This window comes from Agromyces sp. NPDC058126, assembly GCF_042884595.1.
In the GTDB taxonomy this organism is placed as follows: domain Bacteria; phylum Actinomycetota; class Actinomycetes; order Actinomycetales; family Microbacteriaceae; genus Agromyces.
Genome location: NZ_JBHVTS010000002.1, coordinates 1 through 224,947, shown reverse-complemented (window position 1 = coordinate 224,947; position 224,947 = coordinate 1). Strand labels below are relative to the sequence as shown.

Annotated in this window: 213 protein-coding genes and 2 tRNA genes (1 of these 215 cut by a window edge); 141 read left to right on the top strand and 74 right to left on the bottom strand. The window is 71.6% G+C overall.

The genetic code is table 11. The features are described 5' to 3' along the window. The 35 genes from rpsJ to glmM form a co-directional block, all read left to right on the top strand. Positions 1-144: the 3' end of a 30S ribosomal protein S10 gene (gene rpsJ, locus ACFVTR_RS06325; RefSeq protein ID WP_017201594.1), read on the top strand. Its footprint begins 165 nt before the window's first position; only the last 144 of its 309 coding nucleotides appear in the window; its start codon lies off the left edge, out of view; its stop codon occupies positions 142-144. An 8-nt stretch (positions 145-152) separates the two neighbouring features. Beyond that, positions 153-809, top strand: a complete 657-nt coding sequence (gene rplC, locus ACFVTR_RS06320) for a 50S ribosomal protein L3 (RefSeq protein WP_376944300.1) — start codon at positions 153-155, stop codon at positions 807-809. Between the two features lie 3 nt (positions 810-812). Further along, on the top strand, positions 813-1,472 hold the full coding sequence (gene rplD / locus ACFVTR_RS06315) for a 50S ribosomal protein L4 (protein WP_387035689.1): 660 nt from the start codon (positions 813-815) through the stop codon (positions 1,470-1,472). Further along, entirely contained in the window at positions 1,469-1,771 is a 303-nt protein-coding gene (rplW, locus tag ACFVTR_RS06310) for a 50S ribosomal protein L23 (RefSeq protein WP_022889726.1), read from the top strand. The genes rplD and rplW overlap by 4 nt, the downstream gene beginning before the upstream one ends. Before the next feature lie 16 nt (positions 1,772-1,787). Then, complete coding sequence (gene rplB, locus ACFVTR_RS06305) at positions 1,788-2,627, top strand: 50S ribosomal protein L2 (RefSeq protein ID WP_157423218.1); 840 nt, start codon at positions 1,788-1,790, stop codon at positions 2,625-2,627. A 12-nt stretch (positions 2,628-2,639) separates the two neighbouring features. Continuing rightward, complete coding sequence (rpsS, locus tag ACFVTR_RS06300; RefSeq protein ID WP_022889728.1) at positions 2,640-2,921, top strand: 30S ribosomal protein S19; 282 nt, start codon at positions 2,640-2,642, stop codon at positions 2,919-2,921. 25 nt (positions 2,922-2,946) lie between these two features. Then, positions 2,947-3,312 carry a 50S ribosomal protein L22 gene (rplV, locus tag ACFVTR_RS06295; RefSeq protein WP_026378675.1) on the top strand — a complete coding sequence of 122 codons (366 nt, stop codon included), beginning with the start codon at positions 2,947-2,949 and terminating at the stop codon, positions 3,310-3,312. Next, the gene (gene rpsC / locus ACFVTR_RS06290; RefSeq protein WP_157423219.1) at positions 3,312-4,064 is read left to right on the top strand and encodes a 30S ribosomal protein S3; all 753 of its coding nucleotides are present in this window, start codon (positions 3,312-3,314) and stop codon (positions 4,062-4,064) included. The genes rplV and rpsC overlap by 1 nt, the downstream gene beginning before the upstream one ends. Before the next feature lie 2 nt (positions 4,065-4,066). Then, complete coding sequence (rplP, locus tag ACFVTR_RS06285) at positions 4,067-4,486, top strand: 50S ribosomal protein L16 (protein ID WP_022889731.1); 420 nt, start codon at positions 4,067-4,069, stop codon at positions 4,484-4,486. Beyond that, positions 4,486-4,812 (top strand): 50S ribosomal protein L29, encoded by a 327-nt coding sequence (gene rpmC, locus ACFVTR_RS06280; protein WP_376944304.1) that lies wholly within the window; start codon positions 4,486-4,488, stop codon positions 4,810-4,812. Before rplP ends, rpmC begins: the two co-directional genes overlap by 1 nt. A 2-nt stretch (positions 4,813-4,814) precedes the next feature. Beyond that, a complete protein-coding gene (gene rpsQ, locus ACFVTR_RS06275) occupies positions 4,815-5,135 on the top strand; it encodes a 30S ribosomal protein S17 (RefSeq protein WP_376944306.1) in 321 nt (106 codons plus the stop codon). Between the two features lie 32 nt (positions 5,136-5,167). Continuing rightward, the gene (gene rplN, locus ACFVTR_RS06270) at positions 5,168-5,536 is read left to right on the top strand and encodes a 50S ribosomal protein L14 (protein WP_157423221.1); all 369 of its coding nucleotides are present in this window, start codon (positions 5,168-5,170) and stop codon (positions 5,534-5,536) included. Positions 5,537-5,540: 4 nt separating this feature from the next. Then, positions 5,541-5,900 (top strand): 50S ribosomal protein L24, encoded by a 360-nt coding sequence (gene rplX, locus ACFVTR_RS06265; RefSeq protein WP_376944308.1) that lies wholly within the window; start codon positions 5,541-5,543, stop codon positions 5,898-5,900. Next, complete coding sequence (rplE, locus tag ACFVTR_RS06260; RefSeq protein WP_376944310.1) at positions 5,900-6,484, top strand: 50S ribosomal protein L5; 585 nt, start codon at positions 5,900-5,902, stop codon at positions 6,482-6,484. Before rplX ends, rplE begins: the two co-directional genes overlap by 1 nt. 157 nt (positions 6,485-6,641) lie before the next feature. Then, entirely contained in the window at positions 6,642-7,040 is a 399-nt protein-coding gene (gene rpsH, locus ACFVTR_RS06255) for a 30S ribosomal protein S8 (protein ID WP_022889737.1), read from the top strand. A 4-nt stretch (positions 7,041-7,044) separates the two neighbouring features. After that, positions 7,045-7,581 (top strand): 50S ribosomal protein L6, encoded by a 537-nt coding sequence (gene rplF / locus ACFVTR_RS06250; RefSeq protein WP_387035685.1) that lies wholly within the window; start codon positions 7,045-7,047, stop codon positions 7,579-7,581. A gap of 2 nt (positions 7,582-7,583) precedes the next feature. Further along, the gene (rplR, locus tag ACFVTR_RS06245) at positions 7,584-7,943 is read left to right on the top strand and encodes a 50S ribosomal protein L18 (RefSeq protein WP_376944314.1); all 360 of its coding nucleotides are present in this window, start codon (positions 7,584-7,586) and stop codon (positions 7,941-7,943) included. Next, positions 7,940-8,638, top strand: a complete 699-nt coding sequence (gene rpsE / locus ACFVTR_RS06240; protein ID WP_157423227.1) for a 30S ribosomal protein S5 — start codon at positions 7,940-7,942, stop codon at positions 8,636-8,638. The genes rplR and rpsE overlap by 4 nt, the downstream gene beginning before the upstream one ends. Next, positions 8,638-8,823 (top strand): 50S ribosomal protein L30, encoded by a 186-nt coding sequence (gene rpmD / locus ACFVTR_RS06235; protein WP_022889741.1) that lies wholly within the window; start codon positions 8,638-8,640, stop codon positions 8,821-8,823. Before rpsE ends, rpmD begins: the two co-directional genes overlap by 1 nt. Further along, positions 8,823-9,491 (top strand): 50S ribosomal protein L15, encoded by a 669-nt coding sequence (gene rplO, locus ACFVTR_RS06230; protein WP_376944318.1) that lies wholly within the window; start codon positions 8,823-8,825, stop codon positions 9,489-9,491. The genes rpmD and rplO overlap by 1 nt, the downstream gene beginning before the upstream one ends. 132 nt (positions 9,492-9,623) lie before the next feature. Beyond that, positions 9,624-10,949, top strand: coding sequence for a preprotein translocase subunit SecY (gene secY / locus ACFVTR_RS06225; RefSeq protein ID WP_376944320.1), 1,326 nt, complete (start codon positions 9,624-9,626; stop codon positions 10,947-10,949). Further along, entirely contained in the window at positions 10,946-11,587 is a 642-nt protein-coding gene (locus tag ACFVTR_RS06220; RefSeq protein WP_387035682.1) for an adenylate kinase, read from the top strand. The genes secY and ACFVTR_RS06220 overlap by 4 nt, the downstream gene beginning before the upstream one ends. 5 nt (positions 11,588-11,592) lie before the next feature. Beyond that, complete coding sequence (gene map / locus ACFVTR_RS06215) at positions 11,593-12,420, top strand: type I methionyl aminopeptidase (RefSeq protein WP_387035680.1); 828 nt, start codon at positions 11,593-11,595, stop codon at positions 12,418-12,420. A 40-nt stretch (positions 12,421-12,460) separates the two neighbouring features. Further along, entirely contained in the window at positions 12,461-14,143 is a 1,683-nt protein-coding gene (gene ptsP / locus ACFVTR_RS06210; protein ID WP_387035678.1) for a phosphoenolpyruvate--protein phosphotransferase, read from the top strand. 208 nt (positions 14,144-14,351) lie between these two features. Beyond that, positions 14,352-14,573 carry a translation initiation factor IF-1 gene (gene infA, locus ACFVTR_RS06205; RefSeq protein WP_011186713.1) on the top strand — a complete coding sequence of 74 codons (222 nt, stop codon included), beginning with the start codon at positions 14,352-14,354 and terminating at the stop codon, positions 14,571-14,573. 67 nt (positions 14,574-14,640) lie between these two features. After that, positions 14,641-14,754 carry a 50S ribosomal protein L36 gene (gene rpmJ / locus ACFVTR_RS06200; protein WP_022889747.1) on the top strand — a complete coding sequence of 38 codons (114 nt, stop codon included), beginning with the start codon at positions 14,641-14,643 and terminating at the stop codon, positions 14,752-14,754. A 157-nt stretch (positions 14,755-14,911) separates the two neighbouring features. Continuing rightward, positions 14,912-15,292: a 30S ribosomal protein S13 gene (gene rpsM / locus ACFVTR_RS06195; protein ID WP_376944328.1), complete on the top strand. Its 381-nt coding sequence runs from the start codon at positions 14,912-14,914 to the stop codon at positions 15,290-15,292. A 32-nt stretch (positions 15,293-15,324) separates the two neighbouring features. Next, the gene (rpsK, locus tag ACFVTR_RS06190; RefSeq protein ID WP_092668574.1) at positions 15,325-15,723 is read left to right on the top strand and encodes a 30S ribosomal protein S11; all 399 of its coding nucleotides are present in this window, start codon (positions 15,325-15,327) and stop codon (positions 15,721-15,723) included. A gap of 132 nt (positions 15,724-15,855) precedes the next feature. Beyond that, positions 15,856-16,842 (top strand): DNA-directed RNA polymerase subunit alpha, encoded by a 987-nt coding sequence (locus ACFVTR_RS06185; protein ID WP_022889750.1) that lies wholly within the window; start codon positions 15,856-15,858, stop codon positions 16,840-16,842. A 47-nt stretch (positions 16,843-16,889) separates the two neighbouring features. Continuing rightward, a complete protein-coding gene (gene rplQ, locus ACFVTR_RS06180; protein WP_387035675.1) occupies positions 16,890-17,423 on the top strand; it encodes a 50S ribosomal protein L17 in 534 nt (177 codons plus the stop codon). Between the two features lie 119 nt (positions 17,424-17,542). Continuing rightward, the gene (locus ACFVTR_RS06175; RefSeq protein ID WP_387035673.1) at positions 17,543-18,841 is read left to right on the top strand and encodes an acyltransferase; all 1,299 of its coding nucleotides are present in this window, start codon (positions 17,543-17,545) and stop codon (positions 18,839-18,841) included. A 10-nt stretch (positions 18,842-18,851) separates the two neighbouring features. Further along, on the top strand, positions 18,852-19,829 hold the full coding sequence (gene truA / locus ACFVTR_RS06170) for a tRNA pseudouridine(38-40) synthase TruA (RefSeq protein ID WP_387035671.1): 978 nt from the start codon (positions 18,852-18,854) through the stop codon (positions 19,827-19,829). Positions 19,830-19,984: 155 nt separating this feature from the next. Continuing rightward, positions 19,985-20,431 (top strand): 50S ribosomal protein L13, encoded by a 447-nt coding sequence (rplM, locus tag ACFVTR_RS06165; protein ID WP_157423236.1) that lies wholly within the window; start codon positions 19,985-19,987, stop codon positions 20,429-20,431. A gap of 43 nt (positions 20,432-20,474) precedes the next feature. Continuing rightward, positions 20,475-20,960 (top strand): 30S ribosomal protein S9, encoded by a 486-nt coding sequence (gene rpsI / locus ACFVTR_RS06160; RefSeq protein WP_387035669.1) that lies wholly within the window; start codon positions 20,475-20,477, stop codon positions 20,958-20,960. Between the two features lie 18 nt (positions 20,961-20,978). Continuing rightward, the gene (gene glmM / locus ACFVTR_RS06155; protein ID WP_387035666.1) at positions 20,979-22,340 is read left to right on the top strand and encodes a phosphoglucosamine mutase; all 1,362 of its coding nucleotides are present in this window, start codon (positions 20,979-20,981) and stop codon (positions 22,338-22,340) included. A 105-nt stretch (positions 22,341-22,445) separates the two neighbouring features. On the opposite strand, the gene coaA is transcribed toward glmM, so the two are convergent. Further along, positions 22,446-23,402, bottom strand: coding sequence for a type I pantothenate kinase (gene coaA, locus ACFVTR_RS06150; RefSeq protein ID WP_376944340.1), 957 nt, complete (start codon positions 23,400-23,402; stop codon positions 22,446-22,448). 85 nt (positions 23,403-23,487) lie between these two features. Between coaA and glmS the strand changes: the two genes are divergently transcribed. From glmS to ACFVTR_RS06100, 10 genes are all read left to right on the top strand, one after another. Further along, positions 23,488-25,338: a glutamine--fructose-6-phosphate transaminase (isomerizing) gene (gene glmS, locus ACFVTR_RS06145; protein WP_387035664.1), complete on the top strand. Its 1,851-nt coding sequence runs from the start codon at positions 23,488-23,490 to the stop codon at positions 25,336-25,338. Between the two features lie 19 nt (positions 25,339-25,357). Beyond that, on the top strand, positions 25,358-25,720 hold the full coding sequence (locus ACFVTR_RS06140; protein WP_387035663.1) for a holo-ACP synthase: 363 nt from the start codon (positions 25,358-25,360) through the stop codon (positions 25,718-25,720). Beyond that, positions 25,717-26,916, top strand: a complete 1,200-nt coding sequence (gene alr / locus ACFVTR_RS06135) for an alanine racemase (protein ID WP_387035662.1) — start codon at positions 25,717-25,719, stop codon at positions 26,914-26,916. The genes ACFVTR_RS06140 and alr overlap by 4 nt, the downstream gene beginning before the upstream one ends. Beyond that, a complete protein-coding gene (gene tsaE / locus ACFVTR_RS06130; protein WP_387035660.1) occupies positions 26,913-27,446 on the top strand; it encodes a tRNA (adenosine(37)-N6)-threonylcarbamoyltransferase complex ATPase subunit type 1 TsaE in 534 nt (177 codons plus the stop codon). Before alr ends, tsaE begins: the two co-directional genes overlap by 4 nt. Positions 27,447-27,456: 10 nt before the next feature. Beyond that, on the top strand, positions 27,457-28,092 hold the full coding sequence (gene tsaB / locus ACFVTR_RS06125) for a tRNA (adenosine(37)-N6)-threonylcarbamoyltransferase complex dimerization subunit type 1 TsaB (RefSeq protein ID WP_387035658.1): 636 nt from the start codon (positions 27,457-27,459) through the stop codon (positions 28,090-28,092). Beyond that, positions 28,089-28,691: a ribosomal protein S18-alanine N-acetyltransferase gene (gene rimI, locus ACFVTR_RS06120; RefSeq protein ID WP_387035656.1), complete on the top strand. Its 603-nt coding sequence runs from the start codon at positions 28,089-28,091 to the stop codon at positions 28,689-28,691. The genes tsaB and rimI overlap by 4 nt, the downstream gene beginning before the upstream one ends. After that, positions 28,688-29,743: a tRNA (adenosine(37)-N6)-threonylcarbamoyltransferase complex transferase subunit TsaD gene (gene tsaD / locus ACFVTR_RS06115; protein ID WP_387035654.1), complete on the top strand. Its 1,056-nt coding sequence runs from the start codon at positions 28,688-28,690 to the stop codon at positions 29,741-29,743. The genes rimI and tsaD overlap by 4 nt, the downstream gene beginning before the upstream one ends. A gap of 136 nt (positions 29,744-29,879) precedes the next feature. Next, positions 29,880-30,281, top strand: a complete 402-nt coding sequence (locus tag ACFVTR_RS06110) for a DUF4190 domain-containing protein (protein WP_387035652.1) — start codon at positions 29,880-29,882, stop codon at positions 30,279-30,281. 36 nt (positions 30,282-30,317) lie between these two features. After that, positions 30,318-31,064: a hypothetical protein gene (locus ACFVTR_RS06105; RefSeq protein WP_387035651.1), complete on the top strand. Its 747-nt coding sequence runs from the start codon at positions 30,318-30,320 to the stop codon at positions 31,062-31,064. 7 nt (positions 31,065-31,071) lie between these two features. Next, positions 31,072-31,698, top strand: coding sequence for a DUF4190 domain-containing protein (locus ACFVTR_RS06100; RefSeq protein WP_387035649.1), 627 nt, complete (start codon positions 31,072-31,074; stop codon positions 31,696-31,698). Positions 31,699-31,747: 49 nt separating this feature from the next. Here ACFVTR_RS06100 and ACFVTR_RS06095 read toward each other — a convergent pair whose 3' ends face one another. Further along, complete coding sequence (locus tag ACFVTR_RS06095; protein WP_387035648.1) at positions 31,748-32,935, bottom strand: SAM-dependent methyltransferase; 1,188 nt, start codon at positions 32,933-32,935, stop codon at positions 31,748-31,750. A gap of 204 nt (positions 32,936-33,139) precedes the next feature. On the opposite strand from ACFVTR_RS06095, the gene groES reads away from it, so the two are divergent. The 3 genes from groES to ACFVTR_RS06080 all read left to right on the top strand — a co-directional run bounded on the left by groES (position 33,140) and on the right by ACFVTR_RS06080 (position 36,013). Next, positions 33,140-33,436 carry a co-chaperone GroES gene (gene groES / locus ACFVTR_RS06090; RefSeq protein WP_022889766.1) on the top strand — a complete coding sequence of 99 codons (297 nt, stop codon included), beginning with the start codon at positions 33,140-33,142 and terminating at the stop codon, positions 33,434-33,436. 105 nt (positions 33,437-33,541) lie between these two features. Further along, entirely contained in the window at positions 33,542-34,492 is a 951-nt protein-coding gene (gene rarD / locus ACFVTR_RS06085) for an EamA family transporter RarD (protein WP_387035646.1), read from the top strand. A gap of 219 nt (positions 34,493-34,711) precedes the next feature. Next, positions 34,712-36,013 carry an ABC transporter substrate-binding protein gene (locus ACFVTR_RS06080; protein WP_387035644.1) on the top strand — a complete coding sequence of 434 codons (1,302 nt, stop codon included), beginning with the start codon at positions 34,712-34,714 and terminating at the stop codon, positions 36,011-36,013. Between the two features lie 606 nt (positions 36,014-36,619). On the opposite strand, the gene ACFVTR_RS06075 is transcribed toward ACFVTR_RS06080, so the two are convergent. The 4 genes from ACFVTR_RS06075 to ACFVTR_RS06060 are packed head-to-tail and all read right to left on the bottom strand — an operon-like array spanning position 36,620 to position 40,494. Beyond that, the gene (locus ACFVTR_RS06075) at positions 36,620-37,393 is read right to left on the bottom strand and encodes an ABC transporter ATP-binding protein (protein ID WP_387035642.1); all 774 of its coding nucleotides are present in this window, start codon (positions 37,391-37,393) and stop codon (positions 36,620-36,622) included. Beyond that, positions 37,380-38,294, bottom strand: coding sequence for an ABC transporter ATP-binding protein (locus ACFVTR_RS06070; RefSeq protein ID WP_387035641.1), 915 nt, complete (start codon positions 38,292-38,294; stop codon positions 37,380-37,382). Before ACFVTR_RS06070 ends, ACFVTR_RS06075 begins: the two co-directional genes overlap by 14 nt. Beyond that, complete coding sequence (locus tag ACFVTR_RS06065) at positions 38,284-39,264, bottom strand: branched-chain amino acid ABC transporter permease (RefSeq protein WP_376944641.1); 981 nt, start codon at positions 39,262-39,264, stop codon at positions 38,284-38,286. Before ACFVTR_RS06065 ends, ACFVTR_RS06070 begins: the two co-directional genes overlap by 11 nt. 15 nt (positions 39,265-39,279) lie before the next feature. Further along, complete coding sequence (locus ACFVTR_RS06060; RefSeq protein ID WP_387035639.1) at positions 39,280-40,494, bottom strand: branched-chain amino acid ABC transporter permease; 1,215 nt, start codon at positions 40,492-40,494, stop codon at positions 39,280-39,282. Between the two features lie 342 nt (positions 40,495-40,836). Between ACFVTR_RS06060 and guaB the strand changes: the two genes are divergently transcribed. Continuing rightward, positions 40,837-42,339: an IMP dehydrogenase gene (gene guaB, locus ACFVTR_RS06055; protein WP_376944368.1), complete on the top strand. Its 1,503-nt coding sequence runs from the start codon at positions 40,837-40,839 to the stop codon at positions 42,337-42,339. Between the two features lie 79 nt (positions 42,340-42,418). Here guaB and ACFVTR_RS06050 read toward each other — a convergent pair whose 3' ends face one another. After that, entirely contained in the window at positions 42,419-43,576 is a 1,158-nt protein-coding gene (locus tag ACFVTR_RS06050; RefSeq protein ID WP_387035638.1) for a MalY/PatB family protein, read from the bottom strand. A gap of 133 nt (positions 43,577-43,709) precedes the next feature. Here ACFVTR_RS06050 and ACFVTR_RS06045 point away from each other — a divergent pair, with 133 nt between their 5' ends. Then, positions 43,710-45,410: an ABC-F family ATP-binding cassette domain-containing protein gene (locus ACFVTR_RS06045; RefSeq protein WP_387035637.1), complete on the top strand. Its 1,701-nt coding sequence runs from the start codon at positions 43,710-43,712 to the stop codon at positions 45,408-45,410. 115 nt (positions 45,411-45,525) lie between these two features. After that, positions 45,526-46,014 (top strand): DUF6463 family protein, encoded by a 489-nt coding sequence (locus ACFVTR_RS06040; RefSeq protein ID WP_387035635.1) that lies wholly within the window; start codon positions 45,526-45,528, stop codon positions 46,012-46,014. Between the two features lie 27 nt (positions 46,015-46,041). Here ACFVTR_RS06040 and ACFVTR_RS06035 read toward each other — a convergent pair whose 3' ends face one another. After that, positions 46,042-46,575 (bottom strand): DoxX family protein, encoded by a 534-nt coding sequence (locus ACFVTR_RS06035; protein ID WP_387035632.1) that lies wholly within the window; start codon positions 46,573-46,575, stop codon positions 46,042-46,044. A gap of 91 nt (positions 46,576-46,666) precedes the next feature. On the opposite strand from ACFVTR_RS06035, the gene ACFVTR_RS06030 reads away from it, so the two are divergent. The 4 genes from ACFVTR_RS06030 (at position 46,667) to ACFVTR_RS06015 (ending at position 51,146) form a co-directional block, all read left to right on the top strand. Further along, a complete protein-coding gene (locus ACFVTR_RS06030) occupies positions 46,667-47,218 on the top strand; it encodes a TetR/AcrR family transcriptional regulator (RefSeq protein WP_387035631.1) in 552 nt (183 codons plus the stop codon). A gap of 55 nt (positions 47,219-47,273) precedes the next feature. Next, positions 47,274-48,398, top strand: coding sequence for a GuaB3 family IMP dehydrogenase-related protein (locus ACFVTR_RS06025; protein WP_376944374.1), 1,125 nt, complete (start codon positions 47,274-47,276; stop codon positions 48,396-48,398). 116 nt (positions 48,399-48,514) lie between these two features. Continuing rightward, positions 48,515-50,245, top strand: coding sequence for a glycerol-3-phosphate dehydrogenase/oxidase (locus ACFVTR_RS06020; protein WP_387035628.1), 1,731 nt, complete (start codon positions 48,515-48,517; stop codon positions 50,243-50,245). A 76-nt stretch (positions 50,246-50,321) separates the two neighbouring features. After that, positions 50,322-51,146 carry an SURF1 family protein gene (locus ACFVTR_RS06015; RefSeq protein WP_387035626.1) on the top strand — a complete coding sequence of 275 codons (825 nt, stop codon included), beginning with the start codon at positions 50,322-50,324 and terminating at the stop codon, positions 51,144-51,146. A 16-nt stretch (positions 51,147-51,162) separates the two neighbouring features. Here the strand turns inward: ACFVTR_RS06015 and ACFVTR_RS06010 are convergent, their stop codons facing one another. Continuing rightward, positions 51,163-51,567: a VOC family protein gene (locus tag ACFVTR_RS06010; protein ID WP_387035624.1), complete on the bottom strand. Its 405-nt coding sequence runs from the start codon at positions 51,565-51,567 to the stop codon at positions 51,163-51,165. Between the two features lie 94 nt (positions 51,568-51,661). Between ACFVTR_RS06010 and ACFVTR_RS06005 the strand changes: the two genes are divergently transcribed. The 4 genes from ACFVTR_RS06005 (at position 51,662) to ACFVTR_RS05990 (ending at position 55,416) form a co-directional block, all read left to right on the top strand. Then, positions 51,662-52,258: a TetR/AcrR family transcriptional regulator gene (locus tag ACFVTR_RS06005; RefSeq protein WP_387035622.1), complete on the top strand. Its 597-nt coding sequence runs from the start codon at positions 51,662-51,664 to the stop codon at positions 52,256-52,258. Positions 52,259-52,267: 9 nt separating this feature from the next. After that, on the top strand, positions 52,268-52,774 hold the full coding sequence (locus ACFVTR_RS06000) for a DUF3817 domain-containing protein (RefSeq protein ID WP_387035620.1): 507 nt from the start codon (positions 52,268-52,270) through the stop codon (positions 52,772-52,774). After that, entirely contained in the window at positions 52,771-54,354 is a 1,584-nt protein-coding gene (gene guaA, locus ACFVTR_RS05995; protein WP_387035618.1) for a glutamine-hydrolyzing GMP synthase, read from the top strand. Before ACFVTR_RS06000 ends, guaA begins: the two co-directional genes overlap by 4 nt. Positions 54,355-54,468: 114 nt before the next feature. Further along, complete coding sequence (locus ACFVTR_RS05990; protein ID WP_387035616.1) at positions 54,469-55,416, top strand: L-lactate dehydrogenase; 948 nt, start codon at positions 54,469-54,471, stop codon at positions 55,414-55,416. Between the two features lie 84 nt (positions 55,417-55,500). On the opposite strand, the gene ACFVTR_RS05985 is transcribed toward ACFVTR_RS05990, so the two are convergent. Further along, the gene (locus ACFVTR_RS05985; RefSeq protein WP_387035614.1) at positions 55,501-56,316 is read right to left on the bottom strand and encodes a Bax inhibitor-1/YccA family protein; all 816 of its coding nucleotides are present in this window, start codon (positions 56,314-56,316) and stop codon (positions 55,501-55,503) included. Between the two features lie 156 nt (positions 56,317-56,472). On the opposite strand from ACFVTR_RS05985, the gene ACFVTR_RS05980 reads away from it, so the two are divergent. From ACFVTR_RS05980 to ACFVTR_RS05965, 4 genes are read left to right on the top strand one after another with little or no spacing between them, the layout of a single operon-like run. Continuing rightward, entirely contained in the window at positions 56,473-57,528 is a 1,056-nt protein-coding gene (locus ACFVTR_RS05980; RefSeq protein WP_387035612.1) for a glycerophosphodiester phosphodiesterase family protein, read from the top strand. Positions 57,529-57,584: 56 nt separating this feature from the next. After that, positions 57,585-60,074: an ATP-dependent helicase gene (locus ACFVTR_RS05975; RefSeq protein WP_376944385.1), complete on the top strand. Its 2,490-nt coding sequence runs from the start codon at positions 57,585-57,587 to the stop codon at positions 60,072-60,074. Next, a complete protein-coding gene (locus ACFVTR_RS05970; protein WP_387035609.1) occupies positions 60,071-60,622 on the top strand; it encodes an NUDIX domain-containing protein in 552 nt (183 codons plus the stop codon). The genes ACFVTR_RS05975 and ACFVTR_RS05970 overlap by 4 nt, the downstream gene beginning before the upstream one ends. Beyond that, on the top strand, positions 60,619-61,725 hold the full coding sequence (locus ACFVTR_RS05965) for an FUSC family protein (RefSeq protein ID WP_387035608.1): 1,107 nt from the start codon (positions 60,619-60,621) through the stop codon (positions 61,723-61,725). The genes ACFVTR_RS05970 and ACFVTR_RS05965 overlap by 4 nt, the downstream gene beginning before the upstream one ends. Before the next feature lie 41 nt (positions 61,726-61,766). On the opposite strand, the gene ACFVTR_RS05960 is transcribed toward ACFVTR_RS05965, so the two are convergent. Then, the gene (locus ACFVTR_RS05960) at positions 61,767-62,489 is read right to left on the bottom strand and encodes a VIT family protein (RefSeq protein WP_387035606.1); all 723 of its coding nucleotides are present in this window, start codon (positions 62,487-62,489) and stop codon (positions 61,767-61,769) included. 283 nt (positions 62,490-62,772) lie between these two features. Here ACFVTR_RS05960 and sucC point away from each other — a divergent pair, with 283 nt between their 5' ends. Next, positions 62,773-63,936 carry an ADP-forming succinate--CoA ligase subunit beta gene (gene sucC, locus ACFVTR_RS05955; protein WP_387035604.1) on the top strand — a complete coding sequence of 388 codons (1,164 nt, stop codon included), beginning with the start codon at positions 62,773-62,775 and terminating at the stop codon, positions 63,934-63,936. Between the two features lie 15 nt (positions 63,937-63,951). Beyond that, positions 63,952-64,860 (top strand): succinate--CoA ligase subunit alpha, encoded by a 909-nt coding sequence (gene sucD / locus ACFVTR_RS05950; RefSeq protein WP_387035602.1) that lies wholly within the window; start codon positions 63,952-63,954, stop codon positions 64,858-64,860. A gap of 143 nt (positions 64,861-65,003) precedes the next feature. On the opposite strand, the gene ACFVTR_RS05945 is transcribed toward sucD, so the two are convergent. Beyond that, positions 65,004-66,833: a hemagglutinin gene (locus ACFVTR_RS05945; protein WP_387035600.1), complete on the bottom strand. Its 1,830-nt coding sequence runs from the start codon at positions 66,831-66,833 to the stop codon at positions 65,004-65,006. A 370-nt stretch (positions 66,834-67,203) separates the two neighbouring features. Here ACFVTR_RS05945 and ACFVTR_RS05940 point away from each other — a divergent pair, with 370 nt between their 5' ends. From ACFVTR_RS05940 to ddaH, 8 genes are all read left to right on the top strand, one after another. Next, positions 67,204-67,749 (top strand): hypothetical protein, encoded by a 546-nt coding sequence (locus ACFVTR_RS05940; RefSeq protein ID WP_387035599.1) that lies wholly within the window; start codon positions 67,204-67,206, stop codon positions 67,747-67,749. Between the two features lie 51 nt (positions 67,750-67,800). Then, positions 67,801-69,279: a hypothetical protein gene (locus ACFVTR_RS05935; protein ID WP_387035598.1), complete on the top strand. Its 1,479-nt coding sequence runs from the start codon at positions 67,801-67,803 to the stop codon at positions 69,277-69,279. 58 nt (positions 69,280-69,337) lie between these two features. Beyond that, positions 69,338-70,606, top strand: coding sequence for a DUF6350 family protein (locus ACFVTR_RS05930; protein ID WP_387035597.1), 1,269 nt, complete (start codon positions 69,338-69,340; stop codon positions 70,604-70,606). Between the two features lie 55 nt (positions 70,607-70,661). Further along, the gene (purN, locus tag ACFVTR_RS05925) at positions 70,662-71,255 is read left to right on the top strand and encodes a phosphoribosylglycinamide formyltransferase (protein WP_376944395.1); all 594 of its coding nucleotides are present in this window, start codon (positions 70,662-70,664) and stop codon (positions 71,253-71,255) included. Further along, complete coding sequence (gene purH, locus ACFVTR_RS05920) at positions 71,252-72,862, top strand: bifunctional phosphoribosylaminoimidazolecarboxamide formyltransferase/IMP cyclohydrolase (RefSeq protein ID WP_387035595.1); 1,611 nt, start codon at positions 71,252-71,254, stop codon at positions 72,860-72,862. The genes purN and purH overlap by 4 nt, the downstream gene beginning before the upstream one ends. Positions 72,863-73,111: 249 nt before the next feature. After that, positions 73,112-73,762 (top strand): Glu/Leu/Phe/Val dehydrogenase dimerization domain-containing protein, encoded by a 651-nt coding sequence (locus ACFVTR_RS05915; RefSeq protein ID WP_387035593.1) that lies wholly within the window; start codon positions 73,112-73,114, stop codon positions 73,760-73,762. Beyond that, a complete protein-coding gene (locus ACFVTR_RS05910; RefSeq protein WP_387035591.1) occupies positions 73,759-74,202 on the top strand; it encodes a hypothetical protein in 444 nt (147 codons plus the stop codon). The genes ACFVTR_RS05915 and ACFVTR_RS05910 overlap by 4 nt, the downstream gene beginning before the upstream one ends. Positions 74,203-74,414: 212 nt before the next feature. Beyond that, positions 74,415-75,689, top strand: coding sequence for a dimethylargininase (gene ddaH, locus ACFVTR_RS05905; protein ID WP_387035589.1), 1,275 nt, complete (start codon positions 74,415-74,417; stop codon positions 75,687-75,689). A gap of 64 nt (positions 75,690-75,753) precedes the next feature. On the opposite strand, the gene ACFVTR_RS05900 is transcribed toward ddaH, so the two are convergent. The 4 genes from ACFVTR_RS05900 to ACFVTR_RS05885 are packed head-to-tail and all read right to left on the bottom strand — an operon-like array spanning position 75,754 to position 83,218. Continuing rightward, positions 75,754-76,425: an ABC transporter ATP-binding protein gene (locus ACFVTR_RS05900; protein WP_387035587.1), complete on the bottom strand. Its 672-nt coding sequence runs from the start codon at positions 76,423-76,425 to the stop codon at positions 75,754-75,756. Then, a complete protein-coding gene (locus ACFVTR_RS05895) occupies positions 76,422-77,474 on the bottom strand; it encodes an ABC transporter ATP-binding protein (protein WP_387035585.1) in 1,053 nt (350 codons plus the stop codon). The genes ACFVTR_RS05900 and ACFVTR_RS05895 overlap by 4 nt, the downstream gene beginning before the upstream one ends. Before the next feature lie 3 nt (positions 77,475-77,477). Continuing rightward, the gene (locus tag ACFVTR_RS05890) at positions 77,478-80,192 is read right to left on the bottom strand and encodes an FtsX-like permease family protein (RefSeq protein ID WP_387035583.1); all 2,715 of its coding nucleotides are present in this window, start codon (positions 80,190-80,192) and stop codon (positions 77,478-77,480) included. Beyond that, positions 80,189-83,218 carry a hypothetical protein gene (locus ACFVTR_RS05885; protein WP_387035581.1) on the bottom strand — a complete coding sequence of 1,010 codons (3,030 nt, stop codon included), beginning with the start codon at positions 83,216-83,218 and terminating at the stop codon, positions 80,189-80,191. The genes ACFVTR_RS05890 and ACFVTR_RS05885 overlap by 4 nt, the downstream gene beginning before the upstream one ends. Positions 83,219-83,791: 573 nt before the next feature. On the opposite strand from ACFVTR_RS05885, the gene ACFVTR_RS05880 reads away from it, so the two are divergent. Together ACFVTR_RS05880 and ACFVTR_RS05875 are read left to right on the top strand one after the other, a co-directional pair. Next, a complete protein-coding gene (locus ACFVTR_RS05880) occupies positions 83,792-85,576 on the top strand; it encodes an ABC transporter ATP-binding protein (protein WP_387036593.1) in 1,785 nt (594 codons plus the stop codon). Continuing rightward, positions 85,573-87,378: an ABC transporter ATP-binding protein gene (locus ACFVTR_RS05875; protein WP_387035579.1), complete on the top strand. Its 1,806-nt coding sequence runs from the start codon at positions 85,573-85,575 to the stop codon at positions 87,376-87,378. Before ACFVTR_RS05880 ends, ACFVTR_RS05875 begins: the two co-directional genes overlap by 4 nt. A gap of 95 nt (positions 87,379-87,473) precedes the next feature. On the opposite strand, the gene ACFVTR_RS05870 is transcribed toward ACFVTR_RS05875, so the two are convergent. Further along, positions 87,474-88,778, bottom strand: a complete 1,305-nt coding sequence (locus ACFVTR_RS05870; protein WP_387035577.1) for a type III PLP-dependent enzyme — start codon at positions 88,776-88,778, stop codon at positions 87,474-87,476. Between the two features lie 280 nt (positions 88,779-89,058). Here ACFVTR_RS05870 and ACFVTR_RS05865 point away from each other — a divergent pair, with 280 nt between their 5' ends. Beyond that, on the top strand, positions 89,059-89,727 hold the full coding sequence (locus ACFVTR_RS05865; protein ID WP_387035575.1) for a response regulator: 669 nt from the start codon (positions 89,059-89,061) through the stop codon (positions 89,725-89,727). Continuing rightward, positions 89,727-91,508: a sensor histidine kinase gene (locus ACFVTR_RS05860; RefSeq protein ID WP_387035573.1), complete on the top strand. Its 1,782-nt coding sequence runs from the start codon at positions 89,727-89,729 to the stop codon at positions 91,506-91,508. Before ACFVTR_RS05865 ends, ACFVTR_RS05860 begins: the two co-directional genes overlap by 1 nt. Positions 91,509-91,584: 76 nt before the next feature. Here ACFVTR_RS05860 and ACFVTR_RS05855 read toward each other — a convergent pair whose 3' ends face one another. Continuing rightward, complete coding sequence (locus tag ACFVTR_RS05855) at positions 91,585-91,911, bottom strand: MGMT family protein (protein WP_387035571.1); 327 nt, start codon at positions 91,909-91,911, stop codon at positions 91,585-91,587. Positions 91,912-91,916: 5 nt separating this feature from the next. Continuing rightward, positions 91,917-92,369: a GNAT family N-acetyltransferase gene (locus ACFVTR_RS05850; RefSeq protein ID WP_376944408.1), complete on the bottom strand. Its 453-nt coding sequence runs from the start codon at positions 92,367-92,369 to the stop codon at positions 91,917-91,919. A gap of 224 nt (positions 92,370-92,593) precedes the next feature. Here ACFVTR_RS05850 and ACFVTR_RS05845 point away from each other — a divergent pair, with 224 nt between their 5' ends. The 9 genes from ACFVTR_RS05845 to ACFVTR_RS05805 all read left to right on the top strand — a co-directional run bounded on the left by ACFVTR_RS05845 (position 92,594) and on the right by ACFVTR_RS05805 (position 103,732). Beyond that, entirely contained in the window at positions 92,594-93,811 is a 1,218-nt protein-coding gene (locus tag ACFVTR_RS05845; protein WP_387035569.1) for an NADP-dependent isocitrate dehydrogenase, read from the top strand. Positions 93,812-93,921: 110 nt separating this feature from the next. Then, complete coding sequence (locus ACFVTR_RS05840; protein ID WP_387035567.1) at positions 93,922-95,802, top strand: heavy metal translocating P-type ATPase; 1,881 nt, start codon at positions 93,922-93,924, stop codon at positions 95,800-95,802. 152 nt (positions 95,803-95,954) lie between these two features. Then, positions 95,955-97,106, top strand: coding sequence for an ROK family protein (locus ACFVTR_RS05835; protein WP_387036591.1), 1,152 nt, complete (start codon positions 95,955-95,957; stop codon positions 97,104-97,106). A 69-nt stretch (positions 97,107-97,175) separates the two neighbouring features. Continuing rightward, a complete protein-coding gene (locus ACFVTR_RS05830) occupies positions 97,176-98,420 on the top strand; it encodes an extracellular solute-binding protein (protein ID WP_387035566.1) in 1,245 nt (414 codons plus the stop codon). A 138-nt stretch (positions 98,421-98,558) separates the two neighbouring features. Continuing rightward, positions 98,559-99,545, top strand: a complete 987-nt coding sequence (locus ACFVTR_RS05825; protein WP_387035563.1) for a carbohydrate ABC transporter permease — start codon at positions 98,559-98,561, stop codon at positions 99,543-99,545. After that, a complete protein-coding gene (locus tag ACFVTR_RS05820) occupies positions 99,542-100,501 on the top strand; it encodes a carbohydrate ABC transporter permease (RefSeq protein ID WP_387035561.1) in 960 nt (319 codons plus the stop codon). Before ACFVTR_RS05825 ends, ACFVTR_RS05820 begins: the two co-directional genes overlap by 4 nt. Next, the gene (locus ACFVTR_RS05815) at positions 100,498-102,030 is read left to right on the top strand and encodes a glycoside hydrolase family 3 N-terminal domain-containing protein (RefSeq protein WP_387035559.1); all 1,533 of its coding nucleotides are present in this window, start codon (positions 100,498-100,500) and stop codon (positions 102,028-102,030) included. The genes ACFVTR_RS05820 and ACFVTR_RS05815 overlap by 4 nt, the downstream gene beginning before the upstream one ends. Next, positions 102,027-102,962 carry an ROK family protein gene (locus ACFVTR_RS05810; RefSeq protein ID WP_387035557.1) on the top strand — a complete coding sequence of 312 codons (936 nt, stop codon included), beginning with the start codon at positions 102,027-102,029 and terminating at the stop codon, positions 102,960-102,962. Before ACFVTR_RS05815 ends, ACFVTR_RS05810 begins: the two co-directional genes overlap by 4 nt. Then, on the top strand, positions 102,947-103,732 hold the full coding sequence (locus ACFVTR_RS05805) for a glucosamine-6-phosphate deaminase (RefSeq protein ID WP_387035554.1): 786 nt from the start codon (positions 102,947-102,949) through the stop codon (positions 103,730-103,732). Before ACFVTR_RS05810 ends, ACFVTR_RS05805 begins: the two co-directional genes overlap by 16 nt. Positions 103,733-103,827: 95 nt before the next feature. Here the strand turns inward: ACFVTR_RS05805 and ACFVTR_RS05800 are convergent, their stop codons facing one another. Then, complete coding sequence (locus ACFVTR_RS05800; protein ID WP_387035552.1) at positions 103,828-104,415, bottom strand: TetR/AcrR family transcriptional regulator; 588 nt, start codon at positions 104,413-104,415, stop codon at positions 103,828-103,830. Between the two features lie 109 nt (positions 104,416-104,524). On the opposite strand from ACFVTR_RS05800, the gene ACFVTR_RS05795 reads away from it, so the two are divergent. After that, positions 104,525-105,631 (top strand): ABC transporter permease, encoded by a 1,107-nt coding sequence (locus ACFVTR_RS05795; protein WP_387035550.1) that lies wholly within the window; start codon positions 104,525-104,527, stop codon positions 105,629-105,631. 16 nt (positions 105,632-105,647) lie between these two features. Here the strand turns inward: ACFVTR_RS05795 and ACFVTR_RS05790 are convergent, their stop codons facing one another. The 9 genes from ACFVTR_RS05790 to ACFVTR_RS05750 all read right to left on the bottom strand — a co-directional run bounded on the left by ACFVTR_RS05790 (position 105,648) and on the right by ACFVTR_RS05750 (position 115,073). Next, positions 105,648-106,019: a YrdB family protein gene (locus ACFVTR_RS05790; RefSeq protein ID WP_376944419.1), complete on the bottom strand. Its 372-nt coding sequence runs from the start codon at positions 106,017-106,019 to the stop codon at positions 105,648-105,650. A 22-nt stretch (positions 106,020-106,041) separates the two neighbouring features. Further along, positions 106,042-106,914 carry a formyltetrahydrofolate deformylase gene (gene purU / locus ACFVTR_RS05785; RefSeq protein WP_387035548.1) on the bottom strand — a complete coding sequence of 291 codons (873 nt, stop codon included), beginning with the start codon at positions 106,912-106,914 and terminating at the stop codon, positions 106,042-106,044. A 55-nt stretch (positions 106,915-106,969) separates the two neighbouring features. Beyond that, complete coding sequence (locus tag ACFVTR_RS05780; RefSeq protein WP_387035547.1) at positions 106,970-108,880, bottom strand: sigma-70 family RNA polymerase sigma factor; 1,911 nt, start codon at positions 108,878-108,880, stop codon at positions 106,970-106,972. Between the two features lie 474 nt (positions 108,881-109,354). Beyond that, entirely contained in the window at positions 109,355-110,548 is a 1,194-nt protein-coding gene (locus tag ACFVTR_RS05775) for an N-acetylglucosamine-6-phosphate deacetylase (protein WP_387035545.1), read from the bottom strand. Then, entirely contained in the window at positions 110,549-111,334 is a 786-nt protein-coding gene (locus ACFVTR_RS05770) for a DeoR/GlpR family DNA-binding transcription regulator (protein WP_376944423.1), read from the bottom strand. Further along, positions 111,331-112,203 (bottom strand): ketose-bisphosphate aldolase, encoded by an 873-nt coding sequence (locus tag ACFVTR_RS05765; RefSeq protein WP_387035543.1) that lies wholly within the window; start codon positions 112,201-112,203, stop codon positions 111,331-111,333. Before ACFVTR_RS05765 ends, ACFVTR_RS05770 begins: the two co-directional genes overlap by 4 nt. Next, entirely contained in the window at positions 112,200-113,234 is a 1,035-nt protein-coding gene (locus ACFVTR_RS05760) for a 1-phosphofructokinase family hexose kinase (RefSeq protein ID WP_387035542.1), read from the bottom strand. The genes ACFVTR_RS05765 and ACFVTR_RS05760 overlap by 4 nt, the downstream gene beginning before the upstream one ends. Beyond that, the gene (locus ACFVTR_RS05755; protein ID WP_387035540.1) at positions 113,231-114,199 is read right to left on the bottom strand and encodes an ROK family protein; all 969 of its coding nucleotides are present in this window, start codon (positions 114,197-114,199) and stop codon (positions 113,231-113,233) included. The genes ACFVTR_RS05760 and ACFVTR_RS05755 overlap by 4 nt, the downstream gene beginning before the upstream one ends. Before the next feature lie 4 nt (positions 114,200-114,203). Beyond that, positions 114,204-115,073 (bottom strand): SIS domain-containing protein, encoded by an 870-nt coding sequence (locus ACFVTR_RS05750; RefSeq protein ID WP_387036589.1) that lies wholly within the window; start codon positions 115,071-115,073, stop codon positions 114,204-114,206. Between the two features lie 398 nt (positions 115,074-115,471). On the opposite strand from ACFVTR_RS05750, the gene ACFVTR_RS05745 reads away from it, so the two are divergent. The 3 genes from ACFVTR_RS05745 to ACFVTR_RS05735 are packed head-to-tail and all read left to right on the top strand — an operon-like array spanning position 115,472 to position 118,696. Beyond that, on the top strand, positions 115,472-116,722 hold the full coding sequence (locus ACFVTR_RS05745; protein ID WP_387035538.1) for an extracellular solute-binding protein: 1,251 nt from the start codon (positions 115,472-115,474) through the stop codon (positions 116,720-116,722). 46 nt (positions 116,723-116,768) lie between these two features. Further along, positions 116,769-117,767, top strand: coding sequence for a carbohydrate ABC transporter permease (locus ACFVTR_RS05740; RefSeq protein WP_387035536.1), 999 nt, complete (start codon positions 116,769-116,771; stop codon positions 117,765-117,767). Between the two features lie 2 nt (positions 117,768-117,769). Continuing rightward, on the top strand, positions 117,770-118,696 hold the full coding sequence (locus tag ACFVTR_RS05735; RefSeq protein WP_387035534.1) for a carbohydrate ABC transporter permease: 927 nt from the start codon (positions 117,770-117,772) through the stop codon (positions 118,694-118,696). A gap of 64 nt (positions 118,697-118,760) precedes the next feature. Here ACFVTR_RS05735 and ACFVTR_RS05730 read toward each other — a convergent pair whose 3' ends face one another. Next, positions 118,761-120,446 carry a beta-N-acetylhexosaminidase gene (locus ACFVTR_RS05730; protein WP_387035531.1) on the bottom strand — a complete coding sequence of 562 codons (1,686 nt, stop codon included), beginning with the start codon at positions 120,444-120,446 and terminating at the stop codon, positions 118,761-118,763. Between the two features lie 284 nt (positions 120,447-120,730). Between ACFVTR_RS05730 and glyA the strand changes: the two genes are divergently transcribed. The 5 genes from glyA (at position 120,731) to ACFVTR_RS05705 (ending at position 126,469) form a co-directional block, all read left to right on the top strand. Next, positions 120,731-122,005: a serine hydroxymethyltransferase gene (gene glyA / locus ACFVTR_RS05725; protein WP_387035529.1), complete on the top strand. Its 1,275-nt coding sequence runs from the start codon at positions 120,731-120,733 to the stop codon at positions 122,003-122,005. Positions 122,006-122,080: 75 nt separating this feature from the next. Continuing rightward, positions 122,081-122,965: a bifunctional methylenetetrahydrofolate dehydrogenase/methenyltetrahydrofolate cyclohydrolase gene (locus ACFVTR_RS05720; protein WP_387035527.1), complete on the top strand. Its 885-nt coding sequence runs from the start codon at positions 122,081-122,083 to the stop codon at positions 122,963-122,965. A 77-nt stretch (positions 122,966-123,042) separates the two neighbouring features. Further along, a complete protein-coding gene (locus tag ACFVTR_RS05715; protein WP_387035525.1) occupies positions 123,043-124,281 on the top strand; it encodes a cytidylyltransferase domain-containing protein in 1,239 nt (412 codons plus the stop codon). Then, positions 124,278-125,156 carry an N-acetylneuraminate synthase family protein gene (locus tag ACFVTR_RS05710; protein ID WP_387035523.1) on the top strand — a complete coding sequence of 293 codons (879 nt, stop codon included), beginning with the start codon at positions 124,278-124,280 and terminating at the stop codon, positions 125,154-125,156. The genes ACFVTR_RS05715 and ACFVTR_RS05710 overlap by 4 nt, the downstream gene beginning before the upstream one ends. Further along, entirely contained in the window at positions 125,153-126,469 is a 1,317-nt protein-coding gene (locus tag ACFVTR_RS05705; RefSeq protein WP_387035520.1) for a DUF6716 putative glycosyltransferase, read from the top strand. The genes ACFVTR_RS05710 and ACFVTR_RS05705 overlap by 4 nt, the downstream gene beginning before the upstream one ends. Here the strand turns inward: ACFVTR_RS05705 and ACFVTR_RS05700 are convergent. Further along, entirely contained in the window at positions 126,458-126,994 is a 537-nt protein-coding gene (locus ACFVTR_RS05700; RefSeq protein ID WP_387035518.1) for a gamma carbonic anhydrase family protein, read from the bottom strand. The two genes, ACFVTR_RS05705 and ACFVTR_RS05700, sit on opposite strands and share 12 nt — an antisense overlap. Positions 126,995-127,003: 9 nt before the next feature. Then, entirely contained in the window at positions 127,004-128,251 is a 1,248-nt protein-coding gene (locus tag ACFVTR_RS05695) for an APC family permease (protein WP_387035516.1), read from the bottom strand. A 54-nt stretch (positions 128,252-128,305) separates the two neighbouring features. On the opposite strand from ACFVTR_RS05695, the gene ACFVTR_RS05690 reads away from it, so the two are divergent. After that, a complete protein-coding gene (locus ACFVTR_RS05690) occupies positions 128,306-128,806 on the top strand; it encodes a YbaK/EbsC family protein (protein WP_387035514.1) in 501 nt (166 codons plus the stop codon). A gap of 109 nt (positions 128,807-128,915) precedes the next feature. Here ACFVTR_RS05690 and galK read toward each other — a convergent pair whose 3' ends face one another. Next, positions 128,916-130,097 (bottom strand): galactokinase, encoded by a 1,182-nt coding sequence (gene galK, locus ACFVTR_RS05685; RefSeq protein ID WP_387035512.1) that lies wholly within the window; start codon positions 130,095-130,097, stop codon positions 128,916-128,918. Continuing rightward, positions 130,094-131,215 (bottom strand): galactose-1-phosphate uridylyltransferase, encoded by a 1,122-nt coding sequence (galT, locus tag ACFVTR_RS05680; protein WP_387036587.1) that lies wholly within the window; start codon positions 131,213-131,215, stop codon positions 130,094-130,096. The genes galK and galT overlap by 4 nt, the downstream gene beginning before the upstream one ends. Before the next feature lie 128 nt (positions 131,216-131,343). Here galT and ACFVTR_RS05675 point away from each other — a divergent pair, with 128 nt between their 5' ends. Further along, complete coding sequence (locus ACFVTR_RS05675; RefSeq protein ID WP_387035510.1) at positions 131,344-132,186, top strand: DeoR/GlpR family DNA-binding transcription regulator; 843 nt, start codon at positions 131,344-131,346, stop codon at positions 132,184-132,186. After that, positions 132,183-133,115, top strand: a complete 933-nt coding sequence (locus ACFVTR_RS05670; protein WP_387035509.1) for an aldose 1-epimerase family protein — start codon at positions 132,183-132,185, stop codon at positions 133,113-133,115. Before ACFVTR_RS05675 ends, ACFVTR_RS05670 begins: the two co-directional genes overlap by 4 nt. A 64-nt stretch (positions 133,116-133,179) precedes the next feature. Here the strand turns inward: ACFVTR_RS05670 and ACFVTR_RS05665 are convergent, their stop codons facing one another. After that, the gene (locus ACFVTR_RS05665) at positions 133,180-134,355 is read right to left on the bottom strand and encodes a MarP family serine protease (RefSeq protein WP_387035507.1); all 1,176 of its coding nucleotides are present in this window, start codon (positions 134,353-134,355) and stop codon (positions 133,180-133,182) included. A 181-nt stretch (positions 134,356-134,536) separates the two neighbouring features. On the opposite strand from ACFVTR_RS05665, the gene ACFVTR_RS05660 reads away from it, so the two are divergent. Next, a complete protein-coding gene (locus tag ACFVTR_RS05660) occupies positions 134,537-135,586 on the top strand; it encodes an LLM class F420-dependent oxidoreductase (protein ID WP_387035505.1) in 1,050 nt (349 codons plus the stop codon). A 155-nt stretch (positions 135,587-135,741) separates the two neighbouring features. Continuing rightward, the gene (locus ACFVTR_RS05655) at positions 135,742-135,924 is read left to right on the top strand and encodes a YegP family protein (protein ID WP_387035503.1); all 183 of its coding nucleotides are present in this window, start codon (positions 135,742-135,744) and stop codon (positions 135,922-135,924) included. A 67-nt stretch (positions 135,925-135,991) separates the two neighbouring features. Here ACFVTR_RS05655 and ACFVTR_RS05650 read toward each other — a convergent pair whose 3' ends face one another. Next, positions 135,992-137,167 carry a hypothetical protein gene (locus ACFVTR_RS05650; protein WP_387035501.1) on the bottom strand — a complete coding sequence of 392 codons (1,176 nt, stop codon included), beginning with the start codon at positions 137,165-137,167 and terminating at the stop codon, positions 135,992-135,994. Between the two features lie 168 nt (positions 137,168-137,335). Here ACFVTR_RS05650 and ACFVTR_RS05645 point away from each other — a divergent pair, with 168 nt between their 5' ends. The 3 genes from ACFVTR_RS05645 (at position 137,336) to ACFVTR_RS05635 (ending at position 140,185) form a co-directional block, all read left to right on the top strand. Then, positions 137,336-138,610 (top strand): sensor histidine kinase, encoded by a 1,275-nt coding sequence (locus ACFVTR_RS05645; RefSeq protein ID WP_387035499.1) that lies wholly within the window; start codon positions 137,336-137,338, stop codon positions 138,608-138,610. Then, on the top strand, positions 138,607-139,269 hold the full coding sequence (locus ACFVTR_RS05640) for a response regulator (RefSeq protein WP_387035498.1): 663 nt from the start codon (positions 138,607-138,609) through the stop codon (positions 139,267-139,269). The genes ACFVTR_RS05645 and ACFVTR_RS05640 overlap by 4 nt, the downstream gene beginning before the upstream one ends. Positions 139,270-139,879: 610 nt before the next feature. Beyond that, on the top strand, positions 139,880-140,185 hold the full coding sequence (locus ACFVTR_RS05635) for a hypothetical protein (RefSeq protein WP_387035495.1): 306 nt from the start codon (positions 139,880-139,882) through the stop codon (positions 140,183-140,185). Positions 140,186-140,263: 78 nt separating this feature from the next. Here the strand turns inward: ACFVTR_RS05635 and ACFVTR_RS05630 are convergent, their stop codons facing one another. Further along, a complete protein-coding gene (locus ACFVTR_RS05630) occupies positions 140,264-141,388 on the bottom strand; it encodes a ScyD/ScyE family protein (RefSeq protein ID WP_387035493.1) in 1,125 nt (374 codons plus the stop codon). 116 nt (positions 141,389-141,504) lie between these two features. Between ACFVTR_RS05630 and ACFVTR_RS05625 the strand changes: the two genes are divergently transcribed. After that, the gene (locus tag ACFVTR_RS05625; RefSeq protein WP_387035491.1) at positions 141,505-142,143 is read left to right on the top strand and encodes a DNA-directed RNA polymerase subunit beta; all 639 of its coding nucleotides are present in this window, start codon (positions 141,505-141,507) and stop codon (positions 142,141-142,143) included. 187 nt (positions 142,144-142,330) lie between these two features. On the opposite strand, the gene ACFVTR_RS05620 is transcribed toward ACFVTR_RS05625, so the two are convergent. Together ACFVTR_RS05620 and ACFVTR_RS05615 are read right to left on the bottom strand one after the other, a co-directional pair. Further along, on the bottom strand, positions 142,331-143,302 hold the full coding sequence (locus tag ACFVTR_RS05620) for a transglutaminase-like domain-containing protein (protein ID WP_387035489.1): 972 nt from the start codon (positions 143,300-143,302) through the stop codon (positions 142,331-142,333). 33 nt (positions 143,303-143,335) lie between these two features. Then, a complete protein-coding gene (locus ACFVTR_RS05615; protein WP_387035487.1) occupies positions 143,336-144,181 on the bottom strand; it encodes a MerR family transcriptional regulator in 846 nt (281 codons plus the stop codon). 63 nt (positions 144,182-144,244) lie between these two features. Between ACFVTR_RS05615 and ACFVTR_RS05610 the strand changes: the two genes are divergently transcribed. From ACFVTR_RS05610 to ACFVTR_RS05595, 4 genes are all read left to right on the top strand, one after another. Next, positions 144,245-145,132, top strand: a complete 888-nt coding sequence (locus ACFVTR_RS05610) for an aminotransferase class IV (RefSeq protein ID WP_387035485.1) — start codon at positions 144,245-144,247, stop codon at positions 145,130-145,132. A gap of 112 nt (positions 145,133-145,244) precedes the next feature. Then, complete coding sequence (locus tag ACFVTR_RS05605) at positions 145,245-147,725, top strand: LuxR C-terminal-related transcriptional regulator (protein WP_387035484.1); 2,481 nt, start codon at positions 145,245-145,247, stop codon at positions 147,723-147,725. A 125-nt stretch (positions 147,726-147,850) separates the two neighbouring features. Beyond that, positions 147,851-150,418, top strand: coding sequence for a glycosyl hydrolase family 18 protein (locus ACFVTR_RS05600; RefSeq protein ID WP_387035482.1), 2,568 nt, complete (start codon positions 147,851-147,853; stop codon positions 150,416-150,418). A gap of 230 nt (positions 150,419-150,648) precedes the next feature. Next, positions 150,649-152,490 carry a glycosyl hydrolase family 18 protein gene (locus ACFVTR_RS05595; RefSeq protein ID WP_387035480.1) on the top strand — a complete coding sequence of 614 codons (1,842 nt, stop codon included), beginning with the start codon at positions 150,649-150,651 and terminating at the stop codon, positions 152,488-152,490. A gap of 94 nt (positions 152,491-152,584) precedes the next feature. On the opposite strand, the gene pstB is transcribed toward ACFVTR_RS05595, so the two are convergent. The 7 genes from pstB to ACFVTR_RS05560 form a co-directional block, all read right to left on the bottom strand. After that, positions 152,585-153,364, bottom strand: a complete 780-nt coding sequence (gene pstB / locus ACFVTR_RS05590; protein ID WP_387035478.1) for a phosphate ABC transporter ATP-binding protein PstB — start codon at positions 153,362-153,364, stop codon at positions 152,585-152,587. Positions 153,365-153,394: 30 nt separating this feature from the next. Further along, positions 153,395-154,492, bottom strand: a complete 1,098-nt coding sequence (pstA, locus tag ACFVTR_RS05585; RefSeq protein ID WP_376944460.1) for a phosphate ABC transporter permease PstA — start codon at positions 154,490-154,492, stop codon at positions 153,395-153,397. After that, the gene (pstC, locus tag ACFVTR_RS05580) at positions 154,492-155,430 is read right to left on the bottom strand and encodes a phosphate ABC transporter permease subunit PstC (RefSeq protein ID WP_376944462.1); all 939 of its coding nucleotides are present in this window, start codon (positions 155,428-155,430) and stop codon (positions 154,492-154,494) included. The genes pstA and pstC overlap by 1 nt, the downstream gene beginning before the upstream one ends. Positions 155,431-155,551: 121 nt before the next feature. Further along, positions 155,552-156,646 (bottom strand): phosphate ABC transporter substrate-binding protein PstS, encoded by a 1,095-nt coding sequence (locus ACFVTR_RS05575; protein WP_387035476.1) that lies wholly within the window; start codon positions 156,644-156,646, stop codon positions 155,552-155,554. 152 nt (positions 156,647-156,798) lie between these two features. Continuing rightward, positions 156,799-157,734, bottom strand: coding sequence for an NUDIX domain-containing protein (locus tag ACFVTR_RS05570; RefSeq protein ID WP_387035474.1), 936 nt, complete (start codon positions 157,732-157,734; stop codon positions 156,799-156,801). Then, positions 157,731-159,938, bottom strand: a complete 2,208-nt coding sequence (locus ACFVTR_RS05565; RefSeq protein WP_387035472.1) for an RNA degradosome polyphosphate kinase — start codon at positions 159,936-159,938, stop codon at positions 157,731-157,733. Before ACFVTR_RS05565 ends, ACFVTR_RS05570 begins: the two co-directional genes overlap by 4 nt. 134 nt (positions 159,939-160,072) lie before the next feature. Next, a complete protein-coding gene (locus tag ACFVTR_RS05560) occupies positions 160,073-160,768 on the bottom strand; it encodes a DNA-binding response regulator (RefSeq protein WP_376944470.1) in 696 nt (231 codons plus the stop codon). Between the two features lie 76 nt (positions 160,769-160,844). Between ACFVTR_RS05560 and ACFVTR_RS05555 the strand changes: the two genes are divergently transcribed. From ACFVTR_RS05555 to ACFVTR_RS05545, 3 genes are all read left to right on the top strand, one after another. Continuing rightward, complete coding sequence (locus ACFVTR_RS05555; protein ID WP_387035470.1) at positions 160,845-161,159, top strand: hypothetical protein; 315 nt, start codon at positions 160,845-160,847, stop codon at positions 161,157-161,159. Positions 161,160-161,334: 175 nt separating this feature from the next. After that, complete coding sequence (locus ACFVTR_RS05550) at positions 161,335-161,943, top strand: FABP family protein (RefSeq protein WP_387035468.1); 609 nt, start codon at positions 161,335-161,337, stop codon at positions 161,941-161,943. Next, complete coding sequence (locus ACFVTR_RS05545) at positions 161,943-163,100, top strand: YgfZ/GcvT domain-containing protein (protein ID WP_387035466.1); 1,158 nt, start codon at positions 161,943-161,945, stop codon at positions 163,098-163,100. Before ACFVTR_RS05550 ends, ACFVTR_RS05545 begins: the two co-directional genes overlap by 1 nt. Before the next feature lie 167 nt (positions 163,101-163,267). Here the strand turns inward: ACFVTR_RS05545 and ACFVTR_RS05540 are convergent, their stop codons facing one another. Together ACFVTR_RS05540 and ACFVTR_RS05535 are read right to left on the bottom strand one after the other, a co-directional pair. After that, complete coding sequence (locus tag ACFVTR_RS05540; RefSeq protein ID WP_387035465.1) at positions 163,268-169,369, bottom strand: ThuA domain-containing protein; 6,102 nt, start codon at positions 169,367-169,369, stop codon at positions 163,268-163,270. A gap of 208 nt (positions 169,370-169,577) precedes the next feature. After that, on the bottom strand, positions 169,578-170,435 hold the full coding sequence (locus ACFVTR_RS05535) for a class I SAM-dependent methyltransferase (RefSeq protein WP_387035463.1): 858 nt from the start codon (positions 170,433-170,435) through the stop codon (positions 169,578-169,580). Positions 170,436-170,531: 96 nt separating this feature from the next. Between ACFVTR_RS05535 and ACFVTR_RS05530 the strand changes: the two genes are divergently transcribed. After that, on the top strand, positions 170,532-171,284 hold the full coding sequence (locus ACFVTR_RS05530) for a phosphoglyceromutase (RefSeq protein WP_387035461.1): 753 nt from the start codon (positions 170,532-170,534) through the stop codon (positions 171,282-171,284). 79 nt (positions 171,285-171,363) lie between these two features. Here ACFVTR_RS05530 and phoU read toward each other — a convergent pair whose 3' ends face one another. Next, positions 171,364-172,023, bottom strand: a complete 660-nt coding sequence (gene phoU, locus ACFVTR_RS05525; protein WP_376944484.1) for a phosphate signaling complex protein PhoU — start codon at positions 172,021-172,023, stop codon at positions 171,364-171,366. Between the two features lie 184 nt (positions 172,024-172,207). On the opposite strand from phoU, the gene ACFVTR_RS05520 reads away from it, so the two are divergent. Both ACFVTR_RS05520 and ACFVTR_RS05515 read left to right on the top strand, forming a co-directional pair. Next, on the top strand, positions 172,208-173,437 hold the full coding sequence (locus ACFVTR_RS05520) for a sensor histidine kinase (protein ID WP_387035459.1): 1,230 nt from the start codon (positions 172,208-172,210) through the stop codon (positions 173,435-173,437). Further along, the gene (locus tag ACFVTR_RS05515) at positions 173,434-174,114 is read left to right on the top strand and encodes a winged helix-turn-helix domain-containing protein (protein ID WP_376944488.1); all 681 of its coding nucleotides are present in this window, start codon (positions 173,434-173,436) and stop codon (positions 174,112-174,114) included. The genes ACFVTR_RS05520 and ACFVTR_RS05515 overlap by 4 nt, the downstream gene beginning before the upstream one ends. Before the next feature lie 82 nt (positions 174,115-174,196). Here ACFVTR_RS05515 and ACFVTR_RS05510 read toward each other — a convergent pair whose 3' ends face one another. Beyond that, positions 174,197-174,673, bottom strand: coding sequence for a hypothetical protein (locus tag ACFVTR_RS05510; protein ID WP_387035457.1), 477 nt, complete (start codon positions 174,671-174,673; stop codon positions 174,197-174,199). 155 nt (positions 174,674-174,828) lie between these two features. Here ACFVTR_RS05510 and ACFVTR_RS05505 point away from each other — a divergent pair, with 155 nt between their 5' ends. From ACFVTR_RS05505 to rlmB, 4 genes are all read left to right on the top strand, one after another. Then, positions 174,829-175,311, top strand: coding sequence for a CarD family transcriptional regulator (locus tag ACFVTR_RS05505; RefSeq protein ID WP_022889889.1), 483 nt, complete (start codon positions 174,829-174,831; stop codon positions 175,309-175,311). A gap of 122 nt (positions 175,312-175,433) precedes the next feature. Next, a complete protein-coding gene (gene ispD, locus ACFVTR_RS05500) occupies positions 175,434-176,645 on the top strand; it encodes a 2-C-methyl-D-erythritol 4-phosphate cytidylyltransferase (protein WP_387035456.1) in 1,212 nt (403 codons plus the stop codon). Positions 176,646-176,689: 44 nt separating this feature from the next. Further along, the gene (gene cysS, locus ACFVTR_RS05495; protein ID WP_387035454.1) at positions 176,690-178,114 is read left to right on the top strand and encodes a cysteine--tRNA ligase; all 1,425 of its coding nucleotides are present in this window, start codon (positions 176,690-176,692) and stop codon (positions 178,112-178,114) included. Beyond that, entirely contained in the window at positions 178,111-179,145 is a 1,035-nt protein-coding gene (gene rlmB / locus ACFVTR_RS05490) for a 23S rRNA (guanosine(2251)-2'-O)-methyltransferase RlmB (protein WP_387035452.1), read from the top strand. Before cysS ends, rlmB begins: the two co-directional genes overlap by 4 nt. Before the next feature lie 54 nt (positions 179,146-179,199). On the opposite strand, the gene ACFVTR_RS05485 is transcribed toward rlmB, so the two are convergent. Beyond that, the gene (locus ACFVTR_RS05485; protein ID WP_387035450.1) at positions 179,200-180,519 is read right to left on the bottom strand and encodes a DUF4032 domain-containing protein; all 1,320 of its coding nucleotides are present in this window, start codon (positions 180,517-180,519) and stop codon (positions 179,200-179,202) included. A 170-nt stretch (positions 180,520-180,689) separates the two neighbouring features. Continuing rightward, positions 180,690-181,790 (bottom strand): ABC transporter ATP-binding protein, encoded by a 1,101-nt coding sequence (locus ACFVTR_RS05480; protein ID WP_387035448.1) that lies wholly within the window; start codon positions 181,788-181,790, stop codon positions 180,690-180,692. 281 nt (positions 181,791-182,071) lie between these two features. Here ACFVTR_RS05480 and ACFVTR_RS05475 point away from each other — a divergent pair, with 281 nt between their 5' ends. The 3 genes from ACFVTR_RS05475 to ACFVTR_RS05465 all read left to right on the top strand — a co-directional run bounded on the left by ACFVTR_RS05475 (position 182,072) and on the right by ACFVTR_RS05465 (position 184,246). Beyond that, positions 182,072-183,004: a DsbA family protein gene (locus ACFVTR_RS05475; protein WP_387035447.1), complete on the top strand. Its 933-nt coding sequence runs from the start codon at positions 182,072-182,074 to the stop codon at positions 183,002-183,004. A gap of 94 nt (positions 183,005-183,098) precedes the next feature. Continuing rightward, a tRNA-Thr gene (locus ACFVTR_RS05470) sits at positions 183,099-183,171 on the top strand. 1 nt (position 183,172) lies between these two features. Further along, complete coding sequence (locus tag ACFVTR_RS05465; RefSeq protein ID WP_387035446.1) at positions 183,173-184,246, top strand: DMT family transporter; 1,074 nt, start codon at positions 183,173-183,175, stop codon at positions 184,244-184,246. Here ACFVTR_RS05465 and ACFVTR_RS05460 read toward each other — a convergent pair. Both ACFVTR_RS05460 and msrB read right to left on the bottom strand, forming a co-directional pair. Beyond that, positions 184,230-184,778, bottom strand: coding sequence for a nitroreductase family protein (locus ACFVTR_RS05460; protein WP_387035445.1), 549 nt, complete (start codon positions 184,776-184,778; stop codon positions 184,230-184,232). The two genes, ACFVTR_RS05465 and ACFVTR_RS05460, sit on opposite strands and share 17 nt — an antisense overlap. Position 184,779: 1 nt before the next feature. Further along, positions 184,780-185,181, bottom strand: a complete 402-nt coding sequence (gene msrB, locus ACFVTR_RS05455) for a peptide-methionine (R)-S-oxide reductase MsrB (RefSeq protein WP_387035444.1) — start codon at positions 185,179-185,181, stop codon at positions 184,780-184,782. Positions 185,182-185,383: 202 nt separating this feature from the next. Here msrB and ACFVTR_RS05450 point away from each other — a divergent pair, with 202 nt between their 5' ends. From ACFVTR_RS05450 to groL, 5 genes are all read left to right on the top strand, one after another. Next, positions 185,384-185,680, top strand: coding sequence for a DUF3263 domain-containing protein (locus ACFVTR_RS05450; protein WP_387035443.1), 297 nt, complete (start codon positions 185,384-185,386; stop codon positions 185,678-185,680). Between the two features lie 28 nt (positions 185,681-185,708). Then, positions 185,709-186,254, top strand: a complete 546-nt coding sequence (locus tag ACFVTR_RS05445; protein WP_387035442.1) for a LytR C-terminal domain-containing protein — start codon at positions 185,709-185,711, stop codon at positions 186,252-186,254. 204 nt (positions 186,255-186,458) lie between these two features. Continuing rightward, the gene (locus ACFVTR_RS05440; protein WP_022889901.1) at positions 186,459-186,662 is read left to right on the top strand and encodes a cold-shock protein; all 204 of its coding nucleotides are present in this window, start codon (positions 186,459-186,461) and stop codon (positions 186,660-186,662) included. A gap of 104 nt (positions 186,663-186,766) precedes the next feature. Continuing rightward, positions 186,767-187,816, top strand: coding sequence for a DUF3048 domain-containing protein (locus ACFVTR_RS05435; protein ID WP_387035440.1), 1,050 nt, complete (start codon positions 186,767-186,769; stop codon positions 187,814-187,816). A 153-nt stretch (positions 187,817-187,969) separates the two neighbouring features. After that, on the top strand, positions 187,970-189,589 hold the full coding sequence (gene groL / locus ACFVTR_RS05430; protein ID WP_376944517.1) for a chaperonin GroEL: 1,620 nt from the start codon (positions 187,970-187,972) through the stop codon (positions 189,587-189,589). Positions 189,590-189,889: 300 nt separating this feature from the next. Here groL and ACFVTR_RS05425 read toward each other — a convergent pair whose 3' ends face one another. The 4 genes from ACFVTR_RS05425 to ACFVTR_RS05410 form a co-directional block, all read right to left on the bottom strand. Then, the gene (locus ACFVTR_RS05425) at positions 189,890-190,180 is read right to left on the bottom strand and encodes a WXG100 family type VII secretion target (RefSeq protein WP_376944519.1); all 291 of its coding nucleotides are present in this window, start codon (positions 190,178-190,180) and stop codon (positions 189,890-189,892) included. 121 nt (positions 190,181-190,301) lie between these two features. Beyond that, positions 190,302-192,176 (bottom strand): ATP-binding protein, encoded by a 1,875-nt coding sequence (locus ACFVTR_RS05420; RefSeq protein WP_387035438.1) that lies wholly within the window; start codon positions 192,174-192,176, stop codon positions 190,302-190,304. A 31-nt stretch (positions 192,177-192,207) separates the two neighbouring features. Beyond that, complete coding sequence (locus ACFVTR_RS05415) at positions 192,208-192,903, bottom strand: response regulator transcription factor (protein ID WP_022889907.1); 696 nt, start codon at positions 192,901-192,903, stop codon at positions 192,208-192,210. 56 nt (positions 192,904-192,959) lie between these two features. After that, entirely contained in the window at positions 192,960-193,634 is a 675-nt protein-coding gene (locus ACFVTR_RS05410; RefSeq protein ID WP_387035435.1) for a helix-turn-helix transcriptional regulator, read from the bottom strand. Positions 193,635-193,720: 86 nt separating this feature from the next. On the opposite strand from ACFVTR_RS05410, the gene folE reads away from it, so the two are divergent. Genes folE through ACFVTR_RS05390 form a run of 4 tightly spaced genes read left to right on the top strand, consistent with a single transcriptional unit; the run spans position 193,721 to position 197,286 of the window. After that, complete coding sequence (folE, locus tag ACFVTR_RS05405; protein ID WP_387035433.1) at positions 193,721-194,356, top strand: GTP cyclohydrolase I FolE; 636 nt, start codon at positions 193,721-193,723, stop codon at positions 194,354-194,356. Position 194,357: 1 nt separating this feature from the next. Further along, entirely contained in the window at positions 194,358-195,602 is a 1,245-nt protein-coding gene (locus ACFVTR_RS05400) for an NAD(P)/FAD-dependent oxidoreductase (RefSeq protein ID WP_387035432.1), read from the top strand. Then, the gene (gene folP / locus ACFVTR_RS05395) at positions 195,599-196,525 is read left to right on the top strand and encodes a dihydropteroate synthase (RefSeq protein WP_387035430.1); all 927 of its coding nucleotides are present in this window, start codon (positions 195,599-195,601) and stop codon (positions 196,523-196,525) included. Before ACFVTR_RS05400 ends, folP begins: the two co-directional genes overlap by 4 nt. Then, the gene (locus ACFVTR_RS05390; RefSeq protein WP_387035429.1) at positions 196,522-197,286 is read left to right on the top strand and encodes a pyrimidine reductase family protein; all 765 of its coding nucleotides are present in this window, start codon (positions 196,522-196,524) and stop codon (positions 197,284-197,286) included. Before folP ends, ACFVTR_RS05390 begins: the two co-directional genes overlap by 4 nt. 78 nt (positions 197,287-197,364) lie before the next feature. Here ACFVTR_RS05390 and ACFVTR_RS05385 read toward each other — a convergent pair whose 3' ends face one another. From ACFVTR_RS05385 to ACFVTR_RS05375, 3 genes are all read right to left on the bottom strand, one after another. Further along, complete coding sequence (locus tag ACFVTR_RS05385; protein ID WP_387035427.1) at positions 197,365-199,011, bottom strand: DNA repair helicase XPB; 1,647 nt, start codon at positions 199,009-199,011, stop codon at positions 197,365-197,367. A gap of 88 nt (positions 199,012-199,099) precedes the next feature. Then, positions 199,100-200,965 carry a helicase-associated domain-containing protein gene (locus tag ACFVTR_RS05380; RefSeq protein ID WP_387035426.1) on the bottom strand — a complete coding sequence of 622 codons (1,866 nt, stop codon included), beginning with the start codon at positions 200,963-200,965 and terminating at the stop codon, positions 199,100-199,102. 9 nt (positions 200,966-200,974) lie between these two features. Continuing rightward, positions 200,975-201,250: a multidrug ABC transporter ATPase gene (locus ACFVTR_RS05375; RefSeq protein WP_376944537.1), complete on the bottom strand. Its 276-nt coding sequence runs from the start codon at positions 201,248-201,250 to the stop codon at positions 200,975-200,977. A gap of 111 nt (positions 201,251-201,361) precedes the next feature. Between ACFVTR_RS05375 and ACFVTR_RS05370 the strand changes: the two genes are divergently transcribed. Next, the gene (locus tag ACFVTR_RS05370) at positions 201,362-201,742 is read left to right on the top strand and encodes a cold-shock protein (RefSeq protein WP_157423423.1); all 381 of its coding nucleotides are present in this window, start codon (positions 201,362-201,364) and stop codon (positions 201,740-201,742) included. Beyond that, positions 201,735-202,556, top strand: a complete 822-nt coding sequence (locus ACFVTR_RS05365) for a DUF3027 domain-containing protein (RefSeq protein ID WP_387035424.1) — start codon at positions 201,735-201,737, stop codon at positions 202,554-202,556. Before ACFVTR_RS05370 ends, ACFVTR_RS05365 begins: the two co-directional genes overlap by 8 nt. Positions 202,557-202,563: 7 nt before the next feature. Here the strand turns inward: ACFVTR_RS05365 and ACFVTR_RS05360 are convergent, their stop codons facing one another. Both ACFVTR_RS05360 and serC read right to left on the bottom strand, forming a co-directional pair. Continuing rightward, positions 202,564-202,836 carry a DUF2530 domain-containing protein gene (locus tag ACFVTR_RS05360; protein WP_387035423.1) on the bottom strand — a complete coding sequence of 91 codons (273 nt, stop codon included), beginning with the start codon at positions 202,834-202,836 and terminating at the stop codon, positions 202,564-202,566. A gap of 4 nt (positions 202,837-202,840) precedes the next feature. Beyond that, positions 202,841-203,956 (bottom strand): phosphoserine transaminase, encoded by a 1,116-nt coding sequence (serC, locus tag ACFVTR_RS05355; RefSeq protein ID WP_387035422.1) that lies wholly within the window; start codon positions 203,954-203,956, stop codon positions 202,841-202,843. A 73-nt stretch (positions 203,957-204,029) separates the two neighbouring features. Here serC and ACFVTR_RS05350 point away from each other — a divergent pair, with 73 nt between their 5' ends. The 4 genes from ACFVTR_RS05350 to ACFVTR_RS05335 all read left to right on the top strand — a co-directional run bounded on the left by ACFVTR_RS05350 (position 204,030) and on the right by ACFVTR_RS05335 (position 207,598). Next, entirely contained in the window at positions 204,030-204,722 is a 693-nt protein-coding gene (locus tag ACFVTR_RS05350) for an iron dependent repressor, metal binding and dimerization domain protein (RefSeq protein ID WP_387035421.1), read from the top strand. A 231-nt stretch (positions 204,723-204,953) separates the two neighbouring features. After that, positions 204,954-205,817: a C40 family peptidase gene (locus ACFVTR_RS05345; protein ID WP_387035420.1), complete on the top strand. Its 864-nt coding sequence runs from the start codon at positions 204,954-204,956 to the stop codon at positions 205,815-205,817. A 364-nt stretch (positions 205,818-206,181) separates the two neighbouring features. Next, positions 206,182-206,679 carry an HNH endonuclease gene (locus ACFVTR_RS05340; RefSeq protein WP_376944549.1) on the top strand — a complete coding sequence of 166 codons (498 nt, stop codon included), beginning with the start codon at positions 206,182-206,184 and terminating at the stop codon, positions 206,677-206,679. A 202-nt stretch (positions 206,680-206,881) separates the two neighbouring features. Continuing rightward, positions 206,882-207,598, top strand: a complete 717-nt coding sequence (locus ACFVTR_RS05335; protein ID WP_387035418.1) for a CHAP domain-containing protein — start codon at positions 206,882-206,884, stop codon at positions 207,596-207,598. A gap of 58 nt (positions 207,599-207,656) precedes the next feature. Here ACFVTR_RS05335 and ACFVTR_RS05330 read toward each other — a convergent pair whose 3' ends face one another. Beyond that, entirely contained in the window at positions 207,657-208,697 is a 1,041-nt protein-coding gene (locus ACFVTR_RS05330) for a lactonase family protein (RefSeq protein WP_387035417.1), read from the bottom strand. Between the two features lie 93 nt (positions 208,698-208,790). On the opposite strand from ACFVTR_RS05330, the gene ACFVTR_RS05325 reads away from it, so the two are divergent. Then, positions 208,791-208,862, top strand: a tRNA-Arg gene (locus ACFVTR_RS05325). 365 nt (positions 208,863-209,227) lie between these two features. Here the strand turns inward: ACFVTR_RS05325 and ACFVTR_RS05320 are convergent. From ACFVTR_RS05320 to ACFVTR_RS05310, 3 genes are all read right to left on the bottom strand, one after another. Continuing rightward, the gene (locus ACFVTR_RS05320) at positions 209,228-212,647 is read right to left on the bottom strand and encodes an SNF2-related protein (protein ID WP_387035416.1); all 3,420 of its coding nucleotides are present in this window, start codon (positions 212,645-212,647) and stop codon (positions 209,228-209,230) included. 93 nt (positions 212,648-212,740) lie between these two features. Next, entirely contained in the window at positions 212,741-213,004 is a 264-nt protein-coding gene (locus ACFVTR_RS05315; protein ID WP_387035415.1) for a hypothetical protein, read from the bottom strand. Further along, positions 213,001-213,165 (bottom strand): hypothetical protein, encoded by a 165-nt coding sequence (locus tag ACFVTR_RS05310; protein ID WP_387035413.1) that lies wholly within the window; start codon positions 213,163-213,165, stop codon positions 213,001-213,003. The genes ACFVTR_RS05315 and ACFVTR_RS05310 overlap by 4 nt, the downstream gene beginning before the upstream one ends. A gap of 136 nt (positions 213,166-213,301) precedes the next feature. On the opposite strand from ACFVTR_RS05310, the gene ACFVTR_RS05305 reads away from it, so the two are divergent. Continuing rightward, on the top strand, positions 213,302-214,369 hold the full coding sequence (locus tag ACFVTR_RS05305) for an ATP-dependent DNA ligase (protein WP_387035411.1): 1,068 nt from the start codon (positions 213,302-213,304) through the stop codon (positions 214,367-214,369). A gap of 27 nt (positions 214,370-214,396) precedes the next feature. Here the strand turns inward: ACFVTR_RS05305 and ACFVTR_RS05300 are convergent, their stop codons facing one another. Then, entirely contained in the window at positions 214,397-214,912 is a 516-nt protein-coding gene (locus ACFVTR_RS05300) for an Lrp/AsnC family transcriptional regulator (protein ID WP_387035409.1), read from the bottom strand. Between the two features lie 160 nt (positions 214,913-215,072). Between ACFVTR_RS05300 and ald the strand changes: the two genes are divergently transcribed. Further along, the gene (ald, locus tag ACFVTR_RS05295) at positions 215,073-216,170 is read left to right on the top strand and encodes an alanine dehydrogenase (protein ID WP_387035408.1); all 1,098 of its coding nucleotides are present in this window, start codon (positions 215,073-215,075) and stop codon (positions 216,168-216,170) included. A 193-nt stretch (positions 216,171-216,363) separates the two neighbouring features. On the opposite strand, the gene ACFVTR_RS05290 is transcribed toward ald, so the two are convergent. The 3 genes from ACFVTR_RS05290 to ACFVTR_RS05280 all read right to left on the bottom strand — a co-directional run bounded on the left by ACFVTR_RS05290 (position 216,364) and on the right by ACFVTR_RS05280 (position 218,796). Further along, complete coding sequence (locus ACFVTR_RS05290; protein ID WP_387035407.1) at positions 216,364-216,705, bottom strand: metal-sensitive transcriptional regulator; 342 nt, start codon at positions 216,703-216,705, stop codon at positions 216,364-216,366. Continuing rightward, the gene (locus ACFVTR_RS05285; protein WP_376944569.1) at positions 216,702-217,010 is read right to left on the bottom strand and encodes a rhodanese-like domain-containing protein; all 309 of its coding nucleotides are present in this window, start codon (positions 217,008-217,010) and stop codon (positions 216,702-216,704) included. Before ACFVTR_RS05285 ends, ACFVTR_RS05290 begins: the two co-directional genes overlap by 4 nt. 73 nt (positions 217,011-217,083) lie before the next feature. After that, on the bottom strand, positions 217,084-218,796 hold the full coding sequence (locus tag ACFVTR_RS05280) for an FAD-dependent oxidoreductase (RefSeq protein ID WP_387035405.1): 1,713 nt from the start codon (positions 218,794-218,796) through the stop codon (positions 217,084-217,086). Positions 218,797-218,891: 95 nt separating this feature from the next. Here ACFVTR_RS05280 and ACFVTR_RS05275 point away from each other — a divergent pair, with 95 nt between their 5' ends. Further along, the gene (locus ACFVTR_RS05275; RefSeq protein ID WP_387035404.1) at positions 218,892-222,665 is read left to right on the top strand and encodes an AAA family ATPase; all 3,774 of its coding nucleotides are present in this window, start codon (positions 218,892-218,894) and stop codon (positions 222,663-222,665) included. Between the two features lie 332 nt (positions 222,666-222,997). Here the strand turns inward: ACFVTR_RS05275 and mscL are convergent, their stop codons facing one another. The 3 genes from mscL to ACFVTR_RS05260 are packed head-to-tail and all read right to left on the bottom strand — an operon-like array spanning position 222,998 to position 224,407. After that, positions 222,998-223,435: a large conductance mechanosensitive channel protein MscL gene (gene mscL, locus ACFVTR_RS05270; RefSeq protein WP_387035402.1), complete on the bottom strand. Its 438-nt coding sequence runs from the start codon at positions 223,433-223,435 to the stop codon at positions 222,998-223,000. A gap of 50 nt (positions 223,436-223,485) precedes the next feature. Continuing rightward, positions 223,486-223,794 carry an FmdB family zinc ribbon protein gene (locus ACFVTR_RS05265; protein WP_387035400.1) on the bottom strand — a complete coding sequence of 103 codons (309 nt, stop codon included), beginning with the start codon at positions 223,792-223,794 and terminating at the stop codon, positions 223,486-223,488. Between the two features lie 34 nt (positions 223,795-223,828). Beyond that, positions 223,829-224,407 (bottom strand): 5-formyltetrahydrofolate cyclo-ligase, encoded by a 579-nt coding sequence (locus tag ACFVTR_RS05260; RefSeq protein ID WP_387035399.1) that lies wholly within the window; start codon positions 224,405-224,407, stop codon positions 223,829-223,831. A 79-nt stretch (positions 224,408-224,486) separates the two neighbouring features. Here ACFVTR_RS05260 and ACFVTR_RS05255 point away from each other — a divergent pair. Next, the coding region (locus tag ACFVTR_RS05255) for a UTP--glucose-1-phosphate uridylyltransferase (protein ID WP_387035397.1) at positions 224,487-224,947 on the top strand (461 nt) is incomplete at its 3' end.

The window sequence follows — 224,947 nt, the reverse complement described above, 5'->3', positions numbered from 1 at the left end:
CACAAGTACAAGGACAGCCGCGAGCACTTCGAGATGCGCACCCACAAGCGTCTCATCGACATCGTGGACCCGACGCCCAAGGCCGTCGACTCGCTGATGCGTCTCGACCTGCCGGCCGACGTCAACATCGAGATCAAGCTCTGAGGTAACAGATGTCTTCCGCTACCAAGAACGTGAAGGGTCTGCTCGGCACGAAGCTCGGCATGACCCAGGTCTGGGATGAGAACAACAAGCTCGTCCCCGTCACCGTCATCGAGATCGCCCCGAACGTGGTCACGCAGCTCCGCACCGTCGAGAAGGACGGCTACGAGGCCGTGCAGATCGCCGCCGGCGCCATCGACCCGCGCAAGGTCAACCAGCCCGCCGCCGGCCACTTCCAGGCCGCAGGCGTGACTCCCCGCCGCCACGTGACCGAGGTCCGCACCGCGGACGCCGCGTCGTACGAGCTCGGCCAGGAGCTCGCGGTCGAGGGTGCCTTCGAGGCCGGCCAGCTCGTCGACGTCGTCGGCACGAGCAAGGGCAAGGGCTTCGCCGGTGTCATGAAGCGCCACAACTTCAAGGGCGTCTCGGCTTCGCACGGTTCGCACCGCAACCACCGCAAGCCCGGTTCGATCGGTGCTTCGTCGACCCCCAGCCGTGTCTTCAAGGGCATGCGCATGGCCGGTCGCATGGGTGGCGAGCGCGTGACCGTGCTGAACCTCCGCGTCCACGCCGTCGACGCCGAGAAGGGCCTGCTGCTCGTCAAGGGCGCGGTTCCCGGTGCTCGCGGCCGTCTCGTTTTCGTCCGCAACGCAGTGAAGGGGGCGTAGTCCATGGCTACCGCCAACACCATCGACGTGCTCGACGCGACCGGCAAGAAGTCCGGCTCGTTCGAGCTGCCCGCCGAGCTCTTCGACGCGCAGACCAACGTCCCGCTCATCCACCAGGTCGTCGTCGCGCAGCTCGCTGCGGCACGCCAGGGCACGCACAAGACCAAGACCCGCGGCGAAGTCTCGGGCGCCGGTCGCAAGCCGTTCAAGCAGAAGGGCACCGGCCGCGCTCGTCAGGGCTCGATCCGCGCTCCGCACATGACCGGCGGTGGCGTCGTGCACGGCCCGCAGCCGCGCGACTACTCGCAGCGGACCCCCAAGAAGATGATCGCCGCGGCTCTCCTCGGCGCCCTCTCCGACCGCGCTCGCGGCGGCCGCATCCACGCGGTCTCCGGGTTCGTCCCCGGTGAGGCCCCCCGCACGAAGGACGCGATCGCGCTCCTCGGCGGCATCGCCCCGGCCAAGCACTTCCTGATCGTGCTCACGCGCGACGAGGAGCTCGCCGAGCGCGCCGTCCGCAACATCCCGACCGTGCACGTGCTGCCGGTCGACCAGCTCAACGCCTACGACGTGCTCGTCGCCGACGACATCGTCTTCAGCGCCGCCGCGCTCGAGGCCTTCGTGGCCGCGAAGTCGGCGAAGAAGGAAGAGGTCTCCGCATGAGCGCCGCACACAACAAGGACCCGCGCGACATCATCATCGCGCCGGTCGTCTCGGAGAAGAGCTACGGCCTGATCGACGAGGGCAAGTACACGTTCACCGTGGACCCCCGCTCGAACAAGACCGAGATCAAGCTCGCCATCGAGAAGATCTTCAACGTCCAGGTGGCGTCGATCAACACCCTGAACCGTCAGGGCAAGACCCGCCGCACCCGGTTCGGCATGGGCAAGCGCAAGGACACGAAGCGCGCGATCGTCACCCTCAAGTCCGGCTCGATCGACATCTTCACGGCTGTCGGCTAAGGAGCAGAGGTAGAAAATGGCTATTCGTAAGTACAAGCCCACGACCCCGGGTCGTCGCGGTTCGTCGGTCGCCGACTTCGCGGAGATCACGCGTTCGACTCCTGAGAAGTCGCTGCTCCGCCCCCTGTCGAAGACCGGTGGTCGTAACAACCAGGGTCGCATCACGACCCGTCACATCGGTGGTGGCCACAAGCGCCAGTACCGCGTGATCGACTTCCGTCGCAACGACAAGGACGGCGTCAACGCCAAGGTCGCTCACATCGAGTACGACCCCAACCGCACCGCGCGCATCGCGCTGCTGCACTTCGTCGACGGCACCAAGCGTTACATCCTGGCTCCGAACAAGCTCTCGCAGGGCGACATCGTCGAGTCGGGCCCGAACGCCGACATCAAGCCGGGCAACAACCTGCCGCTGAAGAACATCCCCACCGGTACCGTCGTGCACGCCATCGAGCTGCGCCCCGGTGGCGGTGCCAAGATGGCTCGCTCGGCCGGCGCCTCGGTGCGTCTCGTCGCCAAGGACGGCCCCTACGCGCAGCTCCGTCTGCCCTCGGGTGAGATCCGCAACGTCGACGCGCGCTGCCGCGCGACCGTCGGCGAGGTCGGCAACGCCGAGCAGTCGAACATCAACTGGGGCAAGGCCGGCCGCAAGCGCTGGAAGGGCGTCCGCCCGACCGTGCGTGGTGTCGCGATGAACCCGATCGACCACCCGCACGGTGGTGGTGAGGGCAAGACCTCCGGTGGTCGTCACCCGGTCAGCCCCTGGGGCAAGTCCGAGGGCCGCACTCGTCGCCCCAACAAGGAAAGCGACAAGCTCATCGTCCGTCGTCGCACCGTCGGCAAGAAGCGCAAGTAGGAGTAAGAGAAGATGCCTCGCAGTCTCAAGAAGGGCCCCTTCGTCGACGAGCACCTGCTTCGCAAGGTCGTCGTCCAGAACGAAGCCGGTTCGAAGAACGTCATCAAGACGTGGTCGCGCCGCTCGATGATCATCCCGGCCATGCTCGGGCACACGATCGCCGTGCACGACGGCCGCAAGCACATCCCGGTGTTCGTCACCGAGACCATGGTGGGTCACAAGCTCGGCGAGTTCGCCCCCACCCGCACCTTCCGTGGTCACGTGAAGGACGACAAGAAGGGCCGCCGCCGCTGACGCGGTGGCGTGAAGGAGGAAAGAAATGGTGGAGTCGATCGCACGCGTGCGTCACATCCGCGTGACCCCCATGAAGGCCCGTCGTGTCGTCAACATGATCCGCGGCAAGCAGGCTCAGGAGGCCCTGGCCATCCTGAAGTTCGCCCCCCAGGGTGCGAGCGAGCCCGTGTACAAGCTCGTCGCCTCGGCCATCGCGAACGCTCGCGTCAAGGCCGATGCAACGAACACCTATCTGGACGAGCAGGACCTCTACATCAGCCGCGCATTCGTCGATGAGGGCACCACCCTCAAGCGATTCCAGCCGCGTGCGCAGGGTCGTGCCTTCCGCATCAACAAGCGAACGAGCCACATCACCGTCGTGCTCGCCACGCCCGAGGAGGGTACGAAGTAATGGGTCAGAAGGTCAACCCGTACGGCTTCCGTCTCGGCATCACCACCGACCACGTGTCGCGGTGGTTCTCCGACTCGACGAAGCCCGGACAGCGCTACGCCGACTACCTCGCCGAGGATGTCAAGATCCGCCGTCTGCTGCAGACGTCGCTCGACCGCGCGGGTGTCTCGCGCATCGAGATCGAGCGCACCCGCGACCGCGTCCGCGTGGACATCCACACGGCGCGTCCCGGCATCGTGATCGGCCGCCGCGGCGCCGAGGCCGAGCGCATCCGCGCCGACCTCGAGAAGCTCACCGGCAAGCAGATCCAGCTCAACATCCTCGAGGTGAAGAACCCCGAGGCCGACGCCCAGCTCGTCGCGCAGGGCATCGCCGAGCAGCTCTCCGCTCGTGTGGCGTTCCGCCGCGCGATGCGCAAGGGCCTGCAGGGCGCGCAGCGCGCCGGCGCCAAGGGTGTCCGCATCCAGGTGTCGGGCCGTCTCGGCGGCGCCGAGATGAGCCGCTCGGAGTTCTACCGCGAAGGCCGTGTGCCCCTGCACACGCTCCGCGCGAACATCGACTACGGCTTCTACGAGGCCAAGACCACCTTCGGCCGCATCGGCGTGAAGGTCTGGATCTACAAGGGCGACATCACCAACAAGGAACTCGCGCGCGAGCAGGCGGCCCAGAAGCCGTCTCGCGACCGCAACGACCGTCCCCGTCGCGACCGCGCCCCCAAGGCCGAGCCGGCGACCGCAGGAGTTGAGGCATAACCATGTTGATTCCCCGTCGAGTCAAGTACCGCAAGCAGCACCACCCCGGCCGCTCGGGCCAGGCCACCGGTGGCACCAAGGTGTCGTTCGGTGAGTACGGCATCCAGGCGCTGACGCCCGCTTACGTGACCAACCGTCAGATCGAGTCCGCTCGTATCGCCATGACGCGTCACATCAAGCGTGGCGGCAAGGTGTGGATCAACATCTACCCCGACCGTCCGCTCACGAAGAAGCCGGCCGAAACCCGCATGGGTTCCGGTAAGGGTTCGCCCGAGTGGTGGGTCGCCAACGTCAAGCCGGGTCGCGTCCTCTTCGAGGTCTCGGGCGTCTCCGAGGAGCTCGCCCGCGAAGCCATGACCCGTGCCATCCACAAGCTGCCCCTCAAGGCACGCATCATCAAGCGCGAGGAGGGCGACGCATAATGGCCGTCGGCACCAAGGAGCTCAGCCCCGCAGAGCTCGACACCTTTGAAGACGAGCGACTCGTCGACGAGCTGAAGAAGGCCAAGGAAGAGCTGTTCAACCTGCGCTTCCAGTCGGCCACCGGTCAGCTCGAGAGCCACGGCCGCCTCCGTGCGGTCAAGCGCGACATCGCCCGCATCTACACGGTCATCCGTGAGCGCGAGCTCGGCATCCGTGCCACGCCCGCGCCGGTCGAGGCGGCCCCCGCCAAGGCCGAGAAGAAGACGAAGAAGGCCAAGGCCGAGGCGGATGCCCCGGCCGACGCCGCAGAGACGAAGGAGGCCTGATCATGGCTGAGACCAAGAAGGCTGCGAAGCCCGCGGTCGAAACCGCGACCGACCTCGCGGAGTCCACCGAGGTGCGCGGCTACCGCAAGGTTCGCCGCGGCTACGTCGTCAGCGACAAGATGGAGAAGACCATCGTCGTCGAGGTCGAGGACCGCGTGAAGCACCCGCTGTACGGCAAGGTCATCCGCCGTACCTCGAAGGTCAAGGCGCACGACGAGCAGAACACCGCCGGCATCGGCGACCTCGTCGTGATCAGCGAGACCCGCCCCCTTTCCGCCACGAAGCGCTGGCGTCTCGTCGAGATCGTCGAGAAGGCCAAGTAAGCCTCGGGCTTGCTTGAAAGAAGGAGTTCGAAGTGCTTCAGCAGGAATCACGAGTCAAGGTCGCCGACAACACCGGCGCCAAGGAGCTGCTCACGATCCGCGTTCTCGGCGGTTCGAAGCGTCGTTACGCCGGTGTCGGTGACGTCATCGTCGCGACCGTCAAGGACGCTATCCCCGGCGGCAACGTCAAGAAGGGCGATGTGGTCAAGGCCGTCATCGTCCGCACCGTCAAGGAGACCCGTCGTCCCGACGGCTCGTACATCAAGTTCGACGAGAATGCCGCGGTCATCCTGAAGAACGACGGTGACCCCCGCGGCACCCGTATCTTCGGGCCGGTCGGTCGCGAGCTTCGCGACAAGAAGTTCATGAAGATCATCTCGCTGGCACCGGAGGTGCTGTAAAAACATGGCCAACATCAAGAAGGGCGACCTCGTCCAGGTCATCTCGGGCCGCAGCCAGGCTCGCGGCGGAGACCGCGGCAAGCAGGGCAAGGTCCTCGAGGTGCTCGTCGCCGAGAACCGCGTCGTCGTCGAAGGCGTGAACTTCGTCACGAAGCACGTGCGCGTCGGTCAGACGCAGCGCGGCTCGAAGACCGGCGGCATCGAGACCCACGAGGCGCCGATCCACGTTTCGAACGTCGCGATCGTCGACCCCGAGACGAAGAAGCCGACCCGCGTCGGCTTCCGCACCGAGCAGGTGACGAAGGACGGCGTCACGAAGACCGTCCGCGTCCGCTACGCCAAGAAGTCAGGTAAGGACCTGTAATGACCGACACGGCTACGCAGGCTGGCAAAATCCAGCCGCGACTGAAGACCAAGTACCGCGGCGAGATCGCCAAGGGCCTCACCGAGCAGTTCGAGTACACGAACCCGCACCAGGTGCCCGGCCTCGTGAAGATCGTCGTGAACATGGGTGTCGGCGAGGCCGCCCGCGATGGCAAGGTCATCGACGGCGCGATCGCCGACCTCATCAAGATCACCGGCCAGAAGCCGCAGGTGACCAAGGCCCGCAAGTCGATCGCGCAGTTCAAGCTGCGCGAGGGTCAGCCGATCGGTGCGCACGTCACGCTCCGCGGCGACCGCATGTGGGAGTTCCTCGACCGCCTGCTCTCGCTCGCCCTGCCCCGCATCCGCGACTTCCGCGGACTCAGCGACCAGCAGTTCGACGGCAACGGCAACTACACCTTCGGTCTCACGGAGCAGTCGATGTTCCACGAGATCGACCAGGACAAGATCGACCGCGTTCGCGGCATGGACATCACCGTGGTGACCACCGCCAAGAACGACGACGAGGGTCGCGCGCTGCTCAAGGCGCTCGGCTTCCCGTTCAAGTCGGCCGACAACGCGTAGTAGACTCTACGAGTTTGTGCTCGCATTCGCCGGTCTCCGATCACTCGGAGGCCGGCGGGTGCGGGACTTCGGTCTCATGCAATCGCTGAGGCCACACCACAGGTCAGTCCCCGTGTAACGGGTCCTGAAACCTGGTGAACGTAAGGAACGAATCGTCATGACGATGACCGACCCGGTCGCTGACATGCTGACCCGCCTGCGGAATGCGAACTCCGCGCACCACGACTCCGTGTCGATGCCCAACTCGAAGCTCAAGGCGCACATCGCCGAGATCCTGAAGCTCGAGGGCTACATCGCCGACTTCGAGGTCACCGACGCTCGCGTGGGCAAGACCCTCACGCTGAAGCTCAAGTTCGGCCCGAACCGCGAGCGCTCGATCGCCGGTATCAAGCGCGTCTCGAAGCCCGGCCTCCGCGTGTACGCGAAGTCGACCGAGCTGCCCAAGGTCCTCGGCGGCCTCGGCGTCGCGATCCTGTCCACTTCCAGCGGTCTGCTGACCGACCGCCAGGCCGAGAAGAAGGGCGTGGGTGGGGAAGTCCTCGCCTACGTGTGGTAACCCCATGTCACGAATCGGACGACTCCCCATCGCGATCCCCGCGGGTGTCGACGTCAAGATCGACGGCTCCGCCGTCACCGTCAAGGGCCCGAAGGGCGAGCTCTCGCTCAACGTCGCGTCCCCCATCGAGGTCAAGCTCGAGGAGAACCAGGTCGTCGTGACCCGTCCCGACGACGAGCGCGCCTCGCGTTCGCTCCACGGCCTCACGCGCACCCTCATCGCCAACGACATCATCGGTGTCACCGAGGGCTACTCCAAGGGCCTCGAGATCGTCGGCACCGGTTACCGCGTCGCGCAGAAGGGCAGCGCCGTCGAGTTCGCGCTCGGCTTCTCGCACCCGGTCACGGTCGAGGCTCCCGAGGGCATCACGCTGACCGTCGAGGGCAACAACAAGATCACGGTCGCCGGCATCTCGAAGCAGGCCGTCGGCGAGACCGCCGCCAACATCCGCAAGATCAAGAAGCCCGAGCCGTACAAGGGCAAGGGCATCCGCTACGCCGGCGAGGTCGTGCGTCGCAAGGCCGGAAAGTCAGGTAAGTAATCATGGCTGTGAAGAGCAAGACGGCCGCGCGTTCGCGCCGCCACACCCGCCTTCGCAAGAAGATCGTCGGCACGGAGCTCCGCCCCCGTCTCGTCGTCACCCGCTCGGCCCGCCACGTCTTCGTGCAGGTCGTCGACGACGCCAAGGGTCACACCGTCGCGTCGGCGTCGACCATGGAGGCCGACCTCCGTGCGTTCGACGGTGACAAGACCGCAAAGGCGAAGAAGGTCGGCGAACTCGTCGCCGAGCGCGCCAAGCAGGCCGGTGTCGACTCCGTCGTGTTCGACCGCGGCGGCAACAAGTACGCCGGTCGCGTCGCAGCGATCGCCGATGGAGCGCGAGAGGCAGGACTGAGCCTGTGAGCGAGAACACTGTGAAGGAGACCGAGGTGACCGCAGAGGCACCCGTCGAGACGGCAGCGGCGTCCGAGCCGGCCCGCAACGAGCGCGACTCGCGCCGTGGCGGCGGTCGCGACCGCAACCAGGGCCGTGACCGTGGTGGTCGCGACGCTGAAAAGAGCCAGTTCCTCGAGCGCGTCGTCACCATCAACCGCGTGTCGAAGGTCGTCAAGGGCGGCCGTCGCTTCAGCTTCACGGCGCTCGTCGTCGTGGGTGACGGCAACGGGCTCGTCGGCGTCGGCTACGGCAAGGCGCGCGAGGTTCCGACCGCGATCTCGAAGGGCGTCGAGGAGGCGAAGAAGAACTTCTTCCGCGTTCCCCGCGTCGGTTCGACCATCCCCCACCCCGTCCAGGGTGAGGCTGCCGCCGGTGTGGTGCTCCTGCGCCCGGCGTCGCCCGGTACCGGTGTCATCGCCGGTGGTCCGGTCCGCGCCGTGCTCGAGTGCGCCGGCATCCACGACGTGCTCTCGAAGTCGCTCGGCTCGTCGAACACGATCAACATCGTGCACGCCACGGTCGAGTCGCTGAAGCAGCTCGAGGAGCCCCGTGCGGTCGCCGCCCGTCGTGGTCTCGACTACGACGAGGTCGCCCCCGCGCGCCTCATCCGTGCCGAGGCACAGGCGGCCGAGGCTGCCGCAGCAGCGAAGGCAGGTGCCTGATGGCCAAGCAGCTGAAGGTGACCCAGATCAAGTCCAAGGTGAGCGAGAAGCAGTACCAGCGTGACACGCTGCGCAGCCTCGGGCTCAAGCGAATCGGCCAGTCGGTCGTGCGTGAGGACACCCCGCAGAACCGCGGGTACGTCAACACCGTCGCTCACCTCGTGAAGGTTGAGGAGATTGACTAATGGCTGACGAGAAGAACGACGCCACCACCGAGGCCCCGAAGAAGGCCCCGGCGAAGAAGGCCGCCGCGAAGCCCGCCGCCGAGAAGGCCGCCCCCAAGGCGGCTGCAGCGACGAAGGCTCCGGCCAAGGCCGCTGCCGCGAAGGCCGACGACGCGAAGGCCGAGAAGGCCCCCGCGAAGAAGGCTCCCGCGAAGAAGGCGGCCCCCAAGGCCGACGTCGCGGAGAAGCGCGAGCAGGTGCTGAAGGTCCACCACCTCCGCCCCGCTCCCGGTGCCAAGAAGGACAAGACCCGCGTCGGACGCGGTGAGGGTTCGAAGGGCAAGACCGCCGGTCGCGGCACCAAGGGTTCGAAGGCCCGCAACAACATCCGCCCCGGCTTCGAGGGTGGCCAGCTTCCGTACCACATGCGTGCGCCGAAGCTCCGCGGCTTCAAGAACCCGTTCCGCGTCGAGTACCAGGTCGTCAACCTCGACAAGCTCGCCGAGCTCTACCCGAAGGGCGGCGATGTCACCATCGCCGACCTCATCGAGAAGGGCGCCGTGCGCAAGAACGAGCGCGTCAAGGTGCTCGGCAACGGCGACATCCAGGTGAAGCTCAACGTGGCCGTCGACAAGGTCTCCGGCTCGGCCGAGCAGAAGATCGTCGCCGCCGGCGGCTCGGTCAAGTAAGACCGAAACACGATTGGTTCGAGCCAGTCGGGACCTCGCGTAGGATAAGCGGGGTCTCGACTGGCTCGAGTCGTATAACGAACCAACTCCCTGCGCGGCGCAGACGCATCGCACGGAGCAACAGGAGGACGAGTGTTCAACGCCATCGGGCGGATCTTCCGCACGCCGGATCTTCGCCGCAAGCTCGGGTTCACGCTGGGCATCGTGGCCCTGTTCCGGCTCGGATCCTTCATTCCCGCGCCGTTCGTCGACTTCGGCAACGTGCAGCAGTGTCTCGCGGCGAACCAGGCCGCCGGGGCATCCGGGCTCTACGATCTCGTGAACCTCTTCTCGGGCGGTGCACTGCTGCAGCTCTCGATCTTCGCGCTGGGCATCATGCCGTACATCACCGCGTCGATCATCGTGCAGCTGCTGCGCGTGGTCATCCCTCACTTCGAGACCCTCTACAAGGAGGGGCAGGCGGGCCAGGGCAAGCTCACCCAGTACACCCGCTACCTCACCATCGCCCTCGGCGTGCTGCAGTCGACGACGCTCATCACGGTCGCGCGCTCGGGTGCGCTCTTCCCGAACAGCGACCCCTCGTGCTCGGCGCTGATCACGAACGACGCGTGGTACGCGATCCTGCTCATGGTCATCACGATGACCGCCGGTACCGGCCTCATCATGTGGATGGGCGAGCTCATCACCGAGCGCGGCATCGGCAACGGCATGTCGCTCCTCATCTTCACCTCGATCGCCGCGACCTTCCCCGGCTCGCTCTGGGCGATCGGCATCGCCCGCGGCTGGGACATCTTCGCGATCGTCCTCCTCATCGGTCTCGCGATCGTCGTCGCGGTCGTCTTCGTCGAGCAGAGCCAGCGCCGAATCCCGGTGCAGTACGCGAAGCGCATGGTCGGACGCCGCACCTACGGCGGCAACAACACGTACATCCCGATCAAGGTCAACATGGCCGGCGTCGTGCCCGTCATCTTCGCCTCGTCGCTGCTGTACCTGCCCGCGCTCATCGCGCAGTTCAACCAGCCGGCCGCCGGCGAGGACCCGCAGCCGTGGGTGCTCTGGATCACGAACTACCTGACCAAGGGCGACCACCCGCTCTACATGCTGCTGTACTTCCTGCTCATCGTCGGCTTCACGTACTTCTATGTCGCGATCACCTTCAACCCCGACGAGGTGGCCGAGAACATGAAGAAGTACGGCGGCTTCATCCCCGGCATCCGCGCGGGGCGCCCGACGGCCGAGTACCTCGACTACGTGCTCACCCGCATCACGGCTCCGGGCTCGCTCTACCTCGGCCTGGTCGCGCTCATCCCGCTGATCGCGTTCGTCTGGGTCGGCGCCAACCAGAACTTCCCGTTCGGCGGCGCCTCCATCCTGATCATCGTCGGCGTCGGCCTCGAGACGGTCAAGCAGATCGACGCCCAACTCCAGCAGCGACACTACGAAGGACTTCTCCGATGACGCCAGCCGCCTCGAACGGCACCGACGCCACCAGCTCCGCCCGCTTCCTGATCGTCGGCCCCCAGGGCTCCGGCAAGGGGACCCAGGGCGTGCTCATCGCGGACGCGTTCGGAGTGCCGCAGGTGGCCACGGGCGACATCTTCCGCGCCAACGTCGCGGGCGGCACCGAACTCGGCAAGCGGGTCCAGGCGATCATCGAGGCTGGCGACCTCGTGCCCGACGCGCTCACGAGCGAACTGGTGCGCGACCGTCTCGCGCAGGCGGACGCCGCGGAGGGCTTCCTGCTCGACGGCTACCCCCGCAACCGCGGTCAGGTCGACGACCTCGACGCGTTCCTCACCGGGCGCGGCGAATCGCTCGACGCCGTGATCGAGCTGGAGGTGCCGCGCGAGGAGTCGATCACGCGCATCCACCAGCGCGCGGTCGAGCAGGGCCGCACTGACGACACCGAAGAGGTCATCGCGAATCGCCTGGCGATCTACGAGCGCGAGACGGCGCCGATCCTCGACGTCTACCGCGAACGCGGCCTCGTCGCCCGCATCGACGGCGTCGGCACGCTCGCCGAGGTCACGGGGCGCATCTTCGAGGCGCTCGCCGCTCGGGGCCTCGCGCCCCGGCACCCCGGCGCCGCGGCCTGACCCACGTGTTCCGGCGTTCGATCTACAAGTCGCCGGCCCAGCTGCGTTCGATGGTCGCGGCTGGCCGTGCGACGGCCGCGGCGCTCGCTGAGGCCCGGCGTCTCGCCGTGGCCGGCGCGACCGGCCTCGAGCTCGACGCCGCCGCGGAGCGCACCATCACGGCCGCCGGCGGTCGTTCGAACTTCAAGCTCGTCCCCGGGTACCGGCACACCCTGTGCGTCTCGGTGAACGACGACGTCGTGCACGGCATCCCGGGCGACCGGCGGTTCCAGCCCGGCGACATCGTCTCCGTCGACGGCGGCGCCGAGGTCGACGGCTGGAACGGCGACTCGGCGTTCACGGTCGTGCTGCCAGACCCGTCGCGGCCCGAGATCGTCGCCGCACGCGAGACGCTGTCGAAGGTCACCGAGCACGCGCTCTGGCACGGCATCGCGACGCTCGCCCGCGCCTCGCATCTCAACGAGGTCGGGGCGGCGATCGAGGACTACGTGCGCGGCGAGGGGGAGTACGGCATCCTCACCGACTACGTGGGGCACGGCATCGGCCGCACGATGCACGAGGAGCCGCCGGTGTTCAACTACCGCGTCGACCGCCGGGGACCCGCCGTGAAGCCGGGCCTCGTCGTCGCGATCGAGCCGATGCTCGTCGCCGGCGCGATCGAGAGCTTCGTGCGCGACGACGACTGGACCGTCACGACGGCCGACGGCGCCGATGCGGCGCATTGGGAGCACAGCGTCGCCGTGCACGCCGGGGGCATCTGGGTGCTCACCGCGCCCGACGGCGGGGCCGAGGGGCTCGCTCCCTTCGGCATCGTGCCGACCCCGATCGACTGAGCGTTCCCGACCCGCGGCCGCGCCCGCAGGGCTAGGCTGGGTGCCGATCGAGCCGGGGGTGGTCGAGGTGGAGTTCAACGGGATCGGGGTGGGACGCGGCGTGGCGATCGGGCCCGTGGCCTGGATGTCGCCGCCGCCGCCCGAGCCGTCGACCGCGGCGAGCGGGCGCGGTCCCGAGCTGGAGCTCGAACGGGCGCAGACCGCCGCGGCGGAGGTCGCGCGCGAGCTCCGCCGTCGGGCGGCCTCGGTGGAGGGCGCAGCGGCCGAGGTGCTCGAGGCCCAGGCCCTCATGCTCGAGGACCCGGCGGTGCACGCGAGCGTCGGCGAGCACGTGGCGCGGGGTGCGACGGCCGAACGCGCGGTGTTCGAGGCGTTCGCCGGATACCGCGAGCTGCTCACCGGCATGGGCGGGTACCTCGCCGAACGCGCTGCGGACCTCGCCGACGTCTCGCAGCGGGTGATCGCCGAGCTGTCGGGCGCGCCTGCCCCCGGCGTCCCCGACCCGGGGCATCCGTTCGTGCTCGTCGCGCACGACCTCGCCCCGGCCGACACCGCGACCCTCGACCTCGATCGCGTGCTCGCCGTCGTGACGCTCGAAGGCGGGCCGACCTCGCACACGGCGATCCTCGCGCGCGAGAAGGCGCTCGTCGCGATCGTCGGCGCGGATGCCTCGGCGCTCATGGAGGGGGAGACGGTGATCGTCGACGCGGAGAACGGACGGATCGTGCGCGACCCCTCAGACGACGAGATCGCCGCCGCGGTCGCGCGGCAGGAGGAGCTGGCCGCTGAGGCGACCGCGCCGATCGAGCCGGGGCGCCTCGCCGACGGCACGCCCGTCCCGCTGCTCGCGAATCTCGGCGATCCGGCCGGCGCCGAGGAGGCCGTGCGCCTCGGCGCCGAGGGCGTCGGACTGTTCCGGACCGAGTTCCTCTTCCTCGGCTCGGAGGTCGCGCCCTCGCGCGCGGTGCAGGAGGAGGCCTACGAGCGGCTCCTCGCCGCCTTCCCCGACCGGAAGGTCGTGGTGCGGGTCCTCGATGCCGGGGCCGACAAGCCGCTCGCCTTCCTCGGCGGGAGGCACGAGGAGAACCCGGCGCTCGGGATGCGGGGCATCCGTGCGCTGCGGCGCACCGAGCCCGTGCTGCGGGACCAGCTCGACGCCCTCGCCGCCGCGGCCGCGCGGACGCACGCCCGCCTCGAGGTGATGGCGCCGATGATCGCGACGGTCGAGGAGGCCGCCTGGTTCGCGGAGATCGCCCACGGGGCGGGGCTCCCGGTCGCGGGCGTCATGGTCGAGGTGCCCGCCGCCGCGCTGCTCGCGGATCGGCTGCTCGCGGCCGTCGAGTTCGCCTCGATCGGCACGAACGACCTGACGCAGTACACGATGGCCGCCGACCGCCTCCTGGGCGAGGTGGCCGAACTGCAGGACCCGTGGCATCCCGCCGTGCTCGGGCTCGTCGGTGCAGTGGGCGCGGCCGGGGCGCAACTCGGCAAGCCGGTCGGCATCTGCGGCGAGGCCGCGGCCGACCCGCTCCTCGCGGTCGTGCTCGTCGGGCTCGGTGCGACGAGCCTGTCGATGTCGCCCTCGGCCCTCGCGGGGGTGCGGGCGGGGCTGCTCCGCCATTCGGCGGCCGACGCCAGGGCCATCGCCGAGGCGGCGCTCGCTGCGGACGGGTCCGCATCGGCACGGTCGGCGGCGAAGGCGGCGTCGGACGCGCGCCGCTGAACGGCGCCCGAGGCATCCCCGGTGGGGCCGCCCGCCGCGCTCGCGACGTCGACTGGCGAAAACGGCGGAAATGACCTAAAGTTGACCCTTGGTGTTCTGCACGCCTGCCTTGGCATGCCCGACGACTTCGTCCGAGGGCATCGCGCACGGTTCGCGCGCAGCAGTCATCGCACGACCAGCATCCCAAACTCCAAGCGATAGTGAGGCTATGGCCAAGAAAGACGGCGTCATCGAGATCGAGGGCTCGGTCATCGAGGCTCTCCCGAACGCGATGTTCCGGGTGGAGCTCACGAACGGGCACAAGGTTCTCGCGCACATCTCAGGGAAGATGCGCCAGCACTACATCCGCATCCTCCCCGAGGACCGCGTGATCGTGGAGCTGAGCCCCTACGACCTGACGCGCGGGCGCATCGTCTACCGCTACAAGTAAGGGCTGCCGGAAAGTAACGGCCCGCGGCATCCCGCGGGTACGAGGACAGCGAATCAGAGGAACCACTGTGAAGGTCAACCCCAGCGTCAAGCGGATCTGCGAGAAGTGCAAGGTCATCCGCCGTCACGGCCGCGTGATGGTCATCTGCGAGAACCCGCGCCACAAGCAGCGCCAGGGCTAATCGCCTGACGCGGGGCCACGCCGAGTGCGCGGCCCCACGCCACAACTGAATACGAATCGGCACTGCCAGATCCCGCTCGCGCGGGGGACACCTCGGGACGGAGGCCCGGGCACCGGCAGTGCTCCACACCTCCACTTCGAAACAGGAGAAGCCACACATGGCACGTCTGGCAGGAGTTGACATCCCGCGCGAGAAGCGCGTGGAGATCGCACTGACTTACATTTTCGGCGTCGGCCGCACTCGCGCGCTGCAGACGCTCGCGGAGACCGGCATCGACGGCAACATCCGCGTGAAGGACCTCAGCGACGAGCAGCTCGTCGCCCTTCGTGACTACATCGAGGGCAACTTCAAGGTCGAGGGTGACCTCCGCCGCGAGGTCGCCGCCGACATCCGCCGCAAGGTCGAGATCGGCTCGTACGAGGGCCTCCGCCACCGCCGCGGCCTTCCGGTCCGCGGTCAGCGCACCAAGACCAACGCTCGTACCCGCAAGGGCCCGAAGCGCACCGTCGCCGGCAAGAAGAAGCCCGGCCGCAAGTAACCGCTCGTCGCCAGATCTAGGAGATTTCACACATGGCAGCACCCAAGGCGGCTACTCGCAAGCCGCGCAAGAAGGAAAAGAAGAACATCGCCGTGGGCCAGGCCCACATCAAGTCGACGTTCAACAACACGATCGTCTCGATCACCGACACCACCGGTGCCGTGATCAGCTGGGCCTCCTCGGGCGGCGTCGGCTTCAAGGGCTCGCGCAAGTCGACCCCGTTCGCCGCGCAGCTCGCTGCCGAGTCGGCTGCGCGCCAGGCGCAGGAGCACGGCATGAAGAAGGTCGACGTCTTCGTCAAGGGCCCCGGATCGGGCCGTGAGACCGCAATCCGTTCGCTCCAGGCCGCGGGCCTCGAGGTCGGCAGCATCAACGACGTGACGCCGCAGGCGCACAACGGCTGCCGCCCGCCGAAGCGCCGCCGCGTCTAAGGCTCTCCGGACCGGTGGTCGGGCCGGGCTCTTCGGAGCCGGCCCGGCCACCGGGCATCCGTTCTCACACAACTCAAGATCCTCGACCTCGCAGGTGTCATATAGCGGACACCCTGCCGAAAGGAATCAACAGTGCTGATCGCACAGCGCCCGACGCTCACCGAAGAGAACATCTCGGAGTTCCGTTCGCGTTTCGTGATCGAGCCCCTCGAGCCGGGCTTCGGTTACACCCTCGGCAACTCGCTTCGCCGCACCCTCCTCTCCTCGATCCCCGGCGCGGCCGTGACGAGCATCCGCATCGACGGCGTGCTCCACGAGTTCTCGACGGTTCCCGGTGTGAAGGAGGATGTCACCGAGATCATCCTGAACATCAAGAACCTGGTCGTCTCCAGCGAGCACGACGAGCCCATCACCGCGTACCTGCGCAAGCAGGGTGCCGGTGAGGTCACCGCCGCCGACATCTCGGCTCCCGCCGGTGTCGAGGTGCACAACCCCGAGCTGGTCATCGCGACGCTCAACGACTCGGCCAAGTTCGAGCTCGAGCTCACGATCGAGCGCGGCCGCGGCTACGTCTCGGCGAGCCAGAACCGCAACGAGTACTCCGAGGCGGGCCAGATCCCGGTCGACTCGATCTACTCGCCGGTGCTCAAGGTCACCTACCGCGTCGAGGCCACCCGTGCCGGCGAGCGCACCGACTTCGACCGCCTCGTGGTCGACGTCGAGTCGAAGCCGGCCATCTCGCCGCGCGACGCGATCGCTTCGGCGGGCCGCACGCTCACCGAGCTGTTCGGTCTCGCCCGCGAGCTGAACACCGCGGCCGAGGGCATCGAGATCGGCCCCGCGCCGGTCGACGCCGTGCTCTCGAGCGAGCTCTCGATCCCGATCGAAGACCTCGACCTCTCGGTGCGCAGCTACAACTGCCTCAAGCGCGAGGGCATCAACACGGTGTCGGAGCTCGTCGCCCTGAGCGAGTCGCAGCTCATGAACATCCGCAACTTCGGTCAGAAGTCGGTCGACGAGGTGAAGGACAAGCTCACCGAGATGAACCTGTCCCTCAAGGACTCGGTGCCCGGATTCGACGGCGCCCACTTCTACACCGGCTTCGACGACGAGAACTAGTCGCTCGCGCACGTAGCACCGACCCCACACACTGGAGATAACGAACCATGCCGAAGCCCACCAAGGGCCCCCGCCTCGGAGGCGGACCCGCGCACGAGCGGCTCATGCTCGCGAACCTCGCGGCTGCGCTCTACACGCACAAGAGCATCACCACCACCGAGACCAAGGCGAAGCGGCTCCGCCCGCTCGCCGAGCGTCTCATCACGTTCGCGAAGCGCGGCGACCTGCACGCCCGCCGTCGCGTGCTCGCCGTGATCGGCGACAAGGCCGTCGTGCACGAGCTGTTCGCGGTCATCGCCCCGCAGGTCGCCGACCGTGAGGGCGGCTACACCCGCATCACGAAGATCGGCAACCGCAAGGGCGACAACGCCCCGATGGCGGTCATCGAGCTCGTGCTCGAGCCGGTCGTGAAGAAGCAGCGCGCCGCGAAGCCCGCCGCCGCGGCCGCTCCGGCCGAGGTCGTCGAGGAGGCGCCCGCCGCCGACGAGACCGAGGTCGTCGAGGAGGCGCCGGTCGAGGAGACCGCCGCCGACGAGACCGCCGAGGCCGCCGCCGACGAGGCCGCCGCCGAGAAGGCGTAAGCACTCTCCGCACCACGAGAGGGCCCCCTGTCCACAGCGACAGGGGGCCCTTCGTCGTCTGTGCCACAATCGTGCTCGGCGTCGACGAGGTCCGTCGGCGCAGGCGTGGAAGGAGCAGCGTGCGCGCACCGGTGCGGATCCCCGAGGATCGCGACCTCTCGATCGACTTCGCCCGGGCGTTCTGCCTTCCGGTCGTCGTGCTGCTGCACGCGCTGCAGATGGGCATCGGCGGCGACCCGCTGCGCGCGTTCAACGCGCTCGACGGCTTCGAACCGCTCGCGTGGGCGACCTGGCCGCTCATGATCATGCCGGTGTTCTTCATCTGCGGCGGCTTCGCGTCGATCACGCAGTGGCGGAGGCTCCGCGGGCACGGCGAGACCGGCGCGCACTACCTGCGGGTGCGGGCGGTGCGGCTCGCGCAGCCCGTCGTGTCGGTGACGGCGGCGGTGGGGCTCGTGCTCGGCGGCATGCTGCTGGCGGGCGTCGACACCGGCTTCGTGCAGAGCTTCGCGGTCCGGCTGGCCGAGCCGCTGTGGTTCATCCCCGTGTACCTCGTCTGCACCGCCCTCGTGCCCGCGATGTCGTGGCTGCACCGGCACGCGCCGTGGCCGACGTACCTCGGCCTCGCGGCCGGCGCCGTGCTCGTCGACCTGCTCGCGCGCGGCCTCGGACTGCCGGTGGGCGCCCTCAACTGGATCTTCGTCTGGCTGTTCGCGCAGCAGCTCGGGTTCGGCCTGCGCGACGGCTGGTTCGCCCGCCGTTCGTGGCCCGTGCTCGTCGCCATCGCGGTGTTCGCCTACGGATTCATCGCGATGCTCGTGGCGGTCTTCGGCTACTCGCACGACATGCTCGACAACCTCAACCCGCCGAGCCTCGCGATCATGGCCCTCGCGCTCGGCCAGGTCGCGTTGTTCGCGCTGCTGCAGCCGGCGATTCGGCGATTCGTCGCGCATCGAGCGGTGCTCGGCGCCGTGTTCGTGTTCGGCGTGTACGGCATGGTCATCTACCTCTGGCACACCTTCGCGATGGCGGTCGTGACGGCGGCCCAGCTCGCGATCGGCCTGCCCTTCCCGCCGGTGCTGTCTCCCGCGTGGTGGGCGACGCGGCCCCTCTGGATCCTCGCGATCGCCCTCGTGGTCGCCGCGTGCTGCGCCGTCGTGCCAAGGCTCGAGGCGCGCTGGCCCGCGCCGGTCGAACGCCGCACCCCGCTCGCTGCGGTGGTGGTCTGGACCGTCTGCGCGGTCGCCGGGGTGGGCGTGTTCCTGACCCTGGGCTACGTGCCGTGGACGCACGGGGTGCTGGGCTGGACGCTCGTGACGCTCTCGGTGGTCGCCCTCATCGCCGGCGGACCGGGCCCCCGCGCACCGCGCGCTCGCGCCGGCGAGGTCGATGCCTTCACCGCGACGGCGCGCGCCTAGGCTGGCGGGTATGGACACGAGCGAGGCGGATGCCGCGGGGGCGACGCGGGTCGCCGTGAACGGCGAGCCTGACGAGGTGGTGCGCATCCGGCTCGGCATCGCCTACGACGGCACCGACTTCAAGGGCTGGGCCGCGCAGCCCCGGTTGCGCACGGTCCAGGGCACCTTGGAGGGTGCGCTCGCAACGCTCTTCCGGCGCGAAGGGGTGGCGCCCCGGCTGACCGTCGCGGGGCGGACCGACGCGGGGGTGCACGCGCTCGGCCAGGTGGCACACCTCGACGTCCCCGCGTCCGCTCTCGCCAAGGTCACGCGGCTGCGCCGCGGCGACGCTTCGGGCGCGCTCGAGCACGATCGCGCCGCCGTCCTGCTCCGCCGGCTCACCGGCATCCTCGGCACTGCCGACTCCGATGTCGTGATCACGCACGCCGAGCCGGCGCCGGCCGGCTTCGACGCCCGTTTCTCGGCAGTGTGGCGACGCTACGAGTACCGGATCGCCGATGACGCCGCCCTGCGCGACCCGCTCGCACGCGGCCGGACGGTCTGGTACCCCCGGGCGCTCGACGTCGAGGCGATGGATCGCGCGGCGAACCGCCTGCTCGGGCTCCACGACTTCGCCGCCTTCTGCAAGCCGCGCGAGGAGGCGACGACGATCCGCACCCTGCAGGCCTACCGCTGGCGTCGGGGCGAGGGTGACGTGCTCGTCACAACGCTGCAGGCCGACGCGTTCTGTCATTCGATGGTCCGGGCGCTCGTGGGCGCGTGCGTCGCGGTGGGGGAGGGCAAGCTCGCCGCCGACGACCCCGAACGCCTGCTGGCCGCCGCCGAACGCACGAGCGCGTTCAAGGTGATGCCCGCGAAGGGGCTCGTGCTCACCGAGGTCGGCTACCCCGACGACGCCGAGCTCGAGACCCGCGCCGTGCAGACCCGGGCGCGACGGGACCTCCGGCAGCGAGGCATCCCCGACCCCGTCGCGGAGCCGCGATTCTGAATCGCGGGATGTAGCTGCTAGAATCTCCCTTTGGTGCCGTTCTCTGCAGCGGTACCCGAAGTTGAGCCCTCCACCAGGCGTTCGCACGCATCGCGGTCGAACTCCCCCGGAGTGGGATTCACGAACCCCTCACTCGATCAGAAAGCAGCACTTCCGTGACGCGCACCTATACCCCGAAGTCGAACGAGATCCAGCGCGACTGGGTCGTCATCGACGCGACCGACATCGTCCTCGGTCGTCTCGCGAGCCACTCCGCAGCCCTGCTGCGCGGCAAGCACAAGGCGATCTTCGCCAACCACGTCGACACCGGTGACTTCGTCATCATCGTCAACGCCGACAAGGTGGCCCTCACCGGCCAGAAGCTCGAGCAGAAGAAGGCGTACCGCCACTCGGGCTACCCGGGCGGCCTCAAGGCCGTCGGCTACGCCGAGCTCCTCGAGAAGAACCCCGTTCGCGCCGTCGAGAAGGCGATCCGCGGCATGCTCCCGAAGAACTCGCTCGGCCGGGCGCAGCTCAAGAAGCTCAAGGTCTACGCAGGCCCCGAGCACCCGCACGCCGCGCAGCAGCCCAAGCCGTACACCCTCACCCAGGTCGCCCAGTAATTCCGGCACCCTCGACGTTCTCGAAATAAGGATTCACACCAAAATGGCGAAGATCGCAGACCAGATCGAAGCGGCTCCTGAGAGCTACACGACCGAGAGCGCGCCCGAGGCCGCTCCCGCCACCCCCCGCCCCGTGCTCAACGTGTCGGGCGCAGCCGTCGGCCGCCGCAAGCAGGCCATCGCCCGCGTGCGCGTCGTCCCCGGCGCCGGCACCATCACGGTCAACGGCCGTGAGTTCGCGGCGTACTTCCCGAACAAGCTGCACCAGCAGCTCATCACCGACCCGTTCACCGTGCTCGAGCTCACCGGCTCGTACGACGTGGTCGCGAAGATCACCGGCGGCGGCCCCTCGGGCCAGGCCGGTGCGCTCCGCCTCGCGATCGCGCGTGCGCTGAACGAGATCGACCGCGAGAACAACCGCCCGACCCTCAAGAAGGCCGGCTTCCTCACGCGCGACGCCCGCGTCATCGAGCGCAAGAAGGCCGGTCTCAAGAAGGCCCGCAAGGCTCCGCAGTTCTCGAAGCGTTAATCCGCTCCGCGAATCCGTATGCCTCGGCTTTTCGGAACGGACGGGGTCCGGGGCCTGGCCAACCGTGAACTCACGGCTGACCTGGCCCTGGGCCTCTCCCAGGCGGCTGCGGCCGTCCTCACGCAGGGACGCCACGCCGACGAGAATCGCGCGGCGGGCAGGCGACCCGTCGCCGTCGTCGCGCGCGACCCCCGCGTCTCCGGTGAGTTCATCACCGCCGCGGTGGCCGCGGGCCTCGCGAGCTCCGGTGTCGACGTGCTCGACGCCGGGGTCATCCCGACCCCCGCGACCGCCTTCCTCATCGACTCGATCAAGGCCGACTTCGGCGTCATGATCTCGGCGTCGCACAACCCGGCGCCCGACAACGGCATCAAGTTCTTCTCCTTCGGCGGCACCAAGCTGCCCGACGAGGTCGAAGACCGGATCGAGTCGTTCCTCGGCAAGCAGAAGCTGGCCCCCGTCGGCGACGGCGTCGGCCGCATCCGGCGTTTCGCCGATGCCGAGGACCGCTATGTCGTGCACCTGCTCGGCACCCTCCCGAACCGCCTCGACGGCATCAAGGTCGTGCTCGACTGCGCCCACGGCGCGGCGGCGGGCGTCTCGCCCCAGACCTTCAAGGACGCCGGTGCCGAGGTCGTCGTGATCGGCGCCGACCCCGACGGCATCAACATCAACGACGGCGTGGGCTCGACCCACCTCGACCAGCTGCAGGCCGCCGTGCTCGCGCACGGTGCCGATCTGGGCATCGCGCACGACGGCGACGCCGACCGCTGCCTCGCGGTCGACGCCGACGGCAACATCGTCGACGGCGACCGCATCATGGCGATCCTCGCGCTCGCGATGAAGGAACGCGGTCACCTGACCGACGACACGCTCGTCGTCACCGTCATGTCCAACCTCGGTCTCAAGCGTGCGATGGCCGAGCACGGCATCAGCATCGTCGAGACGAAGGTCGGCGACCGCTACGTGCTCGAGGCGCTCGGCGCGGGCGGGTTCGCCCTCGGCGGCGAGCAGTCCGGTCACGTGATCATGAGCGAGTACGCGACGACCGGCGACGGGGTGCTCACCGGCCTCCACCTGGTGGCCGAGATGGCTCGCACCGGCAAGACGCTCGCGGAGCTCGCCTCGGTGATGACGGTGTACCCGCAGGTGCTCGTGAACGTGCGCGGGGTCGATCATCACCGTCTCGGCGAGAACGAGCGGATCGCCGCAGCCGTCGCCGAGGTGGAGGCCGAGCTCGGCGAGTCCGGCCGGGTCCTCCTGCGCCCCTCGGGCACCGAGCCCATGGTGCGCGTGATGGTCGAGGCGGCGGACCAGCCCGAGGCCGACCGTCATGCGGCCGCCCTCGCCGACGTGGTGAAGGCAGAGCTCGCGCTGTAGTCGGCGAACAACCCCATCGACGTCATCGGAACGCCGCGTCCTCGCTCGAGGACGCGGCGTTCCGGCGTTCACGGACGGATCGTCGGGCGTCGACGGCGGCCCGGGTCAGAGCTTGCGCAGCAGCACGCTCGACACCGCGTGGTCCGAGCCCTTGCGCAGCACGAGCGAGGCGCGCGAACGGGTCGGCCGGATGTTCTGGAGCAGGTTCGGCTCGTTGATCGAGTGCCAGATCTCGCGCGCCCGGAGCCGCGCCTCGTCCTCCGACAGCGAGGCGTAGCGGTGGAAGTACGAGCGCGGGTTCGCGAACGCACCCTGCTGGAGCTTGAGGAAGCGCTCCTCGTACCAGCGTGCGATGTCGCTCGTGCGCGCGTCGACGTAGATCGTGAAGTCGAAGAGATCGCTCACCGCGAGGCGGTGCCCCGGGCCGGGCGGCTGCAGCACGTTGAGCCCCTCGACGATGAGCACGTCGGGGCGGCGCACCGTCACCTGGGCGTCGGGCACGATGTCGTAGGCGAGGTGCGAGTAGAACGGGGCGCGGACCTCGGCGGCGCCCGCCTTCACCTCGCTCACGAAGCGCAGGAGGGCCCGGCGGTCGTACGACTCGGGGAACCCCTTGCGGGCCATGAGCCCGCGGCGCTCGAGTTCGGCGTTCGGGAAGAGGAACCCGTCGGTCGTCACGAGCTCGACCCTGGGCGTGTGCTCCCACCGGGCGAGGAGCTCGCGGAGGAGCCGCGCGATCGTGGACTTGCCGACCGCGACCGATCCGGCGACCCCGATCACGAAGGGCGTCGATTCGAAGCGTTCCCGCAGGAACTCGCTCGCGACCTTGTGCAGCGACTTCGTGCCGCCGACGTAGAGGTTCAACAGCCGGCTGAGCGGCAGGTAGACCTCGGCGACCTCTGTCGGGTCGAGCGGCTCGCCGAGGCCGCGCAGCTGCACGATCTCGGTCTCGCGGAGGGGCGACGGCATCGACGGCGCAAGCGCCGCCCAGTCGGCTCGGTCGAGTTCGATGAACGGCGAGATCTGCGTCGGGTGCGACGACGGGCTCTGCTGATCCGGCACCGTGCCAGTGTAGTGCGGGGCGACGGGCTCGTCGGGCTGCGCCCTCGGGGCGGGCGCACAGCCGTTCGCCAGTAGAATCGCCCCCATGTGTGGAATCGTCGGATACGTCGGAGAGCGCAACAGCCTCGACGTCCTCATGGGTGGCCTGCGCCGCCTCGAATACCGTGGCTACGACTCGGCGGGGGTGGCGGTCGTCGATGACGACGGCGCCATCGAGACCGCGAAGCGCGCCGGCAAGCTCAAGGTCCTCGCGGACGAGCTCGAGCGGAATCCGCTGCATCACGGCGGCACCGGCATCGGCCACACTCGTTGGGCCACCCACGGCGGGCCGACCGACCGCAACGCGCACCCGCACCTCGGCGACGAGGGCCGCCTCGCGCTCATCCACAACGGCATCATCGAGAACTTCTCCGAGCTGAAGGAGGAGCTCCTCGCGGAGGGGCACACCTTCGAGTCCGAGACCGACACCGAGGTCGCCGCCGTGCTCCTCGGTCGCGAGTACCGTGCCGCCGGCGACCTCCGCGCGGCCTTCCGCAACACCGTCTCGCGCCTCGAGGGCGCCTTCACCCTGCTCGCCGTGCACCGCGCCGAGCCCGGCGTCGTCGTCGGCGCGCGTCGCAACTCGCCGCTCGTGATCGGGCTCGGCGAGGGCGAGAACTTCCTCGGCTCCGACGTCGCCGCGTTCGTGGAGTACACGAAGCAGGCCGTCGCCGTCGGGCAGGACCAGATCGTCGCGATCACCGCCGACGAGGTCGTCGTCACCGACTTCGCGGGCGAGCCCGTCGAGCTCGACACCTTCGAGGTCGCCTGGGACGCCTCGGCCGCCGAGAAGGGCGGATGGTCGTCCTTCATGCGCAAGGAGGTCTCGGAGCAGCCCGAGGCCGTCGCCAACACGCTGCGCGGCCGCGTGGTCGACGGCACCGTCGTGATCCCCGAGCTCGAAGGCTTCGGGGACGACGAGCTCCGCGGCATCCGTCGTATCACCGTCATCGCCTGCGGTACCGCTTCCTACGCCGGCATGGTCGCGAAGTACGCGATCGAGCAGTGGGCCCGGATCCCGGTCGAGGTCGAGCTCAGCCACGAGTTCCGCTACCGTGAGCCGGTGCTCGACGCCGACACGCTCGTCGTCTCGATCAGCCAGTCGGGCGAGACGATGGACACCCTGATGGCGGTCAAGTACGCCCGCGAACAGGGCGCACGCACGATCTCGATCTGCAACACGCAGGGCGCCACGATCCCGCGCGAGTCCGACGCGGTGGTCTACACGCACGCCGGCCCCGAGGTCGCGGTCGCGTCGACGAAGGCGTTCGTCGCGCAGATCACGGCGCTCTACCTCTTCGGCCTGCACCTCGCCCGGGTGCGCGGCACGCTCGGCGACGCCGAGCTCGCGGCGCAGCTCGCCGAGCTGACCGCGGTGCCCGCGAAGATCGAGCAGGTGCTCGGCGAGGCCGGCAAGGTCGAGCAGCTCGCCCACTGGATGGCCGACACCCGTTCGGTGCTCTTCCTCGGCCGGCACGTGGGCTACCCGATCGCCCTCGAGGGTGCGCTGAAGCTCAAGGAGCTCGCGTACATCCACGCCGAGGGCTTCGCCGCCGGCGAGCTGAAGCACGGGCCGATCGCGCTGATCGAGCCGGGCCAGCCGGTGTTCGTCGTCGTCCCGAGCCCGCGCCACGACCGGAGCCTGCACCCGAAGGTCGTCTCGAACATCCAGGAGATCCGCGCGCGCGGCGCCCGTGTCATCGCGATCGCCGAGGCCGGCGACGCCGCGGTGCTGCCCTTCGCCGACGAGGTCGTGCGCATCCCGCTCGCGGGCCCGCTCTTCGAGCCGCTGCTCGCGGTGGTGCCGCTGCAGATCTTCGCGATGGAGCTCTCGCAGGCGAAGGGCCTCGACGTCGACCAGCCGCGCAACCTCGCGAAGTCGGTGACGGTCGAGTGATCATGGGCGCGGGGGCCGAGTGATCGCCGGCATCGGCATCGACGTCGTGGACATCGGGCGCTTCGAGCGCTCGATCACCCGGACCCCCGCGCTCCTCGAGCGCTTGTTCGCCGAGAGCGAACGTGATCGACCGGCGCGCTCGCTCGCCGCACGATTCGCCGCGAAGGAGGCGCTCATCAAGGCGCTCGGCGGCCACGCGGTGATCCGCTGGCACGACATGCAGATCGTGCAGGACGCGGAGGGCAACCCCGACTTCGCACTGTCGGGCGCGCTCGCCCGCCACGTCGACGAGCTCGGCATCGATCGCGTGCACCTCTCGATGAGCCACGACGCCGGCATCGCGAGCGCCTTCGTCGTGCTCGAGAAGGCGAACGGGCGATGAGCCGGCAGGATGCCACGGGGTCGCCGTTCCGCGAGGCCGTCATCGACCTCGCCGCGCTCACGGGCAATGTGCGCACCCTCGCCGCACGCATGGCCCCGGCCGAGATCATCGCCGTGGTGAAGGCCGACGCGTACGGGCACGGCGCGGTGGCCGCCGCGCGGGCCGCCCTCGCGGGAGGCGCGACCCGGCTCGGCGTCGCCGACCTCGACGAGGCGCACGAACTGCGCGACGCCGGCATCGACGCCCCGGTGCTCGCCTGGCTGCACGGGCCCGACGCCGACTTCGTCCGCGCGGTGCGCGCGGGCATCGAGCTCGGCATCTCCAGTCGTGCGCAACTCGAGCGCGCGGCGGAGGCCGCGGCGTCCGTCGCAGCCGACGGCCTCGACGCGCCCGCCCTGGTGCATCTCAAGATCGACACCGGGCTCAGCCGCAACGGCGTGCCGGAAGGTGAATGGGCCGACGTGGTCGCCCTGGCCGCGGGCCTCGAGCGCGACGGGCTCGTCGAGGTCGTCGGCGTGTTCAGCCACTTCGCGAACACCTCGCGCGAGGTCGACGCCGCCCAGCTCGACGCCTTCGAGCGCGCCCTCGCCGAGGCCCGTGCCGCCGGCCTCGCCCCGAGGATCCGGCACATCGCCTCGACCGAGCAGGCGCTCCGCGACCCGAGCGCCCGGTACGACGCCGTCCGCATCGGGATCGGCATGTACGGCCTGACGCCCTTCGGCGACGGCACCACCTCGACCGAGCTCGGGCTCACGCCCGTGATGACGCTGCGTGCCCGGGTCGCGGCGGTGCGCCGGGTCGAGACCGGTGCGGGCGCCTCGTACAGCCATATCTGGCACGCCGAGCAGGCCAGCACCCTCGCCCTCGTGCCGCTCGGCTACGCCGACGGGGTGCCGCGCCAGGCCTCGGGCAACGGCGCCGAAGCGCTCGTCGCCGGACGCCGCCGCCCGGTCGCCGGACGCATCGCCATGGACCAGTTCATCGTCGACGTCGGCGACGACGAGGTGGCGGTCGGCGACGAGGTCGTGCTCTTCGGCGACCCGGCGACGGGCGCACCGACCGCGGACGAGTGGGGCGCGGCCGCCGGCACCATCGGCTACGAGATCGTCACCCGCATCGGCCCCCGCGTGCCGCGGCGGTACGTCGGCGATGCCGATGCCGTCGAGGAGGCCTCCGCGACCGAGGCGCGATCGTGACGTTCGCGGCGACCTTCGACACCGCGGAGGACCTGGCCGAGTTCGGTCGCGATCTCGGCGCCGCGCTGCGCGCCGGCGACCTCCTCGTGCTCACCGGGCCGCTCGGCGCAGGCAAGACCACCCTCACCCGCGGCATCGGCGCGGGACTCGACGTTCGGGGTCCGGTACAGAGCCCGACGTTCGTCATCGCCCGCACGCACCCGAACCTCGGCGGAGGCCCGCCGCTCATCCACGTCGACGCCTATCGGCTCGGCGACGCGGCGCTCGTCGACGACCTCGATCTCGACGTCGCCCGCTCGGTCGTCGTCGTCGAGTGGGGCGCCGGCCTCGTCGAGGAGCTCAGCGACTCGCGGCTCGAGATCGTGATCGAGCGACCCACCGGTGCGAGCGAGGCTCGAGGCGAGTCGGTCGACGAGGCCGACGGCGCGTCCGACGGCGACGAGGAGCTCGACGCCGACGAGCCGCGCACCGTCACCGTGCGCGGCTTCGGTCCCCGGTGGGCGGGCACCCCGTACGCCGTCTCGGCGTAGGCTTGTCCCCATGCTCCTCGCGATCGACACCTCGACGGGCACGAGTGTCGCGATCGTCGATCGCGACGCCGCGAGCGGCGAACTGCGCATCCTCGCCGAGACCGGCACCGACGACACCATGCGCCACGCCGAGGTGATCGGTGGCTTCATCCGCGACGCGCTCGACGGGGCCGGCATCGCTCCCGACCGGCTCTCGGGCGTCGCCGGCGGCATGGGCCCGGGGCCGTTCACGGGCCTCCGGGTCGGCATCGCCGCGGCGCACGCCTTCGCCCTCGGCATCGCCCGTCCTTTCGTGCCCGTCCCGAGCCACGACGCGATCGCGTGGTCGCGGTACACCTCGGGCGAGACCGGCCCGCTCCAGGTCGTCACCGACGCGCGGCGCCGGGAATTCGCGGTCTCCGAGTACGACGGGCTCGACGAGGCGGGGCTCCCGGTGCGGGCGAGCGGTCCCGCGCTCGCTCCGCGCGACGCGCTGCCCGAGGCACGAGGCATCCGATTCGAGGCGACCGTCGTCTCGGCCGGCGCCGTCGGCCTCGTCGCCGAACTCGCCTTCGCGGCCGGTCGCCTGCCGCTCATCGACGACGCACCCCTCTACCTCCGCGCGCCCGACGTCACGCCCTCCGCCGGAAAGCGGGTGCTGCAGTGAGCGTGTTCATGCGCCGGGCCCGGCTCACCGACCTCGAGGCGATCATGCGGCTCGAGCGCGCGACGTTCACCGACGACGCCTGGCCCGAGGACGCGATGCGCCGGGAGCTCGAGAGCCCCCACGGGTACTACCTCGTCGCGGTCGACGACGAGCTCGCCTCGCGGCAGGCGCCGGCCGACGAGCCCGCGGCGGGCGACGACGTCTCCTCCGACCTCGAGCACGACGCGGCGGATGCCGCGTGGCCGCCGCTGCTCGGCTACGCCGGCCTGCTGGCGCCTTCGGGCAGCGACCAGGGCGACATCCAGACCATCGCCGTCGACCCCGCCGCGCGCGGGATCGGCCTCGGCCGCGGGCTCATGCACGCGCTCATCACCGAGTCCCGGCGCCGGGGCATCGCCCAGCTCTTCCTCGAGGTGCGGGCCGACAACCAGATCGCCCGTGCGCTGTACGAGTCGCTCGGCTTCGTCGAGATCGGAGTGCGTCGCGGGTACTACCGGCACGGCGTCGACGCGATCATGATGCAGCTCGCAGTGCCGCCGGCCGTCACGCGACCGGCGGGCGGCGTCGACGGCACGACGATCCGAGGGGCCTCACGATGAACACCCGCGAGCCGCTCATCCTCGGGATCGAGACCTCCTGCGACGAGACCGGGGTCGGCATCGTCCGCGGCACGACCCTGCTCGCGAACACGATCGCCTCCTCGATGGACGAGCACGCACGCTACGGCGGCGTCGTCCCCGAGGTCGCGGCGCGTGCGCACCTCGAGGCCATGGGGCCGACGATCCGTGCGGCGCTCGCCGAGGCATCCGTCACGCTCGACGAGATCGATGCGGTCGCCGTCACGAGCGGTCCGGGCCTCGCCGGCGCGCTGATGGTCGGCGTCGGGGCCGCGAAGGCGCTCGCCCTCTCGCAGGGCGTCCCCATCTACGCGGTGAACCACCTCGTCGGGCACGTCGGCGCCGACCTCCTCGACGCGGCCGACCCGCTCGAGACCCCGACGGTGGCGCTGCTCGTCTCGGGCGGGCACACCTCCCTCCTGCTCGTGCGCGACCTCGTCTCGGACGTCGAGCTGCTCGGCGAGACCATCGACGACGCCGCGGGCGAGGCCTTCGACAAGGTCGCACGCGTGCTCGGTCTGCCCTACCCGGGCGGTCCCGAGATCGACCGCGCCGCGGTGGGCGGCGATCCGAAGGCGATCCGCTTCCCGCGGGGGCTCACCCGCCCGAAGGACCTCGTGGCGCACCGCTACGACTTCAGCTTCTCGGGGCTGAAGACCGCGGTCGCCCGCTGGGTCGAGCAGCGCGAGGCCGCGGGCGAGCCCGTGCCGGTCGCGGATGTCGCCGCGAGCTTCCGCGAGGCCGTCGTCGACGTGCTCGTCGCGAAGGCGATCGACGCGTGCACCGAACTCGGCGTACCGCGCCTCCTCCTCGGCGGCGGGGTCATCGCGAACGCGCGCCTGCGCGAGGTGGCCGCCGAGCGGGCGGCGGCCGCGGGCATCGCGCTGCGCATCCCTCCGCTCTCGCTCTGCACCGACAACGGCGCGATGATCGCGGCGCTCGGCGCCCAGCTCGTCATGGCCGGTCATGCCCCGTCCGAACTCGGCTTCGGCGCCGACTCCACGCTGCCGGTGACCGACATCCAGGTCGCCTGACGCAAGAATCCTGTGCAGGCGGGCCCTCGCGCGATAGTGTGGGGACGAAATCACCGGGGAGCGGCGGCGATCGTTCGCGCCCGGAGCGCACCCTCATCCCGAGGGACGCGTACACACAGCATCGAGGGGAACCACCGTGACCGACCCGAACCTTCCCGAGCAGCCCGCCGGCGCCGTCCCGCCCGTGCCCCCGGCCGCTCCCGCGACGCCTCCCGCCGCTCCCGCGTACGGCACGCCGCCGGCCGCTCCGGCCGCCCCCGCCTACGCCGCTCCTGCCTACGGCGCCCCCGCCCCGTCCAAGACCAACGTGCTCGCGATCGTCTCGCTCGTCTCGGCGTTCTTCGTGTCGCTCGTCGCGATCATCACGGGTCACATCGCGCTCAGCCAGATCAAGAAGACCGGTGAGCAGGGCCGCGGCCTCGCGATCGCCGGACTCATCATCGGCTACGTGGGCCTCGTCGCCGGGATCATCGCGGTCATCCTGTGGATCGCCGCCTTCGCGTTCGTGGCCTCGAACCCCGACATCACCACCTACTGAGCCGGGTCGACACCCGCATCAAGCAGAGGAGCACCGATGAGTGATCCGAAGAACCCCGACGAGCTCCCCGGCGAGCCGGTCGAGCCCACGGTGCCCGACGCGCCCGAGCCCACGGTGCCCGACGCGCCCGAGCCCGTCGTTCCCGACGCGCCCGAGCCCCAGGTGCCCGGTGCACCCGAGCCGGTCGTCCCGGTGGATGCGGCCGCGACCGGCCCCGAGGTGCCTTCGGTGCCCGAGCCGCCGGCTGCACCCGAGCCGCCGACCGCACCGCCGGCTCCGCCCGCACCGCCGGCTCCGCCCGCTCCGCCCGCCTACGGCGCTCCGGCACCCGCGGCGCCGCCGAGCTACGGTGCTGCGACGCCGCCTCCGCCGCCCGCATACGGTGCTCCCGCTCAGCCCGGTTACGGTGCTCCCGCTCAGCCCGGTTACGGTGCGCCGGCGCAGCCCGCGTACGGTCAGCCCGGGTACGGTGCGTACGGCACCGCACCGAGCAAGCCGACCCCGGTGTTCAGCCTCATCTCGCTCATCGCGGGCGTGCTCGGCATCGTGGGCGGATTCGCCGTCGTGTGGATCCCCTTCGTCGGCGGCATCATGCAGCTGTTCATCCCGGCCGCGGCCGTGGTGCTCGGCTTCATCGGCAAGCGCAAGGAGCCTGCCGCGAAGGGCATGTGGCTGACCGGCATCATCACCGGCTTCGTCGGGATCGCCATCGGCCTGCTGTCGATCGTGCTCTGGAGCGTGCTCTTCGCGAGCGTCCCCTACGGCGACTACGACATCTACTGAGGGTGACATGACCGACCGTGCGGGGGTCTCGCCCGAGGGCGAGGCCCCCGACCGCCGTTCTGGGGCGGAGCCCCCCGTCAATGGAGCTCCATCCGAGTCCGCGGGCCCGCCGTCCGCGTCGTCCCGGCCCGACGGCGAACTCGCCGATCCGACCGGGCGGGAGGGCGACGAGCGACCGACGTTCGTGCCGCCGACCGAGGTCGAGACCCCGCTCGACGACCCGCTCGCGCCCTACCGCCCCGCCGAGCCGACGCTCCGCGCCGACCCGGTCGTGCGCGAGTTCGACGTGCCCGTCGACACCGGGCAGCTCCGGCGCATCTCGACCGGCCAGCTGCTCGTGGTGCATCGGCCCGAGTACGACCAGAGCGAGGTCGTCGAGGCGCAGCAGCAGAGCCGCGCGTACAGCTGGGTCGCCGCGGTCACGGGCATCATCGGTGCGACGGCGTCGCTGTTCGTCGGCTGGATGCTGCCGCTCTCGATCGCGGCCATCGTGTTCGGCGTGCTCGGCCTGCGCCGCGAGGAGCACGGGCGGACGCTCGCGTTCATCGGCATCGGAACGGGGCTCGGCGGACTCGTGTTCTCGGCGCTCTGGATCGGCTACTACGCGATCGTGTTCGGCGCGCTGCCGGCCTGACGCGGCTGCAGCACCTTCGGCCGCCGACTCCGGCCCGTACGAGCGGCGGTCAGATCCGTTCGACGAGCAGCGTCACGTGGCGCCCCTGCTCGCGCGTGAGCACGATCGTCGCCCGCTCCGACCCCTTCAGCTTCAGGCGCGTCCGCAGCGCGGCGGGGTCGACGTCGACGCCGCGCTTCTTGATCTCGAGCGTGCCGACGCTGCGCGCCTGCAGCGCCTGCCGCAGCCCGCGCTCGTCGGCGGGCAGGCGCTCGAGCACCCGGAACCCACGGGCGAACGGTGAGTCGAACGCCGTGTCGGCCGTGAGGTAGGCGATGCCGGGGCTCAGCATCCAGGCTCCGTTCGCCCGGGCGAGATCGCCGATGAGCCGTGCCCGGATGACCGCCCCGTCGGGCTCGTAGAGGTAGTCGCCGAGCGGGCCGTCGGGGGCGTCGGGGGAGTCGGCCGTCGCCGTGAGCTCGTGCGCGAGCTCGCCGCGGATGACGAGCGCCGAACGGCCGACGCCCGGGCGCGCGAGCGCGCCGAGCCAGACGCCGAGTTCGACCACGTCGCCGTCGACGGAGACCCACTGCGCCTCCGCGCCCGCGGGGATCACGTCGCGGTCGGTGCCCGGCCCGAGCTTCACGCCCACCGGCAGCCGGTCGGCGAGCCCGAACGCGAAGTCGAGGCTCGGCGAGTACGCCGAGGCGTCGGCGATGCGCGTCGTCGTGCCGCCGGTGGTGGTGCGTCGCGCCGGATCGAGCCAGACGCCGCCGATGCCGCCGAGTGCGACCTCCTCGGCGCGCTCGTGCAGCACGCGGGCGTGCGGGAACGGAGTGAGGTTGTACGCCGCGATCGCGGCGGTGACCTCGTCGGCGTCGGCGGCGGTGACCTCGAGGTCGATCGCGGCCATGGCCAGGGCGTCTCCGCCGATGCCGCAGCCGAGGTCGGCGACGTGCCGCACGCCCGCCCGTGAGAAGCGGCCGGCGTGGAGGGCGGCGACCTGCAGGCGCGTCGCCTGCTCGAGCCCCGCCTCCGTGAACAGCATGCGGGCGGCGAACGGGCCGAACTTCGCGGCGGCCTTCGCGCGGAGCTTCGCCTGGCTGAGCACGGTGGCGACCAGCGACGCAGGATGCCCCTGGCGGCGGAGCGCGGCGACCGTCTTCACGATGTCGGCCTTCGAGTCCCATTCGGGCAGGCCGTCGAGGAGCCGCAGCCCCTCGGGCGAGAGGAGTTCGACGAGCTCGGAGCGTTCCACCCGGCCACGCTAGCACCGCGGCGCGCGGCCGCCGAGCGGCGACGGCGCGGGGCATCCGGCCGCCGTGTTCGCCGCGCGTGAACGGACTGGCACTCACGTTGCACGAGTGCCAAAACGCGCCTAGACTCGGCTTAGCACTCTCACTCAGAGGCTGCTAATCAGTCTTCGCAAGACAGTTTCTTCATCAGAGAGATAGGGGCAACCGTGTCGGTTTCCATCAAGCCGCTCGAGGATCGCATCGTCATCAAGCAGGTCGAGGCCGAGCAGACCACCGCGTCGGGCCTCGTGATCCCCGACACCGCCAAGGAGAAGCCCCAGGAGGGCGAGGTCGTGGCGGTCGGCCCCGGCCGCATCGACGACAACGGCAACCGCGTCCCGCTCGACGTCGCCGTCGGCGACAAGGTGATCTACTCGAAGTACGGCGGCACCGAGGTCAAGTTCGGCGGCGAGGACTTCCTCGTCCTCTCGGCCCGCGACGTGCTCGCGGTCGTCGTTCGCTGAGCGAACCGAACCTTCGGAACGGCCCGGATGCTGAGCATCCGGGCCGTTCTGCGTCTCCGCAGCCGCCGCGTTGGCCATCGACCCGCGCGGGCGTAGTCTGTATCGGTGAATCCCCGCCCTGAGACCCCTCATGCGCCGACGCACCAGGGCATCAGCAGGCCGGGGCTCGGGTACGCGATCTCCTCCTACCTGCTCTGGGGCTTCCTCCCCATCTACTTCATCGCGCTCGCGCCGACGGGCTCACTCGAGATCGTCGCGTGGCGCATCCTGCTCTCGCTGGTCTTCTGCGCGCTGCTCATCACGGTGACGCGCGGGTGGGGTGCGTTCTTCGCCCTGCTCCGCGACCGGCGAGTGCTGTTCACGATGGGGGCCGCGGGCGCCCTCATCTTCGTCAACTGGCAGACCTACGTCTACGCGGCGGTCTCGGAGCAGGTCGTCGAGGCCTCGCTCGGGTACTTCATCAACCCGATCGTGACCGTGTTCCTCGGGGTGCTCGTGCTGCGCGAGCGGTTGAACACGACGCAGTGGGTCGCGGTCGGCATCAGCATCGTCGCGGTGGTCGTGCTCGCCGTCGGCCACGGGCAGTTCCCCTGGATCGCGCTCCTGCTCGCGTTCTCGTTCGGCTTCTACGGGCTCATCAAGAAGCGCGTCGGCCCGCGCGTCGACGCCGTCTCGGGACTGACCCTCGAGACCCTGTGGCTCGCCCCCCTCGCCGCGGTGCAGCTCTGGTGGGTCGCCGCGACCACCGGGCTCACGATGGGCACCGAAGGCACCTGGCACACCGTGCTGCTGCTCGGCGCCGGCGCCGTCACGGCCGTTCCCCTGCTGCTGTTCGCGGCGGCGTCGCGCCGACTGCCCCTCATCTACATGGGCTTCATCCAGTACTTCGCCCCGTTCATCCAGTTCCTCGTCGGCGTGGTGCTGCTCGGCGAGCCGATGCCGCCCGAGCGATGGGTCGGCTTCGCGCTCGTGTGGGCGGCCCTCGCCGTGCTGACGGTCGACCTGATCCGGGGAGCGCGGCGCGCGTCGAAACGGGTCGTCTCCGAGCCGGTCTGAGCGTCGTCCGCCCTGCGGAATCCGCGCATGATGACGTCGAATGACGCTGATTTCGTGCGCAGAACCGCCGAAGGATGTCGGTCAGGTAACAATCCGGGCGGGTGTTACCGGGTTGTGACCGGGGTGACTTGTTTCCGCGGATGCCCCGGAATACTGTCAGACAACGGCGTCACCACGGCGCTGCATTGTGTACCAATTCCTTCAGTCCCAAGGAGCAACATGAGCGTTTTCGCGAAGGCCACGGCCTCGCGCTCGGCTCGCGCAGCCTGGACGGGTGTCGCCATCGCCGGCGTCAGTGCCCTCCTCCTCACTGCGTGCAGCACGGGTGCCCCGGCCCCTGCCGAATCCGAACCGGCCACGGACGCCGGTGACGCCCTGCCCATCGCCGAGGGCGAGCGCGACCTCGCGCTCAAGCTCGGAACGATCCTGCCGCAGAGTGGTGCGCTCGCATTCCTCGGCCCGCCCGAAGAGGCGGGTGTCCAGCTCGGTGCCGACGACGTCAACGCGGCGGACTCGGGTCTCGCCGTCGAGGTCGTCTTCCGCGACTCGGGCGACACCACGACCGACACCGCGACCGTCTCGGTGACCGACCTCCTCTCGCAGGATGTCTCGGCCATCATCGGCGCCGCGTCGTCGGGTGTCTCGAAGACCGTCATCGACCAGATCGTGGCGGCGGGCGTCATCCAGTTCTCGCCCGCGAACACCTCGGCCGACTTCACCGACTACAACGACAACGGCCTGTACTGGCGCACGGCTCCGTCCGATGTGCTGCAGGGCGAGGTGCTCGGCAACCTGATCGCCGAGGACGGCAACGCGACGCTCGGCCTCATCGTGCTGAACGACTCGTACGGCACCGGTCTCGCGCAGTTCACCAAGGACGCCTTCGAGGCGGCCGGTGGCGAGGTCGTCGCCGAGGCGCTCTTCAACGAGGGCGACTCGAGCTTCGACGCGCAGATCGCCGAGGTCACGGCGGCCAACCCCGACGCGATCGCACTGATCACGTTCGACCAGGCCAAGATCATCACGCCGGCCCTCGTCGGCTCGGGTTACCCCGGCGACCAGCTCTACTTCGTCGACGGCAACCTGTCCGACTACAGCGCCGACTTCGCACCGGGCCTCGTGGCCGGCTCGAAGGGCACGCTGCCGGGTCTCGACACGGGCACCCTCGGTGACTTCACCGACCGTCTGCTCGGCGTCGACCCCGACCTGACCGACTACAGCTACGCAGCCGAGTCGTACGACGCCGTCGTGCTGCTCGCGCTCGCGGCCTACGCGGCCAACAGCACCGACGGTGCCGAGATCGCCAAGTACCTCCAGCAGGTCTCGGGCGGTACCGGTGACGGCGAGAAGGTCACGACGTACGAGGACGGCATCGCGCTCCTCGCCGAGGGACAGCAGATCGACTACGACGGACCGTCGGGCCCGATCACGTTCGACGAGAACGGCGACCCCACCGAGGCGACGATCGGTATCTTCCAGTACCTCGACGACAACACCTACGAGCGCATCGGCGACGGCTGATCCAACGCACGAAGGTGAAGTGAAGGGCCCCGGCTTCGGCCGGGGCCCTTTCCTGTGCGCGGGGGAGTCCCCGAGGGGTTTCACGTGGGCCGGGCCGGGTGCGCCCGACGGGGGACGCTGACCCGACCCGAGGCTCCGGGCTTCCTCCGCAACCCGCGCGCCCGCCCTGGCTGTCGGAGGCCGCTTGTGGGCTCCCGGGGGGAGTTGTCGCGACGGGGCACGGGTTCGGCAACGTGGGCGATGCGTGCAGCGGTGCCGACGACGCGACGGGATGCAGGACACCCCCTCGCCCGGTGTCCGCGCGCTGCGCCGCCCTTCAGCGCCGCGAGAGACCGGGCGGAGTGCGCAGTGCGAGTGCCGGCGGTCGAACGGTCCGGAGCGCCCCGCAGGCCCGAGCAGCAGCCGGGGCGGGCCGAACCCTCACCCGAACGGCCCCGCGCGCCACAGCGGGACCGAGCAAGCCCGTGAGCCCGAGCCTGACTCGTCGGGCGCGGGCGTGGGCGAGGGCGCGGGCGCGGGGTGGGCGTGTGCTTGACGGGCCGCCCGCTCCACGAACGACGAAGGGGCGGATGCCGCAGCATCCGCCCCTTCGCCGTTCGCCTGCGGCTACTCCTCGTCCTGCCCGAGGGTGCCGAGGTAGAGGCCGATGACCTTCGGGTCGTTGAGCAGCTCGCGGCCGGTGCCCGTGTAGGCGTCGCGACCCTGATCGAGCACGTAGCCGCGGTCGCAGATCTGCAGGCAGCGGCGGGCGTTCTGCTCGACCATGATGGTCGTCACGCCTGCGCGGTTGATCTCCTTCACCCGGAGGAAGGCCTCGTCCTGTCGGACGGGGGAGAGACCTGCGCTCGGCTCGTCGAGGAGCAGCACGTGCGGCCCCATCATGAGCGCGCGCGACATGGCGACCATCTGCCGTTCACCGCCCGACAGCGAGCCGGCCCGCTGACCGAGGCGCTTGCCGAGCTCGGGGAAGATCTCGGTGACGAACTCGAGACGCTCCTTCAGGCCCTTCGGTTTCAGGAAGATCCCCATCTCGAGGTTCTCCTGAATGGTGAGCGAGGGGAACACGTTGTTCGTCTGCGGTACGAAGCCGACGCCCTGGGCGACGAGCTTGTTCGCCTTCAGGTTCGTGATCTCCTCGCCGTGCAGGAAGATGCCGCCTTCGCGGACCTTCACGAGTCCGAAGATCGACTTCAGCAGGGTCGACTTGCCGGCGCCGTTCGGGCCGATGATGCCGATGAGCTCGCCTTGCGCGGCCGTGAGCGAGCACTTGTTGAGGATGTTCACGCCCGGCAGGTACCCGGCGGTGACGTCGCGCACCTCGACGACGAGCTCGCCGGCGGGCGGCTCTGCGAGCGACGGGGCAGGGCTACTGTTCGTCATCGAGGAGCTCCTTCAGTGCTTCGACGTGACCGGTGTCGGTGGAGCCGAGGTCGGCGTCGTGGTGGGCGCCGAGATAGGCGTCGATCACCGCCGGGTCCTCCATCACCGTGTGCGGGTCGCCTTCGGCGACGACCTTGCCCTCGGCCATCACGACCACCCAGTCGGCGATGTGCCGGACCATGTGCATGTCGTGCTCGACGAAGAGCACGGTCATGCCCTGGGCCTTCAGGTTGAGGATGTGGTCGAGCAGCGACTGCGTGAGCGCCGGGTTCACACCGGCCATCGGCTCGTCGAGCATGACGAGCGTCGGGTCGCTCATGAGCGCCCGCGCCATCTCGAGGAGCTTCCGCTGACCGCCCGAGAGGCTCGCCGCGTAGTCGTCCTTCTTGGCGTCGAGCTTGAATCGCGCGAGGATCTCGAGCGCCTTCTCCTCGATCGCGGCGTCCTGCTTGCGCCAGAGCGACGGGATGAGGGAGCGGAAGAGGTTCTCGCCGACCTGGTCCTTCGCGCCGAGCTTCATGTTGTCCATGACCGAGAGCAGGGCGAGGGACTTCGTGAGCTGGAACGTGCGGATCAGGCCCATGCGGGCGACCCGGTAGGCGGGCACGTGCGCGAGCGCGCGCCCGTCGAACGACCATGTGCCGGTGTCGGGCTTGTCGAAGCCCGTCAGCAGGTTGAAGAAGGTCGTCTTCCCGGCGCCGTTCGGCCCGATGAGCGCCGTGATGGCGCCCCTCGGGATCTCGACGTGCTCGACGTCGACGGCGGTGAGGCCGCCGAACGTGCGCTTCACGCCGTCGGCGATCAGGATCGGGTCGTGCTTCTTGACGCCGGGGGCGGCATCGCCGATGTGGAGACCCGTGGTCTTCACCGGCTTGGACGTGGGAGTGGCATCACTTGACAAAAGCCAGCTCCTTCCGGTTTCCGAGGAGGCCCTGCGGCATGAATATGACGATCAGCATGATCGCGATGCCGACGAGGATGAAGCGGAGCTGACCGGCCTGCACCTGCGTCATGAACGGGAACCAGCCCGCCTCGACCGCCCGGGAGATGAAGCCCGAGAAGAACGAGAGCAGCACCCAGAACACCATCGAGCCGACGATCGGTCCGAGGATGGTCGCGGCGCCGCCGAGCAGCAGGATGGCGTAGACCATGAAGGTCAGCGTCGGCTGGAAGTACGACGGCACGACCGCACGCGGCATCACGAAGATGATGCCGGCGAGGGTGCCGAAGAGTCCGCCGAGGATGAGGCTCTGCATCTTGTACGAGTAGACGTTCTTGCCGAGCGAGCGCACGGCGTCCTCGTCTTCGCGGATGCCCTTGATGACGCGGCCCCACGGGCTGCGCATCAGCAGCCAGGTGAGCAGCGCGGCGAGCGCGACGACGACCCAGGCGAGCACGAGGAAGAACCACACCCGGTTGTCGAACACCCACGGGCCGAAGCCGTAGCGCCCGGGCGGGAACGGGTTGAACTCGAGCAGCCCGGCCTGGAACTCGGAGAGTCCGTTGGCCGAACCGGTCACCGGCTGGAACTCGTTGGTCGTGAAGACGAGCCGCAGCACTTCGGCTGCAGCGATCGTCACGATCGCGAGATAGTCGGCGCGCAATCGCAGCGTCGGGATACCGAGGATGAGTGCGAACACCACGGACGCCACGAGTGCGCTGAGCAGGCAGGCCCACCAGGGCCAGCCGAGCTTCAGCGCCGGGATGGCGTAACCGTAGGCGCCGAGCAGCATGAATCCCGCCTGGCCGAAGTTCAGCAGGCCGGTGAAGCCGAAGTGGATCGCCAGACCCAGCGCGGCGAGCGCGTAGGCGGCTGTCGTCGGGCTGATCAGCTCGACGGCCGCGTTTCCGAAGATTGCTCCCCAGTCGATCATGGTCGTCCCCTCCTATCCGATTCGCTCACGACGGCCCAGGATGCCCTGCGGCCGGAACAACAGCACCAGGATCAGGATGACCAAGGCGCCCACGTACTTCATGTCGCTCGGCAGCCACAGGGTCGACAGCTCGACGAACACGCCCACGATGAGCGAGCCGACGAGGGCGCCGAACGCGGTGCCGAGACCGCCGAGGGTGACCGCGGCGAAGACGAGCAGCAGGATCTGGAAGCCCATGTCCCAGCTGACGCCCGGACGGAAGTACGCCCAGAGGATGCCCGAGAGGCCGGCGAGCAGTGCGCCGAGCACCCAGACGATGCGGATGACCCCGTCGACGTCGATGCCGCTCGCGGAGGCGAGGCTGGCGTTGTCGGAGACCGCGCGGGTCGCCTTGCCGATGCGCGTGCGCAGCAGGAAGAACGCGACCGCGAGGAGCACGACGATGCTGACGCCCATGCTCAGGAGGTCGACCCACGAGAGTGCGATCGGGCCGATGCGGATGTCGCTCGGCAGGGTCGCGCCGGGCAGCTGGCTCGTCGAACCGCCGTAGAAGAACTGGTACGTGTAGCGCAGCGCGAGCGAGAGACCGATGCTCACGATCATGAGCTGGATGACGCCGACGCCCTTCCTCCGCAACGGTTTCCAGATGGCGGCGTCGAGCCCCCAGCCGAGGGCCGCGCTCAAAAGCAGCGCGATGCCGATCGCCGCCCACAACGGCCAGCCGAGGTTCGACCCGAAGGTGAGCACCATGAGCGCACCGAAGGTGATGAGCTCGGCGTGCGCGAAGTTCGAGAGCCCGGTCGTGCCGAAGATGAGCGAGAGACCGATCGCGGCGAGCGCCAGCAGCAATCCGAAGTTGATGCCGTTGAACAGTCGTTGCGCGAACTGGTCGAAGAAGCTCACCGTGACACGGTTGCCTTCGCCGAGGAAGAAGTTCACCGAGGCGTTCTTCGTGAGGCCGAACTCGGCTTCACGGGTCGCGCCGCCCTCGGCGACGACCACGCCCTTCGGCAGCGTGTCCTCGTCGAGGGTCACCTCGTAGGTGGCCTTCTCGGGCACGCCGATCTCCCAGCGGCCGTCGGCATCCGTCTCGGTCTCGGCTTCGAAGCCGTTCCCTTCGAGCGATATGCCCACTCCTTCGAGCGGCTCGCCGTTGTACTGCACGTTTCCACGGAAGTGGTATTCGTACTCCTCGGACTCCGAGGCCGTACTCCCATCCTCCGCCATCGCAGGGGACGCTGCGATGCCGGACAGAGTGAGTGCGGACAGAAGTATTCCGAGGAGGAGAAGCCACCTCCCGCGAGAGCGTGTCTGGATTGTTCTCGTGGGTTCCACTGCACCTCCAAGGGGTCACCGGAGGCTTCTTGGACCTCCGGGACCGATCCTTTCCCGTTGACGACGTCGTCGACGGTACGTGCCGATTATGTCCCATGTGTTTCCGACATGAGCACAACAGGCCCTCGATTGTTATCCGGGGAATGCCCGCGGTGCAAACTCGCTTAACATTGATGCACCGCCAACACGACGACGACGCGCCCGACAGGGGTGCTCTCCATACGAAGGGAAGTCATGGATCAGGCAGATCCGTTCGGATTCACGGGACTCACGTACGACGACGTCCTCCTCCTGCCCGGTCACACCGACGTGATCCCGAGCGACGCCGACACGAGCTCGAGGCTCACGCGTCGCATCACCGTCGCGACGCCGCTGCTGTCGGCCGCGATGGACACCGTGACCGAGTCGCGCATGGCGATCGCGATGGCGCGCCAGGGCGGCATCGGTATCCTGCACCGCAACCTCTCGATCGCCGACCAGGCCGAGATGGTCGACCGCGTGAAGCGCAGCGAGTCGGGCATGGTCTCGAACCCCGTCACCACCACGCCGGATGCCTCGGTGGCCGACGTCGACGCGCTCTGCGCGACCTACCGCGTCAGCGGTCTCCCCGTCGTCGACGACGAGGGCAAGCTCGTCGGCATCATCTCGAACCGCGACATGCGCTTCGTCTCCGACTTCGACAAGCCGGCCACGAAGGTCAGCGACGTCATGACCAAGATGCCGCTCATCACCGGCCGCGTCGGCATGAACCCCGACGAGGCGCTCGCGATCTTCGCCGAGCACAAGGTCGAGAAGCTGCCGCTCGTCGACGACGAGGGCCACCTCACCGGGCTCATCACCGTGAAGGACTTCGACAAGTCCGAGCAGTACCCGAACGCCACGAAGGACTCCGAGGGGCGCCTCCGCGTGGGTGCGGCCATCGGCTTCTTCGGCGAGGCGTGGGAGCGCGCCGAGGCCGTCCGCGACGCGGGCGTCGACGTCATCGTCGTCGACACGGCGAACGGCGAGTCGGCGGGCGTGCTCGACATCATCCGCCGGCTGAAGGCCGACCCGAGCTTCGCCCACATCGACGTCATCGGCGGCAACGTCGCGACCTACGAGGGCGCGAAGGCGCTCGTCGAGGCCGGCGCGGACGCCGTCAAGGTCGGCGTCGGGCCCGGCTCGATCTGCACCACCCGCGTTGTCGCCGGCGTCGGCGTGCCGCAGGTCACGGCCGTGTACGAGGCATCCAAGGCGACGAAGCCCGTCGGAGTGCCCCTCATCGCCGACGGCGGCCTGCAGTACTCGGGCGACATCGCGAAGGCGCTCGTCGCCGGTGCCGACACCGTCATGCTCGGTTCGCTGCTCGCGGGCACGGCCGAGAGCCCGGGTGAGCTCGTCTTCCAGAACGGCAAGCAGTTCAAGGCCTACCGCGGCATGGGCTCGCTCGGCGCGATGCAGACCCGCGGCAAGAAGACCTCGTACTCGAAGGACCGCTACTTCCAGGCCGACGTGCCGACCGACGACAAGCTCATCCCCGAGGGGATCGAGGGCCAGGTGCCCTACCGCGGCCCGCTCTCGGCGGTGGCCTACCAGCTCATCGGCGGGCTGCGTCAGTCGATGTTCTACGTCGGCGCCCGCACCATCGAGGAGCTGAAGACGAAGGGCCGCTTCGTGCGGATCACCCCGGCGGGCCTCAAGGAGTCGCACCCGCACGACGTGCAGATCGTCGTCGAGGCGCCGAACTACACGCGCTGAGTTCGCGTGTCGCGGCATCGCCGCGTGCGCAGGAGGGCGGTACGACTTCGGTCGTGCCGCCCTCCGTCGTCGCCGGCCCTTATGCCGAAGCCGCGTCGGCGAGCCGGGTGATCGCCTCGCCGAGCACCTCGGGCGTGCAGGCGAAGTTCAGCCGGACATGGCCGCGCCCGACCTCCTTGCCGAACATCGTGCCGATGCCGAGCGCGACCCGCGCGTGCTCGAGCGCGTAGCCGGCGGGGTCGTCGCCCCAGCCGATCGCCGTCAGGTCGAGCCATGCCAGGTAGGTGGCGTCGGGGACGCGGTAGCGCACCCCGGGCAGTTCGTCGGCGAGCAGCTCCGCGAGCAGGCGCCGGTTGTCGTCGAGGCTCGCGAGCACGCCGTCGAGCCAATGCCCGCCTTCGCGGAATGCGGCGATCGAGGCGATCGAGCCGAACTGGCTCATGCGCCACTCGACCTCGTACGGGAACGCCCGCCGCACGGCGTCGCCGCGCTCCGACGCGGTGACGACCATCGCCGCCTTGAGCCCGGCGAGGTTGAACGCCTTCGAGGCGGCCGTGACCGCGACGCCGTGCTCCCGCGCAGCGTCGGACACGGTGAGGAACGGCGTGTACCCGGTGCCGGGCTGGGCGAGCGGCCCGTGGACCTCGTCGGAGACGATCGTCACGCCGTGCCGCGCCGCGATGTCGGCGAGGGCGGCGAGCTCCTCGCGGCCCGGCACGAGCCCGATCGGGTTGTGGGGGTTGCAGAGGATCATCGCCCGCGCACCGGCCGCGAAGGCCGCGTCGATGCCGTCGAGGTCGAGCGACCATCCCTCGTCGATGCCGCCGCGCATGGGCACCTCGACGACGCGGGCCGAGGCCTCGGTGACGATGTCGAAGAACGGCGGATAGATCGGCGGCGTGATGACGACCCCGTCGCCGGGCTCGGTTACCTGGCGCAGCGTCTCGACGAGGCCCATGGCGACGTCGCCCGTGCACGTCACCCGCGTCGGGTCGACCTCCCAGCCGAGCCGTTCTGCGGCGAACGGGACGAACGCCTCGGCCACGCCCCGGCTGCCGGCGGCGTAGCCGGTGTCGGAGCGGTCGATCGCCGCGTGCAGGGCGGCCGCGATCGGCTCCGCGAGCGGGTAGTCCATCTCGGCGACCGGCAGCGGCAGCACGTCGGCGTCGTAGTGGCGCCACTTCTCGCTCGTTCGGGTGCGGAGGACGTCGAGGGGCTCTGCGGCGATGCGATGCATGCCTCCAGCTTGCCGCAGAACGGCTCGGGGTGGCAGGGGGTGGCGCTGAGCTTGTATCCTGATCGGCTGCCCATCGGGCGGCGCGGCCGCGGGTGTCCCGAGTCAGGTCGCCGACCGATCGGATCACCGAGCAATGGGCTTCATCGACGTCAACGGCGTCTCCTTCTCCCTCCCCGACGGGCGGCCGCTGCTCGCCCGCCTCGCCTTCCGCGTCACCGACGGCGCCACGACGGCGCTCATCGGCGCCAACGGCGCAGGCAAGTCGACGCTGCTGCGGATCATCCGCGGCGAGCTCCGCCCCGACGAGGGCAGCGTGCAGCTCGACGGCGGGCTCGGGGTCATGGACCAGTTCATCGGCACCGGGCAGACGGTCGAGGGGGCGGATGCCACGGTCGCGGGCCTGCTCGTCTCGGTGGCGCCCGCGCGCATCAAGGCGGCCGCACTCGAGCTCGAGGCATCCGAGAACGCCCTCATCGAGCGCGACGACACCGAGGCGCAGATGCGGTACGCGACCGCGCTCGCCGAGTACGCCGAGGCCGGCGGCTACGAGCAGGAGGTGGTCTGGGACCACTGCACCCTCGCGGCGCTCGGCATCCCGTTCGAACGTGCGAGGTGGCGCGAGCTCTCGACGCTCTCAGGCGGCGAGCAGAAGCGGCTCGCCCTCGAGGCCCTGTTCCGCGGGCCCGAGCAGGTGCTGCTGCTCGATGAGCCCGACAACTCGCTCGACGTCCCCGGCAAGCGGTGGCTCGAGGAACGCTTGCGCGAGACCCCGAAGACGGTGCTGCTCGTCTCGCACGACCGCGAGCTGCTCGCGCGCGCCGCCGACCGCATCGTGACGATCGAGCTCGGCGCCGCCGGCAACACCGCCTGGGTGCACGGTGGCAGCTTCGAGGGGTACCACGCCGCACGCGACGATCGGTTCGCGCGCCTTGACGAGCTGCGTCGACGCTGGGACGAGCAGCACGCCGCACTGAAGACGCTCGTGAACACGCTCAAGGTGAAGGCGACCTACAACGACGGCATGGCCTCGCGCTACCAGGCGGCGGTGACCCGGCTGCGCAAGTTCGAGGAGGCCGGCCCGCCGGAGGAGCGTCCGCCGGCCCAGGCGGTGTCGATGCGGCTGCGGGGCTCGCGCACCGGCAAGCGCTCGATCGTCTGCGAGGGGCTCGAGCTCACGGGGCTCATGCGACCGTTCGATCTCGAGGTCTGGTACGGCGACCGGGTCGCGGTGCTCGGCTCGAACGGCTCGGGAAAGTCGCACTTCCTGCGCCTGCTCGCGGGCGGCGGCACCGAGCCCGACCGCACGCTCGGCCATGTGACGAGCGTGGGCGAGACGCTCGCGCGGGTGCCGCACGAGGGGCGGGCGGTGCTCGGGGCCCGGGTCGTGCCGGGCTGGTTCGCGCAGAACCACGAGCATCCCGAGTTCCGCGGGCGCACGCTCCTCGACATCCTGCACCGCGGCGACGCGAACCGCGACGGGATGGCGCGCGAGGCCGCGAGCTCGGCGCTCGACCGCTACGGGCTCGCCGGCGCGGCGCTGCAGAACTTCGAGCAGCTCTCGGGCGGGCAGCAGGCGCGGATGCAGATCCTCCTGCTCGAACTCTCGGGCGCGACCCTGCTGCTGCTCGACGAACCGACCGACAACCTCGACCTCGTCTCGGCCGAGGCGCTCGAGGAGGCGCTCGAGCGCTTCGACGGCACCGTGCTCGCGGTGACCCACGACCGCTGGTTCACCCGCAGCTTCGACCGCTTCGTGGTGTTCGCCGAGTCAGGCGACGTCGTCGAGACGGTTGCCCCGGTGTGGGACGAGGGGCGGGTGCAGCGCACACGCTAGCCGTACCGACCTCGCGAGCGCGCGTCGCGCGTCGCGGCAGGTCGTCGAACGGGCCGAGCCGGGTCACCCGATCGGGTGAGGCGCGGATGGCAAGCCGCCGCGGAGACTGATCGGCATGACAGGACAGAAGACGGACAAGCTGACGGCGATCGCGGGACCGGCGCTCATCATCGTGTGCGCACTCCACACCACGGTCGGAGTGCTCGCCTCCGCGCCGGCGCTGGCCGCGGCGGTGGCCGACGGCTGGTACGGGGCGATGACGATCGAGCTCGAGGTGGCGCTCTGGTTCTTGATGACCGGGTTCTTCGGGTTGGCCGCGGGCCTGGCGGTGACCGCCCTCGAGCTCACCGGGCGACTGCCGTGGTCGGTGAGCATCGCCCTGCTGGCGATCGCGCTGATCGGGGTGGTTGCGGCGCCGGTGTCGGGGTTCCTGCTCGTGCTCGTGGCGGCCGTCCTCGCGGTCGTGCAGTCGGCGCGCGCGCAACGTCGGCGAGGATCGGCCGACTCGGACCGCGGCGCGCCTCTCGTCGACGGGCCGCGCCCGTCGGCTCCGGAGGGTGCGGGTCTCGTGGACGCTCCACGATCGGGAGAGGACCGGGAGTGAGCTCCGCCTGCCCCGCGCCGAGGTCCGTCAGGCGAACGCGACGGCGAGGCACGCCGCAACGAAGACGAGCTGCTCGATCGTGCGCGGCACGAGGGGCGACGCGTCGCGGTTCGTGCGGGCGGCGTGCACGTTCGCGGGGAACACGGCCACGAGCAGCAGCGCGAGGCAGAAGGCGGCGAGGTGATGCGTCGCGGGGACCAGGAGCCCGATCGCTCCTGCGGTCTCGAGCACGCCGGTGGCCGCGACGATGAGCTCGGGCCGGGGCAGCCGCGGCGGCACCATGGCGATCAGCTCGGCGCGCACGGCGGGAACGAGCCGCCCCACCGCCCCCATGAGGAACATCAGGACGAGGCCCACCGTGAGCCACGCCTGCCATGTGCCGAGCGCCGGAACGCCGAGGGCGCCGAGGAGGGCGGTCGCGGCGATGCCGACGGCGAAGGCGATCGGCACGGGGGAGAGGAAGGTTGTGGCCCAGGGGCCGCGCGGCTTCGGGGCGGTTCGGTCGGCGCGGCCGAGCCGTGCGTCATCGGTCGCGGCCGTATTGCTCGGAGTGCGGTGCATCGTTGGCTCCCATCTCATGAACTTGTCGGTGTCAAGATAGGCCCGATCCCCAAACTTGTCAATGACTAGTTCCGGGTTCTAGTCTTGGCGCATGGCGTACCACCACGGCCGGCTCCGCGAGACGCTGATCGACGAGGCGGCGGCCGCGATCGACGAGCGCGGCGTCGACGCGCTGAGCCTCCGAGAGCTCGCGCGCCGAGCCGGCGTCTCGCACGCCGCACCCGCCCACCACTTCGGCGACCGCTCGGGTCTGCTCACGGCGATCGCCGCCGACGGCTTCGAGCGCCTCGCCGAAGCGCTCGGTGCCGCCGGCGCCGATTTCGTCGAGGCCGGAGTCGCCTACGTGCGCTTCGCGAGCGAGGAGCCCGGCCGGTTCGCGGTGATGTTCCGCACCGAGCTGCTGCGTCTCGACGACCCCGCGCTCGAGGCCGCGCGCGACCGGGCCGGGGGCATCCTCGCCTCCGGGGCGGTCGGCGCCCTCGGCGACGCGCGGGCCGACCGCCTCGCCGCCTGGTCGATCGTGCACGGCTTCGCCACCCTCTGGAACTCGGGTGCGATCGAGTCGGCGCCCGGTGAGCTCCCCGATGCGCTCGCCCGCGAGGTCGCAGCCCGGCTCGTGCCCGACGCCCGGACCGGCGGCTGAGCCGCGCGATACCGCGGGCTCGGGCGCTTCCCGGCGCGACCGGTAGGCTGGGACGGTGAGCCAAGAGATCGAGATCGGCCGCTCCAAGCGGGGCCGGCGCGTATACGCATTCGACGACATCGCGATCGTGCCGAGCCGGCGCACCCGCGACCCCGAAGACGTCTCGGTCGGCTGGGCGATCGACGCCTACCAGTTCGACATCCCGTTCATCGCGGCGCCGATGGACTCGGTCGTCTCGCCGCAGACGGCGATCATGATGGGCAAGCTCGGCGGCCTCGGCGTGCTCGACCTCGAGGGCCTCTGGACCCGCTACGACGACCCCGCACCCGTGCTTGCGGAGATCCGCAGCCTCCCGGCCGAACGCGCGACCGAGCGCATGCAGCAGCTCTACTCCGAGCCGATCAAGCCCGAGCTCGTCACGGCCCGCCTCGCCGAGATCCGCGCGGCCGGCGTCACCGTCGCCGCGGCGCTCTCGCCGCAGCGCACGCAGGAGCTCTACGAGACCGTCGTCGCCGCAGGCGTCGACCTCTTCGTGATCCGCGGCACCACCGTGTCGGCCGAGCACGTCTCGAAGAACCAGGAGCCGTTGAACCTCAAGAAGTTCATCTACGAGCTCGACGTGCCGGTGATCGTCGGCGGCGCCGCGACCTACACGGCCGCACTCCACCTCATGCGCACCGGCGCGGCCGGCGTGCTCGTCGGCTTCGGCGGCGGCGCGGCCTCGACGACCCGTGCCACGCTCGGCATCCACGCGCCCATGGCGACCGCGGTCGCCGACGTGGCCGGCGCTCGCCGCGACTACCTCGACGAGTCGGGCGGCCGCTACGTGCACGTCATCGCCGACGGCGGCGTCGGCACCGGTGGCGACATCGTGAAGGCGATCGCGTGCGGCGCCGACGCGGTCATGCTGGGCGCGGCGCTCGCGCGCGCGACGGATGCCCCGGGCGGCGGCTACCACTGGGGCGCCGAGGCGCACCACCCGCAGCTCCCGCGCGGCCGTCGCGTGCACGTCGGCCAGGTGGCGCCCCTCGAAGAGGTGCTCTACGGGCCCGCCCCGGCCGCCGACGGCACCGCGAACCTCGTGGGCGCGCTCCGCCGATCGATGGCGACGACGGGCTACTCCGACCTGAAGGAGTTCCAGCGCGTCGAGGTCATCGTCGAGCCGTACCTCGGGTCGTAGTCCCCGCCCGAGCCGCGCCACGGCCGGGAGTCGCTCTATTCGCAGGCCGACGTCTCGGGTAGCGTGGAAACGGATCACGCGGCCCAGCCACGAGGCCGCGGGGATGGGGTGGCACGATGGCTCGGAACAAGTCGGTGACGCGTTCGCAGAAGCTCGGACCCGAGGAGCGCGCGGCCGCGATCGCCCGGCTCAAGGAGAAAGAGCTCGACATCCTGGTCGTGGGCGGCGGCATCGTCGGCACGGGTGCCGCGCTCGACGCCGTCACGCGAGGGCTCTCCACCGGGCTCCTCGAAGCCCGTGACTGGGCCTCGGGCACGTCGAGCCGCTCGTCGAAGCTCGTGCACGGCGGCATCCGGTACCTCGAACAGCTCGACTTCCGCCTCGTGCGCGAGGCGCTCATCGAACGCGGCCTTCTCCTGCAGCGCATCGCACCCCACCTCGTGAAGCCCGTCCGCTTCCTCTACCCGCTGAAGACGCGCGTCATCGAGCGCTGCTACATCGGCGCGGGCATGCTGCTCTACGACATTTTCAGCTACACGGGCGGCAGGCCGCCCGGGGTGCCGCACCACCGGCACCTCTCGAAGCGGCAGGTGCAGCGGGCCATCCCCTCGCTCGCCCCGAACGCGGTCATCGGCGGGCTCACGTACTACGACGCCCAGGTCGACGACGCCCGCTACGTGGCATCCCTCGCGCGGACCGCGAGCTTCTACGGGGCGCACGTCGCGAGCAGGGTGAAGGTCGACGGCTTCATCAAGGTGGGCGAGCGCGTCGTCGGCGTGACGGCGCACGACCTCGAGACCGACGAGCACTTCGAGGTGCGCGCGAAGCAGGTCGTGAATGCGACGGGCGTCTGGACCGACGACACGCAGCGCATGGTCGGCGAACGCGGCACCTTCAAGGTGCGGGCGTCGAAGGGCATCCACCTCGTGGTGCCGCGCGACCGGATCCAGTCGGCGATGGGCATGATCTTCCGCACCGAGAAGAGCGTGCTCTTCATCATCCCGTGGGGGCGTCACTGGCTCATCGGCACGACCGACACCGACTGGAACCTCGACAAGGCGCACCCGGCCGCGACCGCGGCCGACATCGACTACCTGCTCGAGCACGTCAACGGGGTGCTCTCCATCCCCCTCACCCGCGAGGACGTCGAGGGCGTCTACGCGGGGCTCCGCCCCCTGCTCGCCGGCGAGAGCGACCAGACCTCGAAGCTCTCGCGGGAGCACCTCGTCGCCCACACTGTGCCGGGCCTCGTCGTCATCGCGGGCGGCAAGTGGACCACGTACCGGGTGATGGCCAAGGACGCGATCGACGCGGCCGTCGACGCCCTCGACGGCCGGATCCCGCCGTCGACGACCCAGGACATCCCGCTGCTCGGCGCCGAGGGCTACCAGGCCGCGTGGAACAAGCGCGGCAAGATCGCAAGGGCCTTCGACGTGCACAAGGTGCGGATCGAGCACCTGCTGAACCGCTACGGCACGATGACCGACGAACTGCTCGACCTGATCCGCAGCGACCCGAAGCTCGGCGAACCGCTGCCCGGCGCCGACGACTACCTCGCCGCCGAGGTGGTGTACGCGGCCTCGCACGAGGGCGCGCTGCACCTCGACGACGTGCTCGCGAGGCGCACCCGCATCTCGATCGAGGCGTGGGACCGCGGGGTCTCGGCCGCGCCGGTCGCGGCGAAGCTGATGGGCGGGGTGCTCGGCTGGGACTCGGCGCGCGAGACGCTCGAGGTCGAGCGCTACCTCCAGCGCGTCGCCGCCGAACGGGCCTCGCAGGAGCAGCCCGACGACGAGTCGGCCGACCGGGTGCGGCTCGAGGCGCCCGACATCGTGAAGGTCGACTGAGCGCCGCCGTCGAGCGCGCTGCGGCAGCGTCGGCGCCGGGGGCGCGCACAGGTGCGGCCGGGTAGGCTTGTCCATCGTGTCAGCCGAGTCCCGACGCGCCACCCTGCGCATGATGGTCCGTCCGCGCTGGGTGCTCGCGCTCCTGCTCGCACTCGGGATCGCCGCCGCGTTCGCACTGCTCGGGCAATGGCAGCTCGAACGTGCCGTCGAGCAGGCCGAGGTGGTCGAGCATCCGACCGAGGAGCTCAGGCCGTTCGCGGGGGTCGCGGAACCGGGCGCCCCGACCGCCCAGGCGGTGACCGGCCAGAAGGTCGAGGTCACCGGGACGTTCGTGCCGGGCGACACCGTGCTGATCGCCGACCGCCGCAACGACGGCACCTCGGGCTACTGGGCGGTCGCGCACCTCGAGGTCGCGGATGCCCCGGAGGGCGGCCTGCCGGTCGCGCTCGGCTGGGCCCGCGATGCGAAGACGGCGCAAGCCGCAGCCGATCGCTTCGACGCCGCGATCGATCCCGATGAGACGGTGGCGATCGTGGGCCGCTTCCTGCCGAGTGAAGCTCCGGTCGCGCCGGCCGACGACGAAGACCCCTTCCTCATGCGCTCGGTCGCGGTCGCGCAGCTCGTGAACGTCTGGACGGACTACGACGACCGGCCCGTGTATTTCGGGTACCTGACCGCAGCCGAGCCGGTCGACGGGCTCGAGGCGATCTACTCGCCGCCGCCGCAGCAGAACACCGAGCTCAACTGGCTGAACATCTTCTACGCGGTCGAGTGGGTCGTGTTCGCCGGCTTCGCGATCTACCTCTGGTACCGGCTCGTGCGCGACGCCGTCGAGCGCGAGCGTGAGGAAGCGGCCGAGGCCGAGGCGGCCGCCGGGCGAGCACCCGTCGACGCCGGCTAGCCCGAGCCGTCCCGACTCAGCGGCCGAACGCGGCCGCGAACTCGGGAGCCGGCTCGATCTCGGTGATCACGTCGACGAGCACGCCGCCCGGGTCGCGCACGATCACGTGACGCTGTCCGAAGGCCTCGCTGCGGAGCGCCTGCACGGTCGGCACTCCCGCGGCGTCGAGTCTGACCGCGAGCGCGTCGACGTCGTCGACCTCGAGGTTCACGAGCATGCCGCGGGCCGCTTCGCCGTACCCGGCGGGGATCGACTCGTGGCCGGCGTCGAGCAGCGCGAGCTCGTGGCCGCCGTCGGGGTGGCGGAGGCTCACGTACCAGTCGGACTCGAAGGTGGTCGCGAATCCGAAGTGCTCGCGGTAGAAGCGCGCGCTCGCGGAGACATCCGCGGTGCAGAGGACGGGGTAGCAGCCGGTGAGCATGGTCTCTTCTCCTTCGTCAGGATACATACAGGCTGTATGTATCTTTGCCCAGCTTGATTGACGTACAGTGTGTATGTCAAGCAGGGAGGGTCGCATGGCGACGAAGGCGGAGCAGCGCGACCGCACGCGCACGGAGATCGTGCGGCTCGCGACCGCCCGCTTCGCCGAGCACGGCTATGCGGGCGTCGCGCTCGAAGAGCTCATGGCCGAGGCCGGGCTCACGCGAGGCGCGCTCTACCACCACTTCGGCAGCAAGCAGGGCCTGTTCCAGGCCGTCGTCGAGCAGGCGCAGCGCGGGGTCGCACAGGCGGTCGAACTCGCCTCCGCCGGCCACGACGACGTGCTCGACGACTTCCTCGCGGGGTGCCGCGCCTTCCTCGAGGCGAGCCTCGCCCCCGAGGTGCGCCGGATCCTGCTCATCGAGGGCCCGGCCGTGCTCGGCTGGGGCGAGTGGCGCGAGGGCGACCTCGACACGAGCGTGCGACTGCTCGACGAGGGCATCGCCGAACTCGCCGCCGCCGGGCTCATCGACGGGCGTTCGCTCGGCACCGTCTCGACGATGCTCTCGGGTGCCCTCAACGAGGTCGCGATCGCGAACGCGTCCTCGCCCGACCCCGCCCGAGGCATCGACGACGCCGTCGAGACCCTGGGCCGGTTCCTGCTGGGTCTGCGCCCAGCCGCGGCCACGTAGACTGTACGCATGCCCCTCGAGCCGAAATCCGCCGATCTGCCGCGCATTCGCGGGGCGCTGAAGTTCTACAAGGTCGCCTCGGTGATCACGGGCGTCATGCTGCTGCTGCTCTGCGCCGAGATGCTGCTGAAGTACGTGTGGCACCTCGAGCTCTTCGCCTTCGGCCCCAACGGCGTGCTGAGCTTCGAGCCGGTCATCGAGACGGCGGCCGGCCTCGAGTCGACCGGCTCCGGCGTGAACCTCTCCACAGGCATCCTCATCGCCCACGGCTGGTTCTACGTCGTGTACCTCTTCAGCGACTTCCGGCTCTGGAGCCTCATGCGCTGGCACTTCGGCCGGTTCATCCTGATCGCCCTCGGCGGCATCATCCCCTTCCTCTCGTTCTTCCTCGAGGTCCGCGTCGCCCGTGAGGTGACCGCCTACCTCGACCGCCGCGAGGCAGCAGAGGCGGCCGCCGCGAGCGTCGCCCCCGAGACATCCGAAACCACCCCCGACTCCGTGGAGGCACAGCAGTGACCGATCAGCAGACCGAGCAACGGCCCGTTCTCGTCGTCGACTTCGGCGCCCAGTACGCGCAGCTGATCGCTCGGCGCGTGCGCGAGGCATCCGTCTACTCCGAGATCGTGCCGCACACGATCACGGCCGACGAGGTGCGCGCGAAGAACCCGATCGGCATCGTGCTCTCGGGCGGGCCGTCGTCGGTCTACGAGGAGGGCGCGCCGCAGCTCGACGCCGAGGTGCTCGAGCTCGGGGTGCCGACGCTCGGCATCTGCTACGGCTTCCAGGTGATGGCCCAGCACTTCGGCGGCGAGGTCGCGCACACCGGCCAGCGCGAGTACGGCGCGACCGATGCGACCGTCACGGATGGTTCGGGCAACCCCCTCGTCGTCGAGCAGCCCGCCGCCCAGACGGTGTGGATGAGCCACGGCGACTCCGTCGCCCGTGCGCCCGAGGGCTTCGAGGTGCTCGCCTCGACCGCCTCGACCCCGGTCGCCGCGTTCGCGAACGACGAGCGCAAGCTCTACGGCGTGCAGTGGCACCCCGAGGTCAAGCATTCGCCGTTCGGCCAGGGCATCATCGAGAACTTCCTGCACCGGGCCGCCGGCATCCCCGCCGACTGGAACCCGGGCAACGTCATCGCCGAGCAGGTCGCGCGCATCCGCGAGCAGGTCGGCTCGGCCCGCGTCATCTCGGCGCTCTCGGGCGGCGTCGACTCGGCCGTCTCGACGGCGCTCGTGCAGCAGGCGGTCGGAGACCAGCTCACCGCGGTCTTCGTCGACCACGGGCTCCTCCGCAAGGGGGAGCGCGAGCAGGTGCAGAACGACTACGTCGCCGCGACCGGCGTGCGCCTCGTCACGATCGATGCGGAGGACACGTTCCTCGACGCACTCGCCGGGGTGACCGACCCCGAGGAGAAGCGCAAGATCATCGGCCGCGAGTTCATCCGCTCGTTCGAGGCGGCCGAGCGCGACCTCATCGCCGAGGCGGCCGCCGACGGCGAGCCGATCAAGTTCCTCGTACAGGGCACGCTGTATCCCGACGTCGTCGAGTCGGGCGGCGGCGCGGGCACGGCGAACATCAAGAGCCACCACAACGTCGGCGGCCTCCCCGAAGACCTGCAGTTCGAGCTCGTCGAGCCGCTGCGCACCCTCTTCAAGGACGAGGTGCGTGCGATCGGTCGCGAGCTGGGCCTCCCCGAGGCGATCGTCGGCCGTCAGCCGTTCCCCGGCCCCGGCCTCGGCATCCGCATCGTCGGCGAGGTCACCCGCGACCGGCTCGAGCTGCTGCGCGACGCCGACGCGATCGCCCGCGAGGAGCTGAGCGCCGCCGGCCTCGACCAGGAGATCTGGCAGTGCCCGGTCGTGCTGCTCGCCGACGTGCGCTCGGTGGGCGTGCAGGGCGACGGCCGCACCTACGGCCACCCGATCGTGCTGCGTCCCGTCTCGTCGGAAGACGCGATGACCGCCGACTGGACCCGCCTGCCCTACGACGTGCTCGCGAAGATCTCGAACCGCATCACCAACGAGGTGCGCGAGGTCAACCGCGTCGTGCTCGACGTCACGTCGAAGCCGCCGGGGACGATCGAGTGGGAGTGACCAGCTCCTGACGTGCGCGAAGGGCGCCGGCCGCGAGGCCGGCGCCCTTCGGCGTTCGTGGGGCAGGCCGGATGGCCCGTTCCGCGTCTCGGATGCGGCTGCCAGACTGGGCGCATGGGAGTCGTCGAGAACAGCAAGCTCACCGTCGTCGGCGCCGGGGCGGTGGGCTCGAGCCTCGCCTACGCCGCGCTCGTCAGGGACTCGGCCGCCGAGGTCGCCCTCTACGACATCGCCGTCGAGAAGGTCGAGGCCGAGGTGCTCGACCTCGCCCACGGCACCCAGTTCACCCGCTCGCGGGTCACGGGCGGCGCCGATCCGGCGGTCGTCGAGGGCTCGCACGTCATCGTCGTCACCGCGGGGGCGAAGCAGGCGCCGGGGCAGAGCCGGATGGACCTCGCGGCGACGAACGTCGGGATCCTCGAGACGCTGCTGCCCACGCTCCTCGAGCGGGCACCGGGTGCCGTGATCATCCTCGTGACCAACCCGGTCGACGTGCTCACCGTCGCCGCGCAGCGCATCACCGGCTTGCCGCCCGAGCGGGTGTTCGGCTCGGGCACGGTGCTCGACACCTCGCGGCTGCGCTGGCTGCTCGCGGAGCGGGCCGGGGTCTCGACCTCGAGCGTGCACGCGAACATCGTCGGCGAACACGGCGACACCGAGTTCCCGCTGTGGTCGGAGGCCCGCATCGGGCCCGTGCCGATCCTCGACTGGACGGGTGGCGAGCGCTTCACGGCCGAGGAACTCGACGGCATCGCGCACCAGGTGCGCGACGCCGCGTACACGGTGATCCGCGGCAAGGGTGCGACGAACTACGCGATCGGGCTCACGGGCGCGCGCATCGTCGAGGCGGTGCTGCGCGACGAGCACGCGGTGCTGCCGGTGAGCACCGTGCACGGCCCCGAGATCCCCGAGCTCGAGGGCATCGCGCTGTCGCTGCCGAGCCTCGTCGACGGCGAGGGCGCGCGGCCGATCCATGGCACGCCGTTCTCCGATCGCGAGCGGGCGCAGCTCGCCGCGTCGGCCGATGCGATCAGGGCGGCCGCTGCGGCGTTCGGGTTCTGACGGTCCGGCGTCCGCGCCGGTCCGAGCCCGGGAAACGACGAACGGCCGCCCGAGGGCGGCCGTTCGAGTGCGGTGCGAGAATCGCTAGTCGCGCGCGATCGCGAGCATGCGCAGGATCTCGAGGTAGAGCCAGATCACGGTGACCATGATGCCGAAGACGCCGCTCCACTCGTACTTCTTCGGGGCGCGGTTGCGCACGCCCTGCTGGATGAAGTCGAAGTCGAGCACGAGCGAGTAGGCGGCCATGATCACGACGAGGACGCCGAGGACGAGGCCGAACGGGATGCCGGTGCCGAAGAAGTCGGCGCCGCGCAGGCCCCACGGGTTGCCGTCGGCGCCGCCGAACATCATGATGCCGAAGTTGACGAGGGAGAACACGAGGTAGCCGACCATCGCGATGAGGAAGACCTTCGTGGCCTTCTTCGACGCGCGGATCTTGCCCGAGGCGAACAGCGCGAGCGTGACGCCCACGACCACGAGCGTCGCGATGACGGCCTGGGCGACGATGCCGCCGCCGTACATCATCTCGTACCACGCGGAGATGCCGCCGACGAAGACGCCCTGGACGCCCGCGTAGGCGAGGATCAGCGCGGGCGACGGCTCGCGCTTGAAGGTGTTGACGAGGGCGAGCACGAAGCCGACGATGCCGGCGCCGATCCAGAGGAACGGCAAGCTCTCGACCGTCACCCAGCCGAGCGCGGCGCCGACGAGCAGCAGGCCGAAGCCGGCGACCGACTTGCCGATCGTCGACTCGACCGACATCGTCTCGCCCGCGGGCGGCGTCGAGGGCTGGTTGTACATCTCCTGCAGCTGCTGCGCCGAGACGTCCTGCGCTGCGGCCACGGCTCCCTGCTGCGAGAAGGCGGAGTTCCGCGAGAATGCGGGATTGTCGAGAGCCATGGGTTCCTCTGCTTTCGGCTGTCGTCGGATGCGGGGGATCGGCGACCGGATGCGGCATCCGTGCCGTGAACAAACCTACCCGAATACTCCGTGACAACGCCGTGAGTCCGCGCGGAATTCCGCGGCGCAGGCGAGGCGGCTGGCTACGCTGGGCCCATGCAGCCCGACCTGGCCCCGCGCCCGCTCGTCATCGGCCACCGCGGAGCCCCGGGCTACCGCCCCGAGCACACCCGTTCGGCGTACGAGCTCGCGTTCGCGCTCGGCGCCGACGCGGTCGAGCCCGACCTCGTCGCGACGCGCGACGGCGTGCTCGTGCTGCGTCACGAGAACGAGATCTCGGGCACCACGGATGTCGCGTCGCGACCCGAGTTCGCCGGGCGCCGGACGACCCGCGAGATCGACGGCAAGCCGCTCACGGGCTGGTTCACCGAGGACTTCACGTGGGCGGAGCTCGCGACCCTGCGGTCGCGCGAGCGGCTCGGCGCGCTGCGGCACGCGAGCGCGAGCTTCGACGGCCGGTACCCGATCATCCGCCTGCGCGAGCTCTTCGAGCTCATCGACCGCGCGGCCGACGAGCAGCGGCGGATGCTGCGGATGGTGGCGGAGTTCAAGCACGCTGCGCACTTCGACGCGCTCGGCCTGCCCCTCGACGAGCTGTTCGCCGCCGAGCTGGGCGCTGCCGGCTGGGGTTCCGGCGACGAGCGGCTGATCATGGAGGCGTTCGAGCCGACCCTGCTCGATCGGCTCGGGGCTCGGGGCATCCGCGGCCGACGGGTGTTCCTCATCGAGAACTCGGGCGCTCCCTGGGACCTCGTGCTCGCCGAGGGGCGGCGCGCGCCGCGGTACGACGACTTCGTGACCGAACGCGGGCTGCACGGACTGGCGGGCCGCTTCAACGGGGTGAGCGTCGGCACGCCGCGTCTCGTCGGCCCACCGCCCAAGCGATCGCCGGATGCCACGGGCTCGCCGCTGCGCGGAGCGGCCCTCGTCGCGGCCGCGCACGCCGCGGGGCTCGAGGTCTACACGTGGACCCTGCGGCCCGAGAACCGCTTCCTGACGGCGGGGCGCCGTCGCGGCACCGCACGATCGGGTTACGGCGACTGGGCTGCGGAGTTCGGCGAGGTGCTCGCGACCGGCGTCGACGGCGTCTTCGTCGACCACCCCGATCTCGGGGTCGAGGCGCGCGCCGACTTCGCGAGGGCGGCCGAGTAGCGCCGTCTCGAACGACGGGGAAGGTGTCAGGGGCCGCGCCTAGACTTGAAGGCGACATGACGCTGATCCTCGACCCCGACGACCCGGCCGGCTGGCGCGAGGCGCCCCCGGCACGCTCCGACGACCCCTCCACGGCGGGCTCGCCCCTCACCGAGGGCCTCAACCCGCAGCAGAAGGAGGCCGTCGAGTACCGCGGCCCCGCACTGCTCATCGTCGCCGGTGCGGGCTCGGGCAAGACCCGCGTGCTCACGCACCGCATCGCCCACCTCATCGAGACCCGCGAGGCGTGGCCGAGCCAGATCCTTGCGATCACCTTCACGAACAAGGCCGCGGCCGAGATGCGCGAGCGCGTGCAGGCCCTGCTCGGCGACAGCGCCTCGGGCATGTGGATCTCGACCTTCCACTCGGCGTGCGTGCGCATCCTGCGCCGCGAGGCCGAGTCGCTGGGCCTCTCGTCGACGTTCACCATCTACGACTCGGCCGACCAGCGCACGATCCTGAAGCGCATCATCAAGGGCCTCGACGCCGACACCATGGGCTTCACGCCCGCGGGCGCGCAGGCGAAGATCTCGAAGCTCAAGAACGAGCTCGCCGACGTCGAGACCTACGCCCGCAACGCGAACATGAACGACCCGCAGGAGGTCATGTTCCTCGAGATCTTCCGGCAGTACACGCGGCGCCTGCGCGAGGCATCCGCCCTCGACTTCGACGACCTGATCGCCGAGACGGTCTACCTCTTCCGCGCCTTCCCGAAGGTCGCGGCGCTCTACCAGCGGCGGTTCCGGCACATCCTCGTCGACGAGTACCAGGACACGAACCACGCGCAGTACTCGCTCATCCGCGAGCTGACCCGTCCGGTCGAGCCGGCGATCGTCACCGAGCTCGACAGCCACGGCATCCTCGTGCGCGGCATGACCGATGCGAGCGGGGCGATCCCGGGGGCGAGCCTCACCGTCGTCGGCGACTCCGACCAGTCGATCTACGCGTTCCGCGGCGCCGACATCCGCAACATCGTCGAGTTCGAGCGCGACTTCCCCGGGGCGAAGGTAGTGCTCCTCGAGCAGAACTACCGCTCGACGCAGAACATCCTCTCGGCGGCGAACGCCGTCATCTCGAACAACTTCGACCGCAAGGACAAGAAACTCTGGACGGCCGACGGAGACGGCGAGCAGATCGTCGGCTACACCGGGTACACGGCGCACGACGAGGCCCAGTTCATCGCCGACGAGATCGAGTCGCTGCACCGCTCGGGGGTCGCCTACCGCGACATCGCCGTGTTCTACCGCACCAACGCGCAGACCCGTGCGCTCGAAGAGATCTTCGTTCGCTCGGCCCTGCCGTACCGGGTCGTCGGCGGCACGAAGTTCTACGAGCGCGCCGAGATCAAGGACGCGATGGCCTACCTCATCGCGGTCGCGAACCCGCTCGACGAACTCGCCCTCCGACGCATCCTGAACACCCCGAAGCGCGGCATCGGCCCGGCCACCGAGACGACGATCGCGCAGTTCGCCGAGCAGAACGAGCTGACCTTCCGGCAGGCGATGCGCTCGGCCGGCGGGCTCGGCCTCGGGCCAAAGGTCACCGCGGCGATCTCGGCGCTCGCCGACGTGCTCGACGAGGCCGCCGCGATGCTCGTGCCCTCGCAGGCCGGCATCGACGCGGGCACGAACGAGGGCGCCTCGAAGATCTCCGAGGTCCTCGTCTTCCTGATGGAGCGCTCGGGGCTGCTCGACGCGCTCCGCAACAGCCGCGACCCGCAAGACGAGACGCGGGCCGAGAACGTCGAGGAGTTGGTGGCGCAGACGCGCGACTTCGATCGCGAGAACCCCGGCGCGACGCTCGTCGACTTCCTCACGCAGGTCTCGCTCGTCGCCGCGGCCGACGAGCTCGACGACGCCTCGGGCACGGTCTCGCTGATGACCCTGCACACGGCGAAGGGGCTCGAGTACCACGCCGTCTTCCTCACCGGCATCGAGGAGGGGCTGCTGCCGCACCAGATGTCGGCCTCCGAGCCGGGCGGCCCCGCCGAGGAGCGTCGGCTCTTCTACGTCGGCATCACGCGCGCCCGCAAGCGCCTCTACCTCTCGCTCGCGATGAGCCGCGCCCAGTTCGGCGAGGTCGCCGTGGCGATGCCCTCGCGATACCTGCAGGAGATCCCCGAGGGGCTCATCGACTGGCGCCAGTCGCCCGGCATGGCGACGAGCCGCGGCGGTTCGCAGCCGCGGGCGCTCAACGCCCGTCGTGGCTTCGGCCAGGGCGGCGGGCAGGGCGGCGCCTGGGGCACCCGCGACCGCGACCTCGAGCGCTTCAGCGTCACTCGCTCCGAGAAGCCGAAGACCGAGTGGGCGAACAAGGTCACCGGCACGGTGCGCGACAACGGCGACCTCACCCTCGAGGCCGGCGACCGCATCCGCCACGCCGACTTCGGCGAGGGCAAGGTCACGCAGGTCACCGGCGAGGGCACGAAGCGCATCGCGCACGTCTCGTTCGACCGCGCCGGGCAGAAGAAGCTCCTCATCAAGATCGCGCCGATCGAGAAGCTGTGAGCTGGCCGACGCGAGCCTCGCGCACCGTCTACGAGAACCGGTGGATCCGGGTGATCGAGGATGAGGTCGTGCGACCCGACGGTGAGCAGGGCATCTACGGCGTGGTCGAGGTGGCGCACCCGGCCGCATTCGTGGTCGCGCTCACCGACGACGACGAGGTGCTGCTCGTCACGATCGACCGGCACACGGTCGGCTCGAGCGTCGAAGTGCCCGCGGGCGGCACCGACGGCGAGGACCCGCTCGTCGCCGCGCGGCGCGAGCTCGCGGAGGAGACCGGCTACGAGGCGGCCGACTGGCGTGCGATCGGCCGCATGACCGCGCTCAACGGCATCGCCCGTGCGGTCGGGCACGTCTACCTCGCCACCGGCCTCCGCCGGGTCGGCGACGCCGGCGACTCGCACGCGACCCGGCTCGAAGAGGGCATCTCGGCCGTGCAGGCGGTGCCCTGGGCCGAGGTGATGCGCATGGTGCGCGAGGGCGGGATCGACGACGGCGAGACCGTCGCGGCGCTCTGCTACGCGGCCCTCGCACTCGGGCGCCTCGCGTGAACGAGGGGCGCGCGAGCCTCCGCCACTGGTGGCGGTCGGCACGGGCGCTCGACGTGGAGGTCGCGCTGCGGGCGGCGGTCGCCGCGGCGGTGCCGCTCGCGATCCTCGTGGCGGTCGGCCGGATCGACTGGGCCGCGTACGCGGCGTTCGGCGGTATGGTCGCCATCTTCGGCCGGAGCGAGCCGTACGGCACCCGCTTGCGCACGGTCACGGCCGCGGCCGCGGCGCAGCTCACGGCGACCGGGCTCGGCATCCTGCTGTCGGTCACCGGTGCGCCGCTCGTGGCGCAGACGGTCGCCCTCGCGCTCGTGGTGACGGCGGTGATCGTCGGCTTCAACATGCTCGGCGTCACGCCGTCGACGCCGCTGTTCGCTGTGTTCGGACTGCTCGTCTGCGCCGCGCAGCCCGTCGACGACGGCACCGGATGGCAGCGCTGGGGCGTCGCCTGGGCGGCGGCCGCATTCGCCTGGCTGCTCGCCATGTCGGGCTGGCTGCTCCGCAGGTACGGAGGCCGTCGGGCGGCGCCGGGCGACGGTCTGTTCAAGCCGCTGCCGCGGCGCACCCCGACGCGGCGTCACGGCCACGCCGATCCGAGGCTCTGGCTCAACGTGGTGCAGAACGTGCTGGCCGCGCTCGCCGCGGGCGGCATCGCGCTCGCGCTCGGTCTCGGTCACCCGTACTGGGCCGTCGTCAGCGCGGTCGCCGTCATCCCGCCGGCACGCGCGGCGCACACGGTCTCGCGCGCGGTGCACCGGGTGCTCGGCACGATCGCCGGCGTGGGGGTGACCGCGCTCGTGCTCTGGCCCGAGCCGCCGGTCTGGGTGCTCGTCGCCGTGGTCGCGATCTGCCAGTTCGGGGCCGAGCTGTTCGTCACCCGCCACTACGGCACCGCGCTCGTGTTCGTCACCCCGATGGCGCTGACGGTCGCGCACCTCGCCTCGCCCGTGCCGGTCGCGACCCTCGTCGGCGATCGGGTGCTCGAGACGGCGCTCGGGGCCGCGGTCGGCGTCGTCGCCGTGCTGGCGGCGCGCCGCTTCGTCGAGGTCGTGCCGATGCCGCCGCCGACGACGGCGACGCCGAGCGTCGGTCCGCCGAACGGGTAGCGCACGGGCCGGGGAGCTCGGCAGGGGGAGCCCGGCCTGGGTCAGACCACCCCGCCGAGCAGCCCGCCGATCACCCACGTGACGACGAGCGCGAGCGCGCCCCCGATGACGACCCGCAGCACCGCGCGGCCGCGCGGTGCGCCGCCGATCCACGCCGAGAGCCAGCCGGTGATCGCGAGTGCCACGACGACCGCGAGGAAGGTCGTCGCGATGCGCCACTCGGGCGGCGGCAGGAGGATCGCGAGCATCGGCAGCACCGCGCCGACGAGGAACGACAGGGCGGAGGCGCCGGCCGCGTGCCAGGGGTTCACCACGTCGCCCTCGGAGATGCGCAGTTCGGCCTCGAGGTGCGCCGCGAGTGCATCGTGCTCGGTGAGTTCCCGGGCGACCTGCTCGGCCGTCTCCTCGCTCAGCCCCTTCGCGCGGTAGATGCCGACGAGCTCGGCGAGCTCCTGCTCGGGCATCTCGGCGAGCTCGCGCGTCTCCTTCGCGATGAGCGCACGCTCGGTGTCGCGCTGGGTCGAGACCGAGACGTACTCGCCGAGTCCCATCGAGATGGCGCCGGCGACGACCGACGCGACGCCGGCGACGAGGATCGCGCCGAGATCGGTGGTGGCGGCCGCGACGCCGACGACGAGGGCGGCGACCGAGATGATGCCGTCGTTCGCGCCGAGCACGCCGGCGCGCAGCCAGTTGAGCTTCTCGTGCACCTTCGCGTCGTGGGGGTCGGCGCCGTGCGTCGGTTCGGTCGAGGCATCCGTCATGTCGGCAGTCTCGCAGCCCGTTCCGGCACTGCGTCGGCACGCCGAGGGCGCGCCGCGACCGCGGCGGGGAGGGCCGAGGCAGCGCCGGGGGAGCGCCGGGGGAGCGAGCCGTCCGGGCGGCCGGACACCGTGGCATCCGGCCGATTCTCGGCGCCCCGGCGCGGGGAGTAGCATGGAGGGTGGCCCACTTATCTTGACGTCGAGATGTTTTTCGTCGCCCTCCGGGCCGAAACCCACCAGCCCCTGTGCGCGATCGCGCGTGCGGACCGATTGGAAGTAGAGCGTGGATCTTTACGAGTACCAGGCCAGAGACCTGTTCGAGCAGTACGGGGTCCCGGTGCTTCCGGGCATCGTCGCCGACACCCCCGACGAGGTGCGTGCGGCCGCCGAGAAGCTCGGCGGCGTCGTCGTGGTCAAGGCCCAGGTGAAGACGGGCGGCCGCGGCAAGGCCGGCGGCGTCAAGGTCGCGAAGACCCCCGACGAGGCGTACGAGGCGGCGAAGGCCATCCTCGGCCTCGACATCAAGGGCCACGTCGTCAAGCGCGTCATGGTCGCCGGCGGCGCCCGCATCGCGCAGGAGTTCTACTTCTCGGTGCTGCTCGACCGCGCCAACCGCTCGTACCTCTCGCTCACGAGCGTCGAGGGCGGCATGGAGATCGAGCAGCTCGCCGTCGAGAAGCCCGAGGCGCTCGCGCGCATCGAGGTCGACCCGATCGCCGGCGTCGACGCGGCCAAGGCCCGTGAGATCGCGGTCGCCGCGAACTTCCCGGCCGAGCTCGTCGACAAGGTCGCCGACGTCTTCGTGAAGCTCTACGAGGTCTACAAGGGCGAGGACGCGACGCTCGTCGAGGTCAACCCGCTCATCCTCGACGAGGACGGCAACGTCATCGCCCTCGACGGCAAGGTCACGCTCGACGAGAACGCCGAGTTCCGTCACGCGAACCACGCGCTGCTCGAGGACAAGGCCGCGGCCGACCCGCTCGAGGCCGCCGCGAAGGCCCTCGACCTCAACTACGTCAAGCTCGACGGCGAGGTCGGCATCATCGGCAACGGCGCGGGCCTCGTCATGTCGACGCTCGACGTCGTCGCCTACGCCGGCGAGAACCACGGCAACGTGAAGCCCGCCAACTTCCTCGACATCGGCGGCGGCGCCTCGGCGGAGGTCATGGCCAACGGCCTCGGCATCATCCTCGGCGACCCGCAGGTCAAGAGCGTGTTCGTCAACGTCTTCGGCGGCATCACCGCCTGCGACCAGGTCGCCAAGGGCATCGTGGGCGCGCTCGCCGAGCTCGGCTCGGCCGCGAACAAGCCCCTCGTCGTGCGTCTCGACGGCAACAACGTCGTCGAGGGCCGCCGCATCCTCGAAGAGGCCGCGCACCCGCTGGTGACGCTCGCCGAGAACATGGACCAGGGCGCCGACAAGGCCGCCGAGCTGGCGAACGCGTAAGGGGCGTACGAGAAAATGACGATCTTCCTCAACAAGGACAGCAAGGTCATCGTCCAGGGCATCACCGGCGGCGAGGGCTCGAAGCACACCGCGCGCATGCTCGCGGCCGGCACCCAGGTGGTCGGCGGCGTGAACGCCCGCAAGGCCGGCACCACGGTGCTGCACACGGATGCCTCGGGCAACCCCGTCGAGCTCCCCGTCTTCGCGTCCGTGGCCGAGGCCATCGCCGAGACCGGCGCCGACGTGTCGATCGCGTTCGTGCCGCCGGCCTTCACGAAGGACGCCGTCGTCGAGGCCATCGACGCCGAGATCCCCCTGCTCGTCATCATCACCGAGGGCGTGCCCGTGCAGGACTCGGCCGAGTTCTGGGCCTACGCCAAGGAGAAGGGCGGCACGACCCGCATCATCGGGCCGAACTGCCCGGGCATCATCAGCCCCGGTGAGTCGCTCGTCGGCATCACCCCGGCGAACATCACCGGCAAGGGCCCGATCGGCCTCGTGTCGAAGTCGGGCACGCTCACGTACCAGATGATGTACGAGCTGCGCGACCTCGGCTTCTCGACCGCGATCGGCATCGGCGGCGACCCGATCATCGGCACCACGCACATCGACGCGCTCGCCGCGTTCGAGGCCGACCCCGAGACCAAGGCGATCGTCATGATCGGCGAGATCGGCGGCGACGCCGAGGAACGCGCGGCCGACTTCATCAAGGCGAACGTCACCAAGCCGGTCGTGGGCTACGTCGCGGGCTTCACCGCGCCCGAGGGCAAGACGATGGGCCACGCCGGCGCGATCGTCTCGGGCTCGGCCGGAACCGCGCAGGCCAAGAAGGAGGCCCTCGAGGCCGCCGGCGTCAAGGTCGGCAAGACGCCGTCCGAGACCGCGACCCTCCTCCGCGAGGTGTACGCGGCCCTCGGCGCGTAGGTCCGAGTCCGACGCCGGGCATCCCGGACGTAGGAAGAACAGAACCCCGTAGACCCATGGTCTGCGGGGTTCTGCCGTCCGGCGGGGTGGAGCGGGGGGCGCACCCCGGCCGTCCGGCTCAATTCATGTTCGACGCTCGTCGCTCACTCGCTGCTGATGCTGCCCCCGTTCACGATGCTCAGCACCGAGGTCTCGTGGCAGCTGGCGCCGATGTCCCGCTGCGCCGGGTTCGTGCTGTCGTAGTTGACTCGCCACGAGAACGACCCGCCCACCGTCTGCGCAGTGGTGTTGTTCGTCGACACCGTCTGCGGCGAGGCACCCGACACGCTGACGTTCAGCTGCGTGAAGATGGCCGAACCGGTGCACGTCGCGTTCGCGAACAACTCGAAGTCGACGTTGCCGGCCAGAGCGCCGCTGCCGGCCGGGGCCGACACCGTCACCGAGTCGTTCGGCACCCACCGCTGCGCGCTCGAGAGCGTCGAGGGCACGGTCTGTACCACGACGTCCTCATTGGTGTCGGTGCATCCGCTGTTGTGCGTGGTGCCGTTGGTGTTCGGCGGGCTTCCGCTGTACACGGCGACCCAGTGGTAGGTGCCCGGGAGGGTGGGCACGAACTGCGGGGCCGGCGAGTTGTAGGTGCCGTTCCCGTTCACCGTCACCGCCGACGAGGTGTACGCCAATGTGGTGCAGTTGTCAGGCCCGAACAGCTTGAAGGTGATCGTGCCTCCGGCCGCGGCCCCACCGGTGCCGGTCAGGTTGATGACCGGGTTGGCCGGCTGGGTGGCCGTCCCGTTCAGGGTGGCCGAGTCCGTCACCGGGTTGCCGAGCAGGACGTCATCGCCCGCGGTGGTCGCCAGCGCCGGGGTCTTCGGGTTCACCGTGAAGCACTCCGTCTCGGTCGAGTCGCTCGAGCCGGGGATGCCGTTGGCGGTGTCCCCGCTGAACTCCGCGCGCCAGCAGTACCGACCGACGGAGGTGACGTAGGCGGTCGGCGACACGACGGTCACCGGGTAGTCCGCGCCCGTCAGGTTCGTCGTCCCGACGCTGGTGCCGCCGGTGTCGCACAGGGCCGGTGCATCCACCTTGCACAGGGAGAACGCCACCGAGCCCGCAGGATCGGCGTCGCCTCCTTCGATGTCGACCACTGCCGAGTCCTTCACCGCGACGACGCCGGTGCCGATCGAGAGGCCGCCGACGGGGATGTCAGCTCCGCCGCCGTCCTTCGGCGTGGTCACCGTGGTCGAGGTGCAGTTGCTGATGGGCGGTGTCGTGGCGAGGATCGTGTCCTTGTAGTCGGCGGTGTCGGAGTTGCCGGTCACCGTGCTCGGGATGGTGTTGGCGAACGAGAGGCACTCGGTGGACCCGCCGAAGATGGTGTCCGTCAGGTTGACGGCCGCTTCGCCGAAGAACCCGTCGGCACTGTACTGCGCCGCCGAGTTGGAGCTGTCGAGCGCCAGTGGCGGACCGAGGGTCAGGTTCGGCGCGGTGCCGCTCCAGACGCGGAGGAACAGGTCGAGGCTTCCGCCCTGCTGGTCCCACAGGATCATGAAGTCGCCGGCCGTGCGGTTGGCCCACGGGTTGCAGTCGGCGATCAGTTGCGCGGGCGTCGCCGTCTCGTAGGCGCAGGCCACGGGCGCCTTGTTCTGCATGAACTCGTAGGCGATGAACCCGCTGCCGGTGTTCTTGTCGCGCTCCCAGGCGAAGTAGAGCCAGTCATCGTCGTCGGCGTCCTTCTCCGTGTCGAGCCAGGCTCGGCGCAGGTCGACCTGGGCGTTCGGGTTCGTCTCGCCCAAGGTGGGCGGTGCGTCCCGGTTGATGACGCCGATCTTCGTGGTGCTCGAGTTGAGCGGCCCGAGCTCCTTCACGCTTCCGAAGAGATCGTCGATCTGGGTGGTGCCGCCGTCCGGCACGGAACCGTCGATGTCGAACGGCGGGACGGATCCCGCGAGCGCGGGGCCCGCGACGAGGAACATCGTGACAGCGAGACAGCTCGCTGCCGTTGCAGCGAGCACCCGTCGCGTCCGAGACGTGCTTCCGGACGAGCGGGTTGGGGTTGTGAGCGGCATCGTCGCCTCCCGGTGTGCAACGTCGTCCGGCCCGGGCGGACCGGACGGTCCCGGCGGGGCGATGGTCGGGGCGGCTGTGCGCGGGCGTGGCAGGGCGTGCGGGTGACGGTCGTCTCCGCGCCGTGGGTGAGGCGGCAGCGGAATGCATCGAACCCGGGGGAGTCTCAGGTTTTCACCTCGCACGCTACTCCGATGCGAACCCCTGCGACAGAGTAACTGAGTGATTCTCATGACCCAGAACGGGGGTCATCCGCCCGCAGCGTGAGAGAGTGGCGGCATGAGCGTCGAAGAACCGGATGCCGCGCGCGAGCGCGACCACCGCGCCGCGCAGGTGCGCGACCACCTCGTCCGAACGGCCTTCGTGACCGAGGAGTCCGTGTACGGCGTCGTGCTCGTGTCGGGCATGATCGTGGTGGCCGGAACCCACGGCTCGAGCTCGTGGGAGGTCTTCTGGATCGTGGCGATCACCGTCGTCGTGTTCTGGGCCGCGCACGTCTACGCGGGCACGGTCTCGCGGCACGGCCTCGCCATCGACCACGTGATGCCGCTGCGGCAGGCGTTCGACGCGGCGCTGAACCACTCGCTCGGCCTGCTCGCCTCGGCGCTGCTGCCGTCGCTGATCCTCCTGCTCGGCGCGCTGCGCGTGGTGCCCGACGCCTTGACCATCTGGCTGGCGTTGTGGGCGGGCGTGCTCGTGCTCGCCGTGCTCGGATTCGTGGCCTACCGGCGTCGGGGCGCACCGTTGCACAAGCAGTTGCTCGGCGCCGTCACCACGGCGGCCTTCGGCCTCGTCATGATCGTGTTGAAGGCATTCATCCACTGAGTTCGTGCTCGGGGCGCCCCCCAAGCGCTATCGTCATGCTGAGGGGGACACATGCCGAAGATGACCAGTGCCGAGCTCGAGGCCCGTGTGGCCGAACTCGAGGCCGAGAACGCGCGCCTGCGCAGCGTCGAGACGACTGAGGTGTCCGGCGCGCCGGCCGTCCCGGCCGCCGCCGAGAAGCGTCGCGGGCGTGGTCGCGGTCGCACCGTCGCGGCCGTCGTCCTCGTGGTGATCGGGCTGCTGCTCGCCCCCGTCGCCGTCGTCGCGGCGTGGGCCCGCCTCGAACTCGTCGACACCGACCGGTTCGTGGCGACCTTCGCGCCGCTCGCCGAGGACCCCGAGGTGCAGGAGTACGTCTCCGACCAGGTGACGGCGGCCATCGAACGCCAGGTCGACATCCCGCAGCTGACCGCCGATCTCTTCGACGGCCTCCGGGCCCTCGACCTGCCGCCCCGCGCCGCGGACGCGCTCGGCCTCCTCGAGGCGCCGGCCACGCAGGGGCTGCAGTCGCTGGTCGCCGACGTGGTCGACCGGCTCGTCGCCTCCGACGCATTCGCCGACATCTGGCGTACCGCACTGCAGACCACCCATACCCAGTTCGTCGCCGCCGTGCAGGGCGACCCCGACGCGATGCTCGAGATCGGCGGCGACGGAACGCTGTCGGTGCAGATCGGCCCGATCATCGAGGCCGTGAAGGAGCGCCTCTCGGAGCGCGGCGTCGGGTTCGCCGACGCGATCCCGGTCGTCGAGCAGAGCATCGTCGTCGCCCAGGGCGACGCCTTCGTGCTCGTGTCCACGCTGTACTCGCTCGCGGTCGGCATCGGCACCTGGCTGCCGTGGGTCGCGCTCGCCTTCCTGGTCGCGGGCGTCCTCGTCGCGAAGCGCCGTTCGAAGGCCTTCGTCTGGACGGCCGGCGGCTTCGCCTTCGTGATGGCCCTGCTCGCCGCGGGCTTCGAGATCGGCAAGATCGTCTTCATCGCGACCATCAGCCCGAGCATCATCCCGGGCGGCGCCGCCGAGGTCATCTACGCGCAGCTCACGGAGGCGATGCGCTCGACGACCGTCGCCCTGCTCGTGCTCGGCCTGTTCGCCGCGCTGATCGCGTGGGTCGCCGGCCCCTGGGCGCCGGCGCGCTCGCTGCGGGGATTCGCCGGCAGCGGCTTCGCGGCGCTCCGACGCGCGGGCGACCGGCACGGGCTCTCGACCGGGTCGTTCGGCCACGCGCTCGATCGCTCCCACGGGCTGATCGCGGGCGCGATCGCGGTGATCGCCGCCGCGGTCATCCTGCTCAACCGCCCGGTGACGACGTCCTCGGTCGTGACGACCGTGCTCCTCGCGCTCCTCGCCCTCCTCATCCTCGAGGTGCTCCGCCGACCCGTCGACGAACCCGTCGAGGCGGCCGCCGAACCGAACGAGGCGGATGCCGCGGAGCCGGCGCCGGAGGCCGCCGACGATGTCGAGGCCGGCGACGACTCCGAGGCCGACGACGACGCCGAGGTCCCCACCGGCGGCCGATCCGGGCCGAGCTGACGTCGCGCCGCCGTGGCGGGCGGGTTCGGCGCCCGGTTCCGCTAGGCTCGGCGAGGTCATGAGACGTACGACGATCGCCCTGCTGGCCGCCCTCGAAGCCGCCGTCTCGGCGCTCATCGGTCTCGGCGTCGTGCTCGTGCCGCTGCTCGTCGTCTGGGCGGTGCACTTCGGCCTGGCGGTCGACGCGGCCGCCTTCTTCCGCGCCGCCGCCGACCTCTGGCTGCTCGGCCACGGGGTCGACCTCGTGCTCCAGCTCGACCCCGTCACCGCGGAGCGCATGGCGCTCCCCGGGGCCGGCGATCCGTTCCCGATCACGATCACGCTGCTCGGCTTCGCGCTCGCCTCGGTCGCCGTCGGTCGCCGCATCGGTCGCCGCTCGGCCGCCGCCGGTCACTCGATCACCGGGTCGGTCTCGGCGATCGTGGTCTACGCGCTCGTCGGCGCCGTACTCGGCCTCGCCGCCGGCAGCGAGGCGGCGAGTGCCTCGCTCTGGCAGGCGATCGTGCTGCCCGCCTTCGTGATGGCGATCGGCGTCGTCATCGGCGCAGTGCTCGAGACGCTCCGCGAGGCCAACCTGGGCGACCTTGCCGGCGGCTGGGTGCGCGATCGGCTCGACGAGCTGCCGCCCGCCGGCGTCGACGCCGTGCGTCGGGCGGCGCGTATCGGCGGCGCCGCCGCCTTCGGCGTGCTCGGCGTCGCCGCGGTGCTCGTGGCCGCGCTCATCGCCGTCGACTACGCGACGATCGCGGGGCTCAGCCAGTCGCTCGGCGCGGGGGTCGACGGAGGCATCCTGCTCACCGTCGTCGAGCTCGCGTTCATCCCGAACTTCGTGATCTGGGCGTCGGCCTGGCTCCTCGGGCCCGGGTTCGCGATCGGCGCGGGCACGACCGTCGCGCCGGGCGGCACCGTGCTCGGGCCGATCCCCGGAGTTCCGCTGCTCGGTGCGCTGCCGGGCGACGCCCCCATGCTGGGCGTGCTCTGGCTCCTCGTCCCGGTGGTGCTCGGCTTCGCGGGCGCGTGGTTCGTGCTCGGGCGGGAGAGCGCGAGCGTGGCGAGCACCGAGGCCAGGGGCGACGTCGGGTCCGAGCCGTGGTGGTATCCGGTCGCCGTGGGCGCCGGAGCGGGTGTCGTCGCGGGCATCGTGATGGGACTGCTCGCCTGGTGGTCGGGCGGTGCGGCCGGTCCCGGACGCCTCGCCGTCGTCGGTCCCGACCCGTGGGCCGTCGCGCTCGTCGCCGCCGCGACGGTGGGCGTCGGCGCGATCGCGGGCGGCGTGACGGCGTGGATGCGCCTCCGGCAGCCCTCGCACGAGTACGCAGCCCGGTAGTCCCCGGGTCGACGGGGCCGTCGTGGCGGCCTCCGGCGGCCGGTAGGCTCGAGGGGTGCTGAAGCTCGTCGTCCTCATCTCCGGCGGAGGCTCGAACCTCCGGGCCCTGCTCGAAGCCGCCGAAGACGCCGAGTTCCCGGCGCGCGTCGTCGCGATCGGCGCCGACCGCGAGGCATCCGGTCTCGTGCTGGGCGAGGAGTACGGCGTGCCGACCTTCACGGTGCCCTTCACCGCGTACCCCGACCGCGACGCCTGGGGCGACGCGCTGATCGAGGAGGTGCGCCGCTGGGAGCCCGACCTCGTCGTGCTCTCGGGGCTCATGCGGCTCGTGCCGCCCGCCGTCGTCGACGCCTTCTCACCGCAGCTCATCAACACGCACCCCGCGTACCTCCCCGAGTTCCCCGGCGCGCACGGCGTGCGCGACGCGCTCGCCGCGGGCGTCGCCCAGACCGGGGCGAGCCTCATCGTCGTCGACAACTCCGTCGACGGCGGCCCGATCATCGCGCAGGAGCGCATCCCGGTGCTGCCGGGCGACACCGAGTCGAGCCTCCACGACCGCATCAAGCCCGTCGAGCGGCGCCTGCTCATCCAGGCCGTGCTCGACATCGCCAATTCGCACCTCGACCTGAAGGACCTCGCACGATCATGAGCGGCCACGCCATCGACCCCAGCCTGTACCGCGAGCGCGACCTGGTGCCCGTGCGCCGGGCGCTCATCGCCGTGAGCGACAAGCGCGGCCTCGTCGAGCTCGCGAGCGCGCTCGTCGAGTCCGGCGTCGAGATCGTCTCGACCGGCGGCACCTCGAAGGCCATCGCCGACGCGGGCCTGCCCGTCACGCAGATCGCCGAGGTCACGGGCTACCCCGAGCACCTCGACGGACGCGTGCGCACGCTCCACCCGGCCGTGCACTCCGGCCTCCTCGCCGACCTGCGTCTCGAGTCGCACGAGCAGGAGCTCGCCGGACTCGGCATCGCCCCGTACGAGCTCGTCGTCGTGAACCTGTACCCCTTCGTCGAGACCGTTGCCTCGGGCGCCGCGCCCGACGCCGTCGTCGAGCAGATCGACATCGGCGGGCCGGCGATGGTTCGCGCCTCGGCGAAGAACCACGCGAACGTCGCCGTCGTGGTCTCGCCCGACCGCTACTCCGAGGTCGTCGCCGCGCTCGCCGCGGGCGGCACGACGCTCGCGCAGCGCCGCGAGCTGGCCCGCGAGGCGTTCCGGCACACCGCCTCGTACGACGTCGCCGTCGCCTCGTGGATCGGCAGCGTGGTCGCTCCCGACCAGGCGCCCGAGGTCTCGCCGTTCCCGGCCTGGGTCGGCGGCACCTGGACGAAGGACGCCGACCTCCGCTACGGCGAGAACTCGCACCAGCAGGCGGCGATCTACTCCTCGCAGGGCGGGCGGCCGGGTATCGCCCAGGCCGTGCAGCTGCACGGCAAGGAGATGAGCTACAACAACTACGTCGACGCGGATGCCGCGGTGCGGGCCGCCTTCGACTTCGACGAGCCGGCCGTGGCGATCATCAAGCACGCGAACCCGTGCGGCATCGCCGTCGCCGCGGCCGGTGCCGCCGACCCGATCGCCGACGCCCACCGCCGCGCGCACGAGTGCGACCCGGTCTCGGCGTTCGGCGGCGTGATCGCGGCGAACCGCATCGTCACCCGCGAGATGGCCGAGACCGTCGCCGGCATCTTCACCGAGGTGCTCGTGGCGCCGGCGTTCGAGGCCGAGGCCGTCGAGATCCTCACGCAGAAGAAGAACATCCGCCTGCTCACCCTGCCCGAGGGCTTCGTGCCGACCGCGGTCGAGCTCAAGCAGATCTCGGGCGGCGTGCTGCTGCAGCAGGCCGACCGGCACTTCGCGCCAGCCGCCGAGTGGTCCCTCGCCGCGGGCGAGGCGGTCGACGCCGAGACGCTCGCCGACCTCGAGTTCGCCTGGCGGGCCTGCCGCGCGGTGAAGTCGAACGCGATCCTGCTCGCGTCGGGCGGCGCCTCGGTAGGCGTCGGCATGGGCCAGGTCAACCGCGTCGACTCGTGCAAGCTCGCGGTCGAGCGGGCGGGCGACCGGGCCGCGGGCTCGGTCGCGGCATCCGACGCGTTCTTCCCCTTCGCCGACGGACTGCAGATCCTGCTCGACGCCGGCGTGAAGGCCGTCGTCCAGCCCGGCGGCTCGGTGCGCGACGAGGAGGTCGTCGCGGCGGCCGCGGCGGCCGGCGTCACGATGTACTTCACGGGCGAGCGGCACTTCTTCCACTAGGCCGCCACCCCACCCGCTCGAACGGGAGGAGATCGCGCGATCGGGAGGGCCGGATCGCGCGAATGCTCCTCCCGTTCGTGCGATCTCCTCCCGACCGGGGCAACGGCGGGCGTGATGCGAACCGACGGTCACGGCGAGCCGTATGCGAGCCGCGGCATGCCGAGCGGCGGTACCCTTGGATCGACCCTGCGCACACCCCGCGCGGGCGAGGTTCCGCCCACGAAGCGGATGATTCGAGGAGAACGATCGATGTCGATCACCCACGCCCCGGCGGTGCCCGCCGAGGTCAGCGCCACCCTGCCGAGCGACGCCCCCGACCATGAACGGGTGCTCATCACCCGCGGTCCCCGCTCGGGACTCACCGTCATCGTCGCCGTGCACTCCACGCGCCTCGGCCAGGCGCTCGGCGGCGCCCGCGTCTGGAACTACGGCCACTGGACCGACGGCCTCGCCGACGCCCTGCGCCTGTCGCAGGCCATGACCATGAAGAACGCCGCAGCCGGCCTCATGCGCGGCGGCGGCAAGTCGGTCGTCGCGGTTCCGGCCGGAGTCGTCCTCGACGAGGCGCAGCGCCGCGACGCGATGCTCGACCTCGGCGACGCCGTCGAGTCGCTCGGCGGCGCCTACATGACCGCCGAGGACGTCGGCACGAGCGCCGAGCTCATGGCCGTCGTCCACGAGCGCACCGAGCACGTCTGCGGCCTGCCGCCCGAGCAGGGCGGCGTCGGCGAGCCCGCCGACGCGACCGCCGCGGGCGTCCACGCCTCGATCCTCGCGACGCTCGGCCACGTGTTCGGCTCGAACGACGCCGCCGGCCGCCATTTCGTCATCTCGGGTCTCGGCCAGGTGGGCGGTCGCCTCGCGCGCAGCCTCGCCCCGCGGGCGCCCGCCTCACGGTGACGGATGTCGCGGAGCACAAGCGTGCGCTCGCCGACGAGCTCGGCGCCGCCTGGGTCGACCCGGCCGAGGCGCACCGCGTCGAGGCCGACGTCTTCGTGCCGTGCGGGCTCGGCGGCGTGCTGACGCCCGCCGTCGTCGACGAGCTGCAGGTGCGCGCCGTCGTCGGCGCCGCGAACAATCAGCTCGCCTCGCGCGAGGTCGCCGGCCTCCTGCGCGACCGCGGCATCGTCTGGGCGCCCGACTTCGTCGTGAACGCCGGCGGTGTGATCTACCTCGACGTCGCCGGTCAGCCCGGTGCCGACCAGGCCGCGCTCGACGCACGCATCGCGGGCATCGGCGACGTCGTCGCCGCCGTGCTGCAGGACGCCGTGACGACCGGATCGACCACGCTCGACGCCGCCGAGCGGCTCGCCCGCGCCCGCCTCGACGCGGGGCGCTGAGCCGGCGGCTCCTGTCGCCGCATCCCGCCGCCGCCGGGCGACGCGTCGAGTGCACGCTCGACGTCTCGCCCGGCGGCCCGGGGGGAGCGTTCGGCACGCCAGGTGACGCTTGCAGGGCGCGGAGCACCGCGGCGATGCGTGGGCCACGGTGCGGCGCTGTGGCGCGGGGAGCGCGGACGCCGAGGCCTTCGACCGGCCAGTAGGCTCGTGCCATGACCTCCCCCGTTCCGCCGGCTTCCCCCCTGCCCGCATCCCGCTCCGCGGCCCGCTTCACGCCGGCCACGACCCGCGGACGCCGGGCGGCGGCGGCCCTCGTCTCCGCGGCGGTCGTCGCGATCATCGCCATGAGCGTCGCGGTGCTCGCCTTCTTCATCGGCAACGGGCAGTCCCCGGCCGTCTTCGCCCAGGTCTTCGGGCACTTCGCCCTCGCCGCGTTCTTCGCGTGGGGGCTGCTCTCGATCGCGAACGCGCTCGGGGCGACCCGCGCGTGGTTCCTCGCCCTGATCACGGGGTTCACCTCGGCCTGCCTCGCGGCCCTCATCGCGACGACGATCATGGTCGCCCTCACCGCGCGTTCGCCGTTCGGGCCGCAGGCGTTCCTCTTCGTCGTCGGCTCCCTCGTGAGCCTCAACCTGATCTTCGTGCTCGCCGTGGTGCTCGGTCAGGTGTTCCTCGCGCCGCGCGTCGTGCACGGCGTCCTCAGCTACGCACCGGTTCGCGAGCCGCGCCGGATCGCCCTCGTGCGCATCCCCGCCTCGAACCTCGACGAGGCCGAGCTCACCCACCTCGAGCGCCGTCCCGTCGACCAGGCGCGCGCCGACGAGCAGTGGGACAACTACTGCGCCGCGCTCGTCGCCGAGGGGTGGGAGACCGTCGAGGTCGACGCCGCTCCCGAGCTGGCGGATTCGGTGTTCGTCGAGGACACGGTCGTCATGTTCGACGACCTCGCCGTGCTCACGCTGCCCGGCGCCGAGTCGCGCCGCGCCGAGGTCGAGGCCGTGGAGCGGGCGGTCCGTTCGATCTCGCGGTTGAGCGTCGCGCGCATCGAATCACCCGGCACCCTCGACGGCGGCGATGTGCTGAAGGTCGGCGACGTCGTCTACGTGGGGGCCTCCTCGCGCACCAACGCCGAGGGCATCCGCCAGCTCCGCGAGCTCCTCGCGCCGCACGGCTACACCGTCGTCGGCGTCCCGATGTCGAAGGCGCTGCACCTGAAGAGCGCGGCGACCGCTCTGCCCGACGGCACGGTCATCGGCGACCCTGCGCTCCTCGACGAGACCGGGCTGTTCCCGCGGTTCCTGCCGGTGCCCGAGCCCGAGGGCGTCGCCGTCGTCGCGCTATCGGCCACCTCGCTGCTCATGTCGGCGTCGGCGCCGCGCACCGCGGCGATGCTCGCGGGGCTCGGCTACCGGGTGGTGACCGTCGACATCAGCGAGTTCGAGAAGCTCGAGGGCTGCGTGACCTGCCTGTCGGTGCGGGTGCGCTGAGCCGTCGCCGTCGCCGTCGGCCGCGCGGTCAGCCGGTCGGCGCGGCGTGTGCAGGCGGCCGCGGTCAGCCGACGGCGCGGCCGTCGTGGAGCTCGATGACCCGGTCGGCGCGGCCGACGAGGGCGGCGTCGTGGGTGGTGACGACGGCGGCGACGCCCTGCGTGTGCACGAGGTCGACGATGAGCCCCATGACCGTCGCGGCGGTGCCGCTGTCGAGCTGCCCGGTCGGTTCGTCGGCGAGCAGCACCTGGGGCCGGGCGGCGAGCGCCCGCGCGATGCCGACGCGCTGCTGCTGCCCGCCCGAGAGCTCGTAGGGGCGCTGCGCGGCGTGCCCGGCGAGCCCGACGAGCTCGAGCGCCTCGGCGACCCGGGCGGCCCGCTCGGCGGGGGGCGTGCGCTGCAGGCGCAGCGGCACCTCGACGTTCTCGGCGGCCGAGAGCACCGGGATGAGCCCGAACGACTGGAACACGTAGCCGACCCGGTCGCGGCGCACCGCCGCGAGCCCCTCCTCGTCGAGCGCCGTCAGCTCGTCGTCGCCGAGCCGCACGCTGCCCGAGGTGGGGCGGTCGAGGCCGCCGAGCAGGTTCAGCAGGGTCGTCTTGCCGGCGCCCGAGCGACCGGTGACGACGAGGAGCTCACCGGGGTGAACCTCGAGGGAGACGCCGTCGACCGCGTGCACGGCGCCCGCGCGGCCCTCGAAGACACGGCTCACAGATTCGGCGCGCAGTGCGCTCATCGCTCCTCCTCGGTGTTGTCGGGCGTCGTCGGCTCGGATGCCACGGGGTCTGCGGCGTGCCGCGCACGCCGCGAGCTCGGGGCGGGGGCCCCGGGGGTCCTGCCCGGCTGCGGCGCCGCGGCCGGCGGCGGCGTCTCGCCCGGCGGTGGCGCCGTGGCATCCGCCCGCCGTTCGTGACCCGGCCAGACACCGACGTGGTCGCTCTCGAGCGCGAGGCGCACGCGGTCGCGGAGCTCGAGGCTGTGCATGAAGTCCTGCGGCAACTGCAGGCGGCCGACCCGGTCGAGCACGGCGAACTCCTCGGCGACGTGCTGCTCCTCGCCGTGCTCGTCGACGTGCACCGAGCGCAGCACCTCGGTCGAGGTGCGCCCGTCGCGGATCTGCACCGTGCGGCGCACGTGCCCCGACACGGCCGGGTCGTGCGTGACGATGAGGGTCGTCACGCCGAGCTCCTCGTTGACGCCACGCATCGCCTCGAGCACGGCGGAGGACATGGCCTCGTCGAGCTCGCCCGTGGGTTCGTCGGCGAGCAGTACGAGCGGGTCGTTCGCGAGGGCGACGGCGATCGCGACGCGCTGCTGCTGCCCGCCAGAGAGCTCGGCGGGGCGGCGGTCGCGCTCCGGCCCGACCTCGAGCAGTTCGAGCAGCTCGTCGACACGGCGGGCGCGTTCGGCACCGCGCCTGGTGCGGGCGACGTTCATCGCGAGGGCCACGTTCTCGGCCGCGGTGAGGTAGGGGAGGAGGTTGCGTGAGGTCTGCTGCCACACGAAACCGACGGTGCGGCGGCGGTAGTCGATGCGCTCGCGGGCGCCCATCGTGAGCAGGTCGTGCCCCGCGACACGGGCGACACCGGCGGTGGCGGTGTCGAGGCCCGAGAGGATCGTGAGCAGCGTCGACTTGCCGGAGCCCGAGGCGCCGACGACGGCGACCATCTCGCCCGCCTCCACCCGAAGGTTGAGGCCCTGGAGGGCCTGCACCTCGACGCCGTCGGCGGTGAAGATGCGCACGAGGTCAGTGCAGAGGATGTGCGGTTCGTTCTCGTTCGGCATGTTTCAGCCCTCCTCTTCTTTGCGCATGGCGCGGGCGGCGCTCGCCTCGCCGCCGACGCGGGATGCGAACAGCACCGCGAGCGCCGTGACGAGCACCGAGCCTGCGAGCACGGCGCCGATGAGCCACGGGTCGAACACGACCGCGGGCTGACGGTCGGCGCCGGTGAAGGCGCGCAGGTCGATGCCCTGCAGCACCACGAACGGCAGCACGACGCCGAGGAGCGCCCCGGCGACGAGGGCGACGGCGACGACGGGCCCGACCTCCCATGCGACGAGCGCGCGTTCGCCCCGGCGGCGGAGCCCCAGGGTCGAGAGCAGCGGCAGCAGCCGTTCGCGGGCGGGGCGGCCGACGACGAGGGTCAGCACGATCGCGAGCGCGGTGAGCAGGCTCGACAGCACGATCGCACCGATGAGCGAGGTCACGAGACCGCTCGTGACCGAGGTGCCCGCGAGCTCGTCGCGCACCATGCCGGGCGTCGTCACGGTCGCGTCCTCGCCGGCGATCTCGGCGAGCTCGGCGGTGACGGCCGCGGGGTCTGCGTCGGGGGTGTAGCGCACGAGCACCCGGTCGGGCACGAGGGTGTTCACGAAGCCGTCGGCGTTGGCCTTGTCGATGAGCACCCAGCTCGTGCGCGGCCAGTACGCGGTGCGTCCGTCGACGACGCTCACGATCTCGAACGGTTCGCGGTCGAGCTCGACCTCGTCGGCGCCATCGATGGAGTCGGCGATGACCTGCGAGACGACCACCGGCACGGCATCGCCCCCGGTCGCGGAGAGCCCGTCCGGAAGCGGCGTCGCGCCCGTGCGCCCGGCCTGCACGGCGCGCATCTCGGCCGAGTCGACGACGATGAGGGTCGTCGTCCGCAGGCGGCCGTCGATGCCGACCTGCGTCGACTCGGTCGCGTACACCGGCGCGATCGCCTCGACCCCCGGCACCTCGGCGAACGCCGTCTGCTGCTCCAGCGTGAACGGGGTGCCCGCGACGACCGCGTCGGCGCCCACCCGGGCGTCGGCGGCCCGGTCGACGCCCGTCTGCACCGTGCCGAGCAGCACCGCCGAGAACATCGCGATCGACACGCCGACCACGACCGTGAGCACGGGCACGACCCCGGCCGACGGGTCGCGGAGCGCCCGCGCCGAACCGAGGAACGCGACGAGCCCTCGGCCCGACGCAGCGGATCGCACGATCGCGGCGAGCGGAAGCGGGTAGAGCCGCAGCACGACGAGGCACGTCAGCACCGCGAGCAGCAGCGGCACCGCGGCGAGCAACGGGTCGACGCCGACGTCGCCAGCCGAAGTGGCGAGCCCCCGCCGGAGGAGGAGCACCACGGCCGTGACCGCGACGACGGCGACCACGGCCTCGAGGATCCAGCGCAGCCGGCCGCCGCCGCGTGCGGCGAAGTCGGCTCGAGCCCGCCGCAGGGGAGTGAGGGACGGCGCCGAGGCGACGAGCAGCACCGCGGGCGTCACCGCGAAGAGCGCCGCGATGACGAGCCCGGCCGCGCCGCCGTCGGCGGGCACCAAGAGGGTGCCGATCATGGCCCCCAGTGCGGCCGCGGGGACGCCGATGACGGCCCCTTCGACGGCGAGGACGCCACGTAGCCACCCCGTCGAGGCCCCGCGGGCCGCGGCGAGTTCGAGCCCCGGTCTGCGCCGCTCGAAGACGACGCGCGCGCCGAGCACGAGCACCGCGATCATCACGCCGATGGGCCCGGAGGCCACGGTCGCGAGCACCGTGTCGCTCGCCGCTGCGGCGGTGGCGGCGGTTTCGAGGGCGTCGCCGAGTCCGCTCGTGAAGACGACCATCCGGCTCGTGTTCACGAACTCGTCGAGCTCGCGCTGGAGCTCGGCGGACTGGTCGGCCGTGATGCGCTCGGTCGCGATCGGGTACCAGAGCTCGAGGGTCGTCGGAAGCTGCGCCTGCTCGAACGCGACCCACGAGTTCGGGTGCGCGAAGCCGAGGCCGGTGATGCGGAGCGTCCCGTCGGGGGTGAACGCGACCGAGGGCTCGAGCGGCACGGGCAGATGGCTCCAGTACCCGTCGTCGGGGTCGGTCGCCGCGAACGTGCCGACGAGCTCGAACGGCTGCCGGATCGCACCCGCGGGAATGCTGCGCACCTCGCCGAGCTCCCACTGCATCTCGCGAGCGAAGGGCTCGGATGCCACGAACTCGACCGGCTCGAAGCCCGTCGCCCCCTCGGGGACGGCGACCGCCGTCGGCCAGTGGCCCGAAGCGAGCTCCACGTGCTCGGCGTAGCGGGGGTCGAAGGCGGCGTACAGGATGAAGTCGGTCGAGCCGGGCCCCGCACCGTCGGGCTTCGCCTGGTTCGGGCCGGCGATGAGCACCTGCAGCGGGTCGTCGCTCACCCGGGCGAGCTCGGGCGGCATCTCCTCGCCGATCTCGAGCAGCTGCTCCTCTTGACCGCCCCACACGGCGTCGACCTCGTCGCTGAGGCTCGTACCGTGCTCCGAGGGCGCGAGCGACGGCAGCCAGGCCCGGTTCGACGAGGTCACGTCGAGCTCGCGCGCCGGGAACTCGGCGAGATGCTCCGCGAGGGCCGCCGTGTGCATCGCGGCGACGGCACGGGGGAGGGCGGTCGCGAGGAGCGCGCCCGCCGCGACGAGGAGCGCGAGCATGATCGAGGCGAAGGGTGCGGCGAAGAACTGTCGGCGGAAGAAGCCCGTCGTGCTCAAGGTCGAATGGTGGCGTGCGCTCATCGTTCCTCCTCCCGGAGGCCCGGGCGGCTCGCGGTGCGGCGCACCGCGCGGGCGGCGAGCCCCGCGGTCGAGGCCGCGAGCACGGCGAAGACCGCGAGGGCGACGAGCCACGGCCAGAGCGCGAAGCCGAACGGGGCGGTGAGCGCCGCCGGTGCGTCGGCGATCGTCGCGCGCGCCAGCTCGCGGGCGGTGAACCACGCGGTCGCGAGGCCGATGAGCGTGCCCATCGCGATCGCCGCGAGCACGGTCGCCGCGAGCTCGGCGAAGCGAGCCCTCGCCTGCAGCCGCGGCGCGACACCGAGGGCGCGGAGCACGACGATCTCGCCGAAGCGGCCGTCGGCGAGTGCGCTCGCGAGCGACCGGAACGCGATGAGCGCGAAGAGCAGCGCTCCGGCTGCGCTGAGCCAGAACGTCGTGATCGCCGGGGCGATGAGGGTCGTGGAGGAGGCGTCGTCGCGGGTCGTCGCGGTCGCCGTGACCCCCTGCCCGCGTTCGATCGCCGACGCGACCGTCGCCGGGTCCTCGGTCGCGATCCACCGTTCGCCGAACGCGGGCACCCCGCCGCCCTCGTCGAACGCGGCGCGCTCGAGTGCGCCGAGATCGGCGAGCAGGGCGTTGCCGCCCGCGGTCGGCACGGCGGGCACGATGCCTGCGACGACCGCCTCGAGCTCGGTGCCGCCCGCCACGACACGGATGTCGAACGTGTCGCCCACCGCTGCGGAGATGCGGTCGGCGAGCTCCGCGCCGAGCACGAGCTGGAGCGGACCGCCGCCGCCGGGCAGCGCAGCCCGCGCCGCGGGGACGGCCGCCGACAGCTCGACGGTCTCGAAGGCACCCGCGAGCTCGTCCGACGGGGTATCGCCGTCGACGCCGAGGCCGTCGAACGAGACCTGGACGCCCGACGCCCCTGGAGCGTCGACGAGCCGCGCCTCGAGGCCCAGCAGACGGAGGCCCGTGGCATCCGGCAGTTCGAGATGGGCGACGCCGCCGCCCGCGGCGATGCCGACGGCACCGGCGGACAGTTTCGTCGCGGCTCCGCCGTCGGCGAGCAGCCAGACCGAGACCTCCACCGAGCCGACCGTTTCGCCGGGCGCGCGCACCCCGACCTCGAGCTCGAGCGACGAGGCGCCCTCGGGCAGCGGCACGGCCGCCTCCGCCGCGGAGGCTCCGAGCGCTTCGGCTGCGGCACCGAGCCCGGTGCCGGGTGCGATCGCCTCGACACCGCCCGCTGGGGCCGCGACGAGGGTCGCCGGGTCGGAGCCGAGCCGCACCTCGCCGCGGAAGACCGGGCCGTCGGCCGTGACACCGGGCAACGCCGCGACGGAGTCGTCGGTTGCGAGCGGGTCGTCGCCGCGCACGACGTCACGACCGGCGAACGAGACCCGCACCTCGCCGCCCGTCGCGAGCGCCGCGGCCTCACGGTCGATCGACTGCCACGAGCCGGCGAACACCGCAGCGAGCGTGAGGCCCGCGACCGCGAGCATCGTCACGAGCGACGCCGAGGCGAACAGCGAACTGCGGCGCGCGAGCTGCCGCATCGGCAGCGCAGGCACGAGGGAGGGCCGGGCCGCCGCGAGGCGCTCGAAGAGCGCACCGATCGGGCGTGCGAGGCCGAGCGCGACGAGGGACAGGGCGAGCAGCACGAGCACGGGGGCGAGCACCGAGAGCGGGTCGACCTCGACCGTGCCCGAGGCACCGCGCACGAGCGGCGAGCCGTACAGCCGGAACTGCCACAGCGAGATCGCCGCGGCCACCACGACGAGCACCGCGCCGGCCGCGAGGGCGGCACGCGGCATCCGGCCCTGTTCGTCGCCCGAACCGCGCTGCACGGGGCGACGGGCGTCGGCGAACGCGCGGCCCGCGACGAGCAGCACCGCGGTGGCGACGGTGAGCGCGGCGACGACGAGGGCCGAGGACGGGGCACCCGGGGCGTCGGGGCTCAGCCATCCGACGAGCAGCGCAGCCGAGGCTGCGCCGATCGCGGCCGCAGGCACCCCCACTGCGAGCACCTCGACGGCGGTGTCGCGGGCGAGCCGCGTCGCCGAGGCCCCGCGCGCCCGGAGCAGCAGGGTCTCGCCGCGCCGTGCCGCGCCGAGGAGCGCCGCGAGGCGGGCGAGTGCGGCGACGCCCGCGATGCCGAGCAGCAGCACGGGCACCGGGGCGAGCGCGCGCACCGCGCCGAGACCGGCCAGCAGGCGGCTGAGCGTGCCCTGGAGCCCGCCCGAGGCGGCGAGGCCGCTCGAGCCGAGGTCGTCCTGGTTGCGGAGCGCGGGTTCGACGTCGGGCAGCGTCGCTCGGAGCGCCGCGGCGTCGTCGGGCGTCGTCGTGGCCGGGTCCACGACCGCGGTCCAGCGCACGACGGCGGACGACGGGGCCGCGACCACGGTCGCCTCGTCGACGAGGAACGGCCCGGCGGCGCCGTCGGCGAACCCGGTCGCCACCACGGCGTCGCCGAACCAGGCGGGGTCGGTCGGGTCCGTCGGCTCCCAGATGCCGACGACGACGAGCGCGGGGCCGTCGTCGACGGTCACGAGCGAGCCCGGTTCGAGGCCGAGCGCCGTCGCGGCCGCCGCGTTGAGCGCGGTCGGCACCGCGTCGGGCGCCCCCGCCGCCGGGGACGCATCCTCCGGCCACTCGCCCGCGACGAGCTCCGCGCGGTCGGGGACCGCGGGGTCGGCCGTGAGCAGCGCGTCGAAGCGCTCGTCGCCCGCGCTCGCCGGGGTGGGCAGCGCCCCGGTGCTCCTCTCCCAGCGCGCTCCGTGGGGCACGAGCATGCGGTCCAGCACAGTGGCCGCGGCGTCGGACTGGGCCGCCGCGTCGTTCGCGAGGCGGATCTGCCAGCGGGCCGCGCCCGCGGCGCCGGTGGCGGACTCGAGGCCGGTGCGCAGCCCGCCGGTCGCCGCTCCGGCGAGTGTGTCGAGCGCGGTCGTGCCGATTCCCGAGAGCAGCAGCACGACGGCCGCGATGCCGCCGAGCACCCCGAGACGGGCGTTCGCGCGGGCGAACGCCGTCCGTGCAGTTCCCACGCGGGCTCCTCATCGATCGGGACGGCACGCGGGCGGTGCAGGGCCGGGCGTGCGGTCGCCTCGATGCGGCGGCGGCACGCGGGCCCGCGTGGCGACGAATTCGCACACTCTACTCCGGATCATGGTCTTGCATGCCAGCGCGCGAACCACATATTCTGAAGGGCTGGCCGCCGCAGCCCTACGCGAGCGGCCCCGAGGGTATCGAAGACGATGACGCAGGAGGACACCATGCAGACAGACATCAACGCCCGCCAGGTCGCGGTCGATGGCGCTGCCCGCCGTACGTCCCCGGTCGCGCGGTCCGCGGGGTAGCGCCCCCGACAGCCCCGCAGGCGCTCAGCCTGCACGTTGCGCGGCCGTTCCGCGCCCGACGCGTTCCGCGTCCACGTTCTCCGTTCGTTTCTCCGCCGGTCGTCGCCCTGCCGCGACCCCGACCGGCCACCCTCCGAGAGGAATCCGGCTTTGTCCGACACCGTCCAGCCGCAGCAGCCCGCTGCGACCGAACCACCCGCGCACGAGCAGCTCGGGGCGCTCCGCGCGCTCTGGCGCCTGCGCGAATACGCGGGGCCGGCGATGCCGGCGTTCGCCGCGAGCATGGCCGCGGCGCTCGTCGCGCAGCTCATCGCGCTGACGATCCCGCAGGTCCTCCAGCAGATCGTCGACGGGCCGCTCGCCGACGGCGACGCCTCGGCGGTCGTGCCGCTCGCACTGCTCGTCTTCGGCCTCGGCGCCGCCGAGGCGCTCCTCTACGCCCTGCGGCGCTGGCTCGTGGTCGGCCCCGGCACGAAGGTCGAGGCGCGCATGCGCAACGCCCTCTACGCGAAGCTGCAGGACCTGCCGGTGAGCTTCCACGACCGCTGGCCGAGCGGCCAGCTGCTCTCGCGCGCGGTGAGCGACCTCGGCCTCATCCGCCGCTGGCTCTCGTTCGGGCTCGTGCTGACGGGCGCGAACCTCGTGATCATCGTCGTCGGCGTCGGCATCCTCATGTCGATGAACTGGCTGCTCGGGCTCATCTTCCTCGTCTGCTCGCTGCCCCTGTGGTGGGCGGGCTGGCGGTTCGAGGGGCGCTACTCCGAGAAGTCGCGGCTCAGCCAGGACCAGCAGGGCGACCTCGCCACGGCGGTCGAGGAGTCGGTGCACGGCATCCGCGTCCTCAAGGCGTTCGGCCGTGGCAAGCACGCCCTCTCGAGCTTCCGGGCGCAGGCCGAGTCGCTGCGCCGCACCGAGATCGAGAAGGCCCGCCTCGACGCGAACATCTGGGTCTGGATCATGGTCGTGCCGACGGTGGCGCTCGCGCTCTGCCTCGTGGTCGGCATCTGGCTCGCCGCGAACGGGCAGCTCACGGTGGGCGAGCTCGTCGCGTTCTTCGCGACGGCGGCGGTGCTGGCGTGGCCGATCGAGTCGATCGGCTTCATGCTCGCCTTCGCGCTCGACGCGCGCACCGCGACCGATCGCTTCTTCGACATCCTCGACAGCGAGAACACGATCGTCGACCCGGCCGAGCCGCGGCACGACGAGCGGCCGCGCGGCGAGCTCGCCTTCACGGGCGTCCACTTCCGCTACCAGGACTCGCCCGAACGCTTCGGCGACCTGCTCGACGGCGTCGACCTCGTGGTCGAGCCGGGCGAGACGATGGCGCTCGTCGGGCTCACCGGTTCGGGCAAGACGACCATGACCGCGCTCACCACCCGCCTCTACGACGTCACGGGCGGATCGGTCGAGCTCGACGGCGTCGACGTCCGGGCGTTCACCCGCGAAGAACTGCGCCGTCACATCGCGATGGCCTTCGAGGACGCGACGCTGTTCAGCGCCTCCGTGCGCGAGAACGTGCTGCTCGGCCGCCCCGAGCTCGCGGGCGACGAGCCCGCCGTGAAGGCCGAGGCCGAGCGGGTGCTCGACGAGGCGCTGCGCATCGCGCAGGCCGGCTTCGCCTACGACCTCCCCGAGGGCGTCGACACGAAGGTCGGCGAAGAGGGCATGAGCCTCTCCGGAGGCCAGCGGCAGCGGCTCGCGCTCGCCCGCGCGGTCGCGGCCAAGCCCGCGGTGCTCGTGCTCGACGACCCGCTGTCCGCGCTCGACGTGGCGACCGAGGCGAGGGTCGAGGCCGAGCTCCGCTCGGTGCTCGCCGACACCACCGCGCTCATCGTGGCGCACCGCCCGTCGACGGTCATGCTCGCCGACCGGGTTGCGCTGCTCGAAGCGGGCCGCGTGACCGCGGTCGGCACCCATTCCGAACTGCTCCGTGAGAGCGACCACTACCGATTCGTCATCTCGAGCCTCGAGGACGACGAGCGTCGCCACGGCGGAGGCGATGCGGACGAAGCATCCGATTCGATGCGTGAGGAGGCGGCATCATGAGCGTCACCGGCGTGCAGGGAGAAGAACGCAACGACTACTCGAAGGCGGAGTCGCGGCACATCCGCGCCCGTTCGCGGCGCCTGCTGGGCTCGCTCCTGCGACCCCAGCAGCGCAAGCTCTGGCTGACCGCGGCCGCGGTCGTCGTCTCGTCGGCGGCGCAGGTCGCCGGCCCCGCGATCATCGCCTACGGCATCGACCAGGGCATCCCGGCGCTGATGGCGCAGGACTGGATGCCCGCGGCCTTCGCCGGACTCGCGTACCTGCTCACGGGGCTCGTCGGCGCCTTCCTCATCTCGGCGTACATCCGGCTGTCGGCGCGGATCAGCCAGGCCGTGCTCATCGACTTGCGGACCCGGGTGTTCCTGCACACGCAGAAGCTCTCGCTCGAGTTCCACGAGTCGTACACCTCGGGCCGCATCATCTCGCGCCAGACGAGCGACCTCGACGCCATCCGAGAGCTGATGGACGAGGGGCTCACGATGCTCGTGCGCGGCCTCATGTACATGGTGTTCACCGCGATCGCGCTCCTGCTGCTCGACTGGCAGTCGGGGCTCGTGCTGCTCGTCGCGCTCATCCCCCTCAGCATCCTGACCCGCTGGTTCCAGGTCCGCTCGCAGACGCTGTTCCGGCGTTCGCGGGTGGCGTCGGCGAAGCTCATCGTGCAGTTCGTCGAGACCATGACGGGCATCCGCGCCGTGCAGGCGTTCCGCAAGGAGCGCCGCAACGAGCAGGAGTTCGGCGGCCTCGTGGAGGACTACCGCGACGTCAACGCGAAGGTGCTGGGCCTCTTCGCCGTGTTCAACCCGGGCCTCGCGCTCATCGGCAACGCGGCGGTCGCGGTGACGATCGTGCTCGGCGGCTTCCGAGTCATCGACGGCAGCCTCGAGGTCGGCGTGCTGCTCGCAGCGGTGCTCTACACCAAGCGGTTCTTCGACCCGATGGAGGACCTCGCGATGTTCTACAACGGGTACCAGTCGGCCTCGTCCGCGCTCGAGAAGATCTCGGGCGTGCTCGAGGAGGAGCCGAGCGTGCCCGACCCGGTGAAGCCCGTCGACCTCTGGAACGCGGAGGGCCGGGTTCGCTTCGACGGCGTCGAGTTCGCGTACACGCAGGGCCGGGTCATCCTGCCGCGCTTCGACCTCGACATCCCGGCCGGGCAGACCATCGCCCTCGTCGGGTCGACCGGCGCCGGCAAGTCGACGCTCGCGAAGCTCATCGCGCGCTTCTACGACCCGAGCGACGGCGTGGTCTCGCTCGACGGCGTGACCCTCAGTGACCTCCACCCGAAGGACCTGCGGCGCGCGATCGTCATGGTCACGCAGGAGGCGTACCTCTTCTCGGGCTCGGTCGCCGACAACATCGCGCTCGGAAAGCCCGACGCGACCTTCGACGAGATCGTGCGGGCGGCGCAGGCGGTCGGCGCGCACGAGTTCATCGAGGGCCTGCCGAACGGGTACGACACCGACGTGAACAAGCGCGGCGGCCGGGTGAGCGCGGGGCAGCGGCAGCTGATCTCGTTCGCCCGCGCGTTCCTCGCGAACCCGGCCGTGCTGATCCTCGACGAGGCGACGAGCTCGCTCGACATCCCGAGCGAGCGGCTCGTGCAGGAGGGACTGACGAAGCTCCTCGCCGACCGCACCGCGGTCATCATCGCGCACCGCCTCTCGACGGTCGCGATCGCCGACCGGGTGCTCGTCATGGAGCACGGCCGCATCGTCGAGGACGGCGCACCTGGCGAGCTCATCGGCGGCACCGGGCGCTTCGCGGCGCTGCACGCCGCCTGGCGGGACTCGCTGGTCTGAGCGCCTCGCGCCGACGGCGCACCGCGACCGCGGCATGACGGATGCCTCGCGCCCACTCGGGGCGCGAGGCATCCGTCGTTCGTGCGCCGATCGCCTCACTGGGGCACGACCACCACGGGGGCGATCGCGCTGCCGTCGAATCCGATCACGGACTGGAGCGCGTACGCCCCCATCGCCGGGCTCACGACGAGGTCGCCGATGCCGAGCGGCGGCAGCGGCTGGGAGCGGGCGAGGACGTCGCGGCGGTCGTTCGTGGGGCCGGCGAGCGTCGTCGGCACCCGATGCCGGGTGAGGAGCCGACGGGTCGCGCGCTCTGCCGCGTCGTCGTGCACCGGCTGGCTGGCGAGCTCCTCGGCGGCGAAGACGAGCGGACCGGTTCCGCCCTGCCGCAGCGCCGGGAGCAGGTCGTGCGGCGCTCCGTCGAGGGCGAGCCATCGGCCGTCTGGGCGCTCTGCGCCGCCGACGACGCGCGCCACGAGGGTCATGGCCGGTGCGGCGACGAACCGGCCGGGGGCGATGACGATCCGCAGGTGCGCGGGCGCTCCCGTGAGCGCGCCCCGGATGCCTGAGGCGACCGCGTCGAAGTCCGCCGCGGCGTCGTCGGCGAGGGGGAGCCCGCCGCCGAGGTCGAGCATCTCGAAGCGGGTGCCGTGCCGGCGCTCGAGCGCGCGGACGAGTGCGAGCGTGCCGCGGATCGCATGCTCCCAGACCGCCGGGTCCCGCTGCCGGTCGCCGAGGTGGAAGGTGAAGCCGGCGACGCGGAGCCCGACCCGTCGGCAGTGGGCCACCAGTGCGGGTGCCGCCTCGACGGTGACGCCGGAGCCGGCCGCCGGCCCGGCCGCCGACCCTGCCCCACGGCCGGGGAAGGCGAGGCGCACGAGCACCGCGACATCGCGGGGGAGCCCTGCGAACTTCGCGACCTCCGAGGTGGCGTCGACGACGAACGTCCTGATTCCGCGGAGGTAGGCGCTCGTGAGATCGTCGACCCGCTTGACGGGGTCGACGTGCACGACGTGCCGGAGCGGGATGCCCTCCCGTTCGAGCAGCGTGATCTCGCCTCGCGAGGCGACGTCGAAGCCCGCCCCGAATGCGTGCACCGCCCGGATCGCGGCGGGGTGCGGGAGCGCGCCGAGCGCGAAGTGGAGGTGCACACCGGGCAGCTCGCGCCGCAGTGCGAGCAGTCGCGTCGCGATCCGATCGGTGTCGAGCACCAGCAGCGGGCTGCCGTGGACCTCGACGAGCTCCGTGAGTCGGATGCGGGCGGCGTCGGCGGCGAGTTCGCGGCGGACGAGCTCGCGACGCGGCGGGAGTTCGGGGGCGGGCAGGGCGCGGCGGCGTCGGGGCTCGGAGCGCCGGGTGCGCTCCTGCGTGGGGATGGGGGAGAGAGTTGCGCCGAACATGGGAACGATGCTCGCCGAACGGCTCCCCGTCCGGATCAGGAGCGACCACGAATCCGGCTGGGTGCGCACCCTGAGCACCCGTCGGCACGCACGTCGCACGGGCAGCCTGCCACGTCGAGCGGCCGATGGGATCCGGGTACCCCCTGAATCGGGGGAGCGGCGCGGGTGCCGAACGCGATACGCTCACGACAGGCGGGGGCGACCGGTTCGGTCGCCCGTGCCCGTTTCACGGCTCGAATCGAATGGGTTCGCTGCCCGAGTCGGCGGAGGGGAGGTGCCCATGGACGACGAGACGTCTCGACCGTTGCGGGTCGCCATCGCCGACGACGCGCTCCTCCTCCGCGAGGGCATCGCGAAGGTGCTCGAGGGCGGAGGGCTCGAGGTCGTCGCCTCGGTCGGGACGGGCGAAGAGCTCGTCGAGGTCGTGCGCGAGGGCGGTGTCGATGCGGCCGTGCTCGACATCCGCATGCCGCCGAGCTACCGCGACGAGGGCATCCTCGCGCTCGAGTCGCTCCGCGCGAGCGGATCGACGATCGGCGTCCTGCTGCTCTCGATGTACGCGACCCCCGAGTACGCCCTGCGCGTGATGGGTGCCGGCAGCGGCACCGGCTACCTCCTGAAGGAGCGGGTCTCCGAACCGCAGACGCTCGTCCGCGCCGTCGAGACGGTCGCCTCGGGCGGGTCGGTCGTCGACCCCGAGGTGGTCGAGCAGCTCGTGCAGCGCACCCGCGCCGACGACCCGCTGTCGCGGCTCACCGAGCGCGAACGATCGGTGCTCGAGCTCATGGCCCAGGGGTACTCGAACGGCGGCATCGCGCAGACCCTCTTCCTCGGCCTGAAGACGGTCGAGACTCACGTCCGCTCGATCCTGCAGAAGCTCGACCTCGAGGAGTCGCCCGAACACCACCGGCGGGTGCTCGCGGTGCTGACGCTCCTCGGCGCGAGGTGATGGCGCCCGGCCGACGCGGCCGGATCATCAAGCGCACGATCGCGATCGCGTCGGTGGTCGTGCTGAGCCTCACGATGGAGATCACGGGGTTCCTCGTGTCCCCCGAGTCCGAGCGCCCCGAGGTGAGCTACATCACCCTGCACGCGATCGTGCCGCTCGTGTTCGCGGCCTGTGCGGGCGTCGCCTGGGCGATCGGGCCCTCCCGGGTGCCCGCGCGCCTCATGGTGCTCTTCCCGGTCGTGTGGATCCCGCTCACCTTCCTCCGGGTCATCGAGGACCTCGGATGGCTCTGGCCGCTGCTCTACGGCGTGCACCTCTGGTGGGGGCTGCTCACGGGCATTCTCGTGCTGCTCTATCCGCGCGGCGACTTCGGCGACCGCCTCGCACGCGTGCTCGGGGCCATCGCGCTCGTAGCCTCGGTCGGGTACCTGCTCGGCACCGTGCTCCTCGCCGAGCCGCCCGCGGCGCTCTGCGACTGCGCCCCGAACCCCTACCGCATCATGGACGCCCCCGTCGTGGCCGGGGCGATCGACATCGGCTACCGCCTCATCGGCGTGCTCCTCGCGCTCGTCATCGCCGGACGGTTCCTCGTGCGCTGGATCCGCGGCAGCGTGCCCGCCCGCACCGTGGCGTTCCTCATGCCGGTGGCGCTGCTCGCCTGGGCGACGACGCTCGCCGCGCAGGCCGTGACGTACGCGGCGAACGCGACCGCGCCGCAGGTGCTCGCGACCGTGTCGCTCGTCGCGATCGCCTCGATCCCGGTCAGCTTCGTCGCAGGCATCTCGCACACGCGCAACATGCGCGCCCGCGTCGCCGACCTGATGCGCATCACCCGTGAGGGCGCCGACCGCGGACTCTGGGCCGAGTCGCTCGCGCGCACCCTCCGCGACGCCTCGGTCAGGGTCTACTGGTGGGACGAGGAGCGGGGCCGGTACGCGGATGCCTCGGGCGAGCCCATCGAACACGACCCCGCCGACCGCAACGGCGACCACAGCCTGCTCCCGGTCGCCTCCCCGACGGGAATGCCGATCGCGCTCATCCGGCACGACCGGGTGCTCACCGACAACATGCGCCTGCTCGACGGGGTGTCCAGCGCACTCCGGCTCTCGGTCGACAACGGCCGCCTCCGCTCCGAGATCGAGCGCACCCTCGAGCAGGTGCGCCAGTCGCGTGCGCGCATCGTCGAGGCCGGCGACGAGGCGCGGCGCCGCATCGAACGCGACCTCCATGACGGCGCGCAGCAGCACCTCGTCTCGCTCGGCATGCGACTGCGGCTCGCCGCGAACCAGGCGCGCGACCGCGGGGTCGAGCCGCTCGGCGTCGAGCTCGACGGCAACATCTCCATGCTGAACGACGCCCTGAAGGAGCTTCGGGAGCTCGCCCACGGCATCCACCCCTCGCTGCTCTCCTCGGGCGGGCTCGCGCTCGCCGTGCCCGAGCTCGCCGGCCGTTGCCCGGTGCCCGTCGAGATCGACGTGCAGGCCGAGGGCCGGCTGCCCGAGGTGATCGAGTCGACGGCGTACTTCGTCGTGGCCGAGGCGCTCGCGAACGTCGCCAAACACGCCCAGGCGACCCGCGGCTGGGTCCGTGCGCACCTCGTCGACAGCACGCTCGAGCTCGTCGTCCGCGACAACGGCGTCGGCGGCGCCTCGCCCGAGGGCAGCGGAATGCTCGGCATCGCCGACCGGGTCGACGCGGTCGGCGGCGAGCTGACGATCGAGAGCCCCGCGGGCGCGGGAACGACGATCACGGTGCGCATCCCGGTCGTCGTCACCGGGTGATCGCGGGCCCGATGCGCGGCCCGACGGCCCGACGGCCAGACGGCCCGGCGACCCGGCGACCCGGTTCGGCGTCCGGTCAGGGCCGCCAGCGCGCCGCGGCGAGATCGACGCGGTAGCCGTCGTCGTCGGCGGAGGGGCGCAGCGGGGTGCCCTCGCGTTCGTAGTGCGCGCGGGCCCGCTCGGCGTGCCCTGCGGGCGGACGCCCGCCCGCCCGGATGACGCGCCACCACGGGGCATCCGCGCCGTATCTCGCCATCACCTGGCCGACGGCGCGCGCGCCGCGCGAGCCGAGCATCGCCGCGACGTCGCCGTAGGTGGCGACGCAGCCCGCCGGGATGTCGTCGACGACGGCGAGCACCGCGTCGACGAACCCGGGCGGCTGCTCGGGGAGTGCGCGGACCACTAGCCTCAGAGCTCGAGCGCGCCGATCACGTCGCCGTAGGCGGTCTCGCCGACGTCGACGAAGCCGACGCGGTGGAAGAACGCCTCGGGGCCCTGGTCGCCGGGCTCCCACAGCACGGTGATGCGGTCGAAGCCGCGGCGCTTGGCCTCTTCGGCGAGGGCGGTCGCGAGGAAGCGGCCGACGCCCTTGCCCTGCACGTCGGCGTCGACGTTGATGCGCCAGATGCAGGCGCGGAACTCCTCGTGGGCGTTCTCGGGGTCGAAGTTGCCGTGGATGAAGCCGACGACCCGCTCGCCCTGGAGGGCGACGCGCTGCCAGGCGGTCTCGGGGTTCACGACGGAGGCCTCAGCCGAGTAGGTGACCGGCGCGATGAACTGCTCCTGGCCGGGCTTCAGCGACAGTGTGTTCGCGGCCACGATGTTCGACGCGGACAGATCTTCCAGTCTCAGCTCAGCCATAGCGCCAAGGCTAACCCGTGATTCCTGCGCACGGGTAGCCGGGGTGACCCTGAATCCACCCTGAATACCGCTCGGGGTTCGTCCCCAAGAGGCGCAGGGCGCGGCGCCGTCCGTCGCTCGTTGTCTCGATGTCGAGATATTCTGCCGACGCGGTAAGCTGGCAGACGGCGTGTCCGCCCACGAGACTTCCTCAAATTCCCCGAGAGATCCAAGGAGAACTCAACTTGTCCAAGATCAAGGTTGAAGGCACGGTCGTCGAGCTCGACGGCGACGAGATGACCCGCATCATCTGGCAGGCCATCAAGGACCAGCTCATCCACCCGTACCTCGACGTGAACCTCGAGTACTACGACCTCTCGATCCAGAAGCGCGACGAGACCGACGACCAGATCACGGTCGACGCGGCCCACGCGATCCAGAAGCACGGCGTCGGCGTCAAGTGCGCCACGATCACGCCCGACGAGGCGCGCGTCGAGGAGTTCGGCCTCAAGAAGATGTGGCGTTCGCCCAACGGCACGATCCGCAACATCCTCGGCGGCGTGATCTTCCGCGAGCCGATCATCATCTCGAACATCCCCCGCCTCGTGCCCGGCTGGAACAAGCCGATCATCGTCGGCCGCCACGCCTTCGGCGACCAGTACCGCGCCACCGACTTCCGCTTCGAGGGCGAGGGCACCCTCACGATGACCTTCACCCCGAAGGACGGCTCGGAGCCCCAGCAGTTCGAGGTCTTCCAGTCGCCCGGCTCGGGCGTCGCGATGGGCATGTACAACCTCGACGAGTCGATCAAGGACTTCGCGCGCGCCTCGCTCAACTACGGCCTCTCGCGCAACTACCCCGTCTACCTCTCGACGAAGAACACCATCCTCAAGGCGTACGACGGCCGCTTCAAGGACCTCTTCCAGGAGGTCTTCGACACCGAGTTCAAGGCGAAGTTCGACGAGGCCGGCCTCACCTACGAGCACCGCCTCATCGACGACATGGTCGCCGCCTCGCTCAAGTGGGAGGGCGGCTACGTCTGGGCCTGCAAGAACTACGACGGCGACGTGCAGTCCGACACCGTCGCGCAGGGCTTCGGCTCGCTCGGCCTCATGACCTCGGTCCTCGCGACGCCCGACGGCAAGGTCGTCGAGGCCGAGGCGGCGCACGGCACCGTCACGCGCCACTACCGCCAGCACCAGCAGGGCAAGCCCACCTCGACCAACCCGATCGCCTCGATCTACGCCTGGACGCGCGGCCTCGCGCACCGCGGCAAGCTCGACGGCAACCAGGAGCTCATCGAGTTCGCGGCGACCCTCGAGGACGTCGTCATCAAGACGGTCGAGTCGGGTGCGATGACGAAGGACCTCGCGCTCCTCGTCGGCCCCGAGCAGGGCTACCAGACGACCGAGGAGTTCCTGAACTCGATCGACGCGAACCTCAAGGCGCGCCTCGGCGCGTAGTTCGTCGGCGCCGCGGTCGCGGTGAACGATCCGAAGGGCGGATGCTTCCGAGCATCCGCCCTTCGTCGTGCTTCCCCGGGAAGCGCAGGCCCGCAGGGCAGGATGGGAGCATGGCTCGCATCCTGAAGCTCGCACGTCGCTACTGGGTCGTCACGCTGACGCTCGCGATCGGGGTGCTCGGCATCGTGCTCGCGCTCGCCGGCGCGGGTGCGGCCGTGCCGTGGATCTTCAGCGGTTACGCGCTCGCCGTCGCCGCATGGCAGGCCGTCGGCATGGTCCGCGACATCCTCCGCGGCCACTGGGGCCTCGACATCCTCGCCATCACCGCGATCGTCGCGACGGTGCTCGTCGGCGAGTACATCGCCGCGCTCCTCGTGGTGCTGATGCTCACGGGCGGCGCCGCGCTCGAGGACTACGCGAACCGCCGTGCCAAGCGCGAGCTCGACGCGCTGCTGACGCGCTCGCCGCAGCTCGCGCACCGCCTCGACGGCGACGACCTCGTCGACGTGCACGTCGACGAGGTACGGCCGGGCGATCGCCTGCTCGTGCGGCCGAGCGAGATCGTGCCCGTCGACGGCGAACTGCACTCGGCCGAGGCCGCCTTCGACGAGTCGTCGCTCACGGGCGAGAGCGTGCCGGTCGAGAAGCAGCGCGGCGACGCCGTGCTGAGCGGATCGGTGAACGGGCAGTCGGCGATCGAGATCGTGGCCACGGCGACGGCCGGCGACAGCCAGTACCAGCAGATCGTCGCGCTCGTCGCGCAGGCCGCCGAGTCGAAGGCGCCCGTCGTGCGGCTCGCCGATCGCTACGCCGTGCCCTTCACGGTGTTCTCGCTCGCGCTCGCGAGCGTGGCCTGGTGGGCGTCGGGCGACCCGGTGCGATTCGCCGAGGTGCTCGTGCTCGCGACGCCGTGCCCGCTGCTCATCGCCGCGCCCGTCGCGTTCATCGGCGGGATGAGCCGGGCCGCGCGCAACGGCGTGATCGTCAAGGGCGGGGGAGTGCTCGAGCTGCTCGCGCGGGCGAAGACCGCGGTCTTCGACAAGACGGGCACGCTCACCCACGGCGCGCCGAGGCTCGTGGCGATCAGGCCCGAGTCCGGCTTCTCGGCCGACGAGCTGCTCGGCCTGGTCGCCTCGGCCGAGCAGTACTCCTCCCACGTCCTCGCGGCGTCGATGATCGACGCGGCGAAGCAGCAGGGGCTGCCGCTCGCGGAGGCGGAGTGGGCGCGCGAGGCCGCCACGAACGGGGTGACGGCGAAGCTCGGGGACCGCGAGGTGGTCGTCGGCAAGTTCGCGTTCGTGCAGGCGCAGGCGCCCGAGGCGAGTCGCACCGCGATCGCGCCCGGGGAGCTCGCCGTGTACGTCGCGGTCGACGGGCGCTACGCCGGCGCCCTGCTCGCGAGCGACCGTCTCAGGGCGAACGCGAAGGCGACGCTCGCCAGGCTCGACGAGCTCGGCGTGCACGACACGATGATGCTGACCGGCGACGCGCAGGCGACGGCCGACCACATCGCGGCGGAGCTCGGCATCACCAAGGTGCGCGCCGACTGCCTGCCGGGCGACAAGGTGCGCGAGGTCGCCGCGGTGGCCGCGCGACCCGTGATCATGGTCGGCGACGGCGTGAACGACGCCCCCGTGCTCGCGGCCGCCGACGTCGGCATCGCGATGGGGGCGAAGGGGGCGACGGCGGCGAGCGAGTCCGCCTCGGCGGTCATCCTCGTCGACGACATCTCGCGGACCGCGAAAGCCGTCGAGATCGGACGCGACACGGTGCGCATCGCCCTGCAGAGCATCTGGATCGGGATCATCGTGAGCGTGGGCCTCATGGTGATCGCGGCCTTCGGCGTGATCCCCGCGACGATCGGCGCGCTGCTCCAGGAGGTGGTCGACCTCATCGCGATCCTGGCCGCCCTGCGCGCGATCGGCGGACGGCTCGACGCCAAGCGCGAGGTCGCGGCCGAGTCATCCGAATCACGCCTCACCGTCGCGTAGATCACGAATCGGTAACGCACCCACGAAGTCGTGTCGAGCACTTGCGTCTGGTTTGTTCGTAAGGTTTACTAACAAACGTGACTGCAACGGATGCGCAGCGAGGCCCGGTCACCACGGAGCCGACGCCCCCCACCTCGGTGGCGCATTCCGACCTGCTCACCGTGCCGTTCGCCGGCGCCCCGATCTTCACCCGCTCACGCGCCCTCCGGCCCACCGGCAAGGTGCTTCCCGAGCACGCGCGCAGCCACAACCGTGCGCTCGTCCTGCAGACGCTCTACAGCTCGGGCGCCCAGAGCCGCGCCGACATCGCCCGCGAGACGGGCCTCACGCGCGTCACGGTCTCCGACCTCGTCGCCGAGCTCATCTCCGAAGGGCTCGTCGTCGAACTCGGCCAGCGCGAGGACGCCCGGCCGGGCAAGCCCGCCACCCTCATCGACGTGGCCCGCGACGCGTTCCAGATCATCGGCCTCGACCTCTCCGAGCACGAGGTCTTCCGCGGGGCCGTCACCGCGCTCGACGGCACCATCGCCCGGCGCGCCGAGCTCGCCCGCGACGGTGCGACCGGCGAGGACGCCGCCCGGCTCGTCGAGACGCTCGTCGACCGGCTACTCGCGCTCGCGACGATCCCGGTGCTCGGCATCGGCGTCGGCTCGCCCGGCGTCGTCGACCCGCTCGGCGTCGTGCGCTCGGCCCCCAACCTCGGCTGGGTCGACCTGCCGCTCCAGGAGCGGCTCGCCGCCCGCACCGACCTCCCCGTGCACGTCGCGAACGACGCGAACGTCGCGATCCTCGCCGAGCACGGCGAGACCGCCCCGGGCGAGCTGCTGCTCGTCAAGGTCGGCCACGGCGTCGGCGCCGGACTCATCGTCGGGGGCCGCCCCGTCATCGGCGGCGGATTCGCCGCCGGCGAGATCGGCCACGTCGTCGTCGGCACCGACGGCGGCCCGCGCTGCGCGTGCGGCAAGGACGGATGCCTCGAAGCCTGGGTCGCCGAGCCCCGCCTCCGGGCGCAGCTCGACGAGGCCGCAGCCGAGCGCGACGAGATCCTGCGCGAGGCCGGCCGCCGGCTCGGCATCGTGCTCGCGCCGGTCGTCGGCGCCCTCAATCTGACGGAGGTCGTGCTCAGCGGCCCCGCCGATCTGCTCGACGGAGCCTTCCACGAGGCGACCGTCGACACTCTCCGGAAGCGGACGATGGCGGAACTCAACCGTGATCTGAGGCTCCGGATGTCCGAGCAGGCTGAGGACATCGTCCTCCGCGGCGCGGCCGTCATGGTCCTCTCCGGACAACTCGGAGTCTCGTGAGGGACTCCACGCACCAAGGGTGACAGCGAACCCCCGCTGTTTCCCCACCCCCATGAAAGGAAACGACAAATGAGGAAACTCGGCATTGTGGCGCTCGGCGCCGCGGCTGCCCTGACCCTCGCCGGTTGCAGCACCGGTGGTGGGAACGAGTCGGCCGACGGTGGCGACATCACCGTCTGGGTCGTCGGCAGCGACACCCCTGAGGACGCTCGCGCCTACCTCAAGGACACCTTCGAGTCGGAGAACGACGGTTGGACCCTCACGGTCGAGGAGAAGACCTGGGCCGACGTGAGCGACACCTACGCAGCTGCGCTCCAGTCGAACGACTCGCCCGACGTGGTCGAGGTCGGCAACACCCAGACGGCGAGCTTCGCCGACCAGGGCCTCTTCCTCCCGCTCGACGACTTCGCGAGCGACGACTACCTGCCCGGTCTCGTCGAGTCGGCGACCTACGACGGCGAGCTCTACGCCGCGCCGTACTACGCCGGTGGCCGCATCGTGTTCTACAGCAAGCAGATCCTCGGCGACACCCCCGTCCCCACGACGCTCGACGAGTACGTCGCCACGGGCAAGGAGCGTCGCACCGACACGGTCTCGGGCATCTGGGCTCCGGGTCGCGACTGGTACAACGCGCTTCCCTACGTCTGGGCGCACGGCGGATTCATCGCCGAGCAGGACGGCGACGAGTGGAAGGCCGGCTTCTCCAGCGACGGCGGCGTCGAAGGCCTGACCCAGCTCCAGGACGTCTACCTCAACGCGTCGAACGCGGCGAAGGACGGCGACGAGACCGACCCGCAGGTTCCGTTCTGCGCCGGTGAAGACGTCTTCCTCTCGGCTCCCGCGTGGGTGCAGTGGTCGATCACCGCTCCCGCCGACGCCGAGGCGCCCGGCTGCCCCGACACCTACGGCTCCGACCTGACGGCGTTCGCGCTGCCGGGCCTCGAGGCCGGCGAGACCGCCCCGATCTTCGCGGGCGGCTCGAACGTGGCGGTCGCGACGAAGAGCGCGAACCCCGAGCAGGCTCGCGCCGCGCTCGACATCATGGCGAGCGCCGGCTACCAGGACCTCCTGGCCGCCGGTGGCCTGACCCCGGGCCTCACCGCTTCGGCGGCGAACCTGCCCGACACCGAGATCGCGAAGGCCCAGGCCGTCGCCCTCGAGAACTCGAAGGTGACCCCGACCACCCCGAAGTGGGCCGAGGTCGAGGCTGCGCAGATCATCCAGGAGGCGCTCGTGAAGATCGCCCAGGGTGGCGACGTGGCGGCCATCGCGGCCGACCTCGACGCGCAGATCGAGGAGATCCTCAACAGCTAGCCTGTTGAGCCCGGCGGGGGCGGAGTCCCACACAGCTCCGCCCCCGCTTCCCTGCAACGAACTCGAACGGCGCCGGTGCCGCGAGACGTACCATCAGTCATACCCCGCGTCCCCCCGCGGACACCCGGAGGAAGAGCCATGAGCGCAACCCTCGCCGAGCCTGACGCAACGCCGCGCACGCCGAACACGAAACCGCCCCGTCCCCCCAAGGGCGCCCCCACAGGGCCTCGCAAGAAGAAGCCGGTGCAGTGGGCCCCCTGGGCGCTGCTCGCCCCGAGCATCGCCCTCCTCGTCGTGATGGTCGTCTACCCGACGATCGTGATGCTCGTCACCTCGTTCACGAACCTCGAGATCAAGAACAAGATGCTGGGCACCTCGCCCGACTTCGTCGGGTTCGACAACTACATCGAGATCTTCACCGACTCGCAGTTCCCCCAGGTGCTCGCCCGGAGCCTCGGCCTCATGGTCGTGCTCACGACGCTCATCGTCGTCTTCGGCATGCTCATCGCGCTGACGATGACGAAGCTCTCGAAGGCCTGGCGCCTCGCGGTCTCGGTCTCGCTCCTCTTCGCCTGGGCGATGCCGCCGCTGGCCGCCACCGTCGTGTGGGGCTGGATGTTCGACACCGACTACGGCGTCATCAACTGGGCCCTCAACACGATCACCGGCACGCAGGACTGGCGCGGTCACGGCTGGCTCGAGAACCCCTGGTCCTTCATGATGGTGCTCGTCATCATCGTCACGTGGCAGAGCATCCCCTTCGCCGCGATCACCTTCTACGCCGGACTCGGCCAGGTGCCGGAGGAGGTCATCGAGGCCTCCTCGCTCGACGGCGCCAGCGCGTGGCAGCGCTTCCGGCTCATCGTCCTGCCGTACATGCGCAACGTGATCACGGCCGTGCTCGTGCTCGAGACCATCTGGAACCTGCGCATCTTCACGCAGGTGTACGCCCTGCAGCAGCAGGGCGGCCTCGCGAGCGAGACCAACGTGCTGCCGACCTACCTGTTCCGACAGGGGCTCGGCGAGTTCGGCACCACGGCCGCCATCGGCGTGTTCATGGTGATCCTGCTCATGGCCATCTCCTACTTCAACGTCCGCAACTCCCTGAAGGATGAAGAGCTGTGAGCATCAGTCCTGGAATGCAGCTCGCCGAAGAGCCCGGATCGATCGCGGCGGAGACCCGCGCCGCCACTACGATCGGCGACGGAGGCCGGCTCGGCCGCCGCGCCGGCCGACGCAGGGGCCTCCTGGGCCGCCTCGGCCTCAACCTCTGGGCACTCGTCATCATCGTGTCCTCGATCTTCCCGGTCTACTGGATGGTGAACATGTCGTTCACCCCGTCGAACCAGATCATCAGCCGCAACCCGAGCCTGCTGCCGCTCGACTTCACGTTCAAGAACTACATCACGGCGTGGACCCGCGAGGCGGCGCCGGGCCAGACCGACTTCCCGCACGCGCTCATCTCGAGCATCACGGTCGGACTCGCGGTCGTCGTCGTCTGTGCGATCCTCGCCTTCCTCGCGTCGATCGCCCTCGCGCGATTCGCCTTCCGTGGCCGGGTGTTCTTCATCATCGCCGTGCTCGTCGTGCAGATGGTGCCCGGCGAGGCGATGATGTTCACGATCTACAACATGATCGACGACTGGCGCCTCATGAACACGCTGCTCGGCCTGTTCATCGTGCACCTGGCCGCGGTCGTGCCGTTCACGATCTGGACCCTGCGCGGCTTCGTGAAGGGCGTGCCGGCCGAGCTCGAGGAGGCAGCCATGATCGACGGCTGCACCAAGGCGCAGGCGTTCTGGAAGGTCACCTTCCCGCTCATGGCGCCCGCGCTCGTCTCCACCGGCATCTTCGCGTTCATCCAGAGCTGGAACGAGTTCCTGATGGCGCTCCTCCTGCTCAAGGGCTACAACCTCACCCTGCCGCCGTGGCTGAACTCGTTCCAGTCCGCCACCGAGGCGACGAACTGGGGCGCGGTGATGGCCGGCTCGACGCTCATCGCCCTCCCCGTCGTCATCTTCTTCCTCTTCGTGCAGGGCCGCATGGTCGGCGGCCTCGTGAACGGAGCCGTCAAGGGATGAGCGCCGTGACCTCCACCGGTGCGGCCGCACAGCTGCACCGGGACATCCTGACGACCCTGCTGCCGGGCTTCGACGGCCCGGTCGCCCCCGACTGGGTGCTCGCGCGACTGCGCGACGGCCTCGGCGGCGTGTGCCTCTTCGGCGAGAACGTCGTCGACCCCGAGCAGCTGCGCGCGCTCAACGAGCGCCTCCGTGGGGCGAACCCCGATGCGGTCATCGCGATCGACGAGGAGGGCGGCGACGTCACCCGCCTCTTCTACGACCGCGGCGCCCCCTTCCCGGGCAACGCCGTGCTCGGCCGCATCGACGAGCTCGAGCTGACCCGCCGGGTGGCGGCCGAGGTGGGCCGCGCCCTCGCGGCGACCGGCTGCACCGTGACGTTCGGCCCCGATGTCGACGTCAACGCCAACCCCGACAACCCCGTCATCGGCGTGCGCAGCTTCGGAGACGACCCCCAGCTCGTCGCCCGCCACTCGGGCGCCTGGGTCGAAGGGCTCCAGCAGACCGGCATCGCCGCGAGCGCCAAGCACTTCCCGGGCCACGGCGACACGGCGACCGACTCCCACCTCGCGCTGCCCGTCGTCGACGTGCCGCTCGAGACGCTGCAGGAGCGCGAGCTCGTCCCGTTCCGTGCGGCGATCGCCGCGGGCGCCCGCACGATCATGACCTCCCACATCCTGCTCCCGCAGCTCGATGCGGAGGCTCCGGCCACCCTCTCCCCGCACATCCTGCACAGCCTGCTCCGCGGGGAGCTGGGTTTCGAGGGGGTCATCGTCACCGACGCCCTCGACATGAAGGGGGCGAGCGGCGCGCACGGCATCCCCGAAGCCGCAGTGCGCGCCCTCGCCGCCGGTTGTGACCTCCTCTGCATCGGGGCGAACAACTCCGACGAGCAGCTCGGCGAGATCGCCGCGGCGATCGCCGAGGCGATCGAGTCCGGGCGACTGCCGGCCGAACGGGTCCGGGACGCCGCGGCCCGCGTGCGCGCGCTCGCCGCGACCGCTCCCGCCGTGCCCGCGGGTCCTGCTGCCCCCGACGTGATCGAACCCGCGCACGACGACGAGGAGATCGCCCGGGTGGTGGCCTCCTTCGAGGTCGCCGACGCCGTGCGCGGGCGTCTGCTCGGTGCCTCTGGGATCGGCGCGGTCGTGCGCATCGACACGGTGGCGAACATCGCCATCGGCGTCGCACCGTGGGGTCCCTTCGCCGCAGAGGCCGTCGCCCCGCAGCCGTCGTGGCTCAGCCGCGCCGACCTCGTGCCGGTCGCCCACGGCGAGGTGCTCGACGATCCGGCCGGGCTCCCTGGGCCCGTGCTCGTCGTCGGCAAGGACCTGCACCGCCACGCCTTCGCCCGCCGGGCGATCGATGCGCTGCGCGCGGTGCGCGACGACGTCGTGACGATCGACATGGGCTGGCCGTCGCACGACCGCGGCTACGCCGACGTGGCGACCTACGGCGCCTCGCGCCTCCTCGGCGACGCGGTGCTCGCGTTCGTCGACGACGCGCTCGCCCCAGTGGCCGCGCGGTGAGGCTCGGCATCGACATCGGCGGCACGAAGACCGCGGCGGTCGCGCTCGCCGAGACCGGTGAACTGAGCGACCAGGTGCGCATGCCGACCGGCTTCGGGGCCGAGGCCGTCGTCGAGACGGCGCTCGCCACCGTCGAACGGATGGCGGAGCTCTCGGGCCTCGGCGCGAGCGCGTTCTCGTCCATCGGCATCGGCATCCCCGGTGCCGTCGACACGATCACCGGCCGGGTCGCCCATGCGGTGAACCTCGGCCTCGAAGGGCTCGACCTCGGGCCTCGGCTCACCGACCGGCTCGGCGTCGACGTGCGCATCGAGAACGACGTGAAGGCCGCGGCGCTCGGCGCGCATCACCTCCTCGCCGCGGAGGGGTCGGCGGCCCCGTCGGCCGACCGCTCGATGGCCTACCTCAACCTCGGCACCGGCCTCGCTGCCGGAATCGTGCAGGGCGGCCGTCTGCTGCGCGGCGGCCACGGTGTGGCGGGCGAGATCGGGCACATCCCCATCGACCCCGCGGGGGAGCTCTGCGGATGCGGCCAGCGCGGCTGCCTCGAGACGGTGGCCTCCGGGTCGGCGATCGCGCGCATGTGGACGTCCGACGCCGAGCTGCCCGCCCGTGAGCTCTTCGACCGGGCGGAGGCGGGCGATGCCGAGGCGGCCGACGTCCGCGAACGCTTCCTCTCCGGCGTCGCAGCGGCGGTCCGCCTGCTCGTGCTCACCACCGATGTCGACGAGGTCGTGATCGGGGGCGGGCTCGCCGCCCTCGGCGAACCGCTCGTCGACGGAACTCGCCGTATCCTGAACGGGTGGGCCGCCGATTCGGCGTTCCTCGCCTCTCTCGGGCTCGCGGAGCGGGTCCGGGTCATTCCCCTCGGATTTCCGGCAGCCGCCGTGGGCGCTGCCCTGGTAGGAGTTGCGCAATGGCAGAAGTCGTAGTCGTCGAAGACGAGCAGGCGGCGGGCGAGCTCGTCGCGGGTTCGATCGTCTCGCTGATCAGGCAGAAGCCCGATGCGGTGCTCGGTCTCGCGACCGGCTCGACGCCGCTGGCGAGCTATCGGGCGCTGGCCGCCCGCATCGCGGCGGAGTCGATCGACGTTCGCGGGGTGCGGGGCTTCGCGCTCGACGAGTACGTGGGCCTTCCCACGGGGCATCCCGAGAGCTATCGCGCGGTGATCACCCGCGAGGTCGTCGACCCGCTGGGCCTCACGCCCGAGCTCGTGCGGGTGCCGAACGGCGACCCGGCGACGATCGAGCATGCGGGCGCCGACTACGAGGCCGCCATCGTCGCGGCCGGCGGCGTCGACCTGCAGATCCTCGGCATCGGTCGCACCGGCCACATCGGCTTCAACGAGCCGGGCTCCTCGCTCGCCTCGCTCACGCGGGTGAAGACGCTCACCGAGCCGACCCGCGTCGACAATGCGCGCTTCTTCGACTCGCCCGAGGACGTGCCCATGCACTGCATCACCCAGGGCATCGGCACGATCCTGCGGGCCCGTCACCTCGTGCTGCTCGCGTTCGGCGAGGCGAAGGCCGAGGCCGTCGCCGCGGCGGTCGAGGGCGGCGTGTCCGCGAGCCAGCCGGGCTCGGCGATCCAGCTGCACCCGCATGCGACCGTCATCGTCGATGCGGCGGCCGCGTCGCGCCTCGCAAACCTCGAGTACTACCGGCACGCCTGGGTCAACAAGCCGGCCTGGCAGGGCATCTAGCCCGCTGCGAACGACACGGATGCCTCGGGCGGGATGCCGCCCGAGGCATCCGTCGTTCTCGGAGACGTCGGGCGCGGAACGGCGACGCGCGCCCGTCAGTGGGGGAGCGTCCCGGGGAGCTCGGCGAGGTAGCCCTCCTCGTCGAAGTCGTCGAAGAGCTGACGCTGGATCATGAACCCCTGGCCGAGCGCCATCATGATGGGCACGCTGCGGGCGAGCCGGGCCTCGGCCTCCTCGGCGGGGTAGTTGGCGAGGAACCACGGCCGGATGGCGTCGCTGAAGGTCTCCCTGATCGCACGGACGGGGCCGCGGATGGTGTCGCCGAGCTCGGTGTCGGTGGCGGCCGCCGCCCAGAGCTGCACGAGCAGGCGGGTGTCGAAGTGCGCGCGCATCCCGCGCAGCACGGTCGCGAGCACCTCGCCGGGGGTGAGCGGCGCCTCGCCCTCCTCCTGCCGGGCGGCGACCTCGAGGCGCCGCTGTCCGAGCGTGCGCTGCGCGACCGCGGCGAGCAGTTCGACCTTGCTCGGGAAGTGCCCGTAGATCGCCCCCGCGGAGAGCCCGGCCTCGGCGATGATGTCGGCCATCGAGGCGCCATCGAGCCCCTTCGCGGAGAAGGCGCGCAGGGCGGCGTCGAGGATCTCGTCGCGTCTCGCCGCGCGGTACTCGTCGCTCACCTTGGGCATCGGCCGCCTCCCGCTCGGAAAACCGAATGATCGTTCTTGACAAGCATAGGAGGCGCGCGCATTCTTATAAAGAACGAATGTTCGTTTTCGTAAGACTCCGGAGGAGATCATGGCGCACACGGATGCCACGCAGTCCCGCACTCCGATCGGGCGGGTCGTCGGCCTCGGCCTGGCGCTCGCGGCGATCGTCGCCGTCATCGTGCTGGCGTTCGCCTGGCCCTCGGTCACGGCCGAGCCCAAGGACCTGCCGATCGCGATCTCCGGGCCGGCCGAACTCGTCGACGCCGCCGAGCAGGCGGTCGACGCGCAGCAGCCCGGCGCGATCGCCTTCATCGAGGTCGACGACCGCTCGGCCGCCGTCGACGCGATCGAATCCCGTGAGGTGTACGGAGCCGTCGTGCTCGGCACCGAGCCCGAGGTGCTCAGCTCCTCGGCGTCGAGCGCCGTCGTCGCGCAGCTGCTGAACGGCGTCGCCGGCGGGCTCGAGGAGGGCGTCAACGCCCAGGCCGCCGCGGCGGCCGCGGCTGCGGGGGCGCCGACCGCCCCGCCCCACATCGACGTCGTCGTCACCGACGTGGTGCCGCTCGCCTCGAGCGACCCGCGCGGAACCGGGCTCGCCGCCGCGCTCTTCCCGCTCGTGCTCGGCGGCATGCTCGGCGGGATCGCGATCTCGCTCGCCGTGATCGGTGCGATGCGGCGGGTGCTCGCCGTCGTCGTCTACGCCGTCGTCGGCGGACTGGCACTGACCGCCATCCTGCAGGGGTGGTTCGGCGCACTGCAGGGCGACTACTGGGTGAACGCCGCGGCGATCGCCCTCGCGCTCGCGGCGATCGCGGCGCCCATCACCGGGTTCGTCGCGCTCATCGGGCGAGCGGGCATCGCCGTCGGCCCCGTCGTCATGCTGCTCTTCGCGAACCCCATCTCGGCGGCGGCGATGCCGAAGGAGTTCCTGCCCGAGCCGTGGGGCGAGGTCGGCCAGTGGTTCCCGCCGGGGGCTGCCGCGACCCTGGTGCGCGAACTCTCGTACTTCCCGGCCGCCGACACGACGTTCCCGTGGCTCGTGCTCGCGGGCTGGGCCGTCGGGGGCCTCCTACTCTCGGTGCTCGGCCATTTCCGCACGGCAGGCGGTGCCGAATCCGACGCGGAGGCCGATGCGGTGGCCGATGCGGAGGCGGCGGCGGGCGCCGAGGCCGCGTCGAGCGCCCGACCCGCCTGAGGCGGGCGGGGTGCAGTCAGCCCGCGAGCTCCTTGCGGCCGTTGATGATGCCGCTCACGGCGGCCACGACGGCGAAGACGACCGCCACGACGGGCTGCCCCAGCATCCACCAGCCGATCGCGGCTGCCGAGAAGATCGCGATCTCGACGAGCGCCTTGCCGAACGGATCGATGCGGAAGACCGCCTTCGGCGACATGAACAGCGCCCAGGCGACGATCGCGAGCAGCGGCGCCCCGATGCCGATGAGCACGCCCGGCCACGGCAGCGGGAAGGCCATGAAGCCCCAGATGCCGAGCGACACGAAGGCGAACAGTTCGAGGAAGAACCGGAGGATGTCGTTCGGGCCGATCTTCGGCTGGGCCTGCGGGGTCTCGGGTGCGGTGCTCACAACCCTCTAGCGTACCCGGGCCTCAGCGGAAGATGATGGTGCGGGCTCCGTCGAGCAGCACCCGGCGCTCGGCGAACCACTTCACCGCCTGGCTCAGCGTGCGGCTCTCCTCGTCCTGGCCGATCGCGACGAGCTCGGCAGGGCTCCGCGAGTGGTCGACGCGCACGACGTTCTGCTCGATGATCGGCCCCTCGTCGAGGTCGCTCGTGACGAAGTGGGCGGTCGCACCGATGAGCTTCACCCCGCGCGCGTGCGCCTGCCGGTAGGGGTTCGCGCCCTTGAAGCCCGGCAGGAACGAGTGGTGGATGTTGATGCAGCGTCCGGCGAGGGCCTCGCAGAGCTCGGGGGAGAGGATCTGCATGTAGCGAGCCAGCACCACGAGCTCGATGTCGTGCTCGTCGACCGCGTCGAGGATGCGTCGCTCGAACTCGGCCTTCGCAGCGGCGTCGGTGACGGCCGCCGATTCGAACGGCACGCCGTAGAAGTCGACGAGGTCGCGGAGCGTGCCGTGGTTCGAGAGGACGAGCGGGATCTCGACCGGCAGCTGGCCCGCGCGCTGGCGGAAGAGCAGGTCGTTCACGCAGTGGCCCGCGGTCGAGGCGAGCACGAGCGTGCGGAGCGGCCGCCCGACCTCGTCGAGGTGCCACTGCATGCTCCAGCGCTCGGTCACGGGGGCGAGCGCCGCCTCGAACTCGGCGCGAGTCGCCCGCGACTCGACCTGCAGGCGCATGAAGAAGCGCCCGGTGTCGAGGCTCGCGAACTGCTGGCTCTCGGTGATGTTGCCGCCCGAGGCGACGACGGCGCCCGAGATCGCGTGCACGATGCCGGGGCCATCGGTGCAGCTCAGGGTCACGACCCAGTGGAACAGGTGATCGGGCGCGGCAGCGGTGGTCATCCGCCCAGATTACCGGGCGGGCCGAAGCGGCTCGTGCTCGTCGCTCAGCGCGGGGTCACCAGTCCGCCTCGGCGGCGGGGCCTGTCCGCCCGTCCGCCGCGTAGCGCACGTGGACGCTGTCGGCGAAGAACCAGCGCCACGAGCCGTTCGACTCCCTGGCGCGGCCGGCCGAGTTGAGCGTGTAGAGACCCTCGTGCCGCCCGTCGATCTCGAGCGCGACCGTCGCGCCGGGCACCCCCCTGAAGTCCAGGCGGGTCAGCCGGACGCGGACCGCGGGCGTCTGGAGCGACACGGGGACGACCGTCGCCTCGGAGACGTTGCCGGCGCGATCGGTCTGCACGAGCTGCAGCGTCGTGGTGCCCGCACGGAGGCCCCGCGGGCTGATCCACCACGAGCCCGAGTCGTCGGCCGTCGTCGTCCAGCTCCGGCCGTCGTCGGCGGTCGCCCTGATCGTCGCTCCGGGCTCCGCGCTCCCGGCGAGATCGGGGTCTACGAGCCCGCCCGCGGTGTCGACCCCGTCGACGACGGGAGGCAGCGCCTCCGTGTCGGGTTCGGGCGTCGGGGTGGGGGTCGGAGTCGGGGTGGGGGTCGGGGTCGGAGTCGGGGTGGGGGTCGGGGTGGCCGTCGGAGTCGGCGTGGGTCCGGGGGTCGACGTCGGAGTCGGCGTCGGTTCGGACGTCGGCGTGGGGGCGACGCTCGGCGTCGGCACAGGGCGAGGAGCCGGATCGACCGGCTGCGGGCCGGGCGACTCGCCGATCGGAGCCTCCTCACCGTTCGCCCCGTCGAGCTCGGGTGCGTTCGAGGGAATCGGCCCGGGGGCCGTCGGCTCGGGCAGGCTCGCGGGCGTCTGGCCCTCGTCGTCGGTGACCGGGGCGGGCTCGACCACCTCGCTGATCGGCGCCGCGAGCGGCTCGTTCGTCGGCGTGAGGCTCGGAGCGACGACGGCGACCGCGACGACGGCTGCGGTCAGCACGAGCGCGCCGGCCCCGATCGCCACGCCGGTGCCGCCGATCGCGCCGACGAGGCCGCCGCCGGCCGCGGCACCGCCGCCGGCAGCGCCGCCGCCGGCTCCGCCCGCCCCGGCGCCCGCTCCACCCGAGCCTCCGGCAGCGCCGCCCGAGCCACCGCCCGAGCCGCCGGCGGCGATGCCCCCGGCGCCCATCGCGTACTCGGCCACCGGCGCGCCCTGCGACAGCCAGGCCGAGTACGCCGTCGCACCGCCGACGCCGGCGGCGAGGGGCAGCAGCACGAGCGCGAGTCTCGATCCCACCTCCCGGGCCTCGGCCGCGACGATCGTGCAGCGCGCGCAGTCGTCGAGGTGGGTTTCGAGCTTCGTGGTGTCGCGCGGACGCAGCTTTCCGCGCGTGTAGCTGCCGAGCCGGTCGATGGTCCAGCGGCACTCGGGCTCGGTCGAGTTCTTGAGGTGCGCGCGGATCCACGCCTGGCGGAGCCCCTCACGGGCGCGGTAGGCGAGGGCGGCCGTGCTGTTCGCGCTCATGCCCACGAGCGGCGCGACCTGCTGCGGGGTCATGCCCTCGACCTCGCTGTACCAGAGCACCTCCTGCCATCGGGTCGGCAGCGAACGGAAGGCCTGCGCGGTCGTCGAACGGTCGAGCGCGTCGAGCGTCGCCGCCTCGTTCGAGTCGGGGTCCTCGAAGGACTCGAGGGTCTCGAGGTTCGTCTCCTGGCGGGCCCGGCCCCAGCTCGCCGCCGTGTTGCGGATCGTCGTGAAGAGATACGGGCGGAACGCCGCGGTCGGGCCCTTTCCGGCGAGGATCGCGTCGTAGATGCGCGTGAACGACTCGGCGACGAGGTCGTCGGGGTCGAGCGAGCTGTACGAGCGCGCGACGGTGCGGGCCGAGGCGGCGTGGCGCTGCCAGAGCTCGGCGTACGCGGCGCGGTCGCCGCGGCGGGTGCGCTCGATGAGTGCGGCGTCGGCGGTGTGATCGGTGCGCACGGGGGGCACGCGCGGCTCCTTCGGGGTTCGGGTCGGTCCACCTGAGAGACGCGTCGAGGCGGGGATCATGACGCGGATCGGGGGTTCCGGACAATTCCACCAGATTTTCCCGAGAATCGCGTCATAGATCGGTCCCGGCGACGTCTTCTCCTGTGAGGGCATGCAACGCGCCCTCGACTTCCGCCGTCTCGGTGCCCGAACGCCGAGACGGAAGCCGGGTACCCGCCGGCGGGACGAGACGCCCGGGGGAAAGGGCAGCTCGGTTCGAACGGCCGGGGCTCCGAGACGATGGGGAACACGTCACGGGGCCCCGCCCTTCACCTCTCTCCGCACGGAGCGGGCGCCGAGTGGTCCCGGCGTGCGACTGAAGCGCGGACCGGGCGCGGGCAGCGCGCGCTGAGCGCAGCACCCGCCGCGGGAAGCGGTCGCGGGCAGCGGCGTCGTGCGCCGCACGGCGGCCGAGTCAGACTCGACCGCGGAAGGTCAGACGAGTCGGCTGCCGGCCGACCACACCGCCTGCACGTCGAGCTCGTCGCCGAGCAGCACCGCGTCGGCCGCGTAGCCGCGATCGAGCCGGCCGAGGTCGTGCGCCCGCCCGACGGCGGCTGCGGGCACCGTCGTGAGCGCGGCGATCGCCTGGTCGAGCGGGATGCCGCAGTCGACGACGGCGCGGCGCAGCGCCTCGTCCTGCAGCAGCGTCGAGCCCGCGATCGAACCGCCCTCGCGGAGGCGGGCGACGCCCTGGTCGACCACGACCTCGAGCGTGCCGAGGAGGTACGCCCCGTCGGCCGAGCCCGTCGCCGCCATCGCGTCGGTGATCAGTGCGACGCGGCCCGGGGCGCCCGCGAAGGCGAGCTTCACGACGTCGGGGTGCACGTGCACGCCGTCGTTGATGATCTCGAGCGTGACGTGGTCGGCGTGCATCGCGGCCACGACGGGGCCCGGTGCGCGGTGGTGCATGCCGCGCATGCCGTTGAACGCGTGCGTCAGGATCGTCGCGCCGGCGCCGAACGCCGCGAGCGCCGTGTCGAAGTCGGCACCGGTGTGCCCGACCGCCACGGCGACGCCCGCGTCGACGAAGCGGGTGATCGCCTCCGTCGCCCCCGGATGCTCGGGTGCGATGGTGATCTGGCGCAGCGTGCCGTCGGCCGCCGCGAGGAGGCGCTCGACCGAGTCCGCGTCGGCCGTCCGCAGCAGCGTCGGGTCGTGCGCGCCGCGGTAGGCGTCGTCGAGGAACGGCCCCTCGAGGTGGGCGCCGAGCACGCGGGGGTCGCGGCGCGACAGGCGTGCGATCACCTCGAGCTGCTCGACCAGCCGGTCGACGGAGGCGGTGACGAGCGAGAGCACCGTGCGGGTCGTGCCGTGGGCGTTGTGCACGGCGAGCACGCGCTCGATCGCCGCCTCGCCCTCGTCGGCCGACGCGCCGCCGGCGCCGTGGCAGTGGATGTCGATGAAGCCGGGGACGAGGAACCGCCCCGAGGCATCCGTCACGCTCGTCTCGGAGGTGAGGAGCGCCCGCCAGCCGTCGCCCAGCCCGCGCTCGGCGACGCGGCCGCCCTCGAAGCGCACCCAGGCGTCGGGCACCGTGTCGAAGCCGCTCACGAGCCGCGCCGATTGGATGATCGTGGGCCCGTTCGGGCCGGAGGCGGGTTCGGTCGCGACGACTGGGGTGCTCACCTAAGCAACGATAACGTCGTAGCCGTGGTCGGCGAGCCGTGCGAGCTGCGCCTCGGTCACGCCCGAGTCGGTGATCAGGGTCGAGAAGAGACGCCGCGAACCGATCGCGGCGAACGCCCGCTTGTCGAGCTTCGACGAGTCGGCGACGAGCACCGGGTGCGTCGCACGCGAGGCCATGAGCGCGTTCACGGCGGCCTCGCGCTCGTCGTGCGAGGTCGGCCCGATCGCCGGGTCGATGCCGTTGACGCCGATGAAGGCGTAGTCGAGCGTCACGCTGCCGAGCACCGCATCGGTGTAGGCGCCGACGAGCTCGTAGGAGCGTGCGTGCACCACTCCGCCGGTCACGACCGTCTTGATCTGCGGCCGGATCGCGAGCTGCATGGCGATGTTGATCGCGTTCGTGACGACGGTGAGGCTCGGGTCGTTCGCCGGCTCCATGATGTCGGCGCGCGACATGAGCGCCTCCACGATCGCCGTGGCGGTGGTGCCGCCGCAGAGGCCGATGACGGCGCCGCGCGGCACCATCGCGCTCGCCGCCCGGGCGATCGCCGCCTTCGACTCGGGGTTCTGCTGGTTCTTGTAGCGGATCGGCAGGTCGTACGCGACCGAGTGGGCGACCGCGCCGCCGCGGGTCCGGGTGAGCAGCTGCTGGCTCGCGAGCGCGTCGAGGTCGCGTCGGGCGGTCGCCGGCGACACTCCGAGCTGGTCGACGATCTGCTCGACCTCGACCTGGCCGCCGTCGGCGAGCAGGTCGAGGACGGCGCTCAGGCGCTCCGCGCGATTCATCCGATCCCGTCCCTTCCGGTGGTGCCCGCCGTCGCCGGCGAGGCGAACAGTCTCAGCATGCGGCCCGCTTCGATGCGCACCGCGTCGCGGCCCGCCGCGAGGTACTTGCGAGAGTCTACGGCCGTCGGGTGCTCCGTGAGGTAGTCCCGGATCGCGCCGGTGAAGGCCGCATTCAGGTGCGTCGACACGTTGATCTTCGTGAGGCCCGCGGCGATGCCCGCGACGATCGTCTCGTCGGGCACGCCTGAGGAGCCGTGGAGCACGAGCGGCACCGGCACGGCGGCGTGGAGCCGCGCGATCAGCTCGAGGTCAAGTGCGGCGACCCGCTCGGTCATCGCGTGGGAGGAGCCGACGGCGACCGCGAGGGCGTCGACCCCGGTCTCGGCGACGAACTGCGCCGCCTCGGCCGGGTCGGTGCGGACGCCGGGCGCGTGCGCCCCGTCCTTGCCGCCGATCTCGCCGAGCTCGGCCTCGACGAGCACGCCCGCCTCGGCCGCGCGGGCCACGACCCGGCGGGTGGTCGCGACGTTGTCGGCGAAGTCGAGCTTCGCGCCGTCGTACATGACCGAGCCGAAGCCCCGGTCGATCGCGAGCAGTGCGAGCTCGACGTCCTCGGCGTGGTCGAGGTGCACCGCGACGGAGGCGCTCGAGGCCTCGGCGACGGCGAGCGTCGCCAGCGCGATCGGCTCGAACGCGCCGTGGTAGCGCACGCAGTTCTCGGAGAGCTGCAGGATGACCGGGAGGCCGGTGTCCTCCGCAGCCCCGACGAGGGCCTCGGCCGTCTCGAGGTGCAGCACGTTGAACGCGCCGATGGCGGTGCCGGCGGCCGCTGCGGCGTCGAGGACGGTGCGGGTGGGGGTGAGCGTCATGCGGTGGTCCTCGGGTCGGTGTCGGGCGCGGGGTGCGCCTGCGCGGTGTTCGCCGGGTCGGCGGTGGATGCCTCGTGGTGGCCGGTGACGACGACCTCGGCCTCGAGCCGGGCGTGGTCGGGGGAGAGTGCGCCCGCGAGGGGCATCAGCACGGCCGAGGCCGACCACGCCGTCGCGCGCCGGGCGAGGGCCGCGCGGGCCGCGACGCCCTCGGGACCCGCATCGCTCACGAGCGAGGGGTTCGCCGCGACGGCGGCGGCGATCGCGGCCACTGCCGCGTCTCCGGCGCCGGTCGCGTTGCCGTGCAGCGGCTTCGGCAGCCGGGCGCGGACGCCGTCGGAGGCGTCGGCGTGCGACAGCACGAGCAGCCCCTCGGCGCCGAGCGAGACGAGCACGAGCCGCGCGCCGGCCTCGAGCAGGGCGCGCCCGCCCGCGACGGGGTCGTCGTGCCCGGTGACCTCGGCGAGCTCGTCGCGGTTCGGCTTCAGCACGGTGGCGCCGGCGCGGGCCGACGCGAGCAGGCCGGGGCCGCTCGTGTCGACGATGACCGGGGCGCCGGCGGCGACGAGTTCGGCGACGAGCCCGGCGAGCTCGTCGGGGCCGAAGCCGGGCGGCAGGCTCCCGCTGATGACGACCGCGTCGGCGCGCCGGCCGAGGCGGGCCGCCTCGGCGAGGAGGGTGCGTGCCTCGGCGTCGGCCAGTGCCGCGCCGTGCTCGTTGAGGATGGTCGTCTCGCCGCTCGTCTCGTCGACGAGGGCGAGGCTCCGGCGGGTCTCGCCGTGCACGGGCACGAGCCGGTGGGGGATGCCGCTGCGCTCGAGATCCTCCGCGAGGCGCGCGCCGGCCGCGCCGCCCGCGGTGGTGAGCGCGAGCACCTCGTGCCCTTCGGACGCGAGGACGCGCGCGACGTTCAGCCCCTTGCCGCCGGCGCGCGAGACGCCCGCCGGCACGCGAAGCGTCTCGCCCGGGCGCAGTTCGGCGAGGTGCCAGGTGAGGTCTTCGGCCGGGTTCGGCGTGACGGTGACGATCACGGCGCCGCCGTTCCGGCGGCGGCCCGTGCCGCCGCGAGGTCGCGTGCGGCGAGGGCGGTGCCCAGCAGGCCCGCGTCGTCGCCGAGTTCGGCACGGAGGAGCACCGGCCGGCGATGGAAGCTGAGGAGGGCGTCGACGCGCTCGCGGAGCGGCTCGAAGAGCGCGGGCCCGGCCTGCGAGAGGCCGCCGCCGATGACGATCGCCTCGGGCGCGAGGGTCGCGACGAGTCGCGCAATGCCTTCGGCCAGTGCTTCGACGGCGGAGTCCCAGATGTCGCGTGCGACCGGGTCGCCGTCGCCGGCCGCCGCGAGCACCGCCCGAGCGCCGGCGACCTCGCGACCACTGGCCGTGCGGTACCGACGGGCGATCGCCCCGGCCGAGGCGACCGTCTCGAGGCAGCCGATCGCGCCGCAGGGGCAGCGCTCGCCGTGCGGATCGGCGAGCGAATGGCCGAACTCGCCCGCGTAGCCGCCGGCCGAGTAGGGCTGGCCGCCGATCAGCATCGAGCTCGCGATGCCGGTGCCGATCGCGAGCACCACGGCGTCGTCGTAGCCGCGCGCCGCGCCGAGCCGGTGCTCGGCGTCGCCCGCGGCGCGCACGTCGTGGCCGAACGCGACGGGCAGCCCGAGCGCGCGCTCGGCGAGATCGCGGATCGGCGCGTCGCGCCACCCCAGGTTCGAGGCGAAGAGTCCGAGTCCGCGCACCTCGTCGACGAGCCCGGGCACGCTCACCCCGGCCGCGGAGACGTCGACCTCGGGGTGCTCCTCGCGAAGCGCCCGGGCCAGCTCGACGAACGACGCGGCGACCGCGCCCGCAGCGTCACCGGCATCCCGCGCGGTCGGCGTGCGACGGAGCCCGAGCACCCGCCCGGAGGCATCCACCATCGCCGACTTCGTGTCGGTGCCGCCGACGTCGAAGGCGAGGACGGCGGCGCCGGGGCCGAGCGGTGGCGCGGTATCGGTCATGGGGTCAGCCCTCGAGGATCACCGAGCGCGTGAGGTTGCGCGGCTGGTCGGGGTCGAGGCCGCGGGCGATGGCCCGGGCGAGCGAGACGCGCTGAGCGCGCACGAGGTCGGCCATCGGGTCGAGCGTGCTCGTCTCGAATCGCGCACCGGTCGCGGCGACGTCGCCGGCGAGCCCCTCGGGGGCGGAGCCGAACTGCCAGGTGACGCGGCCCGGCGCGGCGATCGAGATCGGGCCGTGGCGGTACTCCATCGAGGGGTAGGACTCGGTCCACGACTGCGAGGCCTCGCGCATCTTCAGCGCCGCCTCGTGGGCGAGGCCCACCGAGAAGCCGCGACCGAGGAAGGTGTACTGCTCGGCGTCGACGAGTGCCGGGTCGAGCTCTTCGGCGAGGGCGCGCTCGGCGTCGGCGATCACGGGGGCGAGGTCCTCGCCGAGCGAGGCGCGGAAGAGTGCGAGCGCCGTCGTCGCGAAGCGGGTCTGCACGACCGACTGCTCGTCGGCGAAGGGGAGGGTGATCGCGTCGTCGACGAGGTCGACGAGCGGCGAGGAGGCGTCGCCGATGACGCCGATCGTGCGCACCTGTCCGCGCACGTCGCCGACGAGCTGGAGGACCTCGGTCGTCGTGCCCGAGCGGGTGAGCGCCACGACCGCGTCGTAGCCGCGGAGGGGGAACGCCTCGGAGGCCGCGAAGGCATCGGTCTGGCCGTGCCCGCCCGACTCCCGGAGCCAGGCGTAGGACTGGGCCATGAACCAGGAGGTTCCGCAGCCGACGACGGCGATGCGCTCGCCGCGGCGCGGGAGGCGGGACTGCTCGTCGCGGAGCTCGGTCGCGCGCGCCCACGTCTCGGGCTGCGAGGCGAGCTCGGCGGCCATGTGGGCGGCGGGGGCGGAAGCGGAAGGCAGGCTCACGTGGGCTCCAGTCGGGTGGTGCGGCCGTCGAATGACGACGATGACGCGTTCAATGATTGCAGATGACTGCAATACGTGTCCAACGATCATTGAAAAGATCGTTTACTGCACTATCCCGCATTCGAGGGGTTTAGTGAGGGATCTAAACAAAATCCGGTAACAAATGGCTCTGCGGTCTTGACGGCCGTGCGGGGTGCGGAATAGATTTCCCAGCGTCGAATGAACGTACCTGATCGTTTACTCGGCGAAACGTTCATCAAACTGCACGGATCACCAAGGATCGGTGCACAATGGACGAACGCATCGGCGCGTGAGACCTCGTCGTCGTCGGTGCGCCACCCAACACAGTGAGGAAGCATCCAATGAAGAAGTCTCTGCGCCTCGGCGCCGCGGTCGCGCTCGCCGCCACCGCCTCGCTGACGCTCGCATCGTGCGGATTCGGCGGCGGTGACAGCGGCGGCGACTCGGCCGGCGGCAAGACCACGCTCGACCTGCTCGTGCCGAGCTACTCCGACAACACCCAGCAGCTCTGGGAAGACGTGATCGACGGCTTCGAAGCCGAGAACGAGGACATCGACGTCAAGCTCGAAGTCCAGTCGTGGGACAACCTCGAACAGGTCATCACGACGAAGATCCAGGGTGGTGAGGCACCCGACATCTACAACGGCGGGCCCTTCGCCGGCTTCGCGGCCGACGAGCTGCTCTACCCCGCTGAGGAAGTCGTCTCGCCCGAGACCTTCAGCGACTTCCAGGACTCGTTCATCAAGAACGCCGAGGTCGACGGCACCGCCTACGCCCTGCCGCTCATCGCGTCGGCGCGCGCGCTGTTCGTGAACAACGCACTGCTCGAGCAGGCCGGCGTCGCCGAGGCCCCGAAGACGTGGGACGAGCTGCTCGACGCGGCGACCAAGATCTCGGCGCTCGGCGGCGGCGTGGCGGGCTACGGCATGCCGCTCGGCTCCGAGGAGGCGCAGGCCGAGGCGGCCGTGTGGCTCTGGGGCGGCGGCGGCACCTTCGGTGACGCCGACGCGATCACCGTCGACGACCCGTCGAACCTTCCCGGTGCCGAGCAGATCAAGAAGATGATCGACGCGGGCGCGACCCAGGCCGACCCGGGCTCGACCGACCGCACGCCGCTCATGGAGATCTTCGTCCAGGGCAAGATCGGCATGCAGGTCGGCCTTCCGCCGACCGTCGGCCAGATCGAGGACGGCAACCCCGAGCTCGACTACTCGATCGTGCCGATCCCGACGCAGGACGGCTCGCCCTTCACGCTCGGCGTCATGGACCAGCTCATGGCCTTCCAGAACGACGGCGACAAGCAGGAGGCGATCACCAAGTTCTTCGACTACTACTACTCGGCCGACGTGTACGTGCCGTGGGTGCAGACCGAGGGCTTCCTCCCCGTCACCAAGTCGGGTGCCGAGCAGCTCAAGGGCGAAGAGGCGCTCGCGCCGTTCCTCGAGGTGCTGCCCGACGCGCAGTTCTACCCCTCGACGAACCCCAAGTGGTCGGCCACCGATGGCGCCTTCAAGGCCCTGTTCGGCCAGATCCAGACGAAGCCGGCTCAGGACGTGCTGACCGAGATCCAGGCGCAGGTCGACGCGAGCTGACGCTCGCCTCGACGCCACACGGAAAGGGTTCGGTGATCCTCGCACCATGAGCTCCACAACCGATGCATCATCGAACCCGACGGGGGCGGCCACCGGCCGCCCCCGTTCCGGGGGATCGCCGTCCGGCGGGGCGGGTGCGAAGGCGCCCGCCCGCCGCGGCAAGCCCGGCGGCCGCGACCTCGCGATCGCGCTTCCCTGGATCACGCCCGCACTGATCCTCATCTTCGGCGTCGTGCTGTTCCCGGCCGTCGTCATGTTCTACAACTCGACCCGCGACATCTCGCTCTCCGGGCTCGACAAGGGATCGGTCGGCTTCGACAACTACGTCGAGGTCTTCCAGTTCCCGTACTTCTGGCCGATCTTCTTCCGCACGATCGTCTGGGTCGTCGTGGTCGTGGCCTTCACGGTCGTGATCTCGCTCGGGCTCGCGCAGATCCTCAACAAGGCGTTCCCGGGCCGTCAGCTCGTGCGCCTCGTCGTGATCATCCCGTGGGCCGCCTCGGTCGTCATGACCACGATGGTCGTCTACTACGGCCTCGAACCGTACTTCGGCATCATCAACAAGTTCCTCGTCGACATCGGCCTCGTCGACACCCCCGAGGGCTACGGCTGGACGAAGAACCCGACCACGGCCTTCATGTGGTCGATCATCGTCGCGATCTTCGTCTCGCTGCCGTTCACGACGTACACGATCCTCGCCGGGCTCGCGACCGTGCCGGGCGACACGCTCGAGGCCGCCAAGATGGACGGGGCCGGGCCCGTGCGCACCTACTTCAAGGTCGTGCTGCCGCAGCTGCGCGGTGCGCTCAGCGTCGCCGTGCTCATCAACATCATCAACGTGTTCAACTCGCTGCCGATCCTCCGCGTGATGACCGGATCGATCCCCGGCTACGACGCCGACACGATCATGACGATGATCTTCAAGTACATCCAGAACCAGCACAAGGTCGACGTCGCATCAGCGCTCTCGGTCGTCGCCTTCCTCATCGTCATCGTGATCGTGGCGGTGTACGTGAAGGTCGTCAAGCCCATGAAGGAGGTCTGATCGTGACCGTCACCGAAACCCGCGCGATGCTCGCGACCGACGCCGGCGGAGGCGCCGGTCGGCAGACCCCGCCGCGCAAGCGCCGCTACACCGAAGACCAGGTGTCGCTCGGGCGCGTGCTGCTGCGCATGTTCGCCGGCCTCATCGTGCTCGCGATCTTCATCGTGCCGTACCTCATCATGTTCTTCGGCTCGGTGAAGACGAAGTCGCAGATCCTCTCGGTCGACCCCACCTACTTCCCCACGGAGTGGCACTGGGAGAACTACATCGACATGTGGTCGACGCCCGAGACGCCGCTGCCGCAGAACATGATCTCGACGATCGTGATCTCGGTGTTCGCGACGCTGCTCGTGCTCGCGGTCGCGCTGCCCGCGGCGTACTACACGGCGCGGTTCAAGTTCCCGTTCCGCATGGTGTTCCTGTTCCTCGTGATCGTCACGCAGATGCTGCAGCCCGCGGTGCTCACCTCGGGCCTGTTCCGCCAGTTCACGGCGCTCGGCATGGGCGACACCTGGGCGGCGATGATCTTCATCAACGCGGCCTTCAACCTGTCGTTCGCGGTGTGGATCATGCACTCCTTCTTCGCGGGCATCCCGAAGGAGGTCGACGAGGCCGCCCAGATCGACGGCGCGGGCCGGCTCACGGTGCTCTTCCGGATCAACCTCCCGCTCGTGTGGCCGGGCATCGTGACGGCGATCGTGTTCACCTTCGTCGCCTGCTGGAACGAGTTCGCCGCCTCGCTCGTCATCCTCTCGACGGCGGGCAACCAGCCCATGTCGGTCGCGCTCACGAAGTTCGTCGGCCAGTACTCGACGAGCTGGCAGTACGTCTTCGGCGTCTCGATCGTGGCGATCATCCCCGTGGTCGTGCTCTTCATGCTCATCGAGAAGCGCCTCGTGGGCGGGCTCACGGCGGGCAGCGTCAAGTAGCGCGCAGCGCGATTCCACACGACGGATGCCACGGGGCCTGCCCCGTGGCATCCGTCGTGCCGGCCTACTCGGCCCAGTCGACGCCGCCGACCTTGCGGTAGGCCACCCCGAGTGCGTCGAGGTGCGCGCCGAGCGTCGACAGCCGCGCGCGGAAGTCCGCCTCGTCGCGGGCGTCGGCGGGCGACCAGGCGACCTCGGCGGTCGCCGCGATGCGCGGGAAGACCATGAACTCGAAGTCGGGCACCGTCTCGATCGTCTCCGTCCAGATCGAGGCGGCGACGCCGAGGATGTCGGACTCCTCGAGCCCGTCGATCGTCTCCTCGGGCTGCCAGGCGTACGCCTGCTCCAGCGTGATCGTGGCGGCCCACCTCGTGCCGAGCTCGCCGCCGAGCGGCCCCTGCGGCCGGTCGGGGTACATCATGTCGAGGTAGGTCACGTCGGCGGGGGCGAGGATCAGCCGGCCGCCCTGATCGAGGAACGATCGCGCCTGCCCGGCCGACTCGGGGTACGGGCGCACGGGTTCGTCGCGGCGGTTCGCGGGGACCTCGTGCGAGGCCGTCAGGTCCCAGTAGTGCCCGATGGTGCCGGGCGGAAGCTCGCTCGACGCACCCATCTCGTGATAGGCGATGACGGTCTTTCCGGTCGCGGCGCCGGCCTTCGTGATGCGCGCGACGAGGTCGAGGAAGTCGTCGTGCGGGGTCGCGAGCGGTTCGTCGCCGCCGACGTGGATCCACGGGCCGGGGGTGAGCTCGGCGACCTCGCCGAGCACGTCGGCGAGGAACCGGTCGGTCGCCTCCGCCCGCTCGGGGGCGGCGCACAGCGACGAGAAGCCCACCTCGGTGCCGGTGTACGGCTCGCGCGCCACCCCGTCGCAGTTCAGCTCGGCGTAGGAGCTGAGCGCCGCGTTCGTGTGCCCGGGCAGGTCGATCTCGGGCACGACGGTGATGAACCGCTCGGCGGCGTAGTCGACGATGCGCCGGTAGTCGTCCTTCGTGTAGAAGCCGCCGCCGTCGCCGCCGACCGAGGTCGACGCGCCGATGCGCGTGAGCTCGGGCCAGGAGTCGATCTGCAGGCGCCAGCCCTGGTCGTCGGTGAGGTGCAGGTGCAGCACGTTGACCTTCAGCAGGGCGAGTCGGTCGACGTGGTCGAGCAGGTCGTCGACCTGCATGAAGTTGCGGGCGACGTCGACGAGCGAGGCGCGGTACTCGAAGCGCGGCGCATCCCTGATCGAGACGGCCGGCACCGTCCAGCCGCCGTCCGGGGTCGAGGCCTCCGTGCGCTCGATCTCGGCGGGCAGCAGCTGGCGCAGCGATTGCGTGCCGCGGAACAGCCCGGCGGCCGCGGACGCCGCGATGCGGACGCCGTCGCGCCCGCTCTCGAGGGTGTAGCCCTCCTCGCCGCCCGCCACCCCATCATCGATGACGAGCACGATGTCGTCGCCGTCGGCCGAGGGGGCGGATGCCTCGCCGGCGCCCCGTTCGACGGGCAGCTCCCATCCCGTGGCCGCGCGGGCGGCCTCGGCGAGCGGGCCGGCCGCGCGTTCGGCCTCGTCGCCGTCGACGACGAAGCGGGTGCGCTCGGTGAGCGTGAACTCGCCCGCGTCGGTGAGCTCGAAGCTCACGGGGGCGGGCACGATGCCGGGCACGGGGTCTCCGTTCTCCTGCGAGGGGGTGCAGGCGGTCAGCGCGCCGAGCACGACGGCGAGCGGGAGGGCGATCAGGGCGGTGGAGCGGGCGTGGCGTCGTTGCATGCGTCCTCGCGAAAAGAAGGAATCCTGACGAAGTGGCTCGCTGCTCATCCTGCCACGGAACCGACCCGGGGCGACAGCGCCGTGTGACGTTCGGCAGCGACGCACTGCGGTCGCCGGAGGCATCCATTGCTATGCTTGCGATCGTCGCGACTGGCGTTGAGATGGATTCCCATCGGGGAGCGACTGCTACGGACCGACCGCACGCCTGGGCCGGTACGACTGCTTCCGCGCGAGTCGCGGAGGCAGCAACCCCACATAGGTCCGTATGTCATAAGGAGCCAGTCTTGGCCGAATCCATCTTCAACGCGCCCCTCTCCGAGGTCGATCCCGAGATCGCCGAAGTTCTCGAACTCGAACTCGGGCGTCAGCGCGACTACCTCGAGATGATCGCGAGCGAGAACTTCGTTCCGGTCTCCGTGCTCCAGTCGCAGGGCTCGGTGCTCACCAACAAGTACGCCGAGGGCTACCCGGGGCGTCGCTACTACGGCGGCTGCGAGTTCGTCGACGTCGCCGAGTCCCTCGCGATCGAACGGGCGAAGTCGCTCTTCGGCGCCGAATACGCCAACGTGCAGCCCCACTCGGGCGCCACCGCCAACGCGGCCGTGCTCTCGGCGATCGCCACCCCCGGCGACACCATCCTCGGTCTCGAGCTCGCCCACGGCGGCCACCTGACCCACGGCATGAAGCTCAACTTCTCGGGCAAGCTCTACAACGCCGTGTCGTACGGCGTCGACCCCGAGACCTTCCTCGTCGACATGAACGTCGTGCGCGACAAGGCCCTCGAGCACCGCCCGCAGGTCATCATCGCCGGCTGGTCGGCGTACCCCCGTCACCTCGACTTCGCCGCGTTCCGCGCGATCGCCGACGAGGTCGGCGCGAAGCTCTGGGTCGACATGGCGCACTTCGCCGGCCTCGTCGCCGCGGGCCTGCACCCCTCGCCGGTGCCCTACGCCGACGTCGTCTCGTCGACCGTGCACAAGACGATCGGCGGCCCCCGCTCGGGCTTCATCGTCTCGCGCGACACGGAGCTCGCGAAGAAGCTCAACTCGAACGTGTTCCCGGGCCAGCAGGGCGGCCCGCTCATGCACGTGATCGCCGCGAAGGCGACCGCGTTCAAGGTCGCCGCCTCGGCCGAGTTCAAGGACCGCCAGGAGCGCACCATCCGCGGCGCGCAGATCCTCGCGGCCCGCCTGACGGCCGACGACTCGCGCGCCGCCGGCGTCGACGTGCTCACGGGCGGCACCGACGTGCACCTCGTGCTCGCCGACCTCCGCAACTCGAAGATCGACGGCCAGCAGGCCGAGGACCTCCTGCACGAGGCGCTCATCACCGTGAACCGCAACGCGGTGCCGTTCGACCCGCGCCCGCCGATGGTCACCTCGGGCCTGCGCATCGGCACGCCCGCGCTCGCGACCCGCGGCTTCGGCGACGCCGAGTTCACCGAGGTCGCCGACATCATCGCCCTCACGCTCCAGGGCGAGGCGGATGTCGCGGCGCTCCGCGCCCGCGTCGAGGCGCTCACGGCGGCGTTCCCGCTCTACCCCGGCCTGCAGCAGTAGGCCACGGCCGGGCGGGGCGATCCCGTCCCGCCCGGCCCACTCCGTCGCATCCGACTGCCACCCGAGGGAGCACCCATGACCGCCATCACGCTCGACGGGGTCGCCACGGCGTCCGCCGTGAAGCACGAACTCACCGCCCGCATCGAACTGCTGAAGGCGAAGGGCGTCACGCCCGGGCTCGGCACCCTCCTCGTCGGCGACGACCCCGCCTCCCGCTCGTACGTCGCCGGCAAGCACCGCGACTGCGCGGAGGTCGGCATCGAGTCGATCCGCGTCGACCTGCCGGTCACCGCGAGCTCCGCCGACGTCCGGGCCGCGATCCGCGACCTCAACGCCGCGCCCGAGGTCACGGGCTACATCGTGCAGCTGCCGCTGCCCGCCGGGCACGACGAGAACGCGATGCTCGAACTCATCGACCCCGACAAGGACGCCGACGGCCTCCACCCCACGAACCTCGGGCGGCTCGTGCTCGGCATCGAGGGCGAGCTGCACTCGCCGCTGCCGTGCACGCCCGCCGGCATCGTCGAGATGCTGCAGCGCTACGACGTGCCGATCCGCGGGCGCCACGTCACCGTGATCGGGCGCGGCCTCACGGTCGGGCGCCCTCTGGGCCTCCTCTTCACCCGCAAGGGCCTCGACGCGACCGTCACGCTCACGCACTCGCGCACGCAGGACCTGGCCGCCGAGGTGCGCCGCGCCGACATCGTCGTCGCGGCTGTCGGCGTGCCGCACCTCGTGAAGCCCGAGTGGATCAAGCCCGGCGCCGCCGTGCTCGACGTCGGCATCACCCGCGTGCAGGACGAGGAGACCGGCAAGGGCCGGCTCACGGGCGACGTCGACCCCGCGGTCGCCGAAGTCGCCGGCCACCTCTCGCCGAACCCCGGCGGCGTGGGCCCGATGACCCGCGCGATGCTGCTCGCGAACGTCGTGAAGGCGGCGGAGCAGCGGCTCGGCGCGTAGTCCGCTCGCACCACTCGTTCATCCGGCCGCAACGCGCGCGCCACCGGCGCGCCACCCGGGCTCCGTAGCCTGCCCGCATGGCCGAGCCGCACCCCGAACCGCACGACGTCGCCGTGGCGATCATCCCGGCGCGCGGTGGCTCGAAGGGGCTGCCGGGCAAGAACCTCATGCGCCTCGGCGGCGTCTCGCTCGTCGGGCGCGCGGTCGCCGCGGCGCGGGCAGCGCGCTCCGTCGGCACGATCATCGTCACGACCGACGACGAGGAGATCGCGCGGGTCGCCCGGGCGGCGGGCGCCGAGGTCGTCGATCGGCCCGCCGACCTCGCGGGGGATGCCGCGACCTCCGAGTCGGCGCTGCTGCACGCGCTCGACGAGCGCTACGCGCACGCGGGGGATGCCCCGCCGGTGACACTCTTCATCCAGGCGACCTCGCCGTTCATCGACCCGTCCGACCTCGACGCGGCGGTCGCCCGCGTCGCGAGCCACGAGGCCGACAGCGTCTTCGCCGCGGTCGAGAGCCACGCGTTCCTCTGGCGGGCCGCGGGCGACGGTGCCGTGTTCGGAGCGAACCACGATGCCGCCGTGCGCCGGCGCAGGCAGGATCGTGAGCCCGAGTTCCGCGAGACCGGCGCGTTCACCGCGATGCGGACGGCGGGGTTCCGCGCCGCGCGGCACCGCTTCTTCGGGCGCATCGCCCCGCAGCTGGTGCCTGCGCTGCACGGCGTCGACATCGACACGGCCGCCGACCTCGTCGTCGCGAAGGCGCTCGTCGAGCTCATCGACCGCCCGGCCGCCGCGATCGACGTCGACGCCGTCGTCACCGACTTCGACGGGGTGCACACCGACGACACCGCCTGGGTCGACACCGACGGCCGCGAGCTCGTGCGCGTCAGCCGCAGCGACGGCCAAGGCGTCGCCCGCCTGCGGGCCGCGGAGGTGCCGGTGCTCGTGCTCTCGGCCGAGGAGAATCCCGTCGTCGCCGCGCGCGCGGCGAAGCTGCGGGTCGAGGTGCTCCAGGGGGTGCGCGACAAGGGGCCGGTGCTCGCCGAATGGGCGGCGGCACGCGGCATCCCGCTCGAACGCATCGCGTACCTCGGCAACGACGTCGGCGACCTGCCCGCGCTCGCCCTCGTCGGCTGGCCGGTGGCCGTCGCCGACGCCGTACCGGCCGTGCGCGAGGCCGCGCGCGTCGTGCTCGAGGCGCGCGGCGGCGCCGGCGCCGTGCGCGAACTCGCCGAACTCGTCCTGGCGGCGCGCCCCGGTGCGCCCGCGCAGAACCCGTCACCACGAACCGAACACGAGGGAGCACTCGCATGACCGCCATCCGCATCGGCCGATCCGCGATCGGTCCCGGGCATCCCGTCTACGTGATCGGCGAGATCGGCCTCAATCACAACGGCGACGTCGAGATCGCCAAGCGGCTCGTCGACGTCGCCGCCGAGTCGGGGGCGCAGGCTGTCAAGTTCCAGAAGCGCACGCCCGAGATCGCGACCCCCGAGCACATGCGGGATGTCCCGCGCGAGACCCCCTGGGGCACGATGAGCTACCTCGACTACCGGTACCGGGTCGAGTTCGGCGAAGCCGAGTACCTCGAGATCGCCTCGTATGCGATTCGCGCGGGGCTCGACTGGTTCGCCTCCCCGTGGGACGTGCCGTCGGTCGAGTTCCTCGAGCAGCTCGACGTCGCCGCGCACAAGGTCGCCTCGGCCTCGGTCACCGACCTCGCGCTCCTCGAGGCGATCGCGGCGACGGGCAAGCCCGTGATCTGCTCGACCGGGATGTCGACGCTCGACGAGATCGACCGGGCGGTCGAGGTGCTCGGCACCGACCGGCTCGTGCTGCTGCACGCCACCTCGAGCTACCCGATGCCGCCCGAGGAGGCGAACCTCCGCACGATCGACACGCTCCGGCGCCGCTACCCGGGCGTGCCGATCGGCTACTCGGGGCACGAGCGCGGACTGCAGATCTCGCTCGCCGCGGTCGCGCTCGGCGCGGTCGCCGTCGAGCGGCACATCACGCTCGATCGCGCGATGTGGGGTTCCGACCAGGCGGCCTCGCTCGAGCCGATCGGGTTCGAGCACCTCGTGCGCGACATCCGGGTCATCGGCGAGGCGATGGGCGACGGCGTGAAGCGCGTGTTCCCCGGCGAGGAGGCGCCGCGCGCGAAGCTCCGCCGGGTGCCCGCGCTGTGAGCGCGAGGCGTCGGCGACTCGTCGTGGTCGCCGACTCCGACTCGTACGTGAAGTGGGGCGCCGCGTTCGCCTCGCGCCTGCCGGTCGGGTGGGAGGCCGAGCTCGTCCTCGTGACGACGCCGGTGCTGCCGAGCGAACGGCAGTTGTCGGCCGCCCTCGACGGCACCGTGTTCTCGAGGGGCGCGGTGCGACGGCTGGGCCTCGACGGGCTCGCCGCACGACTCGAGGCCCGTCGGCCCGACGCGGTGCTGCTCGCGCTGCGGGGGCCGCTCGTGCGGGTGGTCGCGCCGATCGTCGGTGCCCTGCCCGAGCGGCCGGTGATCGTGAGCGGCTTCCCCGGGCTCACGATCCCGGCCGAGCCGAAGGCGATCGTCTACCGCGAGCAGGTCGACCTGATCGTGCTGCACAGCCGGCGCGAGGTGCGCGAGTTCCGCGCCAACGCGCTCGCGCTCGGGGTGCCGGTCGAGTTCGGCCTCGCGACCCTGCCGTTCCTGTCGGTGGGCGATCGCGCGTTCGCGGCGGCCCGGGCGGATGCCACTGGCCCGAACCCGTTCGCAGCTGAGGGGCCGCACGGCGGCGACCTCGTCTTCGCCGCGCAGGCGAAGGTGCCCGCGGAGCGGGAGGACCGGGTGCGGATGCTGGGCTGGCTCGTGGATGCGGCACGGCGACGGCCGGCTCGTCGGGTCGTCGTGAAGGTGCGCGCTCGGCGGGGGGAGGCGCAGACGCACGCCGAGGCGCACGACTACGCAGAGCTCCTCGCCGACCCCGAGGTGCTGGACGCCCTCGGCGGCCCACTGCCGCCGAACCTGGTCGTGCTCGACGGGCCGATGTCGCGGTGCCTCGAGGAGGCCGCGATGCTCGTCACCGTCAGTTCGACCGCCGCGCTCGAAGCGGTCGCCGCGGGTGTGCCCGCGGTCGTCGTCGACGAGTTCGGCGTCGAGCCGAAGCTCATCAACACCGTGTTCGAGGGCAGCGGCCTCCTCGCCGGGGCCGAGGCGATCGCCGAGTGGGCGCCGAGGCGACCCGATCCCGCCTGGCTCGCCGACAACTACTTCCACGGCGAGGGCGACGACGACTGGGCCGATCGGCTCGACGGGCTCCTGCTGATCCGGGAGGCCGGCGTCCTGCCGTTCAGGAGGCGCCGCCACAACCTGACCGGGGGAGCGCTGCGCAGGGCCTTCGAGCGCAAGCGCATGCTCGGACACTACGACCGCTCGCTCGCGGGCGCGGTCTCCACGGTGGTGGCCCGCCCGGCGCGCTGGGTCGTGCGTCGCGCGCGACGTGTGGGCGCGTCGCGCCGACTACTCGCCTGAGGCGTTGTGCTCCTCGACGTGGGCGAGGTAGGCGGCGGCGTTGCGACGGATGCCGTCGCGCTCGGCGTCCGAGAGTTCGCGGCGCACCTTCGCGGGGACGCCCGCGACGAGCGAGCCGGGCGGCACGACCGTGCCCTCGAGCACGACCGCGCCCGCGGCGACGAGCGAGCCCTCGCCGATGACGGCGCCGTTCAGCACGGTGGCGCCCATGCCGATGAGGCAGTCGTCCTCGACGGTGCAGCCGTGCAGCACGGCGCCGTGCCCGACGGAGACGCCCCGTCCCACGGTGAGCGGGTACCCGGCGTCGACGTGGCAGACGACCGTGTCCTGCAGGTTCGAGTCGGCGCCGAGCACGATCGGCTCGGCTTCCGCGCGGAGCACCGCGTTGTACCAGACGCTCGAGCCCGCCTCGAGGCGCACGTCGCCGACGATCACCGCGCCGGGCGCGACGAACGCCGAGTCGGCGATCACGGGGGCGGGGATACCGGCGAGGGCGATGATGCGGGCTGAGGGGTCTGCGGCCATGTCCCGAGCCTATCGACGGCGGCGGGCGATCGTGACGAGCCGCCAGCACACGCCGACGGCGAAGACGACGAGGCCGGCGATGATCGAGGTCGACGGCAGGGTGACGACGAGCACGAGGCATCCGATCGCCCCGGCGGCCGAGAGCGCTCGGGGCACCCGGCGCTCGCCCGCCGGCTGCGTGAGTGCCGCGAGGTTCGCGACGAGGTAGTAGCCGAGCACGCCGAACGAGGAGAATCCGATGGCCTCGCGGAGGTCGACGGTGAGCACGAGGGCGACGATGACGACCGCCACGACGATCTCGGCGACGTGCGGAACGCGCGTGCGGGGGTGCACGGACGCGAGCGGTTGCGGCAGCTCGCCGTCGCGCGCCATGGCGAGGGCGGTGCGACCGATTCCCGCGATCAGGGCGAGCAGCGCGCCGAGCGCCGCGGCTGCGGCGGCGAGGCGCACCACGGGGGCGAGAGCGGGCCACCCCGCGGCCTCGACGAGGTCGACGAGCGGCGCGGTCGAGGCGGCGAGCGCCGGGGCGCCGAGCGTCGCGAGCAGGACGAGCGCGACGAGCGCGTAGAGCACGAGTGCGCACGCGAAGGCGATCGAGATCGCCCGTGGGATCGTGCGTGCGGGGTCGCGCACCTCCTCGCCGAGGGTCGCGATCCGGGCGTACCCCGCGAAGGCGAAGAACAGCAGGCCGGCCGACTGCAGGATTCCGAACCAGCCCGCGTCGAGCAGCCCGTCGAGTGGGATGCCCCGCTGCAGCAGCGCGCTGCCGCCCGCGGTGATGACGACGAGCAGCACGAGCACGACGAAGGTCACGATGATCGTCGCGGCACGTGCCGTGCGCGTGATGCCGCGGAGGTTCACCCCGGCCAGCGCGATGACGGCGGCGGCGGCGAGCGGGCGCTGCCACTCGCTCGGCACGAGGTAGGCGGCGAAGGTCATCGCCATGGCGGCGCAGCTCGCGGTCTTCCCGATGACGAAGCCCCATCCGGCGAGGAAGCCGGGCCAGGCGCCGAGCCGTTCGCGGCCGTAGCGGTATGCGCCGCCCGACTCGGGGTAGCGCGCCGCCAGCTGGGCGGTCGAACTCGCGTTGGCGAAGGCGACGAAGGCCGCGATCGCGAGCCCGATGACGAGCCCGCCGCCTGCGGCCGCCGCGGCCGGGGCGAAGACGGTGAAGACGCCCGCCCCGATCATGGCGGCGAGCCCGATCACGACGGCGTCGCGCACGCCGAGGCGTCTGGCGAGTGAGGGTGGCGTCACGGCCGCACTCTACGCCACCCGGGTGTCGCGCCGGAGCCGCCGTAGGATCGGAGGATGAGCTCGCCGATGCCCTCGTCCATGCCGTCGCACCCCGCGGTCGAACGCGTCGCCGCCTCGCTCTCCGCGCACGGCCTCGAGCCCGAAATCGTCTGGTTCGACGACGCGGTGACGACGGCGCCCCTCGCGGCCGCGGCGCTCGGCGTCGAGGTCGGGCAGATCGCGAACTCGCTCGTCTTCACCCTCGACGGCGAGCCCCTGCTCGTGCTCACCTCCGGAGCGCACCGCGTCGACACCGAATGGCTCGGCGCCGAACTCGGCGGAACGATCGGCCGCGCATCGAAAGAGCTCGTGAAGGATGCCACGGGGCAGGTGATCGGCGGAGTGGCGCCACTCGGGCATCCCGCCCCGGTGCGCACGATCGTCGACACCGAGCTCGCCGGTTACCCCGTCGTCTGGGCCGCCGCGGGCCATGCCAAGACCGTCTTCCCGACCACCTTCGACGAGCTCGTCCGCATCACCGGAGGAACCCCGCGCCCCGTCGAGCCGACCGCCTGACTCGCCGCTCCGAGCGCCTGCGCGTCGTCCTCGGTGACTTCTGTACGCCGCCGGCACCCCGCCGGCACCCCGCCGGTCGGCGTGCGGCGGCTGAGATCCTCGGGGAGGCTCAGACGTCGCGGCGGGTGCCCTGCGCGGCGCGCACCGTGAAGATCGAGGGCTCGCGGTAGCCGTGCTCGGCGAAGGCCGCCGCGATCTCGCGCGTCACGATCGGCACGAGGGCGTCGATCATGAGGGCGATCGCCGAACCGCCGAATCCTCCGCCCGTCATGCGGGCGCCGATCGCGCCGTTCGCCTGCGCGGTCGCGACCGCGAGGTCGAGCTCGGGCACGGAGATCTCGAAGTCGTCGCGCATCGAGACGTGCGAGGCATCCAGGAATGGGCCGATCGCGCCGGGGCCCTGTTCATGGAGTGCGCGCACCGTGTCGAGCACTCGCTGGTTCTCGGTCACGACGTGACGCACCCGGCGGAACGTCTCGTCGTCGAGCAGTTCGGCGGCCCGGGGCAGGTCGCCCTCCTGCAGCTCGCGGAGGGACTCCACCCCGAGCGCCCGGGCGCCCGCCTCGCAGGAGGCGCGGCGCGCAGCGTACCCGCCCGTGGCGTGCGCGTGCGACACCCGGGTGTCGACGACGAGGAGGCTGAGGCCCGCGGCGGCGAAGCCGAGCGGGATCACCTCGGCGTCGAGGCTCCGGCAGTCGAGGAACACGCCCGCGTCGGCCTCGCCGAGCAGCGACGCCGACTGGTCCATGATGCCCGTCGGCGCCCCGACCACCCGGTTCTCTGCCAGCTGGCCGACCTTCGCGAGGGTGGGGCGGTCGAGGCCCAGACCCCAGTGCTCGTCGAGCGCGAGGGCGACCGCGCACTCGATCGCGGCCGACGACGACAGACCCGCACCGACGGGCACGTCGGACGCCAGATACAGGTCGACCCCGCGCACGGCCGAGAGGTCGGCGCCGAACTCACTGAGCGCCCACGCCACGCCGAGCGGGTACGCCGCCCAGCCGTCGACCGAGTCGGGCGTGAGCAGGTCGAGGTCGATCTCGACCAGGTCGGGCGCGAAGCCCGTCGCGACGCGGAGCATCCGGTCGTCGCGGTCGCCGAGCGCGACCGCCGTGCGCTGCTCGATCGCGAAGGGGAACACGAAACCGTCGTTGTAGTCCGTGTGCTCGCCGATCAGGTTCACCCGGCCGGGCGACGACCAGACGCCCGCGGGGCGTCGTCCGAACCACTCGGCGAAGCCGTGCTGCGCCTGCGTCACCGGGTCGACCCGTCCCGTCGTCGTCTCGCTCATTCCGATGCCTTCCCGATCGCGGCGCGCAGCGCCTCGGCCTGCGTCTCGGGGGGAACATCCCCGATCCATGCTCCCATCGCGGCCTCGGAGCCCGCGAGGTACTTCAACTTGTCGACTCCGCGCCGCGGGCTCGTGAGCTGCAGCATGAGCCGCACGTCGTCGCGCCGCGTGTGCACCGGGGCCTGGTGCCAGGCGGCGATGTACGGCGTCGGGGTGTCGTAGAGGGCATCGACGCCGCGCAGCAGCCGCCGGTACAGCACCGCGAGCTCGTCGCGCTCGGCGAGCGTCGTCGCGGCGAGGTCGGGCACGTGCCGGTGGGGGAGCAGGTGCACCTCGATCGGCCAGCGTGCCGCGAACGGAACGAACGCGCTCCAGTGCTCGCCCTCGAGCAGGAGGCGCGGGCCGCCGCGTTCGCGCTCGAGCAGGTCGGCGAAGAGCGCCGGGCCGTACGAGTCGATCGCGGCGAGCAGCCGCTCGGTGCGCGGCGTCACATACGGGTACGAGTAGATCTGCCCGTGCGGGTGCCCGAGGGTCACGCCGATCTCGCGCCCGCGATTCTCGAACGGGAACACCTGCTGCACGCCCGGCAGTGCCGAGAGCGCGGCGGTGCGCTGGGCCCACGCCTCGATCACGGTGCGTGCGCGCGTCACCGTCTGAGTGCCGAACGAGCCCTCGTGCTCGGGGCTGAAGCAGACGACCTCGCAGCGGCCGACCGACGGGTGGCGGCGCTCGAGGCCGACCCGGCGGAGCTCGCCGAGCGCGCCGAGCGGATCGAACGCCTCGGCGGCGGGGAGCTCGGGACCGAACGACGGCGAGCGGTTCTCGAAGACGGCGACGTCGTAGCGGCTCGGGATCTCGGAGGGGTTGCCGGGCGACTGCGGCGAGAGCGGGTCGAGCTCGGCCGGCGGCAGCACGACGCGGTGCTGGCGGGCGGCGGCGATCGAGATCCACTCGCCGGTCAGCGGGTCCTGCCGCATCTCGGCCATCGCCGGCCGCGGCGCGAGTGCGCGCTCGTCGACGGCGCGTTCGGCCGGCAACTGCGTGTCGGCGTCGTCGAAGTAGATGAGCTCGCGGCCGTCGGCGAGCGTCGTCGGCCGCACGGCGATGCGCGGGTCGATCACGGTCGCGGATGCCTCGGCGGCGAGGTCGCTCGTCTGGGTCACGCGGCACACGATACGCGACTTTCGTTCTGCAAACAAATCACTTTCGTATTGCAAAGTCCGGCCCGGGCCCGGATGATCGAACCATGGACGACGACCCGCAGCTCGACGCGCCCCGCCGCCGCGAGCTCGCCCTCGCGCTCGTCGCCGAGCGCGGATTCGTGCGCGTCGCAGAGCTCAGCCGCGCCTTCGGCGTGACGACGGTCACCGCCCGCGCCGACCTCGACGCGCTCGAACGCCAGGGCGGCATCCGTCGCGTGCACGGCGGGGCCGTACCCGTCGGCGCGGTCGTCGGCGATGCGCGCCCCGAGCGCGAGCCGAGCTTCGAGGAGGCGCTCGAGGCATCCGTCGAACCGAAGCGGCGCATCGGCGAACACGTCGCCGGCCTCGTGCGCAGCGGTCAGAGCCTCATCCTCGACGTCGGCACCACCACGTTGCAGGTCGCGCGGGCGCTGCGGCGGCGCACCGACCTCGAGGACCTCGTCGTCTTCACGAACGGGCTCTCGATCGCGCTCGAGCTCGAGGCCGAGATCCCTCGCTTCCAGGTCGTCGTGACCGGCGGCACCCTGCGCCCGCGCCAGCACTCGCTCGTCGACCCGCTCGCCGGTTCGCTGCTGCAGCACGTGCACGTCGACCTCGCCGTCATCGGCTGCAACGGCGTCGACCCCGTGCACGGCGTCACCAACGCGAACCTCCCCGAGGCCGAGGTGAAGGCGCTCATGCTGCAGCGGGCGGCGCGCGCCGTCGTCGTGGCCGACGGCTCGAAGCTCGGCGAGGTCCACCTCGGCCGGGTCGGCCCGGTCGATGCGTTCGACGCCCTCGTCACGGATGCCTCGGCCCCCTCCGCGCTCGTCGCCGAACTGGAGGACGCCGGACTCGCGGTGGTCACCGCTCACGGCCCCGGCGCAGCCCATAGAGTTGAGGCATGACCCAACCCACGGGCGAGCAGTTCGAGCTCGAGACGACGACGTCGAGCGGCCAGATCCGGGCCACCGTCACCGCGGTCGCCGCAGGGCTCCGCACACTCAGCATCAACGGCATCGACCTGGTGCCGCCGTACGGCGAAGACCAGTCGCCGCCCATGGCCGCGGGCATCGTGCTCGTGCCGTGGCCGAACCGCATCCGCGACGGCCGCTGGAGCCATGACGGCGTCGACCACCAGCTCGCCATCACCGAGCCGGCGCGTTCGAACGCGATCCACGGACTGCTCCGCCACACCGAGTACCAGCCGATCGAGCGCGACCGCGACTCGGTCACGCTCGCCGCGCGCATCTACCCGCAGTCCGGCTACCCCTACCTCCTCGGCACGGCCGTGCACTACGAACTCGTCGCCGACGGGCTGCGTGTCACCCACTTCGTCGAGAACCTCGGCGGCGAGGCCGCGCCCGTCGCGATCGGCACCCACCCGTACCTCAAGATCGGCGGCGTGCCGACCTCCGAGCTGACGCTGCGCCTCGACGCCGCGAGCCACATCGAGGTCGACGAGCGCCTGCTTCCGACGGGCGAGGTGCCGGTCGAGGGCACCGAGTGGGACTTCCGCGAGGGCCGCCGCGTCGGCGACCTGCGTCTCGACGACGCGTTCGGCGAGCTCGCGAGCGACGACGGGCAGGTGCTGCACTCGCTCACCGCGCCCGACGGCCGCAGCGTCTCGGTGTGGGCCGACGACGAGTTCGGCTACGTGCAGGTGTTCACCTCGCACGAGTTCCCCGGCGAGCACGGCGAGATCGCGATCGCGATCGAACCGATGACGGCGCCGGCCGAGGCGTTCAACTCGGGCCGCGGTCTGCGCTGGCTCGACCCCGGCGAGGAGTGGCAGCTCAGCTGGGGCATCCGCTTCGAGGGATTCAGCGCCGACTGACACCCGGTCGGCCGAGGAGGCGCGAAGCGCCGTCTCGAGACCACCGGGTCGATCCTGCACCCGCTCAGGTCGCGCACGACCCCGAGTCGACCGCATCGGCGAGCGACGGAGCCTGCTCGGCGAGCGGCGCGAGCGTCGAGACCGGGATGGCGAAGCCGACGGTCGCGGCCGACTCGGACCGTGCGAAGACGACGCCGGCGACCTCGCCGTCCTCCGTCAGCACCGGCCCGCCCGAGTTGCCGTGGTCGATGTCCGCCGAGAGCGTCAGCACGTCGCGGGTCGAGGTGCGCCCGCCCTCCTGCAGCGTGAGGGGGCCGCTCGCGGCCACCCGGCCGGGGCGGAGTTCGAACGGACCGCCGAACGGGTACCCGGCGACGGCCACCTCGTCGCCGAGGGCGGGTGCGTCGAGTGCGAGCGGCGCTGCGGCGAGGCCCTCGACCGCGATCACGGCCAGGTCGTGCTCGGCGTCGTAGGCGACGACGCGCCCCGAGACGGCGGGCAGCCCGGGCGCCTCGACGATGGGCTCGTCGACGCCGGCGACGACGTGCGCGTTCGTGACGATCCGGTCGTCGGCGACGACGAATCCGCTGCCCGAGAGGTTCGCGCCGCACTCGAACGCCGTGCCCGTGATGCGCACCACCGAGCGGGATGCCTCGGCGAGGGCCGGGCCGTCGATCGTGCCGATGGGAGGAGGCTCGGTCGGCAGCGGCGTGTCGAGCACTTCGACGAGCCAGGGCAGCGCGCCGCCGAGTGCGGCGGTGCGGAGCTCGGCCATCACCGATTTCGCGGGCGCCGGAGTCACCTGGTCGAGTGCGCGCAGCACGGTCGAGCCGGCGACGGCGGGGGAGAGCACGGGCACGCCGAGCGCCGAGACGCCCGAGGCGACGAGCGCGACCACGAACGCGGTGACGAGGAGGTTGCCGATCGCCCCGAGCACCCGGTCGAGCACGCCGAGTTTCACCGCCCGCGCGCCGCGGCGGAGCGCCCGGCCGACGACCGCACCGAGCCAGGCCCCTGCGGAGAGCAGCACGAGCGCGGTGACGAGCGCCACCGGTGCCCGCCACTCGGCGACGGGAACGAGCCCGGCCACCCAGGGCATGACGAAGTAGGCGGCGATGCCGCCCGCGATGAGCCCCACGAGTCCCGCGGCGGTGCGCAGGAGCCCGGCGCGCGCGCCGTGCACGACGGCCCCGATGAACACGAGCACGAGGAGGAGGTCGAGCAGCAGGCTCCAGAGCATCGCGCCTCCAGGGGTTCGTCGTCGTCCGATCCAGCCTGAGACATCCACCTCGGAGACTGCTGCAAGCGGCGTGCGGTTCGTCGATGACGCACAAACGCGGGCGGTCTGCCGCCGACCGTCCCGTAGGGTCTGAGATGCCCGAGCGCACCCGCCGGGCAGCCCCGACGAAGAGGAGTCACGGATGCGCGTCGGCATGTTCCTGAACTACGCGGGCGGCTTCCGCGAGGCCGCCGACGAGGTCGCCGAGCTCGAGGCCGCGGGCGTCGACCTCGTCGCCGTGCCCGAGGCGTACTCGTTCGACGCCGTCAGCCAGCTCGGCTTCCTCGCGGCCCGTACCGAGCGGATGACGCTCATGAGCGGCATCCTGCAGCTCTACACGCGCACCCCCACGCTCACGGCGATGACGGCCGCGGGCCTCGACTACGTCTCGGGCGGAAGATTCGAACTCGGCATCGGCGCATCGGGACCGCAGGTCATCGAGGGCTTCCACGGCGTGCGCTACGACGCCCCGCTCGGCCGGGCCCGCGAGATCATCGACATCTGCCGCACGACCTGGCGGCGCGAGCCCGTCGTCCACCAGGGCCGCAACTACACCATCCCGCTGCCCGCCGACCAGGGCACGGGCCTCGGCAAGCCGCTGAAGCTCATCAACCACCCGGTGCGCGAGCGCATCCCGATCACCGTCGCCTCCCTGGGCCAGAAGTCGGTCGAGCAGACCGCCGAGATCGCCGACGGCTGGCTGCCGATGTTCTACCACCCCGAGCGGGCCGACGGCGTCTGGGGCGCCGCGCTCGCCGCGGGCACCGCGAAGCGGGCACCCGAGCTCGCCCCGCTCGACGTCTTCGCGAGCCCTGCGCTCGCGATCACCGAGCAGCCCGAGCTCATCGCCGCGGCGGTCGCCGCCGTGAAGCCCCAGCTGGGCCTCTACATCGGCGGCATGGGCGCCCGCGGCAAGAACTTCTACAACGACCTGATCGCGAGCTACGGCTTCGAGGCCGAGGCCGCGAACATCCAGGACCTCTACCTCGACGGCCGCAAGGCCGAGGCCGTCGCCGCCGTGCCCGACGAGCTCGTGCGGGCGATCTCGCTCATCGGTCCGGCCGGGCACGTCGCCGAGCGGGTCGCCGCGTTCGCGGAGTCGGGCGTCACCACCCTCGCGGTCACCCCCCTCGGGCGCGACTCGGCCGAGCGCGTCGCCCTCATGGCCGGGCTCCGCGCGATCGTGGGCTGAGCGGGTGCCCGCGGCGGGCGCCCCGTCGAGCGGATGCCCCGGCCACGAGCGTCCCCGAAGTGGGGCGAGCGGACTCTGGTGCTGAGGCGGCCTCGCGGATAGCGTTGGAGCTGCACGCGAGGTTGCGTGCAGGGGAACCAATGGGAGGGGCCGCCATGGCGGGAACGTTCGAGCTCTACACGGATGCGAGCGGCGAGTACCGCTTCCGTCTGAAGGCCTCCAACGGGCAGGTGATCGCCGCCTCGCAGGGCTACACGACGAAGGCTGCCGCGAAGATCGGGATCGACTCGGTGCGCACGCACGCCGCCGACGCCGACCTCGTCGACCAGACCGAGTGATCCTCGAGCGACCGCCGGGCGGTGCCCATGGCACCACCGGGAGCGGTCGCGCGCCATCGACGTCGGCTCAGCCGGCCGCGGCAGCCGCTTCGATCGCGCGGCCTTCGCCGCGCCGCTCGGCCGCATAGGCCCACACCGCGAGTGCGAGCATCGGCCCCCAGAACCACAGGGGCAGCACGAGGTCGAAGACGATGACCTCGATGAGCGAGTCGGCGCCGAGCGACAGCACGAAGACCGGCACGGCCGAGATCGTGATGATCGTCGCCGCAGCGAGTCCGGGCACGACCGCGAGCCGAGCGGGCACGGGGCGACCGCCGAGCCGCGGCATCCAGCGCGGGAACACGCGGCCCCACCGCATGATGAGCCCGAGCGTGAGCACGCACGCCGCGGCCGCTCCCGACCCCAGCATGAGGCCGGTCGCGAGCACAGCCGGTGAGAGCTCGCCCGTGGCGGGGGCGAACAGCGGCCACGGCGTGAGCCAGCTCGCCCGCACGACCGCATACGGCAGCGGCCCGAGTGCCGCGAGCACGGTGACGGTGCGGCGGTGGCGAACGAGCCACGACTCGAAGGCGCGCACCTCGCGGGTGGTGCGTCCGGCGACGACCGCCACGACGGTCCACGCGAGGACCGCGGTGACCGAGGCGGCCGAGACCAGGATGGGAAGCGCGTTGCCGACGAGCCCCGAGCCGAACTTCATGAGGAAGGTCGTGACGCCGTCCCACGTCAGTCCGGCCCACGACACTGCGACCCCGATGAGGGCGAGGAGCAGCAGGAGGAGCGGCACGCCGAGCCTCGGCGCCCGCACGATGAGCACCGCGGTGGTGAGCATCCCGGCGACGACCGCGGAGAAGCCGAACAGGTAGCCCGCGAAGGTGATGGTGCCGGCGTCGCCGAGTACGACGATGACGGTCGCGGCGAGTACTGCCGCGGCACCGGCGACGAGTGGCGCCCGCCTGCCGAGTGCACCCCGCGAGAGGGCGCCGCAGGCGAGGAGGAGGCCGACGGCCCCCGTCGCGACCACGACCGCGGCGAACTGCGTCGGCTCCAGCAGGGCGTTCGCGAGGCTTCGCGAGCCCGGCGCCGTGTACGGATTCGAATCGGGCAGGAGCCACCAGGCGAGACCGAAGGCCGCGATCGCGACGGAGGCGACGAGTGCGAGCACGGCGAAGGGGCGGAGCAGCCGGGTCTCGGCCTCCGATCGGGCGGCGGCGACCGATCCGGTCGCCGGTCTGGTGGATGTCATCGTGCACTCCTCTGCGTCGATCCGGGAGCCCCTGCGTAGAGGCTTCGTTCCCGGTGTCCCCGCCGACGGTCGGCGGGACTCGTCGCCAGCGTGCCGTCACGAGCCGGTCGCGCGCCTCACCCGATCGGGTGAGATGCCGAGCCTCGGCTCGCCGGTAGCGTGGGGCCGGTGAAGGATGCCACGACCGCGCGCCGGGGGCCGAGTCGCGCCGACTGGGCGTGGGCGGCGGTGGCCGCGGCGGCGCTCCTGCCGATCACTGTCGCCGAGGTACTGCGGGTGGCGGGGCCCGCGGGCGCCGTGGGCGCCGTCTGGGCGGGCGTCGTGCTCGCGCTGTTCGCGCTGCTGCACCTGTTCGTCGCGCTGCGGCGACGGTGGCCGCGGGCGGCGATCGCGGTGGCATCCGCGCTCATGCTGGTGCTCGCCGTCCTGAGCCTGCCCGGCATGCCCGGGCTCGCCGTGCTGCAGGCCAGTTCGCTCGTCTACCTCGCGTTCGTCTACGCTGCCGGGGCGAGCGACGACCGCGTTGCAGGGGTGGCCGGGCTCGCCCTCGGAGTCGTGGGCGCCGGGATCATCACGGGGATCGTGTTCCTGTCGGACCGGCCGGACGACGAGGCGATGGGCGCGAGCACGGGCGCGGTGCTCGCGCTCGCCGGCTCGCTCGCGGGCGGGATCGGTGCAGCCTGGGCGCTCGGACGCTACCGTCGCGAGACCCTGCGCAAGCGTGCGGCGCAGGAGCTCGCGCTCGCACAGGCCGCCGAGCTGCGACTGCAGGGCGAGCTGAGCGCGGTCGCCGAGGAGCGGCGCCGGATCGCCCGGGAGCTGCACGACGTCATCGCGCACTCGCTCGCGGTGATGGTCGCGCAGGCGGAGGCGTCGCGGTTGCTCGTCGGACGTGACGACGAACGGGCGCGCGGCGCGATCGAGCACGTCGTCTCGACCGGACGTGCCGCGATGGGCGACATGCGGGGGCTGCTCGGGGCGCTCGCCGTCTCGTCGCCCGGTGAGGCGGCGACGGGCCTCGAACCGAGCCCGAGTCTCGAGGGCCTGCCGGAGCTCGTCGAACGCTCGCAGTCGCCCGGGCGCACCGCGGACGCGGTCGTGGTCGGCGAGCCCGCGGAGGTGCGACCGGGCGTGGGGCTCGCGGCGTACCGCGTGGTCCAGGAGTCGCTGACGAACACGATCAGGCATGCCCCACCGCCGACGCACTCGCGGGTGCGGATCGAGTGGGACGCCGCCGCCCTCACGGTGACCGTCGACGACGACGGGCGCGACGTCGCCGCGGCGCGGGAGTCCGCCCCCGGGCGAGGCCTGCGGGGCATGCGCGATCGCGTCGAGCAGGTCGGCGGCGGCTTCGAGGCCGGGCCCCGAACGGATGCCCCGGGGTGGCGCGTCGTCGCGCGGTTGCCCGTCGGCAGCGAGGTCGCGGACGGGGGATCCCGGTGACGGGCGGCCCGAGCATCCGTGTCGCGCTCGCCGACGATCAGGAGCTCATGCGATCAGCGCTCGAGATCATGCTCGAGGCTCCGCCCGACCTCGAGCTCGTCGTGCAGGCCGCCGACGGCGCCGAGCTGCTCGAACGACTGCGGGCGCATCGCGCCGACGTGGTCGTGATGGACGTGCGGATGCCCCGCCTCGACGGCATCGAGACGACGCGCCGCGTGCGGGCGGAGCATCCCGCCACCCGGGTCCTCGTGCTCACCACCTTCGACCTCGACGAGGTCGTGTTCGCCGCCATCCGGGCGGGGGCCAGCGGGTTCCTGACGAAGGACGCCTCCGCCGAGGAACTGGCTGCGGCGATCCGTGCCGTCCACGCGGGCGACGCGACCCTCGCGCCGCGCGCGACCGCGAGCCTCGTCGACTTCGTGGCGAAGGCGCCGGCCGCTCCCGACCCCGAGGCGCTGCTCGCCCCGCTCACGGTGCGCGAGCGCGACGTGCTGGCCGAACTGGTCGTCGGTGCGTCCAACGACGAGATTGCCGAGCGCCTCTACCTCACCGGCAACACCGTGAAGACGCACGTCAAGGCGATCCTCGCGAAGCTCGAGCTGCCCGACCGGGTGCACGTCGTCATCTGGGCGTACGAGCACGGGCTCGTGTCGCGATGAGGGTGCGGACGGTGTTCGCGGATGCATGCGATGCCGGGCGTCCGGAGCGCCGCTGATATGGTGGTGCGTGCCCCCATAGCTCAGTTGGTTAGAGCAACGGACTTCAACAGAAAATAGGAGCGTCGGCGCAGAAATGCGTCGAATGAACGCCGCTGTATGCTGGAACACCCTGAGAGCCCGAGGTACTCGCCCACTGGGCAGTGACAATCCGAGGGATTGGGCAATCAGCAGGTAACCGAAAGGGAACCTCAGAGACTATACGCGGCGCACCTGACCGGCTCGGCCGAAGGTGGTGAGATAGTCCAGACCTGCAAGCCGTGCGAGCGGTGGCTGGGGAGACTCAGTGCAGGTAGTTAATCCGTGGGTCGAGAGTTCGAGCCTCTCTGGGGGCACCGTTCGCGGTGCGATTCGTGGCCGCTGGTGTGTCGGTGGTCGCGGGCTGAATCGCGGCATGAAGCGATGCGTGATGTGCCGGCAAGAGCTGTCTGTCTCGTCGTTCAACCGTCGCAGCGCCTCACCTGACGGGCTGCAGAACGTCTGCCGGGAGTGCAATCGGGGGCGGGCACGCCGGTACTACCAGGAGAACCGCGACTCCCATGTCCGTGTCGTCATGGCGCGACGGGCGGAGGCCAGGCTCCTCGCGCTCGACGCCGTCGGCGACTACCTCAGCGCGCATCCCTGCCTCGACTGCGGCGAGGCCGACCTGCGGGTGCTCGACTTCGACCATCGCGCGGATTGCGACAAGTCCGCCGAGGTGATGCGACTCGCGCAGAACGGCTACTCGGTGCGCAAGGTCATGAGCGAGATCGCGAAGTGCGACGTGCGCTGCCGCAACTGCCACGCGAAGGTCACCTACGAACGCTCCGGCGAGAACTGGCGTACGGCATTCATGCGGCGGGCCACCGCGGGGGAGTGAGGCGGGCGGGCACGGCGAAGCGGCCGGCCACCGGGTTCACCCGGCGTCCGGCCGCTCGCCACCTCGGAGGGTCGTCGTTCAGCCCCGACGGCTGTTCGCGGTTCCCTTGAGCGGCACAACGGTCAGCTTGCCGCCCTCCTCCGAGAGCGCTTCGGTCGTGATGTAGAGCTGTTCGGCTCGCACTGACACCGCGGCGGGCATCGCGACGTCGATCACGCCGGTCGCCTGGTTCGCACCCGGGGCGACGATCGCGACCTGTCCCGCGCCCTCGGGCCCGCCGAACAGTTCGCTGACGTAGATCGTGCCGTTCGGTGCGACGGCGAGGTTGGTGGCCCCGTTGAATCCGCTCGCCACGGGAACGATCTCGCCGGTCTCGGGGTTCACCTTCACGACGGTGCCGCGCGGTCCGAAGGCGGGGCTCTCTTCGCCGCCGGGAAGGCTCGTCACGTAGAGCCAGCCGTCGGGGCCGAGCTCGACATCGGTCGGCACCGGCTCGGTGCGGTAGCCGTGGCCGGCGACGCAGGCGGGCCAGCCGTACTGGCTGCCGAAGCCCGGCGGCACGATGATCGGTGCGCTCGGCGGCAGCACCGCCACCGTCGAGACGTCGCCGTCCTCGACCGCGAGGATGGCGTTGGCGCCCGCATCGGCGATGTAGACGGTGTCGTCGACCACGGTCGCCCCGTACGCGTGCGTGTCGACGATGCCGGTGTAGTGCGGCTCGCCGAGCGGCGGGAACGGCGGGAATCCGGTGAACTGCGCCTCGCACTCGGGCGTCAGGTCGGAGAAGCCGTAGGTGTTGACGGCATCGGGGTTCTCGCTCGCCTCGTACCCCGCGAGGTCGGCGACGAGCGTCGAGGTGCCGTTCTTCAGCGCGTAGAGGCCGGCGACGACGTGATCGTGGCCGCCCCGCATGTAGTAGACCGTCGATCCGGCGATCGCCGGGGCCGAGATCTCCTCGCCGGGTGCGGCGACGAGCGTCGAGGTGCCGCCCTTCTTGTCGACGCCCGAGAGCAGGCCGGCGAAGTTGCCCGAGACGATGGCGCGGCCGTCGGTTGCGACGGCGAGCCCGAGCGGGGAGGGCAGCCCGCTCGCGCGGGTCTCCGGAGCGCCGGGGGCCGGCGCGGCGGCCGCCGGTGCGGCGATGGCAGCGGTCGCGGCGAGCACGGCCGCCGCAGAGAGGGTGAGGATGCTTCGAGTACGCATGGTTCGCAGGGTATTCCCGATGCCGTCGACCCGGGGCCCCCAGTGCGGGCGGCCCCAGTGCGGGGGATCACCCGGTGCGGGGGACAGCGGTCGCGGGCGCGGGTATCCTGTTCCGAATGGCCGCCGACTTCCACCGCCCCACCCGCTTCCCGCCCGCACTGTTCGACGGCTTCATCGGCGGCGACGATCCGGCGCGGCTGAACCGGGCGGCGCACGACACGGCGGCCGCGCTCCTCGCGCGGGTGCGCGCGAACCCCGATCCTGAGATCGTCGGGCGGCTGATCGCGTACACCGACCTCCACGGCATCGACGCGATCGCCGAGCTCTGGTCGGGCTCGTCGGCGAAGAGCCTCCCGGGCGCCCTCTGGCGCATCTACCTGCTGCGCACGCTCATCGGCCAGGACGCCGAGGCCTTGAGCCTCGCGTACCGGCGGGGCTCCGAGGTCTCGCACACGATCGACCAGGTCGTCGCGGGCGCGGCGTCGCCCACCGGCCCCGACGAGGTGCGCGAGCTCGCCGACCGGGTGCTGCACGGCGTCTTCACCGGTGACTTCGCGGTCGCGCTCGAGCGCGCGGCCGCGTTCGCACGGGTGAGCGCGGCCGGGTTCACGAGCCTCGCCGACGATGCGGATGCCACGGACGCCGCCCACCCCGAACGCTCGGGAGCCCTCACCCGGCGGGCGCTGCGACTGACCGAGCTCGCCGACGAGCTCGGCGCCTGCGCCCGGCTCTGGCGGCGCGACGCCCTCGACTGAGCGGTTCGCTGCGCCGGGCGGACTCCGACGCCGCCGCCGGGAATGAACCCGCCTCCGACGTCGTTTAGACTGACTGAGGCCGGCCGCAGTAACCCCGGGCTCCAAAATTCGCCGCTCCGAGCGGCCTCGCGCCGAGAGGCGTTTCTGCGGCCGGCCTTGTCATGTCCCCGCCGGCTCGAACGGCACCTCAGCCCTCGGTGCGCCATTCGGTGGTGCGGCATTCGAGGTCGGTCCGGCCGATGCGCCCGGTGGGCGACCACGTCTCGACGTATCGTTCGGGGCGCACTCGAGGGTCGGACGACCAGAGCTCGTCGAGCCGGGCCTCCGCGCCTTCGTCGCCGGCATCGGCCGCGACCGTGAGTTCGGCGAGGAGGTCGGCGAGCTCGAGCTGGGCGGCCGAGAGTTCGTCGCCGGGCGCGGCCATCGCTCCCCAGCCGTCCCACAGCAGCACCTCGCAGCGCTGCCGGTGGGCGAGGTCAGCGATCAGGTACCCGTGCACGAACGCGGGACCCGCGTACGGCGTGTCGGGCCCGACGCCGTGGTCGGCGAGGTCGGTGAGTCCCGCCCGGTACGCCTGCCAGGCCTCGGCGGCGGTGCGGAAGCCGGCCGCGTCGCCGCGCGGGAGGTCGTCGACCGCGAACGGGTACTCGGCGGGGTCGAGTTCGGGGTCGAAGCGCACCCAACGTCCGGTGGGGTCGTCCCACCGCTCGCCGACGACGTGATCGTGGTGATAGCCGGGTGCGAAGTACCCGGCGAACCCGAGGCGGGTGCGAGCCGGAACGCCGTGCTCGCGCAGGATCGCGACGGCGAGCACGGAGTGGTCGCGGCAGCAGCCGCCGAGGCGAGCCTCCGGCGCACGGGGCGCGTCGAGCGGCCCGGGCTGCCGTTCGACGAGGGCGTCGAGCTGCGAGGCGACCCACCGGCGGTCGATGTCGTCGAACTGCTCGGCCCCGACCCCTCCCGGGGTCGCGCGGTAGTGGTCGACGAGGAGCTCGACGGTGCGGTGAAGTGCGTCGAACCCGGCGCCGACGCCGCGCAGCAGCTCGGCGTGGGCCCCGGGATCGGTGACGGCGGAGTGGGCGCGGTAGCGCGCGGAGCGAGCGGCCGCGGCGTTGGAGGAGATGCCGGCCGGTGCGGCCTCGGCGAGGTGATCGGTCATGGTTCGAGCTTCCAGTCCGCCCCGGGGGCAGAGTCAAGCACGAGGTGCTGATCGGGGGTTCACGGGGGTCGCGATCGTGGCGACGACGTCGCCCGGCACGGTCGACCAGGGCCGCTCGTAGAGCTCGCGCGGCGGGCCGAGCGGGCCTCCGTGCCGCTCGGCGGCACGGGCGATCGCGTCGTAGAACCGCAGCAGGGCCGGGTAGACGAGTTCGTCGGCGGCGACGTCGACCGCGACGTACGTGGTCGCCGGCTCTGCGCGCAGCACGATGTCGCCGACGGGATCGCACGTCCCGGTGTACGGCACCGCGCTCTCGACGCGGCCGGGCAGCGCGAAGCCGACGGGCTCGTGGAGGATCAGCTGGTGCGTCGCGAGCGGGCGCGCGTCGTGGGCGGCGAGGTGGTGACGCAGCGCGATGACGTCGCCGATCGTCGTCGGCACGAGCTCGGCCTGCTCCACGACGCGCGTGATCGACGCCGTCTTCTGCGCCTCGCGGCGGACCACGCGCACGCGGGCGGCGACGGCAGCGGATGCGGCGTCGTCGACGAGCTCCAGCCCCGAGGCATCCGCGACGACGTCGACGACCTGGCTGCGCCGGGCGAACGCGCTCCGCTCGGCCGACCACCAGGCGGCGAGCTCGGCGCGGAGCCGCTCGGGCGGAGCGTCGATGAGCTCGCGCACCCGGTCGAGCGGCAGCCCGACCCGGCGCAGGGCCTGGATGGAACGGGCGCGGGCGAGCTCGGCCTCGCCGAAGCGACGGTACCCGGTGCGCGCATCGACCTCGGCGGGCACGAGCAGGCCGTTCGCCTCGTAGAGTCGCAGCGCCTTGAGCGACAGGCCGGAGGCGCGGCTCATCTCGCCGGTCCCGAGCATCCGCATGCCCGTACGGTAGCGCATCGGCCGGGGGCATCCCGTTGCCCTGCGGCTGAATAGCATTGGTGCATGGCCTCGACCGTGACCCTCCTCATCGCCCCGCTGCCCGCCGACGCGTCCGCCGACGGCGTCGATGCGACCTTCCACGAGGTGGATGCCTCTGAGCCGGCGCTGCGCGTCGGCGAGCTGTCGACGCAGCGCGGCGACGGCATCTTCGAGACCCTCGCCGTCGTCGACGGCCACGCCCAGGAGGCGCAGGCCCACCTCGTGCGGCTGCGCAACTCGGCGGCGATCTGCGAACTGCCGGAACCGAACCTCGAGCAGTGGCACGCGGCGATCCGGCGCGCGACCGCCGCGCTGCCGGCCACCGGCGTGTTCGCGCTGAAGCTCGTGCTGAGCCGCGGCGTCGAGCACGGCCCGGCGCCGACGGCGTGGCTGCACGCCTCGCCCGCGGCCGACTTCTCCGTGCCGCGCGAGCAGGGCATCCGGGTCGTGACGCTCGATCGCGGGATCGCCCACGACGCCGCGGCGCGGGCGCCCTGGCTGCTGCTCGGCGCGAAGACACTGAGCTACGCGCCCAACATGGCGGCCCTCCGGGAGGCGAAGCGCCGCGGCGCCGACGACACGATCTACGTCTCCTCGGACGGATTCGTCATGGAGGGGCCGACCTCGAGCGTCATCCTCCGCATCGGCGGCGTCTACTCGACGCCCGCGCCGAGCGGGGCGATCCTCCACGGCACGACCCAGCAGAGCCTGTTCGAGCACCTGGAGCAGGCGGGGGAGCGCACCGAGTACCGCGACATCCCGGTGGCCGAGCTCGCGCTCGCCGAGGCCGCCTGGCTCGTCTCGAGCGTGCGGCTCGCCGCGGGCGTGACGGCGCTCGACGGGGCTCCCGTCGCCCTCGACGAGGTGACCACCCGGCGCTTCAACGACTACCTCCTGAGCCCGCGCGACTGAGCGCAGTCCGCCCCCGAAGGGGGAGTTGCGCGGCCGGCGGCCGGCACTCGCGCCGACTTTGTAAATGTTGCTAACATAACCCCACGCGACCGGAGTAGTGAGCGGAGGGGCAATGGCGTCCACACCGGAACGGCCCCGCCAAGCCCCGCGTCATCGCTCGTCGACCGAGGTCTTCGAAGACACGCGCGCGGTAGTCGAGCTGCTCGCGCGGCATCGTCTCGTCGTCGCCCCGCACGTCGCCGCACGGCTGGGTCTCGCGCTCAGCGGCGACGCCGACGCCATCATCGAGGTGACCGGGCGACTTCGCGTCGCGCAGCGGCTCGGCCACGCCGTGCTGCCCGACCCCCTGCCGCTCGTGCCCGCCATCGAACGGGCGGTCGGCGCCGACGCACTGCGGCTGGCGGAATGGGAGCGCCTGCTGCTCGTCACCGCCGCGGTCTGCGTCGACGACCGGGTCGACGTGCTGCTCGCCGCCTCGGGCCGGCCGATGTCCGCGCTCGTCGAGGGCGGGGTGAGCCGTCATCTCCTGCTTGTCGCCGGCCACTTCGCCTTCGCCGACCCGCGGGTGCGGGTCTGGGCGCACGCCGTCGCCAGCCTCGCCGAGCGCACGGCGGCGCACGCGGCGCTCGCCCGGGCCTATGCCGAGCTCGGCGTCGACGCGCGGGCCACCTGGCATCGATCGCTCTCCACGCTCGAGGGCTCCGAGGCGTTCGTCGCCCCGCTCCTCGAGATCGCCGAGGCCGCCGATGCGGCCGGCGAGTCCGAGTGGGCGCACGCCGTCGCCCGCGAGGCGGCGAGCCACGCCTCGGGCCGCGCCGAGATCGATGCGTGGCGCACCGCCGGGCGCGCTGCCCTGCACGGCGGTCACGTCGACGACGCCAGGTGCTGGTTCGGCGGGGTGCTCGAGCACGGCGGCGAGGACGAGCGCGCCGCGGTGCTCGCCGACTATCTCATCGCGCGCTCAGCGCTCGAGGGCGACGTGCCGCTCGGCGAGCTCGACGATCGGATCGCCGCGGCGGTCGACGACGGGGCGAGCTGTTCGGATGCCGCGACCGGGCCCGCGCGACGGTGGTCCGATCTCGCCCGCGCCTCGGCGACCGCGGCCGGGCTGCTGGCGGAGCGCGGTGCTCCGGCCGCCGCCGCGCGCCGCCTCGCCGAAGCCGGGCGGCTGACCACCCGGTACGGGCTCGACGACGGGCCGCTCCGTGCGGCGCTCGCGTGGTGTGCGATGTTCGGGGTCGGGAACGCGTGCGACGGCGCCGCGCCGACGACCGTTACGTCGGGCACCGCCGCGACGGCCGGCGCGGGCGCGATCGCGCGCGCGATCGAGCAGGGCCTCGCGGGCGATCCCGAGCGTGCCGCCCGCTGGCTCGGCGCACTCCGCGACACGTCGAGCGATCCGCGCGTCGCGCGCGACGAACGGGCGCCGATCATGCGGGCCGCGCGCGCGGTCGCCGCCGCCCTGCTGGTGCTCTGGTCGGGCGAGGTCGGCCGGGCCGGTCAGCTGCTCGCCCGTGCCGCGACCGACCTGCCGATCGCACTGCCGTTCGGCGGGCTCGGGGCGACGCTCGCGCGACGGATCGATGTCATCACGAACGGCGAGATCGGTGCGTTCGCCCGCGCGGTCGAGGCGTCGCAGCCTCCCTCGACGGTCTCGATCCGGGCCGAGGAGCTCGTCGACCGCGCCGTGGCCGCACATCTGCGCGGCGCCCGTGCCGAGGCGGCGACGCTCGTCGCCCTCGCGGGCGAACGCGAGCAGGCGGCCGGGTGCGGCCTGCACGTGCCGGGGCTCGACACCGCCGACGGCTGGGAGGTGCACGCTCGAGCGACGTCGGCGGACGCCGGGTCGGCGGCCGAGTCGGGCGTGCGGCGCCCGCCCGACTCGCGGCTCGCGAGCGAGCTCCGCCGTCGCATGCGCAGCACCGACCGGCATCGCTTCGAGGGCGACTACCGCGCAGCGCTTGAGGCCAGCCGGGGTATCGGCTCGCACTACGAGCGCGCTCGCACCGAACTCATGCTCGCGCGGGCCTGCGGCGAGGCGGGCGCTCCCGAGCGTGCGCAACGCCACCTGCTGGCCGCCGAGCACCTGTTCGGCGAGTCTGGCGCGACGGCCTGGCTCGCCGTCGTCGACGCCGAGCGGCGTCTGCTCGCGGCGGGGCCCGACTCACCGGTCGCGCCTGCAGGTGAGCCGGCTGCGGTCACCGTGAACGGCGGCGGAGCGTCGGGCCGCACGGCGCCCTCGCCCGTCGGGGCGCCACTCGCGGGTGCCGGTGTCCCAGCACCGGCGCCTGCGCCCGCATCCGAGGCGACGGCCCCGGCCCCGATCGCCCCCGAGCCGGCCGATCCCGACGACCCGCTCGTGGCGTGCCGCGCCGTGTGGGCCGAGGTGCTGACCGAGCGCGAGCTCGAGGTCGCGATGCTGGTCGTCGACGGGGCATCCAATCGCGACGCCGCGGCGCGGCTCTACGTCTCGGTCCGCACCGTCGAGGTGCATCTCGGTCGCGTCTTCACGAAGCTCGACGTGCATTCGCGGGTCGAGCTCGCGGTGCTCGCCTACCGCATGCGCGGACTGTCTCCGTCGCGCACCGCGTAGGCCGTCGGCCGAGGCGCGTACGTAGTCCCGCGTATGCGGGGATGTGCGGATTCGGCGGCGCCGTCCCGTCGGTAGCGTCGGGCTGCCCGTGGACCGCGGGCGGACCACAGGCAGACAGGAACGAGATGCGAACACTGAAGTTCGGGCGCGGCTCGAAGGCCGCCGTCGCCGCCGGGGGGATCGGACTGCTCATCGCAGCCCTCCTCCCCGCAGCGGTCGCGAGCGCCGCCGAGGCATGCGCCCCGGCGTGGAGCTCGACCGCCGTCTACACGGGCGGCGCGACCGCCTCGCACGGCGGCGTCAACTACACCGCGAAGTGGTGGACCCAGAACAACGAGCCGGGCACCGGCGAGTGGGGCCCCTGGGCGGCGGGCGCGGCCTGCGGCACGGGAACCCCCGAGCCGACTCCGACGCCGACCCCCACGCCCACTCCGACCCCCACTCCGACGCCGACCCCGACGCCCACCCCCGAGCCCGGCACGCCGTGGACGTCGAACCCCGACGAGAAGTGCCGGCCCGACGGCCTCTACCAGACCCCCGGCGTCGACGTGCCCTACTGCACCATCTACGACGAGCAGGGCCGCGAGAAGCTGCCGAACGGCCTCGAGCACCGCGTCATCGGCTACTTCACGAACTGGCGCACGGGGCAGAACGGCCAGCCGCGCTACCTCGCGAGCGACATCCCGTGGACGCAGCTCAGCCACATCAACTACGCATTCGCCCACATCGACGGGCAGGGCAAGGTCTCGGTCAACCAGGACGTCGCGGGCAACGCCTCGACGAAGATGACCTGGCCGGGCGTCGCGGGCGCCGAGATGGACCCGACGCTGCCGTACCAGGGGCACTTCAACCTGCTCTCGAAGTACAAGCAGCAGAATCCGGGCGTGAAGGCGCTCGTCTCGGTCGGCGGCTGGGCCGAGACCGGCGGTCACTTCGACGCGAACGGCGACCGGGTCGCCGACGGCGGCTTCTACACGCTCACCGACTCGCAGGCCAAGATCGACGCCTTCGCCGACAGCGCGGTGCAGTTCATCCGCACCTACGGCTTCGACGGCGTCGACATCGACTACGAGTACGCCAACTCCAACGGCAAGGCCGGCAGCCCCGACGACTTCGCCTACTCCGAGCCTCGGCGTGCGAAGCTCTGGGCCGGCTACGAGTCGCTCATGAAGACCCTGCGCGAGAAGCTCGACCGCGCCGGCACGGCCGACGGCACGCACTACCTGCTCACGGTCGCCGCCCCCGCCTCGGGCTGGCTGCTGCGCGGCGCGGAGGTCTACCAGGTGACCCCGTACCTCGACTACGTCAACATCATGAGCTACGACCTGCACGGCTCGTGGAACGACTACGTCGGCGGCAACGGCCCGCTCTTCGACGACGGCAAGGACCCCGAGCTCGCCGCCGGCGGCGTCTACGGCGCCTACGCCAACATCGGCTACCTCAACACCGACTGGGCATACCACTACTTCCGCGGCGCGATGCCGCCCGGTCGCATCAACGTCGGCCTGCCGTTCTACACCCGCGGCTGGGACGGCGTGCAGGGCGGCACCGACGGGCTCTACGGCAAGGCGCCGCTCGCCGACCAGACGAAGTGCCCGCCCGGCACCGGGCCGACGATCGGCGGCACCTCGAAGTGCGGCAACGGCGCGGTCGGCATCAACAACCTCTGGCACGACCTCGACAAGACCGGGGCCGAGGTCGGCGCCGGCGCGAACCCGATCTGGCACGTGCTGAACCTGCAGAAGGGCGTCGTGGGCGACTACACCGCCTCCTACGGGGCGCCGACGTCGATCAACGGCACGTACACGCACCACTTCGACCAGACGACGAAGACCGAGTGGTGGTGGAACGCCACCACGAAGACCTTCCTCTCGGGCGACGCCGACCAGGCGATCACGGCGAAGGCCGAGTACATCTCCGACAACGGCATCGGCGGCGCCATGATCTGGGAGCTCGCGGGCGACTACGGGTACAACACGCAGAAGGGCCAGTACGAGATGGGGTCGACGCTCGTGTCGATCCTGCACGACCGGCTCTCGGCGTCGCAGCCGTACGACGCGGCGAAGGCGAACGGCTCGATGCCGACGAAGGCGATCGACCTGCAGGTGTCGTTCGGAGACTTCGCGCTCGGCGACAACAACTACCCGATCAACCCGAAGACGACCTTCACGAACCGGTCGAAGACCGCGATCCCCGCGGGGTCGACGATCACTTTCGACACGGCGACGAGCGACACGGGCGCGATGGGCGAGCAGAACGGCTGGGGCATCACGAAGGTGTCGAGCGACCACACCGGATCGAACGTGGGCGGCCTGAAGGGCGACTTCCACACCTACGCGATCACGGTGCCCTCGGGCGGCATCCCCGCCGGCGGCAGCGTCTTCACGAAGCTCTCGTGGCGACTGCCCATGACGGAGATCTCGAACCTGCGGGTGAAGATCGGCACCGAGACCTTCGCGACGCTCGACGATCTGCCGCGCGGCGTCACGGTCGTCGAGCCGTCGGCCGGGTCGGGTGGCGGCACCGGCGGCGGTGGCACGGGCACGTGCGACGCGGCGGCCTGGAGCGCCACGGCGATCTACACCGGGGGCCAGCAGGTCTCCTACAACGGATCCGAGTACACGGCGAAGTGGTGGACGCAGGGCAACACCCCCGGCACGAACGACGTCTGGGGTCAGCCGGCCGCCTGCTGAGTCGGGTGCGGCATCGAGGCATCCAGCGGTCGAGGCGGATGCCGCGGGCGGGGGTTCCGGCGACGGGACCCCCGCCCGTCCGCATGCAGTACGTAGGTAGTCCTACGTACGCCCGGCACCCGGGGACCGGATCATGTGGATCGTGCGGACGCCCGCCGGCGGCCGCCCTTCGTAGCGTGAGCGTGTCCAAGGGCGCACGCCCGTTCAGTTCCCCTTCACCGAAGGACGCCATGAAGAATCAGAGAACTCCCGGGCGCGGATTGCGCCGGGCGCTCGCCGCCCTCGCGACCGGCGCGATGGTCGCCGGCCTCGCCGCCGTCGGCGCCGCGCCGGCCGTCGCGGCCGAGCAGTCGCCGAGCGCCGTCAACGGCTACCGCAACGTCGGCTACTTCGCCCAGTGGGGCGTCTACGGCCGCGACTTCAAAGCCAAGCAGCTGCAGACCTCCGGTGCTGCGGCCGACCTCACCCACATCAACTACGCGTTCGGCAACATCCACTACCAGGACCTGACGTGCTTCATCGCGAACAAGGCGCAGGGCACAGGGCCGAACGGCTCCGACGGCGCTGGCGACGCGTGGGCCGACTTCGGCATGGGCTACACCGCCGCCAACTCGGTCGCAGGCACAGCCGACACCTGGGACCAGCCGCTCGCCGGCTCGTTCAACCAGATGAAGCAGCTGAAGGCGAAGAACCCGAACCTCAAGGTCATGATCTCGCTCGGCGGGTGGACCTGGTCGAAGAACTTCTCGAAGGCCGCCGCGACGGACGCCTCGCGCAAGAAGTTCGTGAAGAGCTGCGTCGACCTCTACCTGCGCGGCAACCTGCCCGTCGTCGACGGGCGTGGCGGCACCGGTGCCGCGGCCGGCGTGTTCGACGGCATCGACATCGACTGGGAGTGGCCGGGCTCGCCGAACGGCGAGGTCGGCAACCACGTCGACGAGGTGAACGACAAGGCGAACTTCACGCTGCTCCTCAAGGAGTTCCGCACGCAGATGGACGCCCTGAGCGCGGAGAACGGCCACCCGTACCAGCTCTCGGCGTTCCTTCCGGCGAACCCCGCCGACATCGCGGCGGGCGGCTGGAACAACCCCGAGAACTTCCGCTACCTCGACTACGGCAACGTGCAGGGCTACGACCTGCACGGCGCGTGGGACCCGACGCTCACCGGTCACCAGGCGAACCTCTTCGACGACCCCGCCGACACCCGGCCCGCGGCGAAGAAGTTCAGCGTCGACAAGGCCGTGAAGGAGTACCTGAAGACCGGGATCTCACCGAAGCAGCTCGGCATCGGGCTCGCCGCCTACGGACGCGGTTGGCAGGGCGCGACCTCGGCGAATGCCTGGGGCCCCGCGACGGCCGCAGCCCCCGGCACGTGGGAGAAGGGCAACGAGGACTACGACAAGCTGAAGACCCTCGGCACCGACCACTACGACCCCGCCATCGGCGCCGCCTGGCGCTACGACGGCAACCAGTGGTGGAGCTACGACAACGCGCAGTCGACGACCCGCAAGGGGCAGTACATCGCGGACCTCGGCCTCGGCGGCGGCATGTGGTGGGAGCTCGACGGCGACCGCAACGGCCAGCTGATCGGCACCCTCGCCGACAAGCTCCGCGCCTCGGCGACGGGCCCGGCGACCGACCCCACCGGGCCGACCGATCCGACGGATCCCACCGACCCGACGGACCCGACCGATCCCACCGACCCGACCGGCTGCACCGCGGCCGCGTGGAGCGCGACCGCGATCTACACGGGCGGACAGAAGGTCTCGTACGGCGGCAAGGAGTACTCGGCGAAGTGGTGGACGCAGGGCAACACCCCCGGCACCAACGACGTCTGGGGCCTCGTCGGCCCGTGCACGACGGATCCGACCGACCCGACCGACCCCACCGACCCGACGGATCCCACCGACCCGACCGGCTGCAGCGCCGCCGCGTGGAGCGCGACGGCCGCGTACTCGGGCGGAGCGACCGTGAGCCACTCGGGCAACGAGTACAAGGCCAAGTGGTGGACGCAGGGCAACACCCCGGGCGCCGAGCAGTGGGGCCCCTGGGAGCTGGTGAAGGCCTGCTGACCCGCCTCTGAGAACACGGATGCCCCGGAGCGAACCTCGCTCCGGGGCATCCGTCATGCGCGCGCCGCGCCGTGCGCGTCGCGCACGCGGCCGATCAACCGAAGCGGCCCGAGACGTAGTCCTCGGTCGCCTGCACCGAGGGGTTCGAGAAGATCGTCGTCGTGTCGGCGTACTCGATGAGCTTGCCCGGCTTGCCGGTGCCCGCGATGTTGAAGAAGGCGGTCCGGTCGCTGACGCGCGACGCCTGCTGCATGTTGTGCGTCACGATCACGATCGTGTACTGCTGCTTGAGCTCCTCGATGAGGTCCTCGATCGCGAGCGTCGAGATCGGGTCGAGCGCCGAGCACGGCTCGTCCATGAGGATGACCTCGGGGGAGACCGCGATCGCGCGCGCGATGCAGAGACGCTGCTGCTGGCCGCCCGAGAGACCCGAACCGGGGCGGTCGAGGCGGTCCTTCACCTCGTTCCAGAGGTTCGCACCCCGCAGCGACCCCTCGACGAGCTCGTCGGCGTCGGACTTCGAGATGCGCTTGTTGTTGAGCTTGACGCCCGCCAGCACGTTCTCCTTGATCGACATCGTCGGGAACGGGTTCGGCCGCTGGAACACCATGCCGACCTGACGGCGCACGAGCACCGGGTCGACCGCGGGGTCGTAGAGGTTGTTGCCGTCGATGAGCACCTCGCCCTCGACGCGCGCGCCGGGGATGACCTCGTGCATGCGGTTCAGGGTGCGGAGGAAAGTCGACTTGCCGCAGCCCGACGGACCGATGAACGCGGTGACGCTGCGGGGTTCGATCTCGAGGGTGACGCCCTCCACAGCGAGGAACTTGCTGTAGTAGACGTTGAGGTCGCGGACTTCGATGCGCTTGGACACGGGTTTCCTTTTTGCTTTCGGTCGACGGGCTCAGCGGCCGAGCTTCGGCGCGAACAGACGGGCGATGAGCCTCGCGATGAGGTTCAGCGCCATGACGATGAGGATGAGGGTGAGGGCGGCGGCCCAGGCACGGTCGAGGAACGCCTCGGCCGGGTTGCCCTGGTTCGCGTACTGCGTGTAGACGAACACCGGCAGCGACTGCATGCGCCCCTCGAAGAGGTTGTAGTTCATGCTCGCGGTGAAGCCCGCGGCGATGAGGAGCGGGGCCGTCTCGCCGATGACGCGGGCGATCGAGAGCATGATGCCGGTCGTGATGCCCGCGATCGAGGTGGGCAGCACGACCTTCACGATCGTCAGCCACTTCGGCACGCCGAGGGCGTAGGCCGCCTCGCGGAGCTCGTTCGGCACGAGCCGCAGCATCTCCTCGCTCGAGCGGACCACGACCGGGATCATGAGGAGCGAGAGCGCGACGGCGCCGGCGATGCCGGTGCGGGTGCCGGGGCCCCAGAAGATCGCGAAGAGCGAATAGGCGAACAGGCCCGCGACGATCGACGGGATGCCGGTCATGACGTCGACGAGGAAGGTCACCCCGCGGGCGAGCTTGCCGCGGCCGTACTCGACGAGGTAGATCGAGGTCATCAGGCCGATCGGGATCGAGATGACCGCCGCGGCGCCCGTCATGAGCAGCGTGCCGACGATCGCGTGCAGCGCGCCGCCGCCCTCGCCGGTGACGTTGCGCATCGACATCGAGAAGAAGTCGGCGTCGAAGCGGGCGAGGCCGAAGGTCACGACGGTGATCGACAGTGACACGAGGGGGATCATCGCGAGGAGGAACGCACCCGTCACGAGCGCCGTCACGAGGCGGTCGGTCGCCCGGCGTGCGCCCTCGACGAGGCGCGAGAAGAGCCAGATCGCGGGGATGTAGAGCAGGGCGCCCACGACGAGCGCGCCGCCCCAGTCGAAGCCCGAACCGGAGCCGATCGCGACGACGCCGAAGACGGCGGCCGCGACCGCGACCGCGGTGCCGAGGATCACCCAGGGGGCGGAGGAGGGGAGGCGGCCCGCGGTGAGCGAGTTCGCGATCGGGGTGCCCGTCTCGGGCGCGGGGGTCATGGTCTGCAGGGTCATCAGTTCGCTCCCGAGAATTCCTTGCGGCGACTGATGATCCAGCGCGCGAAGGCGTTGACCGCGAAGGTCACGACGAAGAGGATGAGGCCGGTCGCGATGAGCACGTTCACGTTGAGGGCGTAGGCCTCGGGGAAGCTCAGCGCGATGTTCGCGGCGATGGTGGTCGGGTTGACCGAGGTCAGCAGGTCGAACGTCACGACGTGCGCGGCCGAGAGCACCATCGCGACGGCCATGGTCTCGCCGAGTGCTCGGCCGAGGCCGAGCACCGAGGCCGAGATGATGCCCGAGCGGCCGAACGGCAGCACCGCGACGCGGATCATCTCCCAGCGGGTCGCGCCGAGCGCGAGCGCGGCCTCCTCGTGGAGGACGGGGGTCTGCAGGAACACCTCGCGGCAGATGGCGGTCATGATCGGGAGGACCATGACGGCGAGGACGAGCGCGGCGGTGAGGATGGTGCGGCCGGTGGCCGAGACGGTGCCGCTGAACAGCGGGATCCACCCGAGGTTCTCGTTGAGCCAGGTGTAGGCCGGCACGACGGCCGGGGCGAGCACGCCGATGCCCCAGAGGCCGAACACGACCGAGGGGACGGCGGCGAGGAGGTCGACGATGTAGCCGAGGACCGAGGCGAGCCGCCGCGGCGCGTAGTGCGAGATGAAGAGGGCGATGCCGATCGAGATCGGCAAGGCGATGAGGAGGGCGAGCGCCGCAGCCCAGACGGTGCCGAAGACGAGGGGCCCGACGTACTCCCAGAAGTTCGTCTCGAGGATCGACGCGTCTTCCTTCGTGGCGGAGAGTGCGGGGATGCTCTGGACGATCAGGAAGAGGGCGACGGCGGCGAGCGTCACGAGGATCATCGAGCCGGCGAAGACCGCCGAACGGGAGAAGACGAGGTCGCCGACGCGGAGCTTCGCCTTGATCGGGGCTGGTGCGGAGGTCATCTGGTGCGATCCTCGGGGGTCGGGTTGCGGTTCGGGGGTGCGCCTCCCGGACGAACCGGAGGACGCGGCTGTGCCCGACCCCGTCGTTCCTCCTGGAACTCGGGGGTCGGGCACGACGTCATTACTTGATCGAGTCGATCGCGGCGGTCACCTTCTCGCGGAGCGAGTCCGAGATCGGCGCCGAGCCGGCGTCGGTCGCGGCGGTCTCCTGGCCCTCGGGGCTCGCGAGGTAGGAGAGGTACGCCTTCACGAGCTCCACGTTGTCGGACTCGGCGTACTCGCCGCAGGCGATGAGGTAGCTGACGAGGACGATCGGGTAGACGCCCGCCTCTTCGGAGGTGCGGTCGATCTCGATCGCGAGGTCGCCCTCGGCGCGGCCCTCGGCGAACGGCGAGTGGTCGACGATCGCGGCAGCGGCCTCGGGCGAGTACGGCACGAACTCGTCGCCGACCTTGATCGCCACGGTGCCGAGGTCACCGGCGCGCGAGGCGTCGGCGTAGCCGATGGTGCCGTTGCCGTTGGTCACGGCGTCGACGAGGCCCGAGGTGCCCTGTGCGGCCTCGCCGCCCTCGAACGGCCACACGCCGTCGGCCTCCCACGTCCAGACGTCGGCCGCGGCCGCACCGAGGTACTCGGTGAAGTTCTCCGTGGTGCCCGAGTCGTCCGAGCGGTGCACGGGCGTGATGGCGAGGTCGGGGAGCGTCGCGTCGGGGTTCGTCGCGGCGATCGCCGGGTCGTTCCACTTGGTGATCTTGCCCGCGAAGATACCGGCGACGGTCGCGGCGTCGAGGTCGAGCGAGTCGACGCCCTCGAGGTTGAAGATGACCGCGATCGGCGAGATGTAGAGGGGGAGCTCGACGATGGTCGAGTCGGGGGCGCACTTCTGGAAGCCGCCGGCGGCGAGCTCCTCGTCCTTGAACGCGCGGTCGGAACCGGCGAAGTCGCTCGCACCCGAGAGGAAGGTCTCGCGGCCGGCGCCCGAACCCGAGGGGTCGTAGTCGATCGTGACGTCGGGGTTCGCGGTCTGGAAGCCGGCGATCCACGACTGCTGGGCCGCGTCCTGCGACGAGGCGCCTGCGCCGACGAGGTTGCCGGCGAGAGTCGAGGTCGACTCCTCGGGAGCGGCGGCGCCGCCCTCGTTCGAGGCGCAGGAGCTGAGCGCGAGCGCCGCGGTGACGGCGATGGCTGCGGGCACGCCGAAACGCTTGAGGTTCACGTGATTTCCCTTCCGGGGATCGTTTGCAGGAGTTGTGGGCCGGTGCCGGCCCGCCTGCGACGCTAACGAGCGCGCCTTACGAGCATCCGCCACCTCGGTAAACGGGAGGTGAACGGATCCGGGCGCGCAGAAACCGCCGGAAGATCGCGCTTTCAGGCGCGCGGCGGGTGCGTCTCGATCGAGATGATGCCCGAACCCTGGTTCGTCGCCGAGAGATGCACGACGCTGAACGCGCCGGGTTCGAGCTCGGCGGCGTCTCCGACGTAGGTGCCGAGCGGGGTGGCGGTCGCGAGCGCGAGCTCCGTGAGGAGGTCGGGCAGCAGCGGGCCGTGACTGCAGATCACGGCAGACCGGCCCGCGCGCACCCGCTTGCCGACGACACGGCGCACCTCGCCGTCGCCCGCCCGCCATGCGTCCTCGCTGATGCCGGCGTCCCGCTTGATCTCGATGCCGGTCGCAGCGGCGAGCGGCGCCACCGTCGTGACGCACCGCACTGCGGGGCTCGTCACGATGCGCTTCGGTCCCCAGGCGGTCAGCGTGCCGACCAGCCCCGCCGCCTGGTCGACCCCGCGGGCGGAGAGCGGCCGCGAGGCATCCGGCCCCTCGAACCCGTTTCGTGCGACCGCCTTGCCGTGGCGGAGCACGGTGAGGCTGAAGGTCCGCGTGACGCCCTGCTCGACGAGTTGCATGAAGTTGTCGAGGATCTCGACGTCGGGCTGGTAGCTGAGGTACCCGCGGGCGCGCTTGGGCGTCACCCACTCGAGCGCCGCGACCTCGGCGTTCGGCTTGAACGTCGAGCGCTGCACGGCCTTGTCGCTCACCTCGGCCGCCCAGTAGTGCACGATCTTCTCGCGACCGCTCGGCAGCGGGTAGCGCGAGATGCCGAGCGGCACGCCGAGGGCGACCTCGAGCCCCGTCTCCTCGGCGATCTCGCGGACCGCGGTCTGCGGCAGCGACTCGCCGGGATCGACCTTGCCCTTCGGGATCGTGACGTCGCCGTAGACCGTGCGATGGATGACGAGCACGTGCAGCTTGCCGTCGATGTGGCGCCAGCAGACGGCGCCGGCGGCGTAGACGGCCGTCGTCACCGGCGTTGCCCCGTTCGCGGACGCTGGGCCGATCTCGTGCGACGAGCCACCTCGGCCATGAGCAGGTTCTGCATGTCGGCGAGCGGCTGCCCCGAGTCGTCGGTCGAGTGGCGGGTCCACACGCCCTCGCCGTCGAGGTGCCACGAACTCGTCGACTCGTCCATCGCCCGGTCGAACAGCCCTTGCACCTCGGCGAGGTGCAGGGGGTCGGTGAGGCGCACGAGCGCCTCGACCCGGCGGTCGAGGTTGCGGTGCATCATGTCGGCCGAGCCGATGAAGATCTGCGGGTCGCCGTCGTTCTCGAACGAGAACAGCCGCGAGTGCTCGAGGTAGCGCCCGAGGATCGAGCGCACCCGGATGTTCTCGCTGAGCCCGGGCAGGCCCGGTCGCAGGCTGCAGATGCCGCGCACCCACACCTCGACGGGCACCCCGGCGTTCGAGGCGCGGTAGAGCGCGTCGATGATGGCCTCGTCGACCATCGAGTTCACCTTGATGCGGATGCCGCTGGGCCGGCCCTCCTCCGCGTTGCGGATCTCGGTCGCGATGAGCTTCAGGAGCCCCTTGCGGAGGTGGAGGGGAGCCACGAGGAGCCGCTTGAACTTCTTCTCGATCGCGTAGCCCGACAGCTCGTTGAAGAGGCGGGTCAGGTCCTTGCCGACCTGGTCGTCGGCGGTGAGCAGGCCGAGGTCCTCGTAGATGCGGCTCGTCTTCGGGTTGTAGTTGCCCGTGCCGATGTGGCTGTAGTGGCGCAGCACGCCCTTCTCCTGGCGGATCACGAGCGCGAGCTTGCAGTGCGTCTTCAGCCCGACGAGGCCGTAGACGACGTGGACGCCCGCCTTCTCGAGCTTGCGCGCCCACGTGATGTTCGCCTGCTCGTCGAAGCGGGCCTTGATCTCGACGAGCGCGAGCACCTGCTTGCCCGACTCGGCCGCGTCGATGAGCGCCTCGACGATGGGGCTGTCGCCGGAGGTGCGGTACAGGGTCTGCTTGATGGCCAGGACGTCGGGGTCGGCCGCCGCCTGCTCGAGGAACGCCTGCACGCTCGTCGCGAACGACTCGTAGGGGTGGTGCAGCAGCACGTCCTGGCGGGACACCGCCTTGAAGACGTCGGCCCGCAGGTTCGACTCGGTCGGCTGCAGCTGCACGGCCGTCGTCGGCACGTGCGTCGGGTAGTGGAGTTCGGGCCGGTCGAGGCGCGACAGGTCGAAGAGGCCGCCGAGGTCGAGCGGCGCGGGGAGGCGGTAGACCTCCTGGTCCGTGACATCCAGTTCGCGAACGAGGAGGCCGAGCGTCACCTCGTCCATGTCGTCGGTGACCTCGAGGCGGATCGGCGGGCCGAACCGCCGCCGCAGCAGCTCCTTCTCGAGCGCCTTGATGAGGTTCTCGGTCTCGTCCTCCTCGATCTCGACGTCCTCGTTGCGGGTGACGCGGAACACGTGGTGCTCCACGATCTCCATGCCGGGGAAGAGGTCGCCGAGATGGTTGGCGATGAGCTCCTCGAGGGTGAGGTACCTGGCGCTTTCGATCGACTCGTCGGGGTCGACGCGCACGAAGCGCGGCAGCATCTGCGGCACCTTCACGCGCGCGAACTCCTGCCGGCCGGTGCGGCTGTTGCGCACGCGCACCGAGAGGTTCAGCGAGAGGCCCGAGATGTAGGGGAAGGGGTGCGCCGGGTCGACCGCGAGGGGCATGAGCACCGGGAAGATCTGCTTCGAGAAGACGTCGTGGAGGTGGGCGCGCTCGTCGTCGCCGAGCTCGGTCCAGGTGGCGATGCGGATGCCGGCTGCGGCGAGGGCCGGCTTCACGAGGGTCTGGTACGCGGCGGCGTGGCGCTCCTGCAGCTCGTGCGCCTTCTTCGAGATGTCGCTCAGCACGTCGGCCGGGGCCCGCCCGATGTTCGTCGGCACTGCGAGCCCAGTGACGATGCGGCGCTTGAGGCCCGCGACCCGGACCATGAAGAACTCGTCGAGGTTCGACGCGAAGATCGCGAGGAAGTTGGCCCGCTCGAGCACCGGGAGGGATTCGTCCTCGGCGAGCTCGAGCACCCGCTGGTTGAACGCGAGCCAGCTGAGCTCGCGGTCGAGGTAGCGCTCGGCCGGCAGCTCGGGGGCGCCTTCGGTGTCGAAGGGTTCGAAGTCGTCGTCGAAGTCGCTCGCCGTCCGGTCGGAGGTGCGGTCGTCCTCGAGGATGCTGTCGGGGCTCATCCACTCATCATGGCACGCGACCCGAAACGCGCCGATGAGGGCCGGGTTAACGGGCGGTGACGGAGCTGGGCGGTGACGGGGCTGCGCCCGTCAGCGGGCGGTGACGGAGCTGGGCGGTGACGGGGCTGCGCCCGTCAGCGGGCGGTGACGGGGGCTGCGCCCGCGCCTTCATCGTCCTCGTGGACGTTGAAGCGGTACCCGACGTTGCGCACGGTGCCGATGAGCGACTCGAGGTCACCGAGCTTCGCCCTCAGCCGCCGCACGTGCACGTCGACCGTGCGGGTGCCGCCGAAGTAGTCGTATCCCCACACCTCGCTGAGCAGCTGCTCGCGGGTGAACACGCGCGAGGGATGCGCCGCGAGGAAGCGCAGCAGCTCGAACTCCTTGTAGGTGAGGTCGAGCGGCTTGCCGTGCACCTTGGCCGAGTAGCTCGCCTCGTCGATGACGACGCCCGAGGTCTGGATGCGTTCGCTCGGCTGCGAGGTCTGCGCGCGCCCGATCGCGAGGCGGATGCGCGCGTCGATCTCGGCGGGACCGGCGCCCTCGAGGACGACGTCGTCGACGCCCCAGTCGGGCGTGACGGCGGCGAGGCCGCCCTCGGTGACGACGAGCACGAGCGGCGCAGAGAGCCCCGTCGTCTTCAGGATCTGGGAGAGCGCCTTCGCGCCGGCGAGGTTCGTGCGTGCGTCGAGCAGCACGAGGTCGGCGTCGGGTGCGCGGACGAGCTGCTCGGGCGACGCGGGGATCACCCTGACCCGATGGGTCAGCAGTGCGAGCGCCGGGAGAACGTCGTCGTTGGCCGTCGGCGTCAAGATCAGCAGCTGCGCCACGCCACACCCTCCAGTAGTAAGGTGCGGTCAATACTACGGGACGGCCGCCGCCGTCCCGCGACACGAACGGGGAGACATGGTCGAGCAGTCCGGGACGCGCTTCGGGTGGGCGAGCGTCGTGCTCATCTGGGCGGTCGCGATCGCGGGGTCCGCGATCGTCGGCGGCCTCGCCCTCTCGGGCCAGGGCACCTGGTTCGGGGATGACTCGTGGCTCGGGCTCTACGGCGCGCTCGGCGTCGTGCTCGCCGCCGCGGTGATCGGCACGCTCGTCGTGCAGCTGGCCACCCGCCGGCCCGAGGGCTTCGTCGGGCGGGTGTCGGCCTCGATCGGCGGAGCCGTCGTCGTGGTCGCGCTCGCCGCGCTGCTGCTCGCACCGCTCGCGACGGGCTGACGCGCCCGAGCCCCGCGGGCAGCGGATAGACTCGCAGTATGTCTGAGCTGCTCGCCCTCGAACTCCTCTTCATCGGCCTGCTCGGCCTCGCGAGCCTCGCGATCGCGTGGATCAGCGGGGTCGTCGTCTACAAGCTCTTCAAGGGTCAGCGCTAGGCGCTGGTGAAGGCGTGGCGATGATCGAGCTGCCCGTCGACCTCCCGGCAGAGCTCGTCCCGCTCTCCTGGCTCCTCGGAGTCTGGGAGGGCTCCGGGGTGATCGACTACGCGGTCGACGACGAATCGGTCACGCACGAGTTCGGGCAGCGGGTGAGTTTCAGCCACGACGGGCTGCCCCACCTGAACTACACCTCGTACACGTGGCTCTTCCCGGCCGAAGAGGGCGGTGAGCCCACCCCGCTCGCGACCGAGACCGGCTACTGGCGCCTCGCCCGTGCGCAGGGCGAGGGCGACCCGGGGCCGGCGCTGCTGCCCGCGGTCGGCGAGACGCGGTTCCCCGACGCCGACTCGGTCGAAGCCCTGCGCAACGCCGACGGCGGGTTCGACCTCGAGGTGTCGATCGTGCACCCGGGCGGCGTCAGCGAGCTCTACCTCGGCCAGGTGAAGGGCCCCCGCATCGATCTCGCCACCGACGCCGTCATGCGCGCGGCCGGTGCGAAGCCGTACTCGGCGGCGACCCGCCTCTACGGGCTCGTCGAGGGGCACCTGCTCTGGGCGTGGGACATCGCGGCCCTCGGCCAGGACCTCCGCACGCACGCCTCGGCTCGCCTCGGCAAGGTCGACTGATGACCGCGTCGCCGCTGCTCGCGCTCCCCGGCGCCGTGCCGTCCGAGTCCTCGCCGGCCGTCGCCGGCCACTACGGCAACCCCATGGTCGAGCAGCGCCGCCTCGAGCGCGGCGAGGCGATCGTCGACCTCTCCGACCGCGGCGTCGTCACGGTGACCGGCCCCGACCGCCTGAGCTGGTTGCACTCGATGGCGAGCCAGTCCTTCGACCGCCTCTCGCCGGGCGAGGGCATCGAGGCACTGCTCCTCGACGCTGCCGGGCACATCGAGCACGCCGTGCACGCCGTCGACGACGGCGAGACCGTCTGGCTCGTCGTCGAGGGCGACGAGGCCGCGACGCTCGCAGCCTGGCTCGACCGCATGCGGTTCATGCTGCGCGTCGAGGTCGCCGACCGCAGCGCAGAGTCGGCGGTGCTCGCCGCGATGTCGACGGCCGCGCTCGACGCCGCCGTCACCGCGTACGCCCCCGCGGGCGTCGCGTTCGACTGGGTCGACCCGTGGGCCGCACCCCGGCCCGGCGCGCACCAGTACGCCGAGCAGGCCGGCCACCCGGCATCCGACTGGCGCCTCATCGAGCGCATCGTGCCGCGCGCGGCGCTCGCCGACGCCGCCGACGCGGTCGCGGCCGGGCGCGTCGCGATCGCGGGGGCGCTCGCGCTCGACGCGCTGCGCATCGCCGCATGGCGCCCGCGCCTCGCGAGCGAGGTCGACGAGAAGACGATCCCGCACGAGCTCGACTGGCTGCGCAGCGCCGTCGACCTCGGCAAGGGCTGCTACAAGGGCCAGGAGACGGTGGCGAAGGTGCTGAACCTCGGCCGCCCGCCGCGACGGCTCGTGCTGCTCCACCTCGATGGCAGCGACACCGTGCTGCCCGCACCCGGCGACGAGGTCGTCGGCGAGAAGGTGCGCCCCGAACCCGCCGAGGGCGAGTCGCCCGAGCGCAAGGTGGTCGGGCGCATCACGTCGAGCGCCATGCACCACGAGCTCGGGCCGATCGCGCTCGCCGTGGTGAAGCGCGCCGTGCCCGCCGAGCTGCCCCTCATCGTGCTGAGCCACGGCATCGACGTGGCCGCGGCCCAGGTCGAGATCGTGCCGGCGGGCGCTGGCGCCGCCGTCGAGGTTCCGCGCCTGCCGCGCCTCGGGGTTCGCAAGCCCTAGCCGCCGTCCGCAGGCCCGGTCGATCGGATGCCGGGTCCGCCGCGTCGTGCCAAGGCGCGGCGCTTCGGCGCGCCCGGCTCCGGCCGCGTGGCATCCGCCCGTCGCGACCACCCCGGACACGACGATGCCCCGGAGCCCGAGGGCTCCGGGGCATCGTCAGCCGATGACTACTTGCAGTTCATCTTGGCGTAGGCGACCTTGACCTCCTTCAGGTGCTCGCGCTCGCCGCCGTGGTGCCGGACCGCGACCGTGATGCTGCCCTTCTTGAGCTTGTTCGTCTCCGTGTCGAACAGGTGGTAGACGGCCGAGCCCGCGGCGACATCGGCGATCTCGTGGGTGCCCCACGGCGTCGTGATGACGACGTCGGATGCCACGTTGCCGGTGTTCGCGGCGTACACCGCGAGCTGCGCGGTGCCGGCGACGCACTGGGGCGCCGCGGTCGCCGTGACCCCGAGCTCGACGGGCAGCGGCTCGTCGATCGTGATCTCGGCGGTCTGGGCCTCCTCGGCGTTGCCGGCGACGTCGGTCGAGCGGTACTCGACCGTGTGCTCGCCCGCCCCGCTCACCGTGACCGGTTCGGCGTAGGCGACCCAGTCGCCGCCGTCGACCCGGACCTCGGTGCCGGCGACGCCCGAGGTGTCGTCGACTCCCGTGAGGGTGAACACCGCGCCGCGGACGATCTCCTCGACCGTGGCCGTGGTGACCGGGGCGACGGTGTCGAGCCGGACGCTCACCGAGCGCGCCTCCTCGACGTTGCCCGCCTCGTCCGTCGAGCGGTAGCGCACCGTTGTCTCGCCCTCGCCGGCCACCTCGACCGGCTCGGTGTACGCGGTCCACGCGCCGTCGCCGATCGCGTACTCGGTCGAGGCCACGCCGGTGCCGTCTCCGTCGCCCGCCTCGAGCGAGAAGCTCGGAGCGGCCGTGTACCAGCCCTCGGCGCCGTCGGGCTCGGCCGGGCTCAGGGCGAGCTCGGTCGTCGGGGCCGTGACGTCGACCTTCGGCACCTCGAGCTCGAACGAGTCGAACTCGACGACGGTCGACTCCTCCTGCTGGGGGCCGATGGCCATGAGGCCGACGCCCTTCAGGGGGAGGTCGAACGTGATCGGCTGGCCGATCGACGTCCAGTTGACGCCGCCGTCGCTCACCTCGGCCGCGTAGCTCGACCCCGATTTCGTCACGCGCAGGTACCAGTACCCGCTCTCGCTCGAGTCGGCGATGTTGAGGTTGCGGCTTCCGATGCCCGACGCGCCCTTCTCACCGGCGAGCTCGGCCCGGAGGTCGAGCGCGCTGCCCGGGTTGTTGTACGCGACGATGTCGGCCTTGACGTAGTTGTCGTCGTCGGCCCACATCATGAGGCCGGCCAGCTGGTAGCGGTGCTTCAGCGGGGCCTTGAACTTCGTGGTCGCCACCCAGTCGCCCTCGGGCGCCTCGGTGAGGATGAAGTTGCGCGGCGACACGGGGTTCGACCCGTTGATGTCGCCCGGCTGCGTCTCGATCTTGAGGTGGCCGTCGGCGACCTCGAGGTGGTTCGAGTCGTAGCGCACGCTCTGCGCCCAGCGGCAGCCGTCGAGCGCCGTGCCGTCGAACGCGTCGCTCGGCGTCACCGGGGTGCGCGTGTCGGCGTCGGGCGTGACGCGCAGCCAGTCGACCTTCGCGACCGTCGGCGTGGTGCCGAGGTCGCCCGCGGCCATCACGCCGAGGCGTGCGTTCGGCTTCTGCTGGAGCTGGCCGGCCAGGGCCGTCCAGTTCTGGCCGTCGGCCGAGTACGCGCCCTTCAGCACGCTGCCGTCGCTCGTGAGCTTCAGGTGGACCGTGCTCGGGAAGTCGGCCGGGAGCGTCGGCGACGCCGCCGTCGAGCGCGAACCGGCCGTCTCGCTCTGGAACTCGATGAACCGGCTGCCGTTCTGGCTGCGGACGAAGGCGAGCTTGTTGTACTCGTCATCGCTGCCGTGGAGCACGAGGCCCGCCCACTGCCAGTGCGAGGTGTGCGCGAGGTCGATCTTCGTCGTCGCCTCCCACGCCCCGGCGGGGGTGGGCTTGCCGATGAAGCTGACCGGACCGGTCGACGCCTCGTTGATGTCGCCCGCGGTCACGGGGAGCGTCACCGCACCACCCGACTGCGTGACCGGCACCGCGCCGGAACGGACCGTCCACGACGGCGCGAGCGCCGGGGCGTCGAACTCGTCGGAGAACGGTGCGCCCGTGCACATGAGCGGCTCGAGCGGCTGCTCGGGCTCGGGCCCCTTCGGGTCGGTGTCGATCGCGAACTCCGAGAAGTCGACGACACCCGCCGAACCGGCGTGCGAGATCATGAACATGCCGACGTCCTGCGTGCTCGCGGCGTCCGCGAGGGTCACCGCACCGCCGACCTGGGTCCAGCTCGTGCCGTTCTTCGAGAAGTAGGCCGTGTACTCGGTGCCCGAGCGCTTGAGCTTCACCCAGGTGGGGTAGCTCGTCGTGCCGCCCGCGACCGAGGTGTTCAGCTGGCCGTTGCCGTCGGGGTCCGCGAGGAACTCGATGCCGTTGTTCGGACGGATGCCGACCATCGCGTAGCCGGGCGAGCTGCCGGGCTGCGTCAGGTCGTTGCGCACGATGATGCCGGCCTTGGCCGAACCGTTCGTGTTCTGCTGCGCGTCGACCTTGACGACGGCCTCCCAGTCCTCGTCGCCGCCCGCCGGAGCGTACAGCGTCGAGTACTCGTCGACCCCCTGCCAGGTGTCGTCGCCCGCACCGGTGATGCGGAACTTGCCCGCGCCGATCCGTTCGAAGAGGCCGTCGGCGTTCGTGAAGGGCACGAGGTCGCCGAACAGCTCGCCGACCTGCGAGAGCACGACACGCGAGGTCTTCGACTTGCCCGCCGCGTTCGTCGCGACCGCGGTGAGCTCGTAGAGCCCCTCCTCGGGCGACGCCCACTCGGCCGTGTACGGCGCCTCGGTGTCGGTGCCGATCGACTCGCCGTCGACGAAGAACTCGACCGCCTCGACCGAACCGTCGGTGTTGAACTCGTCGCTCGCCGCGGCCTCGACCGTGACGTCCTGACCGGGCTCCAGCTGGACGCCCTGCTCGGGCGAGGTGATCGCGACCTCGGGGGCCGCGGTCGGGGACGAGCCCCGGCCGATCGCCTCGAGGAAGTTCAGCTTCACCTCTCCGCCCCGGAACACGAGGAACAGGTTCATCGAGTCGCCCGAGAACGCGCTCACGTCGAGCGCGACGTCCGCGAAGCGGGTCGAACCGGTCGCCGGAACCTCGGCGGTCGCGAGCAGTGCGCCATCGGCGGCGCCCTGGCGCAGCTCGATGCTCGTGCCCTCGGCGACCGCGGAGACCCGCAGCGCGAGACGGTCGATGCGGTGGAAGCTCACCGGCTCGTAGTTCACCCAGTCCCCGTCGCGGGCGACGACCATGCGGTCGCCCTCGGCGCCGCCGACGTCGCGGCTCGCGACGACGGAGACACCGGGCGAGGAGGTGTCGAAGAACTCGGCCTGCTTCACCTTCGGGAACACGAGCGTCGTCGCCGAGCCCGTGAGCGGGTTCACCCCGCCTGCGCCGCCGTGGTCGGTGTACCGGGCGTCGATCGCGAAGAAGATGTCCTCATCGGGGGCGTGGCCGCCGAGGCTCGTCGGCGTGGTGCCGGTGAGACCCGAGAGCGGGGTGAGCGGGTGCGCGTGGTCGTCGTGGCCGAGCGCCGGCTGGATGATGACCTCCGAGCCGTCGACCGTGCCGTCCTCGGGGTCGCTCACCTGGGAGGCCCAGTTGAGGTCGTCGCCGAAGTCGAAGAACGCACCGGTCGGCGGCAGCGAGATGCCGACCTGCGGGCGGGTGTTGCCGACGGTGATCGGCACGGTGGTCGTGCCGGTCTTGCCGTCGGGGTCGGTGACGGTCAGGCGGGCGTCGTAGACGCCGTCGGCCGCGTAGCTGTGGCTCGCCTGCGGGGTCGTCGCGTCGGTCGCGCCGTCGCCGTCGAAGTCCCACGCATACTGCAGCGCGGCGTTCTCGGGGTCGGTCGAACCCGAGCCGTCGAAGGCCACCGCGAGCGGCGCCTGACCCGAGTCGTGGTCGATCGAGATCTTCGCGATCGGCGAGCGGGAGCCCTGGATGTAGTCGATGCGGTGGAGCCCCGAGTTCGGGTTGTCACGGCCGAAGCCGCCGCCCCAGTCGAGCACGTAGAGCGAGCCGTCGGGGCCGAAGCGCGAGTCGATCGGGGCGAGGAACTGCTCCTGCGGGAGGAACGCGTTCACCTTCTCGATCTGGTCGCCCGGGGCCTGTTCGCCGTCGGCGAGCTGGATGGAGTACATCTTGTTGCGCGCCCACTCGTAGAAGAAGGGCTTGCCGTCGTACGACGCCGGGAACTTCGTGTCGCTCACGAGCTCGGGGTCGTACTCGTACACCGGGCCGCCCATGGGGGCGAGGCCGCCGCCCTGCGGGATGATGCCGGGCACCGAGGAGCGCTTGTAGCCGTACGCGAGGTCGGCGCCGCGCGCCGCAGGCAGCTCGGTCAGGCCCGTGTTGCGGGGCGAGTCGTTGATCGGCGCGTCGCAGTCGAAGTAGTCGCCGACCGTGACGGGGTTCGTCGTGTAGTCGACGTCGCGGAACGGCTCGTTCTGGCCCATGCAGAGCGGCCAGCCGTAGTTGCCGGGGCTCGTGATGTAGTTCCACTCCGCGATGCCGGCGGGGCCGCGCGTGGCGGGCGCGTCGCTGCCGTTGTCGGGGGAGTAGTCGGCGAGGCTGATCGCACCGGTCGACTGGTCGATCGAGAAGCGGAACGGGTTGCGGAAGCCCATCGCGTAGATCTCGGGCAGCGTCTTGCCGTCCGCGTCGTCGGCCTCCGGGAAGAGGTTGCCCTCCGGGATCGTGTAGCCGGGGCCGTCGGCCTTCGGCGTGATCCGCAGCAGCTTTCCGCGGAGGTCGTTCGTGTTCGCCGAGGTCTCGCGGGCGTCGTGGAACGTGCCGGGACGGGTCGAGAGCGGCGCGTAGCCGCCCGAGGGCTCCGAGTGCGGGTTCACGTCGTCGCCGACGCCGAGGTACAGGTTGCCCTGGGCGTCGAAGTCGAGGCCGCCGCCGGTGTGGCCGGGCTCGTCGGGGAGGCGCCGCGCGGGCACCTCGATGATGAGCTCCTCACTGGCCGAGTCGATGACGCCGTTCTCCATCGTGAAGCGGGAGACGCGGCTGAAGAAGCTCGACGGGTCGGAGTTGTCGGGTGCGTCGGGGGAGCGGTACAGGTAGACGCGCCCGTTCTCGGTGAAGTCGGGGTCGAGGGCGATGCCGAGGAGGCCGTCCTCACCGCCCGAGTAGACGTCGAGCTCGAGCGCGGTCGTGACGGCGTTCGTCGCCGGGTCCCAGACGCGGACCTGGCCGCGCACGAGCTCGGTGTAGAAGACCCGTCCGTCCTCGGCGATGTCCATCGCGAAGGGCGCCGAGGTGTTCTGGTCGAGCGCGACCTTCTCGAAGTTGCCCCATGAGGTGCCGCCGCAGTCGCCGGCTTCGACGCCCGCGGCGTACTTCACGCCGCCGACGATGTGCTCGATCAGGTCGGGCTCCTCGAAGTGCGAGCCGAAGTGGCCCATCGCCGTCACCCAGGCGCGGCCGCCGTCGTAGGGCTTGCACCACGAGATCGGGTGGTCGTAGCCCATGGCGTTGCCGCCCGCGTCGTACGTCGACTCGTCCATCGTGGCGAGCACGTGCGCGGTGCCGCGGACGTTGTTCGAGAAGTTGTACCACTCGTCGGCGCGGTCCCAGCGGTCGGCCTCGAAGTGCGCGGTCGAGGGGTGCGTGTGGTCCTCGATGCGCACGGTGCCGGGCTGGCCGGGGTCGGTGCCGGTGGCGGCGTGGCCCGGCATGAGCGAGCCGACGAGCTCGTCCCACCAGGCGTAGTTGCCGCGCATGTCGGTGGCGTTGTGGATCGCGACGATGCCGCCGCCGGCCTCCTGGTAGCGCTCGAGCGCGGCCTTCTGGTCGGCGTTCCAGGGGTCGCCCGAGGTCTGGAACATGATGATGGCGTCGTACTCGGCGAGGGCCTGGTCGTTGAAGACCGTGGAGTCCTCGGTGTGGGTGACCACCATGTCCTCGGCTTCGAGGGCCGCCGTGATCAGGGGCGTGCCCTTGTCGATCGCGTCGGTGTGCCGGTACTGCGTGGTCTTGGTGAAGATCAGCACATGGGCGCCGTCGTGCGCCTGTGCTGGTGCGGCGGTCGCCACGAACGCGCCGGCGGCGAGTATCGAGGCGAGTGTCCCGGCGAGGAGCCGGGAGAGGACGTGTGGCAGCTTCGTCAGCATGAGACCTCCGTTGGTTTCCAATGCCGGACACGCAGACGATCACTACGGTGTGCGAGTCCGATCCCGAACCTAGGGGGACTTTTGCCGTTGGTCAAGCAAAAGATGTGCCTCTATCGACTTCTTAATCATCAGGACTGTTGAGTAATGCGCATTTGTACGCAGAATGGCCGGATGTCCTCCGGTCGCCGCGGGCCGGATCCGGGCTCGCTCAGTCGAGCGGGGCGACGGCCGACCACGGCACGGTCAGCTCGCCGAGCCGGGTGCGTCGCGGCCCGCCGATGATCGGCCACCCCTCGTGGCGGAGCGTCGCGACGGCCGCGATCCAACGCTGCGACGGCCCGTAGACGGCCATCGCCGCATGCGTCCGCCACGCCAGGTCGAGATCGCCGAGCAGTCGGTGGATCCGCTCGCCCGGCACGTTGCGGTGGATGAGCGCCTTCGGCAGGCGCTCGGCGACGATCGAGGGCAGATCGAGGCCCGAGCGGCGCAGGCTCACGGTGAAGGTCCGCGGTCCGGATGCCCCGATCCCCACCCAGCTGGACACCCGGCCGAGTTCGTCGCAGGTGCCCTCGACGAGCAGCCCCCCGGGGGCGAGCCGCGACCGCATGAGGTCCCACGCCGCGGCGACCTCGGCCTCCTCGTACTGGCGCAGCACGTTGAACGCGCGGATCACCGCGGGGCGTCGCCCGCGCGGCACCGGGACCTCGAAGCCGCCGACCGCGAAGTCGACGTCGAGCGAGGCGCTGAAATGCGCGTCGCCCGCCCGGACCGCGGCGAGCTGCTCGCGCGCGACGCGCACCCGCTCGGGCTCGATCTCGAGACCGAGCACGCGGACGTCGGGACGCACATGGGAGAGCCGCGACGCGAGCTCGAGCGTCGTGACCCCGCTCGCCCCGTAGCCCAGGTCGACGACGAACGGGTCGGGCGCGTGCAGCAGGGCCGGATGCGCGGCGATCCAGCGGTCGACCCGGCGCAGCCGGTTCGTGTTCGTGGTGCCCCGGGTGACGGTGCCCACGCGCTGCCCGGGCCGGAGGCGCCGGGGGTGGGGCGAGGCATCCGGGGGCATGCTGCAAGTCTGGCAGCCCGGCGGCCGCCTTCACGGCAGCCGGGCGGTCATCGGGCTTCACGCGGGCGGGGCCCGGGATGCCTCGCCGCTAGGCTGGTGGGCATGCCTCACACCCTCGTGCTGCTCCGTCACGGCAACAGCGAATGGAACCAGAAGAACCTGTTCACCGGTTGGGTCGACGTCCGGCTCTCCGAGCTCGGTCGCACCGAGGCGGCTCGCGCGGGCGAGCTCCTCGCCGACTCGGGCCTGCTGCCCGACGTGCTGCACACCTCGGTGCTCACGCGCGCGATCCAGACGGCGAACATCGCGCTCGACGTCGCCGACCGCGCATGGATCGACGTGCGTCGCAGCTGGCGCCTCAACGAGCGCCACTACGGCGCCCTCCAGGGGCTCGACAAGGCCGAGACGCTCGAGAAGTACGGCCCCGAGCAGTTCCAGCTGTGGCGTCGCTCGTTCGACGTGCCGCCGCCCGTGCTCGCCGACGACGCCGAGTACTCGCAGGTCGGCGACCCGCGCTACGCGGACCTCGCCGACGACGAGCTGCCGCGCACCGAGTGCCTGAAGGACGTGATCGCGCGGATGCTGCCGTACTGGCAGTCCGACATCGTCCCCGACCTCGCCGCCGGCAAGACGGTGCTCGTGACCGCGCACGGCAACTCGCTGCGTGCACTCGTGAAGCACCTCGACGGCATCAGCGACGACGACATCGCCGAGCTCAACATCCCGACCGGCATCCCGCTCGTCTACGAGCTCGACGACGACTTCCGCCCGACGAAGCCGGGCGAGTACCTCGACCCCGAGGCGGCGGCGGCCGGTGCGGCCGCGGTGGCGGCGCAGGGCAAGAAGTAGCGCGGAGCACGAGAAGGGCGGATGCCGTACGGCATCCGCCCTTCGTCGTCCCGGACGCGGCCCGCGACCCGGGGTGCGCTCAGAGCGCGGACTTCTCCGGGTCCCAGTCGCCGGTCGCGAGGTACTGGACCTTCTTCGCGATCGAGACCGCGTGGTCCGCGAAGCGCTCGTGGTAGCGGCTCGCGAGGGTCGCGTCGACCGTGTCGACGGTCTCGCCCTTCCACTTCTCGCCGAGCACCTTGTCGAAGACCGAGAGGTGCAGCGCATCGACCTTGTCGTCCTCGTTGCGGATCTCCTCCGCGAGGTGCACGTCCTCCGTGCGGAGGAGCTCGACGAGCTTGCGGGCGATCTCGACGTCGAGCCGGCCCATCTCCGAGAAGGTCGGGCGCAGCGACTTCGGCACGACCTTGTCGGGGAAGCGGTAGCGGGCGAGCTGCGAGATGTGGGTCGACATGTCGCCCATGCGCTCGAGCGAGGCGCTGATGCGCAGCGCGCTCACGACGATGCGCAGGTCGCGCGCGACCGGCTGCTGCTTCGCGAGGATCGTGATCGCGAGCTCGTCGAGCTCGACGGCGGCCTGGTCGATCTTGTCGTCGTCGGCGATCACCTCCTCGGCGAGACTCACGTCGGATTCGTTGAACGCCCGAGTCGCCTTGTCGATCGAAACGGCGACGAGGTCGGCGATCTCCACGAGTCGCTCCTGCACCTCGGCCAGTTCCTGCTGGAACACCTCACGCATGCTCGAATTCCTTGCCTCTCATCGTCCGCGCGCACAGCACGAACCCTCCGGGACGACCCGGCTCCGGGACATCCTCCCGGCCGGAGGTGAACAACAGGTGCCGGGATGCTGAACACTCACTAACGTAGCGCCGCACAGCGGGAAGACGGCCTTCCGGCGCCTGGCGCCTCGTTAGTCTGGTGCCATGGACTCCACGTGGGCAGTGCTCACCGCGCTCGCCTTCGGCGTCTTCCTCGGCGCCGCATTCATGGTCGTGCTGCACGTCGCCGAGCGCCGCGGATCGAGCGCGGCGCGGGTCGTCGCGCCGACGATCCCCGACGGCGTCGACCAGGTCCTCGACGTGCTGGAGTCCGCCGGCGTCGTCCTCGACCCCTCGAACAACGTGCTCCGCGCCTCGCCCGGCGCGCTCGCGATGGGGCTCGTGCGCCAGCAGGCGCTCGTGCACCCCGAACTGCTCGAACTCGTCGCCTCGGTGCGGCGCTCGGGCGACCCCGTCGCCGAGGAGCTCACGGTCGCGCGGTCGCCGTACGGCGAGTCCCCGCTGCGCCTGCGGGTGCGCGTCGCCCGCCTCGGCACCCGCTTCGTGCTCCTCCTCGCCGAGGACCGCACGGAGTCGCACCGCCTCGACGAGGTGCGACGCGACTTCGTCGCGAACATCAGCCACGAGCTGAAGACGCCGATCGCGAGCGTCAGCCTGCTCGCCGAAGCCCTCGACCAGGCGGCCGACGAGCCCGACCAGGTCCGCCGCTTCGCGGGCCGGCTGTCGGTCGAGGCGAGCCGGCTGGCGCACATCACGAGCGAGGTGATCGAGCTCTCGCGACTCCAGGCCAGGGACGCGCTGCGGCCCGACGTGCTCGTCGACGTCGACGAGATCGTCGCTGCGGCCGTCGACCAGAACCGGGTCGTCGCCGGCGGCAAGCGCGTCGACGTCGCCGTCAAGGCGGGCAGCGGCGCCGAGGTCTACGGCGATCGCGCGCTCATGATCGTCGCGGTGCACAACCTCGTCGCGAACGCGATCGCGTACTCGAACGAGGGCGGCCGGGTGGGCGTCGGCGTCAAGGTCGAGGGCGACGAGGTCGAGATCGCCGTCACCGACCAGGGCATCGGCATCGAGAGCGACGACCTCGATCGCGTCTTCGAGCGCTTCTACCGGGTCGACCAGGCCCGCTCGCGCAACACCGGCGGCTCGGGGCTCGGGCTCAGCATCGTGAAGCACACGGTGCAGAACCACGGCGGCGACGTCCGCGTGTGGTCGCAGCCCGGCCGCGGCTCGACGTTCATGATCAAGCTGCCGCTCGCCGAGACGCCCCCCGTCGCCGGCGACGCGGCCGACGCCCCCGGGGCGACGTCGGCCCCGGCCGATGCCCGACCGGCTGCGAAGCTCGCAGCATCCCGACAAGGAGACCGTACGTGACCCGCATCCTGCTCGTCGAAGACGAGATCGCCCTCTCCGATCCGCTGAGCTTCCTGCTCGAGCGCGAGGGCTACGAGATCGAGGTCGCCGCCGACGGCCCCTCGGCGATCGCCGCATTCGACCGCGACGGGGCCGACCTGGTGCTGCTCGACCTCATGCTGCCGGGGCTGCCGGGCACCGAGGTCTGCCGTGAGATCCGCACGCGCTCGACCGTGCCGATCATCATGCTCACGGCAAAGGACTCGGAGATCGACATCGTCGTCGGGCTCGAGCTCGGCGCCGACGACTACGTCACGAAGCCCTACAAGACGCGCGAGCTGCTCGCACGCATCCGGGCGGTGCTGCGCCGCCGCACCGAGATCGAGGACTACGACGAGGCCGTGCTCGAGGGCGGTCGCGTCAAGATGGACGTCGACCGGCACACGGTCGAGGTCGACGGCGCGCCCGTGCCCATGCCGCTGAAGGAATTCGAGCTGCTCGAACTGCTCATGCGCAACCCCGGCCGGGTGCTCACGCGCGGCCAGCTGATCGACCGCGTCTGGGGCTCCGACTACTTCGGCGACACGAAGACGCTCGACGTGCACATCAAGCGCATCCGCTCGAAGATCGAGCTCGCCCCGTCCGAGCCGGTGCAGCTCGTCACCGTGCGCGGTCTCGGCTACCGATTCGAGGCGTGACGCCGGCGCCCCGCGGGGCGCAGACATGCGAAGAGCGGATGCCGGTGGCATCCGCTCTTCGTCGCGTTCAGTGGGTCGCGGTTCAGGGAACGAGCGACTCGTACTCGGGCAGACGCCCGTCGAGCACCGGGACCTGCTTCTCGATGCCCTCGGCCGAGCCGTACTGGAAGTAGATCGGCAGGAGCGACCCGGGGTCGGTGTCGATGCCCTCGAGCACGATCGGCTCGACCTCGTCGAGGCCCTCGACCGCGTCGGTGCCGAAGGCGACGGTCGCGCCCGCGTCGACCGGGATGGTCACGGTGTCGCCGCCGTCGACCTGCACGTCGAGGTCGACGTCGTCCTCGCCGTTGTTCACGATGGTGAGTACGAGCGTGCCGTCGACGCCGTCGTCGCTGACGACGAGGATGTTGCGGAGGTCGAGGTCGCCGACGTTGGCGGAGACGCCGTCGCTCGCGTCGTAGTGCTCGGTCGTCGCCTGATAGGTGAGCATCGAGCACCCGCTCGCGCCGAGCGCGACGCCGAGGGCCAGAGCAGCGGATGCGGCGAGACGCGCCTTCACAGAACCTCCAAGTGCGAAACTGCGCGCACGAACCAGTCGGCACGTGCGATCGAATCTGAGCATATCGTACGCGGGAGCGCCCGCCAGAAGGGGAGGCGAACCTTAGCACGATCGGGAATGTGATATCCTGAAAGTTGCCGAAAGGACTATCATTCATGCTTTTTGAGGTTGGCGAAACCGTCGTTTACCCCCACCACGGTGCCGCAACGATCACCGAGGTCAAGAAACGCATCATCAAGGGTGAAGAGAAGCTCTACCTCAAGCTGAACGTCACGCAGGGTGACCTCGTCATCGAGGTGCCCGCGGAGAACGTCGACCTCGTCGGCGTTCGCGACGTCATCGGCAAGGAGGGCCTCGACAAGGTCTTCGAGGTGCTGCGCGCCCCCTTCACCGAGGAGCCGACCAACTGGTCGCGCCGCTACAAGGCGAACCTCGAGAAGCTAGCCTCGGGCGATGTGATCAAGGTCTCCGAGGTCGTGCGCGACCTCTGGCGCCGCGATCAGGACCGCGGTCTCTCCGCAGGTGAGAAGCGCATGCTCGCGAAGGCACGTCAGATCCTGATCTCCGAGCTCGCGCTCGCCGAGAAGACCGACGAAGAGGCGGCGTCGACCGTGCTCGACGAGGTGCTCGCCTCCTAGCGGGGCGATCCGATCCTTCGTCGAACGGCGGGTGCGCGCGCACCCGCCGTTCGTCGTCTCCGGCGTCGCGGTTCGCGGCGCCGGGCACTCGGGCCGTGAGCACCCGGGACTACGCTCGAAGCGTGAGTTCAGCGATCGCCGTCATCGTCGTCGCCGCAGGCAGCGGCACCCGCCTCGGCCATGCCGAGCCCAAGGCCTTCGTGCCGCTCGGCACCGACACCGTGCTCGCCGCCGCGGTCTCCGGCGTGCTCGCGATGCGGCAGGCGCCGCACCTCGTGCTCGTGGTCCCGGGCGATCGCGTCGAGGAGGCACGCGGACGATTCTCCGCCGACGCCGCGGCCGCGGGTGCCGCGATCGACGTCGTCGCCGGCGGCTCGAGCCGCCAGGAGTCCGTCGCCGCCGGCCTCGCCGTGCTTCCCGCCGCCGTCGAGACGGTGCTCGTGCACGACGCCGCCCGGGCGCTCACCCCCGCACTGCTCTTCGACGAGGTCGCCGCCGCCGTGCGCGCGCGCCGGCACGGCATCGTGCCAGCCCTCGACGTGGTCGACACCGTGAAGCGCGTCGCCGACGACGGGCGGGTCGTCGAGACCGTCGACCGCTCGAGCCTCCGCGCGGTGCAGACGCCGCAGGGCTTCCCGCGGTCCTCGCTCGATCACGCCTACGCCACGACGCACGGCGAGTTCACCGACGACGCGGCGCTCGTCGCCGCCGCGGGGCTCGTCGTCGAGACGGTGCCCGGCGACGTGCGGGCGTTCAAGATCACCGTGCCGGCCGATCTCCGCCGGGCGGAGCAGCTCCTCGCCGAGCAGCGGGCAGCCGCTCCGCAGGCCCGGCCGGCCGACGTCGCCGGAACCCCGCGCACCGCGGTGCCGCGGATCGGCACCGGGACCGACGTGCACGCCTTCGCCGACGACGCCCCGCTCTGGCTCGCGGGCCTGCACTGGCCCGGCGAGCGGGGGCTCTCGGGGCACTCCGACGGCGACGCCGCGGCGCACGCCGTCTGCGACGCGCTCCTCGCCGCGGCCGGGCTCGGCGATGTGGGCCAGATCTTCGGCACCGCCGACGCGCGGTTCGCCGGCGCCCACGGCGAGGTGTTCCTCGCCGAGACCCGGCGCCTCGTCGAGGCATCCGGCTATCGCATCGGCAACGTGAGCGTGCAGATCGTGGGCAATCGCCCGAAGCTCGCGCCGCGCAGGGCCGAGGCCGAGGCGCTGCTCTCGCAGGTCCTCGGCGCGCCGGTCAGCGTCGCCGCGACGACGAGCGACGCGCTCGGGTTCACGGGTCGCGGCGAGGGCGTCGCGGCCATCGCGACCGCGCTCATCGTTCCCGCCTGACGCACGACGCGGGCCACGCGGGGTCGCGCCGGTAAGCTTTGCAGGTGACCGTGCGACTCTACGACTCGAAGGCCCAGGCGCTGCGCGACTTCGTGCCCCTGCAGGAGGGGCGCATCGGCATGTACGTCTGCGGTCCGACGGTGCAGTCGAGCCCCCACATCGGCCACCTCCGCAGCGCGCTCGTCTACGACATCATGCGCCGCTGGTTCGCCTACCGCGGCAACGACGTCGTCTTCGTGCGCAACGTCACCGACATCGACGACAAGATCCTGCAGGCCGCCGTCGACGAGGGCACGAGCGACACGTGGTGGGCGCTCGCCTACCGGGTCGAGCTCGAGTTCACCGGGGCCTACAACTCGCTCGGCATCCTCGCGCCGAGCTACGAGCCCCGGGCGACCGCGAGCGTGCAGCAGATGCAGGAGCTCATCGCCCGCCTCATCGAGCGCGGCCACGCGTATCCCGCCGCCGACGGCTCGGGCGACGTCTACTTCGACACCTCGAGCTGGCCCGCCTACGGCGAGCTCACCCGGCAGTCGCGCGACAAGATGGAGGCGGCGGCCGACGCCGACCCGCGCGGCAAGCGCGACCCCCGCGACTTCGCACTGTGGAAGGGCCGCAAGACGAGCGAGCCCGAGTCGGCGAGCTGGCACTCGCCGTGGGGCGACGGCCGGCCCGGCTGGCACATCGAGTGCTCGGCCATGGCCGCCCGCTACCTCGGCTCCGAGTTCGACCTGCACGGCGGCGGGCTCGACCTCCGCTTCCCGCACCACGAGAACGAACTGGCGCAGTCGAGTGCAGCCGGCGACGGCTTCGCCCGCTACTGGGTGCACAACGGCCTCGTCAACATCGGCGGCCAGAAGATGTCGAAGTCGCTCGGCAACTCGGTCTACGCCGCCGAGCTCTTCGCCCTCGCGAGCCCGCTCGCCGTGCGGTACCTGCTCGGCCAGGCGCACTACCGTTCGACCCTCGACTACGCGCCCGCCTCGCTCCTCGAGGCCGAGGCGGCGGTCGACCGCATCCGCGTGTTCCTCGAACGCGTCGAGCGGCGGCTCGCGGGCACCCGCTTCGCGGGCGTCGGCGCCCCCGTCGTGCCCGCGGCCTTCGAGGCCGCGATGGACGACGACCTCGGCGTGCCCCAGGCGCTCGCGGTGCTGCACGACACGGTGCGCGCCGGCAACCAGGCACTCGACGCCGAGGAGCTGCACGACGCGGCGACCGCCCGCGGGCACGTCGCCGCCATGGTGCAGGTGCTCGGCATCGACCCCCGCGACCCCCACTGGTCGGCGGCCGAGCAGGGGCCCGCTGCGGCGGCCCTCGACATGCTCGTCCGTCGCCTCATCGACGACCGGCAGGCCGCCCGCGAGTCGAAGGACTACGCGGCGGCCGACCGGATCCGCGCCGAACTCACGGCCGCGGGCATCACCATCGAAGACAGTCAGACCGGCACGCATTGGAGTTTGGGATCATGAAGGGCAGCAGCGGAAAGTCGCGCGCCGGAGCCGTGCGGAAGGCGAAGAACAAGCAGGTCGGCTCGGGCGGCCAGGGCCGTCAGGCCCTCGAGGGCAAGGGGCCGACGCCCAAGGCCGAAGACCGCGCCTGGCACCCCGCCGGCAAGCGGAAGGCCGCGCAGGAGCGCTACGCCGCCGCGGGCGGTAAGGGCCGGACCGGCGGCAAGGTCGCGGGCCAGGGCCGCGGCTCGAATGCGCCCCGGGGCGCCTCGGGTGCGGCGCGACGCTCGAAGTCGGGCGACGAGTCCGAGATCGTGACGGGCCGCAACTCGGTCGTCGAGGCGCTGCGCACGCGCATCCCCGCGACGACCCTCTACATCGCCGCCCGCATCGAGATGGACGACCGGGTCAAGGAGGCGGTGAAGATCGCCACGAACCGCGGCATCCCGATCCTCGAGGTCATGAAGCCCGAGCTCGACCGCCTCGCGGGCGAGGGCGGCGTGCACCAGGGCCTCGCCCTCAAGGTTCCGCCGTACGAGTACGCGCACCCGATCGAGCTCCTCGACGAGGTCCTCGCGCGCGACGAGACGCCGCTGCTCGTCGCCCTCGACGGCATCACCGACCCGCGCAACCTCGGCGCGATCCTGCGCTCGACGGGCGCCTTCGGCGGCCAGGGCGTCATCGTGCCCCAGCGTCGTTCGGTCGGCGTCAACTCGGCCGCATGGAAGACCTCCGCCGGCGCCGCCGCGCGGGTGCCGGTCGCGATGGCCGCGAACCTCACGCAGACCCTGAAGGGGCTGAAGGAGCGCGGCGTGTTCGTGCTCGGCCTCGACGGCGACGGCGACGTGTCGCTGCCGGGCCTCAGCTGGGCCGACCGTCCGATCGTCGTCGTCGTCGGCAGCGAGGGCAAGGGCCTCTCGCGGCTCGTCGCCGAGACCTGCGACGCGATCGTGTCGATCCCGATCAGCGCGACGACCGAGTCGCTCAACGCCGGCATCGCCGCCTCGGTGACGCTCTACGAGATCTCGAAGCTCCGCGCCGCGGGGGAGTAGCGCGGGCGAGTCGCGTCACCGCGAGGCATCCGGTCGGATGCCTCGCGGCCGCACTCACACCTTCAGGCGCCAGTCGTCGTCGTCATCGGGATCGACGGCGCTCATCGCCGCGGTCTCGGTCGGCACGACCTCGATCGCGGCGGTCAGCGAACCGGTCGGCGGGTCGATCATGGTGGCCTCGTCACGACGGTGGCGCAGCACGGTGTTGATGTACGAGGTCACTGCCTCGGCGAGCGGGATGTCGTGCCCCGCCTGCTGCGCCATGAACCAGCGGTGCTCGAGCAGCTGGTGGAACACCTCGGCCGGCTCGAGCTTGCCCCGCAGCTCGCGTGGGATGGCGCGGACCACGGGCTCGAACACGCGCATGAGCCACTCGTGCGCCACCATCTCCTCGTCGAGCTCGCCCTTGCCGTAGGCGGCGCGGTACGAGTCGAGGTCGTTGAGCAGGCGCCGGGCCTGGTTCTCGCCCGCATCGATGCCGGTGAGGCGGAGGAGCCGGCGCTGGTGGTGCCCCGCGTCGACGACCTTCGGCTGGATCCGCACGGTCGTGCCCGAGGCATCCGTCTTGATCGCGAGCTCCTCGATGTCGAAGCCGAGTTCGTTGAGGCGGTTGACGCGCTCGTTGATGCGCCAGCGCTCGGCCGAGGAGAACGACTCGGAGCCGGTGAGCTCGGTCCAGAGGCTGCGGTACGCCTCGACGATGCCGTTCGAGATGCGCACGGGGTCGAGCTCGTCGGCGACCTTGCCGCCGGCCTCGAGGTCGAGGAGCTCGCCGGCGATGTTCACGCGGGCGATCTCGAGGTCGTTCTCGCGCTGCCCGTTCGAGAGGCCGCCCTCGTAGAGCTTGCCGGTCTCGGCGTCGACGAGGTAGGCGGCGAAGGCGCCCGCGTCGCGGCGGAACAGCGTGTTCGAGAGCGACACGTCGCCCCAGAAGAAGCCGACGATGTGCAGGCGCACGAGCAGCACCGCGAGCGCGTCGACGAGGCGGGTCGCGGTGTCGGGCCGCAGCGTCTGCGAGAAGAGGGCGCGGTACGGGAGCGAGAATCGCAGGTGCCGGGTGACGAGCACGGGCTTCAGCTCGTCGCCCTCGTCGTCGCTGCGGTTCGTGATGACGGCGACGGGGTCGACGCAGGGGATCTCGAGGCGCTGCAGCGTCCGCAGCATCTCGTACTCGCCCTTCGCCATCTCGGCGGTCGTCTCCTTGATGGCGACGACGTGCCCGCCGAGGTGCGCGAAGCGCACGAGGTGGCGGGAGATGCCCTTCGGGAGGGCGGCGATCGTGTCGCTCGGCCACGACTCGAGCGGAAGGTGCCACGGCAGGTCGAGGAGGGCCGGGTCGGCCATCGCCGAAGTGATGGAAAGTGATCCGCTCATCGTCGTCTCAGCGTAGCCGGGTCGGGCAGCATCGAAGCGAGGTGATGGAGAGTGAACCGCTCATGGGTCGATCCTTCCAGACGTGCGGATGCCCCGTGGGCGCCCTCGGAGGACGACGATGCCGGCCGGGCGAACCGCCCGACCGGCATCGGTCGTCATGAGGCGCGAGGTCAGCTGACGACGGCCTTGTTGCCGAGGCGCTCGCCCGACTCGGCGTCGAAGAGGTGCACGTGGTTCGGCGTCGCGGTGAGGTACACCTTCTCGCCGGCGTTCGGGTGCGCGCGGCCGTCGACGCGGGCGACGATGTCGGTGCGCTTGCCCTCGACGGTCGAGTGGCCGTAGAGGTAGCCGTCGGCGCCGAGCTCCTCGACGAGGTCGACGTCGACCTCGAGGCCCTCGCCCGGGGTCGACGAGACGACGATGTCTTCAGGGCGGACGCCGATGGTGGCGACCGCGCTGGTGGCCTCGGCGAGGACGTCGCGGTCGACCGGCACGACGGCCGAGCCGAACTTGACGCCCGACTCGACGAGGTCGGCGTGGAACAAGTTCATCGCGGGCGAGCCGATGAAGCCGGCGACGAACACGTTCTGCGGCTTCTCGTAAAGGTCGCGCGGGGTGCCGACCTGCTGGAGCAGGCCGTCCTTCAGCACGGCGATGCGGTCGCCCATGGTGAGCGCCTCGGTCTGGTCGTGCGTGACGTAGACGGTGGTGACGCCGAGGCGGCGCTGCAGCGAGGCGATCTGCGTGCGGGTCTGCACGCGGAGCTTCGCGTCGAGGTTCGAGAGCGGCTCGTCCATGAGGAAGACCTGGGGCTGGCGCACGATGGCGCGGCCCATGGCGACGCGCTGGCGCTGACCGCCCGAGAGGGCCTTCGGCTTGCGCGAGAGGTAGGGCTCGAGGTCGAGGAGCTTGGCGGCCTCGAGGACGCGCGCGGCGCGCTCCTCCTTGCCGACGCCGGCGATCTTGAGCGCGAAGCCCATGTTCTCGGCGACCGTCATGTGCGGGTACAGCGCGTAGTTCTGGAAGACCATCGCGATGTCGCGGTCCTTCGGGGGCACGTCGGTGACGTTGCGGTCGCCGATGAAGATGTTGCCGTCGTTGACCTCTTCGAGGCCCGCGAGCATGCGGAGCGACGTGGACTTGCCGCAACCCGACGGGCCGACGAGCACGAGGAACTCGCCGTCGGCGATCTCGAGGTCGAGCTGGTCGACCGCGGGGCGGGTGCCGCCCGGGTACAGGCGGGTGGCCTTGTCGAACGTGACTGACGCCATGGTGCTTTCTCTCCTTCACCGGCAGGTACGTGCCGGACGATCCGTAGTGAATGGAAGCGCGTCGACATCGACGCCTCCTCAGTATCGCACGCGCGAAGGGGGCTCCCGACCAGTGGGGTGGATGCCCCGGCGCCGACCCCGAGGCATCCTCAGCTGCGGCCCGGTGGAGGTGGAGGGCGCGTTCAGTGGCCGTTTGGGTGATTCACAGCCATCCTCCCTACTATCGTCATTGCGTGCGCCTGCACTCGCGCGCGCCCACACAGCGACCGGAGTGACCATCGATGAGCAACGGCGGATCGAACCAGCCACGCCCCACCCGTAACCAGCAGCGCGAAGCCGCGCGCGAGAAGGCCAGGGAGCTGCGCGAAGCGCAGAAGAAGCGTGAGCGCCGAAACAAGTTCCTGCTGGTCGGCGGCGTGACCGTCGCCGTCATCCTCGTGATCGGCCTGGTCATCGGCGTCGTCGTGCAGAACATGAAGCCCGCGGGCCCCGGCCCCGCCAACATGGCCAGCAACGGCATCCTGCTCACCGGAGTCGACGGCGTCGTCACCCCGGTCGAGACGAAGTCGCTCCCCGCCGACGCCGACCCGATCCCCACCGAGCAGGACGACAGCGGCACGGTCGCGAACATCGTCGTCTACGTCGACTACCTGTGCCCCTTCTGCGGCCAGTTCGAGACGACGAACGGCGAGACGATCCGCACGATGGTCGAGCAGGGCGCGGCCACCCTCGAGACGCACCCCCTCGCGATCCTCACGAACAAGTCGGCGGGCACCCAATACTCGCTGCGTGCGGCGAACGCCGCGGCGTGCGTGGCCGACACCTCGCCCGAGTCGTTCTTCGACTTCAACGCGCTGCTCTTCGCGAACCAGCCCGAGGAGGGATCGACCGGTCTCACGAACGACGAGATCAAGGGCTTCGTGAAGGAGGCCGGTGCATCGTCGGTCGGCACGATCGAGAGCTGCATGGACTCGAAGGAGTTCTTCGGCTGGGTGAACAACGCGACCGAGCGGGCGCTCACGCAGCCCGTGCCGAACTCCGACCTCGAGTCGATCAAGGGCACCCCGACCGTGCTCGTGAACGGCAAGCAGTACGTGGGTTCGCTCACCGACCCGGCCGAGTTCCAGTCGTTCGTGCTGCAGGCCACGGGCGAGGCCTTCTCGGAGTCGAACTCCACGCCGACCCCGACCCCCACCCCGACGCCCGCGTCGTAGTCGCGACTCATCCCGACGAAGGCCCGGCGTTCGCGCCGGGCCTTCGTCGTCGGTGCCGCCCGGGTAGGATGATCCGACGGGGCCTCCGCCCTCTGCCGGCTTGGCGCAATTGGTAGCGCACCGCTCTTGTAAAGCGGTGGTTACGGGTTCGAGTCCCGTAGCCGGCTCTTGACCGAAGACATCGCCGGCGCACCGTCGAACGCCGAACCGCACAGCCCCGCCCACCGACATGCGCACGTCCATCCGCATGTCGAACGCACCCGCATGCCGCTCTGGATCGCGGTCGTGCTCGCGATCGTGTTCGGCGCGGGCACCGCGGTCCAGTCGCGCATCAACGGCCAGCTCGCCGCCGAGCTCGACGACCCCTACACGGCGGCGGCGATCTCGTTCGGCACGGGACTCGTCATCCTGACGGTCGCGCTCACGGTGTGGCGCCCGGGCCGGGAGGGCATTGGGCGGGTCCTCGCCGGCCTCCGTGCCGGGCGCCTCGCGTGGTGGATGGTGCTCGGCGGGCTCGCCGGCGCCTGGTTCGTCGTCACCCAGGGGCTCTCGGCCGGCGTGCTCGGCGTGGCCATGTTCACGGTCGCGATCGTGGCGGGCCAGACCATCGGCGGCATCGTGTTCGACCTGATCGGACTCGGCCCCGGCGGTCGGCGCCCGCTCACCCCGATGCGCGTGCTCGGTGCGCTGCTCGCACTCGTCGCGATCGGCTGGGCCGTGTCGGCGCAGCTCGCGCACGACGTGCCGCTGCTCGTGATGCTGTTCCCGTTCGTCGCCGGACTCGGCGTCGGCTGGCAGCAGGCCGTCAACGGGCGGGTGAAGGCCGAGGCGGGCAGCGCGCTCACCGCGGCGTTCGGCAACTTCCTCGTCGGCACCGTCGCGCTCGTGGTCGTCATGCTCGGGCACGCGGCGATCGCGGGATGGCCCGAGCGGCTGCCGGCTGAGCCCTGGCTCTACCTCGGCGGTGCGATCGGCTGCATCTTCATCGCCGGGCAGGCGCTCGTCGTGCGCGTCATCGGCGTGCTGATGCTCGCCCTCTGCGGCGTCGCCGGTCAGCTCGCCGGGGCGCTCGCCCTCGACCTGCTGCTGCCCACCGGCCGGCCGGTCGACGCCGCCACGATCGGCGGTACCGTGCTCGCCGTCATCGCGGTCGCGGTCGCGTCGATCCGGTGGTCGCGCCACCGGCACCGCGCGGACGAGCCCGGCGAGGGCGAGGATGCCGCGGTCAGTCGATCGAACTGAACCGCGGCGCCGGACGCTCCGACGGGCGCCCGGGGCGCCCGCCGTCGGGTCGCCCGCCGACGTACAGCCAGCCGAGCAGCTGCTCGCCCGGGCCGAGCTCGTGCATCTCGGCGACGGCCGGATGCCTCGTGAACGGCCCCGTGCGCCACATGACGCCCCAGCCGGCCTCGTCGAGGAGCAGGCTCAGGAGGTGACCGACGCCGGCGGCGGCGGCGAGCTGCTCCCATTCGGGCGCCTTCGGGTGGAATCGCGGCGAGAGCACGAGCGCGAGCACCAGCGGCGCCCGGAGGGGCTTGGCTGCGAGCATCTCGGCCGCGTGGCCCTCGAAGCCCGACGCAGCCACGAGGGCTGAGCCGAGCCGCTCGCGAGCGGCGCCGCGGAGCGCGATCGTGCGCCACGGCCGGAGGGCGGCGTGGTCGGCGACCCGCTCGGCGACGCCGAGCAGCTCGAGGAGCTCGGCGTCGTCGGGCGCGGCATCCGTCACCTTCGGCGCCGAACGCCGGGCGAGCGCCGCTTCGCGAACCGACGCCACCTCAGGACTCGGGCGTGAAGCCGAGGGCGAGCGAGTTCATGCAGTACCGGTCGCCCGTGGGGGTGCCGAACCCGTCGGGGAAGACATGGCCGAGGTGCGAGCCGCAGTTCGCGCAGCGGACCTCGGTGCGGACCATGCCGAGCGTCCGGTCCTCGATGAGCTCGACCGCCTCAGGGCGCACCGACTCGAAGAAGCTCGGCCAGCCGCAGCCCGAGTCGAACTTCGTGCCGCTCTTGAAGAGCTCGGCCTTGCACGCGGCGCAGTTGTAGACGCCGGCGCGCTCCTCGTCGAGCAGCTCGCCCGTCCAGGGGCGCTCGGTCGCCGCCTCGCGGAGCACCGAGTACTGGTCGTCGCCCAGCTCGGCTCGCCACTCGGCATCGCTCTTGTTCACGGGGTAGGACATGGGGTGCTCCTCTCGGGGTGCGGTCGACGGGTTCAATCGTCTCAGCTCGGCCGGACGGGTGCGGCCGCAACGGATGCAACACCGCGGAGCGGCGGTCTGTTCCGGCCGACGGCACACGCCGCGATCACTCGGCGCACTCTCGGCGGGCGTTCCCTAGTATGTGCTGCAGGCGGTGCGTCGACCGCCGCGACGGGAGGAACGGATGAGCGCGGAGCGCGTGCCCGACCGACCGGCTGCCGTCGGCCTCGACGACCGCCAGCTCCGCGTGCTCGCCTTCGAGGCGCGCGCGTGGCAGCAGCCCGCCCGCAAGGCCGAGGCGATCCGCGACGAGTTCGACATCTCCGCCGCCCGCTACTATCGGATTCTCGGCGAGCTCATCGACTCGCCGGCGGCGCTCCGCCACGATCCGATGCTCGTCAAGCGACTGCAGCGGATGCGTTCGGCGCGTCGGGCGGCACGCTCCAGCCGTTCGATTCCCCTCGGCCGACCGCTCGACTGAGCCCGGCCCCGACCCGAATCTGGATCACATGGCGCAGAAGTTCCCTCGCGATCGCTTCGACACGATCCCGCACGGCATCGACCGCGTCGGCGCCCATCGCGCGCCCGCCCGCCGCGGGGCGCGATGGATCCGATTCGGCTGGGCCGCGCTCGCGACCGTGGTGCTCGCCGGGGTCGGCATCGCGGGCGTCATGATCTTCAACGACCGGCTGAACGCCGCGAGCGGGCCCGACCCGGCTTCGACGCCGACGCCGACCGCGACCGCGGAGCCGACGATCGCGCCCGAGGTGAAGGTGACCGTGCTGAACGGCACCACGACCGCCGGGCTCGCGGCCAAGGCCACCGAGGCGCTCACCGCCGGCGGTGTGCCGGTCGACGCCACGGCCAACGCGAGTGCGAGCGACCTCACGGAGACGGTCGTCTACTACGCGACTCCCGACCTGGAGGGTGCCGCGCGCGGCGTCGCGACGCTGCTGCCCGAGGCCGACGTGCGCCTCTCCGAGAGCTTCGCCGAGACGGGCACGCCGCTCGTGCTCGTGCTCGGTTCGGACTACGCGGAGGCCACGGCCGGCTGAGCCGGGCGAATCGTTGCCATTCTGCGACCATTCGTGACGCGCACCCCCTTGCGTCCGGACGGCGCGGTGTGACTATCTGGAGTTGGTCGCCCGAGCCCGTGTGCACGTCCGGCACCTCAGGTGCCTCGTTCGCCCGCGTCGAGGGCGACCCGGTACAGGCGACAGGCAGGTGCTGATCCACACACCGCAACATGGGAGCAACGAATGGCGAACGGAACCGTCAAGTGGTTCAACGCTGAAAAGGGATACGGGTTCATCACCGTCGACGGGGACGGCCAGGACGTCTTCGTCCACTACTCCGCCATCGACATGGCCGGGTACAAGGTGCTCGAAGAGGGCCAGCAGGTCGTCTTCGAGGTCGGCACGGGGTCGAAGGGACCGCAGGCCGAGGCCGTTCGTCCCGCCTGAGCGCACACGTATTCCGAACGCGCCGTCGCCCCTCCGACGGTGCGTTCGGCGTGTCCGGGGAGGAACGGAGGCCGACGCTCCCCGCGCCTCGCTAGCATGTGGCCATGGCCACGGGGGTCCGAGCGACCTTTCGGCGACGAGGGGCCGCCCTCGCCGTCGTCGCCGTCGCGGCAGTGCTCGTCGTGGGCTGCCAGCAGGCGCCGCCCGAGCCGACCCCCACGCCGACCGTGGAGCCCCGGCCGGTCGGGAGCTCGCAGCCGTTCGCCGTGGCGTACTCCCCGCTCCGGGGCACGCCGACTGACCCGGACGCGCCGCAGCATCCTTCGCTCGCCGCCAAGATCGACAACCATGAAGATGCGCGACCGCAGATCGCGCTGAACCGGACCGACCTCGTCTTCGAGGAACTCGTGGAGGGCGGCCTCACCCGCTACCTCGCGGTCTGGCACTCCGACATGCCTGACGCGATCGGGCCGGTGCGCTCCATCCGCCCGATGGATCCCGACATCGCCTCCCCGCTCGGCGGCGTCATCGCGTACTCGGGCGGTCAGGACCAGTTCGTCGCGATGATGATGGCGACCCCGCTCGTCAACGTCGTCTTCGACCTCGACGAGACAGGGCTGTACTCCCGGGCCGACGAGCGGCCGGGCCCGCACGACGTGATCCTCGACGCCACCGAGACGATGGCGCGCAACGCGAAGCTCGAACCGCCGCCCGTGCTGTTCGAGTACGGCACGGCCGACCCGCTCGCCGATCCGGCCTTCGCCGCCGCGCCGACCTCGCGCATCGCCCTCGTCTTCTCCGAGGGGCGATCGCCGTCGTGGGACTGGGACGCCGGTTCGTCCTCGTGGCTGCGCTCGCAGGAGGGGACCGCGGACCTCGAGGCCGGGGGCGCACGGGTGCGCGCGACGAACGTCGTGACGCTCGAGGTCGGCATCGACTGGCGCTACGGCGAGGTGCCGAAGACCGTGCTCATCGGGTCGGGGGAGGCCTGGGTGTCGGTCGGCGGCCGCACGGCGCACGGCACCTGGTCGAAGGACGCCGCGGCCTCGCCGATCGTGCTCACGGCCGACGACGGCTCACCGCTGCGGCTCGCGCCCGGCAACACGTGGATCGAACTCCTGCCGGAGAGCGGCAGCGCCTCGTTCGCCCCGTGACGGGCCCCGCGTTGTTCGCGCTCGGCGTGCACCGAGGGCGCCGGGCTCGCTTGCACTCGTGGCGGTCGAGTGCCAGAATCGTCTTAGCACTCACGTGATTTGAGTGCTAATCACGAATCTTTGAAGACGTCCGAGAAGGGGCGAGAAACACACATGGCAAAGATCATTGCTTTCGATGAGGAGGCCCGCCGCGGCCTCGAGCGTGGCCTCAACACGCTCGCCGACGCCGTCAAGGTGACCCTCGGCCCGCGCGGTCGCAACGTCGTGCTCGAGAAGAAGTGGGGCGCCCCCACGATCACGAACGACGGCGTGTCGATCGCCAAGGAGATCGAGCTCGACGACCCGTACGAGAAGATCGGCGCCGAGCTCGTCAAGGAGGTCGCCAAGAAGACCGACGACGTCGCCGGCGACGGCACCACCACCTCGGTCGTGCTCGCCCAGGCGCTCGTGCGCGAGGGCCTCCGCAACGTCGCCGCAGGCGCCGACCCCATCTCGCTGAAGCGCGGCATCGAGAAGGCCGTCCAGGCCGTCGAGGCCGAGCTCCTCGCGAACGCGAAGGACGTCGAGACGAAGGAAGAGATCGCCGCCACGGCGTCGATCTCGGCCGCCGACGAGCAGATCGGTGCGCTCATCGCCGAGGCGATCGACAAGGTCGGCAAGGAGGGCGTCGTCACCGTCGAGGAGTCGAACACCTTCGGCACCGAGCTCGAGCTCACCGAGGGCATGCGCTTCGACAAGGGCTACCTGTCGGCGTACTTCGTCACCGACCCCGAGCGCCAGGAGGCGGTCTTCGAGGACCCCTACATCCTGATCGTCAACAGCAAGGTCTCGAACATCAAGGACCTGCTGCCCATCGTCGACAAGGTGATCCAGACCGGCAAGCAGCTGCTCATCATCGCCGAGGACGTCGACGGCGAGGCGCTCGCGACCCTGATCGTCAACAAGATCCGCGGCATCTTCAAGTCGGTCGCCGTCAAGGCTCCCGGCTTCGGCGACCGTCGCAAGGCGCAGCTCCAGGACATCGCGATCCTCACCGGCGGCCAGGTCATCTCCGAGGAGGTCGGCCTCAAGCTCGAGAACGTCACCCTCGACCTGCTCGGCCAGGCCCGCAAGGTCATCATCACCAAGGACGAGACGACCATCGTCGAGGGTGCCGGTGACGAGGAGGCCATCGCCGGCCGCGTCGCGCAGATCCGCAAGGAGATCGACAACACCGACTCCGACTACGACCGCGAGAAGCTCCAGGAGCGCCTCGCCAAGCTCGCCGGCGGCGTCGCCGTCATCAAGGCGGGTGCGGCCACCGAGGTCGAGCTCAAGGAGCGCAAGCACCGCATCGAAGACGCGGTCCGCAACGCGAAGGCCGCCGTCGAGGAGGGCATCGTCGCCGGTGGTGGCGTCGCGCTCATCCAGGCCGGCAAGACCGCCTTCGAGAAGCTCGAGGTCTCGGGCGACGAGGCGACCGGTGCGAACATCGTGCGCGTCGCGATCGACGCCCCGCTCAAGCAGATCGCCCTCAACGCCGGCCTCGAGCCGGGCGTCGTGGTCGACCGCGTGCGCAACCTCCCGGTCGGCCAGGGCCTCAACGCCGCGACCGGCGAGTACGTCGACATGCTCGCTGCGGGCATCAACGACCCGGTGAAGGTCACCCGCTCGGCGCTGCTCAACGCGGCTTCGATCGCCGGCCTCTTCCTCACCACCGAGGCCGTCGTCGCCGACAAGCCCGAGAAGAACCCGGTTCCGGCCGGCGACCCCACGGGTGGCATGGACTTCTAAGCAGGTCCGCGACACGCGATCGCACGAAGGGCGTCTCCTCAGGGAGGCGCCCTTCGTCGTGCGCGGCCTGCGTGCGGTCGGCGGAGGCCCGCGGTTCGCTGCGGCCGCCGAGGCCCGCGACGGGCTCAGCGCAGCCGCACCGGGAACAGCTCGGTGCGGGCAAACGACCCGCTCGCGCCGATCGGCGAGGCGTGCACGTCGAGGGTCGGCGAGGTCGGCATCGAGCGCGGACTGTCGGGGAACCGGAGTCATCGCCCGGGTCCGGTGCGGGCGTCACCCGTGGCGGTGCTCGCCGACGACTCAGCGCAGGAACAGTCGCGCGTTCGCCTGCTCCGCCTCGGTGTACTGCGTCGCGGCGATGCCGAGCGCGCGGCTGAGCCCGACGAGGCTCTGCTCGACCTGGAGCTGCGTGGCCCGCCAGTCGGAGACCGCGCCCTGGAACGCGCTCGAGGCCTGACCCGACCACGACGACTGCAGACCGGTGAGCTGGGCGAGGAGCGCCTGCACATCGGATTGGATGCGCCCGATCGTGCCCTGCGCGGTCTGTGTGGCTGCGGCGACCTGTTCGGCGTCGACGTGGTAGCTGGTCATGGGGCATCCCTTCGTTCGGTGTGCCCACACGCTATTCGGACGTCGCGTCACGGCCGCCGTGAGCGCAAGCGCCGGGAGGCGGAACGGTCGCGCCACGACTGGGGAGGAGGGGTGCCCCGGCTCACACCTCGGCGATCGGCTGCGGCGCCGCCGACGAACCGGCGAGCGGCAGCATGACCCGGAACGTCGCTCCTCCGCCCGGCGTCTCGACCACGTCGACCGCGCCGTTGTGCGCCGCGACGATCGAGGAGACGATCGCGAGCCCGAGGCCCGAGCCGCCCGTCTCGCGCGTGCGCGAGGTGTCAGCGCGCCAGAACCGCTGGAAGATCTTCTCGCGGATCTGCGGCGGGATGCCCTCGCCGTGGTCGACGACCTCGATCATCGCGCGCTCGGCGGCATCGTCGATCGACACGCGGATCTCGAGCGGGCTGCCGTCGTTCGTGAAGCGGATCGCGTTGCCCATCAGGTTCGTGATGACCTGGCGGATCTTGTTCTCCTCCGCGAGCACCACCGCACGGCGGACCGGCTTCGGCGTCGCCTCGGCGGCATGCGCGGCCGCGGTCTCCGCCGCCTCGGCGGCTTCCGCCGCCGTGCGTTCGGCGGCCTTGGCCGCGGCCTCGGCCTCGGCACGGGCGGTGTGCGCCGCGTTCTGCCGGCCCGCGCGTCGCGCAGCCTGGGCGGCCGCATTCGCCGCACGACGGGCGGCCTGGGCCTCCTTGCGCGCCACGGCCGCCGGCGAGGGCTCGCTGCGGGGCTGCCGCCCGCGCAGGCGCGCCAGCGTGGCGCCGGCGAACGAGATGGGACCGGTCGAGGCGGTGCGGGCGCCGGGGTCGAGCTCGACCTCCAGCTCGGGTGCGGCGTCGGCCGCGGCATCCGCGTCGCTCGGCTCCTCTGGCGCGATCACCGTGACGGTACGACCGGGGTTCGCCGCCATGGTGTCGAGGGCCGCGTCGCGGGCGAGCGGCACGAGGTCGACCTCGGCGAGCTCGAGCGGCTTCGCCTCGTCGAGGCGGGCGAGCGCGAGCAGGTCCTCGACGAGGCCGCCCATGCGGATGGCCTCCTTCTCGATCCGGTCCATCGCCTGCGCGACCTCGTCGGGCGACTGCAGCGCGCCCATCCGGTAGAGCTCGGCGTAGCCGCGCACGGAGACGAGCGGGGTGCGCAGCTCGTGCGAGGCGTCGCCGACGAACCGGCGCATCTGGTCGATCGTGCGGGCGCGGTCGCGGAACGCGCGGTCGATGCGGTTGAGCATCGTGTTGAGCGAACGGTTGAGGCGGCCGACCTCGGTGTTCGGCGTCGCACCGCCGAGCCGCTGGCTGAAGTCGCCGTCGGCGATGGCCGCGGCCGTGCGTTCGACCTCGCGGAGCGGGCCGAAGGTGCTCGTCACGAGCATCCGGGTGAGGAGGGCGCCGACAAGCACCACGCCGAAGCCGAAGCCGAAGAAGATCGTGAGGTAGACGGCGAGCAGGCGCTCGGTGTCCTGCGTGGAGACGGCGATCACGATCGGCACCAGCGTGCCGTGAGAGTCGGCCGTCATGAGCGCCGCGACGGCGCGGAAGGTCGGGTCGCCGTTCGCATCGTCGAGCGGGAACGTCTCGTAGTGCCCGCTGTTGATCGCGGTGACCTGCGCCTGGGTCATCGTCGCCGGGAAGTCCGGCCACTGCTCCTCGGGGACGTCCTCCCAGTTGTTGCGCTTGTATTCGCCGGTCGCGGTGTAGATCGCGACGAACACGTCGTCCTTCGACGAGAAGTCGAGCTGGTTGAGGTTCGTCTGGACGCGGGGCTTGTCGCTGTCGATCTCGAAGTACTGCTTCATCGACCCCGAGGCGATCGCCTCGAGCTTCGATCCCATCTGGTCCTCGACGTAGGAGCGCAGCATCGCGGCCGTGCCGATGCCCGAGACGAGCAGCCCGAGCGTCAGCATCAGCACCGTCACCCCGGTGATCTTGGTGCGGAGCGAGATGCGGTTCCACCGCTCGAACAACGTCTGATTCATGGCGGGCCGAGTCTAGGCGGCGGAACCTGAGTCAGGGCTTGGAGGAGGACTTGAGCATGTAGCCGAACCCCCGCTTGGTCTGGATGAGCGGTTCGGCCGAGTGCTGGTCGAGCTTGCGGCGCAGGTACGAGATGTAACTCTCGACGATGCCGGCGTCGCCGTTGAAGTCGTACTCCCACACGTGGTCGAGGATCTGCGCCTTCGACAGCACGCGGTTCGGGTTGAGCATGAGGTAGCGCAGCAGCTTGAACTCGGTGGGGGAGAGCTCGACCGGCACGTCGCCGACCAGGACCTCGTGCGTGTCCTGGTCCATCGTGAGTTCGCCGGTGCGGATCACCGCGTCCTCCTCGGCGTGCATGGTGCGGCGGAGGATCGCCTTGATGCGCGCCACGATCTCGTCGAGCGAGAAGGGCTTGGTGACGTAGTCGTCGCCGCCGACCGTGAGGCCGGTGATCTTGTCCTCGGTGTCGTCCTTCGCGGTGAGGAAGAGGATCGGGGCCGTGTAGCCCGCCGAGCGCAGCCGCTTGGTGACGCCGAAGCCGTTCATGTCGGGCAGCATCACGTCGAGGATGATCAGGTCGGGCTCCTCCTCGAGCACCGCCGAGATGGTCTGCGCGCCGTTGCCGACGGCGCGCACCGCGAAGCCGGCGAAGCGCAGGCTGGTCGTGAGGAGGTCACGGATGTTGGGCTCGTCGTCGACGATGAGAATGCGAGGTCCGTCGCTCATGACTCGATTCTCTTGACGTTCGCTGAATCTTGGCTGTGAGTCGTGTGGGTGAGAGGTCACTGCGGCGGGGCGATGACCCGGATGCAGCAGTTGCCGGCGCCGGGATCGAGGAGCACCCGGGCGGGATCGGTGCCCGTCGAACGCGCCATCCCGCAGACGAGCGCATGGTTCAGGTCGCAGACGACGGCGGCGTTCTCGAGGGCGAGCCGGTGGAACGGGCAGGTGCCGAGGGTGACGCCCGCTTCGCCGTCGTCGTGGGGTTCGAAGCCGGCGTCCGCCAGGGCGGTGCCGAGATCGTCGGATGCCCCGGCGAGGCCCCGCCCCGCCCGTTCGGCGGCCTCGTGCAGCGCGTCGCGCACGGGGACGTCGTCGGCGACGGCCCGGCCGATCGCCTCCGCCATGACCCGGCCGCCGAGTTCGTAGAGGCGCGACGGCAGGCTGAGCGCCACCTCGCCGTCGGCACGGCGGTAGAGCTTCGCCGGTCGGCCGGCGCCGGGGCCGGTGCGCCCGGTGAGCCGCCGGGACTCGGTCACGAGGAGTCCCGCCTCGACGAGTCGGTCGAGGTGGAAGGCCGCCGTGCTCCTCGGCAGGTCGAGCGCCTCGGCGACGTGGTCGCGCCCGACGGCGTCGCGGCTGGTCGCGACGACGCGGTAGACGCGGCGACGCGCCGGGTCTGCGAGCGCGCCGACCGCGCTGATCGGGTCGGGGTCGCCCATCGCTGCGGTGCCCATGACCGGATCATATCTCTAAATGCAGCAATTGTTGACAAAAGAATTCCGCGGGCCTAGCCTCGGCAGCAGGGAGCCCGGAGGGAAACATGACGTCGAGCGAATCCGCAGCAGCGGCCGAGGTGCCGAGGCTGCACGCCGTCACCGACGACGAGGTCGGGTACGCCATCGACCGCGAGGGGGCCGCCGACGCGGTGCGGGCGCTGCTCGTCGCGCTCGGCCGCGACGTCGAGAGCGAGCATCTCGCCGATACGCCCCGACGGGTCGCCGACGCGTACATCGAGATGCTGACGCCTCGCCCGTTCACGCCGACGACCTTCCCCGGCGAGGGGTACGGCGAACTCGTCGTCGTCCGCGACATCCCGTTCGACTCGCTCTGCGAGCATCACCTGCTGCCCTTCCGCGGCGTCGCCCACCTCGGGTACGTTCCCGGCAACCGGATCATCGGGCTCTCGAAGCTCGCCCGGGTGGTCGAGCAGTACGCCCGCGACCTGCAGGTGCAGGAGCGGCTGACCCGGCAGATCGCCGACCGGCTGGTCGAGGTGCTCCACCCCGAGGGCGTGGGCGTGGTGCTCGAGGCCGAACACCTCTGCATGTCGTTGCGGGGCGTGCAGGTGGCCGGCACCCGGACGATCACGAGCTCCCTCGCGGGCACCGTTCGCGAGGACGACCGCCTCCGCCGCGAGTTCCTCGAGCGCTGCGGCGTCGGCAGAACGGAGCATTGACATGAGCGACGAACGACTCGTGATCGTCGGCGGCGGACTCGCGGCCGCCCGTGCGGCGGAGGGGGCGAGGCAGGCCGGGCACGCCGGTCCCGTCACGATCGTCGCCGGCGAGGACGCGATGCCCTACATCCGTCCGCCGCTCTCGAAGGAGTTCCTGACGGGCGCGGCGGAGCGGGACGTCGTGGACGTCCACCCGGCCGAGTGGTACGCCGACGAGCGCGTCGAGGTGCTGCGCGGGGTGCGCGCGACCGAAGTCGACCCGGCGGCGCACCGCGTCCGTCTCGCTGACGGACGCACGCTCGACTACTCGCGCCTGCTCCTCGCGACGGGCGCGAGCGCCAGGCGATGGCGCGCACCCGAGGGCGAGCTCGCCGGAGTGCACGTGCTGCGGTCCTTCGCCGATTCCGCCGCGCTCCGCAACGGGCTCTCGGGTGGCGGGCGGCGCATGGTCGCGATCGGTGCAGGATGGATCGGCCTCGAGGCGACCGCCGCGGCGCGCGGGTACGGCGACGAGGTCACGGTCGTCGCGCCCGAGGCCGTGCCGCTCGCGGCCGCCGTCGGCACCGCGGTCGGCGAGGTGTTCGCCGGGCTGCACCGCGCGCACGGCGTCGATCTCCGGATGTCGACCGGGGTCGCCGGCATCCGCGGCACCGACGGGCGCGCGACTGGCGTCGAGCTCGACACCGGCGAGACGCTGCCGGCCGACCTCGTGCTCGTCGGCATCGGCGCGGTGCCCGAGACCGGCCTCGCCGAGGCGGCGGGCCTCGAGGTGCGCAACGGCATCGTCGTGGATGCCTCGTTCCGCACCAGCGCCGACGACGTCTACGCCGTCGGCGACGTCGCGAGCGTCTACCACCCCGTCCTCGAGGCGCACCTGCGCACCGAGCACTGGGCGAACGCCGAGAACGCGGGACGGGCCGCGGGCCGCGTGCTCGCGGGCGAGTCGCTGGAATACGCCGAGATCCCGTACTTCTACACCGACCAGTACGATCTCGGCATGGAGTACTCGGGCTACGGACCCCTCGCCGACGGCGTCGACCCGGTGTTCCGCGGCGACCGCGACGGCCGCGAGTTCATCGCCTTCTGGCAGCGCGACGGGCGGGTCGTCGCCGGCATGAACGTCAACGTGTGGGACGTGAACGAGGCGGTGCAGCGGCTGATCCGCTCGGGTGCCCGGCTCGATCCGGCGCGCCTCGCCGACCCGGCGGTGCCCCTCGACGAGCTCGTGGCCGAGGCATCCGCGTGACCGGAGCGCCGCCGACCGGCTGGGTCGACCCGAATCTCGGCGAGCCGGTGCGCCGCATCGCGGGGCGCGAGGTCGACTTCCGGCGCTCCCTCGCGATCATGGCGGTCGTGAACCGCACCCCCGACTCGTTCTACGACCGCGGCGCCACCTTCGGGTTCGATGCGGCCGTCGAGGCCGCCCGCCGCGCGATCGACGCGGGGGCCGCGTGGATCGACATCGGGGGAGCGAAGTTCGGGCCGGGGCCGGCGATCCCCGTCGCCGAGGAGATCGACCGGGTCGTCCCCGTCGTCGCCGCGCTCGCCGGATCGGGTGCCGCAATCTCGGTCGACACCTTCCATGCCGAGGTCGCCGCCGCGGCGATCGCCGCCGGCGCGCACGTCGTCAACGACACGACCGGGGTGCACGACCCCGCGCTCGCCGAGGTCGTCGCCGACTCCGAGGCGACGCTCGTCATCACCCACAGCCGGGCGCAGCCGCGCCAGTGGTTCCCGAAGCCGCAGTACGACGACGTCGTCGGCGAGATCTCCGCGTTCCTCGAGCAGCGCGTCGAGCTCGCGGTCTCGCGGGGCGTGCCCGAGTCCCGCATCGTGCTCGACCCGGGCCACGACCTCAACAAGAACACCCTGCAGACGCTCGAGCTGACCCGCCGGTTCGGCGAGTTCACGCGCCTCGGCTTCCCGCTCGTCGCCGCCGTCTCGAACAAGGACTTCATCGGCGAGAGCCTCGACCGGCCGCGCGGTGAGCGCCTCGCCGGCTCGATCGCGGCGGCCGTCTTCTGCGCGCTCCAGGGCGCGCGCATCCTGCGCATGCACAACATCGTCGAGTCGGTCGACGCGGCACGCATGGTCGAGGCGATCATGGGATGGCGCGAGCCCGCATACCTCAAGCACAACATGCTCGACGGCCCGAACGAGGAGCCGTGAGCGGGGCCGAGGGTCGCTCGCCCGCCGAGGCCGGCGGCGCCGTCGACCGGGCCGGGCTGCTCGCCGCCTACGCCCTGCCCGACCGCGAGACGCCCCGCGTCCGCATGAACTTCGTGATGAGCCTCGACGGCGCCGTGGCGCTCGGCGGGCGCAGCGGCGGCCTCGGCGACGACGCCGACCGGCTCGCGATGGGGGTGCTGCGCACGCTCGCCGACGTCGTCCTCGTCGGCGCGGGGACGGTGCGCGCCGAGGGCTACGGCGGACTGCGCCTCCGAGACGAGAACGCGGAGTGGCGTCGCGAGCACGGCCTCGCCGACGAGCCGCGCCTCGCGGTCGTCTCCTCGGCGCTCGACCTCGAACCCGAGCACCCGTTCTTCGCCGAGGCGGTCACCCGCCCGATCGTCGTCACGCACGCGGCATCCGACCCGGCGCGTCGCGCTGCGCTCGCCGAGGTCGCCGACGTCCTCGTCTGCGGGCAGACGGCCGTCGACCCGATCGCGATGCGCGACGCGCTCGCCGGGGCGGGGCTCCCGCAGATCCTCTGCGAGGGCGGTCCCCACCTGTTCGCCGCGCTCGTCGAGGTCGACGCCGTCGACGAGCTGTGCCTCAGCCTCAGCGCGCTGCTCGTCTCCGGCGACGCCGGTCGCATCACCGCAGGAGGGCGCGAGCACGCGCGCCGCATGCGGCTCGTGCACGCGATCCCCGCGGGCGACCTGCTGCTCCTCCGCTACGCCCGCGCGGCTCCCGTCGCTCGCGACTGAACCAGATCTCCGCGATGGATCCCGAAGCGTCGTGGGTTCGGTCGCAGAAACGAGCCGCCGTCGCGCGAGCGCGTGCGCTCAGGCGGCCGGGTCGAGGGTGTGGGCGTCGAGGATCGTGTACGAGTAACCCTGCTCGGCGAGGAACCGCTGTCGGTTCTGCGCGAAGTCCTGGTCGACGGTGTCGCGGGCGACGAGCGTGTAGAAGTTGGCGCTGAGACCCGACTCCTTCGGGCGCAGCAGCCGGCCGAGGCGCTGCGCCTCCTCCTGGCGCGACCCGAACGAGCCCGACACCTGGATGGCGACCGTCGCCTCGGGCAGGTCGACCGAGAAGTTCGCGACCTTCGACACCACCAGCACCGGTGTCGTGCCGTCGCGGAACTCCTGGAAGAGGCGCTCGCGTTCGTCGACGGGCGTCGAGCCCGTCAGTTTCGGGGCGCCGAGCGCCTCGGCGAGCTCGTCGATCTGGTCGAGGTACTGCCCGATCACGAGGATGCGCTCGCCCGCGTGGCGTGCGACGAGCTCCTTCACCACGCCGAGCTTCGCCGGCGCGGTGGCCGCCAGCCGGTAGCGCTCGTCGTCGGCCGACGCGGCGTACGTGAGCCGCTCGGACTGCGGGAGGTCGATACGCACCTCGAAGCAGGCCGCGGGCGAGATGAAGCCCTGCGCCTCGATCTCCTTCCACGGCGCATCGAAGCGCTTGGGGCCGATGAGCGAGAACACGTCGCCCTCGCGGCCGTCCTCGCGCACGAGGGTCGCCGTGAGGCCGAGCCTCCGGCGGGCCTGCAGCTCGGCGGTGAGCTTGAAGACCGGTGCCGGCAGCAGGTGCACCTCGTCGTAGACCACGAGCCCCCAGTCGAGGGCGTCGAGCAGGGCCAGGTGGGCGTACTCGCCCTTCCGCTTCGCCGTGAGGATCTGGTAAGTCGCGATCGTGACCGGCTTGACCTCCTTCACCTGCCCCGAGTACTCGCCGATCTCGTCGGCGGTGAGGCTCGTGCGCTTGAGCAGCTCGTCGCGCCACTGCCGGGCGCTCACGGTGTTCGTGACGAGGATGAGGGTCGTCGTCTTGGCGGTCGCCATCGCGCCCGCGCCGACGAGCGTCTTGCCCGCGCCGCAGGGCAGCACGACGACGCCCGAGCCGCCCTCGAAGAAGTTGTCGACCGCTTTCTGCTGGTAGTCGCGCAGGTGCCAGCCGTTCTGCTGCAGGTCGATCTCGTGCGGGGTGCCCGGGGTGTAGCCGGCGAGGTCCTCGGCGGGCCATCCGAGCTTCACGAGCTCCTGCTTGAGCTGCCCGCGCGCCCACGGCTCGACGAGGAAGCTCGTGTCGCCGACGCGTTCGCCGATGAGCGGCGCGATCTTCCGTGCGCCGACGACCTCGGTGAGCACGGCGACGTCGTCGCCGTGCAGGCGCAGCTCGCCCTCGTCGGTGCGGTCGATCACGAGGCGGCCGTAGCGGCCGACGGTCTCGCGCATGTCGACGGCGACCGTCTGGGGCACCGGGAACTTCGCGTAGCGCTCGAGGGTGCCGAGCATGTCCTCGGCGTCGTGGCCCGCCGCGCGGGCGTTCCAGAGGCCGAGCCGGGTGATCCGGTAGGTGTGCACGTGTTCGGGGGCGCGCTCGAGCTCGGCGAACACCGCGAGGTCGTGCCTCGCGTCTTCGGCGAGCGGATGCGCGACCTCGAGCAGCACGGTGCGGTCGCTCTGCACGATGAGGGGGCCGTCTGACATAACCGTCGAGTCTACGCCCGTGCGGTGGGAGGGCGGCCGGGCAGGTCGCCCGGGCGCGTCGGCCCCGGGAACGTTGCCGGCCGGCGTCTCAGAACTCGGCGGGCGCGGGTGCGACGGCCGCGATCGCCGAGATCGGGAGGGTGCGCTCGATGTCGGCCTTGCGGTCGCGCGCGCGCAGCCGGCCGTTCGCGACGCTCGCGGGTGCGAGGAGGTAGTCGGCGGTGTCGCCGCCCGGCATCCGCACGGTCACCGTCAGCGTCTCCTTCGAGCGGGCGGCCGCCTCGAGCTGACGCGCGAGCCACGCCTGCTCGGCATCGCCGCCGGTCTGCTCCTCGGCCATGCGGTCGAGCAGCGCCGCGATCGGGTCGGGCGTCGGCGCGACGACCGGGGCGGGGGCGAGCCGGTGCCGCTGCAGCCGGATGATCTCACCCGCCGCGTCCTCGGCGGCGACGGGGTACTTCGCATCGGACAGCGCCCAGAACACGACGTCGGGGGCGAACCGGGAGAGCAGCCGGTGCGGGCCGCTCTGGCGCAGGGCGAGCGAGGAGATCGACTGGTCGACCGCGAGCGTGCGGATGAGCTGCTCGTCGTCGGAGCGGATCGAGGCCCGTGCGGGGGCATCGGACTCGGCGGCGCTCGACACGCGCACCGCCCCGAACCGCTCGGCGGCCTCGGCGACGAGGTAGGCGAGCGGCTGCGGGATGCCGGTGAGCGAGAGCCCGCCGAGGAACTCGAGGATGGATTCGGCGGTCTCGCCGGCGGCGAGTCCGCGGTTCACGGATGCCGCGCTCACGCGATACGTCGAGGCGAGGTCGCGACCCTCGACGTCGGCGACGCCGCGGAGCCGGCCGTCGAGCGCCGGCTCGAGCGGCCCGGGCGCGACGATCGAGAGGTCGTGCTGCAGGTAGACGCGGTCGACCTGCGCGGGGAAGTGGGCGGCGACGAGGTCGGCGGCCCGGTCGAGCTCGCCGCCGAGCACGAGCCGACCCGCCTCGACCGGTTCGCCCGCCACGGCGAGGCCGAGCGACTCAGCCTCGCCGAAGAGCCGCTCGAGGCCGTCGTCGAGCCAGGATCCGCCCGCCGGGTAGAGCCAGCGCACGTCGTCGCGCAGGGCGGTCGCGGTCAGCGGGTCGCTCCGGCGGGCGACGAGGCGGCGCAGCGTCTCGGGGATGCGCGCACGCCAGAACTCGGCCAGCTGCAGCCAGCGGCCCCGCGCGGACTCGAGCGACCAGGCCGCGCCGCGGTCGGACTCGAGCCAGAATGCCCCGTCGCGCACGACGAGACCGGCCTCGTCGGCTCGCCGGAAGAGCCGGGGGAGTGCGTCGAGCTCGGTGCCGCTCGCCTCCGAGAGCCGCTTCGAGTCGGGCAGGGCGAGCCCGCCCTTCGCGAGCTCGCGGGCGGGTTGGGCCCCCAGGGCGGCGAGCAGCTCGGCCGTCGCCGTCACGGTCGCGTACGCGGCATCGGAGGAGCGCCGTTCGAGCAGGCTCCGGTCGACCGAGTCGCTCGGCACGAGCACCGGCGGGGCCGGGGCCGCGAGATCGCCGGCGGTCGGCAGGTCGTCGCCGAGCCGCGGCACGAGCCGCGCCGCGACGGCGGCCGGCACGTGGACCCGAGCGTCCCGTCGCACGACGAGGAGTGACGCGGACAGGTCGTCCATCAGCTCGCCCGTGGCCTCCACCCGTGTGCTCGTGGCGCCCAGCGCGGCGAGTTCGCCCCGGACCGCCTCGACCGTGCTGCCGCCGGCGGCGTCCGCGATGGCGGAGGTCACGGCGAGCACCGCGAGGTGGCGTCGGTCGAGCCGGCCGATCGCCTGGTCGAGCGAGTCCTGCGCGAGGAGCGCCTCGGCGAGGTCGAAGAGGTCGTGGATGCCGGAGGTCTCGAACTCGCGCGTCCGCAGTGCTGCGGCGAGATCATCTCGCGTCAGCTCGCGGAGTCGTGCGGCGAGTTCGAGCATCGTCTCCGCTCAGCTCGATCCGGCTCGGGCTTCGCGGGAACGTCGCACGCTGTTGAGGATGAGCAGCACGATCAGGAGGAGGAACGCGATCGGCAGGCCGAACCACGGGAGCATGATGATGAACGGCCAGGCGCCCTGGCTGAAGCCGTCGTCGGCGGCCGCGCCGTTCGCCGTGCCGATCATGACCACGAAGAAGGCGACGATCGACAGGCCGACGATCGTCGCGAACATGACGGCGAGGATGCGCTCGGCGCGATGCTCGGTGATAGGGCCGGAATCGCTCACTCGTCAAGAATAGGGCAGGAGGCCTCGGTACGGGGGACGTCACTCTAGACTGGGGGGAGAACGGCGCGTTGATTTCGGCGCGCCGTGAGACGTATAAGCGAGGTTTCCACGATGCCCACCGGCAAGGTCAAGTTCTACGACGAGGACAAGGGCTTCGGCTTCATCAGCGGCGATGACGGCCAGGAGGTCTTCCTCCATGCATCCGCCCTCCCCGCCGGCGCGACCGTGCGGGCGGGCAGCCGTCTCGAGTTCGGCATCGCCGAGGGCAAGCGGGGCGCGCAGGCGCTCTCCGTGCGGGTGATCGACACGCCCGTGAGCCTCACCAAGATCCACCGCAAGCCCGCCGACGACATGGCGATCATCGTCGAGGACGTCGTGAAGGTGCTCGACGGCATCGGCGCCGACCTCCGACGAGGGCGCTACCCCGAGAAGTCCAAGGCGCGCACCGTCGCCGCGGTGCTCCGCAAGGTGGCTGACGATCTGGATGCCTGAGACCCCCGACACCCACCTGCCGGCCGCCGACGAGTCCGCGGCCGAGTCCGCGGCCGAGACCGAGGCGATCCGATTGGACGCGTCCGTCGACCCGCACGACGCAGCCGAGATCTCCGGCTCGGATGACTCGGCCGACGTCGTCGTCGAGACGGCGCCGCCCGTCGCCGACGAGGCGCTGCTCGCCTCGGTCGACCTCGCGCGGCGCGCGCTGCTCGAGGCGACCGCGCCCGAGACGGTGGGGTCGGTCATCGGGCACATCGTCGAGGGCGAGCACGTGCTGAGCCTGCTGTTCGCCTCCGACCTCGCGGGCTATCCCGGCTGGCGGTGGAGCGTGACGATCGCCCGCGTCGACGATGCGGAGCCGACGGTGCTCGAGACCGAGCTGATGCCGGGAGAGCAGGCGCTGCTCGCGCCCGAGTGGGTGCCGTGGTCGGAGCGCCTGGCCGAGTACCGGGCAGCCCAGCAGGCCGCCGCCGAGCTCGCCGCCGCGGCCGGCGACGACGAGGCCGACGAGTTCGAGGAGGAACCCGACGAGGACGACGACCTCGACGGCGAGGCAGACGAGGACTCCGACGAGGACGACGACGCCGAGGACGACGCCGACGAGGACGACGATTCGGACGACGACGGGCTGTCGCACGACGACGACGCGTTCGACGGGATCGACATCGACGCGCTCGACGTCGACGACGATGACGACGTGGACGATGCGGACCACGACGATGACGACGTGGACGATGCGGACCACCTCGAGGACGAGGACGACGACGACGACGCGGACCACCTCGAGGACGAGGCGACGCCGACGGCGTGATCGGGGCTCAGGCGGAGACGTCGGATCCGTCGTCGCGCGGCTGAGCGCGCCGACGGATCACCTGCACGACGACGATCCCGACGACCCCGAGTGCGACGCCGACGAGCGCCGCCATGAGGACCCACCCGAGCCCGGCGGCGTCGAGCGCGTCGCGGAAGACGAGGCAGCCGACGGCCACCACGAGCCATCCGATCGTGCCGGCGACCAGCGCCTTGCGCGCGTCGGCCCGCGCGGGCGCCGGATCGGGGCGGCGCTCCTCCTCGCTGAGCCAGAGGCGCACCCGGTCAGCCGATCCGCTCGAGGACGTGGTCGATCGAGGCGATGAGCTTGCGGACGTCGTCGGGCTCGATGGCCGTGAAGGTGGCGATGCGAAGCTGGTTGCGGCCGAGCTTGCGGTACGGCTCGGTGTCGACGACGCCGTTCTCGCGCAGCACCCTCGAGATCGCCGACGCGTCGACCGAGTCGTCGAAGTCGATCGTCACGACGACCTGCGAGCGGTCGGCGGGATCGGCGACGAACGGCGTCGCGACGCTCGAGGCCTCGGCCCACTCGTACAGCAGCCCGGAGGATTCGCGGGTGCGCGCGTCGGCCCAGGTGAGGCCGCCCGACGCGTTGATCCAGTCGATCTGGTTCTCCATGAGGAGGAGGGTCGCGAGCGCGGGGGTGTTCAGCGTCTGGTCGAGTCGCGAGTTGTCGACCGCGTTCTTCAGCGAGAGGAACTCGGGGATGTACCGGCCGGACGCGGCGACGCGCTCGACCCGCTCGATCGCGGCGGGCGACATGAGCGCGAACCACAGCCCGCCGTCGGCCGCGAAGTTCTTCTGCGGCGCGAAGTAGTAGACGTCGAACTCGCGGGCGTCGACGGCGGCACCGCCGGCGGCGCTCGTCGCATCGATGACGGTGAGCGCGCCGGCGTCGCCCGCGACGCGCGCGACGGGCGCCTGCACGCCGGTCGACGTCTCGTTCTGCGGCCACGCGTAGACGTCGAAGCCCGCGGCGGCCTCGGTGCGCGCGCTCGTGCCGGGCGCGGCGGTGCGCACCTCGGGCGCCTCGAGCCAGGGCGCCCCGGCGGCCTTCGCGAACTTCGCTCCGAACTCGCCGAAGGAGGCGAGCTGGGCGCGGCGCTCGATGAGCGAGACGGCGGCCGAATCCCAGAACGCGGTCGAGCCGCCGTTGCCGAGCACGACTTCGTAGCCCTCGGGGAGCGAGAACAGCTCGGCGAGGCCGCGGCGCACTCGGCCGACGAGGTTCTTCACGGGCGCCTGGCGGTGCGAGGTGCCGAGCAGGGCCGGACCGACCTCCGCCAGGTGCGCGAGCTGCTCGGGGCGGACCTTCGACGGTCCGCAGCCGAAGCGTCCGTCGGCGGGCAGCAGGTCAGCGGGGATCACGAGGCTCGGCATGCGAAGAGTCTAGCGAGGCGGTGGTGGCCGCTAGGCTTGATGACGGGCTGCGACGCAAACGGGAGGATACCGCGTGACCGATCTGATCGATACGACCGAGATGTACCTGCGCACGATCCTCGACCTCGAAGAGGAGAACATCGTGCCGCTGCGGGCGCGCATCTCCGAGCGTCTCGGTCACTCCGGCCCGACCGTCTCGCAGACCGTCGCCCGCATGGAGCGCGACGGGCTCGTCGTCGTGTCCGGCGACCGCCACCTCGAACTCACCTCCGAGGGCCGCAGCAAGGCCGTGCACGTCATGCGCAAGCACCGCCTCGCCGAGCGTCTGCTGGCCGACGTCATCGGGCTCGAATGGGAGTACGTACACGACGAGGCCTGTCGCTGGGAGCACGTCATGAGCGAGCAGGTCGAGCGTCGTCTCATCGAGATCCTCGGAGGGCCGAAGGAGTCGCCGTACGGCAACCCCATCCCGGGTCTCGAAGAACTCGGTCTGCCGCCGGCCGATCCGTTCATGACGGGCGTCGTGAACGTCGTCGATGCGGTCGCCGACCGCGATGAGCCCGTGCGCGGCACCGTGCGCCGGCTCGGCGAGCCCGTGCAGTTCGACCCCGAACTCCTCGGCCAGCTCAAGCAGGCCGGCGTGATGCCCGGCGCGCTCGCGAGCTTCAGCCGGGCGGGCGGGTACGTGCTCGTCGAGGTCGACGGGGCCGATGGCGGCATCGAGCTGCCCACCGAAGTCGCGGGCCACCTCTTCATCAGCGTCTGATTCGAGCCGCGCCGTGCCCGTGGAACGGGCGATTCCAGCCGCGCCGTGATCGAAATGTGACAATCGGGCCGGGCTCGCGTACCCTCGTACGAGTCCACCGGCACGAAGCCAGCTGGAGGACCAGGGTCGAGACGCTCCCAGCGCTCACCGCTCGACCCGGAACCCGTGAGGCGCCCTGCGCGCATCAGGTGAGACGACATCCAGGTGTCGTGGGGCGACGGAGGTTACATCTTGGCTCGACTCTCCCGGCGCCGTCCCACCAGGACCCGCGCTCGCGGGGCCGCGACGAAGGCGATCATCGCTTCGAAGGCCCCCGCTTCCCCCACAACCCCCCAGACCCAGGACCTCGCCGACGCGGTCGCCCCGAAGGCACTGCCGTCGACCAGGCGACTTCGCCGCGGCGGCCTCGCGAACATCCTCGTGATGACGGCCGCGGCCGGCATCGTCGGCACGCTCGCGATCCCGGCTTACGCCATCGCTCCGGGCAGCGTCGGCCCGCAGTTCGGCGAGACCGACGCGACCCGCCTGTCGAAGGCCCAGGCCCAGTCGGTCGAGGTCACCGACGACGTCATCGCGGCGCCCGTCACGGATGACGGCTACGCGACGGTCTCCGGCGAGGAGATCCGCGCTGCCGCCGAGGCGGCCGCTGCCGCCGAGGCGGCCCGCGTCGCCGCGGAGAACGCGATGACCTCGTACGCGGCATCGTACGACGGGCCTTCGGTCGGCGACTTCCTCGCGAACCCGCCGTACCCGAGCTTCGACCTCGCGAGCGTGTACAGCGTGGCGACGCAGTACATCGGCACCCCCTACGTCTACGGCGGTGCGACGCCCGCGGGCTTCGACTGCTCCGGCTTCGTCATGTACGTGTACGCGCAGTTCGGCGTCAGCATGCCCCACTCGTCCGCCGGGCAGGGCGCGATGGGCACGGTCATCTCCGAGGCCGATGCGCAGCCGGGCGACCTCGTGATCATGGACGGCCACGACGGCTTCTACGCCGGCGACGGAATGATCCTGCACGCGCCCTACGAGGGCGCCTCGGTGCGCGTCCAGCCCATCTGGACGAGCGACTACTCGATCGTGCGCATCGGCATCTGAACGTGAACACCGCGTGTCCTGCACGCGACGAACGGCGCGCCGGGAGTTCCCGGGGCGCCGTTCGTGCCTTAGCCTGAAACCCTGACGATCCGAGATACCGGGCAGGTGAAGCCGATGGTGAAGGCGCACAGCATCCATTCCACGGGTGCGCGCGCGCAATTCCACCAACGGCGCAGCAGTCAGCCGAGTACCATCCGCGCGAACGCGCCGACGGGCACTGTCTTCATGACGGTGCCCGTTTTTCGTTCCCCGGGTGTGTTCGGCGAAGCCTCCGCCCGCAGGTCCTCGCCCATCGGGGGCGCCGTCGGATCGTCGAGTCCTGCACGCGGCTGGAAGCCATCCAGCCCCGATCGGAAGGCCCCCCATGCGCACTCTCGTGCTCAACGCCGGATATGAACCGCTCGCCGTCGTCTCCTTCAAACGGGCGCTCCTGCTCGTGATGAACCAGAAGGCGACCGTCATCCTCCGCGAGGAGGGCAATCCGGTGTGCGCCGCGAGCGGCAGTTGGGACAGACCGAGCGTCATCCTCCTGACGCGGTACGTTCGTGCGCCGCGCTCGCATCAGGTGCCGGTGAGCCGGCGCGGGGTGCTGCGCCGCGATGACCACCGCTGCGCATACTGCGGGCGGTCCGCCGCCACGATCGATCACGTGCTGCCGCGCTCGCGAGGCGGTCGCGACACCTGGGAGAACCTCGTCGCGTGCTGCCTGCGCTGCAACAACACGAAGAGCGACCGCACACCGGCCGAGATGGGCTGGGAGCTGCGCTTCACTCCGAGGATGCCCAACGGTCGCAGCTGGGCGGTCCGCGGCGTCGAGCGGCCGCTGCCGCAGTGGAGCGAGTACCTCGCCACCGCCGCCTGAACTCCGATCGGCCGTCGATTCTCGCCCGAGGCGCACGATCGGTGCAGCGCCCAGGGGCTCCGGTGCGTCATCGTGACAAAGATCGCCGCAGTGCCCTATGGTAGGTCGGGTGCGGACCGCCCCCCGAGATCCTGAGCATGGTCGTCGTCGACGCCCTGAGCCGGTCGTCCCGTCCCCTCGGGCACCGCGACGCAACGGCCCGATGCGGGTGCTCGCCACGGTGCTCGTCGTTCCCGCGATCGTCGGCACCGTCGCCCTTCCGGCCTACGCCATCATTCCGGGCGGCGCCGAGTTCGGGGCATCCGGCGAGTTCAGCCTGAGCGTCGCCGAGGCGCAGGACGTCTCGGTCGGCGCCCTCGCGAGCGGCGCGCCGATCGTCTCCGACGGCTACGCGGTGACCACGAAGGCCTCGATCGAAGAGGCGCGGTTGGCGGCCGAGGAGGCCGAGCGGGCGCAGTGGGCGTCCGAGCTCGCCTCGCGCGGCGGCGGCAGCTACGCGCTGTACACCGTCAGGGCCGAGGGTGACGACTACCCCTGGTGGGACCAGCTGCCCGACGACTACGGCGGCGGGCTCTCGCCCCTGCGCTACTACTACCGCGAGTGCGTCGACTTCGTCGCCTGGCGACTCAACCGCGACGCCGGCGTGACGAGCGCCCCGTGGAAGTGGGACTGGTCGAACCTCGCCTCGGGCAGCGCCTACGCCTGGGCCGACGAATGGGTGAGCCACGGCTGGCCGACGTCGAGCACCCCCGTGGTCGGCGCGGTGGCCTGGTTCCCGTACAACCACGTCGCCTACGTGCAGTCGATCAACAGCGACGGCTCCGTGAACATCGAGGAGTACAACCAGAACTCCGACCACTCGTACCACCAGCGCACGATCCCCGCGGGCGACGCGCTGTACCTGTACCCGCCGGCCTGATCCCGTCGGGGTCTCTCGGCGTGAGCGCAGGGCGGGGTGGGCGCGAGCCGCGGCGCGCCTAGGGCACCCGGGCGAGGCACGCGGGCGCGGGCGTCGCGACCGTGTCGACGACCTCGAGAGGCACGCCCTCCTCATCGAGCGCGATGATCGCGATCGAGTCGGACCCCTGATCGGCGACGAGCGCGAACCGCTCGTCGCGGCTGAGCTCGAGGTCCCGCGGATGCCGTCCGCCGGTGGCCACGGTGCCCACGAGTTCGAGGGTGCGTGCCCGGGCATCGAGGCGGAGGCCGCGGAGCGCATCGGCATCGCGGTCGCCGATGAGCACGATGCCGCCGTGGGTGAGCTTGATCGCCGAGCAGCCGAGGCCGCGCGGCTCGGTCTCGGGCCCGATCGGGAACCAGGCGAGCTCGCGGCCCTCGACGAGGTCGATGAGGCTCGCCGTGCGATCGAGTTCGTTCGCCGTGACCGCCAGGTCGCCCGAGATCACGAGGTGGCGCGGACCCGCGCCCGGATGGATCACGATGTCGGCGCGCTCATCGCGCTCGAGCGCCTCGGGCAGACGGCCGAGGCCGATGACGCGGATGCGGTCGGCGCCGAGATCGGGGACGAGCAGCCGATCGCGGTCGTGGTCGAGCACCGCCTGGTGCGGGTGCGAGCCGGTCTGTCGATCGGCGTTCGGCCCGGTGCCCGAGAACCCGGCCTCGAGCACGGTGTCGGCCGAGGCGTCGGGTGCGAGCGGGTGCACGGTCACGCGGTGCCCAGAGTAGTTGGCGGCGAAGGCGAGCTCGCCCGACTCGGTGAACGCGAGGTGGCACGGGTCGCCGCCCGTGACGCCGATGCGGCTGAACGGCGCGAGCCCGTCGCCCTCGAAGGTCCAGCTCGAGATGCGGCCGTCGGCGAGTTCGTGCACGATGCCGAGCACGCCCGCGGCCGCCGAGATCGCGAGGAACATGGGGTTCGGCCCCACGTCGATCGGCTCGCCCAGGGTGGCCCGCCCCTCGGCGTCGAGGTCGAGCGAGCGGATGCCGCGCGCCGGCGACCCCAGCGCCCCGACCGTCGACGCACCGACCCAGAACCTCGTCGTGCCCGCCTCGACCACTGCCGTCTCCGTTCCCGCGGCAGGGCCGCACGTCCACGCGCACGCCGTGCGCCGCCGATCACGCTACCGGAGTGCCATAGACTCGTACGACCGGCCTCTGTAGCTCAATGGAAGAGCAACTCCGTCCTAAGGAGCAGGTTGGGGGTTCGAGTCCCTCCAGGGGCACCGATGGGTGAGCGCTCCGCAGTCGACGGCCTGGTAGATCGATTCGGGACGTTCGGCGCGTGTCCGCCCCCGAACGGGGGGATCCACGATGCTACGCTCGGAGGACTCCGCAGCGACGGCGGCGACGATGTTTCGGGTACATCGCCTCCTCAGTACCGTCACCACGGAGTGCGACGGGGAAGGGATCCGGGGGGCAACACTCTCTTCCTCGCCTTGCGACGCGTGTGCCATCGGGCGTACGCCATCGCCGGGTTCGCGACCTACCCGCGTGGTCCGGTGATGGCCGGGTCGGCGATTCCCCCTCGCCGGCCCGGCGGCCCTTCTCCGACTCGGGCGCCCGCCACGACGCGGCCGGTCGGCCCGGCTCACCCGCCGATGAGCCCCCGCAGGTCGTCGGCCGTGAGCGACTCGCTGAACAGCTCGTCGTCGTCCATGAGCGACGACACGAGCGCGGCCTTCTTCGCCTTGAGCGCCATCACCTTCTCCTCGATCGTGCCCTCCGCGACCATGCGGTAGACCATGACGGTCTTCGACTGGCCGATGCGGTGGGCGCGATCGACCGCCTGCGCCTCGCTGGCGGGATTCCACCACGGGTCGAGGAGGAACACGTAGTCGGCCTCGGTGAGGTTGAGCCCGAAACCGCCCGCCTTGAGGCTGATGAGGAACACGGGTGCGTCGCCCGTGCGGAAGCGGTCGATGACCTCGCTGCGGCGGCGGGTCGAGCCGTCGAGGTAGGCGTACGGCACGCCGGCCGCGTCGAGCCGCGCGGCGGCCAGTTCGAGGAACGAGGTGAACTGGCTGAAGACGAGCGCCCGGTGCCCTTCGGCGATGACCTCGTCGAGCTGGTCGAAGAGGGCGTCGAGCTTCGCCGACGGGACGTCGGCGTACTGCTCGGAGTCGATGAGGGCCGCGTGCAGGCTCAGCATGCGCAGGAGCGTGAGCGACCGGAACACCGTGAAGCGGTTGCGGTCGAGGTCGCCGATGAGGCCGAGCAGCTTCTGGCGCTCGCGTTGCAGGAAGGTGTCGTAGATGCGGCGGTGGGCCGGATCGAGCGCGACCTGGAGCACCTGCTCCTGCTTCTCGGGCAGCTCGGGGGCGACGAGCTCCTTCGTGCGACGCAGCACCAGCGGTCGGATGCGGCGGCGGAGCGTGGCCAGCCGTTCGGCGTTGTGGTCGATCTCGATGGGCCGGCGGTACCGCTCGGCGAAGGCCCGGCCCGAGGGGAACAGGCCGGGGGCGACGATGCGCAGCAGCGCCCACAGCTCCATGAGGTTGTTCTCGACGGGGGTACCGGTCACGGCGAGCCTGAACGGCGCTCGGATGTCCCGGGCGGCCTGGTTCGCCTTCGAGTTGCCGTTCTTCACGAACTGGGCCTCGTCGAGCACGAGCCCCGACCAGTCGGGTTCGGCGAACGCCGCGGCGTCGAGGCGGAGGATCGCGTAGCTCGTGACGACGAGATCGGCTCCTGAGATCACGTCCTCGAGGCGGCGACGGCTCGCGGCCTGCGTCGCGGTCACGGTCACGACGCGCAGCCCGGGCGCGAATCGCGCGGCCTCGCGCTCCCAGTTCGACACCACCGATGTCGGGGCCACGACGAGGAACGGCGGCGCCGAGGCATCCGGCTGCCCCTTCGAATGCGCGACGAGCGCGAGCGTCTGCGCCGTCTTGCCGAGGCCCATGTCGTCGGCGAGGATGCCGCCGAGCCCGTGCCGGTGGAGGAAGGCGAGCCAGCGGAAGCCCTCGAGCTGGTACGGGCGCAGCTCGATCGCGAAACCCTCGGGCTGCGGGATCGGCTCGATGCCCTCGGGCGCGTTGAGGCCCGCGACGGTCTCCCGCCACGAGACCGCAGCCGCCGACTCGTCGGCGAGGTCCTCGAACTCGGCCCAGAGGCTCGCCTGCGTGCGGTGGATCGGCAGTTCGCCGCCCTCCCACTCGTCGAGCGTGCCGGCCTCCTCGAGGAGTTCGCGGAGCGGTGCGAACACGGGCTGGTCGAGCGAGAGGTAGCTGCCGTCGACGAGGAGGAGCTTCTTGCGACCGTGCGAGAGCGCGCTGAACAGCGGTCCGAACGGCACCTTCTTGCCCTCGACCGTGACGACCACCCCGAGGTCGAACCAGTCGGTGCGCTCGCTCTCGACGGTCGTCACGCTGAGCTTCGGCGCCTCGGTGAGCTCGCGGTACTCGGGCGCCTCGCCCACGACGTCGACCCGCAGGTGCTCGAGCGCCTCCAGCTGCGGCAGCACGCGGGTAGAGAACTCGGCGGCCTCGACGCCGCGCAGGACGACCACGGGGCGAAGGCCCGCGGATGCCTGGGCGCCGGGCTCGCGCCGATCGCGCGCGCCGAGGGCGCGGGGCGTTCGGAGCAGCGCCGCGCCCGTCGACTCGCCCGCGGTGAGCTCGGCGGCGAGCGCCGCAGGCCGGCGCTCGCGCGCGGGGTCGTGGAACTCGGCGTCGGGCGCGTCGAAGGGGAGGCGTCGACCGCCGTCGGTCTCCCACTCCCACCCGAGGCGCAGCAGGTGGCCCGGCTCGTGCGTCACGGTGGCGACGAGGGTCGCGGGCGGAAGCGCGGGCAGCTCGACCGCCGGGTCGTCGCTCGCGATGCGGACGGCGCGAGCGAGCCGCGGGTATTCGTCGCGGGCGAAGTCGGCGACCTCGGCGGCGGGCACCACGATGGGGTCGCCGCGTCGCACCACGGCGCGGGCGGCCGGGGTCAGCGTGGTCGACAGCGGCGCGAGGGTGATCTTGCCCCTGGCGAAGTCGAAGGTGTAGACCCCATGGTCGCCCACGAGGCGCGCCCGGCGGCTCGGGTGGCGTTCGCCGTCGACCGAGACGGTGGGTGCGAGCTCGAGGCCCGCAGGCGTCGGGGGAGCGGTCGTCGAGGCGTCGGTGCCGGCCTCGGCCTCGGTCGAGTGGTCCTCGGCTGCGCGCGCGTCCAGGCTGATCTCCGCGGCGTCGCCGATCACCACCTCCGTCTGCGCGGTCGAGCCGACGAGGGCGATGCCGAGGGCTGCGGCCTGCTCGAAGAGCGCCCAGAGCGTGGAGCTCTCGTACTCGTCGAGCGAGATCCACGCCGAGCCGTACTCGGCGAAGGCCGAGTGCCGCGCCCCCTTCAGGACCGAGAACTCCCCGAACCAGCGCGCCTGGCGCGGGTCGAACCCGCCCGCGGCCCCCTGGAAGCCGACGTTCTGCCACGTCAGGTTCGCCTTGATCCAGCCGCCGCGCGCACCTCGGGTCACCGGGCGCACGGCGAGACGGTCGACCGACGCCTCGGTGGTCGCCGGCTCGTCGCGCCCCGCCTGCCTGGCACCGCCGCCGCGTCGCGCGATGCGCTCGCGCAACTCGAACTGCAGGGCGAGCGGCTGACGCGGCACCGTCTCCGCGGCGCCGCGGACGGCGGCAGCCGTCAGCGCCTCGAGTTCGGCACGCCAGCCCTGCCCCGTGGCGTCGTCGAGACCCGGCGCCGGCGCCGCGGCCTCCTGCTTGTGGCGCTCGGCCGAGGCGAGCAGCACCGCCGCGACGTGCTTGCAGTTGCGCCCGACGGGGCAGCTGCAGGTGCCGGACAGGATCGTCGTCCGTCCCGGGAAGCCGAGGTCGAGTCGGACGTTCACCCGGTACGACTCCGCCGAGCTGCCCCGGACGACGGCGCCGAGCCGGAATCCGGAGGCCTCCCAGACGAGCTCCTCGACGGCGCCCGAACGCTCGACGGTTCGTCCGCGGCTGAGGCTCAACGGGCCCACCAGTCGGGCGATGGCGAGTTCCTCGACGGGCGGGAATGAGTCGGAGGGCATCCCTCTATCGTCGCATCCGCGGACGCCCCCGCGCGCCGCGGGGATCGCGGCCCGTCCTCCTGGTTGCGCCGTGCGCCGTCTCGGCGGGGCCGCTCAGTTCCAGTCGACGGCGTGGGCCCAGCCGGCGATGTACGCGCGTTCGTTCTCGTCGAGACGGACGGGTGTACGCGGCATCCCCGCTTCGGACTCGCAGAGCTCGAGGATGCGCCGCACCACGACCATTCGGAGCGGGGCGTGGAGGTCCTCGAGGATCTCCCACCGGAGGGGGCCCTCGAGCATCGGCCACCAGACGCCGACCGGGGGCAGGGCCGTGGTGAAGCGCGGCGGGCGCGAGGGACGATCGATGGTCGAACTCATCGGACGCCCTCCTCGGAGATCCTGCCGGTCACGGGATCGCGGACCACGACGCGTTCGTCGGCGTCGGCGTCCTCCTCGGCCTGCTGATGCTGTTCGGCTGCCCGGAGCGCGGCCTCCTGCTCGTCCTGGGCGCCGGGTTCGTCGGATCGCACGTCACTCATGGAGACTCCTCGCACCGTCGGGCCCCGTCGGCCCCGGCAGTTCCGACGCTACGCGCGGCGCGCGGCGGACGCGAGGGATTGACCCGCCTGCGCTCCGGTGCTACCGCCGCGGGGCGCGGAGGTGCAGGATGGTCGGATGGACCTCCCGGTGATGCCGCCAGTGCCGCCCATGCTCGCCAAGTCGGTGAAGGAGATCCCCGACACGGGCCACGTCGAACCCAAATGGGACGGGTTCCGCACGATCGTGTTCAAGGACGGCGACGAGATCGAGCTCGGCAGCCGCAACGAGCGGCCGATGACCCGCTACTTCCCCGAGCTCGTGGCCTCGCTCCGCGAGAACCTTCCGGCGCGATGCGTCGTCGACGGCGAGATCATCATCGCGACCGACGGGCGGCTCGACTTCGAGGCCCTGCAGCAGCGGATCCATCCCGCCGACAGCCGGGTGCGGATGCTCGCGGAGCGCACCCCGGCCGCCTTCGTGGGCTTCGACCTGCTCGCCTCCGGCGACGACGACCTCATGGCCCGGCCGTTCTCCGAGCGGCGGGCGCGTCTCGTCGAGGCGCTCGCCGAGGCATCCGACCCGATCTTCACGACCCCCGCGACGAGCGACCCGGCCGTCGCACGCGACTGGTTCACGCGCTTCGAGGGGGCGGGTCTCGACGGCGTCGTCGCGAAGCCGCTCGACGGCGCGTACCTCCCCGACAAGCGGGCGATGTTCAAGATCAAGCACGAGCGCACGGCCGACTGCGTCGTCGCCGGGTACCGGTGGCACAAGTCGGGCGACGTCGTCGGCTCGCTGCTGCTCGGCCTCTACGGCGACGACGGTCGGCTGCAGCACGTGGGTGTGGTGGCCGCGTTCTCGATGGCGCGGCGGGCGAGTCTCGTCGCCGAACTCGAGCCGCTCGTCGCCACCGACCTCGCCGCGCACCCCTGGGGCGAATGGGCCGACGAGTCGGCGCAGCAGGGCGGCCGGATGCCGGGCGCGGTGAGCCGGTGGAACGCCGGCAAGAACCTCTCGTTCGTCCCGCTCCGGCCCGAGCTCGTCGTCGAGGTCGCCTACGACCACATGGAGGGCGATCGCTTCCGCCACACGGCGCAGTTCCGCAGGTGGCGCCCCGACCGCACCCCCGAGAGCTGCACCTACGCCCAGCTCGAGGCGCCCGACGGACTCGACCTCGCCGAGATCCTGCCCCTGCGGGGGTGAGCCGCGAGGCCCTGCCGCCGGGCCGCGTCAGAGCACGGTGCGCAGGCCGGCCGGCATCGCCGTGTGGTGCTCGAACACGAGGTTCGTCTCGGTGAGGGCGACCGCGGGGTTCGCCGAGAGGTTCTTGAGCACGAACTGGCGCACGTGGTCGCTGTCGCGAACGCGCACGTGGATGAGGAAGTCCTCGGAGCCGCCGAGGAAGAAGAGCTGCGCGACCTCGGGCTGGGTGCGGAGCTCATCGGAGATCTGCTCCATCAGGTGACGGGCACCGGGCCGGATGCGCACGCTGACGAGCGCCTGCAGGTGGTAGCCGAGCGCGGCAGGGGAGATCTCGGCGGTGTAGCGCACGATGACGCCGCGCTCGCGGAGCGAGCGCACCCGGGCGAGGCAGGTCGAGGGCGAGACGCCGACGGAGCGCGCGAGATCGACGTTCGGGATGCGCGCGTTCTCGTGCAGGAGCGCGATGATCTGCCGGTCGACGGCGTCGAGCACCACGGGCGCGGGCTCGACGCCCGGGGCGCTGATCTGCGGTGCATCCGCCATCGGAACCCTCGCTTTCGCATGAATGAATCGGAGATCCCGATTCTACCGAATCATCCACGGTTGATCTTTCAGGATGACGAACAAGCGGCGATGATATTCGCATCCATCCACATTCCATTCGGTCGACTGTGCTGTCGGCCGAGAGCTGTTCGGAGTAATCATGCGTATCGGCGTGCCCGCTGAGATCAAGAACAACGAATTCCGCGTCGCGATGAACCCCGCGGGCGTCCACGCGCTCACGCAGCGCGGCCACTCGGTCGTCATCGAGTCGGGTGCCGGCGTCGGTGCCGGCTACACCGACGCCGAGTACGTCGAGGCGGGCGCCGGCATCGTCGCCACCGCCGCCGAGGCGTGGTCGGCCGAGCTCGTGCTGAAGGTCAAGGAGCCCGTCGCGAGCGAGTACGGCTACCTCCGCGACGACCTCACGCTCTTCACGTACCTCCACCTCGCGGCCGACCTGCCGCTGACGAAGGCCATCCTCGACTCCGGTGTCACGGCGATCGCCTACGAGACCGTGCAGCTGGCCGACCGCTCGCTGCCGCTGCTCACCCCCATGAGCGAGGTCGCTGGGCGCCTCGCCCCCCAGGTCGGCGCCGCCGAGCTCCACGCCTCCAAGGGCGGTCGCGGCGTGCTCCTCGCGGGCGTGCCCGGAACGGCCCCCGCGAACGTCGTCGTCATCGGCGGCGGCGTCGCCGGCGAGCAGGCCGCGGCGACCGCGCTCGGCCTCGGCGCCGACGTCACCGTCTTCGACATCTCGCTGCCGAAGCTGCGCGAGATCGACGGCCGCTACCACGGCCGCATCAAGACGATGTCCTCCTCCTCGTACGAGATCGCCCGCGCGCTGAAGACCGCCGACCTCGTCGTCGGCGCCGTGCTCATCCCGGGTGCGGCCGCGCCGAAGGTCGTGACCGACGAGATGGTCGCGACGATGAAGCCGGGCGCCGTGCTCGTCGACATCGCCATCGACCAGGGCGGCTGCTTCGAGGGCTCGCGCCCGACGACGCACGCCGAGCCGACCTTCAAGGTCCACGACGCGATCTACTACTGCGTCGCGAACATGCCCGGTGCGGTGCCCGCGACGTCGGCGCCCGCCCTCATCAACGCGACCCTGCCGTACGCGCTGAAGATCGCCGACCTCGGCTGGGAGGCGGCGCTCGCGGGCGACGCCGCGCTCGCCAAGGGACTCAACGCGACCGGCGGCAAGCTCACCTACGAGCCCGTCGCCGCCGCCCACGGCCTCGAGTACACGGCTCGCTGAGCCGGCGCGGGGCGCGCATCGCGCCCCGCCGAGCTTCACCCCTCGCAGCCGATCGACCGCCACTGCACAGGCGGTCGCGGGGGGTGCGGAAACGTCGCGCTGGGCGTGCTCCCGCTGCCCAGCGCGACCGGATGCCCCGCCCACGACTCGTGGGCGGGGCATCCGTCATTCTGCGTCGGAGACGAGCCGCGGATCAGGCGAGGCTGAGGAAGAGCCGCTCGAGCTCCTCGACGTCGGGCTTCGACGCGGCCCCGCGCTCGGCGGGGGCGCCGCCGGTCGCCTCCTGCTCGTCGGCGAGGCACTCGCGCAGCGCGGAGGAGATGATCGCGAAGCCGGCACGGTCGAGGGCGCTCGAGACGGCCGCGAGCCGGGTGACCACGGTGCGGCAGTCGGCGCCAGATTCGACGGCTTCGATGACGGCGCCGAGCTGGCCCCGTGCGCGCTTCAGGCGGTTCGCGATGCGGCGCTGCTCGGCGAGGCGCCCGGCGTCGGTCTCGGACACGATCGCCCCGGCGGCCTCGCCCGGGCCGCTCATTCCGTCCCGCCCGTCTCGACCGGGAGTCCGGCGCGGTACCACTGCAGGATGCCGCCGTCGATGTTCACCGCGTCGACGCCCTGCTGCTCGAGGTAGACCACGGCCTGGGCGCTGCGTCCGCCGACGTGGCACATGACGTACACGGTGCGGTCGCGGGGGACCTCGTCGAGGCGCGCGACGAGTTCGCCGAGCGGGATGTGGTGGGCGCCGTCGACGCGCGCCTGGGCGAGCTCCTCGGGCTCGCGGACGTCGATGATGTACGGGTCGTCGGCGGCGTGCACTTCGGTGGGGGAGAGGGACTGCATCGGTGGGGCCTCGTTTCTGTCTTCAGATCGGATGGTCGGGGGTCGGCGTGGGGTGATCGTCGGAGGGCGGGCCTCAGGCGGCGGCCGCCCGGTCGCGGTCGGATGCCTCGCCGGTCGCGAGCTCGCGGGCGCGCATGCCGTCGCGCCAGGTGAGGAAGCCGCCGTCGAGGTTGACGACGTCGTGGCCGAGCGAGGCGAGGAGGCGCGCCGCGGTGTGGGCGCCCTGGCCGACCCGGCACTGCACGACCACCCGGCGGCCGGCGAACTCGGTGTGCGTCTCGCGCAGCCGCTCCACGGGCAGCCAGCGCGCCCCGGGGATGCTCCCCTCGGCCAGCTGGGCCTCCGCGCGCACGTCGAGCAGCACGGCACCCTCCTCGAGCACCGCGTCGAGCTCGTGCCACTGGACGACCCGGTCGATGCCCGTCGCGAGATTCTCGGCGACGTAACCCAACTGGTTCACCGGATCCTTCGCCTGGCCGAACTGCGGGGCGTAGGCGAGCTCGAGCTCGGCGAGCGAGGAGGCGGTCATCCCGGCGCCCATCGCCGTGGCGAGGACGTCGATGCGCTTGTCGACGCCGTCGGTGCCGACGGCCTGGGCGCCGAGGATCAGGTCGCTCGCCGCGTCGACGACGAGCTTCAGCGACATCGGCGAGGCGCCGGGGTAGTAGCCGGCGTGCGAGAGCGGGTGGGAGTGGATGACGCGAACGGCGCGACCCCGGTCGCGGGCGGTGCGCTCGGTCCATCCGACGCTCGCGACCGTGAGCCCGGCGACGTCGATGATCGCGGTGCCGAGCGCGGGGCGGGCGGAGGCGGCGCGTCCGGCGATGGCGTCGGCCGCGGCCCGCCCGTGGCGGTTCGCGAGGCCGGCGAGCGGCACGAGGCGGGGGCCGCCGTCGACGGCGTCGCGCTGTTCGACGGCGTCGCCGACGGCGAAGATCGCGGGGTCGCTCGTGCGGTGCGAGCGGTCGACGACGATGCCGCCGCTCGGCCCGATGGCGAGGCCGGCCGCGGCGGCGAGTCCCGTCTCGGGCACGACGCCCATCGCCGCGACGACGAGGTCGGCGGCGAGGCGGGTGCCGTCGTCGAGCCGCACGTGGTCGGCCGCGACGTGGTCGACGGTGCGGCCGAGCCGCAGGGCGACCCCGTGCGCGACGAGGTGGTCGGCGACGGGTGCCGCCATCTCCTCGTCGAGCGAGCCGAGCACCTGCCCGCCGCGCTGCACGAGGGTCGTCGCGAGCCCCCGGCGGGCGAGGTTGTCGGCCATCTCGAGGCCGATGTAGCCGCCGCCGATGACGACGGCATCGCCGGCGGGCGCGTCGTCGAGGCGATCCATGATGCGGTCGAGGTCGTCGAGGGTGCGCAGCGTGTGGAGCGGGGCGCCGGTCGCGACGTCGCGCGGGCGGCGCGGCGCCGCGCCAGGCGCGAGCACGAGCTCGTCGTAGTGCAGCGTGTCGACGACCCCGCTCGCGAGGGAACGCACCGCGACGGTCCGCGCTTCCCGGTCGATCGCGATCGCCTCGTGCCGCACGCGCACGTCGAGTCGGAACCGGTCGGCGAGCCGCTCGGGCGTCTGCAACGAGAGGGCGTCGCGCTCGGCGATGACGCCCGACACGTGGTACGGCAGGCCGCAGTTCGCGAAGGAGACCGCGGAGCTGCGTTCGACGACGATGATCTCTCGTTCCTCGTCGAGGCGGCGCAGGCGGGTGGCTGCGGACATGCCTCCGGCGACGCCGCCGATGACGACGGTGACGCGCGGTGCACGGGGGGAGGAGTGGTGCGGGAGCATCCGACGAAGCTAGCACAATACCCTGGGGGTATCGAATGAGTGCCCGATGCGGCGATGCTCCGAGGAAATCGCGCGTTTCGTCTTAGTGTGTCGGTGTGCAGCGGCTCGATCGGAACGACGACGCCGAGGACGAGATCCTCGGCGAGGAGACCGATGCCGCAGCCGACGACCTCACCCCGGACCACATGCAACAGGACATCACGAGCCCCAACGGCGTCAGCCTCGGCGATCCCGAACTCGTCGCCGGCAACGTCGCCGAGCCCAGCTGGCGACGCTGGAGCGCCGAACTCGCCTCGGTCGGCGGTCGCTCACCGCTCGTGCGGTTCGTCGACACGCCGCGCACCCGCATCGAGCTCTCGACCACGCATCCCGGCGGGCTGCCCCAGTTCATCACCGGCAAGTCGACGCTGCTCTCGAGCCTCATCCGAGACGAACTCGCGCTCCGCAACGCACGACTCGCGGCCGCCGAGATCACCCAGAAGGGGATCGAGCTCCGGAGCGTCCGCGGCATCGAGTCGGTCCACCTCGCGATCGGCCTGGCCTCGTGGCGCAACGACGGCGAGGAGTACCTCGCGCCGGTGCTCCTGCGTCCGCTCGCCATCCGCCGGTACGGCCGCGACTTCGAGCTCAAGCTCAAGGGCCAGCCGTTCCTGAACCCCGCGCTCGCGCGCGAACTCCGCGAGCAGTTCCAGATCACCCTCGACGCCGAGGCGTTCGTCGCGCTCGCGATCACCAACGGCGCGTTCAAGCCGCAGCCCGTCATCGACCGGCTGCGGGGCCTCACGAGCCATCTCCCGTGGTTCCAGGTCGCACCGCGACTCGTCGTCTCCTCCTTCGCCGAGGTGGGCCCCGAGATGGCGGCGGATGCCTCGCGGCTCGAGCACCCCGTCATCGACGCCCTCGCCGGCAACCCGGCGGCCCGGGCCTCGGTCGCCGCCGCACGCGATGAGCCCGCGCGCCCCGTCTCGCAGGACGAGCGGCCGCCGTCGACCGACACCCTCCTCCTCGACGCCGACCCCGAACAGGAGCAGGTCGTCGCCGAGATCGAGGCCGGTGCCTCCGTGGTCGTGAAGACGCTGCCGGGCACCGGCGGCACGCAGACGGTCGTCAACGCCATCGGCGCCCTCGTCGCGAAGGACAAGCGCGTGCTCGTCGTCGGTTCGCGCCGGGCGAGCCTCGACGGCATCGCCCACCGCCTCGGCCAGATCGGGCTCGGCGGTGCCGCCGTCACGACCGCGGGCCTCCGGCGCGAGCTGATCCAGTCGATCTCGCGCAACGAGAAGGCCGAGCGCCCGCGCGTGGCCGACGTCGACGACGCCCTCGTGCGGCTGCGCAAGGTGCTGCTCGACTACCGCACGGCGCTCACGCGACGCGACCCCGAGCTCAAGGTCTCGGTGCTCGACGCGCTCGGCGAGCTCGCCCGGCTCGCCCTCGTGCCCACCCCGCCCTCGACGACGGCGAGGCTCGACCACGCCGCACTCGTCGCCCTCTCGAGCGGGCGCGGCGACGTCGCACGCGAGCTCGCCCGGGCCGCCGAGCTCGGCGAGTTCCGCTACGGTCCCGGAGACTCGCCCTGGTACGGCGCCTCCTTCGCGACCTCGGCCGAGGCGACGAACGCCCACGAGCTCGCGAAGCGCCTGAGCAGTGTCGAGGTGCCCCGGCTCCTCGAGCGCGGTCGCGCGCTCATCGCGCAGACCCGTCTCCGCGACTTCGAGTCGATCGCCGAGCTCGGTGTCTTCCTCCGGCTCCTCCTCGACGTTCGCGAGACGCTCGACCGGTTCCAGCCGTCGGTCTACGATCGCCCCCTCGGCGAGCTGATCACGGCGACGGCGCCGCGACGCGAGTCGCCCGGCATGTCGGGCGCGAACCGCCGCAGGCTCCGCAGGCACGCCCTCGAGTACGTGCGCCCCGGGGTGCACATCACCGACCTCAACGCGGCGCTCCGTGGCATCCAGCAGCAGCGCACGCTGTGGCAGCGCTACTCGGACGCCGGCGCGATCCCGGGCGTCCCGGTCGGCCTCGACGACGTGCACGTCGCGTTCCAGCACGTCGCGACCGACCTCACCACCCTCGACGCACCGCTCGACGTCGTCGGCACGCCGCGTCAGCTCGCCGCGCGTCCGATCCGCGAACTCGTCGCGACGCTCGCGGGGCTCGCCGCCGACTCCGAGGTGCTCGCGAACCTGCAGGAGCGCACCGCGATCCTCGGGCGCCTGCGCGACCTCGGTCTCGACCCGCTCCTGCTCGATCTCGCACGTCGCCACGTGCCCGAGCCGGCCGTCGCCGGCGAGCTCGAGCTCGCCTGGTGGCAGTCGGTGCTCGAGCAGGTGCTCGCGAGCGAGAAGGCGCTCCTCGGCGCGAACACGACCGTGCTCGACCGGCTCGAGGGCGACTTCCGGCTCGTCGACGAGGCGCACGCCTCGGCCGCCGGGCCGCTGCTCGCGTGGCGGCTGGCCGAGAACTGGAAGGTCGCGCTCGTCGACCACCCCGACGAGGCCGGCAGGCTCAAGCGGATGCTCCGCGGTGATCGGGTCCGCGTGGGCGCGCTCCAGTCGGAGGTCCCGAACCTCTTCCGCGTGCTCGCGCCCGTGTGGCTCGCCTCGCCCTACGAGGTCGCCGGGATCGACGAGCGGATCCAGTTCGACACCGTGCTCCTCGTCGATGCCGGTGCGACGACGATCGCCGAGAACCTCGGCGCGATCCGCCGTGCGAAGCAGGTGGTCGCCTTCGGCGACCCGGTCACCCAGACGCCGACCCTCTTCGAGACGGGCATCGACGACGGCGACCAGCCGGTCGAGGCCGACCACGGCGTCGACGCCCTCCACGCCGACTCCGCGCTCGCGCGCCTCGGCGAGCTCCTGCCGACCCTCACGCTCACGCGCAGCTACCGTGCGGGCGGCGAAGACCTTGCCGAGCTCGTCAACCGCCGCTTCTACGCCGGGCGCATCGTCTCGATGCCCTGGGCCGGCAGCTTCCTCGGCCATGGCAGTCTCGGGCTCCACTACGTCGCGGGCAACGGGCTCCCCGATGCCGTCACCGGAACGGTCGAATCGATCGACTCCGAGGTCGCGAAGGTCGTCGAGCTCGTGATGGAGCACGCGGTCAAGCGCCCCCGCGAGTCGCTCATGGTCATCACCGCGAGCACCCGCCACGCGGCGCGAGTGCACCAGGCCGTGCTCGCGGCGTTCGCCAAGCGCACCGACCTCTCCGCCTTCATCCTGAAGGACCGGGCCGAACCCTTCACGGTGCTGACGCTCGAGCAGGCCGTCGCGCAGAGTCGCGACCGCGTGATCTTCTCCATCGGCTACGGCCGCACCCCGCATGGGCGCCTGCTCTCGAACTTCGGCTCGCTGGGCGAGCCCGGCGGCGACCGCCTGCTCGCGGTCGGCATGACGCGCGCACGGCGTTCGATGGACCTCGTCTCGGCGTTCCGGCCGGAGGACATCGACGAGTCGAGGCAGAGCCACGGCGTGCTCGCCCTGGCGAACGTGCTCACGCAGACCGAGGAGCGTGCCGCCGACCAGGGTGAGGCAGACCCGCCCGGGCCGATGCTCCGCGACCTCGGCGCCCGGCTCGAGCGCCGCGGCATCCGGGTGAGCGTCGGTCACCGCGGGCGGCTCGCCCTCGCGGCGGCCCACGCGGGCAAGGCCGTGGTCGTCGAGACCGACGACGCCTTCGCGGGGCAGAGCCTGCGCGAGTCGCTGCGACTGCGCCCCGATGTGCTGCGCCGGCTCGGCTGGCACTACCTCCGGGTGCACAGTTTCGAGCTCTTCGGCAACCCCGATGCCGTGGCCGCGCGCGTCGCGGCCCTGCTCGGAAAGCCCGACCCGGCCGTCGCCGAGGGCGACGTGCCGCCGCGCGCGCCGTGAGCGACGAGCAGGAGCACGAGTCCACTCCGCGTCAGCGCGTCGAGCGCGCGCCGGGCCGTGCGCGTCGGGCACGGCTCACTCCGGCGCCGGGATCCGACCCGTCGCCCGAGGCACCCGTCGAACGCGAAGAGCCGCGCGCGGAACCCGACTCCGCGTCGTCGGCCGTGCGGAAGCCCTCGCCTGACGACGAGCGGCTCACGCGCGACCGTCCGCCGCACTGGCGGCGCGACTGACCGGTCCCGCCCGCTCGCGGCCTGCGACGACGAACCGCCCGGCAGGGCCGCGTACGCGGCCGCCGGGCGGCGCAGGTCGTTCGTGCGGTGCCCGTCGGGCTAGTCGCCCGCGTGGCGTCCCGTTGCGGTGCCGCCGGCCGCCGGACCCTGCTCGGCGAGGAGGTCGCGAATCTGCGCGAGCACGGTGAGCTCGGTCTCGGGCTCCTCGGGATCGGGCTGCCCGGCCTTGCGCTTCTGCTCGGCGCGCTCCTTGAAGTGGTTCATCGGCATGACGAACACGAAGTAGACGACGGCCGCGACGGCGACGAACGAGATGATCGCGCCGATGATCGCGCCGAACTGGAACTTCGACGTGCCGATGGTGACGACGAGCGCCTCGTCGAGGCTCTCCGCCTTGAACAGCAGCCCGATGAGCGGGTTGATGAGATTCGCGACGATCGAGTTCACGACGGCGGTGAACGCGGCACCGATGACGACCGCGACGGCGAGGTCGATGACGTTGCCCCGCATGATGAATTCCTTGAAGCCCTTGATCACGGCTTCCCCCCTCCGGAGTCGATTCGGACGGGCACCACGCTAGCCGAGCCTCAGGACGAAGCCGAGGCGCCCCCGCCGCTCGACGCGGGCTTCGACGACGACGAGCTCGAGCCCGACGACGACGAGGAGCTCGAGCTCGACGACGAGGCATCCGACTTGCCCGACGCGCCGCCGGAGCCGCCCGCCCGCGAATCGGTGCGGTAGAAGCCCGAGCCGTTGAAGGTCACGCCGATGGTGTTGAAGAGCTTGCGCAGCTTGCCTCCGCACACCTCGCACACCGTCAGCGTGTCGTCGGTGAACGCCTGGTGGATGTCGAAGGCGTTGTCGCACTCGGTGCAGCGGTAGGAATACGTGGGCATGGAACTCTCCGGTCGTGGAGACCGGCCGATCCGGTCAGAAGGCGATGATGCGGGTGGGGGTCACGACGCCGTTCACCGGCTGGTCGTGCACCTCGCGCGGCACGTGCTCGACGAACTCGCTGTCGAAGACCACGGCGTACACCGGTGGACATTTTCCCATCGATCCGAGGGTCTTGTCGAAATAGCCCCGGCCCCAGCCGAGCCGCATGCCGCTCGCGTCGATCGCGGCGGCCGGGATGAGGATGAGGTCGACGTCGTTGATCGCCATCGGGCCGAGGAGTTCGCCGACGGCCTCGGGCGTCCCGTGGAGGCCCACCGTCTCGGTCGACTCCTCGCCCACGGTCCAGTCGAGCAGTCCGTCCTCGCGGGTGACCGGGAAGAGCACCCGGATGCCCCGCGCCTCGGCCCAGTTCACGAACGGCCTCGTGTCGGGCTCGGACGGCATCGACAGGTAGCACGAGATCGAGTCCGCCTCGGTCGTGCCGATGAGCTCTTCGAGCCGCGCCGTGAAGCCCTCGGTCGCGAGTCCGCGTTCATGCGCCGTCATGTTCCTGCGGCGTTCGCGGAGCTCGGCGCGCAGGATGCGCTTCTGGACGTCCGGATCCTCGGGCATGGCACACATCCTAGGCCGCGGCCCTGCGGAGGGGCAGCCGGGGCGGGTCCGGGAGGGGCGAACGGCTACGCTTGAGGCCATGAATCAACGGATCACGAAGGCGGTCATTCCTGCGGCTGGGTTGGGGACGCGGTTCCTGCCGGCGACGAAGGCGATGCCGAAGGAGATGCTGCCGGTGGTCGACAAGCCGGCGATCCAGTACGTGGTCGAGGAGGCGGTTGCCGCGGGGCTGACGGACGTGTTGATGATCACGGGTCGGAACAAGAACGCGTTGGAGAATCACTTCGACCGGGTGGCCGAGTTGGAGGCGACCCTGGAGCGCAAGGGTGATACCGCGAAGCTCGAGAAGGTGAACGAGTCGACCGAGCTGGCCGATATGCACTACGTCCGTCAGGGCGACCCGCTCGGGCTCGGGCATGCGGTGCATCGGGCGCACATGCATGTGGGCGATGAGCCGTTCGCGGTGCTGCTGGGTGATGACATCATCGACGCGCGGGACGAGTTGTTGACGCGGATGCTGGACGAGCAGGTCAAGCGGGA

What these genes read in the sequence shown, in the direction of transcription:
- folE (WP_387035433.1), top strand. Translation starts at nt 193,721, where the DNA reads ATGACGTCGAGCGAATCCGCAGCAGCGGCCGAGGTGCCGAGGCTGCAC.
- rplR (WP_376944314.1), top strand. Translation starts at nt 7,584, where the DNA reads ATGGCTGTGAAGAGCAAGACGGCCGCGCGTTCGCGCCGCCACACCCGC.
- ACFVTR_RS06020 (WP_387035628.1), top strand. Translation starts at nt 48,515, where the DNA reads ATGGCTCGGAACAAGTCGGTGACGCGTTCGCAGAAGCTCGGACCCGAG.
- ACFVTR_RS05880 (WP_387036593.1), top strand. Translation starts at nt 83,792, where the DNA reads ATGCCGGCGTTCGCCGCGAGCATGGCCGCGGCGCTCGTCGCGCAGCTC.
- groL (WP_376944517.1), top strand. Translation starts at nt 187,970, where the DNA reads ATGGCAAAGATCATTGCTTTCGATGAGGAGGCCCGCCGCGGCCTCGAG.
- ACFVTR_RS05665 (WP_387035507.1), bottom strand. Translation starts at nt 134,355, where the DNA reads ATGCTCTGGAGCCTGCTGCTCGACCTCCTCCTCGTGCTCGTGTTCATC.
- ACFVTR_RS05945 (WP_387035600.1), bottom strand. Translation starts at nt 66,833, where the DNA reads ATGTTCCTCGTCGCGGGCCCCGCGCTCGCGGGATCCGTCCCGCCGTTC.
- ACFVTR_RS05380 (WP_387035426.1), bottom strand. Translation starts at nt 200,965, where the DNA reads ATGCTCGAACTCGCCGCACGACTCCGCGAGCTGACGCGAGATGATCTC.
- rplD (WP_387035689.1), top strand. Translation starts at nt 813, where the DNA reads ATGGCTACCGCCAACACCATCGACGTGCTCGACGCGACCGGCAAGAAG.
- ACFVTR_RS05670 (WP_387035509.1), top strand. Translation starts at nt 132,183, where the DNA reads ATGACCCAACCCACGGGCGAGCAGTTCGAGCTCGAGACGACGACGTCG.
- rplW (WP_022889726.1), top strand. Translation starts at nt 1,469, where the DNA reads ATGAGCGCCGCACACAACAAGGACCCGCGCGACATCATCATCGCGCCG.
- rplE (WP_376944310.1), top strand. Translation starts at nt 5,900, where the DNA reads ATGACCGACACGGCTACGCAGGCTGGCAAAATCCAGCCGCGACTGAAG.
- ACFVTR_RS05555 (WP_387035470.1), top strand. Translation starts at nt 160,845, where the DNA reads ATGGTCGAGCAGTCCGGGACGCGCTTCGGGTGGGCGAGCGTCGTGCTC.
- ACFVTR_RS05870 (WP_387035577.1), bottom strand. Translation starts at nt 88,778, where the DNA reads ATGTTCGGCGCAACTCTCTCCCCCATCCCCACGCAGGAGCGCACCCGG.
- purH (WP_387035595.1), top strand. Translation starts at nt 71,252, where the DNA reads ATGAGCGGCCACGCCATCGACCCCAGCCTGTACCGCGAGCGCGACCTG.
- ACFVTR_RS06100 (WP_387035649.1), top strand. Translation starts at nt 31,072, where the DNA reads ATGACCGACCGTGCGGGGGTCTCGCCCGAGGGCGAGGCCCCCGACCGC.
- ACFVTR_RS05975 (WP_376944385.1), top strand. Translation starts at nt 57,585, where the DNA reads ATGACGCTGATCCTCGACCCCGACGACCCGGCCGGCTGGCGCGAGGCG.
- ACFVTR_RS05535 (WP_387035463.1), bottom strand. Translation starts at nt 170,435, where the DNA reads ATGCCCCCGGATGCCTCGCCCCACCCCCGGCGCCTCCGGCCCGGGCAG.
- tsaD (WP_387035654.1), top strand. Translation starts at nt 28,688, where the DNA reads ATGAACACCCGCGAGCCGCTCATCCTCGGGATCGAGACCTCCTGCGAC.
- ACFVTR_RS06040 (WP_387035635.1), top strand. Translation starts at nt 45,526, where the DNA reads ATGACAGGACAGAAGACGGACAAGCTGACGGCGATCGCGGGACCGGCG.
- msrB (WP_387035444.1), bottom strand. Translation starts at nt 185,181, where the DNA reads ATGTCCTACCCCGTGAACAAGAGCGATGCCGAGTGGCGAGCCGAGCTG.
- ACFVTR_RS05315 (WP_387035415.1), bottom strand. Translation starts at nt 213,004, where the DNA reads ATGAGTTCGACCATCGATCGTCCCTCGCGCCCGCCGCGCTTCACCACG.
- ACFVTR_RS06075 (WP_387035642.1), bottom strand. Translation starts at nt 37,393, where the DNA reads ATGACGAACAGTAGCCCTGCCCCGTCGCTCGCAGAGCCGCCCGCCGGC.
- ACFVTR_RS05335 (WP_387035418.1), top strand. Translation starts at nt 206,882, where the DNA reads ATGCGGGTGCTCGCCACGGTGCTCGTCGTTCCCGCGATCGTCGGCACC.
- ACFVTR_RS06220 (WP_387035682.1), top strand. Translation starts at nt 10,946, where the DNA reads ATGACGCCAGCCGCCTCGAACGGCACCGACGCCACCAGCTCCGCCCGC.
- ddaH (WP_387035589.1), top strand. Translation starts at nt 74,415, where the DNA reads ATGACCTCCCCCGTTCCGCCGGCTTCCCCCCTGCCCGCATCCCGCTCC.
- ACFVTR_RS05690 (WP_387035514.1), top strand. Translation starts at nt 128,306, where the DNA reads ATGAGCTCGCCGATGCCCTCGTCCATGCCGTCGCACCCCGCGGTCGAA.
- ACFVTR_RS05285 (WP_376944569.1), bottom strand. Translation starts at nt 217,010, where the DNA reads ATGCAGTCCCTCTCCCCCACCGAAGTGCACGCCGCCGACGACCCGTAC.
- rpmD (WP_022889741.1), top strand. Translation starts at nt 8,638, where the DNA reads ATGGCCAAGCAGCTGAAGGTGACCCAGATCAAGTCCAAGGTGAGCGAG.
- ACFVTR_RS05795 (WP_387035550.1), top strand. Translation starts at nt 104,525, where the DNA reads ATGGCGCACACGGATGCCACGCAGTCCCGCACTCCGATCGGGCGGGTC.
- ACFVTR_RS05305 (WP_387035411.1), top strand. Translation starts at nt 213,302, where the DNA reads ATGGACCTCCCGGTGATGCCGCCAGTGCCGCCCATGCTCGCCAAGTCG.
- ald (WP_387035408.1), top strand. Translation starts at nt 215,073, where the DNA reads ATGCGTATCGGCGTGCCCGCTGAGATCAAGAACAACGAATTCCGCGTC.
- serC (WP_387035422.1), bottom strand. Translation starts at nt 203,956, where the DNA reads ATGCCGAGCCTCGTGATCCCCGCTGACCTGCTGCCCGCCGACGGACGC.
- ACFVTR_RS05300 (WP_387035409.1), bottom strand. Translation starts at nt 214,912, where the DNA reads ATGGCGGATGCACCGCAGATCAGCGCCCCGGGCGTCGAGCCCGCGCCC.
- ACFVTR_RS05540 (WP_387035465.1), bottom strand. Translation starts at nt 169,369, where the DNA reads ATGCTGACGAAGCTGCCACACGTCCTCTCCCGGCTCCTCGCCGGGACA.
- ACFVTR_RS05825 (WP_387035563.1), top strand. Translation starts at nt 98,559, where the DNA reads ATGAGCGCAACCCTCGCCGAGCCTGACGCAACGCCGCGCACGCCGAAC.
- rlmB (WP_387035452.1), top strand. Translation starts at nt 178,111, where the DNA reads ATGAAGGGCAGCAGCGGAAAGTCGCGCGCCGGAGCCGTGCGGAAGGCG.
- ACFVTR_RS05720 (WP_387035527.1), top strand. Translation starts at nt 122,081, where the DNA reads ATGACCGCCATCACGCTCGACGGGGTCGCCACGGCGTCCGCCGTGAAG.
- ACFVTR_RS05400 (WP_387035432.1), top strand. Translation starts at nt 194,358, where the DNA reads ATGAGCGACGAACGACTCGTGATCGTCGGCGGCGGACTCGCGGCCGCC.
- rplC (WP_376944300.1), top strand. Translation starts at nt 153, where the DNA reads ATGTCTTCCGCTACCAAGAACGTGAAGGGTCTGCTCGGCACGAAGCTC.
- ACFVTR_RS05630 (WP_387035493.1), bottom strand. Translation starts at nt 141,388, where the DNA reads ATGCGTACTCGAAGCATCCTCACCCTCTCTGCGGCGGCCGTGCTCGCC.
- rplP (WP_022889731.1), top strand. Translation starts at nt 4,067, where the DNA reads ATGTTGATTCCCCGTCGAGTCAAGTACCGCAAGCAGCACCACCCCGGC.
- ACFVTR_RS05385 (WP_387035427.1), bottom strand. Translation starts at nt 199,011, where the DNA reads ATGTCAGACGGCCCCCTCATCGTGCAGAGCGACCGCACCGTGCTGCTC.
- ACFVTR_RS05980 (WP_387035612.1), top strand. Translation starts at nt 56,473, where the DNA reads ATGCAGCCCGACCTGGCCCCGCGCCCGCTCGTCATCGGCCACCGCGGA.
- rplB (WP_157423218.1), top strand. Translation starts at nt 1,788, where the DNA reads ATGGCTATTCGTAAGTACAAGCCCACGACCCCGGGTCGTCGCGGTTCG.
- rpsK (WP_092668574.1), top strand. Translation starts at nt 15,325, where the DNA reads ATGGCAGCACCCAAGGCGGCTACTCGCAAGCCGCGCAAGAAGGAAAAG.
- ACFVTR_RS05415 (WP_022889907.1), bottom strand. Translation starts at nt 192,903, where the DNA reads ATGAGCGACGGACCTCGCATTCTCATCGTCGACGACGAGCCCAACATC.
- ACFVTR_RS05940 (WP_387035599.1), top strand. Translation starts at nt 67,204, where the DNA reads ATGAGCGTCGAAGAACCGGATGCCGCGCGCGAGCGCGACCACCGCGCC.
- ACFVTR_RS05900 (WP_387035587.1), bottom strand. Translation starts at nt 76,425, where the DNA reads ATGAGCGCACTGCGCGCCGAATCTGTGAGCCGTGTCTTCGAGGGCCGC.
- ACFVTR_RS05280 (WP_387035405.1), bottom strand. Translation starts at nt 218,796, where the DNA reads ATGCTCCCGCACCACTCCTCCCCCCGTGCACCGCGCGTCACCGTCGTC.
- ACFVTR_RS05635 (WP_387035495.1), top strand. Translation starts at nt 139,880, where the DNA reads ATGGCGCGACGGGCGGAGGCCAGGCTCCTCGCGCTCGACGCCGTCGGC.
- ACFVTR_RS05895 (WP_387035585.1), bottom strand. Translation starts at nt 77,474, where the DNA reads ATGCCGAACGAGAACGAACCGCACATCCTCTGCACTGACCTCGTGCGC.
- ACFVTR_RS05425 (WP_376944519.1), bottom strand. Translation starts at nt 190,180, where the DNA reads ATGACCAGCTACCACGTCGACGCCGAACAGGTCGCCGCAGCCACACAG.
- ACFVTR_RS05840 (WP_387035567.1), top strand. Translation starts at nt 93,922, where the DNA reads ATGGCTCGCATCCTGAAGCTCGCACGTCGCTACTGGGTCGTCACGCTG.
- ACFVTR_RS05625 (WP_387035491.1), top strand. Translation starts at nt 141,505, where the DNA reads ATGGCCGCCGACTTCCACCGCCCCACCCGCTTCCCGCCCGCACTGTTC.
- rplQ (WP_387035675.1), top strand. Translation starts at nt 16,890, where the DNA reads ATGCCGAAGCCCACCAAGGGCCCCCGCCTCGGAGGCGGACCCGCGCAC.
- rpsM (WP_376944328.1), top strand. Translation starts at nt 14,912, where the DNA reads ATGGCACGTCTGGCAGGAGTTGACATCCCGCGCGAGAAGCGCGTGGAG.
- ACFVTR_RS05445 (WP_387035442.1), top strand. Translation starts at nt 185,709, where the DNA reads ATGGCGCAGAAGTTCCCTCGCGATCGCTTCGACACGATCCCGCACGGC.
- ACFVTR_RS05615 (WP_387035487.1), bottom strand. Translation starts at nt 144,181, where the DNA reads ATGCGGATGCTCGGGACCGGCGAGATGAGCCGCGCCTCCGGCCTGTCG.
- ACFVTR_RS05605 (WP_387035484.1), top strand. Translation starts at nt 145,245, where the DNA reads ATGGCGTCCACACCGGAACGGCCCCGCCAAGCCCCGCGTCATCGCTCG.
- ACFVTR_RS05765 (WP_387035543.1), bottom strand. Translation starts at nt 112,203, where the DNA reads ATGACGCTCACCCCCACCCGCACCGTCCTCGACGCCGCAGCGGCCGCC.
- truA (WP_387035671.1), top strand. Translation starts at nt 18,852, where the DNA reads ATGGACACGAGCGAGGCGGATGCCGCGGGGGCGACGCGGGTCGCCGTG.
- ACFVTR_RS05520 (WP_387035459.1), top strand. Translation starts at nt 172,208, where the DNA reads ATGGACTCCACGTGGGCAGTGCTCACCGCGCTCGCCTTCGGCGTCTTC.
- ACFVTR_RS05990 (WP_387035616.1), top strand. Translation starts at nt 54,469, where the DNA reads ATGGGAGTCGTCGAGAACAGCAAGCTCACCGTCGTCGGCGCCGGGGCG.
- ACFVTR_RS05440 (WP_022889901.1), top strand. Translation starts at nt 186,459, where the DNA reads ATGGCGAACGGAACCGTCAAGTGGTTCAACGCTGAAAAGGGATACGGG.
- ACFVTR_RS05850 (WP_376944408.1), bottom strand. Translation starts at nt 92,369, where the DNA reads ATGGCTGAGCTGAGACTGGAAGATCTGTCCGCGTCGAACATCGTGGCC.
- ACFVTR_RS05565 (WP_387035472.1), bottom strand. Translation starts at nt 159,938, where the DNA reads ATGAGCCCCGACAGCATCCTCGAGGACGACCGCACCTCCGACCGGACG.
- ACFVTR_RS05890 (WP_387035583.1), bottom strand. Translation starts at nt 80,192, where the DNA reads ATGAGCGCACGCCACCATTCGACCTTGAGCACGACGGGCTTCTTCCGC.
- ACFVTR_RS05700 (WP_387035518.1), bottom strand. Translation starts at nt 126,994, where the DNA reads ATGGCCGCAGACCCCTCAGCCCGCATCATCGCCCTCGCCGGTATCCCC.
- ACFVTR_RS06080 (WP_387035644.1), top strand. Translation starts at nt 34,712, where the DNA reads ATGAGCGTTTTCGCGAAGGCCACGGCCTCGCGCTCGGCTCGCGCAGCC.
- ACFVTR_RS05985 (WP_387035614.1), bottom strand. Translation starts at nt 56,316, where the DNA reads ATGGCTCTCGACAATCCCGCATTCTCGCGGAACTCCGCCTTCTCGCAG.
- ACFVTR_RS05655 (WP_387035503.1), top strand. Translation starts at nt 135,742, where the DNA reads ATGGCGGGAACGTTCGAGCTCTACACGGATGCGAGCGGCGAGTACCGC.
- ACFVTR_RS05595 (WP_387035480.1), top strand. Translation starts at nt 150,649, where the DNA reads ATGAAGAATCAGAGAACTCCCGGGCGCGGATTGCGCCGGGCGCTCGCC.
- ACFVTR_RS05710 (WP_387035523.1), top strand. Translation starts at nt 124,278, where the DNA reads ATGACCGCCATCCGCATCGGCCGATCCGCGATCGGTCCCGGGCATCCC.
- pstC (WP_376944462.1), bottom strand. Translation starts at nt 155,430, where the DNA reads ATGACCTCCGCACCAGCCCCGATCAAGGCGAAGCTCCGCGTCGGCGAC.
- ACFVTR_RS05410 (WP_387035435.1), bottom strand. Translation starts at nt 193,634, where the DNA reads ATGGGCACCGCAGCGATGGGCGACCCCGACCCGATCAGCGCGGTCGGC.
- ACFVTR_RS05930 (WP_387035597.1), top strand. Translation starts at nt 69,338, where the DNA reads ATGAGACGTACGACGATCGCCCTGCTGGCCGCCCTCGAAGCCGCCGTC.
- ACFVTR_RS05815 (WP_387035559.1), top strand. Translation starts at nt 100,498, where the DNA reads ATGAGCGCCGTGACCTCCACCGGTGCGGCCGCACAGCTGCACCGGGAC.
- rplF (WP_387035685.1), top strand. Translation starts at nt 7,045, where the DNA reads ATGTCACGAATCGGACGACTCCCCATCGCGATCCCCGCGGGTGTCGAC.
- tsaB (WP_387035658.1), top strand. Translation starts at nt 27,457, where the DNA reads ATGCTCCTCGCGATCGACACCTCGACGGGCACGAGTGTCGCGATCGTC.
- phoU (WP_376944484.1), bottom strand. Translation starts at nt 172,023, where the DNA reads ATGCGTGAGGTGTTCCAGCAGGAACTGGCCGAGGTGCAGGAGCGACTC.
- ACFVTR_RS06045 (WP_387035637.1), top strand. Translation starts at nt 43,710, where the DNA reads ATGGGCTTCATCGACGTCAACGGCGTCTCCTTCTCCCTCCCCGACGGG.
- ACFVTR_RS06050 (WP_387035638.1), bottom strand. Translation starts at nt 43,576, where the DNA reads ATGCATCGCATCGCCGCAGAGCCCCTCGACGTCCTCCGCACCCGAACG.
- pstA (WP_376944460.1), bottom strand. Translation starts at nt 154,492, where the DNA reads ATGACCCTGCAGACCATGACCCCCGCGCCCGAGACGGGCACCCCGATC.
- infA (WP_011186713.1), top strand. Translation starts at nt 14,352, where the DNA reads ATGGCCAAGAAAGACGGCGTCATCGAGATCGAGGGCTCGGTCATCGAG.
- ACFVTR_RS05650 (WP_387035501.1), bottom strand. Translation starts at nt 137,167, where the DNA reads ATGACATCCACCAGACCGGCGACCGGATCGGTCGCCGCCGCCCGATCG.
- ACFVTR_RS05745 (WP_387035538.1), top strand. Translation starts at nt 115,472, where the DNA reads ATGAAGAAGTCTCTGCGCCTCGGCGCCGCGGTCGCGCTCGCCGCCACC.
- glmS (WP_387035664.1), top strand. Translation starts at nt 23,488, where the DNA reads ATGTGTGGAATCGTCGGATACGTCGGAGAGCGCAACAGCCTCGACGTC.
- ACFVTR_RS05365 (WP_387035424.1), top strand. Translation starts at nt 201,735, where the DNA reads ATGCCTGAGACCCCCGACACCCACCTGCCGGCCGCCGACGAGTCCGCG.
- ACFVTR_RS05830 (WP_387035566.1), top strand. Translation starts at nt 97,176, where the DNA reads ATGAGGAAACTCGGCATTGTGGCGCTCGGCGCCGCGGCTGCCCTGACC.
- rpsH (WP_022889737.1), top strand. Translation starts at nt 6,642, where the DNA reads ATGACGATGACCGACCCGGTCGCTGACATGCTGACCCGCCTGCGGAAT.
- rplO (WP_376944318.1), top strand. Translation starts at nt 8,823, where the DNA reads ATGGCTGACGAGAAGAACGACGCCACCACCGAGGCCCCGAAGAAGGCC.
- ACFVTR_RS05860 (WP_387035573.1), top strand. Translation starts at nt 89,727, where the DNA reads ATGGCGCCCGGCCGACGCGGCCGGATCATCAAGCGCACGATCGCGATC.
- rpsI (WP_387035669.1), top strand. Translation starts at nt 20,475, where the DNA reads ATGGCGAAGATCGCAGACCAGATCGAAGCGGCTCCTGAGAGCTACACG.
- ACFVTR_RS06030 (WP_387035631.1), top strand. Translation starts at nt 46,667, where the DNA reads ATGGCGTACCACCACGGCCGGCTCCGCGAGACGCTGATCGACGAGGCG.
- ACFVTR_RS05545 (WP_387035466.1), top strand. Translation starts at nt 161,943, where the DNA reads ATGACCGCGTCGCCGCTGCTCGCGCTCCCCGGCGCCGTGCCGTCCGAG.
- ACFVTR_RS05935 (WP_387035598.1), top strand. Translation starts at nt 67,801, where the DNA reads ATGCCGAAGATGACCAGTGCCGAGCTCGAGGCCCGTGTGGCCGAACTC.
- ACFVTR_RS05450 (WP_387035443.1), top strand. Translation starts at nt 185,384, where the DNA reads ATGAGCGCGGAGCGCGTGCCCGACCGACCGGCTGCCGTCGGCCTCGAC.
- guaB (WP_376944368.1), top strand. Translation starts at nt 40,837, where the DNA reads ATGGATCAGGCAGATCCGTTCGGATTCACGGGACTCACGTACGACGAC.
- ACFVTR_RS05750 (WP_387036589.1), bottom strand. Translation starts at nt 115,073, where the DNA reads ATGGCCGCCGAGCTCGCCTCGCAGCCCGAGACGTGGGCGCGCGCGACC.
- ACFVTR_RS05340 (WP_376944549.1), top strand. Translation starts at nt 206,182, where the DNA reads ATGCGCACTCTCGTGCTCAACGCCGGATATGAACCGCTCGCCGTCGTC.
- ACFVTR_RS06060 (WP_387035639.1), bottom strand. Translation starts at nt 40,494, where the DNA reads ATGGCGGAGGATGGGAGTACGGCCTCGGAGTCCGAGGAGTACGAATAC.
- ACFVTR_RS05480 (WP_387035448.1), bottom strand. Translation starts at nt 181,790, where the DNA reads ATGGCGTCAGTCACGTTCGACAAGGCCACCCGCCTGTACCCGGGCGGC.
- ACFVTR_RS05600 (WP_387035482.1), top strand. Translation starts at nt 147,851, where the DNA reads ATGCGAACACTGAAGTTCGGGCGCGGCTCGAAGGCCGCCGTCGCCGCC.
- ACFVTR_RS05740 (WP_387035536.1), top strand. Translation starts at nt 116,769, where the DNA reads ATGAGCTCCACAACCGATGCATCATCGAACCCGACGGGGGCGGCCACC.
- ACFVTR_RS05675 (WP_387035510.1), top strand. Translation starts at nt 131,344, where the DNA reads ATGGACGACGACCCGCAGCTCGACGCGCCCCGCCGCCGCGAGCTCGCC.
- rpmC (WP_376944304.1), top strand. Translation starts at nt 4,486, where the DNA reads ATGGCCGTCGGCACCAAGGAGCTCAGCCCCGCAGAGCTCGACACCTTT.
- ACFVTR_RS05260 (WP_387035399.1), bottom strand. Translation starts at nt 224,407, where the DNA reads ATGCCCGAGGATCCGGACGTCCAGAAGCGCATCCTGCGCGCCGAGCTC.
- ACFVTR_RS05265 (WP_387035400.1), bottom strand. Translation starts at nt 223,794, where the DNA reads ATGCCCACGTATTCCTACCGCTGCACCGAGTGCGACAACGCCTTCGAC.
- purU (WP_387035548.1), bottom strand. Translation starts at nt 106,914, where the DNA reads ATGACCACCGCTGCCGCGCCCGATCACCTGTTCCACTGGGTCGTGACC.
- rpsC (WP_157423219.1), top strand. Translation starts at nt 3,312, where the DNA reads ATGGGTCAGAAGGTCAACCCGTACGGCTTCCGTCTCGGCATCACCACC.
- ACFVTR_RS05620 (WP_387035489.1), bottom strand. Translation starts at nt 143,302, where the DNA reads ATGACCGATCACCTCGCCGAGGCCGCACCGGCCGGCATCTCCTCCAAC.
- ACFVTR_RS05420 (WP_387035438.1), bottom strand. Translation starts at nt 192,176, where the DNA reads ATGAATCAGACGTTGTTCGAGCGGTGGAACCGCATCTCGCTCCGCACC.
- rpsQ (WP_376944306.1), top strand. Translation starts at nt 4,815, where the DNA reads ATGGCTGAGACCAAGAAGGCTGCGAAGCCCGCGGTCGAAACCGCGACC.
- alr (WP_387035662.1), top strand. Translation starts at nt 25,717, where the DNA reads ATGAGCCGGCAGGATGCCACGGGGTCGCCGTTCCGCGAGGCCGTCATC.
- sucD (WP_387035602.1), top strand. Translation starts at nt 63,952, where the DNA reads ATGACGATCTTCCTCAACAAGGACAGCAAGGTCATCGTCCAGGGCATC.
- ACFVTR_RS05505 (WP_022889889.1), top strand. Translation starts at nt 174,829, where the DNA reads ATGCTTTTTGAGGTTGGCGAAACCGTCGTTTACCCCCACCACGGTGCC.
- rpsS (WP_022889728.1), top strand. Translation starts at nt 2,640, where the DNA reads ATGCCTCGCAGTCTCAAGAAGGGCCCCTTCGTCGACGAGCACCTGCTT.
- ACFVTR_RS05310 (WP_387035413.1), bottom strand. Translation starts at nt 213,165, where the DNA reads ATGAGTGACGTGCGATCCGACGAACCCGGCGCCCAGGACGAGCAGGAG.
- ACFVTR_RS05610 (WP_387035485.1), top strand. Translation starts at nt 144,245, where the DNA reads ATGGCCTCGACCGTGACCCTCCTCATCGCCCCGCTGCCCGCCGACGCG.
- ACFVTR_RS05875 (WP_387035579.1), top strand. Translation starts at nt 85,573, where the DNA reads ATGAGCGTCACCGGCGTGCAGGGAGAAGAACGCAACGACTACTCGAAG.
- ACFVTR_RS05435 (WP_387035440.1), top strand. Translation starts at nt 186,767, where the DNA reads ATGGCCACGGGGGTCCGAGCGACCTTTCGGCGACGAGGGGCCGCCCTC.
- ACFVTR_RS05485 (WP_387035450.1), bottom strand. Translation starts at nt 180,519, where the DNA reads ATGAGCGGATCACTTTCCATCACTTCGGCGATGGCCGACCCGGCCCTC.
- galK (WP_387035512.1), bottom strand. Translation starts at nt 130,097, where the DNA reads ATGAGCGAGACGACGACGGGACGGGTCGACCCGGTGACGCAGGCGCAG.
- glmM (WP_387035666.1), top strand. Translation starts at nt 20,979, where the DNA reads ATGCCTCGGCTTTTCGGAACGGACGGGGTCCGGGGCCTGGCCAACCGT.
- ACFVTR_RS06105 (WP_387035651.1), top strand. Translation starts at nt 30,318, where the DNA reads ATGAGTGATCCGAAGAACCCCGACGAGCTCCCCGGCGAGCCGGTCGAG.
- ACFVTR_RS05370 (WP_157423423.1), top strand. Translation starts at nt 201,362, where the DNA reads ATGCCCACCGGCAAGGTCAAGTTCTACGACGAGGACAAGGGCTTCGGC.
- ACFVTR_RS05770 (WP_376944423.1), bottom strand. Translation starts at nt 111,334, where the DNA reads ATGAATCGCGCGGAGCGCCTGAGCGCCGTCCTCGACCTGCTCGCCGAC.
- ACFVTR_RS05550 (WP_387035468.1), top strand. Translation starts at nt 161,335, where the DNA reads ATGATCGAGCTGCCCGTCGACCTCCCGGCAGAGCTCGTCCCGCTCTCC.
- ACFVTR_RS06000 (WP_387035620.1), top strand. Translation starts at nt 52,268, where the DNA reads ATGCCCCTCGAGCCGAAATCCGCCGATCTGCCGCGCATTCGCGGGGCG.
- ACFVTR_RS06035 (WP_387035632.1), bottom strand. Translation starts at nt 46,575, where the DNA reads ATGCACCGCACTCCGAGCAATACGGCCGCGACCGATGACGCACGGCTC.
- rplV (WP_026378675.1), top strand. Translation starts at nt 2,947, where the DNA reads ATGGTGGAGTCGATCGCACGCGTGCGTCACATCCGCGTGACCCCCATG.
- ACFVTR_RS05755 (WP_387035540.1), bottom strand. Translation starts at nt 114,199, where the DNA reads ATGACCGATACCGCGCCACCGCTCGGCCCCGGCGCCGCCGTCCTCGCC.
- ACFVTR_RS05805 (WP_387035554.1), top strand. Translation starts at nt 102,947, where the DNA reads ATGGCAGAAGTCGTAGTCGTCGAAGACGAGCAGGCGGCGGGCGAGCTC.
- ACFVTR_RS05475 (WP_387035447.1), top strand. Translation starts at nt 182,072, where the DNA reads ATGAGCAACGGCGGATCGAACCAGCCACGCCCCACCCGTAACCAGCAG.
- ACFVTR_RS06010 (WP_387035624.1), bottom strand. Translation starts at nt 51,567, where the DNA reads ATGCTCACCGGCTGCTACCCCGTCCTCTGCACCGCGGATGTCTCCGCG.
- ACFVTR_RS05660 (WP_387035505.1), top strand. Translation starts at nt 134,537, where the DNA reads ATGCGCGTCGGCATGTTCCTGAACTACGCGGGCGGCTTCCGCGAGGCC.
- ACFVTR_RS05800 (WP_387035552.1), bottom strand. Translation starts at nt 104,415, where the DNA reads ATGCCCAAGGTGAGCGACGAGTACCGCGCGGCGAGACGCGACGAGATC.
- ACFVTR_RS06005 (WP_387035622.1), top strand. Translation starts at nt 51,662, where the DNA reads ATGGCGACGAAGGCGGAGCAGCGCGACCGCACGCGCACGGAGATCGTG.
- ACFVTR_RS05960 (WP_387035606.1), bottom strand. Translation starts at nt 62,489, where the DNA reads ATGACGGATGCCTCGACCGAACCGACGCACGGCGCCGACCCCCACGAC.
- rplX (WP_376944308.1), top strand. Translation starts at nt 5,541, where the DNA reads ATGGCCAACATCAAGAAGGGCGACCTCGTCCAGGTCATCTCGGGCCGC.
- ACFVTR_RS05730 (WP_387035531.1), bottom strand. Translation starts at nt 120,446, where the DNA reads ATGCAACGACGCCACGCCCGCTCCACCGCCCTGATCGCCCTCCCGCTC.
- ACFVTR_RS05715 (WP_387035525.1), top strand. Translation starts at nt 123,043, where the DNA reads ATGGCCGAGCCGCACCCCGAACCGCACGACGTCGCCGTGGCGATCATC.
- ACFVTR_RS05290 (WP_387035407.1), bottom strand. Translation starts at nt 216,705, where the DNA reads ATGAGCGGCCCGGGCGAGGCCGCCGGGGCGATCGTGTCCGAGACCGAC.
- ACFVTR_RS05915 (WP_387035593.1), top strand. Translation starts at nt 73,112, where the DNA reads ATGTCGATCACCCACGCCCCGGCGGTGCCCGCCGAGGTCAGCGCCACC.
- ACFVTR_RS05865 (WP_387035575.1), top strand. Translation starts at nt 89,059, where the DNA reads ATGGACGACGAGACGTCTCGACCGTTGCGGGTCGCCATCGCCGACGAC.
- ACFVTR_RS05320 (WP_387035416.1), bottom strand. Translation starts at nt 212,647, where the DNA reads ATGCCCTCCGACTCATTCCCGCCCGTCGAGGAACTCGCCATCGCCCGA.